187 protein-coding genes, 2 tRNA genes and 1 other RNA gene (2 of these 190 running past the window's edge) are annotated in these 230686 nt (G+C 34.4%); 66 read left to right on the forward strand and 124 right to left on the reverse strand.

The annotated features are described in order from the left end of the window. Window positions 1–80 carry the 5' portion of a LuxR C-terminal-related transcriptional regulator gene (locus tag AC1RRQ_RS13345; RefSeq protein ID WP_493023531.1) on the reverse strand. The gene continues 685 nt to the left of window position 1, outside the view, so only the first 80 of its 765 coding nucleotides appear in the window; its start codon is at window positions 78–80; its stop codon lies beyond the left edge, outside the window. Between the two features lie 147 nt (window positions 81–227). On the opposite strand from AC1RRQ_RS13345, the gene AC1RRQ_RS13350 reads away from it, so the two are divergent. The 5 genes from AC1RRQ_RS13350 (at window position 228) to AC1RRQ_RS13370 (ending at window position 13062) form a co-directional block, all read left to right on the forward strand. After that, entirely contained in the window at window positions 228–1658 is a 1431-nt protein-coding gene (locus tag AC1RRQ_RS13350) for a hypothetical protein (RefSeq protein WP_493023532.1), read from the forward strand. Between the two features lie 2 nt (window positions 1659–1660). Further along, window positions 1661–4087 (forward strand): hypothetical protein, encoded by a 2427-nt coding sequence (locus tag AC1RRQ_RS13355; protein ID WP_493023533.1) that lies wholly within the window; start codon window positions 1661–1663, stop codon window positions 4085–4087. A 141-nt stretch (window positions 4088–4228) separates the two neighbouring features. Beyond that, window positions 4229–5845 carry a tetratricopeptide repeat protein gene (locus tag AC1RRQ_RS13360; RefSeq protein WP_493023534.1) on the forward strand — a complete coding sequence of 539 codons (1617 nt, stop codon included), beginning with the start codon at window positions 4229–4231 and terminating at the stop codon, window positions 5843–5845. A gap of 447 nt (window positions 5846–6292) precedes the next feature. Then, window positions 6293–12352 carry a M4 family metallopeptidase gene (locus AC1RRQ_RS13365; protein ID WP_493023535.1) on the forward strand — a complete coding sequence of 2020 codons (6060 nt, stop codon included), beginning with the start codon at window positions 6293–6295 and terminating at the stop codon, window positions 12350–12352. A gap of 71 nt (window positions 12353–12423) precedes the next feature. After that, complete coding sequence (locus tag AC1RRQ_RS13370) at window positions 12424–13062, forward strand: porin family protein (protein ID WP_493023536.1); 639 nt, start codon at window positions 12424–12426, stop codon at window positions 13060–13062. A gap of 148 nt (window positions 13063–13210) precedes the next feature. Here AC1RRQ_RS13370 and AC1RRQ_RS13375 read toward each other — a convergent pair whose 3' ends face one another. From AC1RRQ_RS13375 to AC1RRQ_RS13400, 6 genes are all read right to left on the reverse strand, one after another. Next, window positions 13211–13372 carry a hypothetical protein gene (locus AC1RRQ_RS13375; protein ID WP_493023537.1) on the reverse strand — a complete coding sequence of 54 codons (162 nt, stop codon included), beginning with the start codon at window positions 13370–13372 and terminating at the stop codon, window positions 13211–13213. 140 nt (window positions 13373–13512) lie between these two features. Continuing rightward, window positions 13513–15219 (reverse strand): helix-turn-helix domain-containing protein, encoded by a 1707-nt coding sequence (locus AC1RRQ_RS13380; RefSeq protein ID WP_493023538.1) that lies wholly within the window; start codon window positions 15217–15219, stop codon window positions 13513–13515. Further along, window positions 15216–16082 (reverse strand): thiopeptide-type bacteriocin biosynthesis protein, encoded by an 867-nt coding sequence (locus AC1RRQ_RS13385; RefSeq protein ID WP_493023539.1) that lies wholly within the window; start codon window positions 16080–16082, stop codon window positions 15216–15218. Before AC1RRQ_RS13385 ends, AC1RRQ_RS13380 begins: the two co-directional genes overlap by 4 nt. A 4-nt stretch (window positions 16083–16086) precedes the next feature. Beyond that, window positions 16087–18309 (reverse strand): lantibiotic dehydratase family protein, encoded by a 2223-nt coding sequence (locus AC1RRQ_RS13390; RefSeq protein WP_493023540.1) that lies wholly within the window; start codon window positions 18307–18309, stop codon window positions 16087–16089. Window positions 18310–19199: 890 nt separating this feature from the next. Continuing rightward, window positions 19200–19597, reverse strand: a transfer-messenger RNA (tmRNA) gene (ssrA, locus tag AC1RRQ_RS13395). A gap of 66 nt (window positions 19598–19663) precedes the next feature. After that, entirely contained in the window at window positions 19664–20866 is a 1203-nt protein-coding gene (locus AC1RRQ_RS13400; RefSeq protein WP_493023541.1) for a serine hydrolase domain-containing protein, read from the reverse strand. A 241-nt stretch (window positions 20867–21107) separates the two neighbouring features. Between AC1RRQ_RS13400 and AC1RRQ_RS13405 the strand changes: the two genes are divergently transcribed. Beyond that, a complete protein-coding gene (locus tag AC1RRQ_RS13405) occupies window positions 21108–22310 on the forward strand; it encodes an NAD(P)-dependent oxidoreductase (protein ID WP_493023542.1) in 1203 nt (400 codons plus the stop codon). A 211-nt stretch (window positions 22311–22521) separates the two neighbouring features. On the opposite strand, the gene fumC is transcribed toward AC1RRQ_RS13405, so the two are convergent. Further along, on the reverse strand, window positions 22522–23907 hold the full coding sequence (fumC, locus tag AC1RRQ_RS13410; RefSeq protein ID WP_493023543.1) for a class II fumarate hydratase: 1386 nt from the start codon (window positions 23905–23907) through the stop codon (window positions 22522–22524). Between the two features lie 353 nt (window positions 23908–24260). Here fumC and AC1RRQ_RS13415 point away from each other — a divergent pair, with 353 nt between their 5' ends. Continuing rightward, complete coding sequence (locus tag AC1RRQ_RS13415) at window positions 24261–24434, forward strand: hypothetical protein (protein ID WP_026984685.1); 174 nt, start codon at window positions 24261–24263, stop codon at window positions 24432–24434. 231 nt (window positions 24435–24665) lie between these two features. Here the strand turns inward: AC1RRQ_RS13415 and AC1RRQ_RS13420 are convergent, their stop codons facing one another. Next, on the reverse strand, window positions 24666–27179 hold the full coding sequence (locus AC1RRQ_RS13420) for a TonB-dependent receptor (protein WP_493023545.1): 2514 nt from the start codon (window positions 27177–27179) through the stop codon (window positions 24666–24668). A 92-nt stretch (window positions 27180–27271) separates the two neighbouring features. Beyond that, entirely contained in the window at window positions 27272–27616 is a 345-nt protein-coding gene (gene arsC, locus AC1RRQ_RS13425; RefSeq protein ID WP_493023546.1) for an arsenate reductase (glutaredoxin), read from the reverse strand. Window positions 27617–27728: 112 nt separating this feature from the next. Here arsC and AC1RRQ_RS13430 point away from each other — a divergent pair, with 112 nt between their 5' ends. The 3 genes from AC1RRQ_RS13430 to AC1RRQ_RS13440 all read left to right on the forward strand — a co-directional run bounded on the left by AC1RRQ_RS13430 (window position 27729) and on the right by AC1RRQ_RS13440 (window position 30169). Beyond that, entirely contained in the window at window positions 27729–28682 is a 954-nt protein-coding gene (locus tag AC1RRQ_RS13430) for a CPBP family intramembrane glutamic endopeptidase (protein WP_493023547.1), read from the forward strand. A gap of 7 nt (window positions 28683–28689) precedes the next feature. Further along, entirely contained in the window at window positions 28690–29733 is a 1044-nt protein-coding gene (locus tag AC1RRQ_RS13435) for an AMP-binding protein (RefSeq protein ID WP_493023548.1), read from the forward strand. Between the two features lie 235 nt (window positions 29734–29968). Continuing rightward, window positions 29969–30169 (forward strand): bacteriocin, encoded by a 201-nt coding sequence (locus AC1RRQ_RS13440; RefSeq protein ID WP_493023549.1) that lies wholly within the window; start codon window positions 29969–29971, stop codon window positions 30167–30169. 66 nt (window positions 30170–30235) lie between these two features. Here the strand turns inward: AC1RRQ_RS13440 and AC1RRQ_RS13445 are convergent, their stop codons facing one another. The 3 genes from AC1RRQ_RS13445 to AC1RRQ_RS13455 form a co-directional block, all read right to left on the reverse strand. Next, entirely contained in the window at window positions 30236–31465 is a 1230-nt protein-coding gene (locus AC1RRQ_RS13445) for an RsmB/NOP family class I SAM-dependent RNA methyltransferase (RefSeq protein ID WP_493023550.1), read from the reverse strand. A 147-nt stretch (window positions 31466–31612) separates the two neighbouring features. After that, on the reverse strand, window positions 31613–33589 hold the full coding sequence (locus AC1RRQ_RS13450) for a KUP/HAK/KT family potassium transporter (protein WP_493023551.1): 1977 nt from the start codon (window positions 33587–33589) through the stop codon (window positions 31613–31615). A gap of 131 nt (window positions 33590–33720) precedes the next feature. Beyond that, window positions 33721–34998: a hypothetical protein gene (locus AC1RRQ_RS13455; protein ID WP_493023552.1), complete on the reverse strand. Its 1278-nt coding sequence runs from the start codon at window positions 34996–34998 to the stop codon at window positions 33721–33723. A gap of 238 nt (window positions 34999–35236) precedes the next feature. On the opposite strand from AC1RRQ_RS13455, the gene AC1RRQ_RS13460 reads away from it, so the two are divergent. Further along, entirely contained in the window at window positions 35237–36298 is a 1062-nt protein-coding gene (locus tag AC1RRQ_RS13460; RefSeq protein WP_493023553.1) for a WD40/YVTN/BNR-like repeat-containing protein, read from the forward strand. Window positions 36299–36372: 74 nt separating this feature from the next. On the opposite strand, the gene AC1RRQ_RS13465 is transcribed toward AC1RRQ_RS13460, so the two are convergent. The 4 genes from AC1RRQ_RS13465 to AC1RRQ_RS13480 all read right to left on the reverse strand — a co-directional run bounded on the left by AC1RRQ_RS13465 (window position 36373) and on the right by AC1RRQ_RS13480 (window position 39118). Then, window positions 36373–36831 carry a sensor of ECF-type sigma factor gene (locus tag AC1RRQ_RS13465; protein ID WP_493023554.1) on the reverse strand — a complete coding sequence of 153 codons (459 nt, stop codon included), beginning with the start codon at window positions 36829–36831 and terminating at the stop codon, window positions 36373–36375. 18 nt (window positions 36832–36849) lie between these two features. Continuing rightward, window positions 36850–37269 carry a hypothetical protein gene (locus AC1RRQ_RS13470; RefSeq protein WP_493023555.1) on the reverse strand — a complete coding sequence of 140 codons (420 nt, stop codon included), beginning with the start codon at window positions 37267–37269 and terminating at the stop codon, window positions 36850–36852. Between the two features lie 33 nt (window positions 37270–37302). Next, window positions 37303–37845, reverse strand: a complete 543-nt coding sequence (locus AC1RRQ_RS13475; protein WP_493023556.1) for an RNA polymerase sigma factor — start codon at window positions 37843–37845, stop codon at window positions 37303–37305. A gap of 76 nt (window positions 37846–37921) precedes the next feature. After that, window positions 37922–39118, reverse strand: a complete 1197-nt coding sequence (locus AC1RRQ_RS13480; protein WP_493023557.1) for an SRPBCC family protein — start codon at window positions 39116–39118, stop codon at window positions 37922–37924. 347 nt (window positions 39119–39465) lie between these two features. On the opposite strand from AC1RRQ_RS13480, the gene AC1RRQ_RS13485 reads away from it, so the two are divergent. Then, a complete protein-coding gene (locus AC1RRQ_RS13485; protein ID WP_194604155.1) occupies window positions 39466–39846 on the forward strand; it encodes a pyrophosphohydrolase domain-containing protein in 381 nt (126 codons plus the stop codon). A gap of 56 nt (window positions 39847–39902) precedes the next feature. On the opposite strand, the gene AC1RRQ_RS13490 is transcribed toward AC1RRQ_RS13485, so the two are convergent. Next, window positions 39903–40973 carry a branched-chain amino acid aminotransferase gene (locus AC1RRQ_RS13490; protein WP_493023558.1) on the reverse strand — a complete coding sequence of 357 codons (1071 nt, stop codon included), beginning with the start codon at window positions 40971–40973 and terminating at the stop codon, window positions 39903–39905. Between the two features lie 310 nt (window positions 40974–41283). Between AC1RRQ_RS13490 and mnmC2 the strand changes: the two genes are divergently transcribed. Together mnmC2 and AC1RRQ_RS13500 are read left to right on the forward strand one after the other, a co-directional pair. Next, entirely contained in the window at window positions 41284–41949 is a 666-nt protein-coding gene (gene mnmC2 / locus AC1RRQ_RS13495) for a tRNA (5-methylaminomethyl-2-thiouridine)(34)-methyltransferase MnmC2 (protein WP_493023559.1), read from the forward strand. Between the two features lie 166 nt (window positions 41950–42115). After that, window positions 42116–42313, forward strand: a complete 198-nt coding sequence (locus AC1RRQ_RS13500) for a hypothetical protein (RefSeq protein WP_017496117.1) — start codon at window positions 42116–42118, stop codon at window positions 42311–42313. A gap of 29 nt (window positions 42314–42342) precedes the next feature. Here AC1RRQ_RS13500 and AC1RRQ_RS13505 read toward each other — a convergent pair whose 3' ends face one another. Then, complete coding sequence (locus AC1RRQ_RS13505) at window positions 42343–43290, reverse strand: LysR substrate-binding domain-containing protein (protein ID WP_071638948.1); 948 nt, start codon at window positions 43288–43290, stop codon at window positions 42343–42345. Between the two features lie 109 nt (window positions 43291–43399). Here AC1RRQ_RS13505 and AC1RRQ_RS13510 point away from each other — a divergent pair, with 109 nt between their 5' ends. The 4 genes from AC1RRQ_RS13510 (at window position 43400) to can (ending at window position 46777) form a co-directional block, all read left to right on the forward strand. Next, on the forward strand, window positions 43400–43879 hold the full coding sequence (locus AC1RRQ_RS13510; protein ID WP_493023560.1) for a Dps family protein: 480 nt from the start codon (window positions 43400–43402) through the stop codon (window positions 43877–43879). A gap of 133 nt (window positions 43880–44012) precedes the next feature. Next, window positions 44013–44294 (forward strand): hypothetical protein, encoded by a 282-nt coding sequence (locus tag AC1RRQ_RS13515; protein ID WP_493023561.1) that lies wholly within the window; start codon window positions 44013–44015, stop codon window positions 44292–44294. 80 nt (window positions 44295–44374) lie between these two features. Next, window positions 44375–46024: a SulP family inorganic anion transporter gene (locus tag AC1RRQ_RS13520; protein WP_493023562.1), complete on the forward strand. Its 1650-nt coding sequence runs from the start codon at window positions 44375–44377 to the stop codon at window positions 46022–46024. Window positions 46025–46141: 117 nt separating this feature from the next. After that, on the forward strand, window positions 46142–46777 hold the full coding sequence (gene can / locus AC1RRQ_RS13525; RefSeq protein ID WP_493023563.1) for a carbonate dehydratase: 636 nt from the start codon (window positions 46142–46144) through the stop codon (window positions 46775–46777). Window positions 46778–46815: 38 nt separating this feature from the next. Here the strand turns inward: can and AC1RRQ_RS13530 are convergent, their stop codons facing one another. Both AC1RRQ_RS13530 and AC1RRQ_RS13535 read right to left on the reverse strand, forming a co-directional pair. Continuing rightward, window positions 46816–48018 (reverse strand): LETM1-related biofilm-associated protein, encoded by a 1203-nt coding sequence (locus AC1RRQ_RS13530; RefSeq protein ID WP_493023564.1) that lies wholly within the window; start codon window positions 48016–48018, stop codon window positions 46816–46818. A gap of 107 nt (window positions 48019–48125) precedes the next feature. Continuing rightward, window positions 48126–48653: a superoxide dismutase family protein gene (locus AC1RRQ_RS13535; RefSeq protein WP_493023565.1), complete on the reverse strand. Its 528-nt coding sequence runs from the start codon at window positions 48651–48653 to the stop codon at window positions 48126–48128. 214 nt (window positions 48654–48867) lie between these two features. Here AC1RRQ_RS13535 and AC1RRQ_RS13540 point away from each other — a divergent pair, with 214 nt between their 5' ends. From AC1RRQ_RS13540 to AC1RRQ_RS13550, 3 genes are all read left to right on the forward strand, one after another. Beyond that, window positions 48868–49305 carry an META domain-containing protein gene (locus tag AC1RRQ_RS13540; protein ID WP_493023566.1) on the forward strand — a complete coding sequence of 146 codons (438 nt, stop codon included), beginning with the start codon at window positions 48868–48870 and terminating at the stop codon, window positions 49303–49305. Window positions 49306–49341: 36 nt separating this feature from the next. Continuing rightward, window positions 49342–49863 carry a DUF4251 domain-containing protein gene (locus tag AC1RRQ_RS13545; RefSeq protein WP_493023567.1) on the forward strand — a complete coding sequence of 174 codons (522 nt, stop codon included), beginning with the start codon at window positions 49342–49344 and terminating at the stop codon, window positions 49861–49863. Between the two features lie 102 nt (window positions 49864–49965). Further along, window positions 49966–50451: a hypothetical protein gene (locus AC1RRQ_RS13550; RefSeq protein ID WP_493023568.1), complete on the forward strand. Its 486-nt coding sequence runs from the start codon at window positions 49966–49968 to the stop codon at window positions 50449–50451. Between the two features lie 76 nt (window positions 50452–50527). Here the strand turns inward: AC1RRQ_RS13550 and AC1RRQ_RS13555 are convergent, their stop codons facing one another. The 7 genes from AC1RRQ_RS13555 to AC1RRQ_RS13585 all read right to left on the reverse strand — a co-directional run bounded on the left by AC1RRQ_RS13555 (window position 50528) and on the right by AC1RRQ_RS13585 (window position 59801). Beyond that, the gene (locus AC1RRQ_RS13555) at window positions 50528–51622 is read right to left on the reverse strand and encodes a glycoside hydrolase family 18 protein (RefSeq protein WP_493023569.1); all 1095 of its coding nucleotides are present in this window, start codon (window positions 51620–51622) and stop codon (window positions 50528–50530) included. A gap of 415 nt (window positions 51623–52037) precedes the next feature. Further along, a complete protein-coding gene (locus AC1RRQ_RS13560) occupies window positions 52038–53843 on the reverse strand; it encodes an acyl-CoA dehydrogenase FadE (protein ID WP_493023570.1) in 1806 nt (601 codons plus the stop codon). Window positions 53844–53875: 32 nt separating this feature from the next. Beyond that, on the reverse strand, window positions 53876–54241 hold the full coding sequence (locus AC1RRQ_RS13565) for a four helix bundle protein (RefSeq protein WP_493023571.1): 366 nt from the start codon (window positions 54239–54241) through the stop codon (window positions 53876–53878). 129 nt (window positions 54242–54370) lie between these two features. After that, window positions 54371–55552 carry a thiolase family protein gene (locus AC1RRQ_RS13570; protein WP_198856475.1) on the reverse strand — a complete coding sequence of 394 codons (1182 nt, stop codon included), beginning with the start codon at window positions 55550–55552 and terminating at the stop codon, window positions 54371–54373. A gap of 98 nt (window positions 55553–55650) precedes the next feature. Further along, window positions 55651–58041 carry a 3-hydroxyacyl-CoA dehydrogenase/enoyl-CoA hydratase family protein gene (locus AC1RRQ_RS13575; RefSeq protein WP_493023572.1) on the reverse strand — a complete coding sequence of 797 codons (2391 nt, stop codon included), beginning with the start codon at window positions 58039–58041 and terminating at the stop codon, window positions 55651–55653. Window positions 58042–58092: 51 nt separating this feature from the next. Continuing rightward, complete coding sequence (locus AC1RRQ_RS13580) at window positions 58093–58542, reverse strand: MarR family winged helix-turn-helix transcriptional regulator (protein ID WP_493023573.1); 450 nt, start codon at window positions 58540–58542, stop codon at window positions 58093–58095. 221 nt (window positions 58543–58763) lie between these two features. After that, window positions 58764–59801 carry a helix-turn-helix transcriptional regulator gene (locus AC1RRQ_RS13585; RefSeq protein WP_493023574.1) on the reverse strand — a complete coding sequence of 346 codons (1038 nt, stop codon included), beginning with the start codon at window positions 59799–59801 and terminating at the stop codon, window positions 58764–58766. Between the two features lie 360 nt (window positions 59802–60161). On the opposite strand from AC1RRQ_RS13585, the gene AC1RRQ_RS13590 reads away from it, so the two are divergent. Further along, a complete protein-coding gene (locus AC1RRQ_RS13590; RefSeq protein WP_493023575.1) occupies window positions 60162–64553 on the forward strand; it encodes a PKD domain-containing protein in 4392 nt (1463 codons plus the stop codon). Between the two features lie 16 nt (window positions 64554–64569). Then, window positions 64570–65571: a PorP/SprF family type IX secretion system membrane protein gene (locus AC1RRQ_RS13595; protein ID WP_493023576.1), complete on the forward strand. Its 1002-nt coding sequence runs from the start codon at window positions 64570–64572 to the stop codon at window positions 65569–65571. Between the two features lie 297 nt (window positions 65572–65868). On the opposite strand, the gene AC1RRQ_RS13600 is transcribed toward AC1RRQ_RS13595, so the two are convergent. After that, the gene (locus AC1RRQ_RS13600) at window positions 65869–66483 is read right to left on the reverse strand and encodes an HD domain-containing protein (protein WP_493023577.1); all 615 of its coding nucleotides are present in this window, start codon (window positions 66481–66483) and stop codon (window positions 65869–65871) included. Between the two features lie 648 nt (window positions 66484–67131). Here AC1RRQ_RS13600 and AC1RRQ_RS13605 point away from each other — a divergent pair. From AC1RRQ_RS13605 to AC1RRQ_RS13630, 6 genes are all read left to right on the forward strand, one after another. Beyond that, window positions 67132–67249, forward strand: a tRNA-OTHER gene (locus AC1RRQ_RS13605). Window positions 67250–67439: 190 nt separating this feature from the next. Beyond that, window positions 67440–69680, forward strand: a complete 2241-nt coding sequence (locus tag AC1RRQ_RS13610) for a hypothetical protein (protein ID WP_493023578.1) — start codon at window positions 67440–67442, stop codon at window positions 69678–69680. 670 nt (window positions 69681–70350) lie between these two features. Then, a complete protein-coding gene (locus AC1RRQ_RS13615) occupies window positions 70351–71772 on the forward strand; it encodes an RtcB family protein (protein ID WP_493023579.1) in 1422 nt (473 codons plus the stop codon). A 407-nt stretch (window positions 71773–72179) separates the two neighbouring features. After that, window positions 72180–72977, forward strand: a complete 798-nt coding sequence (locus AC1RRQ_RS13620) for a TatD family hydrolase (RefSeq protein ID WP_493023580.1) — start codon at window positions 72180–72182, stop codon at window positions 72975–72977. Window positions 72978–73174: 197 nt separating this feature from the next. Further along, complete coding sequence (locus AC1RRQ_RS13625; RefSeq protein ID WP_493023581.1) at window positions 73175–77113, forward strand: YobI family P-loop NTPase; 3939 nt, start codon at window positions 73175–73177, stop codon at window positions 77111–77113. A gap of 198 nt (window positions 77114–77311) precedes the next feature. Continuing rightward, window positions 77312–77584 (forward strand): hypothetical protein, encoded by a 273-nt coding sequence (locus AC1RRQ_RS13630; RefSeq protein WP_493023582.1) that lies wholly within the window; start codon window positions 77312–77314, stop codon window positions 77582–77584. Between the two features lie 80 nt (window positions 77585–77664). On the opposite strand, the gene AC1RRQ_RS13635 is transcribed toward AC1RRQ_RS13630, so the two are convergent. Both AC1RRQ_RS13635 and AC1RRQ_RS13640 read right to left on the reverse strand, forming a co-directional pair. Further along, on the reverse strand, window positions 77665–78993 hold the full coding sequence (locus AC1RRQ_RS13635) for an SWIM zinc finger family protein (protein ID WP_493023583.1): 1329 nt from the start codon (window positions 78991–78993) through the stop codon (window positions 77665–77667). Window positions 78994–78998: 5 nt separating this feature from the next. Then, window positions 78999–82091, reverse strand: coding sequence for a DUF6493 family protein (locus tag AC1RRQ_RS13640; protein WP_493023584.1), 3093 nt, complete (start codon window positions 82089–82091; stop codon window positions 78999–79001). 1407 nt (window positions 82092–83498) lie between these two features. Here AC1RRQ_RS13640 and AC1RRQ_RS13645 point away from each other — a divergent pair. Further along, window positions 83499–84005 (forward strand): hypothetical protein, encoded by a 507-nt coding sequence (locus AC1RRQ_RS13645; RefSeq protein ID WP_493023586.1) that lies wholly within the window; start codon window positions 83499–83501, stop codon window positions 84003–84005. A gap of 277 nt (window positions 84006–84282) precedes the next feature. On the opposite strand, the gene AC1RRQ_RS13650 is transcribed toward AC1RRQ_RS13645, so the two are convergent. The 3 genes from AC1RRQ_RS13650 to AC1RRQ_RS13660 form a co-directional block, all read right to left on the reverse strand. Next, on the reverse strand, window positions 84283–86061 hold the full coding sequence (locus AC1RRQ_RS13650) for an AMP-dependent synthetase/ligase (RefSeq protein WP_493023587.1): 1779 nt from the start codon (window positions 86059–86061) through the stop codon (window positions 84283–84285). A gap of 179 nt (window positions 86062–86240) precedes the next feature. Beyond that, on the reverse strand, window positions 86241–86672 hold the full coding sequence (locus AC1RRQ_RS13655) for a hypothetical protein (protein ID WP_493023588.1): 432 nt from the start codon (window positions 86670–86672) through the stop codon (window positions 86241–86243). A 143-nt stretch (window positions 86673–86815) separates the two neighbouring features. After that, on the reverse strand, window positions 86816–89221 hold the full coding sequence (locus tag AC1RRQ_RS13660; protein WP_493023589.1) for a TonB-dependent receptor domain-containing protein: 2406 nt from the start codon (window positions 89219–89221) through the stop codon (window positions 86816–86818). A gap of 234 nt (window positions 89222–89455) precedes the next feature. Between AC1RRQ_RS13660 and AC1RRQ_RS13665 the strand changes: the two genes are divergently transcribed. After that, the gene (locus AC1RRQ_RS13665; protein WP_123907111.1) at window positions 89456–89740 is read left to right on the forward strand and encodes a hypothetical protein; all 285 of its coding nucleotides are present in this window, start codon (window positions 89456–89458) and stop codon (window positions 89738–89740) included. 62 nt (window positions 89741–89802) lie between these two features. On the opposite strand, the gene AC1RRQ_RS13670 is transcribed toward AC1RRQ_RS13665, so the two are convergent. From AC1RRQ_RS13670 to AC1RRQ_RS13705, 8 genes are read right to left on the reverse strand one after another with little or no spacing between them, the layout of a single operon-like run. Beyond that, window positions 89803–90519, reverse strand: coding sequence for an urease accessory protein UreH domain-containing protein (locus tag AC1RRQ_RS13670; protein ID WP_493023590.1), 717 nt, complete (start codon window positions 90517–90519; stop codon window positions 89803–89805). 8 nt (window positions 90520–90527) lie between these two features. After that, window positions 90528–91604, reverse strand: coding sequence for a hydrogenase formation protein HypD (gene hypD, locus AC1RRQ_RS13675; RefSeq protein ID WP_493023591.1), 1077 nt, complete (start codon window positions 91602–91604; stop codon window positions 90528–90530). Between the two features lies 1 nt (window position 91605). Then, complete coding sequence (bamJ, locus tag AC1RRQ_RS13680; protein WP_493023592.1) at window positions 91606–92232, reverse strand: BamJ family beta-barrel-assembly machinery protein; 627 nt, start codon at window positions 92230–92232, stop codon at window positions 91606–91608. 3 nt (window positions 92233–92235) lie between these two features. Further along, the gene (gene hypF, locus AC1RRQ_RS13685) at window positions 92236–94509 is read right to left on the reverse strand and encodes a carbamoyltransferase HypF (protein WP_493023593.1); all 2274 of its coding nucleotides are present in this window, start codon (window positions 94507–94509) and stop codon (window positions 92236–92238) included. A gap of 11 nt (window positions 94510–94520) precedes the next feature. Then, window positions 94521–95027, reverse strand: a complete 507-nt coding sequence (locus AC1RRQ_RS13690; RefSeq protein WP_493023594.1) for a HyaD/HybD family hydrogenase maturation endopeptidase — start codon at window positions 95025–95027, stop codon at window positions 94521–94523. Between the two features lie 9 nt (window positions 95028–95036). Further along, window positions 95037–95798, reverse strand: coding sequence for a Ni/Fe-hydrogenase, b-type cytochrome subunit (gene cybH / locus AC1RRQ_RS13695; protein ID WP_493023595.1), 762 nt, complete (start codon window positions 95796–95798; stop codon window positions 95037–95039). A 15-nt stretch (window positions 95799–95813) separates the two neighbouring features. Further along, window positions 95814–97550 carry a nickel-dependent hydrogenase large subunit gene (locus AC1RRQ_RS13700; protein WP_493023596.1) on the reverse strand — a complete coding sequence of 579 codons (1737 nt, stop codon included), beginning with the start codon at window positions 97548–97550 and terminating at the stop codon, window positions 95814–95816. A gap of 16 nt (window positions 97551–97566) precedes the next feature. Beyond that, entirely contained in the window at window positions 97567–98694 is a 1128-nt protein-coding gene (locus tag AC1RRQ_RS13705) for a hydrogenase small subunit (RefSeq protein ID WP_493023597.1), read from the reverse strand. 191 nt (window positions 98695–98885) lie between these two features. Here AC1RRQ_RS13705 and AC1RRQ_RS13710 point away from each other — a divergent pair, with 191 nt between their 5' ends. The 4 genes from AC1RRQ_RS13710 to hypE are packed head-to-tail and all read left to right on the forward strand — an operon-like array spanning window position 98886 to window position 101366. Beyond that, window positions 98886–99227, forward strand: a complete 342-nt coding sequence (locus AC1RRQ_RS13710; protein ID WP_493023598.1) for a hydrogenase maturation nickel metallochaperone HypA/HybF — start codon at window positions 98886–98888, stop codon at window positions 99225–99227. Between the two features lie 7 nt (window positions 99228–99234). Beyond that, entirely contained in the window at window positions 99235–100107 is an 873-nt protein-coding gene (hypB, locus tag AC1RRQ_RS13715) for a hydrogenase nickel incorporation protein HypB (protein WP_493023599.1), read from the forward strand. A gap of 2 nt (window positions 100108–100109) precedes the next feature. Further along, on the forward strand, window positions 100110–100346 hold the full coding sequence (locus AC1RRQ_RS13720) for a HypC/HybG/HupF family hydrogenase formation chaperone (RefSeq protein WP_493023600.1): 237 nt from the start codon (window positions 100110–100112) through the stop codon (window positions 100344–100346). Window positions 100347–100355: 9 nt separating this feature from the next. Beyond that, window positions 100356–101366, forward strand: coding sequence for a hydrogenase expression/formation protein HypE (gene hypE, locus AC1RRQ_RS13725; RefSeq protein ID WP_493023601.1), 1011 nt, complete (start codon window positions 100356–100358; stop codon window positions 101364–101366). 266 nt (window positions 101367–101632) lie between these two features. On the opposite strand, the gene purL is transcribed toward hypE, so the two are convergent. The 4 genes from purL to AC1RRQ_RS13745 all read right to left on the reverse strand — a co-directional run bounded on the left by purL (window position 101633) and on the right by AC1RRQ_RS13745 (window position 111147). Further along, window positions 101633–105304, reverse strand: coding sequence for a phosphoribosylformylglycinamidine synthase (gene purL, locus AC1RRQ_RS13730; protein ID WP_493023602.1), 3672 nt, complete (start codon window positions 105302–105304; stop codon window positions 101633–101635). 211 nt (window positions 105305–105515) lie between these two features. Continuing rightward, window positions 105516–107360, reverse strand: a complete 1845-nt coding sequence (locus AC1RRQ_RS13735) for an endonuclease (RefSeq protein WP_493023603.1) — start codon at window positions 107358–107360, stop codon at window positions 105516–105518. Between the two features lie 229 nt (window positions 107361–107589). Then, window positions 107590–109443, reverse strand: a complete 1854-nt coding sequence (locus tag AC1RRQ_RS13740; protein ID WP_493023604.1) for an endonuclease — start codon at window positions 109441–109443, stop codon at window positions 107590–107592. Window positions 109444–109635: 192 nt separating this feature from the next. Continuing rightward, on the reverse strand, window positions 109636–111147 hold the full coding sequence (locus AC1RRQ_RS13745) for a hypothetical protein (protein ID WP_493023605.1): 1512 nt from the start codon (window positions 111145–111147) through the stop codon (window positions 109636–109638). Window positions 111148–111422: 275 nt separating this feature from the next. On the opposite strand from AC1RRQ_RS13745, the gene AC1RRQ_RS13750 reads away from it, so the two are divergent. The 4 genes from AC1RRQ_RS13750 (at window position 111423) to AC1RRQ_RS13765 (ending at window position 113922) form a co-directional block, all read left to right on the forward strand. Then, window positions 111423–111854 (forward strand): PaaI family thioesterase, encoded by a 432-nt coding sequence (locus tag AC1RRQ_RS13750; RefSeq protein WP_493023606.1) that lies wholly within the window; start codon window positions 111423–111425, stop codon window positions 111852–111854. Window positions 111855–111859: 5 nt separating this feature from the next. Further along, complete coding sequence (locus AC1RRQ_RS13755; protein ID WP_493023607.1) at window positions 111860–112939, forward strand: chorismate-binding protein; 1080 nt, start codon at window positions 111860–111862, stop codon at window positions 112937–112939. A 115-nt stretch (window positions 112940–113054) separates the two neighbouring features. Continuing rightward, window positions 113055–113771 carry a bacillithiol biosynthesis deacetylase BshB1 gene (gene bshB1, locus AC1RRQ_RS13760; protein ID WP_493023608.1) on the forward strand — a complete coding sequence of 239 codons (717 nt, stop codon included), beginning with the start codon at window positions 113055–113057 and terminating at the stop codon, window positions 113769–113771. 77 nt (window positions 113772–113848) lie between these two features. Further along, a tRNA-His gene (locus AC1RRQ_RS13765) sits at window positions 113849–113922 on the forward strand. A gap of 291 nt (window positions 113923–114213) precedes the next feature. Here the strand turns inward: AC1RRQ_RS13765 and ypfJ are convergent. The 9 genes from ypfJ to AC1RRQ_RS13810 form a co-directional block, all read right to left on the reverse strand. Beyond that, entirely contained in the window at window positions 114214–115062 is an 849-nt protein-coding gene (gene ypfJ / locus AC1RRQ_RS13770; protein ID WP_493023609.1) for a KPN_02809 family neutral zinc metallopeptidase, read from the reverse strand. A gap of 92 nt (window positions 115063–115154) precedes the next feature. Continuing rightward, the gene (locus AC1RRQ_RS13775; RefSeq protein WP_493023610.1) at window positions 115155–119207 is read right to left on the reverse strand and encodes a PAS domain S-box protein; all 4053 of its coding nucleotides are present in this window, start codon (window positions 119205–119207) and stop codon (window positions 115155–115157) included. A gap of 96 nt (window positions 119208–119303) precedes the next feature. Then, complete coding sequence (locus tag AC1RRQ_RS13780; RefSeq protein WP_493023611.1) at window positions 119304–120098, reverse strand: hypothetical protein; 795 nt, start codon at window positions 120096–120098, stop codon at window positions 119304–119306. Window positions 120099–120220: 122 nt separating this feature from the next. Continuing rightward, the gene (locus AC1RRQ_RS13785) at window positions 120221–121549 is read right to left on the reverse strand and encodes an aldehyde dehydrogenase (RefSeq protein ID WP_493023612.1); all 1329 of its coding nucleotides are present in this window, start codon (window positions 121547–121549) and stop codon (window positions 120221–120223) included. A 76-nt stretch (window positions 121550–121625) separates the two neighbouring features. Then, window positions 121626–122315: an RluA family pseudouridine synthase gene (locus AC1RRQ_RS13790; RefSeq protein WP_493023613.1), complete on the reverse strand. Its 690-nt coding sequence runs from the start codon at window positions 122313–122315 to the stop codon at window positions 121626–121628. Window positions 122316–122377: 62 nt separating this feature from the next. Next, a complete protein-coding gene (locus AC1RRQ_RS13795) occupies window positions 122378–122728 on the reverse strand; it encodes a four helix bundle protein (protein ID WP_493023614.1) in 351 nt (116 codons plus the stop codon). A 109-nt stretch (window positions 122729–122837) separates the two neighbouring features. Next, complete coding sequence (gene panB / locus AC1RRQ_RS13800; RefSeq protein WP_493023616.1) at window positions 122838–123656, reverse strand: 3-methyl-2-oxobutanoate hydroxymethyltransferase; 819 nt, start codon at window positions 123654–123656, stop codon at window positions 122838–122840. A gap of 50 nt (window positions 123657–123706) precedes the next feature. Continuing rightward, the gene (locus AC1RRQ_RS13805) at window positions 123707–124903 is read right to left on the reverse strand and encodes an SH3 domain-containing protein (protein WP_493023617.1); all 1197 of its coding nucleotides are present in this window, start codon (window positions 124901–124903) and stop codon (window positions 123707–123709) included. A gap of 104 nt (window positions 124904–125007) precedes the next feature. Next, entirely contained in the window at window positions 125008–126435 is a 1428-nt protein-coding gene (locus AC1RRQ_RS13810; protein ID WP_493023618.1) for an L-serine ammonia-lyase, read from the reverse strand. A 318-nt stretch (window positions 126436–126753) separates the two neighbouring features. Between AC1RRQ_RS13810 and AC1RRQ_RS13815 the strand changes: the two genes are divergently transcribed. From AC1RRQ_RS13815 to AC1RRQ_RS13830, 4 genes are all read left to right on the forward strand, one after another. After that, the gene (locus tag AC1RRQ_RS13815; protein WP_493023619.1) at window positions 126754–128901 is read left to right on the forward strand and encodes a cation:proton antiporter; all 2148 of its coding nucleotides are present in this window, start codon (window positions 126754–126756) and stop codon (window positions 128899–128901) included. Between the two features lie 28 nt (window positions 128902–128929). Next, entirely contained in the window at window positions 128930–130039 is a 1110-nt protein-coding gene (locus AC1RRQ_RS13820) for a PIN-like domain-containing protein (protein ID WP_493023620.1), read from the forward strand. Window positions 130040–130108: 69 nt separating this feature from the next. Beyond that, on the forward strand, window positions 130109–130852 hold the full coding sequence (locus AC1RRQ_RS13825) for a DUF2625 domain-containing protein (RefSeq protein ID WP_493023621.1): 744 nt from the start codon (window positions 130109–130111) through the stop codon (window positions 130850–130852). A gap of 17 nt (window positions 130853–130869) precedes the next feature. After that, window positions 130870–131232 (forward strand): VOC family protein, encoded by a 363-nt coding sequence (locus AC1RRQ_RS13830; RefSeq protein WP_493023622.1) that lies wholly within the window; start codon window positions 130870–130872, stop codon window positions 131230–131232. A gap of 101 nt (window positions 131233–131333) precedes the next feature. Here the strand turns inward: AC1RRQ_RS13830 and AC1RRQ_RS13835 are convergent, their stop codons facing one another. From AC1RRQ_RS13835 to AC1RRQ_RS13860, 6 genes are all read right to left on the reverse strand, one after another. Beyond that, on the reverse strand, window positions 131334–132014 hold the full coding sequence (locus AC1RRQ_RS13835) for a mutarotase (protein ID WP_493023623.1): 681 nt from the start codon (window positions 132012–132014) through the stop codon (window positions 131334–131336). A gap of 9 nt (window positions 132015–132023) precedes the next feature. Continuing rightward, window positions 132024–132923, reverse strand: coding sequence for a TlpA family protein disulfide reductase (locus AC1RRQ_RS13840; protein WP_493023624.1), 900 nt, complete (start codon window positions 132921–132923; stop codon window positions 132024–132026). Between the two features lie 46 nt (window positions 132924–132969). Beyond that, complete coding sequence (locus AC1RRQ_RS13845) at window positions 132970–133338, reverse strand: iron chaperone (RefSeq protein WP_493023625.1); 369 nt, start codon at window positions 133336–133338, stop codon at window positions 132970–132972. A 457-nt stretch (window positions 133339–133795) separates the two neighbouring features. Beyond that, a complete protein-coding gene (locus AC1RRQ_RS13850) occupies window positions 133796–134263 on the reverse strand; it encodes an SRPBCC family protein (protein ID WP_493023626.1) in 468 nt (155 codons plus the stop codon). 327 nt (window positions 134264–134590) lie between these two features. Continuing rightward, window positions 134591–135541, reverse strand: a complete 951-nt coding sequence (locus tag AC1RRQ_RS13855) for a polysaccharide deacetylase family protein (RefSeq protein WP_493023627.1) — start codon at window positions 135539–135541, stop codon at window positions 134591–134593. 5 nt (window positions 135542–135546) lie between these two features. Continuing rightward, a complete protein-coding gene (locus AC1RRQ_RS13860) occupies window positions 135547–135939 on the reverse strand; it encodes a DoxX family protein (protein WP_493023628.1) in 393 nt (130 codons plus the stop codon). Window positions 135940–136024: 85 nt separating this feature from the next. On the opposite strand from AC1RRQ_RS13860, the gene AC1RRQ_RS13865 reads away from it, so the two are divergent. After that, entirely contained in the window at window positions 136025–136861 is an 837-nt protein-coding gene (locus tag AC1RRQ_RS13865) for an AraC family transcriptional regulator (RefSeq protein ID WP_493023629.1), read from the forward strand. Window positions 136862–136879: 18 nt separating this feature from the next. Here AC1RRQ_RS13865 and AC1RRQ_RS13870 read toward each other — a convergent pair whose 3' ends face one another. The 35 genes from AC1RRQ_RS13870 to truA form a co-directional block, all read right to left on the reverse strand. After that, window positions 136880–137461, reverse strand: a complete 582-nt coding sequence (locus tag AC1RRQ_RS13870) for an LOG family protein (RefSeq protein WP_493023630.1) — start codon at window positions 137459–137461, stop codon at window positions 136880–136882. Window positions 137462–137551: 90 nt separating this feature from the next. Then, complete coding sequence (locus tag AC1RRQ_RS13875) at window positions 137552–138070, reverse strand: GNAT family N-acetyltransferase (RefSeq protein WP_493023631.1); 519 nt, start codon at window positions 138068–138070, stop codon at window positions 137552–137554. Between the two features lie 97 nt (window positions 138071–138167). Next, entirely contained in the window at window positions 138168–139292 is a 1125-nt protein-coding gene (locus AC1RRQ_RS13880) for a lactonase family protein (RefSeq protein WP_493023632.1), read from the reverse strand. Window positions 139293–139372: 80 nt separating this feature from the next. Continuing rightward, complete coding sequence (locus tag AC1RRQ_RS13885; protein WP_493023633.1) at window positions 139373–140476, reverse strand: MBL fold metallo-hydrolase; 1104 nt, start codon at window positions 140474–140476, stop codon at window positions 139373–139375. Between the two features lies 1 nt (window position 140477). Beyond that, complete coding sequence (locus tag AC1RRQ_RS13890) at window positions 140478–140900, reverse strand: DUF1801 domain-containing protein (protein ID WP_493023634.1); 423 nt, start codon at window positions 140898–140900, stop codon at window positions 140478–140480. 1 nt (window position 140901) lies between these two features. Then, window positions 140902–141942, reverse strand: a complete 1041-nt coding sequence (locus AC1RRQ_RS13895; RefSeq protein WP_493023635.1) for a serine hydrolase domain-containing protein — start codon at window positions 141940–141942, stop codon at window positions 140902–140904. 122 nt (window positions 141943–142064) lie between these two features. Beyond that, complete coding sequence (locus tag AC1RRQ_RS13900) at window positions 142065–142433, reverse strand: nuclear transport factor 2 family protein (RefSeq protein WP_493023636.1); 369 nt, start codon at window positions 142431–142433, stop codon at window positions 142065–142067. Between the two features lie 73 nt (window positions 142434–142506). Further along, window positions 142507–142722 (reverse strand): ArsR family transcriptional regulator, encoded by a 216-nt coding sequence (locus AC1RRQ_RS13905; protein WP_493023637.1) that lies wholly within the window; start codon window positions 142720–142722, stop codon window positions 142507–142509. A gap of 11 nt (window positions 142723–142733) precedes the next feature. Continuing rightward, the gene (locus AC1RRQ_RS13910) at window positions 142734–143147 is read right to left on the reverse strand and encodes a hypothetical protein (RefSeq protein ID WP_493023638.1); all 414 of its coding nucleotides are present in this window, start codon (window positions 143145–143147) and stop codon (window positions 142734–142736) included. A 60-nt stretch (window positions 143148–143207) separates the two neighbouring features. Then, on the reverse strand, window positions 143208–144122 hold the full coding sequence (locus tag AC1RRQ_RS13915) for a helix-turn-helix domain-containing protein (RefSeq protein WP_493023639.1): 915 nt from the start codon (window positions 144120–144122) through the stop codon (window positions 143208–143210). Window positions 144123–144134: 12 nt separating this feature from the next. After that, a complete protein-coding gene (locus tag AC1RRQ_RS13920; protein ID WP_493023640.1) occupies window positions 144135–145031 on the reverse strand; it encodes an NmrA family NAD(P)-binding protein in 897 nt (298 codons plus the stop codon). Window positions 145032–145257: 226 nt separating this feature from the next. Further along, window positions 145258–145743, reverse strand: coding sequence for an SRPBCC family protein (locus AC1RRQ_RS13925; protein ID WP_493023641.1), 486 nt, complete (start codon window positions 145741–145743; stop codon window positions 145258–145260). Window positions 145744–145923: 180 nt separating this feature from the next. Continuing rightward, on the reverse strand, window positions 145924–146340 hold the full coding sequence (locus AC1RRQ_RS13930) for a 3-hydroxyacyl-ACP dehydratase FabZ family protein (RefSeq protein ID WP_493023642.1): 417 nt from the start codon (window positions 146338–146340) through the stop codon (window positions 145924–145926). 229 nt (window positions 146341–146569) lie between these two features. Next, complete coding sequence (locus AC1RRQ_RS13935; RefSeq protein ID WP_173971866.1) at window positions 146570–146776, reverse strand: helix-turn-helix domain-containing protein; 207 nt, start codon at window positions 146774–146776, stop codon at window positions 146570–146572. A 3-nt stretch (window positions 146777–146779) separates the two neighbouring features. Then, window positions 146780–147319 carry a hypothetical protein gene (locus AC1RRQ_RS13940; protein ID WP_493023643.1) on the reverse strand — a complete coding sequence of 180 codons (540 nt, stop codon included), beginning with the start codon at window positions 147317–147319 and terminating at the stop codon, window positions 146780–146782. A 286-nt stretch (window positions 147320–147605) separates the two neighbouring features. Continuing rightward, complete coding sequence (locus tag AC1RRQ_RS13945) at window positions 147606–147995, reverse strand: DUF1801 domain-containing protein (RefSeq protein WP_493023644.1); 390 nt, start codon at window positions 147993–147995, stop codon at window positions 147606–147608. 21 nt (window positions 147996–148016) lie between these two features. After that, window positions 148017–148448, reverse strand: a complete 432-nt coding sequence (locus AC1RRQ_RS13950) for a GNAT family N-acetyltransferase (protein WP_493023645.1) — start codon at window positions 148446–148448, stop codon at window positions 148017–148019. Between the two features lie 201 nt (window positions 148449–148649). Further along, window positions 148650–149024: a YdeI/OmpD-associated family protein gene (locus tag AC1RRQ_RS13955; RefSeq protein ID WP_493023646.1), complete on the reverse strand. Its 375-nt coding sequence runs from the start codon at window positions 149022–149024 to the stop codon at window positions 148650–148652. 105 nt (window positions 149025–149129) lie between these two features. Then, window positions 149130–150032 carry an arginase family protein gene (locus tag AC1RRQ_RS13960; RefSeq protein WP_493023647.1) on the reverse strand — a complete coding sequence of 301 codons (903 nt, stop codon included), beginning with the start codon at window positions 150030–150032 and terminating at the stop codon, window positions 149130–149132. A 284-nt stretch (window positions 150033–150316) separates the two neighbouring features. Then, window positions 150317–150964, reverse strand: coding sequence for a suppressor of fused domain protein (locus AC1RRQ_RS13965; protein ID WP_493023648.1), 648 nt, complete (start codon window positions 150962–150964; stop codon window positions 150317–150319). A gap of 136 nt (window positions 150965–151100) precedes the next feature. Beyond that, window positions 151101–151592, reverse strand: coding sequence for a TPM domain-containing protein (locus tag AC1RRQ_RS13970; protein WP_493023649.1), 492 nt, complete (start codon window positions 151590–151592; stop codon window positions 151101–151103). A 141-nt stretch (window positions 151593–151733) separates the two neighbouring features. Then, the gene (locus AC1RRQ_RS13975) at window positions 151734–152483 is read right to left on the reverse strand and encodes a YegJ family protein (RefSeq protein ID WP_493023650.1); all 750 of its coding nucleotides are present in this window, start codon (window positions 152481–152483) and stop codon (window positions 151734–151736) included. An 88-nt stretch (window positions 152484–152571) separates the two neighbouring features. Further along, complete coding sequence (locus AC1RRQ_RS13980) at window positions 152572–153531, reverse strand: DUF6620 family protein (protein ID WP_493023651.1); 960 nt, start codon at window positions 153529–153531, stop codon at window positions 152572–152574. Between the two features lie 27 nt (window positions 153532–153558). Further along, complete coding sequence (locus tag AC1RRQ_RS13985) at window positions 153559–154494, reverse strand: hypothetical protein (RefSeq protein ID WP_493023652.1); 936 nt, start codon at window positions 154492–154494, stop codon at window positions 153559–153561. A 12-nt stretch (window positions 154495–154506) separates the two neighbouring features. Then, entirely contained in the window at window positions 154507–154749 is a 243-nt protein-coding gene (locus AC1RRQ_RS13990) for a hypothetical protein (protein WP_493023653.1), read from the reverse strand. Continuing rightward, entirely contained in the window at window positions 154749–155702 is a 954-nt protein-coding gene (locus AC1RRQ_RS13995; protein WP_493023654.1) for an SPFH domain-containing protein, read from the reverse strand. The genes AC1RRQ_RS13990 and AC1RRQ_RS13995 overlap by 1 nt, the downstream gene beginning before the upstream one ends. Before the next feature lie 244 nt (window positions 155703–155946). Further along, window positions 155947–157335, reverse strand: a complete 1389-nt coding sequence (lpdA, locus tag AC1RRQ_RS14000) for a dihydrolipoyl dehydrogenase (RefSeq protein ID WP_219071086.1) — start codon at window positions 157333–157335, stop codon at window positions 155947–155949. 344 nt (window positions 157336–157679) lie between these two features. Continuing rightward, entirely contained in the window at window positions 157680–158264 is a 585-nt protein-coding gene (locus tag AC1RRQ_RS14005; protein ID WP_493023655.1) for an NUMOD4 domain-containing protein, read from the reverse strand. Between the two features lie 224 nt (window positions 158265–158488). Then, window positions 158489–159253, reverse strand: a complete 765-nt coding sequence (locus AC1RRQ_RS14010; RefSeq protein WP_493023656.1) for a LytR/AlgR family response regulator transcription factor — start codon at window positions 159251–159253, stop codon at window positions 158489–158491. Window positions 159254–159610: 357 nt separating this feature from the next. Next, on the reverse strand, window positions 159611–160930 hold the full coding sequence (locus AC1RRQ_RS14015) for a RagB/SusD family nutrient uptake outer membrane protein (RefSeq protein ID WP_493023657.1): 1320 nt from the start codon (window positions 160928–160930) through the stop codon (window positions 159611–159613). Window positions 160931–160941: 11 nt separating this feature from the next. Further along, window positions 160942–164280 carry a SusC/RagA family TonB-linked outer membrane protein gene (locus tag AC1RRQ_RS14020; protein WP_493023658.1) on the reverse strand — a complete coding sequence of 1113 codons (3339 nt, stop codon included), beginning with the start codon at window positions 164278–164280 and terminating at the stop codon, window positions 160942–160944. 15 nt (window positions 164281–164295) lie between these two features. After that, entirely contained in the window at window positions 164296–166890 is a 2595-nt protein-coding gene (locus AC1RRQ_RS14025) for a zinc-dependent metalloprotease (RefSeq protein WP_493023659.1), read from the reverse strand. Window positions 166891–166976: 86 nt separating this feature from the next. Continuing rightward, window positions 166977–168587 carry a sensor histidine kinase gene (locus AC1RRQ_RS14030; RefSeq protein ID WP_493023660.1) on the reverse strand — a complete coding sequence of 537 codons (1611 nt, stop codon included), beginning with the start codon at window positions 168585–168587 and terminating at the stop codon, window positions 166977–166979. A gap of 14 nt (window positions 168588–168601) precedes the next feature. Then, a complete protein-coding gene (locus AC1RRQ_RS14035) occupies window positions 168602–170356 on the reverse strand; it encodes an ABC transporter ATP-binding protein (protein ID WP_493023661.1) in 1755 nt (584 codons plus the stop codon). An 88-nt stretch (window positions 170357–170444) separates the two neighbouring features. Continuing rightward, entirely contained in the window at window positions 170445–171179 is a 735-nt protein-coding gene (gene truA, locus AC1RRQ_RS14040; RefSeq protein ID WP_493023662.1) for a tRNA pseudouridine(38-40) synthase TruA, read from the reverse strand. A gap of 241 nt (window positions 171180–171420) precedes the next feature. Here truA and AC1RRQ_RS14045 point away from each other — a divergent pair, with 241 nt between their 5' ends. Continuing rightward, on the forward strand, window positions 171421–171915 hold the full coding sequence (locus tag AC1RRQ_RS14045; protein ID WP_071638850.1) for a metallophosphoesterase family protein: 495 nt from the start codon (window positions 171421–171423) through the stop codon (window positions 171913–171915). A 3-nt stretch (window positions 171916–171918) separates the two neighbouring features. Here AC1RRQ_RS14045 and AC1RRQ_RS14050 read toward each other — a convergent pair whose 3' ends face one another. The 3 genes from AC1RRQ_RS14050 to AC1RRQ_RS14060 all read right to left on the reverse strand — a co-directional run bounded on the left by AC1RRQ_RS14050 (window position 171919) and on the right by AC1RRQ_RS14060 (window position 174116). Further along, window positions 171919–172839 (reverse strand): sensor histidine kinase, encoded by a 921-nt coding sequence (locus AC1RRQ_RS14050; protein ID WP_493023663.1) that lies wholly within the window; start codon window positions 172837–172839, stop codon window positions 171919–171921. A 35-nt stretch (window positions 172840–172874) separates the two neighbouring features. Further along, window positions 172875–173537 (reverse strand): response regulator, encoded by a 663-nt coding sequence (locus AC1RRQ_RS14055; RefSeq protein WP_493023664.1) that lies wholly within the window; start codon window positions 173535–173537, stop codon window positions 172875–172877. Between the two features lie 162 nt (window positions 173538–173699). Beyond that, window positions 173700–174116: a DUF4293 domain-containing protein gene (locus AC1RRQ_RS14060; RefSeq protein WP_493023665.1), complete on the reverse strand. Its 417-nt coding sequence runs from the start codon at window positions 174114–174116 to the stop codon at window positions 173700–173702. Between the two features lie 185 nt (window positions 174117–174301). Between AC1RRQ_RS14060 and rho the strand changes: the two genes are divergently transcribed. Further along, window positions 174302–176110: a transcription termination factor Rho gene (gene rho, locus AC1RRQ_RS14065; RefSeq protein ID WP_493023666.1), complete on the forward strand. Its 1809-nt coding sequence runs from the start codon at window positions 174302–174304 to the stop codon at window positions 176108–176110. A gap of 172 nt (window positions 176111–176282) precedes the next feature. On the opposite strand, the gene AC1RRQ_RS14070 is transcribed toward rho, so the two are convergent. From AC1RRQ_RS14070 to AC1RRQ_RS14085, 4 genes are all read right to left on the reverse strand, one after another. Continuing rightward, on the reverse strand, window positions 176283–177299 hold the full coding sequence (locus tag AC1RRQ_RS14070) for a M28 family peptidase (protein WP_493023667.1): 1017 nt from the start codon (window positions 177297–177299) through the stop codon (window positions 176283–176285). A 6-nt stretch (window positions 177300–177305) separates the two neighbouring features. Beyond that, complete coding sequence (locus AC1RRQ_RS14075) at window positions 177306–178295, reverse strand: DUF3667 domain-containing protein (protein WP_493023668.1); 990 nt, start codon at window positions 178293–178295, stop codon at window positions 177306–177308. A 249-nt stretch (window positions 178296–178544) separates the two neighbouring features. Further along, entirely contained in the window at window positions 178545–179318 is a 774-nt protein-coding gene (locus tag AC1RRQ_RS14080) for a dienelactone hydrolase family protein (RefSeq protein WP_493023669.1), read from the reverse strand. 109 nt (window positions 179319–179427) lie between these two features. Then, a complete protein-coding gene (locus AC1RRQ_RS14085; RefSeq protein WP_493023670.1) occupies window positions 179428–179880 on the reverse strand; it encodes an Lrp/AsnC family transcriptional regulator in 453 nt (150 codons plus the stop codon). Window positions 179881–180075: 195 nt separating this feature from the next. Between AC1RRQ_RS14085 and rocD the strand changes: the two genes are divergently transcribed. Together rocD and AC1RRQ_RS14095 are read left to right on the forward strand one after the other, a co-directional pair. Beyond that, window positions 180076–181329 carry an ornithine--oxo-acid transaminase gene (gene rocD, locus AC1RRQ_RS14090; protein WP_493023671.1) on the forward strand — a complete coding sequence of 418 codons (1254 nt, stop codon included), beginning with the start codon at window positions 180076–180078 and terminating at the stop codon, window positions 181327–181329. Window positions 181330–181521: 192 nt separating this feature from the next. Then, window positions 181522–181971 carry a DUF1810 domain-containing protein gene (locus tag AC1RRQ_RS14095; protein WP_493023672.1) on the forward strand — a complete coding sequence of 150 codons (450 nt, stop codon included), beginning with the start codon at window positions 181522–181524 and terminating at the stop codon, window positions 181969–181971. A 105-nt stretch (window positions 181972–182076) separates the two neighbouring features. Here the strand turns inward: AC1RRQ_RS14095 and AC1RRQ_RS14100 are convergent, their stop codons facing one another. The 12 genes from AC1RRQ_RS14100 to AC1RRQ_RS14155 form a co-directional block, all read right to left on the reverse strand. Continuing rightward, window positions 182077–184011 (reverse strand): family 2A encapsulin nanocompartment cargo protein cysteine desulfurase, encoded by a 1935-nt coding sequence (locus AC1RRQ_RS14100; protein WP_493023673.1) that lies wholly within the window; start codon window positions 184009–184011, stop codon window positions 182077–182079. Beyond that, entirely contained in the window at window positions 183992–184915 is a 924-nt protein-coding gene (locus AC1RRQ_RS14105) for a family 2A encapsulin nanocompartment shell protein (protein ID WP_071638839.1), read from the reverse strand. Before AC1RRQ_RS14105 ends, AC1RRQ_RS14100 begins: the two co-directional genes overlap by 20 nt. Before the next feature lie 102 nt (window positions 184916–185017). Next, entirely contained in the window at window positions 185018–185938 is a 921-nt protein-coding gene (gene cysK / locus AC1RRQ_RS14110; protein ID WP_493023674.1) for a cysteine synthase A, read from the reverse strand. A 13-nt stretch (window positions 185939–185951) separates the two neighbouring features. Continuing rightward, window positions 185952–186776, reverse strand: a complete 825-nt coding sequence (gene epsC / locus AC1RRQ_RS14115; protein WP_493023675.1) for a serine O-acetyltransferase EpsC — start codon at window positions 186774–186776, stop codon at window positions 185952–185954. 675 nt (window positions 186777–187451) lie between these two features. Continuing rightward, entirely contained in the window at window positions 187452–189107 is a 1656-nt protein-coding gene (locus tag AC1RRQ_RS14120; RefSeq protein ID WP_493023676.1) for an arylsulfatase, read from the reverse strand. Window positions 189108–189173: 66 nt separating this feature from the next. Continuing rightward, window positions 189174–190436, reverse strand: a complete 1263-nt coding sequence (locus AC1RRQ_RS14125) for a YeiH family protein (RefSeq protein WP_493023677.1) — start codon at window positions 190434–190436, stop codon at window positions 189174–189176. Window positions 190437–190648: 212 nt separating this feature from the next. Further along, window positions 190649–192220: a sulfatase-like hydrolase/transferase gene (locus tag AC1RRQ_RS14130; RefSeq protein ID WP_493023678.1), complete on the reverse strand. Its 1572-nt coding sequence runs from the start codon at window positions 192218–192220 to the stop codon at window positions 190649–190651. Window positions 192221–192335: 115 nt separating this feature from the next. Continuing rightward, a complete protein-coding gene (locus AC1RRQ_RS14135) occupies window positions 192336–193043 on the reverse strand; it encodes a thioredoxin domain-containing protein (RefSeq protein WP_493023679.1) in 708 nt (235 codons plus the stop codon). A gap of 87 nt (window positions 193044–193130) precedes the next feature. Next, a complete protein-coding gene (locus AC1RRQ_RS14140) occupies window positions 193131–194198 on the reverse strand; it encodes a sterol desaturase family protein (RefSeq protein WP_493023680.1) in 1068 nt (355 codons plus the stop codon). 324 nt (window positions 194199–194522) lie between these two features. Then, on the reverse strand, window positions 194523–196448 hold the full coding sequence (locus AC1RRQ_RS14145; protein ID WP_493023681.1) for an arylsulfatase: 1926 nt from the start codon (window positions 196446–196448) through the stop codon (window positions 194523–194525). Window positions 196449–196472: 24 nt separating this feature from the next. Continuing rightward, entirely contained in the window at window positions 196473–197942 is a 1470-nt protein-coding gene (locus tag AC1RRQ_RS14150) for a RagB/SusD family nutrient uptake outer membrane protein (protein ID WP_493023683.1), read from the reverse strand. Window positions 197943–197957: 15 nt separating this feature from the next. Then, a complete protein-coding gene (locus tag AC1RRQ_RS14155; RefSeq protein ID WP_493023684.1) occupies window positions 197958–201089 on the reverse strand; it encodes a SusC/RagA family TonB-linked outer membrane protein in 3132 nt (1043 codons plus the stop codon). A 1284-nt stretch (window positions 201090–202373) separates the two neighbouring features. On the opposite strand from AC1RRQ_RS14155, the gene AC1RRQ_RS14160 reads away from it, so the two are divergent. The 17 genes from AC1RRQ_RS14160 to moaA all read left to right on the forward strand — a co-directional run bounded on the left by AC1RRQ_RS14160 (window position 202374) and on the right by moaA (window position 218123). Then, window positions 202374–203843 (forward strand): MFS transporter, encoded by a 1470-nt coding sequence (locus AC1RRQ_RS14160; protein WP_493023685.1) that lies wholly within the window; start codon window positions 202374–202376, stop codon window positions 203841–203843. A 21-nt stretch (window positions 203844–203864) separates the two neighbouring features. Beyond that, on the forward strand, window positions 203865–205457 hold the full coding sequence (locus tag AC1RRQ_RS14165) for a magnesium transporter MgtE N-terminal domain-containing protein (protein ID WP_493023686.1): 1593 nt from the start codon (window positions 203865–203867) through the stop codon (window positions 205455–205457). Window positions 205458–205484: 27 nt separating this feature from the next. After that, window positions 205485–206534 (forward strand): MFS transporter, encoded by a 1050-nt coding sequence (locus AC1RRQ_RS14170; protein WP_493023687.1) that lies wholly within the window; start codon window positions 205485–205487, stop codon window positions 206532–206534. A gap of 150 nt (window positions 206535–206684) precedes the next feature. Continuing rightward, complete coding sequence (locus AC1RRQ_RS14175; RefSeq protein ID WP_493023688.1) at window positions 206685–208901, forward strand: molybdopterin oxidoreductase family protein; 2217 nt, start codon at window positions 206685–206687, stop codon at window positions 208899–208901. A gap of 19 nt (window positions 208902–208920) precedes the next feature. After that, window positions 208921–209490: a 4Fe-4S dicluster domain-containing protein gene (locus AC1RRQ_RS14180; protein ID WP_493023689.1), complete on the forward strand. Its 570-nt coding sequence runs from the start codon at window positions 208921–208923 to the stop codon at window positions 209488–209490. A gap of 9 nt (window positions 209491–209499) precedes the next feature. Further along, the gene (locus tag AC1RRQ_RS14185) at window positions 209500–210012 is read left to right on the forward strand and encodes a Rieske (2Fe-2S) protein (RefSeq protein WP_493023690.1); all 513 of its coding nucleotides are present in this window, start codon (window positions 209500–209502) and stop codon (window positions 210010–210012) included. A gap of 36 nt (window positions 210013–210048) precedes the next feature. After that, window positions 210049–210303: a DUF6755 family protein gene (locus AC1RRQ_RS14190; RefSeq protein WP_493023691.1), complete on the forward strand. Its 255-nt coding sequence runs from the start codon at window positions 210049–210051 to the stop codon at window positions 210301–210303. Between the two features lie 160 nt (window positions 210304–210463). Continuing rightward, the gene (locus tag AC1RRQ_RS14195; RefSeq protein WP_493023692.1) at window positions 210464–211636 is read left to right on the forward strand and encodes a molybdopterin molybdotransferase MoeA; all 1173 of its coding nucleotides are present in this window, start codon (window positions 210464–210466) and stop codon (window positions 211634–211636) included. Between the two features lie 123 nt (window positions 211637–211759). Continuing rightward, complete coding sequence (locus AC1RRQ_RS14200) at window positions 211760–212506, forward strand: sulfite exporter TauE/SafE family protein (RefSeq protein ID WP_493023693.1); 747 nt, start codon at window positions 211760–211762, stop codon at window positions 212504–212506. A gap of 188 nt (window positions 212507–212694) precedes the next feature. Then, a complete protein-coding gene (locus AC1RRQ_RS14205; RefSeq protein ID WP_493023694.1) occupies window positions 212695–213267 on the forward strand; it encodes a molybdenum cofactor guanylyltransferase in 573 nt (190 codons plus the stop codon). Window positions 213268–213272: 5 nt separating this feature from the next. Next, window positions 213273–214061 carry a uroporphyrinogen-III C-methyltransferase gene (gene cobA, locus AC1RRQ_RS14210; RefSeq protein ID WP_493023695.1) on the forward strand — a complete coding sequence of 263 codons (789 nt, stop codon included), beginning with the start codon at window positions 213273–213275 and terminating at the stop codon, window positions 214059–214061. 2 nt (window positions 214062–214063) lie between these two features. Then, complete coding sequence (locus AC1RRQ_RS14215; protein ID WP_493023696.1) at window positions 214064–214300, forward strand: MoaD/ThiS family protein; 237 nt, start codon at window positions 214064–214066, stop codon at window positions 214298–214300. Window positions 214301–214309: 9 nt separating this feature from the next. Continuing rightward, window positions 214310–215386: a molybdopterin-synthase adenylyltransferase MoeB gene (gene moeB, locus AC1RRQ_RS14220; RefSeq protein ID WP_493023697.1), complete on the forward strand. Its 1077-nt coding sequence runs from the start codon at window positions 214310–214312 to the stop codon at window positions 215384–215386. Window positions 215387–215396: 10 nt separating this feature from the next. Continuing rightward, window positions 215397–215690: a DUF7677 family protein gene (locus tag AC1RRQ_RS14225; RefSeq protein ID WP_493023698.1), complete on the forward strand. Its 294-nt coding sequence runs from the start codon at window positions 215397–215399 to the stop codon at window positions 215688–215690. Window positions 215691–215773: 83 nt separating this feature from the next. After that, complete coding sequence (locus tag AC1RRQ_RS14230) at window positions 215774–216205, forward strand: molybdenum cofactor biosynthesis protein MoaE (RefSeq protein WP_493023699.1); 432 nt, start codon at window positions 215774–215776, stop codon at window positions 216203–216205. 9 nt (window positions 216206–216214) lie between these two features. Further along, window positions 216215–217129, forward strand: coding sequence for a bifunctional molybdenum cofactor biosynthesis protein MoaC/MoaB (moaCB, locus tag AC1RRQ_RS14235; RefSeq protein ID WP_493023700.1), 915 nt, complete (start codon window positions 216215–216217; stop codon window positions 217127–217129). Continuing rightward, window positions 217116–218123 carry a GTP 3',8-cyclase MoaA gene (gene moaA, locus AC1RRQ_RS14240; protein WP_493023701.1) on the forward strand — a complete coding sequence of 336 codons (1008 nt, stop codon included), beginning with the start codon at window positions 217116–217118 and terminating at the stop codon, window positions 218121–218123. The genes moaCB and moaA overlap by 14 nt, the downstream gene beginning before the upstream one ends. Before the next feature lie 251 nt (window positions 218124–218374). Here the strand turns inward: moaA and AC1RRQ_RS14245 are convergent, their stop codons facing one another. The 3 genes from AC1RRQ_RS14245 to AC1RRQ_RS14255 form a co-directional block, all read right to left on the reverse strand. Continuing rightward, a complete protein-coding gene (locus AC1RRQ_RS14245) occupies window positions 218375–219061 on the reverse strand; it encodes a hypothetical protein (RefSeq protein WP_493023702.1) in 687 nt (228 codons plus the stop codon). Between the two features lie 467 nt (window positions 219062–219528). Beyond that, a complete protein-coding gene (locus tag AC1RRQ_RS14250) occupies window positions 219529–220971 on the reverse strand; it encodes a rubredoxin (RefSeq protein WP_493023703.1) in 1443 nt (480 codons plus the stop codon). A 138-nt stretch (window positions 220972–221109) separates the two neighbouring features. After that, the gene (locus AC1RRQ_RS14255; RefSeq protein ID WP_493023704.1) at window positions 221110–224628 is read right to left on the reverse strand and encodes a molybdopterin-dependent oxidoreductase; all 3519 of its coding nucleotides are present in this window, start codon (window positions 224626–224628) and stop codon (window positions 221110–221112) included. Window positions 224629–224804: 176 nt separating this feature from the next. On the opposite strand from AC1RRQ_RS14255, the gene AC1RRQ_RS14260 reads away from it, so the two are divergent. After that, window positions 224805–225515: a Crp/Fnr family transcriptional regulator gene (locus AC1RRQ_RS14260; protein WP_493023705.1), complete on the forward strand. Its 711-nt coding sequence runs from the start codon at window positions 224805–224807 to the stop codon at window positions 225513–225515. Between the two features lie 66 nt (window positions 225516–225581). On the opposite strand, the gene AC1RRQ_RS14265 is transcribed toward AC1RRQ_RS14260, so the two are convergent. From AC1RRQ_RS14265 to AC1RRQ_RS14290, 6 genes are all read right to left on the reverse strand, one after another. Continuing rightward, the gene (locus AC1RRQ_RS14265) at window positions 225582–226202 is read right to left on the reverse strand and encodes a class I SAM-dependent methyltransferase (protein ID WP_493023706.1); all 621 of its coding nucleotides are present in this window, start codon (window positions 226200–226202) and stop codon (window positions 225582–225584) included. Between the two features lie 3 nt (window positions 226203–226205). Further along, the gene (locus tag AC1RRQ_RS14270) at window positions 226206–226919 is read right to left on the reverse strand and encodes an endonuclease/exonuclease/phosphatase family protein (RefSeq protein ID WP_493023707.1); all 714 of its coding nucleotides are present in this window, start codon (window positions 226917–226919) and stop codon (window positions 226206–226208) included. Between the two features lie 17 nt (window positions 226920–226936). Continuing rightward, window positions 226937–227302, reverse strand: coding sequence for a hypothetical protein (locus tag AC1RRQ_RS14275; RefSeq protein ID WP_493023708.1), 366 nt, complete (start codon window positions 227300–227302; stop codon window positions 226937–226939). 138 nt (window positions 227303–227440) lie between these two features. Next, a complete protein-coding gene (locus AC1RRQ_RS14280; protein WP_493023709.1) occupies window positions 227441–228718 on the reverse strand; it encodes an alginate export family protein in 1278 nt (425 codons plus the stop codon). Between the two features lie 116 nt (window positions 228719–228834). Further along, window positions 228835–230295, reverse strand: coding sequence for an MFS transporter (locus AC1RRQ_RS14285; RefSeq protein ID WP_493023710.1), 1461 nt, complete (start codon window positions 230293–230295; stop codon window positions 228835–228837). Between the two features lie 96 nt (window positions 230296–230391). Continuing rightward, window positions 230392–230686: the 3' portion of a response regulator gene (locus tag AC1RRQ_RS14290; RefSeq protein ID WP_493023711.1), read on the reverse strand. The gene runs 365 nt beyond the window's last position; the window shows 295 of its 660 coding nt (coding positions 366–660); its start codon lies beyond the right edge, outside the window; its stop codon occupies window positions 230392–230394.

The following is a 230686-nucleotide window of genomic DNA, read 5'->3' on the forward strand; positions in this document are numbered from 1 at the left end:
TAGTTAGGAGCAATATAAGTATCAGATTTCGCAACACTACTCCAGATTTTTTGCAGTTCTGCTAGTGGATCCTGGTTCATGACAGATTGTTTTTGGGTGGGATAAAACTAAGAAAAAGATTCTTAAGAAAATACTCACTAGTGAGTATTTTTTAAGAAATGTTTAACGTTTAAATTTGAAATGTTAAAATTTACTAATTTTATCTGATAACTTATACAGTATAAATTATGGCTTTAAATAAAATAAAATTTAATTTTAAAGAAAGATCTAATAATTTACCCAAAAGAGATCTGATTAAAAAAGGAGAAGGAAAGCTGACTTATGTACAAATATTTGGTTTTGTCTTAATAATATTCGGTATAATTTACTTTGCTTCTTTTCTTCTGCCAAGCGGGGTCATAGATATTTTTAAATCTTTAAAACTAGAGGAACATCCTGATCACAATGAAGTTCCCATCGCTTTTTTTACCGTAATGCTGGGAGTGGCATTCTCTTTTCCTGATATGCTAAAAGGCCAGACAAAAGATATTAGTACAATGCGAATAATTGTATTCATGTTTGCTAATGTTATTTGCATGCTGCTTCTCAAAATGGGTTGGGGAAAAGATTCATTATCAGAGATAGGGCTGGATGGTTATTGGATGGGAGTAATAGCACTTCTTTTTGGAGCTAAAGCAACACAGTCTTATTTTGAAAATGCAAACAAATTAATCTCGCAAACGCAGTCCAATCCTCTTTCAACAGATAAAAAAGAATTTGGCATAAGTAAAATAGCTATTGCGCAAATTGCTAAGGTTCAAAATGAAGAAAAACTATATGCCCAATTTCCTTCTATCGATTTTGTTAGTGATACCATTCAAAATGGTGAAAGCTGCCTGACTATATATCTAAAAGACGATAACAAAACCGGAATTCCTGCATTTGTTATTGCACAGTTAAATGAAACAATGACAATTCCGGTTAAGACTGAAATTGTCTCAAGTATTGGTATCGGAAAACCGCATTTGGCACAATTAACCAACAATATTGCTGATGTGAAAAATTCAGCATTTTTAGGTTCTATTTGTTGTCTGGTAGAATCTGAAATTAATCCTGATTTAAAAGCTGTTCTTACCTCTGGGCATATTTTTACAGGTGGAAAATTTGATGATTTTGATGGTTTTGTTAGTTCTGATCAGGCAACGGATACATTAAGCAATGGAAATTCTATTGGGGAACTTCATTTTCAACAAATGATTTCAAATCAGGATATTGCTATTGTAAAACTTGATGACAGCACTTCATTAGAAAATCTACTGCTTAAATTTCCACAAGGGTTTTATGAGGTTACCGAAGCTGATTTAAATTCACCTATTAGAAATGTTACTATTTTATCAAAAGAAAACAATAAACGCGAAGCTTTTATAGTGGATAAAAATGTTAGTGTTAGACTACATTATATTGGGACAAAAAAAATTATGAGAAATATAATTTTGATTGGATCTAATTCAAACCGAGATGATTCAACTACAGTTTCTAAAGAAGGAGATTCCGGAAGTTGTGTTTATCATACTAATACTGGCAAGATGATAGGAATGTTGTTAGGAGGTAATGATAAGTTTAGTTTCGTTCTCCCATTTCAACAAACTTTAATTAATAACAATTTTAAATTGAAATAAAAATGAAAAATCTATTGATTATTCTATTCTTACTGCTGATAAGCAATTCATATTCACAAGATGCTGGAATGAAAATTAATTTTAAAATTGAAAACAATAAAATAGTAACTAGTGATAAAACTTCTCAGCTGAAATTACCCCTTGAATTAGTATTTTCAAAAGCATTTAAGGATAAGTCTATTACTATTTTGAATGACAAAAGTGAAATTCTGGCTTTAAATAATTCAAAGTTTGGTGATCAAAATTTAACCCTGCTAGATGGAGAAACGTTTAATATTGAAATTGATAAGGAAGGTGTAGTGAATCCTTCATTAGCAGCAGATAAAAAAATTGATGGAAAGAAAATTCTACTTCAAATAGAAAAGTATGCTCCAATTGTTTTAGCATTTGATAAAACTACAGATACAGAAAATCAAGACTCCAACGGCGATTATAAAGCTGGATACCTTTATTATGATGCCATTAAGTTGTCTGAAGAAAAAGATGTTGCCCAAAGAAAACAAATTCTTAGTGCTTATGGTATCAGCAGTTCAAATATTTCAGAGAACCTTTATTTAAAAGAAGTATTTGGAGCTGATTACCTTGCTGGCGGTGTTCAGGGAGGAGGTTCTCTTTTATCAGTCGCAGGAGGTACTGATGTAACTTATTTTGCAGCAGGATTAGCACGATTTCTGGCTGAGCGCGCGAAAGACGAGCTTAATGAAGCATTTTTTAATAAAATGAAAGAACAGCTTAATGCTTATCCGGAATTAAAAACGGTTTTTCCTAAAACAACGTCTATTTTAAATACTATTGAAACCTATTCTTATGCATCAGTAATTCAAATTTTAAAAGAAGCATTTGAAACAGATGTTCAAAATCTTGCAGAAAATTTATATAACATCAAGGAATTAGATTCATCTTCTTGCAGTGAGGTGATTATATGTTCATGCAAGGAGGATGCAAATTGCAAAAAAATACCGATAGAAACATGTAGTAGTTGTGAAAGATGTAAATGCGAAAGCAGACTTAAAAAGCTCAATGATTTTTTTCAAACCATAAAAGGACAATGGGTAGCTTTAGGAATGTTTACAGTAAAAGAAGCAGTTCAATCGTCAAATCCTTTTGAATTATTACAAACAGTTGCTCATTCTGGAGATTTAAAAAAGCTTAAAGAAAATGCGGCAAAAGATAATAAAACATACGACGATTATAATGTAGCGGCATCGATTGAGCTGGCAAACTTTATTTCGGTTAGTTTAAAAAGTAAAGAAGAAGATCAAATGTGGATTACTTCAAAAGAACTTAATAAGCTTTTTAAAGACAGTAAAACGTTTAAAATTTATTTAGGACTATTAGTTGCCAAAGAGCAGCATGGAGAAGATAAAATCGATTTTTATAAAGCAAATACTTTAGAAAGATTTAGTAAACTTCTTAATGATAAATATGCTCTATATTCAAAAGATTTGAATATTTATATTAGTCTAGTAAAAAATACCTATAGTGCTTTTAGTGCAGCTAATAATGCTATAACAAAAATACAGGCAGCTACAAATAAATCTATTGAAGCAGAACCACAAGCACTTTATGATTATTATCGCACTTTTTCGGCTTCTTTAAAAGCTGTTACAAGTAGTGAAGCGTTAAAAATGCTTACAGAAAGATCTAAAATTACAAGCAGAACTGAAATTATAATAAAAGGCAATCAAACTAAGTATTACAATTTGATTGAACAAATTATAGACCCGTCAGTTGATATTGCTTATCATATTGCAGTTAAAAAATACAGTGCCGCTATTTATGATGCTACAATCCTTTTAAATAATTTGAATTCAAATAACGAGGATTTCAAAAAAATGACAAAGTCATTTGTAAAATACGGAACACTTGTTTCAACAGTTGCCGGTGCTCAGTCTTCTGATGAAGTTAAAAAAGCTTTGGACGCATCTGTTTTACAAGTAGGAAGTGCATCTATTAAAAGAAAAACAGATTGGAGTTTTAGTATTAATGCTTATGTTGGAGCTTTCTGGAGTTATAAAAACACAGCAGTTTCTAAGGACTCAATACCATCTTTAGGTCTGGCAGCACCTATTGGTTTCAATGCTTCAAAAGGAACAAGAAACGGAAAATGGGGTGGATTTAGTGCTAATATTCAAGTGATAGATTTAGGAGCTTTAGTTAATTATTATTTAATCAAAGGAGACGCTGCTTCATTACCTAATGATTTTAATGTCAAATTGTCTAATATCTTTGCTCCGGGCTTTAATTTACTCTATAATATTCCTAAAACGCCTTTGTCGTTGGGTTGGGGAGGACAATACATTCCTACACTATATAAGTACGAGCAAATTAACGGAGCAAACAATCTGGTCGCTACAAATGCCTGGCGCTGGCAGGTATCGCTTTTAGTTGATATTCCGTTATTTAATTTAAAAGTCTGGGATTTCTGAGAGAAATACCATTATCCCTTACGTTTTAATTGAATTTAAAAGCAAAGGCTGTTATGTTAAAAAAAGAAATCAGCATTGAGAAAACCGAAATATGAAATAAGAACTGTTTAAATTTGAAATTCTTTTTTAGAGTTTTAAAATATGACATCACGATTTTTTTCTTTATTCTTTTTCCTGATTCTTTCTTTAAATAGTCATTCTCAGTCTTCAACAAAAGAATTGATTGACAGCGTAAATTCGATCAGCGATCATCAGAAAAAAGCAGAGTTGTGTCGTACAATTGCATTAAGGCTGCAAAATTCAGATTGGGACCGAGCCATAAAATATATAGAATTAGCAGAAGCCGAAGCAAAAAATACAGAACAGTCAGAACTTGCTTTAGCTTCTGTTTATGTTACGGCTGGAAAAATGTACGCTTCAAAAGAAGTTATAGATATTGCGCTCCAATATTATTTAAAGGCGCATACTATTTACAAAAAACATAATAATATTGAAGAAACAGCCAGATTAGAAAATAATCTTGCGATTATGTACGCGGTAGGAAATAACAAAGAAAAAGCATTGCAATATTTCTTAAATGTATACCGCTATCAAAAGTCAAAAAAAGATGCTGTAAAGCTGATAAAAATTTTAAATAATATAGGAACCCTGTATTTGAATAAAAATTTAGACTCTTCTTTGCATTACTTTCAAAAGGCGTATGCGATAAATAATACCATAAAAGACAACGGTTTAAAAATTAATGTCTGTACCAATTTAGCCCGAGCGTATGCTTTAAAAAAAGATAAAACAAATGCTGACGATTATTTTAATAAAGCTTTTTCATTACTAAATAAAAACGTTGACAGCTTTGTGGAAGCTTTTCTTTATGAATCTTTTTCGGAGTATAAACTAAAAGAAAAAAAGTATGATGAGGTAATTGTAAATGCAAAAAAGGCATTAGAATTATCTAAGGAAAACGAATATACTTTTTCGGGTTTAAACCTGAACAAAATACTTTATGAGGTATATATAAAGAAAGAAGATTATAAAAATGCAGTTTATTATTTTCAGCATTATAATACCATTAACGATAGTATACATATTGCAGAAAAAACAGTTAATATTGAAAGAATAAAACTGGAGCAGGATTATAAAGTGCGCACTCAAATAAAAACACTTACCGAAGAAAAAAAGCGATTTAAATACTATGTAGTCGGCTTAATATTAGTTGTAGGTATCTTGATATTAATTATTTTATTAATTAAATACCGAAATAAGAATATTAAAAACCAGCTCGAAAAAGAAAAGCTAAAAACCAGTATGCAGGCCTTAAATGAAAGTCTCGAAGCCAAGAAAAAGGTTTTGATAGGAAAGGCAATGGCAGAAATTCATCGTACAGACAGTATTAATGAAATTCTGACCGACCTTAAAAAAATTAAACTTAAAACGGTCAATAAAGAAATGCAGCACGCTATTGATATAGTCCTGAAGCGTCTGGAAAAGAATTTAAATACCGATATCTGGCAGGAATTTGAAATAAGTTTCGAACAGGTGCACAAATCCTTTTTCGATAAATTGACCGTAGATTATCCTTCTCTTACTCCAAAAGACCGCAGACTTTGCGCGTTGTTATATTTGGATTTAACCACAAAAGAAATTTCACAAATTACGGGGCAGTCCTTTAAGTCTATCGAAAATGCCCGAACCAGACTTCGCAAAAAGTTTGATTTAACCAATGAAAAAGTAAACCTCTCTACTTATCTCAATACTATTTAAGTTTTAGGTTTGGAATTTGGAATTTTAAAACTTGGAATTTAGAATTTAATTCTCAATTTAAAATTAAATTAAGTAATTGATTTAGTTTGTTTTATCTCGTTTTGAGTGTTTTTTGGGTGATATTTTTTTGCCTGTGAGTGTTTTTGTAATACCTCTTTTTTTTCAAAAACCTATAGGTCCATTCTACATTTACCAAATCAAGGTAAATGAATTGAAATGAACCGAAAGAAGAAAATGGAGCCTCCTAAAAGTCTAGAACAGCTTTTAGAAGAAGCAGAAATGAAAAAGAAAACCCTCTTAAAGATTCTGGAAAAAATAACAAAAGAAAATTCTGAAAATCAGCCTCCCAATTGATTTTTAGAAAATGCTTTAATGGCTCGCTATGACCATAGAAGTGTATGTGTAACTAACCAAACAAACTAGAATATTAATTTTAAATTTAAAAGAATGAACCAAATTTACTTTAAAACCAAGTATTGGCTGGTATTGTTAGGTTTCTTTGTCTGTTCCGTTGGAATGGCTCAGTCACCTCTTCCAAACCAGAAAAAAGATCAGGTTTCTAAAAAGAATGATGATCCAAATCCTCTTTTTATTCAAAATGAGGAAAAAATGAAAGGCAAAGAACTTTCTGCAGCAGAAAGCGAATCTGTGATGAAACAAGCACAGCAAAGCCAGAGTTTATTGGAACAAAAATTATCGAATACTTTTGAGAAAACAAGCCCGCAGGATTCCGTTAGTACAAAAGTCAAATCTTTTGCTAAATCTTCAAACCTGACAGCTAAAAATATATTTGAAGTTAAAAAAGGAGAATTTGATTTATCTGCATCTGATAAAATGCAGCTAAAATCAGTTTCTGATAATCACGGAAGAACGCTGGTTACGTATCAGCAAATGCATAATTCTATTCCTGTTGAAGGAGCAATTTATAAGGTTAGGGAAAATAAAACTAAAATTGATGCATTTGGAGGCACAGCTAAGAAATTGTCGGTAAGCAGTAATTATAAAATAAAGGCGTCGACAGCTTTAGAAAATGCGCTTAAAACCGTAAATGCTAAACAATATATTTGGGAGAGTAAAAAATTAGGTGCTTTAGTTAGTAGAGATATTAGCAGTAAACCGCAGGGGGAGCTGGTTTATGTGGGACCTAATTTTTCTTCTGAATTAAAAGAATATTATCTGGCATGGAAATTTGATATTTATGCGACCAATCCGCAATCCAGCCATACTATTTATGTAGATGCCAATACAGGAAAAATAGTTCTTACGCTGGATTTAAGCCGTGATGCTGTTTTTGAAGGTCAAAGTTTAGGTAAAGGTAAGTCAAGATATTCCGGAGAAGTAACATTTAATACAAAGCAATATGCTGACGGATACAGACTAGAAGGACTGCAGGGAAAATACAATGTGCCAATGGTTACCTGGAATATGAATCATGCTGATAATGCTTCAGATGAAGTAATTACGGAATTTATCGATGAAGATAATATCTGGAACGAACTGCATAATAAAGATCATGATGAAGTTGCTTTAGATATTCATTGGGGTATGCAGAAGACGATAGAATATTATGGTGAAAGATTTAATCGAAATAGTATCGACGACAAAGGAATGACCATTATCGGCCTTGCACATTTAGGTACTAACGTCGAAAATGCTTCCTGGACTGGTGGATGGGCACAATTTGGAGATGGTTATGATACACCTTATGTGGGCTTAGGAATTACAGCCCATGAATTAACGCATGGTGTAACACGTTTCACAGCCGGTTTAATTTATAAAGGAGAATCAGGTGCTTTAAATGAATCTTTCAGTGATATTTTTGGTGTATCTGTTGAATTTTATGTTGGAAAAGACAAAAAAGAAGACATCTGGATGATGGGAAGTGAATTGTACACCCATGGCAGTATGAGAAATATGTCTAATCCTAAGGCTCAGGGACAGCCCGACACTTACGGAGGATTAAATTGGGTAAATCCATTAAACGTTAATAATGATAATGGTGGTGTACACACTAACAGCGGTATTACAAATTACTGGTTTTACCTTTTAAGCGAAGGCGGTCAGGGCGTAAATGACCTTAATAACAGTTATGATGTTAAAGCTATTGGTTTGGCCAAGGCAGAGAAAATTGCTTACATAACACTTACAGAGTATTTATCGCCTTCTTCAAACTTTAGCGATGCACGCCAGGCAAGTTTAATGGTGACAGAAGATTTATACGGATTAGGTTCTGAAGAATACAAACAGGTTACTAATGCCTGGTATGCGATTGGTGTTGGAGCAGTTTATTCAGACAAACAAATAACGCTGGTTTCTGTTGAAAAACCTTCTATTACTTGTGCTTCTTTAAAAGGGGATGAACCTTTTTATGTTAAAATAAAAAATACTGGATCTAGCGTAATTAAACCCAATGAAAGTTTAAATTACAAATTGAGATTAATGATACCGGGTTATGGCGGCAGATTGAGTAGTGTTTATACTAACGATGGCACTATTACTTTGGATAAAGGTCTGGCAATAGGTGAAGAAACAACTATAAAAATTCAGGATCAATTTCCTTATGAAATAAGTCCCACTATTATAAATTATGTAGAAGTTAAATTTGATTTTAAACCTATTACAGAGTTTGGTACAAAAGATGGTGTTTCTTTTGTTTCCAGCTTTGTAAATCCTGCAGGACCAAAAGATTTTGATCTTAAAGTTACAGGGTTAAATCTTCCGGCTTATTCGGGCGCAGGCTTATCAGCAAATCATAGTTTAGCAGTTACGATCTATAATTTGGGCTGTAAAGATATACCAGCAGGATCTCAGTTAAAAGTGGGATACTTAAATACACTTCCGGGAAATGAAACAGTATGGAAAGATATTACATTAGATACTGCCTTTAAAGGGAACTCAGAAATGACAATTACTTTTGATGGTACTATCAATTTATCTGAAAACAAACTTCATACCTATGAAGCTTTTGTAACCTACAGTCAAGATCCGGTAACGACAAATAACAGTATTATAAATTCGGTTTTCTCTGGTACTATAGCTCAATTTCCATATTATCAGGATTTTGAAAGAACACAAGGGGGATGGTTTTCAGAGTCGTTAATCACCAGTCAAAAATTTATTTGGCAGCCTTCTACTACTTCATTCAGAGATACCAAATCGAAATATTTATGGGCGTGTATCAATATTGGAAGTTCTGAAAAAATAGCACCAAATGCCGATTTTACATTACAGTCACCCGTATTTGATTTCACTAATGTTTCATCGCCTTATGTTGAGTTTGATATGATTTACTTGTTTGATAGAGGATATGACGGATTAATTGCGGAGTATTCTGAAGACAATAAGAACTGGAAAAAAGTTGAAGGTATAGATTATCCTCTAACGCTGCATAATAATGACCTCTTATCAGGACCATGGTTTACCGGTATTAATAATGATGTTAGTAAAAAACCGATTGCAATGCATTTAAATCAACTTGCAGGCAAAAAAGCAGCCATTCGTTTCCGAGTAGTTATGAGTAATCATACCAGCAATTTTTTAGGAGCGTTTATAGATAACATACGTGTAAGTAATGCACCTTACGATTTAGAAGTTGTAGATGCTAAAATAGAGGCAGGTACTTGTACTATTAACAATGATAACGCAACCCTAAAAGCTAAGATCGTTAATAATTTTAAAACAACAAATGAGAAAGTAAATGTTTCAGTTAAAATTTTGGATAGCGACAAAAATGAAGTCTTTTCAAAAAATGAAAAAATATCCTTGACTTTCACTAAATATAGAGATACGCTGACTTATTCTATTCCAAATGTTAGTTTAAAATCTATAGGTGAAAATACAATTGTTGTTTCTGTTTTTCCTGAAGATATGACTCAGGATGTGAAACCGGAAAATAATGCTTTCACATTGGGTTACGACAGCTGGAAAAATGAAGACATGAAAGTAGCTGTACTTCCATACACCATGGATTTTGAAGACGAGACCAAATATAAAGGATGGAGAACTTTTGAAAACAAAGATGCTGCAGGCTGGAAACACGGAACTAATAAAGATTTAGTTTCGCCGGGATGGGTTGTAACAGAACATACTCATTTTATGGCGAGTAACGATGATAAATGTAATTGCGATTCATCAAACGATATGTTAATCTCTCCAGTGTTTGATTTAAGTAATTATAAAGAAGCACATTTATCATTTGATGCTTTTGGAGACAGCAAAAGACTTTCAGACGGATATGTAAAAGTAAGTACTGATGGAGGTGCAACCTGGGAAACGGTATTTAAAATGCCTTATATCAGCAATTGGTTTGAATATCATGTAAATTTAACTCCTTACGCAGGAAAACCTTGTGTTCTTATAGCATTCCATCACGATGATAATAAATTATTTGCCAGTGGTTTTGCTGTAGATAATATTAAGATCAAAGAAAACGCAGATTATTTGCAGTTATCTCATTTAAGTATACCCGAAGTTATCTATGAAGACGCTCCTTCGCACGAATTTTTTATAAGTGCAAAAAATGTATTTTATAATGCCGTTACTAAAGCTGCGATCGAATATCAAATTACACAAAATGGTAATGCAGTAGGTGAACCAGTTGTGTTAGAAAGAAATGATAAAATATTGCAATATCAAACCATTGTGTATACGCTGGATGGTATGCCGAAGTTGGCTGCAGGAAATTATGAAATTAAGGTAAAAATAATTACAAACGGACAGCCAAAAGATCAGGCAGAAAGTATTACAGGAACGTTTCAGGTTATAGAAAAAGCGAAACAATTAGATGTTGAAACTTTTTCAAATGTAGCTCAGGGGCCATTATTTGGAGAAAAAGGATTTATTTCAAGTCAAAGTGATAGAACTTTTCCATGGACTGTAGTTGTCAAACCGAGTAATAAAAACTTAGTTATTCCGGTTAAAGATCACACAGGAGATACTGCAGCAACAATGCTTTACCATCCGCTTGAAAATGGCTATAATTATGGAGAATTAATTCTTCCTCTTTATAAGTTATCCGAAAACGCAACTGCTCTGGAATTTTATTATGCAATAGAAAGCAATACCAGTAATGATTTTATTGTAGATATTAAAAATGCAGGAGGCGAATGGAATGAAGCGTTTAAAACAACTAAAGAGATTTATGCAGACAAGGAATGGCAGAAAGCAGTACTGAATTTAGATAAATACAAAGGGAAATCTATAATGCTGCGATTTAGACATGCTTTGGGACAAGGATATTCTTATATGGTACTAGATGATTTAAAGGTAATAACTGACCCTATTGTAGATGTAGCATTACAGTTATTGTCACCAAAAGATATCTGCGGCGGATCTGAAGTTAAAGTTAAATTGACCAATGAAGGACAAAGTGCAATTGCAGCTAATGCGATTCAGTTAAATTTAGAGTATGTCAATACAAATGAAACTATTTCAGAATCGATTGATGCAGCAATTCCGGTAGGAGAAAGCATAGAATATATATTGAAAAAACAGCCAACACTGGATGAAAGCGGCGACTCTCATATTTTTAATATTACCGCAAAATTAGAAAATGATTTTGTGCTGCAGAACAATGAAATAAAAAACTACATCTATCAGGGAGTACCGTCAGATTTTAAAATATTTGATAATTCAATGATCCATGGTTATGCAGGCAAAACTTTATATGTTAATGCTCAAACTAATATTACGGCTAAAAAATTAAAAGCTGTTTCGTACAAATGGAGTACAGGTGAAGTTTCTAATGCTATCGAAATAAATAAAGCCGGAGATTATACCGTAACAGTTGTGATGAAAAACGGATGTACACTTACAGAAAAGATAACAGTGACATTTGATGCTTTCGAATCTGACTTGGTAAGCGGGGCTGTCTGCGGACCTGAGGTGGTTTTAAATCCGGGAGATTACAAATCTTACGAATGGTTTGATGGTTCGACTGAACCGGAATATGTTGCAAAAGAAAGCGGAACTTATTTTGTAACGGTTTATAATGAAAATGGAATTGGTAAAATTTTAAGCACCACAATTTCAGTTTTGGATAATAATGTTGTACCGGAAATTAAAGTTACAGCTGATAAAAAGTTAACAGCTTCGGTTGATGCGGCTTCCTATCAATGGTATTTAAACGACAGACCTATACCAAATGCAACCCAGAAATCGATCATTACCTTTTGGGAAGGAAATTATACACTTCAGGTAACGAATGGTAACGGATGTAACAGTACTTCGGCACCATTTGATTCAAAAGGTATGCTTGTTGGAAAAATAACAAATTCGTTTAGAGTCTTCCCTAATCCGGTTGTAGACAATGTCAATATCTTCTTGGCAGATAAAGTCGAAGGAGAAGTGCAAATCAACATTTATGCAATGGATGGAAAATCAGTTTGGAATAAAACCTATTCAAACGTTCCGTCAACAATAAATATAAGCGGATTAACTTCTGGAGTTTATGTTTTAGACTGCAGTGTACAAGGTAAAAAATACACCACTAAGCTTATTAAAAACTAACTAACCAATTTTAACTAGAATAGGTAACTCTCATTTTGGGAGTTACCATTCTTAAAACAAACAATTGAGGTATGAAAAAATATATGCTGATTGTAGGCGCACTGTTTTTGAGTGTGACTGTTATGGCTCAAACTGAAAAAGTAAAACTAGGCGTAAAAGCGGGTTTAAACTTATCGAGTCTTTCTTTTGATGAAAGTGAATTAAATTCATCAAGTAAAACAGGATTTACGGCCGGGATTATGGTCGAAGTTCCTTTGGCGAAAAACTTTTCGCTGCAGCCGGAATTGTTATATAGCCAGCAAGGAACAAAAAGTTCTTTTTCTGATAACGAGGTAACAAATTCACATTATAAAAGCACTATTAAACTGAATTATTTGAATATTCCGGTAATGCTGAAGTATTATCTATCAAAAGGATTAAGCTTGCAGGCCGGGCCTCAAATTGGCATACTTTTAAAGGCCAATAATAAATATCAGGATAACTTTTTGGGGTATGAAAACCGTGAGAGTTTCAATTTAAAAGAATATGCTGCCGGAATAGACACTTCTGTAAATTTCGGATTAGGGTATCAGTTTAAAGATAAATTTTATACAGATGTACGATATAACATTTCTTATTCGAATGTTTTTAAAGAAGGAGATGTTAATCATTTCATTAATAATGATATGAAGAATAGAGTTTTTCAAATAACCCTTGGTTATTTTTTTTAATAGAATGAGTTAGTAAAAGTGTACTTAAGTTAGTGTTAGTACCAATAAAAAAAGCCTGAAAACATTAAGTTTACAGGCTTTTTTGTATGATATAAATACCATACTTTTTGATGTTTTCCAAAACATTTATACAATTCTAAAAAAAAAATTAATTACTTATCTGCCCGGAATTTGTTGGAGGTGTAATTGTTAAGTCTCCTTTATCGTGGATGCCATCGCCTCCTTTAATTACTTGCAGATTTTTGAATTCGGCAATTTTAAATTTATCCAATGATAATTTCTTAGCAGTTTTAAGTTGTTTTTTTTTCATTACTTTAAGATTAATTTTTTTTACGAATATATGATCAATTATAGATAGTTAAAAATTCTTGTAATCGACATTTATAAATATCGGCTTTAAAGATTCTTAACTTGTTAGATTCTATGTGTTTAAAAAGTTTTTTTGACGGGTTATTTTTCGCTGTTTTTAATAAAATAAGAAGGTTGATATCCTGTTTTTTTGAAGAAAGCTTTAGAAAATGATTCAGAATTACTAAAACCAACTTCTTCTGAAATCGCTTTAATAGAGTAATTTCTAAATTTTTTATCCTTGCTTAACCTCGCAATAGTATGTTCTATTCTTAAGTCGTTAATGTATTGACTAAAGTTTTTGTTTTTATATTGGTTAATTGTTTTAGATAAATAAGTACTATTGGTTTCAAGCTTTCTGGCAAAATCAATTTGGTTAATGTTAGCATCCAGATAACCTTTGTTTTTTTCGAATTCATCCAGTTTTTTTAAAATTTCAAGAGCCTTCTCTTTAGGAAGATCGACTGTTTTTGAAGTATTTTCTTTTGATTCGATGACAGTTTCAGAAGCTGGTTCTGCTATCTCAGGATTTTTATTTTGTTCCTCATATATTTTGACTAATTCATGAACTCTGTTTTCGTATAGATTTTTTTCTTTTTTTGTTTTCGATAAATAAAAAAGAGAGAGTCCAAGTCCAATAAAAATTAAAAATCCAATGCCAATATAAAGTTGTTTTTCCATGTTTATTTTTGAAATAACTTTTTCTTTCTCAAATAATAAATGAGGCTGTTCGTAATTTTTATTGATATTGTCTTCTAGAATAATTCCGTTTTTATTTAAATAAGTATCGATTTCAATTAAACGATTTAAGTAATATAACTGCTTGTCATTATCTTTTAACTCTTTGCTTATTTCAATCAGGCGAACACAATTGTTGCGTAAATCGGCTGTGTTAGAACCACTTTTAACTAACGTAGAATCTGCTTTTTCAAAATAACTCTCAGCTTTTACTATATCTTTTTCATTTTGCAGAATATTTTCTCCCCTGTAATAATAACTAATAGCCAGATTTAGTTTATCGTTTCCGGAACTCAGCATTGTAATTGCTTTATCTAAAAGAGCATTACTTCTTGCAAATTCTTTTTTAAGATGGTAACAAATACCTTCATACATGATCGAATATTTATAAAATTGATCATCTGACTTTATTTGGTTTTGCAAAATCTTAATATAATGCAGCGCAAGATCTATTTTTTTTAATCGAATATAAATATCTGATAAAATCCAGGTAGTATATAAATAATTAGTAGAGTGAATGTTTTTAGATTTAAAATAAGCATAGTTTTTAATGATAAGCGGTAAGGCTTCTTTTGGTTTTCCCAGCTCAATTTTAATTAAAGCAATTTGCTGGTTTACCAATAAATTTTGTTCAATATTCCCTTTTTTCAAAGAATATTTTTCTGCTTCTAATATATTGGTTAAAGAGGATTTTAAATCCATTTTTTTCATCAGGAAATTACTTTTTAAGATATAACCTCTTGCAGGATAATTAAAATCGTTAACATCTTTAGTCAACGTAATGATCGAGTCAGAACTATGCATTGCAATTGTGTCGCTGGCAACCGATAAAGCAAAATAATATAATCCGTTGGCACGTATTATCTTGTCACTTTGCAGTTTAGATTTTTGATAATAAACATTCGCATATAGTTTTTTATTCTTTTTGTTTAGAAAAGAATTTTCGTAGCGCTTTTGCAGTTCTTTAAAAGAGGTGCTTTTTAAAGAATCTGGAATAATAAAAGTTTCTCTTTTTTGAGAAAATAAAGCAGTCGTAAATAATAGCAGAATAATTAGGATAGTATTTTTCATCTTCTGGCAGCTATACTTTTATAATATCGAGTCATGAAATCATAACATAACATTTCATATTGTCTTTGTTTTGATCTAAAAATACGATTTATGTTCATGTGAATAATAGAGGAAATAAGATTTTCTAAAGAAATCGATGATTTTGTATTTAATATCTCCTTTATTATTGCAATTTCTTTTTTGGTTGTTTTAAAAAGTTTACTTAGTCCTTCTAAATAAACAGGTTCTTGTTTTTCTTGTAAAAATAACTTGATTTCGTCTTTATATATTCGATACAGCTGATTTAGTTTTTGGTTGTTTTCCTTCTCTATACCATGTTCCTTTTTATAAGCTTGTTCCATAGATTTTACAAAACTAATTCGGTTCTCTAAGGATATTTCAAAGTGTTCTAATACATCATTTATCATTTGTAAAGAAGCAAATATGCGAGCCGTTTCATCATCTTCCGCGGTTGTATTTCGAATCAGTTTTAAAGTTTTTTTACTCTGATGATAAAACAGATTCTCAACCAGTTCTATAGTTGTTTCTCCATATCGTTCTATTTCCCTTTTATACGTTGCTGTTGTAATGTCGTTTACGAGATCTTTTTCGATTAATTCCCTAAAATAACCCTTCGTTAATTGTATTATTTTTTGAATATTATTGACGTCATTTACATGAAAACGCAGTCGCAAGTGATTTTCCGGATCATTATAACGGATAAAAAACCACTGTGTAATAAGTTTTTTATCTAATAATTGAGTTACAATTGGAAAAATACTTTCGCTTAAAATACGATCAGCAGAATAGTTCCCGCAATAAATTTTGTAGTAAAGCCATTCTTCTCCCAAAATAAAATTTCTCTGCACTTGCTTATTTATCATTGGCTTAAATTTTATTTCTTTTTAATCCTACAATAAATTGATTGGCATAACGCTCATTATTTCCGTTAACCACAGTGTTTGACGGAAACAGAAATTCTTCTAAAATAAATTGTGTTTTGTTTTTAATTGTCTCCACAAACATTTTAATACAAGTGTCATTTGCAAGGTCAATAATTAATGCGTTATCTCCTTCCATTAATGAAACATATTGCGTTTCTCTAATATTCGTAAAATTAAGGGCAGAACGGAATAATTCAGGATTAAAATCGTTTTTTGAAACCAGTAATTGAAAGAAATCCGGATGTTTTGTTTTGCTGAAAATCCACTTAGCTTTTGAAACGATGCAGTTTTTAATTGTAATTCTTGGCAGATAATCGAAAAGTTTCTCAAATTTAGTACTCAATCCTAAAGCCGATTTATGATTTTCAAACTGCATATCGCATAAAAAATGATAAATAGGCAGCGAATTTTGGGAGTAATTATGGGCATTGGTTAACTTAGGAATTACTTCTTTATCGTGTTTTTTGCTCCATAAAACCAATCGGTTGTTTTTTATAAACAGTACCAAATCTGTAATATTTATTTGATTTGATATTGGCAGACTTGATTGTCCTAAATAAGGTATTTCATAATCTCTAAAATTGGGCCTTCTCAAGATATTTCCTGTTCTGGATTCTGGCAGATGAATTATTTCGGCAATAATTTTATCCGTAGTAATTTCAGATTCGTATTGTGTAATTTCATTTGCAAAATCATATATATCCTGATTTCCATAGCAAAATCTTGCCAGTAAATTTGCAGCGCTCGAACCTCCAATACTTTGTATTACAATCCATTCTTTTTCATTTTCTAAAACAATTTCAAAAACGCACGAAAATGTATCCGGCATGTTTTGAGTTGAAACATTTGGACTTTCGAAATCAGAACATTTTAAATTAATGCTTGTTTTGTTATTTTGTAAAGCATTTTGAAGTTTATTATAAATAACTTTTTCTGATTTACTTAAAGTTATCTCTTGATCTGAATTTATCTTTTCTTTGATTTTAATACTATCTAATAAAGGAGTGGTATCAAAAACAGTTTTTTGCAAATATCCAATTCCGGTTTCTATATCAAGCGCTTTAACTAACGGTATGGTTTGATTTTCGTATCTTTTAATAAATGATTTTTTAAAAGATTCTAAACTCGTGTTTTCTGGTTTTTTAGAAATTATGTCTAACAAATTTATCGCTTTAGATAACTCCGTAATGTGTTTTTTATCCAGCTGAAAATCATTAGATTCAAGAAATAAATCAGTCTGAAAAAGATATTTTTTATTAAAAGAAACTTTAGCTTCTACAACAATATCTGTTATCTCTTTATAAGAAGAAATTTCGTTTCCTAATATTGTATCAATATTTAAAAGCCTAGTCTCAATTTCATTATTTACGGTTTCAATTTCAGTAAAAGCTTTATTATTGATGTTTATTTTGCTTTCTAGATTTTCTGCAGCAAAACAATCTGTAAGTTTTGGTTCTAATTCAGAAACCAGAATTTGATTAGCAATCAGTTCTTGAACAAATTCTAAAGCATCATTTTTATTGATTTCATCACTTATTAAAAACGCCGCTAAGTCATTTTGATTTCTACCGTCAACAGCTTTTTGAAGTATTAAATCCAGATAATCACTTTTTCTTACTGCTTCAAGTGAATATTTTCGCTTATTATCTTCTAAAGTATATTCAATATACCTGTAAAAATCACCTAGTTGATATAATGTAGTATTGGGATAAAAAAGTATTTGGTTTTGAATTGTTTCGTCTTTGATTAATTCGCTTGTTAAATTAGCCGCAAACTGCATATCCAAACGAGTCTTTCTGTAAAAATTGTTCCCGATTTTAATTTTTGTTGAATCAGAAAGTCTTCCGGAACCGCAGGCGGCAAAAAGTCCAAACGGAGTGCATCGGGTTGACATTCGAATAAGATATTTCAGTATAGAAAATTTGATTTTTTCAGCTTTATGAATCGGATAATTGTCTTGATTTTTCCATTTTTCAATTTCAGAAAATAACTCAGGTGAGGCTAAATATAAAGCTTCTTTTATTTGAGAATCGTCTAATAGTTCCTTCACGTTATCAGAAGTAATAGAAAAACCTTCTGTAAGATTTTTATAAAAATTAATTGGATAAGCAGGAATGCGAATTATAACCGAAGAAAAAAAAGTAAAATTTATTTCAGATTTTGACATATTAGCAATTAAACGAATCTTATGGTAATTATAAGTGACCAAAAATATACTATTATTTAGATTATTTCACCATAATTTGCTAAAATGCCCTAAAAATATTTAAATAAAATCATTGTTTTAATGTATTTAAAGCCAATATTTTGCCGTCTTTTTTGTCTTAAATTTATAAATAAGGCCACGATATTTATAAATGTAGACTTATATAATTTGGAGCAATAGGAGTGTTTACATAGTTTTGAGTTCTGAAAATTAAACGTAAGAAAAGACATTGAAAAAATAATAGTAGACAGCAGGAATGTATCTATTTGCAGCATATACTCGACAAACCTATCCGGCCGGTAGTTTTGAAAGTAATTTTAAAACTGAAAAGTAATAAACATTTTGTTAGATGTTAGTTGCTAAAAAGGAAGTATATTAAATAAAGAGAAATTTGGAAAATCCTGGTTATCTCACGAAGATGCTGGTATCGCTTTATTTCTGGAATCAACAGAATAATTTTATAAGTTAGAGCCGCCCAAAGAAGAAAAACTAGATATTAAGTACATTTTTAATTATTTAAACCCCCATAAAAACAATTAATATGGCTTTTTGTAATGTTATTTTTGGGAGTGCTCTAACTTTAGTATTTCCTTTTAACCCAAAGGTTTATTATAAAAACAAAATTGGCGTATTTAGAAATAGAATTTCAGCGCACAAAACAACGTTAAAATGGTGAAATTGTAGAACAAGGAAACCACTCTGAATTGGTTTTTAATAAATCAGATTATTTCAATCTGGTTAGAAATCAATTAGAATAAGGCAGTTAAAAAACTAGAAGCGGTTGGTCTAGGTTTTGATTTTTAAATGGTTCGAAGAAAAAAAGCCTGTAAACAAAGAGTTTACAGGCTTTTTTGTGGAGTCGCCGGGAATCGAACCCGGGTCCAAACAAGCAACTAAAGAGCTTTCTACACGCTTATTTCCTGATTAGATTTTCGATGTCAAGCTAGGCCAGAAACAGCCACCGAACACTTATCTTCTTAATTTTCGAAATCCACCCGAAGCTCATGGAAATCTAGGTTTATTTTTACGGTTCCCCTGAACGGAACGCCACAAACCAAGGCTTTCCAGGAGAATCCAGCTTCTCTACCTTGTAGAGACGTGGCGCAATCTTACTATGATTCGGATTATGCAGCTAAAGCGTAATTATTTTCGCCGTGTAAAAGTGTGAGATCTTATATTTACGAGCAAGGTCTCAATGCTCGACGTGCTTACTGTTCAATTCGACTTGCTGTCAAAACCAGTCGACCCCAAAAATGAGTCTGCAAATTTATACTATTTGAAATTACTTTCTATTAAAAATTTCAGAAAAATTTTATTATTCTTCGTCTTTAAAATTAAAAGGGTAATCTCCAAAAATTGGCGCCAATTTGCGGACTGCATAAGTGTTTCGTGTCATTTTGTTCGATAAAGCAATTATCGTAACATGTTCTTTCATTAAAGTAATGTAAGATGAGGTATTACCATGCCACCAGCCGTTATGGAAATAGAAGTTTTGTCCCGTTTCCCAGTTAATCATTCTAATTCCTAAACCGTAATTCTTCGTTCCTTTACGTTCGTTGCTGTAACCTGTATAAACTTGTTTTAGTAATTCAGGTTTTAAAAAGTCAGGTGATTGTCTGGCGCGGTCAAATTTTAAAAGATCTCGAGCTGTTGAGAAAACATTTTTATCTCCGTAAACATTATCTAAATAGTCAAAACCTATTTCTACACCATTTCCTTTGTACGATGGTACAATCTTTTTTCTGTCTTTATCATCATCAAAAACATAGGTATGAGTCATTCCCAGAGGTTTAAAAATCATTTGAGACATGGCCTCTTTATAACTTAAACCCGTGATTTTTTCGATAATAAGAGCCAGCATTGCATAATTGGTATTGCAATAACTAAAACGTGTTCCGGTTTTAGATTCTAAACCAATATCTTTTGTAGCCAAAATATCTAAGATATCTTTATTGGTAAGCTGGTTGTGTCTGTCCCAAACAGATTTATCTCTGTCTGTAAAATAAGCATAATTACGCATTCCGGTACGATGGCTTAAGAGCATTCTTATTGTGCAGTCTTGGTATGGAAATGTTTTTAAAATAGTATTTACCTTTTGGTCCAAATCAATTTTACCTGCGTTAACCAATTTTAAAACTGCTGTCGCGGTCAATACCTTACTTACCGAAGCAATTTGTACAGGAGTGTCTGCTGTTATTTTTGTGCCTTCATTTTTGTTAGCAAAACCGTTGTAGCGTTCAAAAATTATCTGACCATTTCGGGCTACTAAAAAGCTTCCGTTCATGGTATTGTTTGGCCAGTTTTTATTGTAAAAGTGATTTATTCTGCCTGTAACCGAATTTTTATAAGCCTGTGAAATCTTTGGTTCCGGACCTAACGGCTTCATTTTAGGTAAAGTATCTTCGACTGTTGGGGTAGTAGCTGTTTGTGTTTTATTGTCTTTACCACACGAACTTAAAACTAGTACAGAGAAAAGTATTTGTGGTATCTTTGTTTTTTTAAGGAAAATCATTTGCATCGTTCTTTAAAAACAAATATATCGAATTCAATTTTGTTGTTTTCTCATTTTAGGAGTGCCTGTGGACTTCTTTTTAACATAGTTTTAACGCTTGTTTTTTCTAGATGTTTGTTTTTCAGGTTTTAACCGTTTTGAAACATTCTAAATAGTAATTTTGAAACAAAATTTTAACTAAATTTGTTATATTTGAAACAAATACGATGTAAAAAGTTATATTATTTAATGTTTTAAATTTATTTAGATGAAGTTTGGAATTATAAAAGAAAGAAAAAATCCACCAGACAGAAGAGTTGTTTTTTCTCCAAATGAGCTGACAAAACTAAAGCAGCTTTACCATGAAGCATCAGTTGTAGTTGAAAGTTCTGATATTAGGATTTTTTCGGATTCAGAATATAAAAATATGGGAATTACTGTTGCAGATGATGTTTCTGACAGCGATGTTTTATTTGGTGTAAAAGAAGTTCCTGTAGATGATTTAATTCCAAATAAAGCCTATTTCTTTTTTTCGCATACCATTAAAAAACAGCCTCATAACAGAAAATTACTGCAGGCGATTTTAGAAAAAAACATTGATTTATACGACCATGAAACTATTGTTGACGAATTAGACCGCCGTTTAATTGGTTTTGGAAAATATGCCGGAATGGTTGGTGTTTACAACGGAATTCGTGCTTTTGGAATAAAATTCGAATTATTTAAACTGCCAAAAGCCGAAACTCTTGCCGGAAAAGAGGCCTTGATTATGCACTTAAAACGCATTACAATGCCGGCTTTAAAGTTTGTTGTTACCGGAACCGGAAAGGTGGGAAGCGGAGCAAAAGAAATCCTGGACGCTATTAAAGTAAAAGAAATTGCGGTAGATAATTATTTAACAAAAAAGTATGCGCAGGCCGTATATGTTCAGTTAGATGTTTTAGAATACAACAAACGTATAGACGGTCAGGTTTTGGATTTTAAAGATTTCGTAAATCATCCGGAAGAATACACGTCAGATTTTGAAAGATTTACGAAAGTATCTGATATTTATTTTGCAGGTCATTTTCATGCCAGCAAAGCACCTATGATTTTAACGAGAGAAATGCTAAACGCAAGCGATTGTAAGCTGAAAGTGGTAGCCGATATTTCCTGCGATGTAGGCGGACCAATTGCATGTACGCTTCGTTCTTCGACAATTGCAGAACCTATATATGGTTATTTTCCGTTAGAAGATAAAGAAGTAGATGTATTTCACCCTGCTTCAGTTGCGGTTATGGCGGTTGATAATCTGCCATGCGAAATTCCAAAAGATGCCAGCGAAGGTTTTGGAGAACAGTTTATGGAACATGTTATTCCTGCTTTTTTCAACGGAGATAAAGACGGCATTTTAAAACGTGCCAAAATCACAGAAAACGGAAAACTGACAGAAAGATTTAGTTATTTACAGGACTATGTAGATAATGATTAATTGTAAATTGTTAATTATAAATTGAAAAGCCTGAAATTAATATTTCAGGCTTTTATTTTTTTTGTCAGACTGAGCGAAGTCGAAGGGCTTTATGCATAAAAAGATTTCGACTTCGCTCAGTCTGACAATGCATATTTTTTTATCTGAATAATGATCATTAACAATTAACAATTAACAATTAACAATTAACAATTTATAATTAACAATTAATCTAAACCATTTCCTCCGGTTTTACCCAAGCATCAAAATCTTCTGGAGTTACGTAGCCTAAACGAACCGCTTCTTCTTTAAGAGTTGTTCCGTTTTTGTGAGCCGTTTGTGCAATTTCGGCTGCTTTGTAATATCCAATTTTGGTATTTAAAGCCGTAACAAGCATAAGTGAGTTGTCTACCAATTCTTTAATACGTTTGTGGTTGGGTTCGATTCCCTGAGCGCAATGCTCGTCGAATGAAACGCAGGCGTCTCCTAACAATCGTGCCGATTGCAGGAAGTTTGCGGCCATAACAGGTTTAAAAACATTTAGTTCATAATGTCCCTGCATACCGCCAACTGCAATTGCCATATCGTTTCCTATTACCTGAGCGCAAACCATTGTTAAAGCTTCACATTGTGTTGGATTTACTTTTCCAGGCATGATAGAGGATCCGGGCTCATTTTCTGGGATATGGATTTCTCCAATTCCGGAACGTGGCCCAGATGCCAGCATTCTGACATCGTTTGCTATTTTATTTAAAGAAACAGCCAGTTGTTTTAAAGCGCCATGTGTTTCTACAATTGCGTCGTGTGCTGCCAGAGCTTCAAATTTATTCTCGGCAGTTATAAAAGGGTGTTTGGTAAACTTTGCAATATATTCGGCAACTTTTACATCGTAGCCTTTTGGAGTGTTTAATCCGGTTCCAACTGCGGTTCCTCCCAAAGCGATTTCAGATAAATGGGCTAATGTATTTTTAAGTGCTTTTAATCCAAATGCCAGCTGAGCAGCATATCCCGAAATTTCCTGTCCAAGTGTTAAAGGTGTTGCATCCATTAAATGCGTACGGCCAATTTTCACTACGTCTTTAAATTCGGCTGCTTTTTTTACTAAAGTTGCGTGAAGTTTTTCAACTCCCGGAATTGTAGTTTCAACAATCATTTTGTAAGCTGCAATGTGCATTCCAGTTGGAAAAGTATCGTTTGATGACTGCGATTTGTTTACATCATCGTTTGCTTTTATAAATTGCTCGCCTTCGCCAATTTCAAACCCTTTTAAAACCTGAGCGCGGTTTGCAATTACTTCGTTTACGTTCATGTTACTTTGTGTGCCAGAACCTGTCTGCCATATTACAAGAGGGAATTGATCGTCTAGTTTTCCTTCCAGAATTTCGTCGCATACAGCGGCGATAGCGTCTCTTTTTTCGATTGGTAAAACACCCAGATCATAATTAGCATAAGCTGCTGCTTTTTTTAGATAAGCAAATCCTTCGATGATTTCTTGAGGCATCGATCCTGAATTTCCAATTTTAAAATTATTTCGAGAACGTTCTGTTTGTGCACCCCAATATTTATCGGCTGGGACTTGAACTTCGCCCATAGTGTCTTTTTCTATTCTGTATTTCATTTTGTTGTAAATATGTTGTTTGTAAAATTTCTTTTGAAAACGGATCCTAGCCCCGATAGAAGTGAAAATCCTTTTGTGTTTTTTCTTTAAAAACATAAAAGATTACTTCACTAAACATTTATTTTAATCGGAGTTCAGTGAACTTCGTTTGCAGCGTATAGCGGGAAACAGCTCCTGAAAATACTCATATTCTTCTTCTTTAGATAGTTAAATAATTATCGAAAAAATATCCTTATTTAAAATGAGTATAAATATACGTATAAATGTTATTTGATGAAAATTGATTTAGATTTTATTGCTGAGGAAAAATATATAACCTACATTTGTCGTAACATTCAAAAATTCCGGAAAACATGTTTGAATTTTCACAGTACTTAGGCTTTTTACTTTTCTTAACCATACTAACTATAGGGTTTTGGTTAATGTTTTTCTTAGTTGGTTTCGTATCTTATTGGGTTACGGGAGCAAGCTGGGAAATGTTCAAAGAAAAGAGAGCTAAAAAAAGACAAGAAGAACAATCAATTTAATTAAATTGATTTCATAAAAGGATTCGTGAAAACGAATCCTTTTTTTATGACCAAAATCGAAATAATATTCAATAAAAAAATATCAAATTCCAAATTCCAAAAAGGATTCAAATGGAAAAATAAAATCCCAAATTCCAATGAGTTAATCATTTGGAATTTGGGATTTTTTAATATTGGAATTTATCCAGCAAAATTGGAATTTAGAATTTCAGTATTGAAATTTAACAAATGTTATCCTGGGAATTCGCCGCCGCCATCGCCGCCACCATCATTTTTAGGCTGTGCGTTTCTGTCTCTTTCACTTTTTGGTTTGTTAAAGCGATACGTAAATGATAGATTGAATTGACGTCTGCGGAACTGCATTTCGCTGTAAGCTTTTTGACTTTCATGTGTCACATCATTTTCTAGATAAGTATAAGACTTCATGATACGTGAGTTGAAAATATCGCTGATATTGAATGCAATGGTTGCTTTGTCTTTTAAAACATCTTTACTAAATGCGGTATTCATACCAAACTGACCTAAGTTTTTACCTTGAGCCGTTTTTTGTTCGCCATTGTAAACAGCACTTAACTGCCAGTCTATTTTGTATGGTAACGTTAATTTTGAGTTGATTCTGGCAAACCATGTATTGGCTTGATTATCCAGATTTTGTACTACTGTATTTCCTTTAGTATCTATATAGGTGTTTTCTCCAGTAGATTTTACGTTGTAAAAGTTGAAGTTACTATTGATTCTCCATATTTTAAATGGTGTATAATTCAGCGTAAATTCAAAACCAAATTTTTGCTCTCTACCTAAGTTAATTGGACGGCTTAAAATAACCGGAATTCCTTCAACTGTCTCACCTGGTTTAGGAGTTACCACTACGCCATCAGAATTTACAACATCGCCAGTAGGAGTTCTTACGAAACTGAAAACGTCTTTTGTATTTTCGAAGTATGCCGAAGTATTAAAGGTTAATTTATCCCATCTTTTGATGTATCCGATATCGTATTTGTCAGTTAAAGATGGATCTAAATCCGGATTTCCCTGGAAAATATTTACGTTACTAGAGTAATTTGTCGCAGGATTCATGAAACGTCCTCTAGGTCTTGATAAACGCTTACTGTAACTTGCTGTGAAGTTGCTTTGATCTGAAATTTCGTAGCTAACAAAGGCACTTGGAAACAGGTTATTGTATTTTTTAGTGTTGAAAACGCTGTTATCTAATAGATTTACCTGTATGTTAGTATCTTCCCAACGCAAACCAAATAAATAAGAGAACTTATTGACTTTGAAGCCGTATTGCGAGTAAATTGCGTTTATATTTTCCTTGTATTCTAAAGTATTAGATAATTTAGGATCTGGATTACCTTGATTGTCAGTTATTATGTATTGGTTGTTCAAGTCGCCAAAACTTCCTTTATATCCGGCTTCAAACTGGCTTCCTTCGCCTAATGGCAATACATAATCGGCTTGAAGTTGTATTTGTTTCTGAACCTGATCGTTCAAGGTACTATTGAAATTTGGTGATGCTGTAATGAAGCTATTACTATCGTCTGTATTTCTTGAAATCGATAAATCGGCAGTAAGTTTATGTCCTTTATCGTTGAAATTTTTGATTAAGTTTGACGTATATTCTACGTTTTCGCTTGCGGTTTCACCATCATTTAATCGGTATGAATTACCTGTAAAATCATGTGCTGCGCCAAAATTGCTATATGTGATAAAATCTCTTGTGTCGCCAGAACTTTTTTGATAATTAATGGCATTGGTCCAAAACGTATTTGGAGCAACAGTCCATTCTATACCCGCTCTTCCGTTAAATCCGTCAGAAGTTCTTTTAGTATCACGATCTTCATCAAGAAATCCTTTTGGAGTTCCGTCAGCATTTAGATAAGATGTATTAGTTAAACCTGCACCTTCACTTGTTCTGTGGTTGTAGCCAAGAGTAGTGAAATAGTTTAATTTTTCTGTTTTGTAATTTAAATTACCGCTTAAACCATAGGTTTCAGGAAGTCCGGTCGAAGCAATAAAAGTTCCATTTAAACCTTGATTTTTTCCTTTTTTTAGAATGATATTGATGATTCCTGATCCACCTTCGGCATCATAACGTGCAGATGGATTGGTAATAACTTCGACTTTGTCAATGGCATCTGCCGGAAGCTGACGTAAAGCTTCGGCAACGTTTATCGCGTTTGATGGTCTTCCGTCAATTAAAATTCGGATATTATCGCTTCCTCTTAAACTTACGTTTCCTTCGGTATCAACAGAAACAGAAGGAACGTTGTCTAAAACATCGCTTACTGTTCCGCCTTTTACCATCATGTCCTGACCAACATTGTAAACTTTTTTATCAAGTTTAATTTCTACTGATGATTTTTCGGCACGAACTACAACTTCGTTTAATTGAGCCGCATCTTCGGATAAATTTACATTACCTAAGTTGGTATCGCCTTGAATGCTTTTCTGTTTAATCTCGGTAGCTTTAAACGAAATGAATTCTACTTTTATATCATAAGTTCCTGGTGCAACAGCGACTTCAAATTCGCCTTTAGGGTTGGTTATGCCGCCTGCAATAACTTTTGTATCGTTAGGAGCCATGATCGAAATAGTAGCATATTCAAGGGGCTGCTTGCTTACTTTTTCGAAAACTTTTCCGGTAACCTTAACCTTATTTTTTGCAGGTGGTCCCTGTTGTGCATAGTTGTAAAAGCTTGTAAAAAACAGCACAAGCATTACAGCAAAATTGATTTGTTTCATTTTTTTCTGGTTTCTTTTCTTCTTAGACGGCAAATGTAGCTTTTGGTTTAAAGAGAAAGATCACAAAAAAATGTTAACAGTTTATTTTAGAATCAATCTAAAAAAGAAGCAACTTTGTCTAAATCACGCCCAATAATAGCTTTTCCGTCTTTTATTACAATAGGTCTTTCTATTAAAATAGGATTATCGACCATGGCCTGAATAACTTCGTCGTCGGTTAGATTTTTTCCTTTATAAGTATCGATCCAGATTTTTTCTTTGGTTCTGATTAATTCATTTGGATTTAAATCTAATTTTTTAAGAAGTTCTTTTAGATCGTTAAAGCTAGGCGTTTCGGTTAAGTACGGAATAATTTCATATTCTTCTTTAGTCTGATCAATAAAAGCCAGACAGTTTCTTGATTTTCCACAGCGTGGATTATGGTAAATTTGTATCATTTTCTTATATTTAAAGTCTGCTAAAGTAAGTTTCTTCAAAAAGAGGTGTTTTAGCAATAGCAAAAATAGGATATACTATTAAATTAAAATCTCATTTTAAAACTTTAATTATATGTTTTTAGAACAAGGAGTTAAACCCGAAAATAAATTTTGGAAATATCTTATAGGATCGGTTTTTATAATTACAGCATCATTTATAGGTCAGATTCCTTTTTCAGCAGCAGTTCTCTTAAAAAGTTTCAACGAAAAAAAAGGTTTCCCCACAGATGAGGATATGGCTCTAAAGATGTTCGAACCTAATCTAACCTTGTTTTTGGTTATGATTTCGTTTGTTTTTGCTATGGCCGGAATTTATTTTGTGGTGAAATATCTGCACCATCAAACTTTATTATCTGTAACTACTTCACGGCCAAAAGTTGACTGGAAGCGTATTACTTTTTCTTTTTTAATTTGGTCGCTTTTTTCGATCATAAGCTTTCTGGTTCTTTATTTTCAATCGCCTGAAGAATTTGTATGGAATTTTAAATTAGTTCCGTTTTTAATTTTAGTGGTTCTTGGAACGATTTTAATACCTATTCAAACCAGTACCGAGGAATATGTTTTTCGAGGATATTTAATGCAGGGTTTTGCCAATCTGGCCCGCAATAAATGGTTTCCTTTAATGATGACTTCGTTAATATTTGGTTCTATGCATATTTTAAATCCTGAGGTAGATAAAATGGGCTACATCATTATGGTGTATTATATAGGAACAGGTTTGTTTTTAGGGATCATAACGTTAATGGATGAAGGAATGGAACTGGCACTGGGTTTTCATGCAGCCAATAATCTTGTTGGGGCTTTATTGGTAACTTCAGATTGGTCTGTTTTTCAAACACATTCTATTTTTAAAGACATGTCAGAGCCTTCTGCTGGCTTTGATGTTATTTTACCGGTTGTAATTGTTTATCCAATTTTACTTTTCATTTTTAGCAAAAAATACAATTGGACGAATTGGAAAGAAAAATTAACTGGTACAATTGAGGAAAAGAATAAGGAAACAGCAGAATTTTTAAACTTAAACTAAATATATAATGCCAAACTTAACTCATAAAAACGTACATAACTATTTTAAGCTCGACGGCTACCATTTAAACGCGGCAGATTTGCTTCGTATTGGGTATAGTTTTATTAAAGAAGGCGATGCTTACGAGCGCGCCATTGGTGAATTTTTTCTGGATTGGTTCGATCATAAAGATTATATCGAAATGACGACGTCTGGAACTACTGGTCTTCCTAAATTGGTGAGATTAGAAAAACAAGCCATGATTCAATCAGCATTAGCAACGGGCGATTTCTTTGGTTTAGAACCGGGAAATAAGGCTTTATTGTGTCTTCCAACGCAGTTTATTGCCGGAAAAATGATGCTTGTTCGCAGTTTAATTTTAGGATTGGAACTTGATGTTGTACTTCCGAGTACCGAACCATTGGCTTATAATAATAAGCAATATGATTTTGCGGCTATGGTGCCCTTGCAAGTTCAGAATTCGATTGAAAAATTAGGCAATATCAAAAAGCTGATTATTGGCGGTGCAAAAATTGACAGTGCGCTTGAAGAAAAGCTTCTGCCGTTGAAAAAAACGGAGATTTACGAAACGTACGGAATGACCGAAACGATAACGCATATTGCGGCTAAAAAACTAGGGGAGAGTGCTTTTTCGATTTTGCCAAATGTAAAAATTGAAAAAGACGATCGCGGTTGTTTGGTGATTCGTGTAGCTTCTATTTCTGATGAGCCAATTGTAACCAATGATTTAGTTGATTTAGTAAATGATAACCAGTTTGTTTTTCTGGGAAGAATCGACAATGTGATTAATAGTGGAGGGGTAAAGCTGATTCCGGAGCAGATTGAAGCAAAGTTAACGGACAGAATTAGTAATCGTTTTTTTGTAACCGGAGTTCCTGATACGGTTTTAGGAGAAAAACTGATTTTAGTAATCGAAGGAGAGAAATACGATTTTTCAGCTGACTTTTTTGATGTTTTGGGAAAATTTGAAAAACCCAAAGAAATTGTTTTTGTTCCGAAATTTAAAGAAAACGAAAACGGAAAACTATTACGAAAATCAAGTTTGGTATAAAATCCAAATTCCAAAACTTTTAGTTTAGAACTTTGTCAAAGTTTTAAACTTTTACAAAGTTGGACAACAGAATAGAAAACATTTGAAAATAAAAATCCCAAATTCCAGTTTTAGCAGTTGGAATTTGGGATTTTTTTATTTGATTTAATACGAAAGTTTAGTTTTATATAGGTGTATTAAAAAGTAAGAAAATTTAACTATATTTATAGATATTAACATTAAAACCTAAATAATTATGAAATTTATCTTAGATCTACCAAATGTTCAACGCTTGAGTAATAATGAACTTAAGCAAATTAAAGGAGGCGATTATGTCTATTCTTTAAATGGTTATAAAATGTATTGCTCTAAGCCGCTTACTGCGCCGCCAACTTGTGCTAGTATACCATCATTTTGTTTGGTTTCACCAGATATGTGTCCAATAGATCAATCTTAATATTATATAAACTAAAAGCCTTTAGAAATTAATCTAAAGGCTTTTTTTTGTATTATCTGGAAACTCTTATTTTTTAATTACTTCACCTTTACGTTCCAAAAGTGCCATATAAAACCCGTCAAAACCAGATTCTGAAGCTAATAATTTACGATCTTCTACAAAAGTAAATTGCTGTCCGATTTCTGTTTTTAAGAATTTTTGTATTTGTTCCTGATTTTCAGATGGTAAAACAGAACAAGTTGCGTAAACTAATTTTCCGCCTGGTTTTACAATTTTAGAATAGCTTTCTAAAACCTCGCTTTGAACTTTACGAATGTTATCGATAAATTCCGGCTGTAATTTCCATTTAGAATCAGGGTTTCTTTTTAAAACTCCTAATCCGCTGCAAGGTGCGTCAATTAGAACGCGATCTGCTTTTTCATGCAGTTTTTTGATCACTTTTGTAGTATCAATAATGCGGTATTCAATATTAAAAGCGCCATTTCTTTTTGCTCTTAATTTTAATTGTTTTAGTTTGCTTTCGTACAAATCCATTGCAATTAACTGTCCTTTGTTTTCCATTAAAGAAGCAATGTGTAATGTTTTTCCGCCTGCTCCCGCACAAGTATCAACAACACGCATTCCTGGTTTTACATCAAGGAAACCGGCAACTAATTGCGAGTTGGCATCCTGAACTTCAAAAAGACCTTGTTTAAAAGCATCTGTTAAAAAAACGTTTGCTCTTTCTTTTAGGACTAAAGCTTCCGGCTGATCTTTTAAATATTCTGTTTCAATATTTAAATCCATCAACGTATTTCTCAGGTTTTCTTTCGTTCCTTTAAGTGTATTGGTTCTTAAAATAACTTTAGCAGGCTGGTTTTGAGCTGCGATTTCTTTAGCCCAAACTTTTTCGCCAAGTTCTTTCGCGCCCAATTCGTCCATCCAGTCTGGGATAGATTCTTTTAAAGCTCTAACTTTCGAAAGTTCATCAAAACGACCTTTGATTTTTCTTTCAGGAGTTCCTTCTAATTGTCTCCAATCCGGAATTGGATAACCTCTTAGAACTGCCCACACTGCGAACATTCTCCATAAATTGTCTCTGTCGTAAGGTTCTTTTACTTCGGCAATTTCTGCGTATAAACGTTTCCAGCGAACAATTTCATATATCGTTTCAGCAACAAACTTCCTGTCAGAACTTCCCCAACGTTTGTCTTTTTTTAATGCTCTGGCTACCACTTTATCTGCATATTCTCCTTCATTGAAAATTGCATTTAAAGAGTCGATGGTAGTATAAACTAAATTTCTGTGTAATCTCATTTCTAATATTTGAGGTGCAAAGGTACTATTAATTGATTGAAAGTTAAATTTTTAATTTGGATTGTTGTTTAGCTTTCTCTTTAAAAGTAAAAAACACTCTGATAAATTTTTAAAAGAGTGTTTTTTGAATTGATAACTGCAAGCAGCTTATTCTTTTGTAATTCTTGTTAATCCAATATTTTCCGGAGCGTGAAGCACCATTGGGAATTTTTCTATTTTTACCGAGCTGCTGTCTAATCCAAAAGCTCTTTCTTCAGATAAACTCAGTTTCTTAATAAAGAAATAAGAGTTCATGATAATATTTTCGTGCCATCTTAGATCATTGTCGTTAGATAAGAATTTCTCAGACAAGACAAATTTAAAGTCACCAATAATATTGTTTTTGTTTAATGATTCGTAACGGCTGGTAATATCTACTTCTCCACGTTTTACCATATCACGAATTACTTCTCTAAACATTAAATTGATTTTGGTAGGTTCTCTAAATCCTAAGTTAAAATCGATTCTGTAGATATCGTCTTTTGCGATTTCGGTAACTTTATATTGCGTTTTATAAGGTTCGGTAAGAATATTTACGTGTACAAACCAATATATGTCGGCTCTTTTTGGGCGTTTTTGTAAAATTGAATAAATTACTTTTTCCTCTAATTCATCTACACGATTTGCATTTGTCATATATACTAAATGCGTGGCATATTTCGGAATCGATAAATCTTCGCTCAACTCCATTAATACCTTTTTATAATCGTCAATCTTGATGATTTTAGTATAGCTTTTGTTGATTTTCTTAGCTAAATACCAAATTGTCATGATAGAGATAAGAAGAATTGCAATGATTAAAGTTACGTAACCACCTTCGGCAAACTTAGTGATGTTGGCAATAAGGAAACTAAATTCGATCAATAAATAAATAGTGATAAGCGGTACCATGAAGTACAATTTAACACGTTTCATGATTAAATAATAGTTCAGCAAAATGGTCGTCATAATCATACATAATATGATGGCAAGACCATAAGCATGCTCCATATTTCCTGATTTTTCGAAGTGTAATACAATTCCAACACAACCAAAAAACAATAACCAGTTAATCGACGGAATGTACAATTGTCCTTTAACTTCGGTAGGATATTTAATTTTTACTTTAGGCCAGAAATTCAAACGCATTGCTTCGTTGATCAAAGTAAACGATCCGCTGATAAGGGCTTGAGAAGCAATTACGGCTGCCAAAGTGGCGACTACAATTCCGAATGGTAAAAACCAATGCGGCATGATAAGGTAAAATGGATTTCCGTTTTCTCCGCCTAATTGCTGCAATGTGCTTCCTTCGTGGTGAATTAAATAGGCAGCCTGACCAAAGTAATTTAATACTAAAGTTGTTTTTACAAACATCCAGCTGATTCTGATATTTTTTCTTCCGCAGTGTCCCATGTCTGAGTACAAAGCTTCGGCTCCGGTTGTACATAAAAATACAAAACCTAATACAAAGAATCCATCAGGATGAACGGAAAGCAGGTGATAAGCATAGTAAGGATTGATTGCCTTAATAACTTGCGGAAAGTTTATAATCTGTATAAAACCTAATGTTCCTAACATGGCAAACCAGATCAGCATCATTGGAGCGAAAAACTTTCCAACCAATTTAGTTCCAAATTGCTGTATCGTAAATAGGATAAATAGGATTGTAATAACAATGTAAACTATAGTTTGAGTTTCCATGGTTGGATAAAATGCCCTAATTCCTTCAACGGCAGATGAGATTGAGATTGGCGGTGTTATAATACCATCAGCCAGTAAGGCACTTCCTCCAATAATGGCGGGCACAATGAGCCACTGAATTTTAGTTTTCTTGACTAATGCGTATAATGCAAAAATACCACCCTCACCATGATTATCTGCACTTAAGGTAATAAGAACATACTTAATTGTAGTTTGCAGTGTTAAAGTCCAAAATACACATGAAATACCTCCTAAAACAATGTCGGCATTAATGGTGTGATCGCCAAGAATGGCCTTCATTACGTATAATGGAGAAGTACCAATGTCTCCGTAAATAATCCCTAATGTTATCAATAAACCCCCTATAGACAACTTACTATGTAAGTTTTTATGCGATGCGCTCATGTATATTTTTATAAAAGACGGTTGCAAATTTACTGTTTTAAAACAAATTAGCGGCAATTATAATTAAAAAGATAAAAAAAAGCACAATCCCCAAATTGTGCTTTTAATTTTAAATGTAAATTGAACTATTCTTAACCTCTTCTTCCGCCTCCTCTAGAGCCTGAGCTGCTTTCTCTTTGCGGCTGGCTGGCTCTCGATTCCTGACTTGCTCTTGGAGATTCAGAACGTTGTGTGTTTTGAGATCTCTGTGTACTTGATCTGTTTTCAGAATTTCCTCTGTTTTCAGAATAGCTTCTTGGAGATTCTGTTCTCTGTACAGGAGCTGCTGGTCTGGAAGAATTGGTTCTTGTTTCAGAATAACTTCTCGGTGTTTCAGTTGGTTGAGAAGATGTTCTGTTTGTATTGTATCTGTTTTCTGAATTTCCTCTTGGAGCAGAAGGGTAAGAATTATTTCTTCCGTAATCTGTTCTTGGAGTACTTTCAGTTCTCGAAGGTGTATTTACAACTCCGCTGTTGTCTCTATTCGTGTTTGATACACGATTTGTATTGTTATAACTTCTGTTAGAATTAGATCTGTTATCCGTATAGTTTCTGTCTGTAGAAACTCTTCCTGAATTTGATCTGTCAGTATTGTAAGTGTTATAAGATCTGTTCGATTCTCTGCTTGCAATTCTTCTTTGATCTAAATCATATCTGTTGCTTACATTGCTGTGTCTATCGGCAAAACTATAGTTTGGTCTCATTCTTTCGTAACCATACGTACGTCTTGTTTCGTATATAGCCGGAGCTCTGTAACTTCTTCTCGTGTTTACATAATTGTAGTTGTTATGTACATTGATACATACGTTTACGTTATTTCTGTATCTGTAAACAGGATATGGAGCCCATGCTGTGTAATACGTTGGGTAGTAATCCCAATAGTATGTTGAGTAATACGGTCTGTAATTCGTAACCCAAAATGAGGTATAAATTACCGGAGCAACACTATAAACAGGCTCATAAATATAATTAGCACCGTATAAATAAGAGTTACCTACAACCTGAACACTTACTTTGTTGTAATTGTCTCTTTCTACATCAATTGTGGCAACGTCCTGATAAACATCACGGTCTAGAACAGCTTGTATAATTACTACGTGCGTTCTGTCTTCTACAGACTCGATTACACGTAAATAATCTACCTGATCATCGCCATTTAAGTCAAGGTTGGAAATTTGATACTTTGGATCGTTCAAACGTCTTTCAAAATCCTGAAGGTTTGAAGATTCTCCAAACATAGAAGCAACGGCTCGTAAATCTAAATTATCGCTTATATCTGAATTTTTTGCATAAACAGTAGTTTGATTTTGTGCGGCACAAGAACCAAAAACTAATGCTATAACGGCTATTAAAAGTAATTTCGTTTTCATGATAAAATCATATTAAATTATTTGTACTAGGAGATATCCAATTACTGTGCCATAAATTCAATTTTAGGTTTGTGTAGGTCTAACTATCATGTTTTTAGGTGATTGTTGTTTTGTTGAATTGCAACTTAATTTTGATTGAACAAAAAAGGTCTGAAAAATATTATTTTCTGAAAAAAAACTAAACATATTTGAGATGTTATAAATAATCGTATTTTAGCATTAAACAAATTTTAATTTTATGAAAAAACTGGTTTTATTTTGTGGTGTTTTTGTTTTGCTAATGTCTTTTACAACATTTAATTACGGCACTAAAAAAGTATTTTATGGCGGCTTTACCTCTATGACCGTAGATACTTTGTTTAAGGATAAAATTAGTATTAGAGCGATTGTAATAGATAAAAACAAGGTTTGGTACGGTGCCGATAATTCTCGTTTTGGATATTATGATCTGGATAAAAAAGAAAAATTTGAAGAGCATATCTATCGCGATACGCTTAAATTAGAGTTTAGAAGCATCGCTCAGACTTCTAAAGATGTTTTTTTACTGAGTGTAGCAAATCCGGCTTTACTTTATTCGGTTTCTAAAAAAGATCATAAGTTTAAATTGGTTTACAAAGAAATTAATCCGAGAGTTTTTTATGACAGTATGCAGTTTTGGAATGATAAAGAAGGAATTGCAATTGGCGACCCAACAGAAGATACTTTTTCTGTAATTGTAACTCGCGACGGCGGCGAAACATGGACAAAGTTATTATCAGACAAGCTTCCAACAAATGCTTCAGGCGAAGCGGCTTTTGCAGCAAGTAATACCAATATTGTGATTAAAGGCAATGATACCTGGCTGGTTTCGGGCGGAAAAAAAGCGCGTGTTTTTTATTCTCCGGATAAAGCAAAAACATGGAAAGTAGTAGAAACTCCTATCGTTCAGGGAAAAACGATGACGGGTATTTTTACAGCTGATTTCTACGATGCTAAACACGGATTTATTGCCGGAGGTGATTATGATCTTCCAAACAAAAAATCAGATAATAAAGCCTTTACTAAAGATGGTGGAAAAACCTGGGAATTAATAGGGCAGAATATGGGCTTTGGTTACGCATCCTGCGTGCAATACGTTCCGGGAGGAAATGGTAAAGAAATTATTTGTGTGGGATCTGAAGGAATACAATATTCTCAAAATGGAGGCGAAAACTGGACACAGCTTTCAACAGATTCAAAACTTTTTACAATTCGTTTTGTAAATAGAAATACGGCAATTGCTGCAGGACATAATAAAGTAGTCCGCCTTAACTTTAAATAAAAAAATAAGAACCCTAAATAATAAAGTAAGTATTATTATATAGGGTTCTTATCGCTGTTGTTTTGTAATGGCAATTAATTCTTGCCTGCTTTATCCCGATATTGTTTTAATAATTTTCGGTTAAAATCATCTTCTGATTTTTTAAGCTTTAATATCTTTTTTGCCGGTAACACCTTTTTTAGATTGGTCATGAATTTTTCACGCAAAAGGTATAATTCTTTATCTGTACTTTCTATTTGCGATAACAAGGTAACGGCTTCTTTTTCTGAAATCGAACTTAAATTATCATCATCCAGTTTTCGCAGATACGTTTTCATTTTATCATGACGTAATTCAAACTGTTTGTCATCGTATGCATTGTAAATTGGCCAGAATTTTTCAGCTTCTGTCGAAGTAAGTTCAAGTTCTGTTGTCAAAAATGAAACTTTAAACGCTTTAACTTTTTCTCGTTTTTCATCGTTTTTATCATTTTGAGCATAAAATGATAAAGTCGCAAAAAACAGAACTACTGTTAATATATTTTTGATTTTCATATTTTTATAATTTTGTTTTTATTCAGAAATTAAATTTTCAATATTTGGATTCGTTGCTAAAATATCCTCCAGAGTTTCATCTTCTAATGCAACATTCTTGTTTAGTTTATCAATGTCTTTGGTATCTAATTCTTTAATTAAATCGTATTGATTTAAGTTAGACTGATAAGCCAGATAAGTTTCTAAAGTTGCTTCGTCCAATTCTTTTGAAGCTTTATAATAATGATTGGCAGTTGGAATCAAAAATGCAATAAAAATTGCGGCCGCTGCAGCTATCGAAATAACTTTTTTACGTTTGTAAAGCGGTATTACTTTTACTTCTGGTTCTCCTTCATTGATCTGTTCTAAAACTTTTGCCGAAAAGTTATCAAAATAATGATCCGGAGTTTTAAATCCAGCTGTTATTTTCGGTTCGTTTTCTAATTTAAATTCTTTCATAATGTCTATAAGATAATATTAGCTATAAAAGGTTTAATTTGATGTAACATATATTTCAATTTTTTTTACCGCATGATGGTAAGATGCTTTTAATGCACCAACTGATGTTCCTAGAATTTCTGCGATTTCTTCGTATTTTAATTCTTCAAAATATTTCATCTTAAAAACCAGCTGCTGTTTTTCGGGCAGAGTAACGATTGCTTTTTGAAGTTTGATTTGAATTTCATCACCGTCAAAATAAACATCAGATTTTAAATTGTCGATGGTTTTATTTTGTAAATCTTCAGAAGTTATACCTTTTAATTTTGCTTTTTGATTTAAAAAAGTCAAAGCTTCATTGGTTGCAATTCGGTACATCCAGGAAAAAAGTTTGCTTTCCCCTTTAAAGTTTTTTAAATACTGAAATACCTTGACGAAAGTATTCTGCAAAACATCGTCTGTATCATCATGATTCAAAACAATATTTCGAATATGAGAATACAGCGGTTTTTGATAATCAGATATCAGTTTTTGAAACGCTGTATTCTGCGTTTTAGGATCTAATAATTGTTGTATAAATTCCTTCTCGTCGATCAAACTTCTTGATTTATCAAACTTTATAATCAGTTAGAATGAAATTTATATAAAAGGTTTAATCAACCTTTAAAAAAAATTAAAATTCAGACTGTTCTTCTTCTGGTTTTGCGGCCGGAGTCGCTGCTGGTGTTGCAGGTTTTGGCGTTGCAGGTTTGTGTACAGCTGGTTTTGGCGTAGTTGTAGTTTCTTCTGTATCTGTACTTGTGTCCGTATTTGGTGAGTAAACTGGCGTAGTAACCGCAGCAGGAACTAATTTTACTTTAATTGGGAAATAAATCTCAGTTACTAATTTAGACGGACTTTTTACATCGAGTTTACTTACTTCTAAAATTTCAAGATGCGACCAGCTTAATTCAGGCGTTAATTTTTCTTTATTAATATAAGCCGTTGTTTTCGCAATTGCTTCGTTACTGTGCGAGTAATCACCTTTTAAAGTTGTTTTTACGGCATCGAACGCATTTAGTTTTCCGGATAAAATATCACTTCCTGAACTAATCGAAATTTCTTTGTTTATTGGTAAACAAATAGAAATTTTAGCTAATCCTGTTGCAGTATCATAAGTATGATAAATAATGAAAGGTTTTCCGCTTGCGCTGAGTCCGTTGTTTTCGCTGAACTGAATAAGTTTAGGAATTACGATTCTCGCGTTTTTATTAATTTTCGGAATTTCACTTGTAAAAGTCTGTTTGATATAAGGAGTTTCGGTTTTCTTTACAACTCCATTTACCTGCACGGCATAAGTTTTGGTTTCGTAATCCAGATTTTTGTCAATGTTTACAAGGCTTTTTTCGTAAATAGTTCCAATAACTTTGTCCGAACCACCATTTAAAGCAGCGTATACTTTAAATAAAAAGCTCATTGTTCCTTTTGCTTTCCAGGTTACTTTCGTTTTTCCTGCCAAAGTATCTTTAAAAGTCCAGGTTACATCAGCTTCTGTACCGTTGTATTTCATTTTCTGTTGAATGCTTTCTCCGTCTTTTGTTTTTACGGTTACTGCATTTCCGGTTTCTTCCTCGTTTGACCAGGAAAAAGAACCGCCTATTCCAGTAGTTTTATTTGGGAAATTGAACTTTAATGATGGATCTTCAACTGCCCAAGATTCAAAATCTTCGTAGTTTCTAAAATCATTTACATAATTATAGACAGTTGCTTTTGGTGAATTGATTACTTTACTTCTTTCTACAGAAAAAATCCCTTTTTGGGTAGCAACAAAAACGGTAAGAGCAACTAAACTTAATAATAGTAAAAGGAATAAATATTTTAGAATCTTCATATTGGTGCAGGTTTTTCGTAAAGTTATAAATTTTATTGGGAGACTAAACTATAACTTAAAATAAAATAATAGATTGTTATCTTTTTAAAAAGATTTTGATGACAAACAGGAGTGCTATAAAAAGTAAAAATACAAGCAGTACTTTATAATTTCCTTTGTAAAAAACTTTATGAAGTGCGAGATCTTTGCGATAAGCGAAAATCATTACGATTACAAATGCAATAAAAAAACAGAGTCCGAATATTAATTGTCCTTGACTAAACATACTTAAAAATTATTTTTGACAAATTTAGAGAATTGTATACGATTTGTTGCTAATTTGCCATCTCATTTAATAGAATAAAAACATGAAGAAACAACTTGATGCGGTTACTGAATTTCATACTGCTTTTAAAATAGGCCACAGCCAGACTCCAATTGCTGATTTGGGAGAAACCAAAAAACTGCTTCGTTATAATTTAATGAAAGAGGAAAATGAAGAATATCTTGAAGCAGTGCAGAATAATGATTTAGTCGAAATTGCTGATGCTCTTGGAGATATGATGTATATTTTATGCGGTACTATTATCGAGCACGGACTGCAGGATAAGATTGAAGCTGTTTTTGATGAAATTCAACGCAGTAATATGAGTAAATTAGGTGAAGACGGCCAGCCAATTTATCGTGAAGATGGTAAAGTAATGAAAGGACCAAATTATTTTAAACCTGACTTTTCGAAATTACTATAAATAGAAAACCCGATAAACTATAATTTATCGGGTTTGTTTTTATTATCAATTATGGATTATTGAACTTTAACTGTCCATCCATAAGTATCTTCAGAAAGTTTGTTTTGAAGACTTGTTAGTTTTTCTTTTAAGAAAGAAGCATATGAATTTTCGATTGGCGTCATTTCAAAATATTCACCTTTATATGAGAATCCTTTAATTACGCTGATAACTGCTGCAGTTCCTGCTCCAAAGATTTCTTTTAAAGATCCGTTTTTTGCAGCTTCTACTAATTCAGAAACAATTACCGGACGAACTTCAACATTTAATCCTTCTTTTTCAGCCATTGCAATTAAACTTTTTCTGGTAATACCATCTAAAATTCTTTCGCTTGTTGGAGCTGTTAATAAAGTATCATTGATTCTGAAGAAAACGTTCATTGTTCCGGCTTCTTCTAATTTTGTATGCGTCGCATCATCAGTCCAGATAACTTGTTGGAAACCTTCTTTGTTTGCCAGGTTAGTTGGATAAAATTGAGCAGCGTAGTTTCCGGCCGCTTTTGCAGCACCAATTCCACCGTTTGCAGCTCTGCTGTAATGCTCAGCAATAATTACTTTTACTTCGCCTCCATAATAAGATTTTGCAGGAGAAAGTAAAATCATGAATTTATATTCGTCAGATGGATTTGCGATTACACCAGGTCCTGTAGCGATCATAAAAGGACGAATGTACATACTCGCTCCGTTTCCTCTTTGAATCCATTCCTGATCGATTTTCAATAATTCATTTAAACCTTCCATAAAAATATCTTCCGGAACTTCTGGCATTGCCATACGAACTGCAGAATTGTTGAAACGTTTGTAGTTTTCATCAGGTCTAAACAACCAAACATCATTACTTTCATCTTTGTAAGCTTTCATTCCTTCAAAAATAGCTTGACCGTAATGAAAGACTTTAGAAGATGGATCCATTAAAATAGGAGCATAAGGCTTAATGACCGGAGTCTGCCATTGTCCGTTTTTGTAATCACATTCAAATAAATGGTCTGTAAATACAGCACCAAAGCTTAAGTTTTCAAAGTCTACAGAGCTTATCTTAGACGATTCAGCTTTTCTGATTTCAATTTTGCTTGTTTGAGTTGTACTCATAATTATGTAAAGTTTTTATCTAATTTGTATTCTTTCAGATGAAAATCTAACGTAATGATCTGATGAAGAATAGGTTTTGTTGAATGCAAAATTACGGAAAAATATATAATTTACTTGGTAAAACTGCATTAATTCCTGTGTTTGACTGAGATTTATTTATCTTATAATAAACCTAAAATTTTAGCGAAGTTTTATAAAGAATTTATGAAAAAACTGTCGTTTTTTAAGGCTTTACGCATTTGTTTTGATTAAATTTGGGTGCTAAAATGGACTCAAAAACGAGAATATACCATTGTAAAATTCGAAAATTGTGAAAAGAGAAATAATTAAAACGCTAGATGGCTCAACGACAATTCATTTAGAAGAATGGAATGAAAGTTATCATTCTAAACACGGCGCAATTCAGGAAGCAAAACATGTATTTATAAAAAATGGTTTGTCATTATTTGAAAAAAATCCGGTTTCTATTCTCGAAATTGGTTTTGGAACGGGACTGAATGCTTTTATTACTTTTTTAGAATCAGAACATAAACCGCAGCAAATTAATTATGTTGGGGTAGAAGCCTATCCGGTAAATGCAGAGGAAGTTTTGGGAATGAATTATGTTGAAGAACTGGAAGCATTGGAATTTGATAACATTTTCGAAAAAATGCATAAAACAGAATGGAATGAGAAAATCGAAATTAGCAGCCGTTTCTCGTTAACCAAAAGAAAACAATTTTTTGATGAAATCGACGATTTAGAAATTTTTGATTTGATTTACTTTGACGCCTTTGGATATCGAGTACAGCCGGAGCTCTGGAGTACTGAGATTTTTCAAAAAATGTACAATAGTTTAAAGCCAAATGGAGTTCTTGTTACTTACGCAGCGCGCGGAGTTGTTAAAAGAAGTATGATTTCGGTTGGATTTACAGTCGAGAAGCTGGCAGGCCCTCCTGGAAAACGAGAAATGTTTCGAGCCTTTAAAAAGGTTTAAATGAGTTGTTTAGAATGGTTCTAGATTGATTTATATGTTTTAAGAAAACGTATTCGTTGCTAAAGTTTTTAAAAAAATAAGTTAAAATGTGTACCTATGAATGTTATTTGATTAAATTTGTTGCGAGTTTAAAAATATAGATAACCCCCGAAAATCTTATTTTATTATGTCTAAAATGATGTTTGATTACACGAAATCAATACTTGAAAGAGTAAGTTTCGATCCGATACTTTTCTGCAAAGAGTTAGAAAAAGCTATCAAAACCCTGTTACCATACGAAATGGAACAATTGCAAGAATGGTTATTGAATTTTATTATTGAAAAACCAGAACTAAAACAAAGTCTACTTCTAATTAAAGTATAAAAGAAAAGGAGCCAATTTGGCTCCTTTTTTTATGATTGCTTTTTTTGCAGCGGACTGATGATTTGAACATTTTGAAAAACAATGGCTCCTTTTACAACGCCGGCAATTGTAGATCGAATGGCATCAATGATTTGCATTTTTAATTCGCTCTTTGGGTAAATTAAACTTACCTCTCGGGCAGGTTTTGGTTCCTTAAAGTTTCGTAGTTTCAGTTTGTCGGAATCTTTTAAGTCTAAGGTGTGCAAGTACGGAAGTAACGTTGTGCCCAAACCTTCATCGGCTAATTTTATTAAAGTTTCAAAACTCCCGCTTTGAATCTGGAAATTATTCTGGTCGATGTCAGTACCGTTTTTACACAAGTTTAAAATTCCGTCTCTAAAACAATGTCCGTCTTGTAAAAGCAGGATTTCGTTGATATTTAAGTCAGCAACTTCAATTTCCTGTTTTTCAAAAACAGCATGATGTTCCGGAATATAAGCTACGAAAGGTTCAAAATACAAAACGATTTCTTTTATTTTTTCATCTTCAAGCGGAGTAGCGGCAATAGCAGCATCAAGATGACCGTTTTTCAGTTTTACAATAATTTCATCTGTATTAAGTTCCTCAATTAAAAGTTTAACCTTTGGATATTTTTTAATGAAATTATTTAAAAACATTGGTAAAAGCGTTGGCATAATGGTTGGGATAATTCCCAAACGAAATTCTCCGCCAATAAAACCCTTTTGCTGCTCCACAATATCTTTTATTCTGTCGGCTTCGTTTACAATATTTTTGGCCTGATTTACAATCTTCTGTCCAATATCTGTAAGCTGAATTGGTTTCTTGCTTCTGTCGAAAATTAAAATATTAAGTTCTTCTTCAATTTTTTGAATCTGCATACTTAATGTTGGCTGTGTCACGAAACACTTTTCGGCAGCAAGTGTAAAGTTTTTATGTTCTGCAACAGCTAACACATATTGTAATTGAGTTATCGTCATTTTGATAGTAATTTTTGATGCAAAAATAGGTAAATATAATTTTTTTTTATAATTTTTTTAAGGAAGATGCTTTAAATTTGTAGTAACTTAGTGATTAAAATACAAGATTATGAAAACAAATATTTTAGGATTACCTGTAAAAGAGTCAGAATTATTAGTAAAGGAGTTAAATGTACTGTTGTCAAATTTTCAGGTATACTATCAAAATTTAAGAGGAATTCACTGGAATATTCGTGGAAAACGTTTCTTTGACTTACATGTAAAATTTGAGGAACTATATACGGATTCACAATTAAAAATCGATATGATTGCCGAAAGAGTTTTAACAATTGGAGGAACTCCATTGCATACTTTTGAAGATTATATTAAAAACAATAAACTAACTGTTGGAAAGAATATCTCAAACGATGAAAAAGCAGTGCATCTAATTGTAAGTTCTTTATCTGATTTATTAAAAATCGAAAGAGAGATTTTAAACCAATCAGACGAAATTAATGATGAAGGGACAAATTCTATGATGAGTGACTTTATTGCAGAACAGGAAAAAACAATCTGGATGATGAATGCATGGTTAGACGAAAGCTTGTAATAAGCTGTCTATTAAAATGTTAAAAAGCAGAATGGTCTAGTTTGATCATTCTGCTTTTATGTTTTTGTTAAAATTGTATAAAATTTTTGCCTTGTCGCTTTGATTTTATTTGTTTAACGCTATTTTTGCCTCAATGAAATTAGTAGCACGCATATTATTATTCATCTTTATTACCTTCTTATCGACCCCAACAATTGTTCAGGCGTTAAAGAAAGGGAATAATACCTGCATGTCTATTAGTTTATCTGAAGAAGAAGTTCATAAAGAACTTAAAGCGGCTGTACATCCTGTTATTTTAGAACATGAAGTTTTGATGCCTGTTTATATTCAAAAGAAAACGATCGTTTCTGAAAACATCGTAAAACTAGATAATATTTCTCCGAGCATATTTGCTCCACCTCCCAATTTAGTATAATACTTCCGATTATTTGAAAGCAGCTGTATTTGAGATAAATGCAGTGGATCTTTAATGTATCAATTTTTTAGTATTGTATTATGACAAAAAAAATCAATCTTTTTGCCAACCTTAAATCTGATTTTGCTTCAGGTTTAGTGGTTTTCTTGGTGGCTCTTCCATTGTGTTTAGGTATTGCAATGGCTTCTGGAGCGCCGTTATTTTCTGGAATTATTGCAGGTGTTATTGGTGGTATTGTGGTAGGTTATTTAAGCCAGTCACACATCAGCGTTTCAGGGCCTGCCGCTGGTTTAACAGCTATTATATTAACCGCTATTACTGATTTTGGCGCTTTTGATGTGTTTTTACTGTCTGTATTTATTGCAGGAATAATTCAATTAGCATTAGGATTTTTAAAAGCCGGAAGTATATCTAATTATTTTCCAACTAACGTAATCGAAGGAATGTTAGCGGGTATTGGAATTATTATTATTCTAAAACAAATTCCGCACGCATTTGGTTACGATGCAGATTTTGAAGGAGATCAGGCTTTTGCTCAAAGCGACGGAAGCAATTCATTTTCTTTTCTTTTTGACGTTTTAAACCATATTCACCTTGGTGCAGTTGTAGTTTCATTAGTATCACTTGTTATTTTAATTTCCTGGGATAAAGTTCCGTTTTTAAAGAAATTAAAATTAGTTCCGGGTGCGCTTGTTGCCGTAATTCTGGGAGTGTTATTAAATGAATTCTTTATATCTACAGGAAGCTCATTGGCAATTGCAAAAGAGCATTTGGTTTCTTTGCCAGTTCCAAAATCTTTTGATGAATTTAAGTCTATTCTAATTACACCAAACTTTGCCGCTATTACAAATCCGCAGGTTTGGGTTGTAGCTGTTACAATTGCCATTGTTGCTTCTATTGAAACACTTTTGTGTATCGAAGCTTCGGATAGAATGGACGTTCAAAAACGTTATACAAACACCAATGTTGAGCTAAGAGCGCAAGGTATTGGTAATATGGTAAGTTCTCTTTTAGGAGGTCTGCCTATGACATCTGTAGTAGTAAGATCGTCTGCAAACAATAATGCAGGTGCAAAATCTAAAATGTCAGCTATTATTCATGGCGTACTATTATTAATAAGTGTTTTATCTATTCCTGCAATTTTAAATAAAATTCCATTGGCAACTTTGGCAACTGTTTTAATCTTGGTAGGATATAAATTAGCAAAACCAGCAACCTTTATGCATTTCTGGGAAAAGGGGAAATACCAGTTTGTCCCTTTTATTGCAACTTTGGTCTTTGTCGTTGCGACAGATTTGCTTAAAGGAGTTGCTTTAGGAATTATCATTAGTATCATTTTTGTTTTAAGAGGAAACTTAAAAAGAGCCTACAATTTCAAAAAAGAAGAATACGAAGACGGAGATATTATACATATCGACCTGGCGCAAGAAGTTTCATTTTTGAATAAAGCGGCAATTAAACAAACATTAAGTGAAATTCCAGAAAATTCAAAAGTAGTGATCAATGCTCATGATACAGAGTATATTGCACATGATGTTCTGGATTTAATTCGTGAATTTAAAGAAACCCGTGCCATTGATGAAAACATCAAAGTAAAACTGAAAGGTTTTAAAGAGGCTTACGAATTAGAGAACACTCCGGATAACAATAATCACGTAACTATCGAGCATTATTATGATGTTGCAAAACGTGCATTAGTTAAGAAAGAAGAAGTAAAAGAAAATTTTTAAACAAATTATATAAATAAAGATATTAATCGAGCTTGAGAAATATCAAAATTTAGATAACTTTACAGTAAAGACTTTTTGATATGCTTAAGCATTGATAATACAAAAAAATAAAAAAGAATGAGAAAGTTTTATGAACAAATACTAGAGAACAATAAAAAGTGGGTTGAAGATTCATTGGCAAAAGATCCTAATTACTTCGCCGATTTAGCAAAAGGACAATCGCCGCCATTATTATGGATTGGATGTTCTGACAGCCGTGTACCTGCAAACGAAATCATTGGTGCTAAACCAGGTGAGGTGTTTGTACACAGAAATATTGCGAACATGGTTGTTCACTCTGATATGAATATGTTAAGTGTATTAGATTATGCAGTAAATGTTTTAAAAGTAAAGCACGTTATTGTTTGCGGTCATTATGGCTGCGGTGGTGTAAAAGCAGCAATGGGTCAGCAGTCTGTTGGAATTATCGACAACTGGCTTCGTCATATTAAAGATGAATACCGTTTACACGATAAATACTTAAATTCAATTGCAGACGAAACAGAGCGTTTTAATGCATTTGTTGAAATCAATGCAAAAGAGCAGGTTTACAACTTAGCAAAAACTTCGATTGTACAAGGAGCTTGGAAAAGCGGTCAGGATTTAATGCTTCACGGATGGGTTTACGGTTTAAATTCTGGTTTTGTAACCGATTTAAATGTTACCATTAGTTCAAATGATGAATTAGATCAGGTTTATCAGCTTGATCTTTAATAGATAAAAAAAGAAATCGCCTCAAAAGGGCGATTTTTTTATTCGTTTTCGTCTAGGTTTTCATTAAACGCAGATGGTAACATCGTGGGGATAAACTTTATTAAAATTGGCAATAGTAAACTGCCGCCCGGAAGTAAAAATATAGTTAACGATGGAATTGTTTTACAAATATCCAAAAGCTGTTTTTTTACTTTTTTCTTTTCCTTTGCATCCAGGTCTCTGGTTGTAGAATAAGCCAATAGAACCATTAATTCTTTACTCTGAACTATTTCCTTAATTAATCGGTTTTTGTTTCTTATAATCAGTTTTACAACGCTGTGTGTCATCTGGTCGTAAAAATGCTTAACTGGATTGGAGTAATTAAAGTAAGGTATTTTCTTTTTATGAGTTGTAATAAAAGTATGCGTCGTTTCGATACTTTGAGCTACAAATTGATCAGAAATTCCCATCATCGAACCAAGAGAATACAAAAAGTACGATTCTTCATTTTCAACCACACCATCACTCCATAAAGCCATTCCGGCCATATCAATTAAATAAAAGTGTTCTAATTTATTTTGGAAATAATCCAATTGTAAAGTTTCTAAGGTATCAACCGTAACTTTAGAGAATTTAGAATAACGGATAGACGCTTCAAAAAGTTTATTTAATAAATCGTCGTGCTGCGATTTGACAGTTTTTGTTTTTAAGGCCAGACCTACAATTCCCAAAACGGTTTCTTCGATTCGTTTTAAATACTTTTCAGGAATTTCTCCGTGCTCTAAATATTGTCTAAATGCCAGAACATCAATAAACAAAAGCGCATTGGTTACCAAATGCGAAAAGTTTTTGCTGATGATGCTGTCGTTTGTTTGTACGCGCTGGTCTATTATATTTTCTAAAGAGAAAGAAGGAGTATCTTTTGGAAGCAAGATCTTAAACAAATTAAACCCTTCCGGATTCATTTGTTTGTAGAATTTCAATACTTCGGCAATAAAGTTATTTGGTTCAGAACTTCTTTTCTCTAAACAAAAAACATGATAAAGTGTATTTAATAAGGCAACTTTAGAAATCTCGGTTTTAAACCAGCCTTTTATCGGAATTGGAACTTGTGAATCAATTGCAATGATATGACCGTAGATAAAACCGGTCTCTCTTACTTTATAGTAGAAAGAATCAGCAGTTTCAAAAGGAATTGCTTCTGAAAACTTTTGCTCGCTAAAAAATTTATCTATCCAGCCGTGTGCTGATGGGTTAATCATTGAATTAAATTTATAGCTGCAAAGCTATATCTTTTTATTGTTTTAGAATGAATTAAAAATAAAATAACCACTAGATTTTTGTGAAATATAGTGGTTATTGATATTTATTATTTAATTATCCCTGCACAGGCAACACGACCGCCGGCATTTCCGGTTGGCTGGGTTGTAAAATCATCTGTTCCCTGGTGAACAATTAAACCTTTGTTTAATATATTTTTAGTCTCATCATCACAGCCTATACACCATTCGTCAGTCGTTAAAGTGATAGATCCGTTTCCTTTTGCATCAGCGGTAAAGTTTCCAATATCACCTTTATGATATTCTCCAACTCCCCATTTTCCGTGTTTTTTAAAAGTAGGATTCCAGTGTCCGCCAGCTGAGCTTCCGTCTGCAGCACTGCAATCTGCTTTTTCGTGAATGTGTATGGCGTGAACTCCCGGCTCTAAACCAGTCATTTTTGCTGTAAAAGTAACTTTGCCATTTTTCTCAGTAAAAGTAGCAGTTCCGCCTACTTTACTATTGCTTTTTGGCTCTAATGCTACAGTCAGTGTTTTAGCATCATTTGATTTTGTATTTGTCTTACAGCCAATTACTAAAGCTGCAATTATAGCGAAAGATACGACCAGTTTTTTCATATTTATGGGCATTTTAAATTAAAGATTAAGTAAATTTAACATAAAATAACGGAATAGTTTACCTCTAAAAGTTAAAAAAAAGTCAAACTATCCTTTATAATTTAAGATCGATTGAGCACAAAAACCAAAAATAATGCTTAAATTCGTAAGAGTTTTAGTAATTTTTTACTGAAGCTATACTTCTCTAATTCGTTCATATTTAATTCTTAATGTTATGATGAAAAAGATTTTTACTCTTGTTTTTCTTAGTTTTGTGATACTTTCGTGTAATACTTCTAAAAGCAAAAAAACTGATGCCGTTTCAAAACTCGATGGTACTTGGGAACTCAATTATATTACCGGACCAAGAATTGCTTTTGATGGTTTATATCCCCAAAAAAAGCCAACGATAACTTTTAATACTAAAGACAATCAGGTTTCCGGTAATAACAGTTGTAATACTTATACAGGGAAATTGGTAGTCGACGGAAATAAAATTGATTTTACACAGCCTATGGCAGTTACAAAAATGATGTGTATGGACGGCCATAATGGCGAGCAGACTTATATGAGTACGCTTCAAAAAATAACTTCTTACGACATTACTGATAACGGTAAAACGTTGAATCTTATCTCAGGAGATATTGCGATGATGCGATTTACCAAAAAGTAGTTATGCTAATTTTTTAGCAATTAAAATTGGATACAAATGAAAACTAAATTATCCGTTTTGTTTCTATTGCTTGGCTTTTTGAGTTTTTCTGTTTCTGCTCAGGAAAAAACGAAAAAAGAGCTGAAAGCCGAACGCGATGCACAAAAACAAAAAGAAATTGAGGCATTAATCAATTCTAATAATTTTGTTTTTGAGGCTCAAAGACTTACGCCTCAAGGCGGCCGACTTATCAATTTAGATTACAACACTTATTTCTTGAAGTTTAATACAGAGAAAACAACTTGTGATCTTCCTTTTTTTGGCCGAGGTTATAATATAGGTTATGGTACCGACGGCGGAATTAAATTTGAAGGAATACCTCAAAATATTAAAGTAGAGAAAAACAAGAAGAATTATACACTTAAAGCTTCTGTAAAAGGAAAGGATGATGTTTATGATTTGATGTTTTCTATATTTTTTGACGGAGGAACCACACTCTCGGTCAATAGTAATAATCGCGCGCCAATTTTTTATGATGGAGTAATTTATGCTCCAAAAGCAGCCGAAAGTAAAAAATAAGGCTAATTGTTTTCTTGTATGACTATTATTGAACCCCATTTTTTTTGAATTAATATATTTTGTAATGCATAATTATTTAGAAACAAATTTAAAATCAAAACTATGAAAAAATTAAGTCTTATTTTTATTATGGCCATTGCCGCGTTTTCATCTTATGCACAATCTTCATTTAAAGAAGATGTAGATGTTTTACAAAGTGTTTACGGAAAATCAAAAAGCGATTTAGTAAAACAATACATGAATTTATCCGATACACAATCGGCAGCTTTTACTAAAGTGTACGATGAGTATGAGATTAAACGTAAAGAGCTTGGGCAATCCAAATTTCAGTTAATTAATGATTATGCAGCCAATTATGAAACCCTTACAGATGCTAAAGCAGATGAGTTGGCAAAAGGAACTCTGAAAAACCATATCGATTACGAAAAATTATATTCTAAAACTTATGGACAGGCTAAAAAAGCTATAGGAGCTATAAATGCCGCTAAGTTTATTCAATTAGAAATTTATCTGCAAACTATAATCAGAGCCGAAATTCTGGAATCAATTCCGTTTATTGGAGAATTAGATAAATCGAAAGTGAAATAGTTTTTCTTTAGAATAAAATAAAAACGGCAGTTACTTCAAAAGAAATAACTGCCGTTTTATTTTGGTTTTTTACGGATTATTTAGCCGTTTTAACTTTATAAATTTCATCGACCATTCCGTCGCGGAAACTGTCCAGAGTAAGTTCCCAAAACATGATTCCTCCCAGTTTTTTCTCTTTTACGTATTCTGTTTTTGCTTTGATGGATTTAAGATCGTCCGATGTTGCAAAAGTTTTAGTTGATGCGTTGTACCAGTACGGAGCTTTTGCTTTGTCATCCCAGAAATATTTCCAACCGTTTTCTTCAGTATAAACCGATGCATAGTTTTTAAAATCAACACCTTGAAAGTGTTCTCCAGCCTGATATAATCCGTTATTGATATTTTCTACATTTTTCCATTGTCTGGTATAAAATGCGCCTCCAATTACTAATTTTTCAGCCGGAACACCTTGTTTTAATAAAAAGGTTACCGCTCTGTCTGTAGATTCTTCTTTAGGATTTGTGCTGTATAATGGTGTATGATGCCCCGTAACTTTAGAATATCCGTTTACTAAATCGTAACTCATAATGTTGATACGGTTTACAAATGGAGCAACTGCTTTCCAGTCGATAGATTCATCTAAACATTTTTGAAAACCTCCTGCAGCAAAACTTAATTCGTATTTTTTACCTAAGGTAGAACGTAATATTTTTATCAATTCAGTAAAATTAGGTTTATCAGCGGCTTGGTATAAATGACCCGGAAGTCCTTCGATTGAAGGGTATTCCCAATCTAAATCTAAACCGTCAATTTTAAAATAATCGCTTACTTCTTTCACAGATTTAGCAAATTTCAAACGTCCCTCAGCGGTTGAAAATGCATCTGAACAAGGTTCGCAGCCTCCCCAGCCGCCAAGTGATACAATAATTTTTAATTGTGGATTTTTAGCTTTTAAAGAAACTAAATGTTTAATGGTAATAGAATCTTTAGCCGAATCGACGCTGAGTTTTCCGTCTTTTAAATGGCAAAAACTAAAGATGATTTGATTTAATTTATTGACTTCGTACTCGTCAATTAGTTTAGAATCGCCTGTGTAATAAGCGATAATGTCGAATTTTTTGTTTTTCTGCGCAAACGTGCTTGTAGATAAAATGCAGCAAAATAAAAGTGCAATTAGGTTAATTTGTTTCATTTTGTGTTTTTTGAAGTTTTTAGAACGCTAAATATAAAGTAATACATTTGATATTTAACTATTTTACCTGCTTCAGAAAGTTAATTTTAACGAATATTTTGCAAATCGTTGCAAAAATATTGCGTTTTATTGTTGTTTGTTTTTTCTTGTAGAGACGCACAGCAGTGCGTCTACGTCACGAATAGACGCACTGCTGTGCGTCTCTACAAAAAAATGCCACAGATTACAGGATTAAAATGATTAAAAAATCTAAGAGTAGACGCACTGCGGTGCGTCTCTACGAAAAGAATGTCGAACAACATTCTTTTTAAATGAACTTATATCACTTACATGGTAAAAAACAAAAAAAATAAACCCGCACAGTTTCGGACTTGTGCGGGTTTAAACAAATTAAAAGCTAAAAACTATTTTTGTATTAGAAGCAGTATGAATTTTCTGCCACTAATTTTTCTGCGATTTTTTCTCTCAATGCCACAACGTTTGGCAGGTTAGTGTATTTTGTGAAACGTTTAAGTCCCATTAACATCATGCGTTGTTCGTCTCCTTCAGAGAAAGAAGCAATTCCTTCTTTTCCTCTTAAGTTTACGATATCTACCGCTTTATACAAGTATAATTTTGCCATAGCAATTTGCTCTTGTACTTTATCTTCGCCTTCTCTTTTAGCTAATTTCTCAGTTCTAAGAATTGTACTTTCAGCCATGTAGATTTCGATTAGGATATCGGCAGCAGCCATTAATAATTGTTGGTGAGAATCTAAATCCGGACCGTATTTTTGAACAGCGCTTCCGGCAACCATTAAGAAAACTTTTTTCAAGTTAGCTACGATTACTTTTTCTTCTGAGAATAATTCAGAGAAATCAGGCGTGTCAAAAGATGGAATTCCCATTAATTCTTCCTGAACTTTCATTGCTGGTCCAAGTAAATCAACGTGACCTTTCATTGCTTTTTTGATCAACATACCTACAGAAAGCATTCTGTTGATTTCGTTTGTTCCTTCGTAGATACGAGCGATACGAGCATCTCTCCAGGCACTTTCCATTGGAGTATCTTCAGAGAATCCCATCCCGCCAAAAACCTGAATACCTTCGTCAGAACAGTTTTGAACGTCTTCAGAAACCGCTACTTTCAAGATAGAACACTCGATAGCATATTCTTCAACACCTTTTAATTCAGCTTCTTGGTGACTTGTTCCTTCTGCTTCACGAGCAGCGATTCTGTCTTCGATATCTTTTGCAGCACGGTAAGAAGCACTTTCTCCAGCGTAAGCATTTGTTGCCATTTCAGCTAATTTAGAACGGATAGCTCCAAAAGATGAAATAGAAGTATTGAACTGAATTCTTTCGTTAGCATATTTTACAGCTCCAGAAGTAACTCTTCTTTGAGCATCTAAACAAGCTGCTGCTAGTTTAATACGGCCAACATTTAAAGCGTTCATTGCGATTTTGAAACCGTTTCCTCTTTCAGACAACATGTTTTCAACCGGAACTTTTGTTTCGTTGAAGAAAACCTGACGAGTAGAAGAAGCACGGATTCCTAATTTATGCTCTTCTTCATTCATAGAAATTCCGTTTGAAGGATCGTTTTCTACGATGAAACCTGTAATATTTTTATCATCTCCAATACGAGCAAAAACAATGAAAACGCTGCAGAAACCTGCATTCGAAATCCACATTTTTTGACCTGTAATAGAGTAGTATTTTCCATCTTCAGATAAAACCGCTTTTGTTTTTCCTGAGTTAGCATCAGATCCTGCGCCTGGTTCTGTTAAGCAATAAGCTCCAAACCATTCTCCAGAAGCCAATTTTGGAACGTATTTTTTCTTTTGTTCCTCAGTACCATAAAGTGTAATTGGCATAGTTCCAATTCCTGTATGTGCACCAAAAGCAGTAGAGAAGGAACCTGTTGCTCCAGAAATGTAGTCACAAACCAGCATTGTAGAAACAAACCCCATTCCTAATCCGCCGTATTCTTCCGGAACTGCAACTCCTAAAAGTCCTAGTTCACCAGCTTTACGCATAGATGATTCTGTATAAGCGTAATCTTTTTTCTCAAAACGATCTTTGTGCGCCCATAATTCTTTGTCTACGAACTCTTTTACAGAGTCACGCATCATTAACTGCTCTTCAGAGAAATCTTCTGGTGTGAAGATATCCTCGCATTTTGTTTCTTTAACTAAAAACTGACCTCCACGAGTCACGTTTTTTTCGATTGTATCTGCCATTTTGTTTTTGTTTAGATTAAAAGATGCAAGAGTCAAGAAGAAAGATTGTTGTCTAACTTGTTGATGAAACCTGTGATCATCTTTTGAAATTCAATTATTTTGTTTTCTATTTCTTCTGTTTTTTCTTTTGATAAATAGGCGTTCTGACATGCTATCAATAATTGTGTCTGTAATTCAAATGAAGATCCTAAACTAATATTCAAATAGTGTTGAAAATGTTTATTCCCTCTGTTTGAACCTTCTGCAATATTTGATGGCATTGAAACGGAGCATCTATTCATCTGACTTGTCAAGCTATACATCTCGAATTTTGGAAAAGTTAATGTCAGTTTATAAATATCATTTGTAATATTCATAGCTAAAATCCAAATTTTCAAATTCTTAAAATTGTGTCTCATGTTTTTTTGAGGCAAGATAAGAAAGAAAAATTAAAAGTAAGTTTTTTACTACTTTTAAAGTCTTGTTCTCAGAATGGTTTCATTCCAAAATTCAGTCTTTCTTCTTGCATCTTTCCTCTTAAGAACAGTCTACAAAACCTCGTATACTCCAGCGCTTCCTTGCCCAGTCCCCACACACATAGAAACAATTCCGTATTTGTTACCTCTGCGTTTCATTTCGTCGAATAACTGAACAGAAAGTTTAGCCCCTGTACATCCCAGAGGGTGACCTAAAGCGATCGCTCCACCGTTTACGTTTACGATTTCCGGGTTTATATTTAATTCGCGAGTTACTGCTAATGCTTGTGAGGCAAAAGCCTCGTTTAATTCAATTAGCTCGATATCGTTCAATGTTAATCCAGCTTGTTTCAACGCTTTCGGAATTGCTTTTACAGGACCAATACCCATAATTCTTGGCTCAACACCAGAAGAAGCAAAGTTTACCAAACGTGCAATTGGTTCAAGATTTAATTCTTTTACCATTTCTTCGCTCATGATTAAAACGAATGCAGCACCGTCGCTCATTTGAGAAGAGTTACCTGCGGTTACACTTCCATCAGCAGCAAAAACGGGTTTTAAACCTGCTAAAGCTTCTTTAGAAGTTCCTGCTCTTGGACCTTCGTCTTTGTTTACAACGTATGATTTTGTTTCTTTTTTACCATTTTCATTGATGAAAGTCTGCTCAACAGTAATTGGAACGATTTGTTTGTCAAATTTTCCTTCTGCTTGTGCTTTTAACGCTTTCATGTGAGAGTTGTAAGCGAACTCATCCTGATCTTCTCTTGAGATTTTGTATTGATTAGCAACCGCTTCAGCAGTTAAACCCATTCCCCAGTAGTAATCTTCGTGACCTGCAGCCGCAACTTTATAATCCGGAGTTGGTTTGTAACCTCCCATCGGAATATAACTCATACTTTCTGCGCCACCGGCAATGATACAATCTGCCATTCCTGATTGGATTTTAGCTGTTGCCATTCCGATAGTTTCTAATCCAGAAGCACAGTAACGGTTTACAGTTACACCAGGAACATCTTCTACTTTTAATCCCATTAAAGAGATCAAACGGCCAACGTTAAGACCTTGTTCTGCTTCCGGCATGGCATTTCCTACCATAACGTCGTCGATACGTTTTTTATCAAAGTTAGGCAGTTCGTCCATCATAAACTGGATCGTTTCTGCAGCTAATTCATCAGGTCTTTTAAATCTAAAAACACCTTTTGGAGCTTTTCCAACTGCTGTTCTGTATGCTTTTACTATATATGCTGTTTTCATTTGTTTTTGTTTTTTTTAAGATTTATAGAAGCAAGAGCCAAGAGAAAAGACAAAACTTTGTTTTGAAATCTTGCTTCTTGCATCTTTCTTCTACTTTTCTAGTTACGAAGCGGTTTTCCTTTAGTTAACATATATTGAATACGCTCCAGAGTTTTTCTTTCTGTACATAAACTCAAGAAAGCTTCACGTTCGATATCTAATAAATATTGTTCAGATACTAAAGTTGCTTCAGATAAATCACCACCAGCCATTACATAAGCCAGTTTGTTAGCGATTTTCTTGTCGTGCTCAGAAATGTATTTTCCAGCCTGCATTTGATCTGTTCCAACTAAGAACATACCCAAAGCTTGTTTTCCTAAAACTTTAATATCATTTCTTCTGATAGGCTGTGTATAACCTGCTTCTGCCATTAACAATGCATGTTTCTTAGCTTCAGCAATCTGACGATCTTTGTTTACTACAATAACGTCTTTTCCATGCTGCAAAAGTCCAGTGTCAAAAGCTTCATAACCAGAAGTCGAAACTTTAGCCATTGCGATTGTCAAGAAATACTCTTGAAGAACGTTCAGCTCCACATCGTTTTTGCGGAATAAATCTGAAGCTCTTAACGTCATTTCTTTAGAACCACCACCACCAGGAATTACACCAACACCAAATTCAACTAATCCCATATAAGTTTCTGCAGCAGCAACCACTTTATCAGCGTGCAAACTCATTTCGCATCCACCACCAAAAGTCATTCCGTGAGGCGCCACTACAACTGGAATAGAAGAGTAACGAACACGCATCATGGTGTCTTGGAACAATTTAATTGCCATGTTTAATTCGTCGTATTCCTGCTCAACTGCCATCATGAAAATCATTCCGATATTAGCCCCAACAGAGAAATTCGCTGCTTGGTTTCCAATAACTAAACCTTGATATTCTTTTTCAGATAAGTCAATTGCTTTATTGATAGCAGCAAGTACATCGCCGCCAATAGTATTCATTTTAGATTGGAATTCTAAGTTTAAGATTCCATCTCCTAAATCCTGAATGATTGCACCACTGTTGCTCCAAACTTTTTTGCTTTCGCGGATGTTGTTTAGGATAATGAATGAATCTTGTCCAGGAACTTTAACTTGTGATTTTGTTGGAATGTTATAGAAATAAGTTGCTCCTTCTTTTACAGAGTAGAAACTATCGCTTCCAGAAGCCAGCATTTCAGTAACCCATGCAGCAGGGGCTAAACCTTCGGCTTTCATGATTTCAATTCCTTTGGCAACACCAATAGCATCCCAGATTTCGAATGGACCATTTTCCCATCCAAAACCAGCTTTCATGGCATCGTCAATTTTGTATAATTCGTCTGAGATTTCAGGAACTCTGTTTGAAACGTAAGCAAACATTCCAGCGAAACTCTTACGGTAGAATTCTCCCGCTTTGTCTGTTCCTTTTACTAAAACTTTAAAACGATTGATAGGTTTATCGATAGTTTTTGTTAGTTCAAGAGTAGCAAAATTTGCTTTTTTTGCAGCGCGGTATTCTAATGTATCTAAGTCTAAAGAAAGAATATCTTTATCTACTTTTTTATAAAAACCTTGTCCGGTTTTGCTTCCTAGCCAATTATTTTCCATCATTTTGTTGATGAAATCAGGAAGTTTGAATAATTCGTGTTGTTCGTCGTTAGGGCAGTTTTCGTAAATACCATTGGCAACGTGTACCAAAGTATCCAATCCAACAACGTCAACGGTACGGAAAGTAGCCGATTTTGGACGACCAATTACTGGTCCTGTCAATTTATCAACTTCTTCAATCGTTAATCCCATTTCTTTTACCAAGTGGAATAAACTCTGGATTCCGTAAATACCAATTCTGTTTCCAATAAACGCCGGAGTATCTTTAGCAACAACCGAAGTTTTTCCTAAGAATTTAGAACCGTATTCGTTTAAGAAATCCAATACTTCTGTAGAAGTTTTTGGACCAGGAATAATTTCAAATAATTTTAAGTAACGCGCAGGGTTAAAAAAGTGGGTTCCGCAGAAGTGCTGTTGAAAATCTTCGCTTCTTCCTTCGCTCATAAAATGAATTGGAATACCAGAAGTGTTAGAAGTAACTAAAGTTCCCGGTTTGCGGAATTTCTCGATTTGCTCAAAAACTAATTTCTTAATATCTAAACGCTCTACTACAACCTCAATAATCCAATCAACATTGGCAATTTTTGCCATATCATCAGTTGTATTTCCAGTTGTGATTCTGTTTGCGAATTTTTGACTGTAAATAGGAGATGGTTTAGATTTTAATGAATTCGCCAAATGTTCGTTTACCACACGGTTGCGAACGGCTTTACTTTCAAGTGTTAATCCTTTTTTAGCTTCAGCTTCGGTCAGTTCACGCGGTACGATGTCAAGAAGTAAAACTTCAACACCAATATTAGCAAAATGACAAGCTATTCCTGAACCCATAATTCCGGATCCAATTACAGCAACTTTTTTAATTGTGCGTTTCATATTTGTTAAATTTGTTTTTTGGGTAGAATTTGAATTGGTCTTCAAAAAAGATTATTCATTTTCTGTTTGATTGAATATATTTTTGTCCTGAATTAATTCGTTTATAATTTCAGAAACTTCGATAAAATGTTTCAGCTTTTCGTCTGTTACATGTTTTCTAACGGTTTCATTAAATTTCAGAACTGTATTTTTAGATAAATCTCTTTTTTCTTTTCCAAAATCGGTCAGGTAGATTAAAACACCTCGGCCGTCGCTTGGGTTCTTTTTGCGAACAATTAAACCTTTTTCTTCCATAGATTTTAAAGTTCTGGTTAAGCTGGTTGCTTCCATGCCCATTCTGGGACCTAAAGCGGTCGATGGAGTTCCTTCTTCCTTGTCCATACTTAAAAGAGCAAATCCGGTTGCCATGGTAGCATCGTATTTCGCAGCCTCTTCATTATACATTCTTGAAACAGCCTGCCATGTAGCTCTCAAAATATAATCTATTGTTTTGTCTTTCATAGGTAACTATATCGATTTCAAATATAATTAAAAAATACTATGCATGCATATTATTTTTTAATAATTTTTTGGTTAATTAAAAAATCTCACTGATTTCTAGTGGTTTGGTGGTTTATTTATAGTGAAATATACTATTCTTTTTTTAGATTTTAACATTTTTAATGCTGTAAAAATCTTTTTTTAGTTTTTAAAACGCTTTTAATTCTGTATTCTGTAAAAAATTATGCATTTAATTCAGTTATGTTTTCAGAATCGTATCGCGAAATGGCGCTTTGAAGTGTCTTTTTCATGCGATTTCTTAAACTTTCTGGCCTTAAAATCTCTAAACAGCTTCCAAAACCCAACAGAAGCCGTTCCATTTCATAATTAGGTATTACATATAGGTGTACAATAATACTACCATCTTCATTTTCCTTAATTAATCGCTGAGAAGTATGCAAAGGCTTTGTGAGTACATAAGGCGCATTCGAAGCATCGACCCATAGTTCGATACGTCTTGCATTCAATCCTGAATTTACAGTAACGCCAATTACATCTTTATAATAGGTATCGGCATCAAAATCTTCTTCTAGATAAGGAAGATTAAAATCGTAGTCAATTGAGATGATTCTATCCAAAGCCAAATTGGTAATGGGCTGTGAGGCTTTTTTCTTTCCAATCAAAAACCAGCGGTTATTGAACTCTTTTAATATAAAAGGATGGAAATGGAATTTCGTTTCTTCGGCAGATTTAAAAGATTTATACGTAATAAGCAGTACCATTTTCTTGATTATCGCCTGATATATTTCATCCAGATAATGAAGCCCTTTTAGCTTTTCGTTTTTATCCAGATAAATAACAGGTTTGGTATGGGATTTTTCAGAATAGATTTTATCCTCCAGTCGCTGCAGAATATCGGAAACATCATTAAATAAAGAGAAATCTTTAAATTGTTTCAGCATCGAAACTGTTTCGGTTAAAACATTCATGTCGGTTTCTGTAAGCGGAATATCGGTTATAGAAAAATCTTCGTCTTCATATTTATAATACTTTTTATCATAAACCACGATTGGCGCATTATAGCCTAGTTTTTCACTTCGCATCAGCTGAATATCCATCTGAATGGTTCGCTTGCTGATTGGGTTTTCCCGACCTTCGTATTCGAATAAAGCTTCAGAACAGCATTCGATTAAATCCTCAAGTGTCCATTGCCGATATTTATTCTGCAGGCATTTGTCGATGGTTTTGTACCGGATTAAGGCATTTTTGTTTTGTGACATATTATGTTGTTTTTTGCAGCGAAGACGCGAAGGCGCAAAGTTTTTTTGTTTCACGCTCCCGATAGCTATCGGGAGTGGAGACGCAAAGTTTTTTTGCCACTCCCGATAACTATCGGGATAAAGGATTAAAGAGATTTTTAAATCTGCTAAATCTGCGTGAAACAAAAAAACTCTATGACTTAGGGTCTTCGCGAAATTACATTTGGTTTCGATTCATTTTTCATTAAAAATATTTCATTTAATTCTAATACGCAATAGTGTTGCGTACTAAAATTTAACAACTTAATTCTAAATCAGATTTTTAATATTTTTTTATGTTAAAAAATCATATACTTTTACGCACAATTTGATTCGACGTATATGGGGAAACTTTACTTACTGCCTTTAAGTTTTATTTTTTTTATAACCACATCAGTATTTGCATTTAATGAAAATAACGCTGAAAATCTGTCTCTTACCAATTATAATTTAACTGTTCCTCCTACAGTAGATTTTAATTTTACAAACGATGGAAGTTGTTCTGGAACACCGGTAACATTTAACGCAATCGTAACAGGTGCAGCTCCTTTTGTTTACAATTGGGATTTTGGCGATGGAACTACGTCAATAGTCCATAATCCTAATCATACTTTTACAGCGCTTGGCTGCGGTGTGCAAAATTTTACTGTAAAATTGACTGTTATGGATGCCAATGGCGATGTAAATACGGTTACTAAAATAGTTTCGGTTGCACAAAAGCCAGATTTAAAGTTTGTAGATTTAAATGCGCCATGGTCTACAAAACCTTTTGAAAGATGTGGTGATAATAACTCAGATCCAAAATACACGATTAATGTTGGAAATAGTTCGACTTCAATTTCCTGTATAACTTCTTATGATGTGGATTGGGGAGATGGAAGTAAAGAAACAAACGTTACTTTCCCTAAAACCCATGAATATAAAAAATTGGGTTCGTTTAATATGGTAATTACGGCCTTAGGAACAAATTCGTGCAGTAATTCGATTACTTATGTTGTAAAAAATTCTAATAACCCAATTGGGGCGCTTATTGCTCCGGGTAATACCACAAACTTTTGTACACCAGTTCCTGCAATGGATTTTGCAATTGGATCATGGGGACGAAATCCATCAGATACAAATTATCAGGTAAATTATGGAGATGGTACTTTTCAAAATTATAGTCAGGCAGAATTAGAGAGTTCACCTTATTATAATAGTGCAAATCCGGGTGCGTCGCAAAATTTTCCTATTCCGCATACATTTACACGCTTTAATTGTCCGTCAGGAAATACGGTAACCTTAACCATAACAACATCCTGCGGAAGGACTTATCTAACGGCTGGTCCTATTATTATTTTAGATGTTCCAACGATAAGTTTTGATGTAAATAGTATTATATGTGCCAATACGTATGCTAATTTTACTAATACGACTACAGCGGGTTATACCAACGGATGCAGCACTTATAATGTATACACTTGGGATTTTGGAGACGGAACGCCAGTTTCAAGAGATGTGAATCCGTATCATATCTATACAACTCCGGGTACTTATACTGTAAAATTGTCTGCTCAGACTCCATGTGGAGTCGGGACATCGACCACACGTACAATATGCGTTGAACCTGTCTTAGAACCTAATTTTACTTTTGGTAATGCATGTGCTTCGTCAAATGTTCAAATTACCAATACTACTGATGCCAGTTTAGGCTGTGGTACAGAAAGCTATTTTTGGGAAGTTACCTATTATTATGAAGGTTTCTGCGGAAAAGAACCTATAAAAGGATCGGGCAGAGGACAGTGGAGTTTTGCCGATGGTACCTATTTCGGATCAAAAAATCCTGTCTTTAATTTTGCAATTCCGGGTACTTATTATGTAAGGTTAACAACCCGAAATTCATGTGGAATTGACAGATACATTACAAAAGAAATTCAAGTAAAGAAACCGCCGGTTACGACCTTAGAGCCCATTTCAGATTTTTGTAATTCGGCAACCATTAAACCCGTTGGAAAAGTAGAAGAAACCTGTTCTCCAAGTTCTGAGATTACGTATCTATGGACTTTCCCCGGAGGAACTCCTGCATCTTCGACCTCACTTGATCCGGGTTCTATTAATTATACCGTCAGCGGGAATTATCAAGCTATATTTAGTGTAACCAATAGCTGCGGTACGACGACAAAAACGGCTAATTTTTCTGTTAATACCGTTCTTTCGCCTATTATAACTCCAAAAACAGTAAAAATATGCAGTGGGAACTCCTTTCAGGTTACACCGTTTACGAATGGAACAGATAATGTGCCTGCAGGAACTACCTATGTATGGGGAGCGCCTGTGGTTAATCCTCCCGGAGCAGTAAGCGGTGCTTTTGCCGAATCAACTCCAAGAACAACTATCAGCCAAACGTTAACAAATAATACAACTAATCGAGCTACGGTAACTTATACGATATCACCAATTTCAAAAGTCTGCCCTGGACCGGATTTTACCATCACAGTAACAGTTGATCCGTTAATTAAGGTAGTCGAAACAATAAAACCAGGAACCTGTTTTGGGGCTAATGATGGAGCCATAAATATTACTGTCGCAGGAGGTATTCCTTTTGCAACCGGAGCTCCGTATACTTTTACATGGACAGGTCCAAACGGATTCACAAGTTCAAACCAGAATATTGCGAATTTAAAACCGGGATATTATAACTTAACCGTTGGCGATAATGGTAATTGTCCGTTTTCAAGAACCTATTATGTCGGTGAACCCGGGAAATTTCAAATTTTAGGAAATTCTAAACAAGATGTAACCTGCTTTGCTTTAAATGACGGAAGAATAAACCTGACCATTTCCGGCGGTAATCTGCCCTATACTTTTGTATGGACCAAAGATGGAGCTCCTTTTACACCTAATTCAGCAAATCTTAGTAATCTGGGCCCCGGAAAATATGATGTAACGATTACAGAAGCTAACAGCTGTGATATACTTCATGCAACTCAAACAATTATAGAACCACCATTATTAAAACTAAGCTTTGTCAGCAAAACAGATATTTTGTGTTACGGTTATTCTACAGGAGAAATTAATGTAACAGCAGCAGGTGGAAGGGTAACCGAAACTTCTCCGGGTGTTTTTAATTACAGGTATTTTTGGAGAGGACCAAACGGATTTACAAGCACGTCTCAAAACTTGAGAAACGTTCCCGCCGGAACCTATAATTTAACGGTAACAGATAATTCTAACTGTACAGATGTTCTGCAAGTTATTTTACTTCAAAATGATGAAATAAAATTAGAATATACTAAAACAGAAATCGCTTGTTACAATTATGCTAATGCTTCTATTACCATTAACAATATTACAGGAGGAGTGCCATTTACAACTGGTGATCCCTACATTATTAAATGGAGTAATTTAGGAAGCGGGCGCGTGCAGAATAATTTAACTGCAGGAACTTATATAATTTCGATTACAGATGCAGTAGGCTGTCCAAAAGAGTTTAGAATAGTAATTGATAACGCTCCGGTTTTCACCATCAAACCCGATATCAAGAAAATATCATGTTTTGGCGAAAAAGATGCTCATATCCGCTTGAATCTGGTAGGCGGAAAAGCACCTGTTTCTTTAGTTTGGGATGATGATGCAACAGCTGGAATTGAAAGAAATAATCTGGGTCCTGGAAAATATTCGGTTACAATTAAAGATGCCAAAGGATGCGAAATACACGACACTTTTATTATCGAAGAGCCTTTACTGCTCGAACTAAATGCCGATGTAAAGAATCCGTTAGACTGTCTTAATTCGAATACAGGTTCTATCAATCTGGTTGTAACAGGCGGTACGCCTCCTTTTACATACGATTGGTCAAATGGTGCCAAAACAGAAGACTTAAATAATTTAATACCTGGAAACTATACCGTAAAAGTAACAGACGCTCACGGCTGTACTAAAACCGATACATGGAAAATTATCCGTTTTGAACAATTAGCCCCAACGATCGAAGTTTTAACCGACTTTAATTGCGATACAAAATATGTAAAACAAACTTTTGTAGGCCATGTAAAAGGAGGAATTCCGCCTTATACACTTAGCTGGTCAGACGGAGACGTTTCTGGTGCTAATAATGAAATCATGAATACTGATAATAACGGATTAGTGATTTTTACCGTAAAAGACAGTTTTGGTTGTTCTGCCAATGTTTCTTACAATGTAAATACACCCGTTTTAGGCGTTGCTAATTTTGCTGTAAGCTCTTATGCAAAAGATGTTTATGATTTGTATTCAATTTATGATCCTATCACCTTTACCAATATGGCTACAGGAACCTATAATCGAATTTCATGGGATTTTGGAGACGGAAATTTTTCAGATGAAGAAAATCCGAAACATATTTATACAAAAGTGGGAACGTATACTATAAAACAAACTGTTACCTATCCTTTTGGATGTCAGTACACTTATACCACCACAATAAAAGTAGAAAAAGGATACAGCCTTATTATGCCAAATGCCTTTACGCCTAATAATGATGGTTATAACGACACATTTGCCCCTGTATTTTTAGGATTGTCTAATATAACTCTGGATGTTTTTGACACATGGGGAGCCGTAATTTATTCAGAAACAGGCGTAAATATTAGAGGATGGAATGGTAAAGTAAGAGATATAGATGCCGAAAATGGAAATTACTACTATAAAATAACCTTAAAAACCTTTTACAATCATACCGTAGTTGAAAAAGGCGCCTTTACACTAATTAAATAAGCAACCCATATTACCAATGAGATTAAAACTATTTATTATAATAATTACATGTTGCTTATATTCTAAAGTAAGAGCGCAAGACCCAATTTTTACACAATATTTTTTAGTACCCGAAACCTTAAATCCAGGATTTACAGGTTTTATGGAAACTACTTATGCCGGTATCATTCACCGCGAACAATGGCCGGAATTAGATCTTAGAATAGATACCGATTATGCTTTTGTGAATACCTGGAGCGACCGTATGAACAGCGGTTTCGGAATCAGTTTTTTAAACCAGAGAGAAAATCTAACCAATTATAATTTTTCGCAGTTAAATGCCAATTACGCCTACAAAGTACGTTTAAATGACGATTGGTATTTTAGACCTGGAATAGAAGCCGGATTTGGATTAAAATCATTTGCATTCCAGAATTTACTGCTCGAAGATCAAATTAACATCCGAACAGGCGCCATAAATACAAGCTCAATGGACCCAATGTTATTGAACAGACGTGCCACATTTTTTGACGTTTCGGCAGGAATGGTTTTCAATACAGACAAAGCGTGGATTGGCCTATCGATGAAACACCTTAACAGACCTAATATTGCCTTTAGTTCAGAGGGAAATGTGCCTTTAAACACTTTCTTTTCGCTAAGTGCCGGCTACGAGTTTTTGGTAATAGATTATATTGATGTACTCCTGCTTCCGTATGAAACAAAGTTTTTCTTAACGTCAAATTACATGCAGCAAGGCCGATACAACAGACTTGATTTAGGAGCTTCTATATTATTCGAAAAAATATTTTTTGGAGCAACCGCAGTAACAAATCCTGCAAAAAACGGAATAAACGGCGATTTACTCACATCTGTAAACTTATTTACCGGATTGCAGTACGAGCATTTAAGATTAGGATTTTCGTATGATCTCAATACAACCAAAATTGGAAAAACCGGAGGTATCTACGAACTATCCTTAACCTATCAGTTCGATTTGCGCCGAAAATGTTTTGGCTGTCCTAATTATTCCGGAAACTAACATAAATAAGCCGTTGCATAATTTGGGCGTGTCCCCGCCGAAAAAGGCGGGTCGGGCTTTCGGCTTTATCTTTTGTTCCGTTTCACTTCACAAAAGGATATCGCCTCAATCCCTCACGCATTTACGGTAATAATAAAATTTCGTCTTATAACATTGTTTGGATAACAAACCCGACAGGTTTTCAAAACCTGTCGGGTTTAACTGCGTCTACACAACGAATATCACAATACGTTAGACGCACTGCTGTGCGTCTCTACAGAAAAACTTTGCGACTTTGCGTCTTTGCGAGACTAATATCTACATTAATAATAGAATCTCCTTTTCAATATTCGCTCTCGCTTTTTCTTCATACAAATTCCGAAACTCCTCGGTTTGAAAAATAAATTCATTCTCCAAAAAATGCGTTAAGGCTTTGGCGCGCCCGGGTTTGTATAGAAAATCAGGATAAATGCGATATTCTTTTCTAATTTGTTCAAAATAGATTTTATAGTCATCCCAATCTTTAGCAAGAATCTTCAAATCAAAATCAATTAACCAATTAATATCTTCAATTGTATTTTGCTGATGTTGCTGCGTTGCGCAGATCGCATCAAAAACCAATTGTTTGTTTAAACTTATATTTTCAGGTAAGATCGATAAAGCATATTCAGCACTTTTAAGTTCGTTATCTTTTTTGGAAGCCGAATAAACAAAATCATGATAAAAAATAGAAAATAATATTTCGTTTGGGTTTTGAAGTTGATCACGATACTTTTCAAAACTCACAATCATTTCTTTTAAATGCGTAAGATTATGATAATGCCTTGATTTTTTGGAATATGCCTTTTCTAAATCAATCCAGTTCTGTTGAATATCATTTGCTGAAAAGCCAATATTAGAAAGTAATTCAGAATAAATTTTCTGTAAATTCATGTTGTTTTTATTTAATCTATTAAAAGCTCCGGAGGAGCAAAATATTTATAGCCAATTTATAGACAACGGTTAAAAAGCTCCAGCGGAGCGACATCTCCAATTTTATATTTCATTAATAATATGTCGCCCCGCTGGAGCTATTGAAACGCGTTTAGGAAATATCTATAAATATACCGTCCCTCTGGGACTCATGTTTTTTGTAATTTGAAAATATCTATAAATATGCCGCCCCGCTGGGGCTATTGAAACGCGTTAGGAAATATCTATAAATATACCGTCCCTCTGGGACTTATTGTTTTTTATCAAATTTAAAAAAAGCTATAAATATTCCGTCCCGCTGGGACTTATGTGACTTTTGTAAATAAATGTTTTAATCAAATTTAAAATTCTTTTTTTACTGCGCAAAATAATTGCGCAGCACTTTCGAAATCTTTGCTCAAGAAATAAAACAAATAGTATTTCTAAAAAAATGAAACAAAATTTTACTACGCAAAATAACTGCGCACTAGTTTAGAAATCTTTGTTCAGGAAATAAAAACAAACGTTCATAGAAATAAAATAAAGAATAAAACAGGTCAAGTTTGAGTTACTTCGAAAACTTTCCAATGTACACACTTACGCCATTACCTTTTTATTCCATTATTACAGGAAGCAGTAGCTCAGTGGATAGAGCAGGTAGTTTTGAAATTATCAATCAAAGGTCAATCCAAACTTACTTCGTACACTTTTAATGTCCGGGTCGTGGGTTCGAATCCCATCTGCTTCACTATTAATATCGAAAGATCATTAATAAAAAAGAGGGTCAAAATTAGCTTACTTCGGGGGAACCCACCAAACTGTCACTTTGAAACAGCTAATTCATTACACTCAAATTTAAGGTCAAGTGTTTCTTACTTCAAAAATCTTTTAGGTAGAACTCAGAAACGCAATTATCTAAATTTTAAAAATTAAAAAAAATGAAAACAAAAGAATTATTAAAAATCAGTTTACGTCAAAATGCCATTTTCATTCCATCAGAAATGATTACGAATGATGTTAAAAATTTATCAGGAACAACTTCAGTTTTGTTAGCCAATGTTTCAAAACTTGGATTTACATTTTCTGAATCATTATTGCATGCTTTAAACAATGTGAGCCCGAATTATAAAGTTGAGGTTTTAGAAGTTTTGAGAGAAGTTTTAGGAACAGATAAAAACTGGACACCATTGGTTAAAGAATGGAATGTTCCAACAGGAGAATCTGTTTTGGATCATATTATCACGTATTTCGGAAATGTTTTTAAAACTAAAAACGGAACGACTTTACAATGCGGCCATATTATCCCGGATAATACTTTTCCATTAGAAAGATACAACGGCTGTCCATTCTGCGGTACTCCGTTTGAATTTGGAAAACTGGAAAATATCGGACAAGGAAGCAAATTGAAAATGCTTGAATTGTGGACAGAAAAAGATTTAAATGATTTCTATATATCGTTATTGCAATCTAAAACCGCTTTAGACGCTACGCAAGTAGATAGTTTAAAAATGGTTATGCAAAATTTGCCTTTACCAAAAACAGATGTAGCAATGAAGGAAACTTTAATGCTCGTAATTGATCTTTTGATCGAAAACGGTAAAGAAGCCGAAGCGTCTCAATTTTTAAAAACGCCAACAGATATCTTACGATACTTGTGGTATAAAAACACAGGAATGCTTCAAATTGTCGAGCCAAAAACGATTATCAAAAGAACATCAAAAAATGCTCAGCATTTATGGAATGTTTTAGATACAAGCGTTCAGGCCAGAATTGCATCAACAAATGATTTGAAATTAAAATATTCCCGAAAAGAATGTTTAATGGTCGCAAACTGGTTGAATAATATGGATATGGACGTTGAGACGATGTGCGAAACCATGCACCCAAAAAGAGGAATGTGGGTTCGTTTTATCCGAGCGTTGCGTTTGGCAGAATATAGCAAAAGAAAAGGATTTGAGAAATTGAATTTTTTAATGGATGTATTCTACAACCAAGTCTATGATGTTTGGCAAAGCAAAGTAAACACGTCAAGATTAAAATTTGATGCCGATAAAACATTTGCCTTATTAAAACAACGTCCAGGATTGTTTGCTCGTTCGTTATTCTCAAACATGTTATGGTTTGGAGCAGATGAAACAATTGCACATTTTGAAGAAATCATCGATAAAGTTCCGGCTCGATTGGTGTTTACTTTAAACATGTATGCTCAAAATTATTTCGATAAAAACATGCAGAGAAGTGTGAAACCTTTGGGTGGAACAAACAAACGAATTGCAGCAAATCAGTTATTAGGATTATACGAAGATTTTCAGTTGGAAGCGATGAAAAATCAAATTGAAGAATTGTGTCTTTTGGCCATGAAAAAACGATTTGTTGCAGTTGCTAATACTAACAAAACCATCTATATCGATCCGCAGTTGTTTAATATTCCGGTTTCTATAGGAGATCGAAGCGAAACCGTTCAGGATTTGCCAGTTGCTTTAATGGGAACACGTTTTCCGGTTGAAGGAAACGAAGTGCGATTGTTTATGCAATGGGGTAAAGATTTGCCGGCACAACATTTAGATATGGATTTGAGCTGTCATATCGCTTATGAAGATAAAGCCGATATTTGTTCTTTCAGCCGATTAACCACAACAGGTTGTCAGCATAGCGGTGATATCCGAAGCATTCCAAATAAAATTGGAACAGCCGAATATATCAACATCAACATCGACGAATTGGCGAAAGCCAACGCAAAATTTGTAACTTTTACATGTAATGCATACATAAACGGAAGTATTACGCCAAATTTAGTCGTAGGTTGGATGAACAGCAAACACCCGATGAGAATTTCGGAGAAAACCGGTGTAGCGTACGATCCGTCGTGTGTAGATCATCAGGTTCGTGTAACGCAGAGTATTGCCAAAGGCTTAGTTTTTGGAGTGTTGGATGTAGCCAAAAGAGAAATCATTTGGTTAGAGATGACCTTCGGCGGACAAGTAGTTGCAGGTTTGGATTTTAAAGGCGTTCAGGCGTTGTTAGCAAAACTAAACAGCAAATTGAATATTGGTAATTTGTTACAGCTTAAAGCGGAAGCCCAAGGTTTAACAATAATCCAAGATCAAAATGCCGATGAGGTTTACACAGCGCAATGGGCCATGAATCCAGCGGTTGTTACACAGTTATTGGTAGATTAAAAGGTTCTAAGGGACTAAGGTTCTGAGGTTCTAAGGTTTTTGTAGAGGCGCATTGCAGTGCGTCTCCGCAAAGATTGGTAAATTAGGTTCAGAGACGCAAAGGTTCAAAGGTTTTTGTAGAGGCGCACTGCTGTGCGTCTCCGCAAAGATTGGAAAATTAGGTGCAAAGGTGCAGAGAGGCAAAGGTTCAAAGGTTTTTGTAGAGGCGCACTGCTGTGCGTCTCCGCAAAGACTGGTAAATTTAATCTCGCAAAGGAGCGAAGGCGCAAAGTTTTTTTTTTGCCACAGATTAAAGGATTAAAAGATTATTAAAAATCTGCAGAATCTGCGTGAAAAAAATCTTTGGAGTTATACTAACCACACAGTTTGTCATTTCGACCGAAGGGAGAAATTACACGCGGGATGCGACAAAGATTGGCGACGTTCTGTGCGGAGTTTCTAGTGTGATTTCTCCTTACGTCGAAATGACAAAAGTTGAGAAAAAAATCATTTTAATCCTCATAATCTGTGGCTTAAAAAAATAAAATCTTAGCGACTCTGCTCCCGATAGCTATCGGGATTGCGAGAAATAAAAAAACTACGCAAAATAACTGCGCAGCAGTATAAAACCTTTGCACCTATGAACCTCTGATCCCGATAGCTATCGGGGTTGTCCCTTAAAAAGAAAAAAATGGAAACACAAATAAACGGTACAGATATATTAGAATTAGGATTTCCTGAAGGAAAAATAATTGGGATTGCCTTAAAAATAAACAGCAAAAGAAACGGATTCACAAGAGACGAAATGATCGTAAATTTCAAAAACGTCTTGGAAACTCCGGAGCATTATATAGACGATAAAATCTTCAGCAAACTGGCTGTGGCTTTAATCGAAAAATCGAATGAAAAACCAGAAGATTTTATCGCTTTAAATCAAAATCCGAATGCATATTCCGCTTACGGATTAGATCATATCGAAGACGGAGCCAGAAAACAAATGGAAGTGGCCATGAAACTGCCTGTTACGGTTGCCGGAGCTTTAATGCCAGACGCGCACCAAGGTTACGGATTGCCGATTGGCGGGGTTTTAGCCACAAAAAACGCCATTATTCCGTATGGTGTTGGAGTTGATATTGGGTGTAGAATGGCGTTGTCGGTTTATGATATTCCGGAAGCTTTTTACTTTGAAAACGAAGCCAAGTTCAAAAAAGAATTAATAGCTAATTCCATTTTTGGAGCAGGTCACGGATTTCACGGTCAGTACAAATCAGATCATGCGGTTTTGGAGAACGATACATTCAATATGAATCCGTTTGTGAAGAACTTGAAAGATAAAGCCTGGTCGCAATTAGGATCTTCGGGTGGCGGAAATCACTTTGTTGAATTCGGAATCATGGAGTTTGCGCAAGACGATGCGGTTTTGAATATTCCAAAAGGAAAATACGTCGCTTTGTTAACACATTCCGGTTCACGTGGAATGGGAGCCACCATTGCCGGACATTATACTAAAATCGCCAAAGACGTTTGTAAACTTCCGGAAGTGGCCAAAAACTTAGCCTATCTGGATATGAATTCACAAATGGGACAAGAATATTGGCTGGCGATGAATTTGGCGGGAGATTACGCTTCGGCTTGTCACGAGATTATCCATAACAAAATGGAACGTGCTCTGGGTGCGGCAATTTTAGCCAAAGTCGAAAACCACCATAATTTTGCCTGGAAAGAAATCTGGAACGGCGAAGAAGTGATCGTACATAGAAAAGGAGCAACCCCAGCCGGGAAAGGCGTTATGGGAATTATTCCGGGAAGTATGACCGCGCCGGGATTTTTGGTGAGAGGAAAAGGCGAGGAGAACGCCATTAATTCGGCTTCGCATGGAGCAGGAAGACAAATGAGTAGAACCCAAGCCATAAAAAACATCACACAATCTGAGATGAAATCGATCCTGAGAGATCATGGCGTTACGCTTATCGGAGCAGGTCTGGACGAAGCCCCAATGGCGTATAAAGATATCAATCAGGTGATGGAAGCGCAACAGGATTTAGTAGATGTTGTAGCGAAGTTTACCCCGAAATTGGTTAGAATGGCAGATGACGGAAGCCGAGAAGATTAGTTTCTTTAGAGGTTCAAAGTGACAGAGGAACAAAGGTTCAAAGGTTTTTTTTCGTACTGTTTGTCATTTCGAGGAACGAGAAATCGCACGCGGGATTCGACAAAGATTGGCGACATTCTTTGCAGAGTTTCTAGTGCGATTTCTCCCTTCGGTAGAAAAGACAAACTTTGTGGTTACTTTGAGCTCAAATAATTTTTTCACGCTCCCGATAGCTATCGGGATTGCAGATTCCAGTGGATTAAAAAAGATTTTTATAAATAATCTGCGCATATCTGCTTAAATCATTTTAAATCTGCGTGAAAAAAAACTTTGCGACTCAGCGACTTTGCGAGATTAAAATAATAATTATAGACCAAAGAATAAAAAAACTTTGTGTCTTAGTGCCTTCGCGGCAAAAAACAAAAAACATGAATTACATAGACATAGGAATCAACCTAACAAATAAACAATTCCATAACGACATAGACGATGTCGTACAAGACGCGATCGATGCCGATGTATCGCAAATGATACTCACGGGCACAAGCGTACGAAACAGCGAAGAATCTGCTAAGATTGCGAGGCAGTATCCGGGCGTGCTGTATGCAACGGCGGGAATACATCCGCATGATGCGAAAAGTTTTGATGCGCAGAGCATTTCGAAACTGCGAAATTTATTAAAGCAGAAACAAGTCGTTTCGATTGGCGAATGCGGACTCGATTTTGATCGTGACTTTTCGCCCAGAAACAAACAGGAAGAATGTTATAAAGCCCAATTAGAATTGGCAATCGAAGTACAGAAACCTTTGTTTTTGCACGAAAGAAGCGCTTTTAATTCTTTTATGAATATCACCAAAGACTATTTACCACAATTGCCAAAAGCCGTTGTGCATTGTTTTACGGGAACTTTGGAAGAAGCCAAAACCTATCTCGATAACGGATTTTATCTGGGTTTTACGGGAGCGATTTCTGATGTTAAACGTTTCAGCCATTTAAATGAAGTGATTCAGTACGTACCGCTCGACCGAATGATGATTGAAACCGATGCGCCGTTTATGCTTCCTAAAAATGTCCCGAACAGCCTTTTAAAGAAATACCACGAACGTCGCTGCGAACCTGCTTTTCTGCCCTATGTTGCCGGAACAATTGCACAGTTTAGAGGAATTACTTTAGTTAAAGCAGCGGAGGAAACGACGAGGAATTCTAAAAGGTTTTTTGGGATTTAATATTAATTGCAAAGATTATTTGTTGGCTTTTAAATCAGGTATTTTTACTTGGTTTGAAGGCTTTTTGTTTATATATTTTTGACAATCTTACAAATATTTAAAATGTTAAGGAAAACCGTAAAACAAATTTAATATAATTGATAACTTTCGCAGTTTTAATTTTATAATTGAATAATAAAAAAACTACACCTATTTACATGATACAATACTTACAATCAAATATTTTAATTCTATTAGTAATTATAATAATAATGTTGTCGTTTAAAAGAAGTAAAAAGTTTTTAATAGATAAGTTTAAAAAAATTAGAGAACTTTTGATTAAAGGATTACAATTATTATTTAAAAATATTATTGATTATTTAAGTAAGGTAGAAACTATATTATATAAAGGTAGTCCTATCTCAAATGAACTGTTACTTGAAGATCTGACTGCAAATTTACCAGTTAATAAAAAAGATAATCAAATACAAACTTACATAGAAGCTTTATCATTTGCAGTACATAATGAAAACGTTACTAATATAGCATTAACGGGAGGATTTGGAACAGGAAAAAGTACAATCATCAATGAATTCTGTAAAAGAAATAGAAGTAATGAGTATCTACATATTTCTTTAGCAAGTTTTAAAGATGATAAATCCGACGAAAAATTAATTGAAACTAGCATAGTCCAACAAATTCTTTATTATGAGAAAAAACTAAAAATAAAAGAATCTTCATATAAGAGAATACACTTCAATAAGCCTTTATATAAGATTGGTGTCATATTTTTATTAGTTATTTGGTTGTATTCTGTAATATTCCTTTTTTTTGAAAATGTAAACAAAGCAATTGTCCTTTTTAATGAGGAAAAAACTAATATTGAGAGTATTCGTTTGATCTTTATATCAGGTGTTATTTATATTTTGTATCAATCATTTGAGAAATTTAAAAATATTAAGTTTTCAAAACTTACACCAAGTAGTCTTGAACTTGTTAATGAGAAAACGGATAAAGAATTATCAGTTTTTAATAGAAATATAGATGAGATAATTTACTTCTTTGAAAAAACTAATACTAATATCGTTATTGTTGAAGATATTGATAGATTTAGTAGTGAGATAGCTATAAAATTGTATTCAAAGATTAGAGAACTTTCTATTTTGATCAAACAATCAAAAGATGTTATTCAGCCAGTTAAATTTATATATTCTGTAAAGGATGAGCTTATTTTGGAAGATAAAACTAAGTTTTTTGATATTATTATTCCTGTCATACCAATTACCGACTACAGCAACTCAAAGAATATGTTTCTTTTAAAATTAGAAAGCTTTTTCCAAAAAGAAGAAGATGGAAATTCAGTTGAAATAGAGAATAAAAGTTATTTAGATAAAAATTTTATTTCAGAAGTTTCTAATTACGTATATGATATGCGTACAGTAATAAATATTTGTAATGAGTTTAAGCTTTACAATAAAATTTTAACAGCCGACAAACCTAATATAGAATTGAATAAACTTTTTGCGATTGTATTTTATAAGAATATTATTCCTGAGGATTTTGCTAAAATTCAAAAGCAGACTTCTCAATTACATAAAATTTTTAGAAAAGACTTTGACGATGACAATCTTAAAAAAATTATTTCAAGAATTGATGATGAAATAGGAAAGAAAGTAAAAGATAAAGATAAACTCAAAGAAGAATTCGATAAACTAATAATTAAAGATATAAATGAATTAAGATATGTTTATATATTTAATTTGATTGCGATGATTACTAATAGACATAAGGTTAAAGTTAGTGCAATAGAAAGAATGGATTTGAGCTATGATTTGATTAATGAAGAAAATTTTAGCAAATTAAAAGAATCAACAAATATCAAGTTTAGCTATGATTACAATATTGATTATAGATCAGATATATCTTTTAAAGATCTGGAAAATGACGTAAATATTGATCTAAGATATGACGAACGCGAAAAAAATATAAAAGATTTTAGAAGTAATCAATTGGTCTTGTTGGATAGAGAAATTAATCAACTAATACATGAGAGACAAAATATTCAGAGACTAAGTTTTTATGAGTTATATGAAAATTATAATTATGAAATTGAAGAATATTTAAAATCTCTTTATACTGAAAAAGTAATAAAAAATGAAAATGAGCAAAATAGTATTGATGAAATAATAAACCCAAATTTAAACTTGTTTAAATATTTATTGAAAAATGATTATTTAAATGAAGATTTTATTGAATACGCATCCTACTTTCATTTAGGATCATTATCTCTTAATGATCATAAATTAATGATGAAAATAAATCAAAATGAAATTACTTCTTTTGATGAGAAAATTGATAATGTGGAGAATTTAGTAAAGAACATTAGAAGTATAAGATTTAAAAATAGATCTATATTGACTTATGAGATTTTTGAATTCTTGTTAAAAAATTCACATGATAATTTTAGTCATGAAAAACTTAATTTTTTTATTAATCAAATTCAAAATTTTAACGATGATAGCCGTTATTTTGTAGAAGGTTATTTTAATAGAATAAAAGATAATCAATACCTTTTATTAGATTTTTATGATGAAATAGTTAAGTGGAATCATTTTTGGAATCTTGTAGATATACATTTTTCTGAAGATTTAAAGAAAAAAGTCCTTTTTGATTTAGTCATTTTATATTCAAAAAATGAAATTGATAATAAAGTTTTATTGGAATTAAATAATGATAATAGAATAACCTATTGTATTAATTCTGACGAAAATTTTTTAAAAGATATAGTTGAAAAAGTAAGAATAAAATCAATTATAGAAATTCTAATTCTTTTAGAAGTAAAATTTGAGCGAATAAATTTTGAAGAAAAAACTAAGGATTTATTGTTAAAAGTTTATGAGAATAATCTTTATCAAAGTAATATTGAAAATTTGAAGCTTTTTTCTCAAATAGATTCATTGTATGATTTTAATGAGGGTCAATTTTACAATTCAAATTTTAGCTTTTTAAGATCCAATATTGAAACAAGTTTGTATAAAAGAATTAACGAGAACTTTAATCAATATCTAATCTACGTCTATCTAAAAATTGAAGAGAATATAAACGAAAGCCCTAAAGAAGTTCAATATTTATTAGAACAAAATGATGAATCTATTAGTTTAGAATATAAATTACAAATAGTAAAAAAAGGTTTTAGAGATAAATTGGAAAGTTTTGGAAAAATTCAATCAAATAAAATCTTAGAACTATTATTTGAAGAGAATAAAATTTTATCTTCTTGGAAGAATATTACAGATTATTATTTTTTGGAAGAACAATCCTCATCAATTTTAATAAGTTTTTTAAATGTAGAAGAGAACTACTCTAGACTTTCTGTAATAGAACTTTATGAGAATTTTAAATCCTTTTTCGGCAATGAAGAATCTTGTTTGTTATTTTTATATTCACTTATAAATAATCAAGATCTTTCACAAGATTCTTTTGAAACAATTTTTGCTGATTCTGGAGATTTAGTTTTTAGATCAAATGAAATAGATATTAATTCAAGACTGTCATTTTTAGAAGAAAAAGGCTTTTTTGTACTTGACAGTGAGGAATTCAAGTCATTATTTGAAAAGAATAAAGATGTTTTAATCAAATTAATCGAAAGAAATGAAGATGCTTTTATTTCCGATTTAAGTTCATACAATTTTGACATTGTATTTCTAGAAAAGTTATTCGAATCGAAATTAAGTATTGAATCTTTAAAAACAATTATTAGTGAAAGAGAAGCTGAAATAATCGAAAACGAAAGTTCAAATCTTTTACAAAGTTTAGCAGAGTTTTATTTGAAAAATAATGCAGATAGCTTAACAACTAAAATGTTAAATAAATTGATGGTTTCTGATTTAAATGAAAATTATAAAATAGAGTTGTTTAATTTAGTTGTTTCTATTAACGATACTGAGATTACTATTTCATTTTTACTGAAAAAAATGGGGGGGAAATTTGTTGATATTATAAATCATGAAAAAGTTACTTTTGAAATAAGTAAGGAGAATGAGTATTTTCTAGGTATTCTAAAAAAGAACAAAATAATTATGAATTTTATTAAGAATAGAACTAAAAAAGAATTTGATATTCATTACTATCTTAAGACAAAACAAATGCAGGAATAATACTTCTTTTTGAAATAAAAACTAATATTGTTCTGTCAAAATAAATCTAGGATTATATCCTTAAAACACTTAATATAAGTTAACATAAGCGAATCCCTTATTCACGTTGCTGGAGCTAGTGATAGCCCTAAACGCATTCCTAGAAATGTTTTGACACAACCGTAGATGAGGGATTTCGTGCGTTTAAAATTTTCCGTTATGTCAAAAGAAAATCAAAAACCAATACATCGTGATGTAGTGCCATCCGTAATTAATTTCCTTTCAGACGAGTTGTTTGAGGGAGATTACAAAGAACAGCCCATGTATTTGCAGGAAATCTTCGAGCTTTTAATGCATACAGAGTTTGGCGACGATATCAGTTTAAGGCAAAAAATACTAAGCTGTTTAAGAACCAGCCGAAATTTGGCAGAAGCCTTATCGCCATTTTCAGAGAAGCAGATTCAGAAAGCTTGTCTCGATATCAAATTATAACAACAAAAAAACTGTAGTTTTTAAATTAAAAAATCGCCCTTTCTGAGGGCGATTTTGTTTATAAATAAAAAGTAAATTCTCTAATAAATCATCATCTTAACTCCCAAAATATGTTTGCAAATTCCTCTTTTACCCTGATAAGCCGTAAACCAGTCGCAGGTACATCTTTGCGAGGTATTGTCGATAATAACTTTGTGTAAAACGCCCGAACCTTTTACTTTGGCTTCGATGTAATCTGCCCTGCGTTCAACGATTTCGATGTCTTCATTATCGATTAGTTTTTTTGCATTTTTCAACCTCGGATTCAGCGATAAAATACGTTCGGTTTTAAACGGAAGTCGGCGGTAAAAATGTGCTTTTTCGCTTAAATCATAACCCAATAATCCCATTGAGGATAAATTAGAAGTCAGGTTATCCATGGTTCCAAAATCGATGTCATTTTCGATAGAAAGCATCGTTGGGTCGAACATTTCATTCGATTTCAGTAAACTGTTTAATCCGTAAACCCATTCCATTGGCAGGTTTTCGGTCATGGTTTCGAGTACATTTCCTTCGCCCGAAAAACCACGGTACGAATCTGGAGAAAAAGCCATTAACAATTGCATTTTTCCAAACTCGGCCACCACGGCACACGTTTGTTTGTCTGACGATTCGTAAATGAAAATTTTATCTACAATGGCCAAAATGCCTTCTAATAATCGTAATCGCTGCACGCCGCCAATTCTAACACTATCTGCCGTTGCCAAAGTCGAAAACATAAATTTTCCGGCTCTTTTGGTAATAAAAAAATCGCCTTTTACATTTCCTTTTGGCAGACTTTGAAACAATTGAATGGTTTGGATTTTGTTTACTTCAAACTTTAAATCCATATCGGCCAGATACAATTGTACGCTCGTTAAACCTTTTATCCAGCGCATTGGCAGGGTTACTTTTTTCTCGGTCACTTTTGCTTTACTGGTAATGACCTGAACATCCTGCTGCCCAACGGCAAGGGTTACTTTTTCGTTTTTCTGAATCGCATTTAAGGCATTCAGCATTGGGTCGTTAAAATCGACATTGGTAGTTCCGTTTGCGATAAATTCTCCGTCTATGGCTTCGGGTTTCATGTCCAGGCGAACATAAACGCCATTGCAGGACGAAAATCCTTCAAAACGCAATCGCTCAGATCCTGCCGAAACAATAGGATCACGAAGACTTGGCGGAACGGGACCAAAACTCGAACGAACGACTTTGGCAATCGTGCTCCAGCATTTTGCGGTAACGTAAGGATCAGTCAAACTTCCCCAGAAAAAACACGGAATATTGTTGACTTCTTCAATTTCGGTTTGATGCGCCAGAACCAGATTGTTAATGCCTTTGGTTTTGCTGTAGGTCGAAATTCCTTTATAGTTATATTCTAAATCTGTCATTTTTGTTATTTTAAAATTTGCTTAATCAACGATTTAAGCGCGGTATTGTCTTTCCATTGTTCAAAGAAAACCATTGCTTTTGCAGATGGTTTCTGATTCGTTTTCGTTAAAATATCAACATAATTTTCTACAATTTTCTTGAAATTAGTTGGCAGTTTTTCTTTTAAAACCAGATTTTCAAAAAAGGAATTAAACAATTGAAACAAAGCACTGTTGTGTAAAGGCGAAATATCTTTCAGCGCAGCCAATGCATCAGAAAAGCGTAAAAAGACACCGTATTTTTCTGAAGCCAGAAATGCTGCCTTTTGAGCAAAAAGGGCAACATCAACAGTTTGTTTTTCGATTAAATGAATTAAAACCTCAGAAGCCAGCAATCGCAAATCTTTTTTCTCCTGAAAGAAACAAGCAGCGAATGTAAGCATCGTAGTTTCAGAAAATCTAAATTCGGGTCTGTTTATAATATCCAGAAAACCTTTTAATTCCGGTTTTGAACCGTCGGCAGTTGTACAATTCTGCAATAAAGTCAAAGCCAAAGCATCAGAATTTTGAGGCATTAAACTGTGCCAGTAATAGCTGTTTCCGGCATAACTTAACAAATAATCCCAGCTGTTGCCGCGATTGTAAATATCCTGACTGTACAATAAATAGTTTGGAATTTTGATATAATGAGGAAGATCAAATTTCAATTCGTACCAAGACGGCGTTCGCTCTTTTTCCTTCGTTTGATAATTAGTCCACTCGTTCCATTTTTCTTTAAATTTAATCTCGGGTACAAATGGCGAAACCACAAACGGAACTTCTTTTAAATAGGTGTTTTCAAATTGAGAGAAAGTATCGTTAGGATAAAAAGTTCTGGCCGCAACTGCCCATAAAGATAAGTTTCCGGTTTCTTTGGTTGTTTTTCCCATCGTTGCCAGAAGTTTAGAAAACAAAGAAGTCGAATCTAAATTGAGTTTTTCATCGACACCCAGACAAAAGGACAAAAGTTGTTTGAGTTCGCCTTCGACTTTATCTAATAACGGAATCGCTTCGGCGGTATTTTCTCTTGGCATACGCGCAATGGCAATCGCTAAATCGAGATAATCAATCTCTTCTTTGGTTTTTTGATATTCAATTACTCTTTCCAGCAAAACTTTTGGTGCCACCCAATACGGTTTATGGCTCGGGAAAGAAAGCAAAGGCAAAGCCGAATTGGATTCAATTTTTTGCTGTACTTTTTCTAATAATGACTTAATTAAAGTAACCGTATTTATTTTTGAATAATGTTTGAAACTGCTGTCGAATTTGCCGTTTATGTTTTGAATTTTCTGCTGTAAAAACGACTTCATGAAATTTTTATGAACGGCTTCAAAATAATGTTTCTGAAGTTGTTTTTCATAAGGCTGCAATTGTGCCGCATAATCTGCCGGAAACAAATCTCTTTGCTGAATATAAACATTCATCAAGATTTCGGTATCCAGCGTTTCATCAGAATTAATAAAATTTCCAAACTGAAACACAATATCGTTCCAGTCCGTTGGCAGCTGTACTTCCTCAGTAAGCAGTAATTCTTTTTTAGGTTCAAAATGATATTCTTCTAATGCCGAATCGTCAATCGTAAGCGCGTCTTCATCTAAAAATGAAGTCAGACCAGATTTTATATTTCCCTGCATTAAAGAGACATAAGAACTTAGTTTTTCCTTTAGCGCTTTGTCTTTTACGGATCCAATTTTTAAAATAACTTTCGAAACACGTTCCTGCAAAGCTAAATCTGATATTACATAAACATCGGCAATAATCGAGGCGATGGTATTGTTTAATTTCGGATTTGTTTTGGTCATTTTTTCCAAAATTGGCAGTATGTTTTTTATCGCCGCTTTACAGTCGTTTCGCATCATAAGCGGTTCCAGCCATTCGAGAAACGATTTGGTTTTAAATTTTGGATGTTCGTACATTTTTTTCACAAGTTCTACGCCATAACTTGTAATAGGAGGATAAGCATTATGAAAAAAGCTAAATATATTTTCCTGATAAATAATAAGTTCGTCTGCGGTAACAGTAAACTCATCTAACCTTTTTCTAAAAAAAGATTTCAGGTTATTGTTCCATTCTTTGGTTTGAATCTGGATGGCATTTTCGATAAAAAAAGCGCGATCCATTTTTTTATCGTCTAATAATGATTTGTAAATAACGCTCCAGGTCTGGAATTCGTCGTGACTTTGTTTATCATTATCTCTAAAGAAACTGTTGTGCAGAATCGTTTCATAATTAAACAATTCCGGAATATCTCTTTGATAAGTTAGTTTGTCGTTTAATGAATTATTAATGAATCTTCTGATTTTCATTTTTGCGCGCCACTCATTAGTCGCTGCCAATGTCAAAGCATATAATTCGGGATTAAATTGTAATAAATTCTGTTCCTCTAATTGGCGCAGGGTATGATAATTAAACCCAACCCAATCCTGTCTTTTTACTTTATCTAAAATAAAAGTATCGAGCCAATTGGGTTTTGCCCATAATAAAACGTCAAGAACCTGTGGTTTCTCATCTATTTCGTTTAATAGATTCAAAGCTTCATCCCAGGAATTTATTTCGGTTTTATCAAATAAAGCAATGGCACTAAGGGTAATAATATCGCTTTGTTTTTTATCACCTCGCGTTCCCCAGCCGTAATCGTGTTTGTCTTTTTTTACATACCCCGGATCTTTAGTAAGATCTGTATAGGTCATAAAATAACGTTTGCTTTTTTTGATGAGCTTTTTTAGTGCCTCAATATTTCCTTTTGATTTTTCTTTTAAAAGAGGCAGTAATAAATCTATATTTTTAGCTTTTAGGATCGCTTCATATTCTTCAAGAACTTCATCAGATTTGGCGCTTTTGGCTGTTTTTGGTTTAGAAGTAACATCAACTTCGCCGGTTTCAGAATATCCTTTTTTAATTTTTTCGGCTAGTATTTTCTCGGCCATTTTCAAACATTCTTCGTTTGTGGCAAAACTTTTTGTTTGAGAGGTTCCAGAGGTTCCGTTTTTTCCGTAGGTCACGGTATAATCTAATCCGGTAACTTCGATTTCCCAGAATTTATCGGAGTTGCCATCAATGTATTTTAGGTATTTTTTCATGCTGTTTTAGGGATAAAAAATAAAGTGTGCGTATATTCTCAAAAATATAAAATTATTAAGGTTTACGAATCTTTTTAAGAGAAAATTTAGGTTAAAATTGCATGCTGTCTGATAAATATTTTTAACATAATAGTGTATAAATGTTAAAATATATTGTACATTTGGTCTTGAAATGGAAACAAAAAATATACATATTTATCGTTCGTCAGAACAGAAATTTGATTTCGCCGGATGTCTTCCGGTTGAAAGCAATGGATGCGTGATGTATTTTGTGAAATATAAATTTTAGATTTAAAATTCAACATAAATATAAAAAGCGTCCTCATTTTCGGGACGCTTTTTTTGTTTTACAGCACTTTGATTATTATAAAAAGCACTTCGACTTCGCTCAGTGTGACAATAAAAATCGTTCAACGTGATAACAAAATGATAGAAAACCGAACCAGAACTAAAAAAAACTAAAAAAATAATTGACCAAAATGTTTAATGATTAATCAAAATAGCGAAATATAGTCTTGGAAAGTAATCTGATGAGTAACAGTCATTTGATACAAAAGTGAGATCTGCACCAGTTTGCGGAGAGGTATTTCTTTGTCTTTATTTTTGACTTAAATAATTGATAACCAGTAAAATAATGTTAAAAAATATTTGGAAATATGATTTTTTCTATCCTATCTTTGCTGAACAAAATCGAAACAAAGTGTTTCATTAAATAAGAACAACAACAATTAAAATATAAATAAAATGAGTTTTAAATTATACATACATAACCCAGGATTAGTTGCCGCGGCTTCGGACCGTGAACGCTTTTTCATGTTGGTGCATCATTATAGGCAGTAGGATAGTTATATCGTATTTGTTATGAAGCACCTTTAATTGGGTGCTTTTTTTGTTTTAGGTGCAGAGGGACAAAGGTACAGAGGAACAAAGGTACAGAGGAACAAAGGTACAGAGGGACAAAGGTTAAAAAAGCTTAGTGCCTTAGAATCTTAGTATCTCAGAAGCTTTTAAAAAACAGTACGCAGAATAATTGCGCAGTACCAACGTAATATTTGCACATAAAGAAAACGTCGTGAAGTAAAAAGTAGGAACGATTAGCAGGATGCTGAGAGTTTTAGTTTAACAATAAAAATTTAAGGATGAATCAAGAAATAGGACTTAGGTCAGACCAAAGTGGTCAAACAGATAAAGTGGAGTTTAGTGAGTCGGAATTTGCCTCGAGGAGAGGAATGGATTTGGAACTTATTAGCCTATGGAAGGAGGAGGTGAATTTTAGGAAAATCAAATATATCATATAGAGATATTTCTCTGGTAAAGCAAGGGTGCTTTTAAACTTTTGTGATATTGGATTTCCCGGAAAACCTTCGATTTCCTGAGATTTCCAAGAATTGCAAAAAAAAAAATACCATGCAAAACAATACATTAGAAAAATATAAAAAAGCAATTAGAAAAAAATACGAGATAGAAAAAGAAGGGAAATACTTTGACTATTTGTACAAACCTTCTCGTGGACAACTTCGTGATTTGTGCTGGCTCATTTTCGAAAATAACCCAACAAAGGATGACTTGAATGTTTTTAGTAATCTCTTGGGCTTAGATTTCGATCATACTAAAAAGAATAAGTTTAAGGAGAAAAAAGATAAGTTCAGACCTATCGAAACGTTCTTTAAAGGCGAAACAGATCCGTCAAACATTGATGCTATAAATATGGCTGCAATTTTGGTTGACTTTGAACCTCGTCCTTTTAAAAAGTACTACGAAAATTCTAAAACTGAAGGACCAAAACCAATCAAAACGATTGAAAAAGCGAAAGCAGTTTTTGAAAAAAAGGGTTCAGACAAAAAAGAAAAGCAAGAGAAAAAATCTAAGAAGAAAAGAAGTTTCTTTCGAGATCTAAAAAGTATGTTTTTCTAGGTCTTTTTAGTTACAAAGGGGCAAAGACGCAAAGGCGCAAAGTTTTTTAGCCACTCCCGATAGCTATCGGGATATAAGATTAGAAGGATTATTAAAAAAATCTGCAATCCCGATAGCTATCGGGAGCGAGAAATAAATCTTAGCACCATAGCGGTAAAAAAAAAAATATTAAAAATTAAAAAAATGAAAACAATAGATAAAATTATAATTTTCAGATATTAAAAAAGGCTGTCTTAAGTAAGGCAGCCTTTTCGTTTGGTTATATTATTTTGATTTATTAATTGTTCCCGTATATTTTTGCGTAAAGATCTTTGTAAATCTCTTTAATAATTTTACGTTTCAATTTAAGAGTAGGAGTAAGCTGCCCGCCATCAATAGACCAAACATCTGGTGTAAGTTCAAAACGTTTTACTTGTTCCCAGTGTCCGAATTTTTTGTTGATGCTTTCTACTTCTTCATCGATACGTTTAATAACATCTGGATTGGCACTAATTTCTGCATCGGAACTTCCTAAAGTAATTCTATGGATTTTTGCCCATTCTTTTACAAATTCAAAGTTTGGCTGGATAAAAGCTCCAGGCATTTTTTCGCCTTCACCAATAACCATAATCTGCTCAATAAAACGAGATTGTTTCATGGCATTTTCTATCATCTGCGGTGCAATATATTTACCTCCAGATGTTTTGAACATTTCTTTTTTACGATCTGTAATTTTTAAGAAACCTTCACTGTCAATTTCTCCAATATCTCCTGTGTGGAAATAACCATCAATTACAGCTTCAGCCGTTTTTTCCGGGTCTTTAAAATAACCTAACATTACGTTTGGTCCTTTTAATAGAATTTCTCCGTCTTCGGCAATTTTTACTTCTAGATTGCGAATTGGTTTTCCAACCGTTCCAATTTTAAATCCTTTGTTTCTTTGGTCGTTTACGGCAATTACCGGAGAAGTTTCAGTTAAACCGTAACCTTCCATTACCGGAATTTCTGCAGCAGCAAAAACTCTCGTTAAACGCGGCTGTAAAGCTGCACTTCCCGAAACCATTAAATCTAAGTTACCGCCCAAACCTTCTTTCCATTTACTGAAAATAAGTTTACGGGCAATTTTTAACTGAAATTCGTACCACGCGCCATTGGCTCCGTAAGGTTCATATCGTAAACCTAAATCAATAGCCCAGAAAAATAGTTTTTTCTTAATGCCTGTTAATTCAGCTCCTTTAGCATAGATTTTATCGTAAACTTTTTCTAAAAGTCTTGGTACAGCTGTAATTACAGTTGGACGAACTTCTTTTAAGTTATCACTGATTTTATCAATAGATTCTCCAAAATAAACCGATACGCCATAGAATTGATAGATGTACAAAATCATTCTTTCAAAAATATGACAAATAGGCAAGAAGCTTAATGCTGTGCTTTTTCCCGGATCAAACGGAATTCTTGGCGCGCTGTCTAAAACATTCGAAACAATGTTTTGATGAGAAAGCATAACGCCTTTTGGTCTTCCGGTTGTTCCGGAAGTATAAATAATAGTAGCTAAATCCTCTGTTTTAATGCTGTCTTTTCTGGCTTCGACTTCATTTTGGTTGCTTTCGTCTTCACCTAAAATCAGTAAATCGGTCCAGTTTTTACAACCATCGATTTCATTAAAAGAATACACTTCTTTTAATGTTGGTACATTGGCTTTAATAGCATTTACTTTCTGTAAAACTTCGTCATCAGAAACAAAACAATAAATACTGCCGCTGTGGTTTAAGATATATTCGTAATCTTCCTCTGCAATGGTTGGATAAATAGGAACATTCTGTGCACCGGTCTGTAAAATACCAATGTCCATTATATTCCATTCCGTACGGTTATTAGAGCTGATTAAAGCAATTTTATCATCTTTTTGAACGCCCATGCGTAATAATGCTCTCGAAACGGCATTTGCTTTTGCAATATATTCCTGGCTAGATGTTTTTTCCCAGACTCCATTTTTTTTGGTTGCCAGAGCAACTGGAAGGTTATATGTTTCTTGTTGATAATAGGGAAAATCAAAAAGTCTTGTGATTGAAATCATGTTTAATATATTGAATTTTACTGCAAATTAAATAAAAATAAGGTATGATTTTTTATTTTATCGAAATTTATGGGAAAATTTACAGACACTATTAAAAATCAACGAAAACGTTTTCTTTTTTGTAGTAAATTTTCCTAAAAATCGAGAAATATTTAATTTGGGTGTTCTTTTTTAGAAGATTATTGTACGTTATAATCTTCGTATGGTTTTACTCGTTCGCCCATTAAGAACATTTTTTTCTTGGCAAAATGAATAGAAAATTGAGAATAATACCATTCGTTGCTGTCGTTTGGTCTGTACCAAAAAGTATACGATTTACTATTGAAACCTTCTTTAAAAATAGGCACACCTTCTTCTGTACATTCAATTCCCCAGTTGATTTTTTGCTTGGTAAGATCATCTGCCTGAATAGATCCTGTTCCGTCTGGATTTAAAACCGTAATAGGTTCTTTTTGTCCAATTGGAGCATAAGTTCCCGGCACCGGAAAACCAATGGTTGTAGTAATATAACGATCTTTAGAATTATGGGTAATTTGATTTACTTCGACTTGGGAATATGATTTTGCAGTAACAAAAAATATAGCAATAAGTAATAAATGTACAGATTTCATTCTATGTAGGTTTAAAAGTTTTTGGCGTTTAAATGAAAATCAGCGGCAGATTTTCATGGCGAATATAGTTTAAATTTCAATAGAAAAATAAATCTGAAATACAAGAATGCTATTTTTTGAATTTTTGGTTTTTTAAGGCAATTTTATTCTGTAGAAAACTGATTTTCGAGCAGTTTTTCTTTAAAATCTGATTTAAAGGTATAAGCAAACGTAAGCATCAAGGCGCGGGTATCAGATTTGTTTGTTCTGTTGTTACTAAACAATAAGGTATTGTTTTTATAACCGCTTTCGAGCGTGTTAAACATATCGGTTACTACCAATCCTAAACGGGCATTTCCTTTTCCTAGTTTCTGCTGAAAACCCATATCTACATTATATATAGGAATTCTTTTCCCCTGCGGTGTTGCCAATGCCGAATTGTAATTACCAATAAGCTGCAGTTTACCGCCTTTCCAGGGAACAAAATTATTAATGATTTTTCCGTACCAGCTAAAAGCATTGCTTACCACATCCTGTGCTAAATTTGACGCATTGATGTTTTGCTGAAATGCCGTTACACTAATATTAGCATCATAAAAGGAAAGTGGTTTTAAGCTGAAAATAGTTTCTAAACCATACGTAACGGTGCTTCCTATATTTCTTGGCTGCAGTAAGATTACGCCGTTATCGTGAAGCTCTGCATATTGCCTGATAGCATCGGTTGCATTTCTGTAAAAAGCATTTGCTGAAAAAGAATATTTTGACCAGTTTTTAGAATAACTCATTTCTGCAATGTGAATAATCTCGGGTTTTAAATACGGATTTCCTCCATGAGGATTCAACGCATCTGTAATATCAATAAACGGATTTAAATCGTCCAGATCCGGGCGGTTAATTCTTTTACTGTAACCTAACTTTACAAATTCATCTGGTTTTAAATTCAATTGAAGAGAAGCTGATGGAAATAGTTTCAAATAATTATTATTGAAGCGGTCAGTGTTATTTTGCGTTGATCCGGTATTGGAAACATTTTCGGCACGCAAACCTAAATTGTATTTCCATTTTGGATTTTCGCTTTCGCCGATGTACGAATTCATCAAACCATAAACGGCATTTATTTGTTCGTTAAATTTAAAACTATTACTCGCTAACGGATTTACTACATATTTGCCATTCACCATATCGGCGCTTTCAAAATCAGAATTAAAAAATCGGAATGTTCCTTTATAACCCGTTTCTACAATCGTTTTTTCCGATACTGGAAAAGTATAATTTAAAATAGCATTAGATATATTTTCATGCTCATAATTATGAGTGCGCTGTAGTAAAGCATCGTTAATCTGTTGTTGATACTCGTTATAATTATATGTATCGATATCGGTGTTTTCTCTGTGTTTTCCGAAAGAAGAAGTAAGGCTGAAGTTGAGGCTTTTTCGATCATCAGAGAATTTTCGATCATAATTAAACGCCAGTTCGCCTACTTTTGAACGTTCCAGTTCCAGAGAATGTCTTCTGTTATTAGAAAAGAAACTATTTGTATTCGTATTTACTTGTGTGTATAAAGTTTCATCATTATCCTGAGTTTCAATATTTCCCAATGCTTCAAATGAGAAACTGTTTCTTTCATTTGGAGAAAAATCAATATTCAGTTTTAAATTTTGTAAACCTTCTGTGCGTTCGTCATTTCTCCTCTGATTGATAAAATGCTCGTCGTCAATAAAGTAGTTTGTTCTGTCGGCTTTAATTTTTTTGGTTCTTCCGGCAAATCGGTTATCGTATCCCAAACCAAAGTTCCATTTTTCGGTTTTATGATTCAAAAGTACCGAACTGTTTATTCTTCCTTTCGCACCAAAACCGGTTCCCAGAACTACAGCGCCATTCATGCCATTTTGGTTGTTCTTTTTAAGTTTAATATTGATGATACCGCTTTCGGCATTTGCATCATATTTAGCCGTAGGACTGCTTATAATTTCGATACTTTCAATACTGCTCGCTGCAATTTGATCCATATTGGTAATGGCAGAATTTTTTCCGTTAATTAAAATCAAAGGCGATTTACCTCTTAAAGTAATGCCTCCTTCCGCATCTACAGCAACAGTTGGAATGCTTTTCAGCATATCAGTTGCTGTTCCGCCCGATTGCGAAATATTTGAAACCGCATTAAAAATAAAACCTTCGTCTGTTTTCTGAATTTGTTTCTTTTGAGAATTAACAACAACGGTATTCAGTAAATTAGTATCGTTTTGTAAAACAACGGTTCCAACGGAAACTGGTGATCCTCCAAATTGTATTTTTTGAGTAGTGGTTTTAAAACCAATGAGTTTAAATTGCAGCTGATATTCTCCTTCCTTTATATTTTCTAAAAAGAAATTTCCTAATGCATCAGTTACGGCGTAATTGGCAACTTTGGTTGAGTCGCTGGTGTTTTTTAAAATAACATCAACAAATTCTACCGGAAGTTTTCCGTCAGTAACTATTCCTTTTACCGATGAAATTTTTTGACCAAATGAAAATTGGCTTATAACAAATAAGAGAATAATAAAGGCTGATTTTTCGAACAATTTTTTCATGAGACAAAGATATTTATCCCCATAAATCAAGCCTTCAAAAACGCCTTAAGATATCATTAAGTTCCTCTTATATCTCCATTAGAATAAGATTAATTGATGAAAAAAACAGGATTTTTCCCCTTTCAAAAACGGTAGTTTACCTTATAAATCAAGATTAGTACTTGCATAATTTTACTCCAATTAAATGCGTAAGCCGAAAAGCAAGAGAGTAGGCACAAATCAAATCATGAAATTATGGAAACTGCTTTATTTTTAGCCATGGGCTGGTGCGGAACCAAATACCCAGGCTGGTGGAAACGTTTTTGGAAAAACCCGCCGCCACCCCCAGATCCGGAACCTTGGTGGACTGTTACACTTATTGGTATTGGATTAATTGCAGGCGCTGCCGGCGGCTTATTTTTTAGTAATGCTATTGCGGAAAATCAATTTTTTGCGGGTCAAAATGCAGTTGCTTCGGGCTTGTTTGCTTTTGGTGCTTCAAATGTTATAACGGGTATTGCCACAGCTTTTAGAAATTAAAAAAAAATGCCTCGGCTTAGGGATAGCGTCGGGGCATTTTTTTTATAAGTCAGTTTTAGTTTCTAGAATAAATTGGTATACACAATCTTAAACCCAAATATGATGCAGATTACCGAAGAAATTATAATTAAAGCATATTGTAATTTTTGAGAATTCAAAATGCTTTTGGTAAACGGAATACTAAATAATCCCGAAGCGATAAACATTCCTATTATAGAACCAATTCCAAAAATCAGAATATAGAGTAATCCCTCTAATGGCGTTTTCATTTGTGAAATAACCAAAATCACCAAAGAACCGCTTCCGGCCAAACCATGAATCAGTCCAACGCCAAAAGCCGTTTTGTAATTTGTCGATCCGTCAAAATGAGCATGTTTAAAAGAAGCAATAGGATGCGAATGATAATACGTATGAGCATGCATGTGCGTATGTGTAACCCCATTACTGTGCGTGTGCTCGTGACTATGATAATAAGTATGCGAATGCCTTTTTTTGTATAATAATTTAAATAAACGAATTACACCCAGAAGAATCAGCATTAAGCCAACTACAGCTTCGAGATAACTAAATACGTTTTCGCTGATCGAAATTTTAAAGCCAATCATAATAACGCCTACTATAAAAATAGTAGCCGTATGACCAATTCCCCAAAACATTCCGTCTTTTAGAGCATCTTTAATTTTGACTCTATTGGTAACAAGATTGTTAACTGCCAATAAATGATCAGCTTCAAAAGCATGTTCCAGTCCGGCATAAACGGTAATTAATAATCCAATCATTTTAAATTTTATAAATAGTTGAAGTAAGCCGCGCAAGCACCTTCAGATGAAACCATAGGCGCCCCTAGTGGATTAGAGGGTTTGCATTTTTTTCCGAATTCCGGACATTGATTCGGTCTTTTGTTTCCGGTCAGGATTTGGCCGGCAATGCACAAATTATCGGTATTGCAATTCGTTGTTTCTATAGAAAATTTACTATTGGCATCATACATTTTATAGTTTTCTCTCATTACAAGTCCGCTGTTTTCAATAGCGCCAATGCCTCTCCATTCCTGAGTTCCAATGGTAAAAATCGTATTTACAACTTCTTTCGCTCTCAAGTTTCCTTCTTCTTTTACTAATCTGGTGTATTGGTTTTCTACTTCATATTTTCCCTGCTCTAATTGCAGTACAGCATGATAAATGGCCTGAACCATATCGGCAGGTTCAAATCCCGAAACGACAATGGGTATTTTGTATTTTTCGGCAATAGGATAATATTCTTCTAATCCCATAATGGTACAGACATGACCCGCACCTAAAAAAGCATTTATATTGCAAAACTCGTCTGATAAAATGGCTCCCATTGCAGGAGGAACCAATACGTGCGAAACCAATAAACTAAAATTCGTTAAGCCGAGTTTTTGTGCATGAAGAACTGCCAATGCATTGCTGGGAGCTGTAGTCTCAAAACCTACGGCAAAAAATACCACTTCTTTATCCGGATTTTTAGCCGCAATATTTACAGCTTCTAACGGCGAATATAAAATTCGTAAATCGCCTCCTTCGGCTTTGGCCTGCAATAAACTTTTTGAAGAGCCCGGAACCCGAATCATATCTCCAAAAGAACATAGAATTACGCCTTGTTTCATTAATTCAATAGCTTTATTGATTAACGAAATAGGAGTAACACAAACCGGACATCCCGGCCCGTGAATCATTCTAATATTCTCTGGCAATAAATCCAGTAATCCGTTTTTGACTAATGAATGGGTCTGTCCGCCGCAAATCTCCATGATATTCCATGGCTTTGTAGTTATCTTATGGATTTCATTTATATAATGTTTGACCAGTTCGGGATTGCGATATTCAGACAGGTATTTCATTTTAAAGGATATTTAAAAGTTCAATTATGAACACCAAAGTAGAGTTAGGCTGGATTACCGGCGGTGCTCCCATTTCAGCATAAGCCAGATCATGCGGAATATAAACTTTCCAGCGTGAGCCTTCGGGCATTAATTGTAATGCTTCCTGCCAGCCTTTTATAGTTTGCAGCACTTTCATTTTTTGAGGTCCGGTATCTTTTGTAGAATCGAATACCTCTTTGTTTAATAAATAACCTTCATAAATTACACTTACAGTATCGGTAATTTTAGGTGTATTTCCATTTCCTTCGGTTAATACTTCATATTGTAAACCGCTTGGAAGCGTTGTAATTCCTTCTTTAGAAGCATTTTTAGCCAGGAAAGCGTTTCCAATTTCCGCATTTTTCACCTTTAACTCTTCCTGTAAAAGTGCCACATAATTATTGAAAATTTCGATAGAACGTTTTGGTGAGATTTTTTCTCCTTTTTTCTCAAAAACAGATTTCATTCCGTCTACATAATCTTCATATTTAATTTCTTCAAATCCAATATCTTTCAAACTTAAAGCCATTACAACTCCTGCCGAGTATGAAATTTTATCCTTTTCTTCTGTTGTGCCAATATGGCCTAATAATTCAAGAATGTCCATAATTTATTTTTTTAGATGTAAGTAATGATTAAGCTGTCCAAAAGAGATGTTTTCGTCGTTTGGAGAAATTATTTCGTGAAAGTGTAATTTGTATTTAGGTTTTAGATGATCGATAATTAAATCGACAAGAACAGAGTTTTGAAAAACCCCGCCGCTAAAAGCGATTTCTTTTGATTTAGAATGAAAAGCGATTTTTTCGATGCATTTCACCAAAGTAAAATGAAAATTAAGAGCAATCATTCCTAAATCTTTATTGGTTTGCACTGCTTTTGCAACTTGTAATAATAGTTTTTTTGCAGGCAGTAAATCGGTTATTTTTTCATCTTTTAAATAATCCCTTAATTTAATTTCTGATCTGTTAAAAGCCTGCTGTGCCAGATTTTCCAGATACATTCCCGCTTCGGCTTCAAATAAAATAGGATTTGTAAATCCAAGAACAAATGCAACGGCATCAATTAATCGTCCCATTGATGAGGTTTTAATTGAGCTGTTTTTAATGAGTTTGCTGTAAACTTTTAATTCATTTTTATTAAAGTGCGATTGAAGATAAGTACTGTTTTTACTAATTGAAAGCGCGGCTATTTTAGGGTTTTTAGCCATTTGATCTCCTAAAATCCAGGAGAAATATTCCAGATGTCCAATTCGGGTTATAATGTTGTGGTCGTATTCGTAAAATTCTCCTCCAAATATTTCTGTATCGCTTCCAAATCCGGCTCCATCCCAAACAACACCTAATATCTTAGATCTTTTCCAAAGCTTCTTTTCAGTTAGAATAGCGGCAAAGTGAGCTTCATGATGCTGGATTTTTATGGTTTCAACTGTTTTATCCTTATTTAAAAATGCCGAAATTATTTTGTTGTTTTCGTAATTAGGATGCTGATCGCATAAAACTGTTTTGGGAGAGAAATCAAAAAAGTGCTGGTAGTTTTTTATTTTCTTTTCGAATCTGTTGTACGTATCAAAATTTAATAAATCGCCAATATATTCACTCATATACACCTGATTATTGGGCGTTATGGTGATGGTGTTTTTTAAGGTAGCTCCAAGGCAGATTAATTTTTCTGAAGTGTTTTGCAAAAACGAAAAATCAATATTTGGAGCAAAACCTCTGGCGTGACGAAGAAAAATCTTCTGCTTGTTTTTTCGTGAAAATTTAAGAACCGAATCGTCCTGCGAATTTTGAATTTCTAAATTATGATGCAGGTAATAATCGGCAATAGGATTTAGCGTTTTTACTGCTTCATCCTGATCGGCAAAAATTGACGATCCGTTAAAATTTCCACTTGTGGCGACTAAAGGTTTCTGGAACAAATGAGATATTAAATATAAAATTCCCGAGTTAGGTAACATGGCTCCAATTGTTTTCATGTTTGGAGCTATTTCATCGATAGCTAAATCCAGTTGTTTTTTCAGGGGTAAAATTACAATGGGTGCCTGCGCAGATTTTAGTAACGTTTTTTCTGTTTTATGGCAGAACAAATAATTTTCAATTTGTTTAGTGTCAGGAAATAATATCGCAAACGGCTTTGTTAAGCGTTTTTTTCTGTTTCGTAATTCCTGAACGGTTTGACTGTTTGTAGCATCGCAAAGCAGTAAATAACCTGAGGTATTTTTTACTGCAATTATTTTTCCTTCGTTTAATTTGTCTGAAACTGCTTCAAAAATATCTTTATTACTTCCGGAAATAATAGTGTCATTATTATCTGTAAATGAAATTTGAACACCGCAATTAGGACAGGAATTGGTTTGAGAATGAAAGCGAATATCGACAGGATTATTATATTCTTCCTGACATATTTCGCACATTTTAAACTCGTTCATACTTGTGTTTTCTCTTTCAAAAGGGAACTTTTCGGCAATCGCATAACGCGGGCCACAGGATGTACAACTAATAAAAGGATAATAATATCGGTGATTTTCCGGATCTAAGATTTCGTCTTTGCAATTTTTGCATGTAGCAAAATCCGGAGTCAGCGGTGAATTAACAGAAATGTTTTTCTCAGTAGGTTTAATAAAAAACAGATCAAATCCTTCTGTTATCGAAACTTCTGAGATTTGTATTTCGTTTATTTTCGCATTTTTTGGATGCTTCCGTTTTATCTCGGTATAAAATTCAGTAACCGTTTTTTCGTTTCCCTGCACTACTATAATTACCCCAGATTCAATATTAGAAACATATCCTGTTAATTTGAATTTGACGGCCAGATTGTATACAAACGGACGAAAACCTACACCTTGTACAGTACCTGAAATTTTTATTTGAAATGAAGGGTTCAACGGAATTATTATTAAATTTTAAAATTTTCTATTTGTTGTATAATCTGTTTGGTTACTTTTTCGATTGCAGCATCTACTTTTGGCGAAAGCTGCATGCACATTGGTTCCATTTTTAAAATGGTAATGGTGTATAGATAAATTTCGGGCATAGTATCAAGCATAGACAAAATGTCGACCATGTCTTTAAGTCCGAAGTTGTGTCCGCTTAATGAAATTGGGAAGTCTTCAGAAAAACGAGGTTTCAAAAGCGTAATAGTACCTTCTTCTTTGCCGTCCATTGTGGCATCAACAATAATTACCTTTTGATGATTTTCGATGTACGGGATTAGGGTAAAACCACCAGTACCACCGTCAATAAAGGAAATGTTTTCAGGAAATTGCGTTTTATCGATTCTGTTTATAAACTGAACGCCTACACCTTCATCTCCCATTAAATAATTCCCTATCCCGAGTACTAGGATTTCATTTCCATCAGAATGAAATTCGTCGAATTTTTTGGTACTAAATTCTGTTTCCATAATTACGAACTATAAATCGGTTGTCTTTATTGGATCTTGATTCGCTGTTTCTCTTTCCAAAAGCTCGTTTTCGTCTTTTTTAATTCTTTCAGTTCGAACGAATTTATAACCACTTACCATAGCCGATGTTTCGCCTAAACCTTCCAGCCAGTCATGAAAGAAAACCAAATAAATGTGAACGATTGCAAACAAAATAAAAGTCCAGGTAGTAAAATGATGAATGGCTCTAACATTAAAATCTCCTCCAACTAAATTGGTAACCCAGCCAAACATTTTAGGGAAAAACCAGGTCGAAGTAGGAGCGTACATGGCAAATCCGGTTCCAATCATAATGAGTCCCATAAAAAACATAACTAAATACGATGCCGCAGCTACACTATTATGACCTACAGCTCCTGTTGGAGAGCCATGTGTTTCTTCGTTTTGTAAAAAAATATCGAATTTAATGACGTGCCACATTCTTTTGAAGCCTTCTTTTTTAAAAGGAACGAATACTCGCCAATTGGCATATTTATTTCCTTTAAAGGCAAAATAAACCCTCAAGATCATGACAGCCACTAACAAGTAGGCGCACATAAAATGGATTTCACGAACGTATCCAAACCAAAACTGGTTAGTAGCTTCTTTGGTAGAAATTAATCCCGGCGGATTACCTATAATAAACCCCGTTGCTACTAATCCTGTTATAGCCCAGGCATTTACCCAATGAAAAATCCGAATGGGTAACTGCCATATATAAGCTCTCTTATAATCGTTAGTTTTTTTTGACATGCTGCACAGTTTAAATTAAGAACCGCAAATTGTTATATCGTTTACTTGTTTTATAATATCACCGTTTTCATCATACAAATGAACTGCGCACGCAATACAAGGATCAAAAGAATGTATGGTTCTAATAATCTCCAGAGGCAGATCAGGATTTGCGATTGGTGTATTTAATAAGCTGCTTTCATAAGGAGAACGCTGTCCTTTTGGATCTTTTGGCGACGCATTCCAGGTTGAAGGAACGACTTGCTGATAATTGGCAACTTTGGCATCTTTAATTACAATCCAGTGGCTTAAAGCTCCTCTTGGTGCTTCTACAAGACCAACTCCCTGAGATTCTTTTGGCCAGGTTGAGGTTTCCCATTTTTCTGTATTCGCCATTTTAGTATCGCCTTTTTTGATGTTTTCAATCAGACTGTCAAAGAATTCTAAATTCCATTTGGCAACCAATTGCGATTCTAAAGCTCTGGCCGCGGTACGTCCTAAAGTTGAAAATAAAGCTGCGGCAGGAATTTGCAGCTGCGATAAAGTACGATCTACGCTTTCTTTAAACTCTTCTCTTCCGGATGCATATCCCACCAGCATTCTTGCCAGCGGACCCACTTCCATAGCATGGCCTTTCCATCTTGGTGTTTTGATAAAACTGTATTTTTCGTCGACATTTAAATGAGTATAAGGCGGTTTTGGCCCCGTGTAGTTTATTTTCGTTTCTCCAGACCAAGGCTGTCTTCCTAGATTTCCATCTCCCTCATAATCATACCAGGAGTTGTTTACATATTCTTCAACCGTTTTTAAGTTTCTTAAATCGAGATCGTGAACTTTGGTCAAATCTTTATTTAAAATAACGCCTGATGGAAATTTAAAAGTATCGTTATTGGTATTATTATGTCCCTGCGTTGGGAAATCTCCAAAAGTCATAAAATTATGGAAACCGCCAAGAGCTCCCCAATCTTTATAATAACTGGCAATAGTAAGTACATCCGGAAGATACACCTGCTCTACAAAACGTTTTCCATCTTCTAGTAACTGTCTTACAAAAGCTAATCTTTCAGCATTTAGTCCGCTTGCATCATCCAGATTGATAGAGCAGGCCATTCCTCCAACTAAAAAGTTAGGATGCGGGTTTTTACCTCCAAAGATGGCATGTACTTTTACAATTTCTTTTTGCCATTCTAAGGCTTCAAGATAATGCGCAGTCGCCATTAGATTGGCTTCTGGCGGTAATTTCATTTGTGGATGTCCCCAATAGCCATTAGCAAAAATTCCTAATTGACCGCTGGCAACAAATTTTTTCAATCTTTTTTGAAGATCAGAAAAATAGCCCGGTGAACTTTTTGGCCAATTCGAAATAGATTGCGCCAATTGTGATGTTTTTACAGGATCTGCATTTAAACCGCTCAAGACATCAACCCAGTCAAAAGCATGCAGATGATAAAAGTGAACCACGTGATCGTGCATATACAGTGCGCCAAGCATAATGTTTCTCACAATCTCGGCATTGGGCGGCACAACAATTCCTAATGCATCTTCAACAGAACGTACAGATGCGGTTGCATGAGTTGCGGTACAAACACCGCAGGTTCTCTGTACAAATGCCCAAACATCTTTTGGGTTTCTGTCCTTAACAATATTTTCGAGTCCTCTAACCATTGTTGAGGATAAGAATGCTTCTTTGATTGTACCATCTGAGATTTCTACTTCGGCTCTTAGATGTCCTTCTATTCGTGTAATCGGGTCTACAACTATTCTCTCTGCCATTTTATTTCTTTATAGGTTATAAATCCTCTAAGTGTTTTTCGTTTTCAGTTCCCTGACTGATTCTTTGATTAAGCTCTTTTCTTTTCGATACATTCGAAAGAATCGCGTGAGCACCAATACCCACAGCAACGCCGCCAAGTGCCACTTTTCCAAGAGTATCGGCATTTGCCTCAATGTTTCCAAGATTTATTGAAGAATCTCTGGAATAGAAACTTCCAGCATCCCAGAAATCATTTGCACTGCAGCCAATACAACCATGACCTGATTGAATTGGGTAACTCACACCGCCGTTCCATTTCATGTTACCGCAGGCATTGTAAGTACTTGGTCCTTTGCAGCCTACTTTATATAAACAATAACCTTTTTTCGCATTTTCGTCATCAAAGTTTTCTGCAAATAATCCGGCATCAAAATAAGGTCTTCGGTAACAGCTGTCGTGAACTCTTTTAGAATAAAAAGCTTTTGGACGGCCAGCACTGTCTAATTCAGGTAATTTTCCAAATGCGACAACATGCACAATAATTCCGGCCATAACTTCACCAATTGGCGGGCATCCCGGAACATTTATAATAGGTTTGTCGGTAATAATTTTGTTGATAGGCACAGCTCCGGTTGGATTTGGTTTTGCAGCTTGTACACAGCCTGAGGTAGCACAGCTTCCCCAAGCAATAATCGCTTTTGCTCCAGCAGCAGATTCTTTAAGAATATCAAGAGCGCTTCGTCCTCCTATACAGCAGTAATTTCCATCGGCTCCCATAGGTATAGAACCTTCAACGCAAAGAATATATTCTCCTTTGTATTTGTCCATTGTAGCTTTTTTAGCCGCTTCGGCCTGATGTCCGGAAGCCGCCATTAAAGTCAAAGTATAATCTAAAGAAATTTTATCCAGAATGATATCAGCAACAATAGGGTGATCAGAACGAATAAAAGATTCACTACAACAGGTGCACTCCTGAAAGTGTTCCCAAATAACGGGAAGTCGGGGTGTGTTTTCTAAAGCTTTGGTAATTTGACCAATCGCAGAACTTTGAACTCCCATATAGGCTCCAATGTAAGCAACAAATTTTAAAAAATCTCTCCTGCTGTAACCTTGTCTTTCTATACTGTTATAGTAGGTTTCGTTGATTTTATTTTTATCATCCATCCTGATTATGTTTTATAAAAGCTTTTTGTTGGTTTAAAAAAGGCATAATTAAGTACTTATGTCTTGAATTTTATTTTATTGGGGTTCAAAATTATTTAAACAATAAATGGTGCAATGTGATAATTGTCAGTTTTTACCCTATTTTTTGATGGTAACTTGCGAGGCTTTTTTAAAATTTAGAAACTGATACTATGCATGAGCTTTCGGTAGTTACTTCGATTGTGAAAATTGTGGAACAAGAAGTAGATAAAATAAAGGGAAACAAAGCTTTAGAACTTTATTTAGAAATTGGGAAACTATCCGGAGTCGAGATTGATTCCTTTAATTTCGTATGGCCACAATGTATTAATGGAAGTGTTTTAAGCGATGCAAAACTATTTATTGAAGAGCCCGAAGGAAAGGCCAGATGTGCCGAATGTGAGACAGAATTCCATATTGATAAAAGCTTCGACAGCTGTCCAAACTGTAATAGTCCGTTTAAAGAAATTATTGCGGGGAAAGAATTAAAAATCAAAAAAATAATCATTAAATAGCATAATTATGTGTACCACTTGCGGATGCAGTTCTGATGAAAACGAAATAAGATTTACCAAAATAGGAGAGAAGCATTCTCATTCTCATTTTGGACATCATCATCATCATCATCATCATCACGATCATGAAGATCATCATCATGACCATCACCACGATCACGATCACGAGCATGATGACCACGATCACCACCATCATCATCATGATCATTCGCACAGTCATTCTCATGAAATAAATATTGTGCAGCTTGAAAAAGATATATTATACAAAAATCAACTGACTGCGGAGCGAAACAGAGGTTTCTTTGAAGCTTTGAATATTTTCTCAATCAATTTAGTGAGTTCACCGGGTTCTGGTAAGACTTCTTTATTAGAAAGAACAATTGCTGATTTGAAAGATAAAATGGCTTTTTCGGTAATCGAAGGAGACCAGCAGACTACCAATGATGCCGACAGAATTCATAAATTGAATGTTCCCGTAATCCAGATTAATACAGGGAAAGGCTGCCATTTAGACAGCGAAATGATTGCAAGAGCGGTGAAAGAACTGAAACCTGTTTCCGATTCTGTTTTAATGATCGAAAATGTTGGGAATCTGGTTTGTCCGGCCATGTTTGATTTAGGAGAATTAAAACGAGTGGTGATTATATCCGTTACGGAAGGCGAGGATAAACCGCTTAAATATCCTGATATGTTTTCAGGATCGCAAATCTGCCTGATCAACAAAATTGATTTATTGCCTTACTTGAAGTTTGATTTGGAAAAACTAAAAGAATACGCAAGAAAAGTAAATCCACATTTGACTTTCTTTGAAGTTTCTGCAGCATCAGGCGAAGGCTTAACTGCCTGGTACGATTTTTTAACGCAATCTATAAAAAAATAAATATGTGTTTAGCAGTTCCCGGCCGACTTGAAAAGGTCACAATAGAACTTGATGAAACTTTTAGAATTGGAGAGGTCTCTTTTGAAGGGATTATTAAAGAAGTCAATCTGGCTCTTGTTCCAGAGGCTAAAACTGGCGATTATCTTTTGGTTCATGTAGGTGCAGCTATTGGTATTATTGATGAAGCCGAAGCCAAAAGAACAATGGAGATTCTAAAAGAAATGGGCGAAGAGATTTAATATTTTAAAATGGAAAAAACATCTGAAGTGATTCACCTACACCACGGAAGCGGTGGTGAACACATGACTAAATTACTCAATGAGGTAATTTTTAAGATCTTAAAAAATGATATTTTAGAAGTCCGCCACGATGGTGCATTTTTTAATTTAAGTGGAAATCTGGCTTTTTCAACCGATAGCTATGTTATTTCTCCAGTATTTTTTAAAGGAGGAAATATTGGCGAACTTGCAGTAAATGGTACCGTAAATGATCTTTCGATGTGCGGTGCAGTTCCAAAATATCTTTCGCTGGCCTTAATTATAGAAGAAGGTTTTAGCTTAGCAGAATTTACAGAAATTATCATATCTATAAAAAGAGCAGCCGATAAAGCTAATGTCAAAATTGTGACTGGAGACACAAAGGTTGTTGAAAGAGGAAAAGGCGATAAAATTTATATCAATACTTCCGGAATTGGAATTATTCATGAAAAAGCAGCCATCAAATCTCAAAATATTAAAGAGAATGATGTTTTAATCATAAATGGAGCCATAGCTTCGCACGGAATGGCGATTATGTCTGAACGTGAAGGATTAGAATTTGACAGCGATATTTTAAGCGATACCACTAATTTAAACCATATAGTGGCAGAGCTAATAGAACAGTTTGGAGATAAAATTCATTTTTTACGAGATGCAACCCGTGGCGGATTAGCTTCGGTTTTACATGAAATATCGACAGAAATTAATTTAGGGATTTCACTTTTTGAAGAAAATATAAAAGTAGAAAATCAGGTAAAAAGTGCCTGTGAGCTGTTAGGATTAGATCCGCTCTATGTTGCAAATGAGGGGATTTTTGTTTGCATAGCAGCGTCCGAAATTAAAGATGAGGTATTGAGAATTCTACAAAAAGTAAATCCAAACGCATCAGAAATTGGTTTTGTTACTACTGAACATCCTTCCAAAATAATTATAGAAAGTTCTTTTGGAGGTAAAAGGGTTGTGAATCCTTTAGTAGGAGAGCAATTGCCGAGAATTTGTTGATTTTTTTATGAAGGTTTTTTCGCCACGAATTCCACGAATTAGCACGAATTAGCACGAATTAGCACGAATTTTTTATTTGTAATCTTAAAAAATAGCCACAGATTAAAGATTAAAATGATTTTCCTCTACAGGTAAAAATAATCTGTGATAATTTGTGAAATCTGTGGCGAAAAAAAGAAAGACCTGTGTAAATCCTTTTCATCCGTAAAATCCGTGGGCCAAAAAAAACGCCCGATAATTTCGGGCGCTTAAGTAAAAATATATTCTTAGATTTTCTCAATCCATTTTCTTGCATTAACAAAAGCTTCATGCCAAGGCGAAACTTCGTCGTTTCTGTCTTTTGGATAATGAGCCCAGTTCCATTGGAAAGTAGAACGCTCAATATGAGGCATCATAACCAAATGTCTTCCGGTTTTATCACACATCATTGCGGTGTTATAATCAGATCCGTTAGGGTTTGCAGGATAACCTTCGTAAGCATATTTAGAAACAATGTTGTATTGGTCTTCAGAATATGGCAATTTGAATTTACCTTCTCCGTGAGAAACCCAAACTCCTAAAGTGCTTCCTGCCAATGTTGACAGCATAACAGAGTTGTTTTCCTGAACTTTTACTGATGTAAAGATGCTTTCGTGTTTCTGACTTTCGTTATGAAGCATTTTTCCGTGAATTTCATGCTCTGGATTAATCACTTCAAGTTCCATAAACAACTGACATCCGTTACAGATTCCAACAGATAAAGTATCTTCTCTTTTAAAGAAATTATCTAAAGCTGTTTTTGCTTTTTCGTTGTATAAGAAAGCTCCTGCCCAGCCTTTAGCAGAACCTAAAACATCTGAGTTAGAGAATCCGCCGACAGCACCAATAAACTGAATATCTTCAAGCGTTTCACGACCCGAAATTAAATCCGTCATGTGAACGTCTTTTACATCAAAACCTGCCAAGTACATAGCATTTGCCATTTCACGTTCAGAATTACTTCCTTTTTCACGAATAATAGCTGCTTTTGGTCTTGGTTTCGAAGCATCGATTACAGGTTTTTTTCCTGTAAAATGTGCAGGGAAAGTATAGTTTAAAACCTGATTTTTATAGTTTTCAAAACGTGCCTGAGCTCTTCCATTTTTAGATTGTTTTTGATCTAATAAATAAGAAGTTTCGAACCAAATGTCTCTATACTTCGCAATATCCAAATTATAAATTCCAAATTCCAAACTTGGTGTGCTTTGAACTGTACCTAATTTGAAGAATTCGATATTATTTGCATTCAATTTAGCTTCAACAGCTGCATCAGATTTTGCCTGGAATACAATTCCGATGTTTTCTGCGAAAAGGATTTTCAATACGTCTTTTTCCGCGAAAGCGCTGAAATCAATTTTAGCTCCAAGGTTTACGTCAGCAAAACACAATTCTAATAAAGTAGTGATTAAACCACCGCTTCCGATATCGTGTCCGGCTAAAATTTGGCTTTCGCCGATTAATTCCTGGATTGTATTAAATGCATTTTTGAAGAAAGAAGCATTTTTAATCGTAGAAGTTTCGTTTCCGATTGTGTTTCTGATTTGTGCAAAAGATGAACCTCCTAATTTGAAATCATCCTGAGACAAATTGATATAATAAATAGAATCTCCGTTTTTCTGTAAAACCGGTTCCACTACTTTTCTAATATCAGTACAGTTTCCTCCAGCAGAAATAATAACCGTTCCCGGCGCGATTACTTCGTCGTTTGGATATTTTTGTTTCATCGAAAGTGAATCTTTTCCTGTCGGAATGTTGATTCCTAATTCGATTGCAAATTCTGAACAGCCTTCAACAGCAGCATATAAACGAGCGTCTTCACCTTCGTTTTTACAAGCCCACATCCAGTTAGCAGATAATGAAATACCTTTTAAACCATCTTTAATTGGCGCCCAAACAATGTTTGATAACGATTCTGCAATAGCATTTCTGCTTCCTGCAACCGGATCAATCAAAGCAGCAATAGGAGCGTGTCCAATAGAAGTTGCAATACCTTCTTTTCCTAAATAATCCAGAGCCATAACCCCAACGTTATTCAAAGGCAATTGTAAAGGTCCTGCGTTTTGTTGTTTAGCTACTTTTCCACCAACACAACGGTCAACTTTGTTTGTTAACCAGTCTTTTGAAGCAACAGCCTCTAAACGTAAAACGTTTTTTAAATAACTTTCAAAATCATTTGCTGAATAAGCGACATCAGCATATTTTCTGACGATAGTTTTATCAGTCATAACCGTTTTTGGAGAACTTCCGAAGAAATCTTCTAAAGCATAATCCATCGGTTTTAAACCTGTAGTTTTTGATTCGAATGTAAAACGGTGATCTCCCGTAACATCTCCAACCTGATACATTGGCGAACGCTCTCTGTCGGCGATTCTTTGTAAAGTATCAATATCTTTTTGACCAATAACCAATCCCATTCTTTCCTGAGATTCGTTACCAATAATTTCTTTTGCCGAAAGCGTTGGATCTCCAACTGGTAATTTGTCTAAATCGATTAAACCTCCAGTTTCTTCCACTAATTCAGAAAGACAGTTTAAGTGTCCTCCAGCTCCGTGATCGTGAATAGAAACAATTGGGTTATTGTCGCTTTCTACTAAACCACGAATGGCATTAGCAGCACGTTTTTGCATTTCAGGGTTTGAACGCTGAATGGCATTTAACTCGATTCCTGAACCAAAAGCTCCGGTATCTGCAGATGAAACCGCAGCACCACCCATTCCAATTCTATAATTTTCTCCTCCAAGAATTACGATTTTATCGCCTTCTTGTGGTTTCTTTTTAATTGATTGATCCAGTTTTCCGTATCCAATTCCACCTGCCTGCATGATTACTTTATCGTAACCAATTTTACGGTCATTTTCTGAATGTTCGAAAGTTAAAACTGAACCTGTAATAAGCGGCTGTCCAAATTTATTTCCGAAATCAGAAGCTCCATTTGAAGCTTTGATCAAAATATCCATTGGCGTTTGGTACAACCATTTTCTTTCTTCCATTGCATTTTCCCAACTCCTGTCATCCTGAGCGGAGTCGAAGGACTTTAAACGAGAATATGAAGTCATATAAACTGCAGTTCCTGCTAATGGCAATGATCCTTGCCCTCCAGCTAAACGGTCACGAATTTCTCCTCCAGAACCTGTTGCAGCTCCGTTGAAAGGCTCAACTGTTGTTGGGAAATTGTGTGTTTCGGCTTTTAATGAGATAACAGAATCAAATTCTTTAATTTCATAAAAATCAGGTTTGTCTGCTGATTTTGGTGCAAATTGCTGCACTTTTGGTCCTTTTACAAAAGCAACGTTGTCTTTGTAAGCAGACACAATATCGTTAGGATTTTCCTGTGATGTTTTTTTGATTAATTTAAAAAGAGAAGTCTCTTTTTCTTCACCATCAATAACAAAAGTTCCGTTGAAAATTTTGTGACGGCAGTGCTCTGAGTTAGCTTGAGAGAAAGCGAAAATTTCAGAATCAGTTAACTTTCTTCCTAATTTTACGGCTAGATTATCTAAATAATCAACTTCTTCCTGGCTTAAAGCTAAACCTTCTACTTTATTATAAGTTGCGATATCATCAATTTCCAAAATTGGTTCAGGCTGAATGTTGATTGTGAAGATTTCCTGATCTAATTGAGTGAATTTTTGAAAAAGCATCGGATCAAAATCAGTAAAATCTTCCGTTGCCGGATGAAATTCTTCAATTCTGATAATGCCCGGAATACCCATATTTTGAGTAATTTCTACAGCATTTGTACTCCAAGGTGTGATCATAGTGGCGCGTGGACCAACAAAAAAATCCGTCAGTGCGGATTTTTCGATCTTATTCGAGTCGGCAAAAAGCCAGTTTAATTTTGAAATGTCTTGAGCTGAAATTTCGTTTTGCGTTTGTACGGCAAAAACAGTTTTGCTTTGGTTTTCAAAGAAATGGATCATTGTGATGTGTAGTTTGTTGTATTGAGCTGCAAATTTAGTTTAAATAAATAGTAAGCGCAAATTTGATAACAAACTCTTTTAAAAAAAATGATGTTGCTTTGAAAAGGGATTGAATTTTAAGGATTTTGTATTTAATCTCGCAAAGCTGCTGAGACGCAAAGTTTTTTTTTTCACGCTCCCGATAGCTATCGGGAGTGTGAAAAAAATATTTTTAGTTGATGACTATTTTTTTAATAATCGTTTTTGAATCTTTTTCGATTTTAAGAACATAAATACCGCTCGAAAGATGATTCACTGAAATGACAGGATCTGTGGTATTTTGTTTTTCGTAAACTTTTTGTCCCGTAAAAGAAAGTATTTCTACCGAATAAGGAGAATTTGAATTGTCTAAAACCACATTAAACAGCCCGTTTGAAGGATTAGGAAAAACAACAATCTCATCTGAAAGTTCTACAATTTCTTCTTCAGTCGGCTGTACTTTTTTGCTTCCTAAATTGTTACAAGTATCTTGTGAAAACGAATCCCATTGAGCACTCAAATTGAAAGTGCTGCTTGGGGAAGTCACAGTCGATTTTCTTCTTAAAGTTACATCGGCGGCAAAATTGGCTGTTCCGCCATTAAAAGTTCCAATGATGTCAATTAGAACTCCATTCTTGAATAAACCTACAGCATCATTTCCGTTAAAAGTCAATTCGGTTGCAGTGGTCGAAATATTGGCTCCACTTGTAGAATAACAAGCTGAAGACATAGAACTGTTTACAATTACAAACTTACTTCCTGTTGTTAATGTTCCAGTTAAAGCCAATCCGGTGCTCCAGGAACCTGCGCCATTGGTTTGTTTTTTTATCGTATAAGCAGATAAAGTAACAGAACTTCCGGTATTGTTGGCGATTTCTAAAGCTTTATTGTTTCCAGAACCTTCTATGTATTCAGAGAAAAGCAAATCTGTAGCTGTTCCGGTTCCGCTGCTGTCGGTTGTAACCGAAATGGTGTTGCTTGAAGAAGAAGCATTTCCTGCAGCATCTTTCGCTTTTACATAAATAGAATAAGCAGTCGAAGCGGTTAAACCCGTAATAGTAGTTGTTGTACCCGAAACAGTGGTTTTGTAGGCGCTGTTGGCATAAATATCATAACCTGTAACGGCAACATTATCTGTAGAAGCATTCCACGCAAGTGTAATCGAAACAGCTGTTTTTGAAGTCGAAGCTAAACTCGCTGGTGCAGTTGGTGCCTGAGTATCTGTAGAAGATGTTCCTCCCCAAATTTGATTTACATATTCCGGATGATCGATAAACGGATTTCTATTATTTTGACGAGCATAAATCGCATTGTTTCTCGCAATTTCTCTTGCACTAACAGGATCTTGCGCATGCCAGGCCAAAAGAACATTTAAAAAAGCTGTGGTAAAAACTTGGTTGCTAGAACCATTAAACATAGCATAAGAATAACCGGCAACGGTGTTTTCATATCGTGTTGCAAAATAAAAATACATTCGGGCAATATCACCTTTAAAGGCATTAATAGGTTCGAAAACAGTTCCTGAATATCCTGAAACCGAGCTTGATCCTAATTTACTTCCGTTTTGAGAAGTGTAAGTTGCGGAGCTTACTGTTCCGTGTGGATAATTAGAACGTATTCCGTTTACTTTTCCATCGGTTGGAGTAATGAAATGGGCATCGGCAACCATTGGAGATTGTTCATTAAAAACCGACTGTGGAATAATGTGTTCTCTGTTATAACAATCACCTTCTACAGAATAACTCCCACATCGTTGGGCTGTTCCTGTTGTATAGGTATAAGGATCTGTTCCTGATGGATTTTCAGAATACATGTCCAGGATTGTTCCGTCGTTTTCATAAAAGTTATCAACGTCAGAAGTAAGGTAGGTCGTGTATAAACCGGCATAACCATTATTGGTGTGGTCTTTAATAATATTATACAATTGCGTTTTTAAGGTGTAACCTGTTCCGGTTGCGGCATTGTAATAACCAGAAGGAATTTGAGCAAAGCCAATGCTGAAAGACAGCAATAACAGTAAAAAGTAGTTTTTTTTCATAAATAATAGTTTAAGATTTGGGTGTTAATTACGTTTTTAAGAATCTGATTTTTAGAAATTTAAAAATGTATTGTAGCAAATCTACTACTTTTATAAATACGCTGCGTTAAGCAATGTTTAATTCTGGATATATTTTCTTACGAGTGGTTTTTTTATATAAAATCCCACAGAGACATGATTTTAACAATCATAGTCTTTGCGGGAGATTTATTAAGGTGAAACAGCTTTATTAGTTGATAATTATTTTTTTACTGCTTGCTTTTGAGCCTTGAGTAATACGTACAATATAAATTCCTTTTTGAAGATTATTTACGTTTATGGATGAATTAGTAGTGTTTTTTTGTGAGAAAATGCTTTGTCCTAAAATTGATAATATTTCAATATTTGAAGCTTCGTTGGAATCTTTAAGCTGAATAGTAAAATGACCATTTGAAGGATTTGGATAAATTGAAAACACATTAGATTCAAAATCTCCAGTTCCTAAATTCGCTAAACTGTGGCTTCCTAATCCGCTGCAAGTGTCTTTAGGGTAGACATCCCATTCTGCAGCTTTATTAAAAGTAGTGTTTGGCGAAGAAATCGTTGGTTTTCTTCTTAAAGTTTCGTCAATAGAAAAGTTAGCAGTATTGCCTAAAGTACCAATTATATCGATTAAAACATCATTTTTAAATAATCCAACAGGATCATTTCCGTTAAACTGAAGTTCCGTTGCGCCGCTTGATAGATTAGCGTTTGCCGGAGTAAAACAAGTTGCAGCACCCTGATTGTATGCTATTACATATGATGCTCCATGAGCTAATGTTCCTGTTAATGAAAGTCCGGAAGTTGATGTCCACGGCCCGGCACCGTTAACCTGCTTTTTGATGGCGTATTTAGTTAAATCGACTGTGTTTCCTGTGAAATTTGAAATTTCGAGATATTTATTGTTACCAGAACCTTCAATGTATTCTGTGAAGAAAATTTCATTAGTAATTGTACCACCTCCTCCAGAAGATGCTTCAGTTGTATCTCCATTTACAGAGGTACTTTGAGGTGATAAATTATTTGATGTGTCTTTTGCAACTACATAAAAAGAGTATGTTGTAGATGGTGTTAATCCTGATATTACAGCAGTTGTGCCTGTTGCATTTTGTTTAAAAACATTATTTACGTAAATCGCATAAGCTGCGATCCCTACATTGTCGATCGAAGCCGACCAGCTTAAACTTATTGAGTTTGAAGTACTTTGGGTAACCGTTAAGTTTAGAGGTGTAGTTGGCGGTGTAGTATCATCTGATTCAGTGGTCCAGATTTGATTTACATATTCTGGATGGTCGATAAATGGATTTCGGTTGTTTTGGCGAGTATAAATCGCATTGTTGCGTTCTATTTCTCTCGGGCTTACGGGATCTTGTGTATGCCAGGCTAAAAGAATATTTAAGAAAGCTGCTGTAAAAACCTTATTTGAAGTTCCGTTAAACATTGGATATGAATATCCGGCAATTGTGTTTTCATATCGTGTTGCAAAATAAAAATACATTCTTGCAATGTCGCCCTTAAATTCATCAATTGGTTCGAAAACAATTCCTGAATATCCTGCAGTAGAATTTGTCCCTAATTTGCTTCCATTTAAAGAAGTATAAGTTGGATTATTTACAACGCCATGAGGATAATTTGAGCGCATTCCGTTTACTTTTCCATCTGTTGGCGTAATAAAATGAGCATCTGCTACCATTGGTGATTTTTCATCAAATACAGATTGTGGAATAATGTGCTCCCTATTGTAACAATCACCTTCCTTAACATAATTACCGCATCTTTGAGTAGCAGCAATACTGTAAGTATAAGGATCTGTTCCTGATGGATTTTCAGAATACATATCTAAAACCGAACCATCATTTTCATAAAAATGATCAAGATCTGATGTAGCATATGTTACATAGAGTCCGCCATATCCGTTGTCTGTGTGGCCTTTAATAATATTATACAATTGTGTTTTTAATGTATAACCAGTCCCAGTTGCTGTATCGTAATATCCGGTTGGAATTTGTGCAAAGGCTGATGTAAAAATCAGGAAAAAAAGAAAAAAGTAGTTTTTTTTCATAAATAAGCAGGTTGAAATTGCGACTTAAAGTCTTAAAATGAATATGTTTAATTCTTAGGGCAAGATTACAGTTTTAAAGAAAAAAACGTGTTAAGTGATGATTATGTTTTGGTTTTAAACATAAGATGCAGACTCTGATAACAAAAAGTCTGCGTTGACAATTTCAAAAAAGCTTATTTAGACCTCCTAATTTTATTTAGAGGGAAAATCTTTACTTTGATAAGCACCCAAATCTGGTGGAGAAGTTCTTGTAATTCCTAAAATATCCTGCGGAATTATATAGGCCGGATTTCCTTTCGCGAAAGCGGCAGAAGTTTTATCGATGTTCAATTGATTTTTAGAAACATTATAATACTTCGGGTTTTCATTTAAAATAATCTGATTGTAATGTTCTGTATCGGTTTTAAACTGATAATTAGGATTTGTTGAACTGCCGAATTTCAGCAGACAATTGTTTAACTGATACACAAATGCTGCATTTGTATTTTTGTTTAAATTCAACTCATTGGTGCTGGAACCGTAAATAATGCAATTATTGAAAGTTGCATTCGTGAGCGGATTCGTTTCGGGAGTTTTGCCTGCTAAACTATTACTCAAGTTAACGGCAAAATTTGAACTATTTGACCAGCTGTTATTAAAAGTACAATGTGCAAAATTATAATTACCGCCATACACACAAGATAAACTGGCTATTCCGGCATAATTAATCACGATGTTTTCGCCAATAATATGCGTATTTTGAGCTAAAATTCCGTATTCGGCACAATTGTAAATCTGCGTGTTTTTGATTTCAACGGTATTAAATGGATTTTGAAAATCTAAGCCTGTAATCGCATTTTTTAGGGTTAAATGATTGATGGAATGATTGGCGCTTCCGTTAGAAAAAATAACCGATTTCCATTGTCCCGGAATATCTGAGTAAAGCGATTCTAAACGATCGCCTTCAAAAATAACCTCGTTTTCGAGTTTGTCGGTTGTAGATACTGCTCCGTTAATTTGAAGAGAAGCTTTGTCGCCAACGTATAAACCTGATCCGGCATGAAAATGAACTCTTGTTCCGGCTTGAAAAGTTACCGTTTTGTTTTCTGGAACTCCCGCATAACCGTAAATTACGTATGGTTTTTGTTTGGTAAAAATGAGTTCATTTCCGTTTTCAGGATCGCTTTCGTTAAGATAAAATCCGTCAACATCTTTACCGTCAATTTTGATTTTTTCTTTTGTTCCGTCAGCATTTTGTTTTGGGAATAAAAAAACAGCATCCTGAATCAGGGTTACCAATGCTACTTGCTGCAAATTGGCGCCGCTGTCAAACTGAATTTCATCGGTATACAGAAAATCTGTTGGGTCAGCATCAGTAATATCAGCTGTTGTTTCAATAAAAATGTACAAACTGTCTTTGGCTAAAAGCGTAACATCTTTAAAAATCTTTCCGTTATTGCCGTTCATTCCGTCAACGGTCATTCGGTATTTTGAGTTCAATCCTTTTTTAAGCTGTATAATTGGAATCGAAATGTCTTTTTTGCTTCGGTTATAAACTTTAAGCTGATAGGTGCTTGAACCAATATTTTTAAAAACGGTATCAAGATAAACAGTGTCTTTTGAAAACTTTAAATTTCCGGAACTGGCAACAGTATCAAAATCAGTTCTACAAGAACTAAACGCTAGAATTATTCCGAAAATAAAGAGTATAAAGTACTGACGCATTTAAATAGTTTTTTTAGCCACAGATTAAAAGGATTGAAAAGATTTTTTTTCGCTTAGAATTTTACAAATTGAATTAAAATTTGCGGCTATATTTTAAATTCTTTTAATCTGTGCAATCTGTGGCAAAAAATAATCCAGCCAAAGATTGATTTTGATTGTTTTTGTAAAAATAGCAAAAAACTGACAAGTTTATAAATGATTTTTAATTTTAGAATTGGATTTTCGAATTTGTATCTCATCTTTTCTTTAATTTTACGATTTTAAAGTCCATTTTAATGAATTACACAAAAGAACAGATTTTAGCGCGCTGCAATGAGTTTTCTAAAAACACATTAATGGAAACGCTGAAAATAGAATATATCGATGCTGGAGAAGATTTTTTAACTGCAAAAATGCCAGTAAATCCTAGCGTTCATCAGCCAATGGGATTATTACACGGAGGAGCTTCAGTAGCTTTGGCAGAAAGTGTAGGAAGTGCGGCTTCTTTCTTTTTTATTAACCCAAAAGAGCAGGAAGTACGCGGAATCGAAATCTCGGCAAATCATTTAAGAAGTATTCGTGAAGGTGTTGTTTTTGGCACAGCCAGAATTATTCACAAAGGCCAAAGCCTTCATCTTTGGGAAATTAAGATTACAGACGAAGCAGGAAATTTAATTTCGCTTTGCAAACTGACGAATATGGTTTTGGAGAAAAAGAAAACAGAATAAGGGACATGAATAATTTTTTCTCAAAAACAAAACAACATTACAATCAAAACTTACCTTTTGTAATTTATTCAAAGCCTAATACTTCTAGTGTTTTTGGACTTTTACAGCAAAATAATACACTGCACAAAATCTCAGATTACAGCGAAAAAGGATTTGTTTTTGCTTCTTTTGATGAAAAAGAGCTGGTGCTGATTCCTGAAAATGAATCGGAAATTATTACTGCCGAGAAAGAAAGCACGGCTTTTGAATCTTTTGAAACGGATGATTTGCATTTTGATGCCGAAGCTAAAATTCAGTACGAAGACTTAGTTTCTAAAGGAATTGAAGCCATTAAAAATGACGAATTCAAAAAAGTAGTTTTATCCCGAAGCGAAAAAGCAGCTTTGTCTGAATTTGATTTCATTGAAACTTTTCAGCATTTGGTGCAGTTATATCCAACCACTTTTTGTTACTGCTTTTTTCATCCTCAAATCGGACTTTGGATGGGCGCAACACCGGAACAACTTTTAAAAGCCAACGGAAATGTTTTTGAAACTACCGCTTTGGCCGGGACACAAAAAGCAGATTTAGAAACGGAAATTCGCTGGGAGCAAAAGGAAAAAGACGAACAGCAATATGTAACCGATTTTATTGTAAAGCGTTTACGCGAAGTGGCTAATTCGGTTGTAGTGACGGAACCCTATAGTTTAAAAGCCGGATCGATCTGGCATATTAAAACGGATATTTCGGGAGTTTTGAATGAAAATTCAACTCTTGAAGAAGTAATTGATACGCTTCATCCAACGCCGGCGGTTTGTGGTTTACCAAAGAAAAAAGCAAAAGCGTTTATTATAGAAAACGAAAATTACGATCGTACTTTTTATACGGGTTTTTTAGGCGAATTAAACAGCAGTTTTGCTAATGAATCTGTGAGTTCTGATTTATTCGTAAATTTACGAAGCATGCAGATCCAGAATAAAACAGCGATTTTATATATGGGATGCGGTATTACAAAAGAAAGTATCCCGGAAAAAGAATGGGAGGAAAGCGTCAATAAATCAATGACGATGAAAAGAGTTCTTAGAGTTATTAGTTATGAGTTATGAGTTATGAGTTATGAGTTTTCAGTCGCAGTCGCAGTTTGCAGTTATGGAGACTGGATACTGAGACTAAACTTGAAACTTTAAACCTGAAACCTGAAATAAAACAAACAAAAAAAAAATGAAATTAGATATATTAGCCTTTGGTGCACATCCGGATGATGTAGAATTGGGTTGTGCCGGAACAATTTTAAAAGAAGTTTCCCTTGGGAAAAAAGTAGGTATTGTTGATTTAACGCGCGGCGAATTAGGAACGCGCGGAACGGCTGAAACCAGAGATCAGGAAGCGAAAGATGCAGCAAAGATTTTAGGGGTTTTGGTTCGTGAGAATCTGGGCTTACGTGATGGTTTTTTTGTGAATGACGAAAAACACCAGTTAGAGGTTATAAAAATGATTCGTAAATACAAGCCGGAAATCGTATTGTGTAATGCAGTTGATGACCGTCATATCGATCACGGAAAAGGAAGCAAATTAGTCTCTGATTCTTGTTTTTTGTCAGGTTTGATGAAAATTGAAACGTTTATCGATGGAGAGAAACAAGAAGCGTGGAGACCAAAAGTAGTATACCATTATATTCAGTGGAAAAACCTGGAGCCAGACTTTGTAGTCGATATTACAGGTTTTGAAGAAAAAAAGATCGAAGCGGTTATGGCTTATAAAACGCAATTTTATGATCCAAACTCAAAAGAACCTGCTACGCCAATTACAAGTAAGAACTTTATGGAAAGCTTAAATTATCGTGCGCAGGACTTAGGAAGGTTAGTTGGGAAAGATTTTGCCGAAGGTTTTACTGTTGAAAGATGTTTGGCTGTCAATAGTTTAGAAAATTTGATGTAATTTTCATGAAAATTTTTCATTTTTTTCTTTGTAGAACTGAACCTTTGTTCTATATTTGCACTCGCTAAGCAAAAATGGTGGTTGTAGCTCAGCTGGTTAGAGTAGCGGTTTGTGGTGCCGCGGGTCGCCGGTTCGAACCCGGTCAGCCACCCAGAAATTTAAAGCCTTGAAGAAATTCAAGGCTTTTTTTGTGCGCTTATTTTTTTTGAACCATATAAGTGATTTAAGATTAAGCTGGGATCTATTGGAAATTTAAGTAAGATCAAAAAGTTTTTATGAGTAAATATTTTTATTTGATGCGAAGGCTCCAGCCGAGCATTTTCCATCATCCGGTTTTAGCTTTGCGAGATTTTGGAATTTTATATTTAAAAATATTGGAAATTAAAAAAGCACAACTGCTAAGTTGTGCTTTTTTTGGCGGTTATTATATTTGGTTTATTTATTATCTAATTTCGTCAAAAGTAGTTCCTTGTTTGATGTCTCCGGTTTTAAAGCCTTTTTTAAACCAATACATTCTTTGTTCAGATGTTCCGTGTGTAAAAGAGTCAGGAACAATTTGTCCCTGCATTTTGCTTTGAATAGCGTCGTCTCCCACAGCATTTGCAGCACTTAAAGCTTCTTCGATATCTCCGGTATCTAAGTTCTTCTCGTTATAATGTGCCCAAACTCCGGCATAAAAATCAGCCTGAAGTTCTAAAGCAACCGAAAGTTTATTGGCTTCGGCCTGGCTTTTTCCTTCTTGTTCCTGATGCATTTTTGCCGATGTTCCTAAAAGTGTCTGAACGTGGTGTCCAATCTCATGTGCTATTACGTAGGCAATGGCAAAATCGCCGCCTTTGGCACCAAATTTTGTTTTAAGTTCTTCAAAGAACCCTAAATCCATATATACCTTTTGATCTGCGGGACAATAAAAAGGCCCGGATGCAGATGAAGCTCCTCCGCATGAAGTTTGAACAGAACCTCTAAAAAGCACCAATTTCGGGTTTTTATACGTCATTCCGTGCTCAGCAAATATTTTCCCCCAGATGTCTTCATTATCGGCTAAAACAACTCTTACAAACTGGCCCATTTCTTCATCTTCCTTGCTTAATGGCGCAGCTGCTTCCGTTTGAGTTTGTCCGCCTTGCATTTGTTCTAAAACAGGAGTGATCAGCTGGGCATTTTCACCACCAAAAACATTTACCAGTAAAATAATAATTCCAATTATTCCGCCTCCAACGGCAACTTTTCCGCCAGATATTGATCTGCGATCTTCAACGTTATCACTTTGTCTTCTGCCTGCCCATTTCATATTTTATTGTTTTTAAGCTTTTTGTATTTATTCTTGTACGAATTTATGTAATTTTTGGCAAATACGTTTAATTTGACCGTATTTAGTTTTAATTATTTTAACCATTTTACCAGAGTTTCTTCTACAGTGCCTTTCATGATTGGTTTTGAAATATAGTCGTCCATTCCAGCCGAAATGCATTTATTCCGCTCTTCTTTTTCAGCACCGGCAGTTACAGCAATAATGGGTATATTTTTCCCAATAAGCGTGTTTCTTATTGCTTTGGTTGTTTCGTAACCATTCATAATTGGCATTTGAATATCCATAAAAACAATAGTTGGCTTAATACTTTCAAATTGTTTTACGGCTTCATAGCCATTTTCGCATTCATGGATATAAGCGTTGCTGTAAAGATTTCGAACTATGGTTTTTAAAAGAAGCATATTCACTTTATTATCTTCCACAATTAAAAAGCGTATGTTTTGATTATCAGGATCGTTAATTACTTCATCATTATTTAAATTAATGCTTTTCAGTTCGGCATTGTATTTTTCGTTAATGCTTTGATTGCTTGTTTTTAAATTCAAATCAAAGAAAAAATTACTTCCTTCACCAATTTTACTTTCCAATTGCAGTCGGCTTTCCATTAAAGCCAAAAGCTGATTTGAAATGGTTAATCCTAAACCGGTTCCTCCAAATTTTCTTGTTGTAGAACTATCAGCCTGCGAAAAAGCTTTAAAAATCTTTTTCTGGTTTTTTTCCATAATTCCTATTCCGGTATCAATTACAGAAAAACGCAGGGTACAAAAGTTGTTTTTTGATTTCGATAAAACCGAAACATTCAATTTTATAGAACCTTGATGGGTAAATTTTACGGCATTCGAAAGCAGGTTTATCAAAATTTGTTTTATTCTTACGATATCGGTCCAAATGTATTTAGGAACATTTTGATCTACATTGAGTTCTAATTGCAGGTTTTTTTGATTGGATTCAAAAACAATCAAATCAAAAACCTGACCCAGTACTTTTTTAATGTCGTATAAATCGATAAAAAGTTCAAGTTTTCCGGCTTCAATTTTAGAAAAATCTAAAATATCATTGATAATCTCCAACAGCGAATGTGCCGATTGGTTAATGGTTGTCATGTATTTCTCCTGAATTTCTTCTAATTCAGTTTTCATCAATAAATGTGTAAAACCTATAATTCCATTAAGCGGCGTCCTGATTTCGTGCGACATATTGGCCAGAAAATCAGATTTTGATTTATTAGCTGCTTCTGCTAATTGTTTGGCTTTAATGGCATCTTCGGTTTCTTTTTTATTGGTGATGTCAAAGTAAATACCGCCCACAAATTCAATTTCATCTCCTTTTTTAATCACGTCGCCAAATTCTTCTACCCAAATATATTCTCCCGTTTTTCGCTTAATACGGTAAATATTATGCAAAGGCATCCCGTTTTGAAGATTATCAATCTGGTTATTAATAACTTCATCACGATCGTCATGGTGAATAAGCGATAAAAAGGAGAGGTTATTTTCTATAAATTCTGCTTTTGAATATCCGGTTAAATTCTGAATTTCATCGTTTAAGAAAATCTTGGTAGAAAAAGCATCAAATTTTGATAAATAAACGGTTCCGGGAATATTGTTGGCAATTAACTTGAATTTTTCTTCGCTTTCAATAATTTTATTTTCGTTTCGGTTTCTTTCTAAAGCCGATGAAATATTATTGGCTAAAACCTGAAAAATATAAATTTCTTCTTCAGACCATTTTCTTTCGTCCGTACAATCATCAAAACCAATAAATCCGGTAAAAATATCGTTGATATAAAGCGGAAGGACTAAAATTGATTTTATTTCATTTTTAATCAAAAGCTGTTTGAAATAGGAATCCTCAAGTTTTCTGGTAAAGGTGTTTACGATTCGTTTGTTTTTTGCGGCTTCAAAAATCTCTTTTAAATTGTCTTCGGTCATGTGGCGCAATGACGTTATTTGATGCGTAACGCCTTGTCTGGACCATTTGTATTTTTGAGAAACGGTATTGGTCGAAAAATCCCTTTCATAATAAAACATATGATCGGCTTTTGATGCTTTTCCAATTAAATCATACGTTTCCTTAAACATTTGCTCAGTCGATTTACTCAGTAAAAATTTCTCTGTACAAAGCGAAAGTGCCGATAAAAGCTGACTTTTAAATTCAAGTCTTCGTTCTGTTTCTAAGCGCATCTGCATAGAAATAGCAAGCGAAATTACGTCTGAAATCGTTCTGGCATAATTAATATCCTCATTATCCCATTCTCTTTGTTCTTCGGTACTTTCAAAACAAACCACACCAGCCAGTTGTCCGCTTAAGAAAATTGGGACATCGAGCATCGATTTAATATGATTTTTGGTGAAATAAAGCTTCTGGAATTCGGATGTTTCCAGTTTATTAAAAACGTCCGGGGCGTTTATAATGGCTTTATTTTTTAAAGTTTCAAAATAAATAGGATACGATTCTTTATCTAAAATGTTCTTGTCATTTAAGTTTTGATTGTCAACGCTGTAAAGGTTTTTACAGGTTATTAAATCCTTATAATATTTCCAAAAACTAACCCGGTTCGATTTGCTTACAATAGAAGCTTCTTTGATAATATAATCGATAACGGTATTTAAATTATCATAAGTGCTAAAATCGGTAGTTGATAATTTTTTGGTTGAATTGTTATACGCTTCAATTTTTTCAAGACGTCTTTTTTTCTCGTTTTCGGCATTTTTAATTTCGGTAATATCTCTTGCAATTCCTGCGAAACCAATGGTTTGGCCTAAATCATTTTTACGGATAATAATTTTTTGTGAAATCCATAATTCCTGTCCGTTTTTCTTTAAAATAGGAAGTTCTATTATGGGAAATTTATTTCCGTTATTTTCAAAATTTTCGTAAAAATCAACGGCACTCATAGAGTAATTTTCATGAATAAAATTCGAATAATGTTTTTCGATTATTTCATTTTCTGTATACCCTAAAAGCGAATACGCAAATTCATTTATAAAAGTAAAATGACCATCGGCATCTACTTCAAAAATAATATCGGTTGCGGTTTGAATTAAGTTTTTATATTGATCCTGAACCAGAATTTGTTCTGTAACATCCTGGCCAATACTGATAATCAAATCATCAGAGAATTTTTTATCTTTCCATTGAATGTATTTGTATTCTCCGTTTTTGCCTTTTAATTTTCGGGTATATACTTTGTTCTCGTGATGGTGTATAGGATGAATATTGGCGGTGTATTTTTCTCCTTTGGTCAGTTTCCAAAAATTAAAACCCATTACATCTTCGGGCTGATATCCTAAAATGGAATATATGGTTTCGCTGCAAAACAAGACTTCGCCTCTTTGATTTGTTGCAATTGTCAGTGAGTTTCCTTTGTGTACAATTTCATTTGTAAACCTAAAATTATCGCGATTGTTTAATAAAACAGCATATTTAACCTGATTGATAATGAAGATTAAAATGCAGAAATTGATTAATAGAATGGATGATTTTAAAGGAATTAGATGATAAGTAACCGTTAAAATCAAAAATAGAAACACAACGGCTACAAATAGCCAGTAAACCTTAATTGGTTTTAGGATGTTATAAGAAAAGAAAAACGAAATTAAAAAGACAATTACAGGAACAACATCATTGGAGAGTGTAACGATATTGTAACCAACATAACTGATGTAGATAAAAAAACTGTATATAAAAATGCGCTGAATCCTGTCGCGAAGCCATTTTATTTTATCTGTTATAACGTAAATTAAAAGTACCGAAAACCCAATGGAAACGTTTATAACCAATAAGCTTTTGGGTCTTATTTTAAAAATTTCATTTATTATTTCGATTACAATTACTGCAATCCCAAAGAATAAAATATAGAGCTGATATTCTCTTTCGACCGTTTCGGCTTCTTTCTTTTTTTCGATGAAATTTCCAATTTTCGCTTTAATCCGAAAAAATTGATAAACGAGTAAAGATAAAAAGCCCAGCAGCGAAAAGCCGAGAACAATAAGTTTAGGATTGTTGAAGAAAATAATGTCGGAGTTGAAAACGTACCAGTTTGTCATAATTGATTTCAGGGTATTGCCAAAGCCGGCAATTCCTGAAACCAATAAATTGAAAAAACTATAGTTTTCTACCATAGAATTTGGGGTATGTTTGGTTTAGTAAATAGTATTTTGAAAATTCTGAAATAGAGTAGGTTAGGCTCTTTTTTTTTATTTCAGAACTTTTCGATTTTATTCTAAATCCGATCTTCCAATTGAATCAATGGAATCCTGTTGTTCTTCTTCATTAAAAATAGAAAAATAAGTGGCATACGTAACTGATGTATTGAAAACGGCTGTAAAAAGTATTCCTATACAGCAGCCAACAAGACCTACTGCCGAACCAATATATCCAATTATAAATAAACAGAATATGATTATTGGGTTTTTGCTCACAAGAACAAAACTCGATTTTATAGCATCTATAGCATTTAAGTTTCCAAAAATGATTAGTGGAATTGTAAAAAACGTAAAATAATTAATAAATAATGAAAACCCAGTTCCTATAAATTGAGTTCCTAAACTATCTAAAAAATAAGCTATTCCGGTGCTCACTACGCCTAAAATAAACGCAACCGAAAATAATTGAATAAAATACGGCGCTTTGTAATAAGTAAAAATAGTCGAAACATTAAACTCCTCATCTTTATCTGCACAATCGGCCATTTTTAAGAATCCTGCTCCTAAAGGTGCAAATAATGCCGTAACTGCCGAAAGGGAAACGGTAGAAATAACCTGCTGGATATAAGTCAGCTTTTGATTTTGAAAATCTTCAAGAAAATTCTGTGTTAAACTCTGCACGCCATAAAAGGCAACTGCTAGTCCCATGATAGCGATTACAACTACAACAGAAAATACTAAAATTATAAGTCCTGAGTAAAGCGCAATTTTTTTATAATTTTCAAAAGCGTAATTAAAAACGGTAGAAAAGTCTATTGAATAGCCATCTTTTTTGATGTCTTCAATCTGGTCAAGTGTAGATTTCATTTTAAAGGTAAAGTTGTTATATATTTTTACGTTTTACGATAATGATTGTTTGACGTAAATATAATATTTTTAATCAATTCCTTATAAAAATCTATAAAACATTACGAAATTGTTTTCGGAACTTAAATCCAGTCCAGAATTCGTTTAATCGCAGTCAATTTGTCTTTGTAAGGCGCGTATCGCATTGGTAAATCAAGCCAGTTGGCTTTCTTGACCATGGCTTTGTGATGAGAAAAAGTATCAAAACTCATTTGCCCGTGGTAAGCGCCAATACCACTGTGGCCAACACCGCCAAAAGGCAGTCTCTTGTTAGAAAAATGGATGACAGTATCGTTAACAGCACCGCCTCCAAAGGAGTAATTTGCAATTAATTTTTTAGCAAATGATTTGCTTTCGCTGAAAATATAAAAAGCTAAAGGTTTTTCGTACTTACTAATTATGTTTTGGATATCAGCCTCGGTTTCATAAGTTAGAATTGGCAAAATTGGACCAAAAATTTCCTCCTTCATTATCGGACTGTCTAAACTTGGATCTTCAATTAAAGTGGGAGAAATATAAAGGTTATCAGAATTGGTTTCTCCGCCAAAAATTACTTTTTCACGTTCAATCATTTGATCTAAACGAACCCAGTTTTTCATATTGATAATTCGGGCAAAATCTGGAGATTTATCCATTTTTTTGCCATAAGCATTGACAATTTCTTCCATTAAAAAAGAAATGAAATTGACTTTCATGTTTTTCTGAATCAAAATATAATCAGGTGCAATACAGGTTTGACCGGCATTGATAAATTTTCCCCAGACAATTCTTTTGGCTGCTAATTTTAAATTAGCCGTTTCGTCTACAACACACGGATTTTTGCCGCCTAATTCTAATGTTACAGGCGTTAAATTTTCGGCTGCCGCTTTGGCTACGATTTTTCCAACGTTTACACTTCCGGTAAAGAAAATATAATCCCAGCGCTGCGCCAATAATTTATTTGAAACTTCGACACCACCTTCATAAACTTCGACATGACTGATGTGGAATGTTTTTTCGATAAGTTTTGCAATGATAGAGGAGGTGTGAGGCGTAAGTTCTGATGGTTTAAGAACGACTCTGTTTCCGGCAGCAACAGCCGCAATAAGCGGGCATAAAGCTAACTGAAACGGATAATTCCACGGAGCAATAACCAAAACATTTCCGTAGGGTTCTTTATAAATATAATCTGAAGACGGAAAATTAAGGAGAGACGGAAAAACGCGTTTTCGTTTTGCCCAGGTATTAATGTTTTTAATGGTATCTTTTAGTTCCGAAATAACATAATTTGTTTCGGTTAAAACAGCTTCAAATTCTGGTTTTTTGAAATCATCGTATAAAGCTTTTACAATTAAATCTTCGCTTTTTTGAATGTTATATAATAACTTTTTCAGCGTTTGTTTTCTGTACCCGATGTCGTTTTTGAAGTCCATTTTATGATTGGCTTGTTTTTTTTGAATATGCAAGTTAATCGATAAAATTTAAAAAATTAACAATTTAATCATAAAATCAAATGGCATTCCAAATGGTTTCGTCAGGTGTTGGAGCAATAATCGTAATTTCTTCTTTTGTGACAGGATGAACAAAAACAAGTTTTCTGGCATGAAGATGAATACCACCATCAGGATTGCTTCGGTCAAAACCATATTTAAGATCTCCTTTTATTGGCGAACCAATTGCAGACAATTGCGCACGAATTTGATGGTGACGGCCTGTATGTAAATTGATTTCCAGTGCCGTATAATTTTGAAGTTCTTTGATGATTTTATAATCCAGACTTGCCAGTTTGCTGTCCGGAACTTCTTTTAAATGCGCTTTTGAAGTATTATTTTTTTCGTTTCGTTTTAGATAGTGCACCAGTTTGGCAGCACTTTCAAGGGGTTTGTTTTTTACAATTGCCCAATATGTTTTTTTCGTTTCACGATTGCTGAACAATTCGTTCATTCGGGTTAATGCCTTACTAGTTCTGGCAAAAACAACAATTCCCGTTGTTGGACGATCTAAACGATGAATCACACCCAAAAAAACATCGCCTGGTTTGTTGTATTTAACTTTGATATATTCTTTTACAACATCAGATAAAGGTTTGTCTCCTGTTTTATCACCTTGTACAATATCGCCAACGCGCTTATTAACCACAATAATGTGATTGTCTTCATGTAATACCTGGAGATTGTTTTTATCTGAAACGATTTTCATAATTAGACTGGCTTAGATTTTAGACTGGCTTAGATTTTTAGACTGACTTAGACTTCTTAGATTTATAATAAAGTTGCTCTAAATCTGGAAGTCATTTTGGTGATTTCTTCTAGGGTATTGATTAATTCTTTTGTGTTTTCTTCAGTCATAAATCCTAAATCAGAAGAAATTAAAAGTTGGGTTTCAACCTCATAAGCAGATCCAATAGCAATTTCTAAAAATCGAGCAAAATCTTTATTTGAGTTTCTTGACGAACCTTCAGCAATATTTGATGGAATTGATACTGCAGCTCTTCTTAATTGATTAGTTATTCCAAACTTTTCTTCATTAGGAAATGTAGATGTTATCGAATATATCTTAGAACAAAATAATCTGCTTTTTTTCCAAATTAAAAGCTCTTTAAATTGATGCATTTTATATAATTATTTAGCTTTTTTTTAGACTTCTTAGGCTTATGTCTTTAAAAAATAAAACACAAAATCTAAGAAGTCTAAGTCAGTCTAGAATCTAAGAAAGTCTAAACTAGTATTGTTCATTAGCATTAGGGAAATCGCTGGATTTCACATCGGCTGCATATTGGCCGATTGCTTTTGTCATTTCTTCGTATAAGTTTAAGTAACGACGTAAGAAACGCGGACTAAACTCATTGTTCATTCCTAACATATCGTGAATAACCAAAACTTGTCCGTCAACACCGCCTCCGGCACCAATTCCGATAACTGGAATCGAAATACTTTTGGCTACTTTTTCGGCTAAATCAGCAGGTATTTTTTCCAAAACAACGGCAAAACAGCCTACTTTTTCAAGCATTTTGGCATCTTCAATTAATTTTTCGGCTTCTTCTTCTTCTTTTGCACGAACGGTGTAAGTTCCAAATTTATAGATAGATTGAGGCGTTAAACCTAAATGTCCCATAACTGGAATTCCTGCGTTTAATATTTTTTTAATCGATTCTTTAATTTCTTTTCCACCTTCTAATTTCACAGCATGTCCGCCGCTTTCTTTCATAATTCTGATAGCAGAACGTAAGGCTTCTTTAGGATCTGACTGGTAACTTCCAAAAGGCAGATCGACTACCACTAAACCTCTTTCTACAGCGCGAACTACAGATGAAGCATGGTAAATCATTTGATCTAAAGTAATTGGCAGAGTCGTTTCGTGACCCGCCATAACGTTTGATGCCGAATCTCCCACTAAAATCACATCGACTCCTGCGGTATCAACAATTTTAGCCATTGTATAATCATACGCGGTAAGCATAGAGATTTTTTCTCCGTTGCTTTTCATTTCAATTAATGACTTTGTTGTGATTCTTTTATAATCTTTTTTTGCTACTGACATTTTAATTTTTTTTGATAATGTAAAAGTATTGAATAATTGTAAAAGGGGGATCAGCAATAAAAGAATATTTCGACAGAAAAAAGCTTTCCGTCTTTAAATTCAATTCTAAATTGACTGTCTTCCATTATAATAGAATAAATATGCGGCGATTTTAAAGAGGCTTCGATATAAGTTCCATATTTTTCAATGAAAGCTTTTTCGGACATTGAATTGTCTAAAACCGCATTTGTATTTAGGATCAATTTGTTGCTTTCGTTGATGAAAACCTTAACAATTTCGGCCTGATTTTTCTTTTCATCTACAGAAACTTCTAAATCAGGATAGTAATAAAATAAATCACTTAAATAAATACCGCACTCATCGCTAACTGTGGCTTTTTTAGCTGGTTTTCCAAATATCTTAACCAAATCAGTCTGAGAAAAGTACAGTGATTTTGTTTTGGTTCCTTTTAAGCTAAACTCGGCTTTTTTTGCAAATGCCACAATTTGTTCTGGTAATTTATGTTTTGCTAAACCTTTGGCAAGAGCCATATTCAATTCGGTTTCGGCAAGTAATTTAGGATCGTTCAGCTGTTTTACAACTTCATAATAACGTTGATAAGCTGGTTCTAATTTTGAATAATCGCTGTTCCAGGCCAGTTCTACAATTCGTTCGCTAACCGTTTTACGATCAGAAACGGCGTTGACATCCAGTTTATCAAAATCTTTTAGCAAGGTTTCAAAATTGGGTCTTAAGCCAATGAATTTTCTTAAGGTATAACGGGCGTATTCTTCATCAAAATTACCGTTTACATTTACCCAGTCTTCTTGGTTTACCGGAACGTAATCTACAGCAACGGGATCTCCGGTAAATAAAATTTCTTTTATTTTTGAGTTTTTATCCGGTAATGCTCTGGCTTTTAAACCCGCAACAAGAACAAATAAATGATTACCGCCATAATAAGGATCTCCGCCATCTAAAATTGGATTTTCGCGATCTGTAATCTTAACATCTTTTGCATTTAATCGTGTTGCAACAAAATTTTCCTGTACATATCCTTCATTAAAATTATCAGCCTGAACTTTGTACCAGCCGTTTTTACTTTCAGATAATAATCGGATTTCGGCACCGTATTTAAAATAACCTAAAAACGCAGAAGTTGTATTGGGCGAGGTATATAAACGTGTATCTGAATTAAGAAAATATCGTTCCTGAGAATGCAGTAAAACAGAGCAAAATAATGCAATTAAGAAGTAGAATTTTTTCATGAGGTATTTAGTTTTTGCCACGAATTTCACGAATTACGCTAATTTTTATTGAAGTGAATAAAAAACAATTCGTGTAATTCGTGTAATTCGTGGCAAATTTATTTTTAGCAATCGGCCATGTTTACCGCAACGGCAAGCCCGCCTTCTGAGGTTTCTTTGTATTTAGAATTCATGTCTTTTGCGGTCTGCCACATGGTATTAATTACTTTATCCAAAGGCACTTTTGCATTTTTAGAATCGGTTTCAAGAGCCAGTTCGGCTGCGTTTATGGCTTTTATGGCGCCCATAGTATTTCTTTCGATACACGGAATCTGAACCAAACCACCAATTGGATCGCAGGTTAATCCTAAATGATGTTCCATAGCAATTTCTGCCGCCATTAAAACCTGAGCAGGAGTACCGCCCATTAATTCGCAAAGCGCGGCAGCTGCCATTGATGACGAAACACCAATTTCGGCCTGACAGCCTCCCATTGCTGCAGAAATGGTAGATCCTTTTTTAAAGATACTTCCAATTTCTCCGGCAACCATTAAAAACTGTTTGATTTCTTTTTCGCCTGCATTATGGTTTTCAATTACCAGATAGTACATTAAAACGGCCGGAATAACTCCGGCGCTTCCGTTTGTAGGAGCAGTAACAACACGGCCCAAAGAAGCATTTACTTCATTTACGGCAAGAGCAAAACAGCTTACCCATTTTAAAATCTGGCGAAATTTTACTTCGGTTTTTCTAATTTCTTCGAGCCACGACTGCGGATTGTTATAATTAGATAAACCAATTAAGTTTTGATGCATATCAAAAGCTCGTCTGCGAACATGTAAACCGCCCGGAAGAATTCCTCCGGTATGACAGCCAATGTACATACATTCGAGCATGGTATTCCAAATGCGCATTAATTCTGAATGGATTTCTTCTTCAGAACGCATTGATTTTTCGTTTTCATAGACAATTTCAGAAATCGATTTGTTTTCAGAAACCGTATAGTTTAAAAGCTCCACCGCGTTTTGAATTGGAAACGGGAAAGCACATTTTATTACTTCTTTGATTTTGGCGTTTTCGCGTTCTTCTTTCACCACAAAACCACCGCCAATAGAATAAAAAGTAGATTCGTATTCAGAATCATCATTTTTATAGGCCGTAAATTTTAATCCATTGGCATGAAAAGGAAGAAACTCTTTATTGAACACAATATCCTGAAGGAAATAAAACGGAATAGGATATTTATCGGCCAGAATGATCTCATTTCTGTCTTCTATAGTTTTAATGATTCCGGCAATATTATCAACCGGAATATATTCGGGATCCTGGCCGCTTAAGCCCAGCATCACGGATAAATCGGTTGCGTGACCTTTTCCGGTTAAAGAAAGCGATCCGTATAAATCGACTTTTACACGTTTAATCTGGTCTAAAATTGATTCGTCTTTTAACTCATCTAAAAAACGTTCTGCGGCTCTCCATGGCCCTAAAGTGTGTGAACTTGAGGGGCCAACGCCAATTTTAAGCATATCAAAAACAGAGATACATTCTTCCATTGTGCAATATTTATTAAGACAAAGATAATTGAATAATGCAATGATCATTTATTTTCGTTTGTTAATGTTGCAGTTTTGTTAAAAAAAATATTAAATATTAATAATTTGGCAACGAAACAAAATTTATTGCTTAATATGCGGTTTTCGTGAAAAGTTGGTATTTTTTTTAGGTATTTTTGTAATGAAACAATCACTAAACAATCCGATTTTTTTAGTTTTAAAATAAATCGGTAAACCATAACTTCTGAGATTTTATTTTAATTAGGATACGTCTTTTTGCGAGAAATTAAAATACCACGAAGAAGATAAAATTATATTATGATAGAATTTTTCAAGCATTTTTTACAAGAATTCGAATTACCACTCAGCAACCCAGTATTGATTTTTTCGTTAATACTTTTCATTATTCTCTTGTCGCCTATTTTACTCAAAAAAATAAATATCCCGGGCATTATCGGTCTTATTATTTCGGGTGTTATTATTGGGCCGCACGGACTTAATATTCTGGCAAAAAATTCGGCCGTAGATTTATTTTCAACGATCGGACTTTTATATATTATGTTTATTGCCGGTTTGGAACTGGACATGAATGAGTTTAAGGCCAACCGAAATAAAAGTTTACTATTTGGATTCTTCACCTTTATTTTCCCCTTAACGATTGGTTTTCCGGTTTGCTATTATTTACTGCAATATGATTTTAATGCCAGTTTCTTGACTGCCAGTATGTTTGCGACCCACACTTTAGTCGCATATCCAATTGTAAGTAAATTAGGAATTGCAAAAAATCAGGCTGTTGCTATTACAGTTGGAGGAACGATATTAACCGATACTGCTGTTTTGATTATCCTGGCTGTAATTATGGGAAGCGCTCAGGGAAGCTTAAATCAGGCATTTTGGATAAAACTAACAGTTTCATTGGCCATTTTCTCTGCGATAATGTTTCTGGTTATTCCAAGAATTGCCAAATGGTTCTTTAAAAAACTGGAAAGTGAAAAACACGCCCATTATATTTTTGTACTTTCAGTAGTTTTCTTTGCGGCGTTTTTGGCCGAAGTAGCAGGAGTAGAACCTATTATTGGAGCTTTCGTTGCCGGTTTAGCTTTAAACCCTTTAATTCCGCATTCGTCAGCTTTAATGAATCGAATTGAATTTATCGGGAATTCTCTATTTATTCCTTTTTTCCTGATTTCAGTGGGAATGCTGGTGGATATCAGCGTGATTTTAAGCGGACCAACGGCTTTAATTGTAGCGGGAACTTTGAGCGTTGTTGCTATTTTTGGAAAATGGATTGCGGCATTTTTTACTCAAATTGTTTTTAAATATACCAAAACCGAAAGACAGCTTATTTTCGGGTTGAGCAGTGCGCACGCTGCTGCGACTCTGGCCGTAATTTTGGTTGGATTTAAAGCTAAAATCCTGGATGAAAATATCTTAAACGGAACCATTATTTTGATTCTGATAACTTGTATTGTGGCTTCTTTCGCGACTGAAAAAGCAGCGAAAAAAATTGCCATCTGCGAAGAAGAAGTTTCGCATGAAGATGCCGATAAAGACCAGATTTTAGACGAGCATATCTTAATTCCGCTGGCAAAAACCTCGGCTACAGCCAGTTTATTAGATTTTGCCCTTTTAATTAAAGATAAAAAATCAGCCAATCCGGTTACACTTTTAACGATTGTTCCGAATAACGATCAGGCCGAGAAAAACATTTTAAAATACCGAAAAACGGTTGATAAATTTGTAGTTCAGGGTTCAGCTTCCGAAGTAAAAATAAATACAATTGCCAGAATCGACCATAATCCGGCGAGTGGTATTGCGAGAACTTCCAAAGAAATTATGTCGGATATCGTGATTATAGGGTGGCCGAGAAAAACAGGATTTCTGGATAAGATTTTTGGAGAAAATGTAGATTCGATTATAAATAATGTCGATAAAAGTTTGTTTATCTGCAGGTTTCAAAGAAATTTTATCGAAGAAAAAAGGCTGGTTTTCATTTGTCCGCCATTTTCAGAACGAGGTGTTGGATTTCAGCTTTTATTGCAGAAAATCTGCAGGTTATCGCAGGAATTAAGTATTCCGATTGTAATTTATGCCGAATATAAAACCCATCAGAGTATTCAGCAGATTGCGAATAATCTTCGATTGAATGCTAAGTTAGGTTTTAAAAGCGTTTTAGAATGGGATGATTTTGAATCGATTTCAGATGAAATCCGCCAGACAGATTTAATTGTTTTCAATTTATCCAGAAAAGGTTCGGTTTCGTATCATTCTATTTTTGACAGATTGCCACAGAAATTTGAAAAATTCTTTAACGATAACAACATCATTTTGGTGTATCCGCAGGACGACCGAAAAGAAAGTGCCATGGATGCCTATGAAGATTTTACAGCATCACCTTTAACCAAAAGTCTGGAAGCAATTGAGCAGATTGGACGTGGTTTGGGAAGTATTTTGAAAAAAGGATAGAAGTTTTAAATTTAAAATATATATATAAATGAGTGAAAAAAATATTTTTTATTTAGATGAGGTATTTCCACAAGCTGATAAAGTATTTTCTACGGTTTATAAATCTTCAAAAGAAATTATTAAAGATGGAATTATAATTTTTGATACTAATATCTTGTTGATTCCTTATGACACAAACGAAAAAAACTTTATAGATATTAAACATATTTTTGAAAAATATAAGAAAGAGAAGAGGTTATACATTCCTGCTAGGGTTGCGCGTGAATTTGCAAATAATAGAGCAAAAAAAATAGGAGATGTTTTCTTAAAACTTAGACAACTAAAAGAAAGTTTTAATTCAGGAAGCTTTAAGCTCAATAAATATCCCATTTTGGATAATGATGAGAGTTATCTACAGTTGCAGAATGAATTTGAAATAATTCAAAAATCTATAAAAAAATCTAGAGAGCATATAGACAATCTTGAATCAAAAATCAGAAGTTGGAATTGGGATGATAATATAAGTTTGACTTACAAAGAAATTTTTACATCGGATGTAGTAATTGAAATTAAAAAAGATAAAAAGGACTTAGAAAAAGATATCAAATTTAGGATAGATTATAAAGTATCGCCTGGTTTTAAAGATAGTAATAAGCCAGATGATGGAATTGGAGATTTGGTTATATGGCAAACTATTTTAGAAATTGCCAAAGACAAGGATAGAGATGTAATTTTTGTAAGTAATGATCAGAAAAATGACTGGTTTTACAAACAGGATAAGGTTGGATTATATCCGAAGTATGAATTATTTGACGAGTTTAGAAGATTTACAGGTGGGAAAAGTATTTCGATAATAAATTTTGTTGATTTTTTAACTCTTTCTGAAGCAAATAATGAAACAATTGAAGGTGTGAAAACAACAATTCTTAAAAATCAGTATTTAATAGTAGAAGATAAATCATATCAAAGCCCCAATAAATTGTATAATGTTGGAACAATAGTTAAGCACAATAGATTTGGAAAAGGAAAGATAATTAGTATTAAAAATAATAATACTTTAGATATGTCTTTGACAATTAAATTTGAAGAAGTTGGAGTTAAAAGACTACTTGAAAGATTTGCTCTTCTTGATATTTTAGAGAGTGATACAAATGAATAGAATTTAGTGTTTTTTCGGATCAAATGGTAAAGTTTTCACATTCTAATTTTAAGATTAAAAAAATATCTAATGACACTAAAGTTTCCATTAATTGCATTGCTATTTATGACTTTTGCAGCAATTGGACAAAATAAAATGAAAAAAGTAGAAGAACTTATAGATCAAAAAGACCCGGGCTGGGCAGTTGTGGAAGACTGGATTAAAACGGCAAAAAATAAAGTTGAAATTTTACCTGTTGATGCTGCAAAAGCAAAAGAGGCTTTGTATAAAACACAGGTTACGACACGTTCGACAATGGGAGCGGTTGTTTTTATGACGGGCGGACTTTTAATTGACGACGGTTGGATTAGGATTTTGGGTTCTGGAAATTCAAAATTTGATCGTACACTGCCAGATTGGAATCACGGAAAATCGTTTAAGGATTTTGGCGAAGCGCCTCCTTATTTGTTAATTGCTGATGATGCTATTGGCGGTTTCTATTTATTGAATGGAGGCGGATTAGGATCTGATGTGGGGAAGATCTATTATTTTTCTCCTGATAACCTGGAATATGAACAACTTGATATTACCTATTCTGAATTTTTAGGTTTCTGTTTTAATAATGACCTTGATAAGTTTTATGAAGGCAACAGATGGAACGGATGGAGAGAGGAAGTTTCGAAATTAAAAGGCGATCAGGTTTTTAATTTTTACCCGTTTCTTTGGACAGCCGAAGGAAGTGATATTAATAAAAGTTCACGAAAAATAATTCCGGTTCAGGAACAATACAGTCTGAATTTAGATTTACGAAAACAACTTGGTTTTGATAAATAATTAGAAAAACAACTAATATGAACCATAACGCTAAATCAATCCGGCCTTTTATTGGGGCTAAAGATTTTGAAACTTCCAGAAGATTCTATCGCGATTTAGGGTTTGAGGAAATTGTTTTAGAATCTAATTTTTCAGTTTTCAAAATAGGAGAAATTGCTTTTTATCTTCAGGATTATTACGATAAAAGCTGGAACGAAAATACCATGATTTTTCTTGAAGTCGATAATGCCGAGCGTTATTACAACGAACTTTTGGCACTAAACCTAACCGAAAAATATGGTGTAAAATTAACGCCAACACGACATTTAGATTGGGGAAGCGAATGTTTTTTACACGATCCGTCAGGTGTTTTATGGCATTTTGGAGAATTTAAAAAATAAAGAGGTTTGCCACGAATTACACGAATTTTCACGAATTAATTTATACTTACCTTAAAAAAAATTAGTGTAAATTAGTGTAATTCGCGGCGATAAAAAAAACTTCACAACTGAAAATTTTTTAACTGAATTGTATTTCTCTCTCTTTGATACCAATCGTTAAAAACCAATTCGAGTTTGTCGGCTTTGAATTCTCCAAAATTATATTCCCGAAATTGATTTGCGATTTGGATTAATTGTTCTGGATTTTGAAGTTTCTCCCTAAAACGCATTACAGTAGAGTGTGCCGTTGCGATAGAATAACGGCTGTCGATACTTTGTTCTAAAGCCGAGTTTTTAAAGTTCTCCCGAAGCTTATTTCTTAAATTATTCAAAGATTCATCAGAAGGAAATCCCTGAATCATTATAGCCGAATTTGAAGCGGTTATACCTCGAAATTCTATTTTTATTTCATCTAAATCGGCCAGACTTTTTTGGATAATTTCGATGTAACTTTCAACGGCAATTTGATCCAAACTAAAACCTTCATAACATGAAATAATCGACATTACGGTAATATGAATATCAGAATCCGGATAATAGTATTGAGAAGGTTCAATCGCTTTTAATTTCTCTAAAAACAACTGAATACTGGTTTTTATTTTTTCGCTGGGGCGGAGGAGAAGCGTAATCCCAAATCTGGAATCCGATGGATCGTTTATCTTGGCATCTAAACGATAATTTCCGCTTAAAATGGCTTCTGAAGAAGATTTATAAAGTTGATTGTAATGTTCGGTTAAATTCATTTAAAAAGTTTATTCAGCTTCAAAAATTGTTTTTAAAAGCTGTTGTAAATCGTGTTTATTGTTTTCGCCGCTTCCTTTCCATTTTCCAATTATAACCCCGTTTTTGTCAATCAAAACCTTATGCGGAATCCCATATACAAAATACTCGGTATCGATTTTACTTTGGTTTTCTACTAGCGAAATATGTTTCCATGATTCTATTTTATTCTTTATAACAGCATTTTTCCAGGAATCTGATTCTTTATCTCTTGTAATACTTATGATTTCAAAACCTTGATGCCGGTATTTTTTGTAGAGTTCTTTAATATATGGCAATTCTTCCAGGCAAGGAGCGCACCAACTGGCCCAAAAATCGATTAGAATGTATTTTTTGTCTTTAAAATCGGCAAGCGAAATAGTTTTATCGTTAATGTCTTTTAAGATGAAATTGGGCGCAGGACTTCCTACTTTGCTTTGTTTGAAGTATTTTAGTTTTTCTGCCATTTCTTTTCCCTTTATGGAGTTCTTAATTTCTGGAGAAAAATTTTGAAACACTTCCTCGAAAGTATCATAAAAGTTCATGCCTTCAAAACGTCCTATTCTTATTCGAATCATTTCCAGACTTTTTATTGAATTGGGATGTTCTTTTGCAAACTTAAATTCTTGTTTTAATTCATTTATGCGATTTTCATCAATCTGGTTGATTAACGAATCGCCTTTGAGTAAAAGCTGTTGTAATTTAACCGAATCTTTTACAGTTTCAATTTCAAGTTGATTTTGCTTGCTTAATGCCAGAATAGATTCAAATTTAGTTTTATAAGGTTGATGAAATTCGGCAATTTCTTTTTCTATAGCTGCATCATCCTGAGCATTTACAAAATTACCAGTAAGTAATGCAATGCCAATAAAAAAGAAGTTTAGGTTTTTCATCGATGGAAATTAATGGTTTAAATTTTAGAAATGTGATTAGGGAAATTTACTTCTTTTTTGCTTTTTCAAGATTTTCTTTCACTCTAAATTTTACAATTTTAGCGATTAGATCATAGGGTATTTTTTCTTTCAGCGGAAACTGAACAGAACCTTTCCCGGATTTATATTTAGAAAGTTCCGCTGCAAAAGCTTCATGACCGCTTGGAAGGGCATACAAACCAATATGATTTTTAAAAGCAGCAAAATAAACCACGATTCCGTTTTGTTCAAAAGCCGGCATCGAATAACTGATTTTTTCTTTGGCATCCGGCGCCGCTTTCTGAATCGTCATTCTAACTTTTTCCAGAATTTCTTGTACATCATTAGGAAATGCTCCAATGTATTCCTCTATGTTATCTGGTTTTTTCGTTTCCATTTAAGTAATTTAAAGTTTGTTTTCTTTTTAATCTCGCAAAGTCGCAAAGTCGCAAAGCTTTGTGAACTTTTCATTTTAATGACTCTCAAAAAGGCTTCGCGCACTTTGCGTAAACCTTTGTGTACTTTGCAGTTAAATTAATATTTTACCGCAAAGTACGCTAAGATATTTTAATTGCGAGACTTGGCAGAATCTATATTAAGTTCGCAAAGCTTTGCGAACTTTTCATTTTAATGACTCTCAAAAAAAACTTAGCGCACTTTGCGTAAACCTTTGTGTACTTTGCGGTTAAATTAATATTTTACCGCAAAGTACGCTAAGATATTTTAATTGCGAGACTTAGCAGAATCTATATTAAGTTCGCAAAGCTTTGTGAACTTTTCATTTTAATGACTCTCAAAAAAAACTTAGCGCACTTTGCGTAAACCTTTGTGTACTTTGCGGTTAAATAACACAATTAAGCAAGACCTTTCGGGAATCGATCTAAAACCAAATTCAATTGTAAATTATGTTCCAAATACGCTTTTGCTCCGGCTAAAACTAAAGTAAAGCCTTCGGTTGAATTGCGAACTTGATCGATTATTTTATCTGAATCCCCTTTTAAACCAGAATTGGTAATGCTTACAAAAGTTTCATTTTCGTTTAAAGGAGTAAAAATCCATTCTACTAAAGTCGTTTCGTCTGGATTTCCCCATTCGATAACAATCTTTTTATTTTCCTGTAAAACGTGCGTTGTAACCGAAAGTGAAAAACCATACATTTCCCAAGTCCATTCGGTTTTTTTGCCTTCTTCTAATTTTCCGGAACCTTTTGTAAACCAAAATTTAGTGGTAATCTCCGGATCAATAAAAGCCTGAAAAACTTCTGAAACAGGTTTTCTAATCAGCATTTCGGCTTTTGCAAATTTGTTATTTTCTGTTTTCATTTTTTGTTGGTGAGATGTTGTTTGTGAAATGTAAAATGTGAAAAAAGTCTAGTTTGTAATTCCGAGGAACGAGGAATCTCCGCTAGAAACTCCGTAAAGAAAAGTCAATCTTTGTCGAGCCACTTGCGGAAATTCCTCGTTTCTCGGAATGACAAGATTGCGTTTAAAACTGATACTTTTTTCGAAGCTCTAATTTAATAAAAAAAATCCACACAAGTATTTTGACCTGTATGGATGTTGAATGTGAATTTTCAATTTTTTAAATTCCAAATTCTAAAAAAAGAGCGCAGCGATTTTTTGGAAAATCTAAAATCTAAAATCTAAAATTTACTCTCTAATTGTAGTTTTATCATGCAGTGCGATTTCGGCGATTTCATCTTTTCGTTTAAAGCTTACACCTTGATGTTGCTGCATATATTTTATAAGGTCGTTTGTGGCTTTTACCATTTGCGGAGTACCTCCAATACGATCATGAAAACTAATCGACATTTGTCGGCGTTTTGTTTCACTTTCGGCATATAACTGGTCAAATTCCAATTTTGCCTGCTGAAAGAATTGATCTGCCGAGAAGTTTTTCCCTTCAATTAAAACAATATCATTGCATCGAAGTGTATACGGAACGACTGCAAAATCTTTATTTTTTACCTGAATAATAAAAGGCTCATCTCGGCTGAGATCATCGATGTGATATTTAAAACCCAGTTCCTGTAAAATATCGAGTGTATTTTGTCCTCGGCGTAACCAATTAGCATTGTAACCAACGGGAGTAAAGCCAGTGACTTTTTTTATTGCATCGACACCATCTTTTATAAACTTTTTTTCTTCGTCATACGGCATGGTATATTGTGTACTCCAGCTCATTCCGTGTGCGGCGGCTTCATGGCCTCTCTGTACAATTTCTTTGGCCAGTTCCGGATTTTTTAAAACAGCGGTTCCTACCATGTGTGAAGTTACTTTTACGCCTAGTTTATCCCAGTTGTCGAGCATACGCGGAATACCTTCTTTGTATCCGTATTCGTACCAGGTTGCAGAAGGTAGATCGATAAAGCCTTTTTGTATATTTTGAGGAAACGGACTTTCGGCATTTTGTGGTTGTCCTCCGGCTTCAAACTGCATGGAGATTGAAACCACTAATCTTGAACCGTCTGCCCATTTAGCTTTTTGCGGAGAAAAAATAGGAGCATTTTTTGAAACTTCGGAAAAGGTTTCGATAGGATTCATCATTCCAACCATGCCTATTATTCCGGTTTGCTTAATAAAATTTCTTCTTGAACTCATGATGTTTATTTTTTAATTAAGGTATCAATTGCCCAGCTGTTGTAATCTGCAAAATGCAAAAGCAAAGCAAAAAAAGCGATGTGAATTAATTGCGACGGAATGGCTTCCCAGTTCTCAATCATCGAAGTGCCAAATAGTAAGATGAGCATAACGACTGCTCCGGCAACTAAAGATGGTTTAGTAAAGATACCTAATAATAAGAAAAGTCCGATTACAAATTCGGCTATTGGAAGAATGTAACTAAAAGGCGTTACGATTATTTTTGGCAGCATCGAATTCTCAAAACTGCCAATCATCCAATTGCTGAAAGCGGCTAATTTTGGAAGCCGTACTAATCCGTGGCCAAACATACTGATTGCGATTGCAAGACGTAATAATAAAAAAGAGGTTGTTTCCATATTGATGTGATTTTATAGTACAAAGTTGCGGATAAGGGTTTTCTAAAATTTGTACAATCATTGGAATAATTTGTATTTTTGGAAGATGGAAATTAGAAACTTACACCGACCTTTTGAACTTCAGTTTTTAGAAGTTTTGGAATACGAGCCGAAAGAACGTAAAAATACTTTCTTTGAAATGGTTTTTGTTTTGGAAGGAAAAGGAACGCAGATTATCAACGATCATCGATTACCGTATAGCAGCGATAAGTTTTTCCTGATTTTTCCGCAGGATACGCATAGTTTTGAAGTTACTGAGAAAACGAAATTTTTCTTTATACGTTTTAATGACAGTTATCTTAAAACGCAAAACAGTGACTGGATTCAGAAATTAGAGTTTATTTTCCACAACCATAATCACATGCCGGGCTGTATCCTAAAAACGATAATAGACAAACCTTTGATAAGAGCGATGGTAGAAGCGCTCATTATAGAACAAAAAAGTCAATTTCCGCAGCAGCAAGAAGTCATAAAACAAATACTAAATACGATTATTACAATAGCTGCGAGAAATATTTCGCTTATGGCTCCTCTTAGTATTAGTGAAGTTAATGCAGTACCGAGTCTGGATTTATTGAATTATGTGCATCAGAATATTTATCAGCCGGATCAATTAAAAGCGTCAAATATGGCGGCAGCATTTAATGTTTCGCCAACGTATATCAGCGAGTATTTTAAAACCAAAACAGGGCAAAGCATACAGGAATATACAATCGCGTACAAAATAAAACTAATTGAAACCCGACTGAAATATACCAATATGCAGATCAATGAAATTGTCTATGAATTTGGTTTTAGCGATGCCAGTCACTTGAATCGGTTGTTTAAAAAACATAATGGAGTGAATCCAAGTGACTATAAAAAGCAGTTTAAAAGTGTTTGAGAGAAACTAATTTGAAGTTTAAGATTTCTTTTTGTCAATCCATTTTCCAACCGTTGGCGGAACATAATTTCTCATTTTTTCTAATAAATCGTCAATGTTATCGCTTACTAAGAGCATTTCGGCATTTACATCTTTCAGTAAACCTTTTTCAACCATTCCTTTTAGAAGTTCAATTAAAGCATCATAAAATCCGTTGGTGTTTAAAATCGCGATTGGTTTTTTATGAAGTCCTAATTGCGCCCAGGTCAGCATTTCAAAAAGTTCTTCGAGAGTTCCAAAACCACCCGGAAGCGCAATTACACCATCGCATAAATCATTCATTTTGGTTTTGCGTTCGTGCATGCTTTCCACCAAAAATAATTCGGTTAAACCCTGATGTGCGATTTCTTTAGATCTTAAAAAATTAGGGAGCACACCAATTACGGTTCCGCTTTCGCTTAAAGCCCCATCCGCAACAGCGCCCATTAAGCCTACATTTGCGCCGCCATAAACTAAACCAATATTTTGTTTGGCCAGAGTTTTGCCTAATAATTCGGCTTGTTCTTTAAAAATTTCATCGGTACCAAAACTTGATCCGCAGAAAACGGTGATATTTTTCATGTTATGAGTTATGAGTTATGAGTTATGAGTCATGAGTTAGATGCTGTACAGAAACTGAAAACTGCGACTGTAGACCGAGACTGAAAACTATTATCGTTTCAATTCGTATTCAAAATAGGGCATGTCAACTCCATTCACACTAAATGTGATATCATTGATTTTTTCTGCTCCGAGTTTTAAAACAGCTTTCTGCGAACGGAAATTTTCTACTCCAACATGGAAAAGCACCGAATTAACATGCTGAAAAGCATAATCAATCATTAATTTCTTTATGGATGTATTATAGGGGCCGCCCCAATATTTTCTGGTTATAAACGTGTAGCCAATTCCAACGCTTGATTTTTCGGGAATGTAATCGTAAAAGCTGCTTGTTCCTATTGTCTCATTGGTTTGTTTATCGAGAATTAAGAACGAACCTTTTGTAATTATGATATCAAAAAAAGTTTTGAAAGCTTCGCTTTCATGTCGGTTTTTTACAGGATTTTGTTCCCAGATTAACGGGTCTGAAGCGGCTTTGTAAAGTTCCTCGAAGTGATTTTCCTGAAGCGGAATAAGTTTTACTAGTTCATTTTCCAGAACTTCTGGCTGTAAGTTAAAGTTTGATATCATGATTTTTATTTTTTTTAGTTTGTGTCCCTTCGACTTCGCTCAGGATGACAAAACTGCGTTAATCCTTTTAATCAGCAAAATTCGTGGGCAATAACAATTAAATGTTTTTAATCTGAACGCACGAAACGTTTTCCATTTTAATTTCTTTTCCTGTTTTTTTGAGTAAACCAGTTTTAGGATTTCTTCTAAAAACAATAATATTTCCGGTAATTACATTAGTAGCAACTAAAAATTTCCCACTTTCATCGATGGCAAAAACTCTTGGATGTTTTCCTAAAGTAGATTGATAGCCAATGTTTTTTAAAAGACCATTTTCGTCGATGGAGAAAATGGCAATATTATTTTCTTTCCCTCTGTTTGTAGCATATAGAAATTTTCCATCGGGAGAAATATGAATATCAGAACTTTCAAAACCTTCTTTTATTTTATCCGGATGTGTGGCAATACGCTGGATTTTATTTAAAGTTCCGTTTTCGTACTGATAAACACTTATTTGACCCGCCATTTCTTCAATACAATAACCAAATTTCTGATTAGGGTGAAAAGTAAAATGTCTTGGTCCGGCTTCTAGATCCGTTTTTGTAAACGGATTTTTAGTTTCAATTAAAGGCTGTTTTTTGTTTTCATCAAAAGCATAAGCACGTATTTTATCGGCACCTAAATCCGGCAGGAATAGATAATCGAATTGAGGTGAAAATACAGCCGAATGAACGTGAGATCTGGTTTGTCTTTCTTTATGCGTGCTTCCGTCCATATATTGAAAATTCTGTGCAATCGAATCGATTTTTCCGTTTTCTAAAATAGGAAAAACAGAAACACTTCCTTCTGTATAATTGGCATTGGCAATCCATTTGCCGCTTTTATGAACGCTTACATAAACCGGATTTTCGCCGCCACTTCTTTGACTGTTTAAAAAAGTCAGGCTTTTATTTTCGGGACTAAACTCAAAACTGCTTATACTTCCGGCATTCGGGGTTTTAGTATCGGTACAGGCGTAAACATATTTTCCGTTTGGAGAAATGCTCAAATACGACGGATTTACAACATTTTTCACCGAAGTTACTTTAATCAGTTTTCCGTTTAAAGTATCTAGCTGATAAACCTGAATCGCTTCTGCCGATTTATCACGATTGTACGATCCTAAAAAGACATAAGTGTTTTGAGAAAACACGTTAAATGTTAGGAGAAAGGTTATGGTTATATAGGTTAGTTTTAGTTTCAAGGTTTTAGTTTTATTTGTTTCAGGTTTCAGGTTTCAAGTTTATAATTAACAATTAACAATTAACAATTCATAATTAACAATTACCTAACTCCTTTCCACCACTGTTTAAATTCCTGTTTTTCGTTTTTCAGTTCGACTAATTCACCGATCATTGGAGTAATTAGCGGAATTGGATTTTCTGATTTTGCATTAGATTCGGTTACTTTAATCAGGGGTTCATCCCAAGGATGAAGTGATAGAGCAAATTTAGAAGAATGCACCGGAAAAACTCTTTTTGCCTTTAAGTCTGCCATGGCTTTTATAAGATCATCGGGAAGATTATGAATGTATTTCCATTTTTCGTTGTACTGGCCGTTATCGATTAATGCCATGTCAAACGGACCAAATTTGGCGCCAATTTCGGCATAATGTTTATCGTAACCGCTGTCTCCGCCCAAATACATTTTAAAATCTTTGGTTTCCAAAACAAACGAAGTCCAAAGCGTGTTACAGCGTTTAAAACTTCTGCCCGAAAAATGTCGGGATGGTGTAGTGTAAAGCGTTAGATTTTGATCTAATTCTATTTTTTCGTTCCAGTCTTTTTCGATAATAATTTCCTGTGGAAAACCCCAAAACTCAAAATGTGAACCAACGCCAAGCGCCGTTATTACTTTTTTGGTTTTTGGTTTTAGTTTGATGATCGTTTCATAATCTAAATGGTCGTAATGATCGTGCGTAATCAATAAATAATCAATTTCCGGAAGATCATCGACAGTATAAATATCAGATCCTTTAAACGATTTTGTAGTGCCGGGAATAGGAGAGGCGTTGCCGCTGAAAACCGGATCGATTAAAAATCGCTTTCCTTCAAGCTGAATAAAATAAGAAGAATGACCAAACCAAACCAAAACATCCTGATCGATAGGAAGTTCGTGTAAATTGGTTTTGATAGACGGAATCAAATCGGTTGGAATTTTTCTTTCTACTTTTTTAAAGAAAAACTCCAACAAAACTCCAGCCATACTTGCTCCTTCGGCCAAATCGGGCGTAAAGCTTTCGTTTTCGAATTTTCCGTTTTTATAATGAGGAGAATTTTGAATTTGAGTTAGTCTCGCTCCCGAAGGTGCTTTTCCGAATTTTGGATGCTGTAAAAAATTATAAACGACAAGAACGAGTATAAGAATTATAATTAAGAATGTGATCATTTTACTTTGATGGATATAAATTGTGGGTATAATCAATCGAAAGCAAAATTATTTTTTTTAAGATTTCGATGTCGATATCGGCTAATTTCTTGATATAAATACAGGCTTTTGATACTTTGTGTTTTCCTAGTTTCGAAAAATAAGCTTCTCTTTCTTTTTCGGGCAAATAGAAATAAACGGTCATTGCTGCTTTTCTGGGAGAAAAACCAGCCAAAGGAGCATCGCCTTCATGTCCGCTGGCATATATGTAATGATAAGTTCCAAAACCAATAATGCTCGGTCCCCACATTTTGGGCTCAAAACCGGTTAATTCCTGCATTATTTTCAGCAGTTCAAAAGCGTCATTTCTTTTGGTTTCGTCAGGAACAGCATTGATAAAATCAATGACACTGCTTTCGGTTTCTGTGGTTTTATTTTTAGCCATTTTACTTTTTATTTAATAAATCGCTTTTGAATAAGATGTTTTTGATCTTAAATCCAGAAGCATAAAACAAATTAGAATCTTCCGGCATCTGATTTTCCAATAGAATCAAACTCACATCACTTTCTGGGAAATACAAATTTACAGAAGAAAATCCATCTCCTAAACCTGTATGTCCAAGGTATTTTACAGGCTCTTTTTCGATTATGCGAATTCCATAACCGTATGGTTCTTTTTCTTTTCCGAATAAATTATGCTGCGACAAAATAGTATTTGCTGTAAAAAGCTTGTACGATTCTGGTTTGAGGATTTTTCCTTTATGAAGATTATTGTTCCAGACTGTCAGATCTGATACGGTCGAAATAATGCCATCTGCGCCTAAATTTTCTGATGTAATAAACGTTTCGCCGACAGGAACTAAAACATTTTTTTCGTTATAGTATCCCTTTGCAAGATTCTGGATTTTATCTTTTGAATAACAAAAGGTATGGCTCATTTTTAATTTCTTAAACAGAGTTTCGGCAACTTCGGTATAACTTTTTTTGGTGCTGAATTCTACAATTTTCCCTAATAAACTAAAATTCAGATTTCCGTATTTAAATTGCGTTCCAGGTTTAAACTCTAATGGTTTTTGCAAATCGACAATTCCGTGCGAATGATTTAAAAGCTGATGAACGGTAACAGAATCTGCCCAAGTTTGTGTTAGTTCTGGTAAATATTTTTTGATAGGAGCATTCAAATCGACTTTTCCTTTTTCAACTTCCAATAAAATCAAAACTGCTGCAATTTGCTTGCTGTTTGACATGATTTCGAATTGTGTGTCTAATTTCAAAGGTTTTTTAGTTTCTAAATTCGAATATCCTTTAACTTCAGAATACAATGTTTTTCCGTTTTGTGAAATCAAAACCACGCCATTAAATTTAGGATTAGAATTTTGAAGTATACTGTCGATACTTTTTTTGTAATCCTCTTTTTTTTGTGCCGATGAAGTGCAAGAAGTGAAAATTAGAATTGTTAATAAAGAAATTTTGACGATGAAGTTCATTGATTATTAATGGTTAATTATTAATTGTGAATTATTAATTGTGAAAAATTAAGATTAGGATTTAGGTGTAAATTTGAGTTTTGTTTTTGAATTATAATTAACCATTAATAATTAACCATTAACTAAAACATTCCATTTTCATTAATCATTTCGGTTGGAATTGGTTGTCCCATATCCCAGAGCTCAATAATTTTATCTGATTCGAATTTAAAGATGTGTACAACAACAAATCCCGAATCGTCTGCATTTTGTTTTAGATGCGAATGCACGGCAACAAAATCATGATCGGCAATGGTATGGTGGATTTCGAAGATTTTATTGGGATTTTTTCTGGCCGATTCTTCCATGGCCAGCATTAAAGTATCGGCATCGCCTTTAAAATGGACATTATGATGCTTGAAATTTTCTCCAACATAAAGCCTGAATGCCTCATGCGGATGTCCGCTTGCAGCAAGTTTTAAGAAGTTTTGTGCAATTTCTTTCTTAGTCATAATGTAAAGGATTAAACAGCAAACTAAGTTATGAAAATTACAGGTACACTTTTAATTAAAAAAACCGGAAATTTTATAAATTTTCCGGTTTTATTTCTGATATATCGATACCTAGTTTTGTAAATTCTTTTTGGCCTAAATCAGTAATATAAAAGTGTTTGTCGGCTGGGTTTTTCTTGGTAATCCAGCCTTTTTCGGCAAACGTTACGGCAAGCAGCTGGCCGAGTTTTCCACCAATATGTTCGTAGCACATTTTTGCCGGTTTCTGTTTTGTTTCTTTCTCGTTCATTTTTTCTGAATTTATTCTTTACTGCGAACCAATCTTAAGGCCAGATAAGCCATTGGAATATAAGCAAAAACCAAATCGACAACGGTAAACCACATTGGCGACGGAAGTGAGCAGACGCTTACAATTCCTCCCAACAGAAAGAATGCTCCAATAATTAAGGCTAATTTCTTTTTATGATTAAAAGCGATAAAAGCTGTTGTAACTGCTCCTGCAAATGTCCCGATGGCGTGTGCCAGAAAAGGAAAGATAAAATGTTTGGCCTCAAATAAATGCATTGTTTTTTGAAGACCTTCCATCGTAGTATTATCAGCACCGTTTGGCGGCGGAATAATCGATCCGCTTATTAGAATAATGCTCATATTAACAATACTTCCAACGATGATTCCGGCAATTACAGCCAGAACATTCCTTAAAATTGGATTCATAAATTTTTCAGTTTAGTTTTACGAATTTATGAAATTATAAATTGTTTTGCTAAAATGTTTTTAATTGAAGGATTGTCTGAATTCTAACGGAGAAACGGCTGTTTTAGTTTTAAATAATTTACTGAAAGACTGCTGATGCTCAAAACCTAATTCGAATGCAATTTCGCTTACCGATAAAGTGGTTGTCGAAAGTTTTTCTTTTGCTTTTTCGATTAATTTATTGTGAATGTGGTGCTGGGTGCTCTGTCCTGTGTAATGTTTCAGTAAACCGCTTAAATAATTGGGCGAAACATTTAAGTTTTCGGCAATGTACTGCACAGTCGGGAGTCCTTTTTTAGAAAGTGAATCATTGTTAAAATAATCTTCTAGTAGTTTTTCTAAACGTGCCAATATTTGATGATTGCTTATTTTACGGGTAATAAACTGCCTGTTATAAAAACGTTCTGAGTAAGTGAGTAATAACTCGATTTGGGCAATAATAACATCCTGACTGAATTTGTCAATATTAGACTGATATTCCTGCTGGATGTTTTTAATGATGTCGATGCTCATTTTTTCTTCTTTATCAGAAAGATGGAGTGCTTCATGAACCGAATATCCAAAGTATTCGTACTGCTTTATTTTCTGCGCAAGCGGCGTATTCCATAAAAAATCAGGATGGATCAATAATGACCATCCTGTATGCTGTAACTCGGCATTTCCTTCAATAGAAAAAACCTGACCCGGTGCAATAAATAACATAACACCTTCTTTAAAATCATATTCCTGCTGGCCGTAGCGCATGGTGGCGTTGGCGTGTCTTTTTAATGCGATGCAGTAAAAATCAAGAATGAGGCTTTTGGGTTCATTTTCTTTGAGATATTTTAAATCTTCAAAATTATAAACGCTTACTAAAGGGTGTTCAGGTTTTGGCAAATCTCGAAACTCATGAAATTCGCTGATGCTTTTTATTCTATAGGGTTGTTGATTTGCCATAGCCTAAGTTACTTATTTTTGGTTATAAATTGCTGCAAATTCTTTGGCATAATCTGCCAGTTTTGTTTTTCCTAAAACTGCAGGTTTATTTTTGTTGTAATCTTCGCTTAGTAAACCGCTGTAAAGTCCGGCGTACATTTCGACCAAACCTGTTGCAATTTTAGGCTGCATCCCAACAGAAACTAATCCGTTTAAGACTTCTTCGTCGCTTATTAACTGCCATTTTAAATCGGGTTTTCCAATGGCTTCGCCGAGAATGCGGGCAGTTTCTTGTCCGTTTAGTTCTTCGCTTGCTACATAACGGACTTTTTTTCCGTCAAGCGGATTTGTGATTTCCTCGGCAATAGCTTCGGCAATATCATTTGGAGAAACCCACGGAATCAATTCATCACCTCCATAATTTACGCTAATAGCACCTTGATTTTTGATCATAGGGATATAAGCCAGCAAATTGTAATAGAAAGAAGTAGGACGCATAAAAGTAATCGAAACATCTGAAAGCTGCTTTAAAACGGCTTCGATTTCGTTGTAACGCATGATAATTCCTGAGTTTTTTTCTAAATGTGCTCCAATACTGCTCAGGAAAACAACACGTTTTACGCCAGATTGTTTGATGGCCTGTGCATAAGTATTTCCAATTTTGCGGGTAAAGGCATCCAAATCAAGATTTGGGTCAAAATAATTGGCACGCGGAATCATGCAGTAAACGGCATCTGCTTCTGTAAAAGTTTGAGTTAAAAAGCCCAAATCTTCTACAGAACCAATTGCTGCTTTTGCACCTAATTTTTCAATTTCTTTTTGTCTTTCGGTACTGCTGGTGATTACCGTAACCGAATGTCCTTTTTCTACTAATGTTGCAGCCAATGGCTTGCTGATGTTCCCTAAAGAACCTGTAATTATAATTTTCATCTGTTCTAATTTTTGATATTACAAAGTTGCGCAACATCAAAATGACAGCTGTAGCCAAATCTACTATTGTTGTAGCTGAAAAAAGGTTCTAAGTTACTGAGGTGCTAAGGTGCTGAGTTTTTGCCACAGATTATAAGATTGACTTAGATTTTTTTAATCATTTAATCTGTGGCAAAAAAATAAGCAGTGAAAACCTGTTTAATCTGTAAAATCGGCGGGCAAAATTTTAGCTTTGAGATAACTTTTTTTCGTTTTCAGTTTGGGGTTTTCCGGTTGCGTTGGGTTCGCCTTTTCCGGTTGTAATCAGCTTTTTTAAACTGTTCTGAATGTAGTTGGTCCAGGCGCCCTGGCATATTTCAAAACATTCGTATTCTGAAGTTAGGCCAAAGTGTGTAAAACGAAGTTCTGTTTTTCCTTCTTTTTCGGTGATTTCAAAAGTTGGTTTTGTTCCTGTCCATTCGGTTTTGTCCTGAGTAAATTTAAAATAGTTTTCTTCGACCAGCCAGACAATTTTCTGATTCGGAATAACTTCAATCAATTTAATTTTACAGCGATGAACATCTTCATAATGATAGTTAAATTCATCGTTTAATTGAGCTGTATTTCCTTCTATTTCTTCTGACCACCAGCCGCGGACATTGGTAACGGCATCAAAAACTTCTTTTGGAGATTTATCGACTATAATTGCGGTAGTAAAATCTGTTGCACTCATTTTGTGATTTTTAAAAGTTGAATATCAAATTTATTCTTTAAAAATCAATAAGTTAGGTTTGGATAAGACAATTTAGAGGGGGATTTCGGACAAAGATTAATTTTAGACTTTAGACTTTAGATTTTAGAGTTTAGACTTTAGAATTTAGATTTTGGAATTTGGAATTTTCAAATTTAAACTTTAGTTAGATAGTTTAATACACATCCAGCTTGCTTTTAAAACTACTTTGTCGTCAATGTAAGCGGTACCTTGTTGTTTTATTATTTTTTCGCTTAAGCGAATGTTTTCGACTACAAATTTTACCTGATCGTCAAATTTGGCTTCGTGGTAGAATTCGGCATTTTCGATGCTTACTAAACCAAAAATTCCATCGGTTACGCCTAAAAGTTTTACGCCTGCGCCACCGCATTGTGCCATAGCTTCTATTAATATGGTTCCGGGAATAAAATCAAGTTCAGGAAAACTGCCTTTAAGCCAATAATCTTTTTCTGTAAATGTTTTAATGCCAATTATTTCTTCTTTGGTATAGGATAAAACTTCGTCAACAAAAAGAAATGGGGCTCTATGCGGAATAAGATTTTCTATATTTTTTGCCATCATTGTAGTTTTTGGTCTTTGCAATATAAGGAAAATCAGGGGATCATAAAAGCGACTTACTTTAATTTGACATTATTTTTAGTGCTTCATTAAACTTTTAACAAAATTGGTTTTTTATGCTTAACTAAAATAGCTTTTAATTCTTTCAATGGCTTTTTCAATTTGTAAAATAAAAATAAAGAGAACTTAAAGTTCTCTTTGATATGAAATAGAAATAAAATCAATTGAATTATTCGGGGATAAATTCTAAAATATCTCCCGGCTGGCATTCTAAAACTTTGCAAATTGCTTCGAGCGTACTAAACCGAACGGCTTTTGCTTTGCCTGTTTTTAATATCGAAAGATTCGAAAGCGTCAGGTCGACTTTTTCCGAAAGTTCATTTAATGACATTTTTCGTTTTGCCATCATAACGTCTAGATTTACTATAATTGGCATAATTTATATGGTTAATTCGCTTTCGTTTTGCAGTTCAATTCCTTTTGCAAAAAGCTGTGAGATGAAATATAAAATACCGGCAAAAAATAGAAAGGCATCTCCAAGACCAATATGTTCCATTAAATGTGGCAGCTGGATTCCCATGGCAGTAAATTTTCCCGAATACGAAACTGTTACGTTACTCAAAATACCCACAATTAGCGAAAAACCACTCATTTTTTGAATCAGTTTTCCAATGGTTTCATGAAACGGACTAACAAAATTAATTTTTAGGAAAATCTGAATTACCGCATAAAATATTAGAGCTTCAAAAATGGTAATTGCAGTGATGCAGAAAACCATAATCGAGTAATCGATTTGGTCGTAAGCTTTTAATGCTGACAAATCTAAACCTAAAGGCAGATTTTTTGCTCCAACTTCACTAATAAACATGCTAACTCCGTATGAGGCCAAAAGCGAACCTGCTTTAATGCAAAGTCCAATAAAAGCAATCCATGACACGACGTTCAGGAGCTTTAAAATGTAAGCTGATTTTGTTGACATAATATTTTTGATTTAAAATAAGTATGCCACAAAGATATATAAATTTATTGTTTATCGATAAATATTTATTTTTTATTAATTAAAATTTACCTTTATTTAATCAGGAGCAGGAAAAATAAGGTTTTATAATAGCCAGTTGTCCCGCTGTCCGCTATATTCCCGATTAACAAAAACTACGGCTAAAAAGCCTTGTTTTTCTAAATCGGGAGATACCGCTTCCATCGGGGCTATGAGAGTCCTTTTTTAATTTATAAGTACCTGAGAAATGTGAGATTTGGAATGTATTTTATTTCAGCCGAATTAAAACGCCTTTTCGTTTTACGATGTTTTTATAATCCCATTGAATGTTTCTGGCTTTGTCGAGCCAACGTTTTAAATCATCAAGATTAATTTGATCAACATTTGTGTAACGGGCTTCTGCGGCTTTAAAACTTCCTTCGTTTTGAAGTCCTGTTTCATCAAAAGATTGTCCGCTCCAGAATAACAGCCTGACAGAATCTTTTAATTTACTGTATCCGGCAACGGGATTTCCGTCTAAAAACCAAACCGGATGCCGATGCCAGATTTTACTTTCGGCTTCGTGCAGGAAATCGTTAATTTGAGAACTTAAAATATCACATATTTTTTTGTCTTCAACGCTTTGAGAATCGTTGTATGCCTGGATTTCCTGATTCATGGTTTTTAGGTTTTGTGTTGGTTAACTTATGTCTTGAGATAACTCAAATAATATAAAAGCTCCGTTACTGGATTGTCCTTTTTCTTTTTCGACAAAACCTTTGTGTTTGTAGAATTCAATGGCTACTAAATTGTTCTCGAGACATTTTAAGGTTAATGGTAATTGAGTTGCAGCAATTGCGGCTTTTATTAAGGCTGTTCCAACTTTTTTGCCTTGATGTTTTTTATCTATATAAAGATGATGAATGAAACGGGTAGGCATCCAGATTGAAATAAAACCTACGGGAATGTCGTCTATAAGAGCTGTTAAGATATATTCTCCGCGGGTACTTTTTTCGAAATCGTCTAATTGAAATTCTGAAGTGTCAAGCCATAAAAAAGTTCTTTGTCTTTCTTTTAAGAATAGTTCTTTTAAGGCATCGTAGTCTTTATTTCTGGCTTCTACTATTTTCATTGAGAACGCTAAAGGTTTAGATTGTGGTTTTGGTTAAACTAAAATACAAATTAAAGCTGAGGTACGACAAAAGTAATTCTGAAAACAGTTTGCGTTAGGGATGGAAGCGGCATCTCCCGATTTAGAAAAACAAGGCTTTTTAGCCGTAGTTTTTGTTAATCGGGAATATAGCGGACAGCCCGACCGAAGGGAACGCCCATATTAGTCTTTAACCCATTTTCCTTTTTCTTTTGCAATGTCTATTAATTTCTGGCCGTGTTCAGTCATTAAGCCTTCTTCAATCATGCGTTCGGCTCTTTCTATGTTGGGTTTGCTCCATTTGCTGGTTTTAGGATTACGATGCGAGAAGGTGAGATAATAACTCTCGGCATCGCGTTTTTTGCACAAACTGTCGATCCAGCCAAAACAAAGGGCTTCTTCTGTTGCTTCGATTAGTTTAACGCTTTCGGTTTTACTTTTTTTGTGAAATAAAATCAGCCAAACCGATTTCTCGTTTGTACTATTTTCTGTTAACCATTTGCGCCAGTCGGCTCTGGTTGGCGCATATACTGCTAATTTTCCGTCTTTCGTTTCCATAAATCTTATTTTTAAGTAAAAGTAAAATGGGAGGATGACAACGGTTTGTCAGTAGTAAAAATAATATTAAAATATTGATTATTTGATGTTTATGCTTTTTGAAATTTAATTATTGAAATTTTCATTAAAAGTCGAAGTGATATTGGCAACAAAATCTTTTGTGTATTGCGCGGTTTCGTCTAAATCCGGATCGAGAATCGTTATTTCGAGTCCGCTTAGTTTTGGGCTTTGAAACAAATAAGAGGTAAGCTCATTAAACTCATCATAGGTTAAACCATCCGGAGTTCTACTGTCTACGCAGGGCATTATCGAGTCGTTTAAAACATCAACATCAATATGAAGCCAGAAACCGTCGAGCTTTTTATTTTCGACTTCCAGAAGAAAGGCTTGTACTGTATTTTTTATGCCTTGTTTTCGTAAATCCTGAAGACTTAAATATGTTGCTGCAGATTTTTTGATTTCATTTTCGTATTCGTCGTCGTATTCGCGATTGCCTGCGCACCAAAGGTTTTCTTCTTTTATGTATGGAGATAGATTGAGAATATTGGTTAGTTTTTCTGGTCCGTTTCCGGTTACGATGGAGGCGATCATACCGCCAACACCGCCGGTTTCAGATAGAGAAATATTCATAAAATCTGTATGGCCGTCGAGGTAAAATAAACCGTAATTGCCTTTTTGCTTTAAAGCCATTGCAGTTCCTAAAAGAATACTGCAATCGCCGCCTAGTATAAAAGGAAATTTATTGGCACTTAGTAAATTGTTTATTAAATAAGCCTGTTCTCTGGCATAAGTAACTAGCGAATCTGCGTTTAGAATATTGGTTTCGGGATCTTTTATGCTGGAATATCTGGGCGGATCTAGTCGTATGATATTTTTGGCTTTTACAGTTTTATGCAAATTGTGTTTCCACAACCAATCTGGTAATCGATTTACGCCTGGTTCTTTGCCTGGCTGGGGTTCTTTTAGACCTAAATTAGAAGTAAACTCAACAATGCATATTTCTTTCATAACCTTATTATTTACGCATAAAGTTATTAAAATAAATGCCTTTGAAATATTTTTTAACAGAGCAAAATTTATATCGCTCATAAAGATGCTCCGGAGGAGCAAAATAGCTATAGCATAATTTGACCTCTCTTGTATAAAGCCCCAGCGGGGCTGTATATTTTAAAACCGACAGCTATTTCGCTCCGCTGGAGCTTTAAATCTTTTTCGTAATTCTTATCTATAAATATTTTGCTCCTCCGGAGCATTTTTAGTAGTAATTCGCGGGGTGTAATTTGTGAAAAAAATTACAACGAACGATTTAAATCCGTAATTAACAACGGATTGTTTTCTTTTAGTTTATTTACTAATTCTTCGACTGTTTCCGGTTTTTCTTTTAACTGTTCGTATTCTGTTTCTGTTATTCCAACAATCTGCAGGAATGAAACTTCGCCGTGAGGAGTTTGTTTCTTTTCTATTTCGGGATCGTTTACAAAAAGTAAAGCGACAATAGCTGTTTCGGTATCAAGTCTTATTGGGCCGTTGGCAGGCATATAGTGAAATTCTTCAAACCAATTACCGCTGTCAAATACATATTTAGCAATGTTTTGTAAAAGTGCTACAGCCCAGCTTGGGTTTCCGTTATCGGCTTCAAAAGGTTTTAGTCTAAAGGTAAGTTCAAATCCCCATTTGCTGAAATCGCCGTTTACTTTTTCTTCGTTATAATACAATTCAGAAAAGCCGTAGGTTATAAAATGAAAGTGATCTTCCTGATTTTTACTTTCGTAAATGCTTATGCCGTCAAGCGGACTTTCGCCTCCTAACATATACGATATTGCGGGCGCGTAATGTTTGGGTTCCTGATTAGGATAAAGGCGTTCAAATTCTTTATCAATTTCAAGCCATCCAACGGCATCATCTTCGGTGAATTCTTTTTTATAATCTTCTAAATTCATCACTTTTAATTTTGGGATTAATACTTGGACAAGATATTGTTTTTAGGACAGAAAATTAAAATTATTTGTTATTTGAAGTTTAAAAAAACATAAAAAAAATCCGATTTGCATAAACAAATCGGATTCTCTATTATTGTTATTCCAGCTTTTTCATGAGCTCTGTTGTTCCTACTTCCAGAGCTTTGTAATAATCGCCTTTTTTCAATTCCGGAAGCATATAGGTGGATACGATATCTTTCATTTGCTGATCGCTCATTTTAAAACGCAGCTTATCGACTCCCTGAACCTGAATTTGTCTTAATTGCTTGCTTAGAATGATTAAAATAGAAGTGTCTATTTTTAATTGAGAAACTAAATATTTATCTAAATCTGCTGAATAGTCTGTTAAATCCGTATAAGGTGCTATTGTAGGCGTTATAATGATCAGGACTTTGCTTTTTGTTTTGGCTTCTCCGGCTTTTAAAAAATCATTTAAACCCTTTAGCTGAGCTGAAGTAAGGATTTTTTCAAAATCATTTACATAATCGTATGATTTTGCAAATGTTTTTACTCCTTCCGGGTTAATTTGTGCAAAAAGGGCAGAAGGTAAAAAAAGTGAAATTGTTAAAATGAACAATAATTTTTTCATGGCAGATATGTTTTGGGTGCCGCAAAATTAGTGCTTTATTATTAAAAGTCAGTCTCTAAATTGTTACTATAAATCAAATTTTATTTTAGTAAAATAAAAAAGAATCCGATTTGCTTTTACAAATCGGATTTTAGAGGTTTTTTATTGCAATAAAGGAATTAAATGTTCCCAGTTTAATTGTTTGGCAAAATCAAGTGCGGTCTTGCCATTTGCGGTTTGAGCTTTAGTATCTACGCCTGATTCGAGTAAAACTTCAACCGAGGTTTTGTTTCCGGCAATTGTTTCGCGATGTAAAAAAGTATAGCCTAATTCATCAGTTGCAGTAAGTTCTTCGGGATTATTTTTCACAAAATCAATAAGGCTCTCTCTCATGTTTTTACTCATTGGATGTTCTACAAGATTTTCCGGTTTTTCTTTTTGATCTGAAACAACCCAAATGTCATTGTAATCTCCAAACTCTAAGCCCCAGGCATCGTCGTGGTCTTGTCTTTCGTCTTCCTCCATTTCTGAGCGCATGGCGTGTATGGTAAAAGCTCCGTAAGTTTTTCCCTGAACGGCAAATAACCAGTCGCTTATTTGATTTACGGGTATTTGTACTTCGTCGCCATTATTGACATTGGTTAAGTCATTGGGTTGATTTACGAGGATTCCGTAGATTGTATCGCCATCAAAATTGATATCGTTAATCCACATGTGTTCGACTATGGTTTCTCCGTCTATATCTTGTGTAAAAGCCAGTTTTACGCAGGCAACATCCAGTCCTGGAACTATACGGCGGTATTCCCACGATAATTCTCTCCAGAAATATTTAAATGTTTCTTGTGCTTTTTTGTATGCTTCGATCATTTTTGGACTTTCTCCGTCGGCAAAGAATGTGGGTGTGTTTTCCATTATGTATTATTTTATGTGAGTTTTAAACGAATAAAAAACCGATTTGTTTTCACAAATCGGCCTTTTTATAATTAAAGAAAAAGCAGGTTTAGAAATTTACATCGTCGGCAATATTACCGCCTTGTTCTGCTGCAAATTTTGTCGCATATTCTTTTTGTTTTTCTTGTTGATAATCATGGAATTCTGTTATATCTGCTGCATTCCAGTTTTGGTTTTGCTCTGTCATCCATTGCATTGCAACAGATTGAAAATCGGCAAGATTAATTCCGAAGTTATCCAAAATCCATTGTGCACCGTCAATTCCATATTCGTAAGCGGCTTGTCTTGCACCAGCTAATTCTTCGTAGAAATAACGATCTGTTCTGATTTTTTCAAGATTAGCTGCTCCTTCTTCTGAAATTTCAGCTTTCAGATTTTCTAATTGTGGTACTGTTACGTTTTCAGCATAATATTGTCCGAACAAAGTCGTAACCGTAAATGAAGTATCTTCGCCCATACGCTGCGGCCAGATTGTATTTAATTCTTCCCAGATTATAGGTTCGAATCCCATTGCTTTGCAAACTTCAAGATAATCGACTCCGGCACTAATTTTAAGGCACATTGCAGTGTAAGTTCTTAAATCTACACCATGAACAGGCTCAAGAAATGGATTGTTATCGTCTACTTTTACAAATCCTGAAGTTTGAATTCCGCTGTATTTTAAAGAATTGGCGTGCTCAAAACGAATCATTTGATCTGAATCGCAGTTGTTCCATTCTGTATAAACTGTTCTTCTGTAATTAAAATAGATGTTCTGAATGTCTTTTTCTTCCAGATTTTCTCCGCCTGCACGTTCGTCTGCAATCCATGCTTCGGCTCTTTCGGCAACTTCGGCATCAAAATCTTCAACTGTATAATGTGTTCCGTGTAAAGTTTCCGGATCGTACTCTACTTCCTGATACTCATTTTCGTACTCATTTTCATAATTGTTATTTGAAGTTTGAGTTTGTTCGTAGTTTTGGTTTTCTTGTTTGTCTCCAGTTAGAGCTCCAAAAAGTTTTTTAAACATGGTCCTGTTTTTAAGTGGATTAATAAATTATTTGTTTTGCAATTGATTTTGATACATTTTTTCGTTGTGTTCTTTTAAATCTGGCGTAATGGAGTTCCATTCGTCGTACATGGCACGCAGATATACGTGATACAATTTGGGAGCATTTTTTATAACAAATTGTCGTTGTTGTTCGAGTTCGTCCATTTTTGTTTGAATTTCATGCAGCACTTTTTTGTCTGATTCGTGAATTTTACTCAAACTCAATTCATGACGCTGGTGATACAATTCGCGTTCTTTGTTGTTTTCGGTTTCAAAAGCTTCGTACAAATGCGCAGTTCTTTGTTCGGCCAAACCTCTTGCAATATGCTGTAGATTTCTGGCCTGTGTGCTTGGCGCAAATGTGTTTTGTGTTTTACAATATGGACATTCAATATAGGTTTCGATTAAAAAGATTTTCTCGATTTCGATATTCCCGCCGCATTGTGTACAGTTGAATTTATTTTTAATGGCTTCGTATTCGTCTACTATTTTTTGATATTCGATTTCGAGATCGCGTTCCTGAGTTTTTTCGATTTGGTTTCTCCAATACTCGTATTTGTTCTCAAAATCGTTATAACGCTCAGAACAATTGTTTCTGAAATCAGAAACCAGATTGTGGTGTTTGCTTAAAACCGAAATCTGCGAATTGTAATCGTAATAAACGTTTATTATTTTTTCGTCGTAGGTGTTTCTGGCTTTTTCTCTGATATTGGATAATTGGCCATTTACTCCCGAATAGACTTTATGGAAAGTTCTTTTGTATAAATCGTCATCGGTTTGCAGAATTTCTTTAAGTTCCGGAATGGCTGCTGTGGCAAATTCTTCCATTTTGGCTTCTAGTTTTTCTAAAAAACTAAACCATCTTTCCTGCGATTCCTGAAGTTCCGAATACCATTCCGGAGCGGCTTCTTCGTTTTTTTGTTTATTAAATAATCCGAACACTATCTTTTATATTTAAATTGAATTATCTTCTTTTTTAATGTAAACTCCGTCTGTAAGTTTTACAGATATGAACTCAAATCCGCAATAGGCGCAATGTGTTACACCGTCTTGTTTGGCTCTTCCGGCACCGCAGTTTGGACAGTCTCTGGCATTTAGCTGCGCGTCGTTAATTTCGGTTTCGCCGCCATAGTTGGATTGTTTTTTTGCATTTGCTTTGAGTTTGTCTAAAAACGAATTGACTTTTTTCTCTTCCATTACAATTGGCTTAATAATTCGGTTTTCTTGATCTTAAATTCGTCTTCGTCAATTAAACCGGCATCAAACAGCGATTTTAGTTTTTGAAGTTTAGAAGTTAAATCGTCTGTAGTTTCTTGCTTTGGCGTTTCTTTATTTTGTTGTAATTGATTGAGAAGGATTCCCATACTCAATGCATTTTGGGTTGCATCATGAAGTGCTGTTCCTTTATCGCCAATAGCAGCTGCGGTATTGAATTTGGTAAATTTATCCATATCGGTTACCATATTCATATTGGTGATTTTATCATAATGTGCCGTAACTTCTTCCGGAAGTGTTACGCTTGTAATGACAAATTGGGTTAATTCGACTCCTAATTGAAGAAAGTAGGGTTTAAGGTAAGGTTCTATTTTCTGGCCTAATTGGGTTATGTTTCCGGCAACATCTGTAATGGTGATGTTTTCATTGGCAAGAACTTCTCCAAATTTTGGCGCCACAAAATCTCTTAACTGATTTTGTAATTCAAAAATCGTAAGCTGTTCGTAAGTTCCGGCATATTGACGGAAGAATTTGGCGACATCCACAATTTTAATATCGAAACTTCCAAAAGCGCGCACTCTGATTTGACCAAATTGCGGATCATTAAGCAGAATAGGAGCGGGAGTTCCCCATTTATTATTGATAAATTGGTGTGTATTGAAAAAGTAAACATCGACTTTAAACGGACTTTCGAAACCGTATTTCCATCCTTTTAGTCTGCTTAAAACCGGAATGTTTTCTGTAGATAAGGTATAAAGCCCGGGAGAGAAAACATCTGCAAGCTGGCCTTCGTTTAAAAGCATTACCTGCTGGCTTTCGCGAACGGTTAGTTTTGCTCCGTTTTTTATTTCTTTATCTTCATCATAAAATTTCCACATAAGTAAATTTGGATTACTTGTTGCTGCTTCGATTATTTCTATAAAAGGTAATGCCATAAATTCTTATTTATAAAGAATAAAAATAAGAATTATAGGACGACTGCAATATTTTTTAATGTGAAGTTTTTAACAAATTTTTGTTTGTTGAATTTTTAGGTTTGTATTGTGGTTTTGAATTTGTGTTTGGATGATTCCTCGTTTCTCGAAATGACAAAATATGATGCATAAAAAAAATCCGATTTGTAAAACAAATCGGATTTAATTAATTGAGAATTATATATAACCGTAAAACGGTATAGTATTACAAGTGAATTACTTCGCCGTAAGCATCAGCTACAGCTTCCATAACAGCCTCGCTCATTGTTGGGTGAGGGTGGATCGATTTAAGGATTTCATGACCTGTAGTTTCTAGTTTACGAGCTACAACTGCTTCAGCAATCATATCTGTAACACCAGCACCAATCATGTGGCATCCTAACCATTCTCCGTATTTAGCATCGAAGATTACTTTTACGAATCCGTCAGCATTTCCAGCAGCTTTTGCTTTTCCAGAAGCTGAGAATGGGAATTTACCAATTTTTAATTCGTAACCTTTTTCTTTTGCTTGTTTTTCTGTTAAACCTACAGAAGCGATTTCCGGAGTTGCGTAAGTACAACCAGGAACGTTTCCGTAATCGATTGGGTCTACGTGTAAACCTTTAATTTTCTCCACACAGTTGATTCCTTCGGCAGAAGCTACGTGAGCTAAAGCCTGACCAGGAGTAACGTCTCCAATTGCGTAGTATCCTGGAATGTTAGTTGCGTTGTAAGCGTTTACTAAGATTTTATCTCTGTCAACAGCGATTCCAACTTCTTCTAATCCGATGTTTTCAATGTTTGTTTTGATTCCAACTGCCGAAAGTACGATGTCAGCTTCTAGAACTTCTTCTCCTTTTGCCGTTTTAACAAAAGCTTTAACTCCTGCACCAGTTGTGTCGATACGCTCAACAGATGAGTTAGTCATTACTTTAATTCCTGATTTTTTCAAAGAACGCTCAAATTGTTTTGAGATGTCTTCGTCTTCTACAGGAACTACGTTTGGCATAAATTCTACAATAGTAACATCTGTTCCCATTGAGTTGTAGAAGTGAGCAAACTCAACTCCAATTGCTCCAGAACCTACAATGATCATAGATTTTGGCTGCGTTGGTAATGTCATTGCCTGACGATATCCAATTACTTTTACACCATCTTGAGGTAAGTTTGGTAACTCACGAGAACGAGCACCAGTTGCGATGATAATGTGATCAGCACTGTATTCAGTAACTTTATTGTCTTTATCTGTAACGTCAAGTTTTTTTCCTGGTTTTAATTTTCCAAAACCTTCGATAACGTCAATTTTGTTTTTTTTCATCAAGAATTGAACTCCTTTACTCATTCCTTCAGCAACACCACGGCTTCTTTGAACAACAGCAGGGAAATCTTTATCGAATTCAGAAACTTTTAATCCGTAGTCAGAAGCGTGTTTTAAATAATCAAAAACCTGAGCTGATTTTAGTAATGCTTTTGTTGGGATACATCCCCAGTTTAAACATACACCACCAAGATTTTCTTTTTCAACTACAGCTACTTTAAAGCCCAATTGTGATGCTCTAATCGCAGTTACATATCCGCCAGGACCACTTCCTAAAACAATAACGTCGTATTTCATTTTTTTGGTTTTTAGTATTTACAATCGAAAAGGAGGTTAATATTTCCGAAACTCTCCTGCCGATTTTCTCTTTTGTTATTTGTGCTTGCGAATTTAAGGATTTATTTTAAAAAACGCTCGAAATTTTATTTTTACCCGTACCGATTTTGATCTTTTCACAGAAACTTAAGGAATTGTGAATTGTAAATTGTGAATTATGAAGTGATTTTTGTGATTTAGTGAAAAGTGATTAGTAATGAGTGATAAGTCATTTTGAAGAATAATTGTAAATTATAAATGGTGAATTGTTAATTAAGCATTTTACAGCCATTAACAATTCACCATTTACAATTAATAATTAAATATTAAACTTTTACGTGTCCCCAGTTTTCTCCGCTTGCAATTCTGCGTATCTGCATTTCGCTTACGCCGAATTGTTTGGCGATCATTTTGAGACGTGTTTTTTGTTCCGGTCTTGCTAATATCTTTTTGATTAACATGACTTTTGTAGTAGTTAATTTTCGTCCATCGGCTTTTAGGTTGTGTTCAATCAGGTTCTTTTTGGCCTGAATTACACGCGGACTTTTACGGCTGTGCGCCATCATTTCTTGTTTTGTTGCCCAGCGTAAATTGCTTATATCATCATTGCTTCGATTGTAGTCAAGATGTAAAACATAGGTTTGTTCTTCGGATTCTTTTGGAATAAAATATTGGGCAACTAATTTGTAGAGAAATAAATATTTATTGATGATTTTTTCGTCTTTTTTGACTTTAAATCTGAAAGTTGGATATCCATCGCTTAATCCGCCTTTTAAGATTCGGCCGTTTTCAATATCGTCGGTAAAACTGATTAATCTTCCTCTGTTTGAAATGGCATATTTAAGTTGTAATGAGGCGTTTATTTCTATTTCTTTGAATACTTCGTTAGGATAAAATCTATTATGTGGCATTTTTCTTTTTCATTTAAATTTGTCTCTCAAAGATAAAGAATTCCGAAATGAAGAATGCTATCGTGCTGGTTCTGAACTATCAATTTTATGATTCTTATAACGCTATTTTAACTTTTTAAAATGCTTTTAATAGTTTTTAGGCAGATTTTAAATCACAAATTGTGAATAATGCAGTTTTTGATTTTGGGCAAAAGTGAAAATTTTAAGAATAAATTAGGATCAATTTATTGATCGAGCCAGTTTTTGAAATTATTTATTTCTTTTTTACTGATCATAATGGGTTCATTTTCGACTGCGGGAACGGTAAGTATTAATTCAATTTTTTGATTTGAATGTTTTACGACTTCTTTTATAATGTTTCTGGTTACGATATATTTTCTATTTACTTTAAAAAAGATAAACGGATCGAGGCTGTTTATAATGTCTGTAAGTGTGTTGTTGTATAAATAACTGTTTCCAGATTTTACATAGATAAATAAATGCTTTCCAGAAGCGGCAAAATAAGTGATTTCAGACTCGTTTACTGAAATTAGTTTATATCCGTGGTTCACCAGAAAATGACGCTGTATTTTGCTTGTTTCGGGATTTTCGAGTGCAACTAAAGATTGCAAAGTAGCATCGGCATTGAAACTGTCTTTTATTTTTTTGAATTTGGATAAGGCTTCTAACAATTCCTGTTCTTCAAATGGTTTTAAAAGATAATCGATTGTAAAATGTTTGAAAACCGATATGGCATAAGAGTCATAAGCGGTAACGAATATAACAGGGCAGGAGATCGTGGCTTTTTCGAATATCTCAAGGCTTTTTCCATCGCCAAGATGAATGTCCATAAAAGCTAAGTCGACATTGTTCTGGCTAAAGAAAACGACGGCTTCTTTTACAGATTTTAAAACTGTAATTTCTGCTATCTGCAAAATGTCCTGCTGCTCTAAAATTGATTTTAGATAACTCGATGCTAGATACTCGTCTTCAACAATGGCAATTCTCATTTTCTTTTCAGATAAAGTTAAAAAGTTTCATTTTTAAGTAAGAAGCTCTTAAATGATTTTGCAAATATAATTGTCTCTGGATTTTATACAACAAGTTTTTATAGGAGTTTGCAGTTTTGTTATAATTAAAAATGATTTGTTGAATTGTGAGGAGACAAAATTAAACACATAGAAACATAGTTTTATTATTTCTTTCAAAAAGAATTAGAAAAAAAAACTAGTTTCTAACACATAGCTATGTGTATTTAAACAAATGAAATGCCTTTTCTAGCGTAACGGAACTATGTTTCTATGTGTTGAAATAAAACAAAAAAGGCCCAGTTTTGCAACTGGACCTTTTTCAGGATTTAATAGGTATTATAGATTGGGATTGTTTAATCTCGCTTCTGCCGGGTAAATAATGGTATATCGCGGATCGTTTTGTATCAAAGTAAAGTTTTCCCCATTGAAAGTGTGAGCAATTTGTTTTTGAGTTGTTCTTCTCAAATCAAACCAACGCTGTCCTTCAACAGCAAACTCACGTTGTCTTTCTGATAAAATGAAATTTGTTAAAGCTGCAGCATCCATTGCTGTGATATCGCTTTCAAGTTGTGTATAACCTGCAGCAGTATATCTGTTTTTGATAAAGCTTAAAACAGTTGCTTTTGCATCGCTAATATTATTCAATTTTAATGAAGTTTCTGCTTTTGTTAAATACAATTCAGAAGTTCTTAAAGAAGATTTTTGCTCATCATTACCACCTTTTAATATTCTTGTACGGCTTCCGCTTGCTATAAAGTAAAGAGGGTAACGTAAATCTGTCGTTTTGTTATAGGCGCCAGTTAAATCTGCTGAAGCATAAGAAATATTCTGAAGACCAACAGTATATCCATCTTCAAGTGCTAAAATAGATTCTTTTGAATCGTATTTTGTTGCCAAAACAGGAGTCGCTTTTAGATCAATTAGTGTACTGTTAATTGCAAGTGCTTTATTAGCAGCATCTAAAGATTTTTGCCATTGCTGCTGGTACAAATATACACGGCTTTCGAAAGTATATAATGCAACTTTAGAAAAACGATAATTAATACCTTTAGTTTGAACATTTTTGTTGATTAATTGTCCCGCTTTTTCTGTATCAGAAATAACTTGATTGTAAATTACTTCAACACTTTGCGGTACATAAACCTGCTCTAAGTCAATTTCTAGAGCTAATGGAACTCCTTTATCTGAAGCAGCAGTTGCAGCGTTATAAGGTTTTCCAAAAAGGTTAATTAGATCAAAGTAAGCCATTGCTCTTAAAGCATAAGCTTCTCCAACTAATTGATTCTTTTCTGGAGAATCAGAAAGCTTCTTAGAGGCATCATTGATAATTACATTCGTGTAAAAAATCACACTGTACAAATCACGATAGTGAAAAGATACTGTAGCACGATCCGGATTTGCATCTTTCCAAGTATAAATGTCTTTATAGAGATTGATTTCGCCTCCAAATTCATCCAGAATTAATTCGTCTGTACGAACTGCAGTTAACGATTTATGCTCAGGATAAGCATCGTATCCTCTTGTTAAAACTGCACGGTATTGATCTAATGTCTGCGGAATTACACGTCCAACCGGTGTAACGTCCAGATAGTCATCGCAGCTTGTTACAGCAATTGCAGCAACAAAAAGTAATATGTATTTTGAGAATTTTTTCATCTTTAATTTTATTAGAAAGTTACATTACATCCTAAAGTGAATGATTTAGGAACTGGTTGTGCATAAATGTTTCCAAAAGTTTCCGGATCAAAGTAACCTTTATAATCTGAACTGATTACGAATAAGTTTCTTGCTTCAACATTTAATCTAATACTTTGAATGTTGATATGATCTGTAAATGCTTTAGGGAATGTATAACCTAAACGCATACTGCTTAATCTCATGTAGCTCATTTCGCTTGCCCATGTATCTAAATAGTTCATTGTAGGGATTGCGTTTCTAGTAGCAAAATATTGGTATGCCATCCAAGAATCTCCTGTACCAGATGTCTGGCTTGTAATTCCAGGTAAGTTAGATGAAGTGTTCGTTGGAGACCACGCATCTAAGATATCTCTGCTATAATTTTGTCCTCTGTCAACTTGTGTTCCGTTGTAAGGAGGAGTTCTTGTAACTGTTTGTTTGATGTTAAAAGAAGCTGCAATTGTAAGGTCAAAATTACTTACTTTAAATGTATTGGTTAAACCTCCTGTAAACTTAGGGTCTCTGTCTCCTAAATAAACAAATAAGTCTCTAAATTCAGCAGGCGTTAATTTTGTATCAGCAAATTCACCTGGTAAGAAATCTGCCCAAGCATCATATAAACCAAAGAAAGTTTGAGCGTTTACTGTTTCTCCTTTTTTGTTTACAAATAAAGGGTAACCGTTTTCGTCGATTCCGTTTGTTTTAAATCCAAATACAGAATTTACTGGTCTTCCTTCTCTGCTTGGTAAGAAATCAGTATCACGTACTTCGATACGATCTACGTTACTTTTGTTGTGAGAGAAGTTAATGCTTGTGTTCCATTTAAAGTTAGGACGGTCGATGTTTTTTGTAGACAAAGTAATCTCGTAACCTTTGTTTGTTACTTGTGCCCAGTTCATGTTTGTAAACTCAAAACCATTTTCTAACGGAAGTGATCTTAAACCAATTAAGTCTGTACTTTTTCTTCCGTATAAATCTGTAACAATGCTGATACGGTTATTAAATAATCCTAAGTCAGCACCAATGTTTGTATTGGTTGTTTTTTCCCAACGTAATTTATCGTTTGGAGGGCTGGTAACAGAAATAACAGGTTCTGTTTGTCCTGGAAGGATAATAGCGTTACCATTTGCACCTACTACATAAGGAGAGGTGTTTTTGTCGATATTACCTTGTAAACCGTAAGAAGCACGAAGTCTTAAGTTAGAGATTACTCTGCTGTCTTTTAAGAAATCTTCTTCAGATACTGCCCATGAAGCAGATGTTGACCAAAGTGGTAAGTATTTGTATTTTGGATCTACACCAAATAAATCTGAACCGTCGTATCTAACACTTCCAAATACACTATACTTTCTGTTGTATGTATAAGAAGCTGTTGCAAAGAATGAAGCAAACGCATTTTGATTTTTTGCTTTGATGTATGTAATATAATCTGATTCTTTAGCAAAACTAGTATTAGGGAATACAATTTGCTGCGTTGTTAAATTATTTGCATCAAAACCAAATCCTTTCGTTGAAATAGTTGTAGAGTAATTTTTTCTTAATTCATTACCAACCATTGCTTCAATTTCGTGTTTTTCTCCTAATGTTTTAGAGTAATTCACCATTGTTTTTAAGTTGTACTGAAAAAAGTCTGTGTTTGAATTTTGAATTACACCGCCAACTGGAAGGAAGTATTGTTGTTTTCCACCACTAAAATAACTTGTTTTTTCTCTTAAGTTTCTAGTATAATAAGTGTCTTTACCAGCGTATTTTTCACTAGCTGTGTTGTCTAACTGTAAACCTAATTGAGAGGTTACTCTTAAGTCTTTATTAAATCTGTATTCTGCATCTAATAAAGCTTTTATAGCTCTTGTTTTTAATTCGTAAGAAGTGTTTTCTCTTTCTTCTAAGAAATTAAATGGTACTTTACGCTCTGAATATCCAGTAATATCCTGATCATATTTATAGCTTCCATCTTCATTGTATGGAGTTAAATATGGGTTTACGTTTCTAGAGTATGTAGATGGACTTGTAAATGCGTAAGAATCTGTCAAGTAAGATGTAGTTTTGTTTTCAGAACCAAAAATACCAACACCTACTTTAAATTTATCTGTAATTTCGTAGTTGTTTTTTAAAGTTACGTTGTAACGTTTGAAACCAGTACCAATAGTTGTACCTTTTTCATCGTAGTATCCTAAAGAGAAATAGTAGTCAGATTTTTCTCCTCCGCCAGATAAACTTAAACCGTGCTGCGTGTTGATTGCAGTTTGGTATAATAAGTTACCCCAGTTGGTGTTGTTGTTTCTTAAAGAATTGATTGATTGTTGTGTTTCAGGACGTAAAGAAGAAAATCCTCCTGCTCTGAATGCGTTTAATTCATTAGATCCGTTTAAGATACGAGCAATGTCTCCGCCAGAATCTCTGTATGTTAAATCGGCACGACTTGCCATGTTAAGTTCTAAATCAACTTTTTCGCTTGAGTTCATCAAGTTTAATTTAGAAAACTCTGGTCTTTGAGTAATAAAGGTATTTGTGTTAAAGCTTACCACCATTTTACCAGCTCTACCTTTTTTAGTTGTAACTACGATTACACCATTTGCAGCACGCGCACCATAAATAGCAGTTGCAGCAGCATCTTTTAAAATCGTAATGTCTTTAATATCATCTGGGTTTAAACCTGCAATAGAGTAATTGTTTAATACGTCGATGTTATCTTTATCAAAAGTTTTTGGAATATCGTTTCCTTCTAATGGTAATCCATCAAGTACCCATAAAGGATCTTGTGCACCGTTAAGAGAAGCTGTACCCCTAATTCTGATTTTTGCTGGTGCTCCAGGTGCTCCAGATGGAGTACTTACGGCAACTCCCGCAATTTGTCCTACCAATAATTGGTCAATGCTCGAAACCCCAGTCTGCTGGATTGCAGCCATATCAATTTTGGTAACGGCAGCAGTAAGTTTTCTTTTCTCAATTTTTTGGTAACCTGTTACTACAACCTCCTGAAGTTTTGCCGTTTCAGATTTTAAGTTAATTGTATAGTTTTTTTGAGCAGATAAATCAAGAGTATACGATTTGTAACCCATGAAAGTAACTCTCAATGAAGTGATATTTTTTCCAATTTTCAAAGTAAATTTACCATCAAAATCTGTAGTAGTTCCAATTCCTTCACTTTGAATAATTCCTGCCAAAGCAGTTTTGTTTGAGATGGAATTATTTTCAACGAAGATAGACGCACCAGGAATTGGCGACTGGTCTGCTTCATCTAGAATGATCCCCGTAATAGTTCGGTTTTCCTGCGCGTATCCTGCGATGGCCAGGAAGAGCAGTAGGGCATGTAGAATTTTTTTCATGTTTTGGTTTGTGTATTAAAAGGTTGTATTATTCAGGGCTTTTTCGATTCGTTGTATTAAATCGAAGTAATGGTTTTGGGTCGATTGATCTCCAGTGTTTCTCTTCAATTTTAATAATTGAAGTACTTTGTTCAGTTCTCCTTTTTTATCAGAGGTTATTTCTGTAACTCTTTTTAATGCTGATTGATTGATATTTCTTATCATATTACTATCATCTAAATAACTGCATAAATGAGGCATTTGTAATGTTTCTTGTACCTCGATAGTTTTTTTAGCATCTGTTTTTTCAAACAATTTATTTGTAGAAACAATCAAAACATCAACATAATTTTTCTGCGTCATTCTTTCAAGAATAGTCAAAGATTTATTTTGAATGGTTCCTGCAAATACGTTCTGATGTAGTTTTTTGAACAAATCATTTACGGTAAAAACGACCTCTTTGGTTTTGTTTCTTTGATATAATTCATTTTCTGTCATTCTAAGCAAACGATCATCACTTAATAAATTATACATAACATCGTATTGCAATTCTCTTGAAAGTGTATACGGAGTATATTCGAAAGGTCCAACAGGCGAGTCTTTTAATGGATTTGTTTTTTCTAAAATGTCATTAAAAAATAACCATTGTGGAATCGTAATTACATTTTTAACTAAATAATCAGCCGCCTTTTTCTGCATTGCTGCAGGTACCGGAATATAACTTTGTTTGCTGTCTCCGTGAACTGTTACATTTAGATATACGCCTCCAATGTTGTTTATAACATGGTGGTTGTACATATTCCATTGTCCGATAGTTCCAATATAAAGCTTGCCAGTTTCATAATAAGACTGATCTTTATCATAAGTCCAGTCCAGGATATTGTCGACTACACGTTTTAGGTTTTTTAAACCATACTCACTTGCTTTAACAGCATCATTTCCTAAATCTTCAGATTGTGAGCGAGGATCAATTACAGTTCCTTGTTGTTCTCCGTAAAAATAAATGGGGTCATTTTGATGTTTAGTAATTAAGGCGTTCAGTTTTACAGTTTCGTTTTCATTAGGCGAATACCATCTATAACCCCATTCAATAGCATATTTATCATATTCTCCAATTTTTGGAGTAATTACAGTTACGTTGTCTTCTGGCTGTGCTACATAATTGTAACGAGCATAATCCATGATCGATGGTGCAGTGCCTCCCATTTTTGTTGTGAATTCTTTAGATCTTAAAGACTCAACATCATAAGCAAAAGAAGATCCCATGTTGTGTTTTAAACCAAAAGTATGTCCAACTTCATGCGACGATACAAAACGAATTGCTTCGCCCATGTGTTCATCACTAAAAACATTTCCTCTTGCTTTTGGATCAATTGGTCCGGTTTGAATACGCATCCAGCTTTGAAGCGAAGTCATAACATTGTGCCACCAGATAATATCGGCTTCGATAATTTCACCGCTTCTTGGGTCAACCACAGATGGCCCCATTGCATTTGATTTTTGAGATGCTGCATACGTAATTACAGAATAACGTACATCATCAATATCAAAATCTAAATCTTTTTCAGTAGGCTCTTTTGCAATAATTGCATTTTTAAATCCTGCTTTTTCAAAAGCAACCTGCCAATCGTGAACTCCGTCGATAATATACTTTCTCCATTGTTTTGGAGTCGAAGGATCGATGTAATAAACGATTGGTTTTTTAGGCTCTACTAATTCACCTTTCAAATATCGTTCTTCATCTTCTTTCTTAGGTTCTAAACGCCAGCGAGTGATCAATTCTTTTTCAAGCATTGCCTGCTGTGCATCGGCAAAATACCAATGCTTTTCAGTGAAGTACCCAATACGGTTATCAGAAAAACGAGGTTTCATTGGAGTTTTATCCAATAAAATAATATTACTTGTCACACCAAGCGTAATCGGTAATGATGCTACGCCATCGCTGAATGTAGTTGTAAGCTGTGATTTTACAACAATGTTTTTTGGGAAAGATTTTAATCCTTCTATATATGATAAGTCAGATTTTACAGAGCTGCTAAGACCAATGTTGCTTAAAACATCATTGAAGCTTTTTTGCTTTCCGTCAAAAATCTTGTTTACTTTAATTACAACAGCGCTAGAATCGTTGTTTTTAGTTTCAATATCAAAAACTTCAATTATAGATTCAGCGAAATTATCAATTACAGATGCTGTGATGGCATCTTCTTTAGGAGAAGAAACTTTAGGTACGTATGATTTTACCCAGACTTTCTTTGCAATCGTATCTTTATAAAAGGTAATGATTTTATTTTCGTAATTCATTCCTTTGTTTAATCCGGCGTCGTTAATATGAAAAGGAACTTGAGATAATTTGTTTACAACCAGAAATTCTCTTTTAAATAAACTATCCTGAATTTCGAAATACACATCGGTTTTAACCTGAATGATATTGAATAGTCCTTTTTTAAGTGTTCCTTTTTTTATAAGGTCACTATATTTTTTTCCTTTTTTAGAGTCAGTAGAATCTTTTACAACTTCAGTCTCTGTTTCTTTTTTCTTTTTCTTTTGCGAAAGAACCGTAACAGGAATGAATAATAATAAAATTAATAAGCAGAATAATTTTACATTATGCAGGAATGCCTTTTCCCTCATCTTGATGTTAAGTTTAAGTTAATTTTTCATCGAAACTATTCGAATTTAGTTCAGAAAAAAAACAAAAAGGAGTGAATGGCTTTTTTTTAGGAGTGAATGGCTATTAATGGCAGGATACATACGAAATTCCCGTCTTTTTCTGAGATTTTTAAATTGGTTCTGGAGTAGAAATTATAGATGCTCGACAGGTATTTAAGCCCAAAATTTGTACTGGGTTCACTGTGAGCCTTTTTTTGAAGGTTATTGCTTATAATTACCTGATCTTTCTGAATCAGGATTTCTGTCGTTAACGGATTTTCCTGTGTAGCCATATTATGCTTAATAGCATTTTCGACCGCAATCTGAAAAGCCAGATACGGAATAAACTTTTCTAGAGCTTCCTGATCTTCGATTTTTATCGAAAAGAATAATTCTTCCTTAAAACGGGTTTGCTGTAAAAAGATGTATTTTTCAATAAAGAGCAATTCGTCTTTTAGCGGCACAATATTTTTTTGAGGCGGATCGATCAAGTAACGATAAATACGAGATAAATTCAAGGTAAATTTTTGCGCCGTTTTTACATCGCTGCCCACTAACATATAAAGTGAGTTAAGCGAATTAAATAAAAAGTGCGGATTAATCTGCTCCTTTAATTGCTGCAACTGAATAAGCGCTTTTTCTTTTACAATTTTTTCGTTTTCTACCAGAAGTCTGTTTTTTTCTCTAATGGCTATTCCTTTCTCTCTATACGCGCGTCTGTTGGCATAAGAGAATAAATAGAAAATCAGCAAAAGCATCACCGTTGTTATCGAATAGATCCAGGTTGAATATTTTTTAGTCAATAAAACATTCTCATCCTCGATCATTTTCGGGAAACTAATGGAGATATACCAAGGCAGATTTTTAACATCTAATCTTGTCGTAAAACTGATAACATCCAGTTTTAAGAATTCAGACATTGTAATTTTTTTGGTGTAATCTAATTTTAAAAAGTCAGATGCGGCAGTCTTGGTGATATCCCTCTTATAAGTGAAAATAGTATCCGATGGCTCAATAGCCGAAAACTTGTAAATATTTTTTCCTATAAAAGTAGAGTCAGGATGATAAACGCATGTTCCGGCATTGTTAAATACAAAAGCATAATTCGAAGCGGCTCTGTCAACAGTCGAAAAATAATCGTGTAGTTTTTTTAAGTTGATGTCGTAACCACAGCGAACTGTTGTGTTATTTTTGGAGATGATTTTAAAGTAAATTCTCCAAACCCATTCGTTTCCTTGTTTAAGTACGGTGTTACTGCGCGAAGCGTTTTTGTTTTTAGAGATAAAAGCAGCAACATCTTTTTTTATTTCATCAGAAACAGAATCGTTCCCGAATTCTATTTTTTCATCATTAACTTGAAACCAGTTATCCACTATCATTAAATTGATGGACTGAACAGACGACAATACTTTTATATTAGCCGATAAATTAGATTTACTGCTGATTTTTAAAACATGTTTGATTCTGTTTTCCTGTTCCAGAAATCTCGAAAATTCCCGCGACATAATTTCATGCTTCTTAATGAAGTTCAATCGCGCTTCACTCTCATTCGCTTTTTGTGTAACATCAGTAATCAAATTACTTAACATGTAAACAGAAGAAACGGTGATAAGAATAGAAACGATAACGTAAATTACGAAAGCGCGTCGGGATGTTATTTTTTTTAATCTAAATCTCAAAAGTATTTTATAAATTAATTCGCAACCGAGAATTGAGAATCGTATAAGTTTTTATAATACCCATCCGTTTTCGTTAACAATTCCTGATGCGTTCCTTGTTCCACAATTAGTCCTTTGTCCATCACCACAATTTTATCTGCATTTACAATTGTTGCCAAGCGATGCGCAATAATAATAGAAGTTCTTCCTTTTGTAATCGTTTCAGTTGCGCGCTGAATCAATTCTTCAGAATAAGTATCGATTGACGAAGTCGCTTCATCCAAAATCAAAATACTCGGATTGCTTACATACGAACGTAAAAAAGCAATCAATTGTCTTTGTCCGGACGACAGCATTACGCCGCGTTCCTTAACATCAAAATCATAATTATCCGGAAGACTCATAATAAAGTCGTGAACTCCAATTTTTTTCGCTGCATCCAAAACTTTTTCGCGGGTGATTTCAGGATTATGAAGCGTAATATTGTTGTAAATAGTATCGGCAAACAAAAACACATCCTGTAGTACTACAGCAATTTGTTTTCGAAGCGAAGCCAAAGTGTAATTTTCTATATTTTGACCGTCAATATATATGGTGCCGCTGTTAATTTCATAAAAGCGATTTAATAAATTAATAATCGTCGATTTTCCTGCACCAGTCGACCCTACAATGGCAACAGTCTGCCCGGAAGCCACAGATAAATCGATGCCTTTTATAACTTCTTCCTCTGGAATATAACTAAAACGAACAGCTGCAAATTCGATGCTTCCGTCAAAAACCGGAGCTTCAAGCGTTCCTGTATCTTGTATATGATCCTGTGTGTCGATTACATCAAAAACACGATTAGCTGCAATCATTCCTAACTGCATCTCATTGAATTTATCTGCAATTTGTCTAAGCGGGTTAAAAAGCATTCCAATAAACATCGTATAAGAAAACAAATCTCCAAAAGTGGTAAAATGATCGCCATTCAAAATTTTGAAGCCGCCAAAAACAACCACCAATCCTAAAGTAATCGACGAAATAATATCGGCAATAGGAAAGAAGATCGAGTTGTACAGAATCGTTTTAATCCACGCTACTCTGTGTTTGTCGTTTATGACCCTAAAGTTTTCGGCCTCGATTTTTTCGCGGTTAAAAAGCTGTACGATTTTCATTCCCGTAACGCGTTCCTGAACAAAAGAATTCATATTGGCAATCTGCGTACGTACTTCCTCAAAAGCAACCTGCATTTTACGCTGAAAAATTCGGGTAATATAAACCAGAATAGGCATAGCAACCACCACAATCCAGGTTAGTTTCCAGTTCATGTAAAACATAAAAATCAAAACCACCAGCATTTTCATCAAGTCGCTTATAATCATAAACAAACCCTGACTGAAAATACGTGCAATCGATTCAATATCCGAAACAGATCTTGTAACCAGCTGTCCAACCGGAACCAAATCAAAATATTTCATTCTAAAACTTAAAATATGCTTGAAAAGTTTCGTTCGAATATCTTTTACAATATCCTGCCCAAGCCAGTTGGCCCAGTACACAAAATAAAATTGAGAAAAGACCTCCATTAAAAGTACGCCGCCCATTAAAATGATATAAAGCAGCAATCCTTCCTTGTCGTGCGTCTTGATATAGCCGTCGACCGTTTGTTTTAATAAGTAAGGTCTAAGTGCCGCAAAAACCGACAGCGAAACAGCGAAAATAATCACGCCGTAATAACGCCACTTATAAGGTTTGGTGTATTTTAAAATTCTTTTAAATAAACCGGTATCAAATGCTTTTGCTTTCATTTTTTTTGATGCTTTAAGCTTTAGGCTTTAAGTAATAGGCTTTTAATAAAGTGCTGAAAGCTTACTGCTTAAAGCTTATAGCCTACAGCTATAAATAATTGTAATAAATTTTGGTTAAATATAAACCATGTGCCGGAACCGAAAATCCTGCTTTTTCTCTGCTTTTGCTGGCAATAATGTTTTCAAAATCATCCAGCGAAATTTTATGCAAACCTATATTAATTAAAGTTCCCACAATGGCCCGAACCATGTTTCGTAAAAACCTGTTTGCCGAAATTGTAAAAACCAGTTTATTGTTTTCATTTTTCCAATATGCCTCAAAAATCGTGCAGTCAAAAGTATTTACATCTGTATTCACTTTCGAGAAGCACTGAAAATCGGTGTGTTTTAATAAAATCTTCGATGCCTCGTTCATTAAATCAACATCCAGTTTTTGGTTTACATACCAGCTCAATTCCTCTAAAAAAGGATTTTTAACCGTATTGATATGATATTCATAAGTTCTTTTCGTAGCATCAAATCGGCAGTGCGCATCATCATGAACTTTTATAAGATTATAAACAGCAATGTCTTTTGGTAAATACGAATTGAGTTTGTGTACCAAAACCGGAACATCAATTGAATTTTCAAAATCAAAATGTCCATACATTTCTTCGGCATGAACACCAGTATCAGTTCTTCCGGCGCCCATTACATTTATAGTTGAATTCAGTAAAACCGAAAGCGCCTTATTTAACGTTTCCTGAACAGAAGATGCGTTGGGCTGAAACTGCCAGCCATGATAATGAGTTCCGTTGTAAGCAAAATGAATAAAATATCTCAAGGTAAAGATTCAAAGGTTTTGAGGGGCAAAGGTACAAAAAAAAGTTGCTGTTGTTTTTAAAGTGGCTAAGGTTCTGAGTTGCTAAGATTCTAAGGTTTCTTTGCAGGGAGTTTGTAAAACGTATTACCTAATAGGGTTTCTCTACAAAAAAAACCTTTGTACCTTTGCATCTATGAGGCTTTGAACCTCAAAAAGAAAAAAAACTTAGAATCTTAGCAACTCAGCACCTTAGCGCCTTAGAATGAAAAAAATCCTCCTTCTTTCCGATACTCACTCTCATATTGATGATACCATTTTAAAATATGTGGCTCAGGCCGATGAAGTCTGGCATGCCGGTGATATTGGAGATTTGCATGTAACCGATACGATAAAAAAACTAAAACCGCTGCGTTGTGTTTATGGGAATATCGACGATGCGCAGGCAAGATTAGAATTTCCGCTTCACAATCGGTTTTTATGTGAAAATGTTTCAGTTTGGATTACACATATTGGAGGTTATCCGGGAAAGTACAATCCGGCTATTAGAGAAGAAATGGCTTCGAATCCGCCTAAATTATTCATCTGCGGACATTCGCATATCTTAAAAGTGATGTTTGACAAAAAGAATAATCTATTGCACATGAATCCCGGTGCGGCAGGAAAAAGTGGTTTCCATCAAATGCGAACGATGCTTCGTTTTGTAATCGACGATGATAAAATAAAGGATTTAGAAATTATCGAAATAGGTAAAAAATAAAGGCTACGATATTGGAACTTTTATTTTAATAGAAGTGCCGCTGTTTTCATTTGCTCTGGAAATAATAGAGAATGAACCTTTGAGTTTTTTAATTCTAACCCGGATTCGGTTTAGACCAAAACCTTCAATTTCGTTAAGCTTTTCGGCATTAAATCCCTTTCCGTTATCGTGAATAATAACGATTAACTGATTTTGTTTTTCGTGCAGCGAAATTTGAGCTTTTGTGGCGTCACTGTGTTTTATAACGTTGTTGAGCAGTTCAGAAACAATAAAATAAAGCTTAGTTTCGAATTTTTCAGCATATCTTGTATCCGTTGAAATAGAGCTGGAAAACTGAAAATCAATACTTGAGTTAGAGTTTCTTTCGCATAAATCTTCCAAAGCATAAATCAGTCCAAAACGTACCAAAAGAGTAGGGACAAGCTCATGCGATATATCGCGTAAAAGGTCGTGTGCTTCTTGCAAAATAGACTTTGCTTTTTGGATTTCTTCTGATTGTATATTATGCTTGGTTGTAAAAACATTTAAATGCAGTCCGGCCGAAGAAAGCAGTGAATTGATATTGTCGTGTAAAAACGAAGCGATCTTTTTTTGTTCTGTTTCCTGACTGTCAATGCCGGCGTTTATTACGTTGAGAAGTATTTTTTGTTTGGTGTCTTTTCGCTTGATTTTTTGTTTGAGTTTGTTGTTTTGATAAACAAAATAAAAAAGAAAAAACAATATGATAATCAGAACAATAGATAAACTGACAACTTTTTTGTTTCGTAATTGTTCCAGTTTAAGCTGTTCTGAGCCTGTTGCTTTTTTAGGGTTTTCGACAGAGGTTGTTTTTGTTTTTTCAGAAGGAATATTTTGCTGGCCGAAAGCCATATTTTCAGTAGAAATAAGAAAAAAAACGAATATAAAAATTCTAATAAAATGCATAAAATGGCTCTGTTTTTAAAGTTTTCGGGGCAGAACTAAGGGTTGATCAAGTTGTTTTTTAAGGCGTATTTTACTAGTCCAATGGTGTTTTTGATGTTCAGCTTTTTCATAATATTTTTACGATGCGTTTCTACCGTATTAATGCTGATAAAAAGCTGTTCGCTTATTTCTTTTCCGCTGTATTCCAGACAGATTAAAGTAACGATTTCAATTTCTCTGGGACTTAAAATGGGATTTTCGGCATAAATATTTTTACTTAGTTTCGGGTTGTTTTGCGAAAACATGCTGAATATTTTTTCTCTTACCGCATCGCTGTAATATTCCTGATCCTGATAAACGGCATCAATGGCTTCGATGATATTTTCTCCGGCGCATTTTTTCGTTAAATAGCCCTTAGCGCCTAATTTCATTACTTCTTTAATAATTTTAAGGTCGTCGTAGCTGGATAAAATAATGACTTTGCAGGGAAATCCTTTTTGACTGAATTCTTTTAAAACCTCAATTCCGTCTTTTTCAGGCATGCTGATATCCAAGACCAGAATATCGGCTTGATCCTGAACTACATCATCGTATATGGCGAGGCCGTTTAATGAACTGCCTACAACTTCAAAGTTTGAAACTGTTTGTAATAAATTGGTGAGTCCATCAATAAGAACCTGATGATCATCGGCAAGATGTATTCTAATTTTGTTTGTCATAAGGCTTTTTGAGCAAAACACAAATTTATGAATAAATTATCTTACAAAATCGTTTTTCGAGAATGATTTCGGGATATTGTTGGTTTAAGGTAAAAATAAGGCACAAAAAAACCCGAATATACATTCGGGTTCTCTTCGCACAAAAAAATTAAGTTTATAGGTTTATCTCAAACGATCTACAGATTTTACAAGATCTTCGTCCTTTTTGATGGCCTTATTAGCTAAAACTAATAATACGATAGCAACAATAGGAAGAAACATCCCAATACCTTTCTCTGAAACAGCGTTAACTGTCTCTCCAGATAAATTTAGAGAGCGATATACAAATAATCCTAATAAAATTAAATTTAATATTATGTTCAGTCTGCCCATAACAAACTGATTTTGTCTCTTTTTGTATGATATAATACTAACAATGGTAAGCATGGTGCTTAACCCTAGTAAAATAGTGTAAAGCTGATCTTGCATAAAGTAAAAAGCTTTCCCTGTATTTAATGTCCAAAGCGGCATAAAAAACATTAAAACCCCTGTAACTACAAAGGTAAGAATTAGATATACGGTTTGAATTCTTTGTATCATGATCTAAAATTGTTTTACAAAAATATATTTTCTTTTTTTAAAATACTATTGTATGATTAAATTTTATTCGTATTATTGCATCATAATACCGTAAGCACTTCATACTGCGGTCAATCGAAAAAAAAAATATCTACCTATTCTTTTTACAGTATTTCCTTTAAAATAATTAAACTCATAGAACATTCATGTTTGATATTTCTGCATTAAAAGAAATGAAGCTTTCTGAGCTTCAAGAAATAGCTAAGTTAGCTAAAACTATAAAGATTAATGGCGTTAAAAAAGATACTCTGATTACTCAGATATTAGCGCATCAAGAGACGGTTGCAGCACCGCCCGCAGAAACTATTGCAGAGAAGGATGCAAGTACTGATAAACCAAAAAGAGCAAGAATTGCTCCGGTTAAGAAAACAGTCAATAAAAATGCTCCTGTTCTAGAATTTGATAAAGCAGAGGAAGCTCCAAAGGAAATTGAAACTCCCGCGGCTGTGGAAGAAAAACAAATAGTGCAGGCTGAAGAGCCGGCTGAAACGAAAACAGCAGAGAAAAAAGCACCTAAAATTGTAAAATTCAATAAGACGGCTTATGAAAAAAAGGTCGCTTTACAAAAGGAAAAAGAAGCTGCAAAAGAAGTAACTCCTGCTGAGGAAACTGCAGAAAATAGTATTACAGCGCCGACTGCTGAGAAGTCTGAAACTCCTGCTCCGGTTAAAAAGATTAATCCTAATCAGAATAAAAACCAAAATCCCAACCAAAATCAAAACCCGAATGCAAATCCAAACCCAAATCAAAATGGGAACGGTAGCGGAAATGGTAATAATGGGAATCAAAACCAAAATCACAAAAACAAAAAAAGTAATTTCAGAGATTCAGATTTTGAATTCGACGGAATTATCGAAAGTGAAGGTGTACTTGAAATGATGCCTGATGGTTACGGATTTTTACGTTCTTCTGATTATAATTATTTAGCTTCTCCGGATGATATTTATTTATCGACTTCACAAATCAGATTATTTGGTTTAAAAACCGGAGATACTGTAAAAGGGGTTGTTCGTCCTCCAAAAGAAGGTGAGAAGTTTTTCCCTCTTGTTCGTGTGTTAAAAATTAACGGACACGACCCGCAGGTGGTTCGTGACAGGGTTTCTTTTGAACACCTTACGCCGGTTTTCCCTTCTGAAAAATTTAAATTAGCCGAAAAAGGCAGTTCTATATCAACCCGTATTATTGATTTGTTTTCTCCTATTGGAAAAGGACAGCGTGGAATGATCGTTGCACAGCCAAAAACGGGTAAAACAATGCTTTTAAAAGATATTGCAAACGCAATTGCAGCCAATCACCCGGAAGTTTATTTAATCGTTCTTTTGATAGATGAGCGTCCTGAGGAGGTTACAGATATGCAAAGAAGTGTTCGTGGCGAGGTTATTGCGTCTACTTTTGACAGAGAGCCGCAAGAACACGTTAAAATTGCGAATATTGTTTTGGAAAAAGCAAAACGTTTGGTAGAATGCGGACACGATGTCGTGATTCTTTTAGATTCGATTACACGTTTAGCAAGAGCTTACAATACCGTACAGCCGGCATCAGGAAAAGTATTAAGTGGAGGTGTTGATGCTAATGCATTACAAAAACCAAAACGTTTCTTTGGAGCAGCCAGAAATGTAGAAAACGGTGGTTCATTAAGTATTATCGCAACTGCATTAACTGAAACTGGTTCTAAAATGGACGAGGTGATCTTTGAAGAGTTTAAAGGAACTGGTAATATGGAGCTTCAGTTAGATCGTAAAATTGCCAACAAACGTATTTTCCCTGCCATCGATCTTACTTCGTCAAGTACACGTCGTGACGACTTATTACTAGACGAAAAAACATTACAAAGAATGTGGATCATGCGTAAATATCTATCCGATATGAACCCGGTAGAATCTATGGATTTTGTAAACGACCGCTTCAAGAAAACAAAAAACAACGAAGAGTTTTTGATTTCTATGAATGACTAAGAGAAAAAAAGGTTCTGAGGGGCTAAGTTGCCAAGGGACTAAGTTTTTTCCTTTGGAATCTATTATATAAAAAAAGGGATGAGTTTTTTAAAACTCATCCCTTTTTTGTCTCTTAAACTTACAATCTCAGTATCTAGAACCTTAGCAACTCAGAACCTTAGTCCCTCAGAACCTATTTTTTATCAACTACCGGCCTATTCTCTCTATTTGCTAAATCCCAGGCAAGGACAAAAGCAAGTTTTGTTCTTTTAGTTAAAGCGTCGTATTCGATTTTTTCCGGAGTATCATCTTTTCCGTGGTAATCTTCGTGAACTCCGTTAAAGAAGAAAATTGACGGAATACCATGCTTAGCGAAGTTATAGTGATCAGAACGCTCATAAAAATGATTTGGATCTTTAGGATCATTAAATTTAAAATCTAAGTCCATTTTGATGTATTTTTCGTTTTGAGCTACAACCGCATTGTGTAAGTCCGATGATAATCTGTCGGCACCAATTACATAAACGTAATTGTTTGTATTCGCATGTTCTACATCACGACGGCCAATCATGTCGATGTTGATGTCTGTAATTGTATTGGCAATAGGGAACAAAGGGTTTTCAGAATAAAAACGAGATCCGTGTAAACCATGTTCTTCACCTGTTACGTGCAGGAATAAAATTGAACGTTTTGGACCATGGCCTTGTTTTTTAGCTTTAGCAAAAGCTTTGGCCATTTCAATAACAGCAACAGTTCCCGAACCATCATCATCGGCTCCGTTGTAAACCTCACCGTTTTTAACTCCAACATGATCATAATGTGCAGAAATAACCAAAACTTCATCTGGTTTTTCAGAACCTTCGATGTAAGCCCAGATGTTTTCAGAATCCGGTAAGTTTTCGTTTCGTCTGGCATTTAAAAATGATGCCGGAATGTGCTGGTAGTAATCTGAAGCACCTTTAGGAAATGATATCCCGCTTTTTTTATATTGATCAATCATATAAAGACCAGCCTTTTTTTGTCCTGCAGATCCCGTTTCACGGCCTTCCATTTCATCTGAAGCGATCACATAAAGCATTTTTTTAAGGTCTTTTTCAGAAATACGATTCACGTATTTCGTTGGATCTGAATTGTCTTTAGAAACAACTGACTGCGCATTTTTACATGAAAACGCCGAGGCAATTAATAAAAGAACTACAATTTTTTTCATTTTGTATTAGTGTAAATTGATGAATGTATATAAAATATAAAACGTGAGTAAAAATAGGATAAAAAAGAAGTTTATAAAGAATAATACCACGCTTTTAACAAATGACACAATTCTGCTTTCTCCATAAAAACGATGATGTGCCGGATAAAAATAATAACTCATCCATATTACACCCACAAAAGTTATAATATCTGAGATAAAACTAAGCGGGCCAAGAAACCCAAATATTTTTTCTATGATAAATAAAATGAGGAATATGAGCAACAGGAATGAAAAATAATGTAATGTAAAAATCCCATGATCAAAATAATACCATTTCTTTTTATCATGAAAAAGCCATAAGAAAAAGGCAAAAAACGGCATTATGATAAACAGAATTTTAGGAATATTGTGGACGAAAGATTCAATGAATTTTTCTATAATCTGCTTTTTAGTGTTAGTCTCTGTTACGTGGACAACCTTTTCATAAAGCCAATATTGAAATTCTGAAAGCTTTTCATCTTCTTTTCCATATTTTTGAATGGAATCGATTTGTTTCATTGTTTTCAGCTTAAAATAGGACTTATCGATTGTTTTCGACTTAAGATAAGATTTATCTTTATAGCTGAGTTCTTCTGCTTTTGCTTTTTCGATATTAGACGTAATTGCCTTTTCGCTCTCGGTAAGCTTTTCGGTTACTTTATTCGGAAATAAAGCAATCAATAAAAAAGTGATAAAACTGATAAAAATATAAAGACGAACAGGAGCAAGGTACGACAAACGTCTTCCTGAAAGATATTCTTTGGTTAAAGTCGCCGGTTTAAAAAGAAGATTTTTTATGGTTTTCCAGAATGCATTTTCATAATGCGTTAAATCTTCGAAGAAATGGATAAATAAATGATGAAAAGTTTTTCGGCTGTCTGTGTTTTCCTGTCCGCAATTTGGACAAAATTTTTGTTCAACAACATGTCTGCAATTTAAGCAGGTTTTGTCTTTTCTAATCGGACTGTGTGACATTGGTTATTTTAGTTGGTTTAATTTTGGTTTGTTTTTTTGTCCGCTGATGATGCGGTTTTTTGCCCGCAGATTATACGGGTTAAACAGATTTACGCTGGTTTTTTTTGCCACAAATCACACTAATTTCACGAATTAATTTTATTGCAATCAGTGTAAATCCGCGTTTTTGCAAAGCAAATCCGTATCATCCGCGTGCTATTTTTTTGCCACAGATTAAAAGATTAAAAAAATAATCCGTGGGCTTAAACTTTATTTCTTCAAAACTTCGTTCAGGAAAAGCTGTAAATGTTCAAAAGATCTTTTTGCTGCAACCGGATTATAAGCTGCACCTTTAGAATTATCGCTTCCGGCTTCAGGGTTTGTAAAAGAATGTACAGAATTTGCATAATAAATCATCTCCCAGTCGGCTTTAGCATCGCGTAATTCCTGCTGAAATGAAGCAATTTCATCTTTCGGTACAAACGGATCATCAGCTCCATGACAAATTAAAACTTTGGCTGTAATTGGCTCCGTTTTTCTAGTGGCATCTTTTCCTAAACCACCGTGGAATGAAGCAACTCCTTTTACATTCAAATGACCTCGTACAGCTTCAAGAACTCCTGTTCCTCCAAAACAATATCCAATAGCGACAATATTATCTGCATTGGCTCCGGATTTAACTAATTCCTGCAATGCTGCATTAATTCGTTTTTGATAAGCTGCATAATTTGTTTTGTAAAAACCAGCCAGTTTTCCTGCTTCGCCAGTATTTTTAGGATAATTTCCTTCACCATAAATATCAGCGATAAAAACGTTGTAACCTAGTTTAGCTAAATCTTCGGCAATACCTTTTGAGGCATTGTCAATTCCTAACCAAGCCGGCAAAAGCAAAATGCCCGGATTATTGGCGCTTTTTTTAGCCGATTTTATAAATAAGCCATTCAGTGCCTGGCTTCCTTCAGTATATTTTACGGGTTTTAGTTGTGCGTTCATAGTAGTTGAAAACAATATTGCAGCGAAAATAAATAGGATCGAATTTTTCATTTTTTTACAATTTTTAACAAATATCAGAAATAAAATGTTACAAAAAAACCTCGAAAGTTATTTCTTTCGAGGTTTATATTCTTAAAAATGAAATGAAAATGTATATTACCTATAAAGATACATTTCGTTTAAAGGCGCAGCCTAATTCTACCATTGAATCGGTTTTGGCTATTCCCGGAATATTATCGATTTTTTCGTATAATATTTTGCGCATGTGTTCATGATTTTTTGCCGTAATTTTTAGGTAAAGTGTGAATGAACCCGTAACAAAATAACATTCGGTAATTTCAGGAATTTCTTTTAAAGCTTCGATAATTCTTTCAGAATCAGAATCTTTGTTCAGTGTGATTCCTGTAAAAGAAGCCCAGTCGTACCCAATTTGTTTTTCATTTAAAATAGGTTTGATACCTGTAATTACGCCCTGTTCAAATAAACGGTTTATACGCTGATGCACCATTGTATTCGAAATTTTTAAGTTAGATGCGATTGTCGAATAAGCTATTCGACCATCTTTCTCTAATTCTTTGATGATTTTAATGTCAAATTCATCTAAAATATCCATGCCGTTATTTTTAATTTCTGTAAAGATAGAAATAAGTCTTAGTTCTATTTAAACACTCAGTTTTAAAATGACTTAAATTTAGGTAAAAATAAGTTATTTTTTATTTTTAAATCCTATTTTGAAGTTAAATGTATTTGTTTTTGATTGTAAAATAAATAATTTTTATATTTTTGTTCCTGTAAAAAGAAAATTATCATGGCAAACAATCAAGAAATACTTTCATCAAAATCAGAAATTTTAATTGAAAAAGAAAATAAATACGGAGCTCATAACTATCACCCGCTTCCTGTGGTGTTAGAAAAAGGAGAAGGTGTTTATGTATGGGATGTTGACGGAAAAAAATATTATGATTTTTTATCGGCTTATTCTGCAGTAAATCAAGGGCACTGCCATCCAAAAATTGTAAAAGCAATGATAGATCAGGCTCAAACCCTAACGCTTACTTCTCGTGCTTTTTACAACAATAAATTAGGAAACTACGAAGAATACATCACAAAATATTTTGGTTTCGATAAAGTACTGCCAATGAATACGGGTGCAGAAGCAGTTGAAACAGCACTTAAAGTCTGCAGAAAATGGGCTTATGAAGTAAAAGGAATTCCTGAAAACCAAGCGCAGATTATTGTGTGCGAGAATAACTTTCACGGAAGAACGACTACGATTATTTCATTTTCTAATGACGAAACAGCACGTAAAAACTTTGGTCCGTTTACAGACGGATTTATAAAAATAGAATACGATAATCTGGAAGCTCTTGAAAAAGCTTTAGAATCATCAAAAAACATAGCAGGATTTTTGGTAGAACCTATTCAGGGAGAAGCAGGAGTTTATGTTCCGTCAGAAGGATATTTGGCAAAAGCAAAAGCATTGTGCGAGAAACATAATGTTTTATTTATAGCAGATGAAGTTCAAACTGGAATTGCGCGTACAGGAAGATTGTTAGCCGTTCACCATGAAAACGTACAGCCCGATATTTTAATTTTAGGAAAAGCGATTTCTGGAGGTGTTTACCCAGTTTCTGCCGTTTTAGCTAATAACGAAATCATGAATGTTATTAAACCAGGACAACACGGATCTACATTTGGAGGAAATCCTGTTGCAGCAGCGGTTGCCATTGCAGCTCTTGAAGTGGTTAAAGAGGAAAAACTGGCTGAAAATGCAGAACGTTTAGGAATTATTCTAAGAGAAGGTTTAAATAAAATTGCGGAAAGAAACAATCTTATAACACTGGTTCGTGGAAAAGGACTTTTGAACGCTATTGTAATTAACAGCGGTGAAGATTCTGATCTGGCTTGGGAAATCTGCCTGAAATTTAGAGACAACGGTTTGTTGGCAAAACCAACACACGGAAATAAAATTAGATTTGCTCCGCCATTAGTAATGACAGAAGATCAAATTAATGAATGTCTTGAAATCATTGAGAAATCTCTAAACGAGTTTAAAAACTAAATTTTACGTTTATTATAAAAGGTTAAAACAGCTGCGATTAATTTCGCGGCTGTTTTTATTTTGCGCCAATTGGAATTATATAATGAAGCTGCTTTAATTGTATAAATTTTAAATCAGGAAAGGGGAGTAGTTTTGACTGACTTTAAAAAACAAGACTAAAACATTGTTTAACCTTATAAAAATGATTTCAGAATGGCTTACGCAAATAATGATTTAACCCGCTTTTTAGATGCACAGAACAAACTTTATCTTACTGCTTACTCCGAACTAAAAAATGGAAAAAAAGAATCGCACTGGATGTGGTTTATTTTTCCGCAGCTAAAAGGTTTGGGAAAAAGCACGATTGCTAAATACTACGCTCTTGCTGATCTTAAAGAAGCAGAGGATTTTTTAAATCATCCTATTTTAGCCAAACATCTGATTGAAATTTGTCATGTTTTGTTAGAATATAAAGCCAAATCGATTGAATCTATTTTGGGAGAATTAAATGCGAGAAAGCTTCGTTCTTCTATGACGCTTTTTTCTCAGGCTGTAAATGCAGATCCTGTGTTTCAGGAAATAATAGAGGTGTTTTTCCTAGGGTTTTCAGATCCGCTTACTATGGCGGGTATCGAAACGTTAGAAATTGCTATGGCATCTTAAATATAAATCAAAAAGCGATTGTCCGAAAACAATCGCTTTGGTTATAATTACTTAAAATATCAAAAAAAGTAATTATTTCTTAGGGCATAAATGCTCCTTATTTTTCTAGAATCTCACTTTTTTAAGTTCCCAAACGGTTTTAATAAAAGTATCGACATCTTCGGTTGTATTGTAAAATGCCAGTGACGGGCGAACTGTTGTTTCAACTCCCATTCTGCGCAAAATTGGCTGTGCACAATGATGGCCGGTTCTTACCGCAACACCTTCTTTGTTTAAAGCCTGCCCAACCTGATCGTTTGAATATCCCTGTAAATTAAAAGACAATACACTGGCTTTATCTTTGGCCGTTCCAATCAATCGTACACCCGGAATTTCTTTTAAAAGTCTCGTAGCATATTCTAGCAGATAATGCTCGTATTGACCAATGGCTTCAATTCCTAGCTTGGTTACATAATCGATCGCGGCGCCAAGACCAATTGCATCGGCGATATTTCCAGTTCCGGCTTCAAAACGATTGGGTGCTTTGTGGTATTTTATTTCTTCAAAAGTAACATCCTGAATCATGTTGCCGCCAGATTGATAGGGCTGTGTTTCGTTCAGTAAATCTTCTTTTCCGTATAAAGCTCCAATTCCTGTTGGACCAAATAATTTATGACCTGAGAAAACCAGCCAATCCGGATTTAAATCCTGAACATCGACTTTCATGTGCGAAACAGATTGTGCACCGTCAATTAAAACTTTTGCTCCGGCAGCATGTGCCATTTCTGTAATTTTTTTCGCTGGAGTTACGGTTCCTAATGCGTTCGAAACTTGTGTAAAAGCAACCAGACGTGTTTTTGAATTAAGCAGTTTTGCATATTCATCAAGCAGAATCTGACCATCGTCATCAACAGGAATTACTCTTAGCTTAAGGCCTTTTTTATCCGCAAGACGTTTCCACGGAACAATATTCGCATGATGTTCCAGATTACTCACAATAATTTCATCTCCGGAATTTAAATTCTGATCGCCCCAGGTTGACGCTACCAGATTTATTCCTTCTGTGGCACCTCTCACAAATACAATTTCGTTTACAGAAGAAGCATTTAAAAAAGCTTTTACTTTTTCGCGTGCTGCTTCGTACGCATCAGAGGCGCGTGCAGCTAATTCATGTGCCGCACGATGAATATTAGAATTTTCGTGTTCGTAGAAATACGCAATTCTATCAATAACTGATTGTGGTTTTTGTGTGGTTGCCGCATTATCAAACCAAACTAAAGGCTTCCCGTTTACGGTTTCTCTCAGAATAGGAAAATCTTTTTTCACTAAAGCTGCATCAAAATGATGTCCTTTAAAAAGGCTTATTTCTTTATGATCAAAAGAATTGCCCACAATAATATCTGTACTTCTTTTATCAAAAGCAAAAGGATTCTGATCTAAAAAATAATACGAAGCGTTTGTTTCATTTCCGTTTAACGGAAAATCTTCTCGTTTTCTAAACTGTGTGTCAACATTGGCCAAAGCCGTTTGCAATTCAATTTCAAAGGAAGAATTTTCGGTTTGAAACGGCAGATATTGATTGTTTAACAACAACGATGAAAAAGCAGTTTCTTCGTTCAGTTGTGCAGGATTTCCGTTTTTTAAATTCACATCATAAAATCCGGTATGCGGATTATCCATATTTAAATTGTGATTTTCCTGAACGCCTGAGGAAGTATTTTTGCTTTGCGGATCAAATCCAGCTCCGGCATTTGGGTATAAAGCAGAAGCTCCTGTATTTCCGTAATTTGATACAGAAGGAGAAGCTCCAAAACCGCTGAATGCTGGCGGCGCTGGCTGTACATTCGACGGACTTACCGCAGGAATCTGACCAAACTGATCTGTATTTCCGGCATGTAATATCGTTTCTGCAATCTTTGTCGCACGAGGATGTTCCGTTTTATCCGGGCTTAATGATATTTCTTTTGGAAATTCATTAGGCAGGGCTTTGAACAACTCGTTTGCCAGATTTTGCAAATCGTCGATGTTAGGCAGACCGTTATTATAAATATTTGTACTCATGATACTTTCCTATTTCTACATCTTCCAGAACCGCAATGGCATCATCTACCAAAATAGCCAAAGAGCAATAAAGTGACACTAAATACGAAGCAATGGCTTTTTCATTAATTCCCATAAAACGAACAGATAATCCAGGTGATTGTTCGCCTTGTAATCCAGGCTGAATAAGGCCAATAACGCCCTGACGGCTTTCACCAGTTCTTAAAAGAATGATTTTTGATTTTCCTTTTACGATTGGTAATTTATCAGATGGAATAAGCGGAATTCCTCTCCAGGTTAAAAACTGAGATCCAAATAAAGAAGTGGTAGGCGGCGGAACACCACGACGCGTACATTCGCGACCGAAAGCAGCAATTGCCAGCGGATGCAGTAAAAAGAATCCAGGTTCTTTCCAGACTTTAGTTAAAAGCTCATCTAAATCGTCCGGAGTTGGAGCGCCGGTTCTTGTTTTTATAATTTGAGATGGCGCAACATTGCTTAATAATCCATAATCTTTGTTATTGATTAATTCGCTTTCCTGACGCTCTTTGATAGTTTCGATAGCCAAACGTAGCTGTTCTGAAATTTGATTGTAGGGTTTGCTGTATAAATCAGAAACACGAGTGTGAACATCAACAATGGTTTGAACTGCGGCAAGATTGTATTCTCTTGGATTATCGATGTAATCGACAAAAGTGTTAGGCAAAACCCTTTCATCACGAGCCGAACAATCGACTTCGATATGGTTTGCATTTTTTACTTTGTTTAAACGAAATACACCAGATTCTACCGGAACCCAATGCAAAAGATGCGTTAACCAGCGTGGAGTAATGGTCCCGATTTGAGGAACTGTACGAGTTGCAATTGCTAATTGTCTTGCAGCAACATCGCCTAATGCGGTCTGTTGTTTTTGTAAATCTGCCATAGTTTTTAGATTTTTTGGTTATTTTTTGATTAAAAATTTAATAGGTTTATTTATTAAAATTATGCGTTTTAATTTAATTATAAGTTTATGATTTGTAATTTGTTAAGAAAAAAATCCGAATAATTCTTCTACAGAAAGATAACGTTCTCCGGTATCATAATTAAAAGTCAGTATTACGGCATTTTCGGGAATGTTTTTTATTTTTTTTGAAACCGCTGCCAAAGCTGCTCCCGTTGAAACACCTCCAAAAATGCCTTCTTCTTTCGTAAGTTTTTTGGCAAAATTAAAAGCATCGTTTTTTTCGATCGTTATAATTTCATCTATATAATCCCTATTAAAAACTTCTGGAATAAATCCGGCACCAATTCCCTGCAATGGGTGAGGAGCGGGCAGACCTCCGCTTAAAACCGGCGAAAGGGCAGGCTCGACCGCGATAGTTTTTAAGTTAGGAAAATGTTGTTTTAGAACTTTAGAAACTCCGGTAATATGACCGCCGGTTCCAACACCTGTAATGAGATAATCGATTCCGTTAGGAAAATCGGCCAGGATTTCCTGCGCCGTTGTTCTTTCGTGAACTTCAACATTGGCCGGATTTGTAAATTGCGAAGGCAGAAATGCATTTTTAATGGTAGCAGCCAGTTCTTTTGCTTTTTCAACCGCTCCGGATGTTCCTTTTTCTCTTGGAGTCAGGACATATTCGGCACCATAGGCTTCAATGATTTTTCGGCGTTCAACGCTCATTGATTCCGGCATTACAATAATTACTTTGTAACCTTTTACGGCTGCAACCAGCGAAAGTCCAATTCCGGTATTTCCGGATGTTGGTTCAATAATGATGGAATCAGTATTTAAAAGCCCTTTTTTCTCCGCATCTTCGATCATGGCCAAAGCAATTCTGTCTTTGATACTCGATCCCGGATTTGATTTTTCTAGTTTAATCCATACCTCGTGTGTTGTAAAAAGCTTGTTCAGCCTAATGTGAGGGGTATTCCCAATTGTTTCTAAAATGTTCTGATATTTCATGTTTTTGATATTTTTAAATAGAATAAAAAATGGGTTCGGGAAAAGGATTATTATCCTTGATCTTCATCTCATTTTTATGGTAAACAACCGAATTTGAAGGTACGGAATACGTGAGCCATACATTTCCTCCAATAATCGAATCTCTGCCTACCGTTGTTTGTCCGCCAAGAATTGTGCTGTTGGCGTAAATAATTACATTATCTTCAATTGTAGGATGCCTTTTTATAAAAGCTTCCTCTTTTTTTACGCTCAAAGCACCAAGCGTAACGCCTTGGTATATTTGAACATTATTGCCAATAACGGCTGTTTCGCCAATAACAATTCCGGTGCCGTGATCTATGGCAAAATCGCTTCCAATTTTGGCGCCGGGATGAATTTCTATGCTGGTTTTAATATGCGCATATTCTGAAATTGTTCTGGCTAATAATTTTAAATCCTGCTTCCAAAGCTGATGAGAAAACCGATAAACGGCAATTGCGAAAAAACCTGGATACGAGTATAAAACTTCTTCTAATGATTTGGCAGCAGGATCTTTTGTTAATATGGTTAATGAATCATTTAATGCTTGTTTATGCAAACTCGGAATAGCGTTGAAAAAATGAGTAGTCTGATCTCTATTCTCATCACTTTTTGGTGAGAAATCAAAAACCAGATCGTCAAATTGTTTTTTCAACTGATTGAATTTGTATTTGATAGTCGCTTCGGACTCGTATGATTTTGATGTATTTGAAAATAAAATTATAAATAAATCATCAATAAATTGATGTATTAATTTCTTCTCAGGAAGAATCAATAATTCCTGATGCTGCTTTGCAATTTCCTGATAAAATGAATTCATAACTGATATTTTTTGGTTTATAACTAACATCTTTTTGAGAAATCAACGATTGAATTTCTTTTGTTTAATGATAAATGTTCTTTTAGTCCTGCCATTTTTGTTGCCGCAAAAAAGTTTTTTAAAAACACATTTCCAGATGTATTTGTATCATGTTTGGTTGTTTTTTGGGTTGGTATATAATTATGCGTAATACTCCTTTTGATGCAGAAAATGCAAAAAAATGAAGATTTAATTTTCAATAGGAAACCTTTGGGAGGTATAAAAATTCGTTTTATTAGATTCTAGATTCTATAAAATAGGTATCCATTATAAACGAAATAAATTGGCAGTAATTAACAACAGAAGCACATATAACAAAAAGTGTTATAAGTATATTTTTCAGGGAGAATGTAAAATGATATGCTCTTGGTTGTTTTCAAAATGTAGTTCTTTATATTAAACTCTACTAATTCTATAGACAAAGTTAAATTTAATATAATAAAAACCAAATATTTTTTAATTTTTATTTGAACAACTTGCAGCGTATTAGTGATTTAGTTTGTTTTTAAATGCTTAGTCTGTTGATTTTTAAGTGTTTATTATTTTGTGAAGAGAATAAAAAAAGACAGAAAAATAAGTGCAAATTTAATTGATGAACTTATTTTTCTGTCTTTAAGGGCTTTATGAAAGCTTAAACTATCTTTTTAAGGCTGCACCGCCCGGCATTGTTTCAGGCTTTAATTTGAATTTACTGTATTCTACAACTCCGGTTTTGTCTGCCCATTCAAAATATGAAGCCGAAAGTTTGTTTATAATTCCCGGATTTTGTTGTGCGACATTGGTTGTTTCGCCACGATCCGTTTCAAGATTGTAAAGTTCCCATTCGTAAGAAGGATAAATCGAAACCAATTTCCATTTTCCGTCACGAACGGCTCTGTTTCCTGCTCTTTCCCAAAATAATGGTGCGCCTCTATCGACCTGTGAAACATTATTAAATAAAACAGGCAGCAAACTTTTTCCAACCAAAGCGTTTGTTGTCACACCATTATATTCTTTTGGGTAATCTATTCCTGCCAAATCATAGAAAGTAGGAGCAAGGTCAATAATATGTCCGGTTCCTTTATCAATTCTTCCCGCCTTTATTTTTGATGGAAACCAGGCAATAAACGGCGAACTAAAACCGCCTTCGTGCATATTGTTTTTATATTGCTGTAATGGTGTATTCGATAAATAAGCCCAGTTTTGTTCCTGATAGTCAAATGATCCTGAAGTTCCTACAGGTCCTTCGTTTCGAACCAAACCTCTTCCAAGCGGATTATACGTATTGAATCCGCCCTGAGCGCCATTGTCTGAAATGAAAATAATCAGCGTGTTTTTATCTTTTTTCAAAGCTTTTAACTTGTCTAGTACTTTTCCAACATTTTGATCCATGTTGTCGACCATTGCGGCGTAAACTTCCATTTTGGCTTTCCAAAATTGTTTTTCGTCATAGGTTAATTTACTCCACTCCGGAACTTCCGGATCTCTTGGTGCTATAGTTTGATCGGCTGGTAAAATGCTGTTTGCTTTTAGTTTTTCGATTCTTTTTTCTCTTAAAACATCCCAGCCTTCGTCAAATTTGCCTCGGTATTTGGCAATATCAACAGGTTTTGCCTGTAATGGCCAGTGTGGTGCTGTAAATGCCAAATACAAAAAGAAAGGTTTATTTTCTTTGTTTTGCTCGTCTAAAAAAGTCACAGCATTATTTCCAATTTCATCTGTAAAATAATAGGAATCGTCTTTTGGATGCAATTCTTCGTTATTTCGAATTAATTTTACCGGATAAGGTGTTTTTCCAAAAGGAAGCGGTTTAGTATCAAAATAATTTGATGCACCTTTTAAAATTCCGTAAAATTTATCAAAACCTCTTTGATTTGGCCATTGTGCCTGATCTTCAGAACCTACGTGCCATTTTCCGGACAAAAGCGTGCTGTAACCGCCGGAACGGAAAACTTCGCCAAGCGTTAAAGATTCTTTATTTAAATAACCCTGATAAGCGGGTAAACCTAAATTGACATCAAAAAAACCAACGCCTGCTTTATGCTGATATTGACCGGTTAGGAGAGAAGCTCGGGTTGGTGCACAGATTGAGTTATTGTAAAACTCGCGTAAACGTAAACCTTCTGAAGCCAGCTTATCGAGATTAGGTGTTTTAATTTCGGAACCATAATTCCCTAAATCAGAATAACCCATATCATCAACCATAATCAAAATGATATTTGGTTTTGAATTTTCGATAGTGGTTTTGTTTTGTGCCGAAACTAAAACTACTGCCGAAAGCAAAAGGTTTAGCGTAATAAATGGTTTTTTCATTAGAATTGATATTTTATTTTGTCGAAAAGTGTTGGGTTTTATTCTCGTTCCTCGGATTAAAAATAATTATTTACTAAACAATAAAAAAGCTATAGCCAAGGTAACGATAACATTGAATAATTGTGCTATTAAAAAGGCATACAATGGTTTACGGCTGTTGTTGGCTAACAAATCCTTAAAATTGGTTTCTAACCCTATGCTTGTAAATGCCAATGCAAACCAAATTCCCTGCAGGTTTTTTAGACTATCTTTTACTCCGTCTCGGGTTTCCGGTGTAATTAAAAAAGAGAAAAGTAAAGAAGCACCGATAAAGCCAATTACAAATTTTGGAAAGCGTTCCCAAATAACTTTTAAGGTTGGTTTTGATGCTTCAATTTCTGATGTTGTATTATGTGAATAGGTCCAATAAACAGAAATGACAAAAGCGGCTAAACCTAATAAAACATTTTGAGAGAACTTTACAATCGTACTGATCTTTAAGGCGGTTTCACCCACTAAAGTTCCAGAAGCTACAACAGCGCCTGATGTATCGATACTGCCGCCAAGCCAGGCTCCGGTTACTTCTTCGGGGAAATTGAAATAGCGGGCAATAATGGGCATGAAAATCATCATGGGGATTGCAGTTACCAAAACAATCGAAATGACATAAGACAATTTCTTTGAATCGCCTTTTATAGCTCCTGAAGTTGCAATTGCAGCCGAAACTCCACAAATAGAAACTGCACTTGAAATCATCATGGTTAGTTCGTCGTCGACTTTTAATTTTCGGCAAAGCCAAAAAGCAAAATACCAGACCGATATTACAACAAACAAAGCCTGAAATAAACCTAATGAACCTGCCTTTAAAATATCAGAGAAAATAACGCTGGTTCCTAATATAACTAATCCAATTTTTACAAAAACTTCTGTAGAAAGTGCTGATCGAAACCATTCCGGAAGTGTAAAGAAATTGCCAATTGCCAACCCAATGATCAAACTGAAAATTACGGCTTCTAAATTTATAGATTTTATAGAAGCGTTTCCAGCCAGAATAAGAGCAATGAGGGTTAGGAGATAAACGACAGGGAAAGTAAAAAGAAAATACTTTACTGATTTTCCAATTAAAAAAGCGCCAAGCGTTCCAATAGAAATTAGATACAAAAATTGAATTAAAAGGATTTTGAGATTTCCGAAATCGAATACTTTTGTTTTTAAATCCGTAATCGTTGACCAATTGAAAACCGGAACTTCGGGAAGAAAAACAAAAAGAGAAATTCCAATTATTATAAATCCCAGAATTACGACGGTCCAGTCTTCGTGAATGTTGAATTGTTTGGGTTGAGCTGACATATTTTTAGTTGAATTAATCTAAGAATTATTTATTCTGAGATTTTATTTTGTATTGCCTCTAGCTTTAGCTGGAGGTAAAATATTATTGATGAACAAGGCTTTAGCCGAATAAAAAGTTTGGCTAAAGCCTTCTGTATTCTAAATTTTTAAATCTCCAGCTAAAGCTGGAGGCAATTCATTTCTTTATATAAGGTTTTTAAAACCTGTCGGTATTATAAATCGACAAAGTATTTTTGTTTGCCAAAATCAAATTCGTAATAAGTTAGATTAGGCCATAAAGGTTTAACGAGACCTTTTTCCCAGTTTTGTAAAGCATCGTGTAATTCTTTTACTTTTTCGGGATTTTTTGGGGCCAGATCTGTTGTTTCAGATTTGTCTTTTGCGAGATTGTAAAGCCATTCTTCATGTGTTTTGCCACTGATGACTAATTTCCAGTCACCGCTTCGAACTGCTTTTGCATCGCCGGAACGCCAGAATAAATCTTTATGTGCTGGTTTATTGTTATTGACAACATCAATTAAATTAACGCCGTCATAAACACGGTCTTTTGGCAAACCGGAATGTGTTACAGCCGCGATAGTACTAAAAATATCCAAAGAACTTACAGGAGTTTTATAAATGGTATGCGGTTTAATTGTTCCTTTCCATGAAAGTGCAAACGGAACATTGATGCCGCCTTCAAAATGAGAAAATTTCCCACCTTTAAGAGGCGCATTTGTTGTGGCAAAAGTATAGTCGGCACCACCATTGTCGCTGGCAAAAAAGATCAGGGTATTTTCTTCTAAACCTTCTTTTTTTACTTTAGCCCTAATTCTTCCAATGGCATCGTCGAGTGCGCTGATCATGGCAAAATAGACACGTTTGTTTTCGTCTTTTACATTCGGGAAACGATCGTAGTATTTTTTGCGAACCTGAAATGGCGTATGAGGCGCATTAAACGGAACATAAAGCAAAAACGGTTTGTTTTTATTTTTATCAATAAAAGCTTCTGCTTCGTCAGCAAATGTTTCGGTTAGATATTTTTTATCTTTTATGATGGTGGTATCTCGGCGGATTTGTCCAATGCCGACACGGCCGTTGCCCCAAATCATTTTATCGGTAAAATCTTTGTGATGATGGTTGATAATATCCGGGTTATCATCTTCGGGCGTGTAAAGGGAGAAAGCCTGATAAAACCCGTAATGATAATCAAAACCTCTGTCTAAAGGAAAAAATCCTTTGTTATGACCCAAATGCCATTTCCCGATAATGGCTGTGCTGTAACCTTGTTTTTTGGCTAAGTCGGCAAAAGTAATTTCAGACTGCGGTAAACCTTGCGTAGCGATTGAAGCTTCGTTGGGATAATTGATTTTTTTATTTAATCTCCAGTTGTTGGTATTGATTAAATATTTAAAAGCATAATATTCTAAGTTGTTTTTTGGATACCGATCTCCAGGCTGATATTCATGTCCAAATCGTTCCTGATACCGTCCGGTTAATAATCCGGCACGTGAAGGCGAACAAATAGAAGATGAAACATACCCTTCGGTAAAAGTAACTCCGGATGCCGCAAGAGAATCGATTTGCGGTGTTGGTGCGGCTTTTCCTCCGTATAACGAAATATCATATTTGCCTAAATCATCGGCAAGAAGAATGATAATATTAGGCTTTTTTTCGGAGGTTTTAGAAGTGTCTTTTTGAGACAAAAATGCTGCTTTTCCTTCGGCAAGTTTTTCATCTGCTTTGATCAAAGTTCCATCTGTATTGATGGGCCAGAATAAAAATGCTGCTAAAATAAGAAGCACTATTAAAATGGGTAGAATAATCTTGGTTATTTTTTATAGGCTGCCATAGGGTTAGTTTTTTTATAAGAACTTTGACAAAGTTTTGAGGTATTTTTTTTAGGATGAAGATTGTTTGTTACTTAACAGCCAAAGCCACATCAACCTCTTTTTTCAAATTTTCAAAGCCTTCTTTTTTGAAAACTATTTTTCCGTTTTGATATAAAATCAAGGTTGGAAAAACTTTGATTGTTTTTAAATCGGCAATGACTTGTGTATTGTCTTCTAAATCAATTTCTACAATTTTTAAATTCGGGCCGTATTGTGCTTTGATGGTTTCTAAAACTGGTTTTACTTTTTTGCAGGCACCGCAGTAAACAGATCCAATATCAACCAAAACATCTTTGTTTTCGGCGATTATTTTATTGTATTCTGCAAGGGTCAGTTTGCTTTTTGAATTCGAATAAAAAGGTTTTCCGCTTCCAATCCAGTTGGCGATACCGCCTTCTAAACTATAGGCTTCTTTAAAACCGTTTTTTAGTAATTCGTCGGCCAGCCAAACACTTCTTCCTGCACCAATAGAATAGGTGAATACAGGTTTTGTTTTATCTAGTTTAGCAACTTGCTGCGCGTAATCTTTTGATTCCAGGTTAAAATTTACCGCTCCTTTAATGTGGTTTAAAGCAAATTCTTCGGGACCTCTGGCATCAATTATCTGCGGCTTTTTTTCGTTTTGAATTTTGCTGTAAAAAACATCCAGCGAAACGGTATTTGAACTTTTATTCTGCGAAACCCCCACGATTGTAAAAAGCAGGATGAATGCGGTGATGCTTATTTTATTTTTCATAATCTATGTTTTGAATAAAGCCGACAGTGTATTCAGGTTTATTTGAATACACTGCCTTGCTTTTATGGTTGATTTAAAATTTTAAGATTAAACCTGTTCTAAAACCGGAGCAGGTTCTGCCGCTTCTACAACATTTTCTACTGGTTTCGCTTTTAGAGGAAATGACAATACACCATCGGCAAGAGAACTTCCTTCTTTTTTAGATTTGAATATCGGCCATAAAAACTGCGCGTACCATTCTTCTTGTTTGTATGATTTTGTTCCGTACGATTCCGGGAATTTGCGAGTGATTAATCCGGTTCCAAAAATGACATCCCAAATGAAAAACATATTTCCAAAGTTTCCTTTAAAATGTCCAACACCGTCTCCGCTTGTATCAGCATGATGCGCGTGATGTGTTGCCGGAGTAGAAATCAAACGTTCTAAAACCCATGCAATTGGATGCAGCGCTTTGTATTTGTAAAAAGGTTTGTCCCACGCAATACTTGAATGTGCGCCTAAAGTGATAAAGCTTTTAATAACTAAAACAAATAAAGCCGGTAATCCTAAACCTAGATAGGTTAAAGTGGCTGTTAAATAAATTTGAGAAAATAAAACCGTATATATAAAGTTTTGTCTTGAAGCCATCGCCATTCCCATATATGGAGCCGAGTGGTGTGTTCTATGGAAACGCCATAAAAAGGGTACTTGGTGATGCAGTCTGTGGTACCAGTATTGCGTTAAATCATCGGCGATTGCAATTAGGAAAAAACCTCCCCAAAACGGAACCCATGATAAAGTGTTGGCCAAATCTGGAATTAAATAAGGTAAAACTGTTAAACTGAAAAAGGTAATTACAGGCGGTAAAAGTAATTTTGGAGCGAGGAAACAAACGATATCTATTTTGCGTTCTTCACCTGTCCATTCGTCATCGTATAAACCTGCCGTAAACTCAATAACACCTAAAACCAGCATAAAGACAATTAATCCCCAGGTACGGATGTTTTCGAATGCAGGTTTTGCAAATTCTAAAAAGGAAGGTAAGGTAAGATGCGATTCGCTTACAACACCATTTGTTAATTTAAAATACAGAAAAATTGCCACAACTGGCAAGCTGTATATTAAAAGACTAATACTCAAATCTCTTGTTAGTTTTTCTTTTTGAACTATTGCCATGATTTCTTATTTTAATAATTGATTAATTAATGCTAAACCTCCGGCTAATATGACCAGTGGTACTAAAAATACAATTGCCCCTACGACAATTTTTTTTCCTATAATTTCATAATCTACTCGTTTCATATCTTTTTGTATTTAAAGAGTTTAGAGGTAAAATTAAATAAGTTAACTGCTAATTCTATGGATTTAGTAGAATTTTGTTGTTTGATTTTTCTCTAATTTGTTATAATCCTTTTATTTACTTCACTTTTTGAATGGTTGGAAGTGTTTCAATATAACCTGCAAAGTTTTGAAAACCTTGCAGGTTGTATAATCTATCTATTAGTTGCTGCTTCCTGCGCTTCCTGGTTTAGTAACTTGTTTCACTAAATCCTGAAGTGTCTTTCCTTTATCAGCTCCTGTATTATGAATTCTTCTATTGTAAACATCCTGCCAGTCAATCAACGGGTAAACATTGTTTTCTTTTGCCTGTTCGTCAAATAATTTTTGAAGTTCAGCCAGTTTTTCAGGATATTTTTTAGCCAGGTTGTTACGCTCGTTAAAATCTTCGTTTAAGTTGTATAATTCCCAAACATCTGTGTCGAAGTTACTTGCTGTTGGTTTTTCGTTTTTGCCTAAAGATTGTTTTACTGCAAATGAATCCGGAAGATGTGCCGCAGCAGCTTTCCATCCATCTTTATAAATCGCTCTGTTTCCAAAAATGTAATAGTATTGTACTTTGTGCAAAGACTCAGCTTTTGGATTGTCTAAAGAAGCCTGGAAAGAAGAACCCTGAATTTTATCCTGCTTGATTTCTTTGATATATTCCGGAGCTTTAATTCCTGCAATGTCTAAAGTTGTTGGAAGTAAATCTGTTACGTGGCTGTATTGATTTCTGATACCGCCTTTGTCTTTAATTCCGTTTGGATAAAATACAATTAACGGATTACGAGTTCCACCTTCAGATTGGGCATCTTGTTTCCAGTTTTTAAAAGGAACATTTGTTGCCTGTGCCCATCCTAAAGGATAGTTGGTATTTAGACCTTTTGGCGTTCCAATTTCTCCAATATTAGCCAGATTGCTTTTCAGATTTTCTTCGTCTGATTTTCCTTGAGAAAACAAGCTTTGGTTAATAGTTCCTTGCAAAGTTCCTTCTTTACTTGCTCCATTATCACCAATTGCGACAAAAATTAAAGTGTTGTCAAGCTGATTGCTTTCTTTTAAATAATTTACCACTCTTCCAATTTCAGCATCTGTATACGTTAGGAATCCAGCGTAAGTTTCCATGAATCTGGCATATACTTTCTTTTGGTCCGGTGATAATTTTTTCCATTCTGTAATAAGTGCATTGCGTTCCGGCAATACCGCATTAGCAGGAACAACACCTAGTTTCTTTTGGTTTGCCAATACTTTTTCGCGGTATACATCATAACCTTCGTCAAATTTTCCTTTGTAAGGTTCGATCCATTTTTCGGCAACCTGATGAGGTGCGTGTACAGCTCCCGGCGCATAGTATAAAAAGAATGGTTTTCCCGGCGCTGCTTTTTGCTGTTTTTGAATGTAGCTGATGGCTTTGTCTGTAATTAATTCATTTAAATGGCGTCCGTCAGGTTTAATATGAACCTGATCTTCAACTAAATCAGGATTGTATTGATCTGTCTGTGAACCTAAGAATCCGTAGAAATGATCGAAACCTTTTCCGGTTGGCCATCTGTCAAACGGACCAGCGTCTGTAGCTTCTTCATCTGGAGTAACTCCATATTTGCCCACTGCGAAAGTGTTGTATCCGTTTTCGCGTAAAATTTCTGCAATTGTTCCTTTATCGGAAGGAATTCTTCCGTCCCATCCAGGAAAACCTGCCGATAAAATAGTGTGCGAAAAGCCGCTTACGTGTACTTTTCCTGAATTTCTTCCCGTTAATAATGCCGCACGAGTAGGAGCACAAATAGCAGTTGTATGAAAGTTGGTGTAACGTAAACCGTTATTGGCCAGATTTTCAAAAGTTGGAGTTTGAATTAAACCGCCAAAAACACTGGCAGCTCCAAAACCAACATCATCTAATAAAATCCAAACAATATTTGGTGCACCTTTTGGCGCTTTAACCGGATCCGGCCAATATTCTTTAGAGTCGGCTAAAGTTTTACCAATAACGCCTTTAAATTCTTCTGGTTTCTCTTGTGCAAAACCTAATTGTGCAACTAGTAATGCCGTAATCAAAAGTCCTTTTTTAGGGCTTTTAATAATAAGGGTATTTTTAAAATTTTTCATAACTAATAGTTTTGTGGTTGATTATTAATATCCGGGATTTTGTGGTAAACCTACTGGGTCGATATTTCTTTCGCTTTGCGGAATTGGGTAAAGATTGTTTCTTTCTGAAACAGAATTTTTAGCGGTAACTTTTTTAACTTCTGTAACCAGCGTTCCCCAACGAACTAAGTCAAACCAGCGCTGTCCTTCCTGAACAAATTCTTTTTTGCGTTCTTCCTGAATGGCGGCTCTAAACGTTACTTGATTTAATCCGCTTAAATCGATTGTAGGGTCTGGCGTTGTAATTGGTTTTCCATAAGCTCTTCTTCGTACCTGATTAAGTAATTCATAAGCTTCAGGTGTTGGTGTGCCCTGTTCGTTTATGGCTTCTGCCAAAGACAATAAAATGTCGGCATAACGAATAAGCGGGAAGTTGATCGCTACGTTTCCAGGTGTTGCCAAATTGCTTAAATCCAAATATTTTTTGAAAATAGGCTTTGGAAAAGTATAAAGCGTTCCTGTAGTGGGGTTAAGCAGTTGTTTGGCATAACTCACATCTCTGCGTGTATCTCCTGGCGCATAAATATCATAAAACAAAGCTACATCCGAAATAATATCAGCAGGTTCTGTTGCTGTAAATCCAGTAAATGATGTCGATTGAAATGTGCTGCCGCTTGATCCGTTTCCGGCTTGATTCGGCTCAAACTGAACAGAGAAAATATGCTCTTTTCCGTTCTTTTTTGTTTTAGTAAAAATGTCCTGAAAGTTTTCGAATAAAGCATATCCGTAACCTCCGTTAATTACTTCTCTGGATTTTGAAATAGCGTTTGGCCAGTCTTTTCTAGTCAGATACACTTTTGCCAAAATAGCTTTTGCAGCTCCAGACGTCGCACGGCCGGCATCTGCAGCAGGATACGCTGCTGGTAAGCTTTCGGCATCTGTTAAGTCTTTAATAATTTGTGCGTATACATTATCTACAGATTCTCTTCTGGATTTTAAACTTTCTAGCTGAATAGATTTTGGTTCATGTAAAACAATCGGAACGGCTCCCCAAATACGAACGGCCTGAAAATAAAGCAATCCTCTAATAAATTTAGCTTCATTGATTAATCTTGTTTTAACGGTTTCAGATCCAGAAACTTTCGGGATATTGTCAATTGAAACATTGGCCCTGTTAATTCCTGCATAGATTTGTCTCCAGGCTACCTGTACACGGTCGTTAGTAGCATCATGAGTTAAACTGCTCATAGCTCTAACCTGTGGGTTGGTTGCCGAAACTCCGGCTGCAGCATAATCAGAACCCATATCGGTTAAGAAATAAAGGTTTCTTCCAAATAAACTCTGCTCACCCGGATCAAGGCTTAAAGATGCATAAACAGCTGTTACGCTTGCAGTGGCATCATCTTGAGTTTTAAAGTAATTATCTTCGGTTACAAATGAGGTTGGTGTTACCTCAAGGTCCGCGCACGATATAAATAAACCGACGCTTAGTAGAAATGTTATGATCTTTTTCATTTTATATTTTTTTACTTAGAAAGTTACGTTCAGGCCCGAGATGAATGTTTTCGAGTTTGGATAAGAACCAAAATCAATTCCCGGATATAAGTTGTTTTGTTCGTATGAACTTACCTCTGGATCATAACCAGTATATTTTGTCCATGTAATTAAGTTTTCTGCCGATATGTAGAATTTCACGCTTTTGGTTCCCAGTTTTTTAGAAACGCTTTTAGGTAAAGTGTAGCCAAGTGTGATTAATTTTAATCGTAAGAAAGAAGCATCTTCTACATAACGCTCTGAAACGATTCCTAAAGGAGAACTAGATGCCCTAGGAATCTCATTGCTCGGATTCGAAGGTGTCCAACGGTCTAATAAAGTCGACGCGGCATTTGTTCCAAGAGTAGAAATTTCTAACTGCTGATTTAAAGCATTGAATATTTTACCGCCGTAAGATCCCTGGAAAGAGAAATTCAAATCGAAATCTTTGTATGAAACCGTGTTGCTGAAACTTCCAACGAATTTGGGCTGAGAAGATCCTAAATTGCCTTTATCAAGAGCAGTAATTACACCGTCGCCGTTTGTGTCAACATATTTTCTGTCACCTACTTTAGTATTGGCTAAACTGTTAATTTTTGGCTGCGTATTTACTTCTTCCTGAGTTTGGAAAATTCCATTGGTTCTATATCCCCAGAAAGTTCCCAATGGCAGACCCACTTTTACGGTTACAGGCTGCTGCTGTAATAATGAACCGTTTGGCACCACAGGAAAAAATTGATCAACACCGTTTCCTATGGCAACTACTTTATTTCTGTTGGCAGAAAATACGATATTCGAATTCCAGGAGAAATTTTCTGTTTTTAGGTTTTCAGTTGTTAAACCAATTTCGATACCTTTATTTTCAACACCTCCAATGTTTTGAAGAACCGTTGCATATCCTGATGTAAGCGGTACTGGAACGTTAATTAATAAATCGTTTGTTTTTTTGTAATACACATCAAAAACAAAATTCACTTTTCGGTCTAATAATGATAAATCTAAACCAACATTATATTGATTTGTTTTTTCCCATCTCAAATCCGGATTTGCTAATCGGGTAGGAGCAAGACCTGTATATAAAGTTCCTCCAAAAGAATAGTTTACAGAACCCATTTGAGCTAAGGCAAGATAATTTCCAATTTCTTGATTTCCGGTTGTTCCGGCTGTAATTCTAAGTTTAGCTTCGGTTACGCCTTTTATGTTGTTTGCAAATTCTTCATCGGTAATATTCCAGGAGAAACCTGCTGATGGGAAATAACCCCAAAGCGATTCAGAACCAAATCTTGAAGAGCCATCGGCACGTGCAGAAAGTGTAAAGTTGTATTTTCCTTTATAAGAGTAATTTACTCTCGCAAGCCATGATTTTAAAACACTTTCAAATGCATCGCTGTATGGTTTTACTGCTACACCATCTTGCAAAGCGTTATAAGTATTGGCATCATTTATAAAAGTGTTGGCGCCGGCATTTACTACTTCACCTTGTGTGTATTGAAGTGTGTAACCTCCTAAAGCTGAAAATTTGTGATTTTCGCCAAAGGTTGTGTTGTAATTCAATGTGTTTTCATTTAATACAGAACTTACTAATCGGTCTCCAACAGAAGCTAAACCTTTTGTTCCTGCACCAGTTGTTGTGTTGGCAGGAGCGTAATAATTTTGCTTTGTATTTAATACATCACCGCTTACTGCCACTTTTGCCGTTAATTTTTTAGTGATTTTATATTCACCAAATAAACTGGTCAAAATTCGGTTTAGTTTAGTTTCGTTTGTTGTATTGACTAAATCATTAATAGGATTTGGAATATAACCGTTAACCGAAGTAGCGTAAGGATTATTAGTTACATTGTAGCTTCCATCTTCATTTTTAATGGGTACAACCGGAGCATTTAATAAAATACTTACAAGCGGGTTTGGATTTCTTCCAGCAGCCGCACCGCCATTTGTTCCTACTCCGTTTGAGATGGAGTGGCTGTAATTAGCATTTACGCCAAATTTAAAATTCTGAGAATAATTCTTTTCGTAGTTGATGCGAAGTGAAATTCTTTTAAAATCAGATCCAAGTACAATTCCTTCCTGATCAAAATATCCGGCAGAAACAGCATAACGTGATCTTTCGTCGCCTCCGGAAAAAGACAATTGGTGATTTTGAACCGGAGCGGCAGTTCTAAATGCCGCCGACTGCCAGTCGTAGTTTCCAGACGTTTTTAAAGCCTCAATTTGTGCCGCCGAAAAAGAAGGTGCCTGACCAATACTTGCCTGAACATCATTTCTTAAACTTGCCCATTCGCTGGCATTCATTAAATTGAGTTTTTTTGAGATGTTTTGAAATCCAAAATAACCCTGATACGAAATATTATCTTGTCCTTTCGTTCCTTTTTTGGTTGTAATAATAACAACACCATTTGCCCCTCGGGAACCATAAATTGCCGTTGCCGAGGCATCTTTCAACACTTCAATAGATTCAATATCAGCTGGGTTTATAGTAGATAATACGTTGACACTGGCACCGGCAAAAGATACCCCTGCCGAACTGTTATTGTTGTCATTATAAATAAGGATTCCGTCAACCACATACAAGGGTTCATTACCTGCCGTAATAGAGTTTCCGCCGCGAATACGAACACTCGATGAAGCACCCGGACGGCCAGAACTTTGTGTAACTACCACACCAGCCACAGCACCTCTTAATAAGTTATCTGCCGATGAGGTTACCTGAGATAAATTTGCCTTTGGAACCGAAGCTACAGAACCCGTGATGTCTTTTCTTTTTTGGGTTCCGTAACCCACTACAACTAATTCGTCAAGTTCTTGTCTTTCTTCTTTTAAATGAATAATAACGGGATTTTTATCAACTACGATTTCCAGTTTTTTATATCCAATGTAACTTACAATTAAGGTGTAAGGAAATTTCTGACCAGTCTGAAAATAAAATTTTCCTTCGGTATCTGTCTGTACACCGTGAGTGGTACCTTTAATGTTTACTGATGCGCCTATAATGGGCTGATTTGTAATGTCATCGACTACAGTTCCGTCGAGTTTAGATTGTATAAGCGGTGTTGTATTTTGTGCCTGAAATTGCAGGGATGTTAACAAAATTGTAACCCATAAAATGAGGTTTATATTTTTTTTCATTTCTTTGTAACGGTTTAAGTAATTAACAAGGCGCCCTGAGAGCTGAATTTTCAGCACTCTGATTGTGTCCTTGATTTAGTGATAAATGTTCTTTAAGCCTCGCCATTTCTGTTGCCGCAGAAATGGCTTTTTTTATTTACAGCAGCTGGTTTGCAATGTTTTCATTTTTAGTTTTTTTAGTTGGTTAATTATTTTCTTTTTTAAAATATAGGTATATTCAAAAATCTTTCTGCTGCACATTTAATGCATCAACTAGAAGTTTGTAATTCAATAAAGGTAATCTTGTGGTGAAATTGAGATTTGGTTTTTAGATTTAGAAATTAATCTATTAACGAATGTATTGCATTGGGAATTAGCAACAGAAGCACATATAACAACAATTGTTATAAGTATATTTTTTAGGAAGAATATAAGACGATATGCTTTCGGTTGTTTTCAAAATATAGTTTTTTTGGTTTCAAATATTATTTATAAACTCTACTAATCCTATAGACAAAGTTAATTTTAATATAATAAAAACCAAAAATTTATTCTTTTTTTTTTATTTGAAGCGAAAAAAATATTTTAAGATTATTTTAATTTTATTTTAAGTCGTTGATTATTAGTGATTTGTTTGTTGTTTTGTGTAAAGGTAAAATATTAAAAATGGTTTTTGAACGTGATAAAAAATGTAGTATTTTATACTTAATTTTCTCGTTTTTAAAAACTTAGCAAATTTTTGAGTAAGTCAAAAAACGATTCAAAACGTCGAGTTTTGATTAATTTATAAAAATTACATTGATTTTTAACCAAAAATTATTTTTTGTCAGAGCAGCTAATACGTAAGAAAATATACTGCTTAAATTGAGCATCAAACTTGAACTTTTTAAGAGTAAAAAGCCCCTTTTTTGTGAAAATATTCCACAATCATCTAATAATTAACATTTTAGTTTTGTTTTTTTTGTACATTTATTCTGTAATTTTTTTGTACAAAATTTAAGATGATGCAATTTCTATGTTTTGAAAAGGGGTTTTAGGAAGAAATAAAAAGATCTTACTTATTGCATAAACCAAAAATCTTACAAATATTTTTTTCTTCTACGCCTGTATCTAATTAAAAATCACAATTTTGTTTTTGAACTATCTAATATTTAGATGTTTATTATTTGTTTTGTATTAAGATAAAACTATCTTTTAATATGATATATATCATATTTTGTAAGAATCAAACGGTCTAATTTTGTGTTATAAATTGAGTAGACACATACTCTCTATAATTAAAATTAGATATTTTAATATTTATATATGAATAATCTATCTCAATCGCACAGAATTTTATTTTTAAACACATTTGCTTTTACAATTTGTTTTGCCTGTTGGACATTAAATGGTGTTTTAGTAACTTATTTAGTAGATAAAGGTATATTCAATTTTACAGTAGTCGAAACTGGATGGTTATTAGGAATTCCTATTCTTTCGGGTTCAGTATTCAGACTTCCAATCGGGATTTTAACAGACAAATACGGAGGTAAAATAGTTTTTTCTACTTTACTATTATTATGTTCTATTCCGCTTTTTCTTCTTCCTTTTGCAGGCTCATTCTGGAGTTTTGCTGTATTAAGCTTTTTTTTCGGTTTAGTTGGTACAAGTTTCGCCGTTGGAATTGGGTATACTTCAATATGGTATCCAAAAGAATGGCAGGGAAGAGCTTTAGGAATTTTTGGAATGGGAAACGCCGGAGCAGCAATTACCACTTTTATTGCGCCAACGCTGTTAAATTATCTATCTGAGAACGATCCGGTAAATGGCTGGAAAATGCTTCCTGTTATTTATGCTGTAACCCTAGTGTTTATTGGGTTTCTTTTTATTGTTTTTGCTAAAAATAAAACCAATCAGGGAGTTTCAAAAAACATGAAAGAATTACTGTCACCGCTTAAAAATATGCGTGTTTGGCGTTTTGGAGCGTATTACTTTTTGGTTTTTGGTTTTTTTGTCGCGTATTCGCAATGGCTTCTTCCAAATTTTATGAATGTATATCACACCACCTTAGTAATGGGCGGTATGTTTGCTACACTATTCAGTCTGCCATCAGGAGTCGTTAGAGCTTTTGGCGGCTATCTTTCAGATAAATTCGGTGCCAGAAAAGTAATGTACTGGGTTTTAGGATCATCAATCGTAATCAGCTTTTTATTGATGTTTCCAAAAATGGAAATCTTTACCGCAGGTCCCGGCGTTATGTCTATGAATAATGGAATCGTAACCGAAGTAACGACTGATAAGATAGTTGTAAATGGAAAAACGCATCAAATAAATGCTAAACAAGAATCAGATGCTAAAGAATCTATTTTTCCTGTAAAAAACTCCTGGCAGGAAATTGTTGTTAAGCAAAATCAAGAAGTTAAAAAGAAAGAATTGCTCGCAGAAGGAATTACGCAAATTAAATTCAGCGCAAACCTTTGGGTTTATTTGGTGCTTGTAATTCTTATAGGGATTTCATGGGGAATAGGAAAAGCGGCAGTTTATAAATATATACCGGAATATTTTCCAAATGAAGTGGGAGTTGTAGGAGGAATGGTTGGATTGATAGGTGGTTTAGGAGGCTTCTTAGGGCCCATTATTTTTGGCTACCTGCTTAATTACACCGGTCTCTGGACCAGTTCATGGATTTTCATTTTCGTAGTTTCTGTCCTTTGTCTGTTATGGATGCACAGAACAATTATAAATGCGATGAATAGTAAATCACCAGAATTTACACGAGAAATAGAAGATAAATAATAAATTAAAATTTGAATAAAGATGAAAACTTGGTTAGATAAATGGAATCCGGAAGATGAAGCATATTGGAATGCTGGCGGAAGTAAAATTGCATGGAGAACTTTAATTATTACAACATTGACATTAACGTTATCATTTGCCTCTTGGTTTATGATGAGTGTTATTGCCGTTAAATTACCCGGTCTTGGATTTAACTTTTCTAAAGACCAACTTTTTTGGCTGACCGCAATACCTGGATTAGCTGCTGGATTTCTAAGAATTATCCACACCTTTATTTTACCAATATTTGGTACAAGACACGTAGTATCTTTTGCAACGGCGATAAAGTTAATTCCCGTAATCGGAATTGGTTTTGCTATTATGGATGTTAATACGCCGTTTTGGGTTTTTGCTGTTTTAGCTTTTACAACAGGTTTTGGTGGCGGTGATTTCTCTTCTTACATGCCAAGTACAAGTTTATTCTTTCCTCAAAGATTAAAAGGAACAGCACTGGGAATCCAAGCAGGAATTGGGAACTTTGGTGTTTCAATCGCACAATTTGTTACCCCGCTTATTATTAGTGTCGGAATTTATGGAGCAGCTTCTGGATTTACAAGTATAGACCCAAAAGAAACGATCGCTCTTTTTAAAAATTCAAGCGTAGAAAAACAAAAAGAAGTTTTCGCTGCCCTTGATGCTGATGTTCAGACAAAAATACTTTCTAATGTAAAGAAAAATGTAATAGATTCTGTAAGTACTGCAGTGAATTCTAATGATAATGTAGTAGTATTTACTTCGCTTCCGGTTAAAGCAAAAGCAAAAGCCATTGCGAATGCAAACCCAAAATTAGCCGAGAAAATCTTAAATAATATCAGTCCTGAAAATACAGCAGTTAAAAATACACAGATATATTTACAATCTGCTGCCTTTTGGTTTGCTCCATTTTTAATAATTATGGCACTTGTCAGCTGGTTTTACCTAAAAAGTATACCAATGAAAGCCTCTGTTAAAGAACAGCTGGATATATTTTCAAACAAACATACTTGGTATTGTACCATAACTTATGTAATGACTTTTGGAACTTTTGCCGGATTATCTGCTGCGTTTCCTTTAATGATTAAATTTTTATACGGTGATTTCCCTAATGCACCAGATCCTTTAGTATATGCTTTTTACGGTCCGCTAATTGGTTCTGCCAGCCGTATCGCTTTCGGATTTGTCGCTGATAGAGTAGGTGGGGCTATTTTAACTACCATTACAGGTTTAGGAATTTTAGCCGGATCAATTATTTTGGTTACACAAGGTTTAGTAGCACCAACAAGTATGGAACAATTCCCGCTTTTTGTAACGGTAATTTTAGCAATGTTCTTTTTTACCGGAATTGGAAATGCAGGTACGTTTAGACAATATCCAATTATCTTTAAAGAAAATGCACGTCAGGCTGCCGGAGTAATTGGATGGACAGCTGCAATAGCTGCTTTTGGACCTTTTATCTTTTCTAAGTTAATCGGAAATAATATTTCTTCTAATGGTACTGTAAATCAATTCTTTATTGGTGTTGCTTTTTTTGCTATATTAGCTACAGGTATCAATTGGTGGTTCTACAATCGTAAAAATTGTGAAAAACCAAGTTAAATAAGTAATCATTAAATCTAGTTTAAGATGAAAGATAAAACGTTTAATACCAAAGCCCTGCTTGTTGCTTCGCTAGTGTCCATACTTACAATTATACTTGTGTTTTATGGATCTAGACAACTTCAAAATTTTGATGCAGCATTAGTAACCTACTTATTCGGAACCGTATTTGCTTTCTTCGGAATTGTATATCGATATACTGTTTGGCTGCAAAGACCTCCAACTTGGATGTATTTTAAAAGAAGTATTAAATTCCTTTTTACCGGAAAAGTATTTTCTCATTTATGGTTTTTAGGAAAAGAATCAGTTGGAAATATTGTAGTGCAGAAATTTATTTATCCAAGAAGTAAATGGAGATGGTTTGCTCACTTTTGTATCGCTATAGGATGTTTATCTGCTTTTGCTATTACAATTCCGCTTACGTTTGGATGGATTCACTTTACACTGGCTCCTGATTCTATATCGATTTACGAAGCACATTTCTTCGGATTTAAAATGATGGATTTCCAAATAAACTCGTTTTTAGCATTTCTTATTTTTCATGCTTTAAACTGGTCATCATGGCTTGTCATAATTGGATCTGTTTATTACTTACGAAGAAGATTAACAAATCCTGGGTTAATTGCAACGCAGACTTTTGAAGGGGATTTATTGCCGCTTATTTTATTAATCGCTATATCTGTTACAGGATTGTGTCTGACTTATTCGTACCAATTCATGAAAGGATTTGCGTATGATTTTCTAGCCGTAATTCATGCTGTAACCGTTATTATGTTTTTAATATGGATTCCGTTTGGGAAATTCTTCCATATCATTCAGCGTCCAGCACAAATTGGAGCTCATATTTACAAGCAAGAAGGAATCAAAAAAGGAATGGCAATTTGTCCGCATACAGGAGAAGAATTTGCTACACAGCTTCATATTGATGATTTAAAAATTGTAACCAAACAATTGGGCTTTGATTTTACGCATGAAGATGGAACTTCTCATCTTGATTTAAGTCCGGAAGGAAAACGATCACGTTTAGCACAGGCACATCTAAGAGCCAGACAAGAAGGCGGTAATTTATTTGGATAATTTATAAAAAAGTACTCAGTCGCAGTTTTTAGTGCATAGATTAAAACTGGAAATTATATTAAAAAAGTATTCAGTCACAGTTATTAGTTTACAGATTAAAACTGAGATCAAGACTGAAAACTGCGACTGAAAACTTAAAACTAAAAAAAAATGGCAAAACTACCAGTATCAACTGAAAAAATAATAGAGGCTTTTGGCCCGCATTTGAATTATGCACCAATAGACGGTTATGTAGGGAGAGACGAACCGGATGATGTTGTAAAAACGCATTGTTGTTTTTGCGGTATGCAGTGTGGTATTCAATTATTGGTAAAAGAAAATAAAGTAGTAGGATTTGAACCTTGGATGGAGTTTCCTTTTAACGAAGGCCGTTTATGTCCAAAAGGTGTTCAAAGATATCTTCAAAACAATCACCCAGATCGACTTTTGCATCCAATACAGCGAGTAGAAGGAAAAGGATTTGAAAAAATTTCCTGGGATGATGCAATGGATAAAACCGTTTCTGAAATAAAACGAATTCAGGAAAAATATGGTAAACATGCTTTTTCTATGTTATCCGGAGTTTCGCTTACCAATGAAAAAAGTTATTTGGTTGGGAAATTTGCCCGTGTTGCTTTAAAAACAAGAAATCTGGATTATAACGGAAGATTGTGTATGGTGAGTGCCGGTGCCGGAAATAAAAAAGCCTTCGGTTTAGACCGCGCCTCAAATAACTATTCTGATTTAGAATATGCTGAAGTAATTATTGTTACCGGAGCCAATATTAGTGAAACTTTTCCAACGCTGACACATTGGATTTGGAAGGCTCGTGATCGCGGTGCTAAATTAATTGTGGTTGATCCAAGAATGATCCCGCTTGCGAGAACGGCTGATATTCATTTAGATGTTAAACCTGGAACAGATTCTGCTTTATATGGCGCAATGCTTAAATATTTAGTAGATCACGATATGCTGGATCATGATTTTATTGATAATTATACCTCAGGATTTCAGGAAACAATCGACGCTGTAAAAGATTATACTTTAGAATGGGCAGAAGAAGTGACCGGAATTGCTAAAGAAAAAATAAAAGCAGCCGCTGAATTATGGGGTAAAGCAAAAACAAGTTTTTTACTTCATGCACGTGGTATTGAACATCACTCTAAAGGAGTTGATAATGTGGTAGGCTGTATTAATCTGGTTTTAGCTACCGGAAGAATTGGAAGACCTTATTGCGGTTACGGAACGATTACCGGACAAGGAAATGGTCAGGGAGGAAGAGAACACGGACATAAATGTGATCAATTGCCTGGAAATCGTGATATTGAGAATCCGGAACACAGAAAATATATTTCTGAAGTTTGGGGTATTAAAGAAGAAGATTTGCCCCATACGGGACTTACAGCCTATGAAATCATCGAAGCTATTCATAGAGGTGAAATTAAAGGTTTAATTTCGTTGTGTTTCAATCCGTTAGTTTCTCTTCCAAACAATAATTATGTGCGTTCGGCATTAGAAAAATTAGAATTTTACGTTTGTATCGATTTCTTTTTAAATGAAACGGCTCGCCATGCAGATATTGTTTTAGCTGGTTCTTTACAGGAAGAAGAAGAAGGAACAACAACTTCTGCAGAAGGACGCGTTATCCGAATCAGACAAGCTGTTACGCCTCCGGGAGAAGCGAGAACCGATACTTCTATTTTACTTGAACTAGCAAAAAGACTGGGCGAAGAAGATAAATTTACTTACGATAACAGCGAAGCTGTTTTTAATGAACTTCGTGTTGCCTCAAAAGGAGGAACGGCTGATTATTTCGGAATAACGTATAAAAAAGTCGAAGATAATATGGGTGTTTTCTGGCCTTGCCCAACAGAAGATCATCCCGGAACACCAAGATTATGGGAAGATAAAAAATTTAAAACTCCTGATGGAAAAGCGCATTTTAATCCTGCTCCATATAAACTGCCCGGCGAAGTTACAGATGAAGAATATCCAATAACATTAACAACTGGTCGTGTCGTTTCTCAATATCTAAGCGGAACACAAACACGCCGAATAGGAAAACTGGTAGATCAGTTTCCTGAGCCAATGTTAGAAATTCATCCGGAATTAGCTCAGAAATATGGAATTAAGCAACGTGAATTAGTTAGAGTGGCAACCAGGAGAGGAGAAGGAATTTTCCCTGCAAATATTGTGGAAACAATTAGAAAAGATACTGTATTTATTCCATATCACTGGCCGGGTCATAAATCGGCTAATCAATTAACGCCGGGAACTCTAGATCCTATTTCTAAAATTCCGGAATTTAAAGTCTGCGCATGTTTATTGGATCCGTTGGGACAAATAGCACCGCCGTCTAAAGAATCTGAAGCGTATGCAAGTGTTTAATCTATAAAAAAGTGAACTTATGAATTTGACAAATTTTAATACGAACGAAGAGTTTTTTGTAGATATGCAGCGCTGCATTGGCTGTAAAGCCTGCGAAATGGCCTGCGCTGAATGTGAAACAAACGGACAGCAGACGTTAATTAGTGTCAACTATGTTGATCGTTCTTCAACCATTCAAACCACAGTTCAGGTTTGTATGCATTGCGAAGATCCGGTTTGTGCCAATGTTTGCCCGGCAGATGCTATTTCACAAGATGAATTTGGTGTGGTGCATACTGCCAGTACAGAAAGATGTATAGGGTGTTCAAACTGCGTTATGGCTTGTCCGTTTGGAGTGCCGAAAAAAGTCGAAGAATACGATATGATGATGAAATGTACGATGTGTTACGATAGAACAAGCGTTGGTAAAAAGCCTATGTGCGCCACGGTTTGTCCAAGTGGGGCGTTGTTCTATGGTACAAGAGAACAAATCGAAGAAATGCGACCTAACAGTACGCCAATAAACAATTTCATTTTTGGACAGGAAAAAGTGAAAACAAAAGTCAACATTATGATGCCAAAAGGCAGCACAGAATTAAGAATTTATTAAATCAGGATCATGTCAAAAGAAGATAATTTAAATCAAAACTGGAAAAAAGATTTCCCAATAAAAAAACAGGAATCAACTCAGGTAAGCCGACGCGATTTTGCCAAATTCCTAACTTTTGTTTCCGGCGGATTAATGGTGGGAAGCGGATTTGTAACGGCAAAAGCTTTTTTATTGCCAAAAGAAGAAGTACAAGGAGAGCATTTTATTTGCAATAAAGAAGAGGTTCCTGTGGGCGGAACCAGAGGTTTTGTTTTAGAAGGAAGTACAATTCCGTATATTTTAATACATCTGGAAACAGGTGAGTTTAGAGCTTACGAACAAAAATGCACCCATCTTTCCTGTTCTGTATTTTATAAACCCGGAACCGGAATTATACATTGCCCTTGTCACGAAGGATCGTTTGATGCTTTAACAGGTGATGTGATTGCGGGACCGCCGCCAAGAGCTTTACCTCAATTAGAGGTTGTATTTAAAGACAATGGAGTTTACGTAAAAGCAATGATTGAGAAAAAAGACAGTTAAAAAGACAACTAATTGTATAATTTAATATAAAAAGATATGAGTACTTTTAGACGCAGCCAGAACCGTTCGAATCCTAATAAACTGAACAATATACTTTCGACATTAATTTTTATTCTAATTCTAAATGTCAGTATCCAAATTTGGCTTTTATATGCTTCTTTAAACAATGCTTTAGAAAATAATAAAGAAATTTTAATTCCGGCATTTATAGCTTCGGCAATATTATTTTTAATTGGTTTTGCATGGCTGTATTATCTTCCGCAGGGAAATTTTAGAAAGAAACAACGATAATCTTTCTGTTTTCAAAGCTATTTAAGTTTTTCTGAACGTATTTAAAAGAATTAAGCTAAATTTATATTTTTTAAAATATTTCAGTACTAATGAATTTAACTAAGTAAAAATACTTATATTTGTAATAAGTATTTTTTTGCTTATAATTAAAATAGCAATAATGATTAAAGTAGAAGAAGCCATAGCGATTATTGAAGCGAACAGTGCAAAAATGCCTGTAGAGAAAATTTCAGTACGCAAAGCATTAGGTTATATTTTGGCTGAGAGAGTGCTTTCGCCAATTAATATGCCGCCGTTTCGTCAATCGGCAATGGATGGATATGCTTTTATTCATAGTATAAAGCATCAATATGATGTAGTAAGTGTTTCTCAGGCTGGAGATCATTCGAATATAAAATTAAAGCCAAATCAAGCCGTAAGAATATTTACCGGAGCTTTTGTACCTGATGCCGCTGATACGGTAGTGATGCAGGAACATGTAATGGCAAATAAAGATTCAATTTTGATTGCCACAATGCCTCAGAAACTTTCAAATGTGCGCCCAACAGGAGAGCAGATTGGTAAAGACGATGTTGTATTTGAAGAAGGAACTTTAATAACTCCCGCCGCAATTGGTTTTTTAGCCAGTTTGGGAATTACAGAAATAGAAGTTTATAAAAAACCGAAAGCTGCTATTTTAGTTACGGGAAACGAGTTAGTACAGCCGGGTAAAAAACTTAAAAAAGGAAAGATTTTCGAAAGTAATTCAGTTATGCTTGAAGTCGCGCTTCAGACTATCGGAATAAATAAAACGAAAGTTTACAGAGTGAAAGATAATCTGAAAGATACTAAAGAGGCATTAAAAAGTATTCTGAAAAAATACGATATTGTTTTAGTTTCGGGAGGAATTTCGGTTGGGGATTATGATTTTGTAAAAGAAGCTTTGTTGCAGAATAATGTAAAGGAACTTTTCTATAAAATTAATCAGAAACCTGGAAAACCAATGTTCTTTGGGGCTAAAAAAGAAACTTTAGTTTTTGCGCTGCCTGGAAATCCAGCCTCATCGCTGACCAATTTTTATATTTACGTTTCTCCGGCAGTAAAAAACAGAATGGGATTTTTGGAAATACATAAGCCAAAGGTAGTGAGGAAATTAAATTCGGATATTACAAACAATACCGGGAAAACATTGTTTTTGAAAGCTAAATATGATGAAACAAATGTTACAGTTTTAAATGGTCAAAGTTCAGCAATGCTTAATACATTTGCGGTTGCCAATAGTTTATTAATTGTGCCGGAAGATATTGAAGAATATAAAAAAGATCAATTAGTTACATTATTGCCAATTGATTAAATTTTAGAATAAAAAAATAGAGAAAATAGATTTTTAAGTATCAAAGACGAAAAGCGGTGTATAATTTAAAACATACAGCTAAAACCTTGAGACTTTAAACCTGAAACCTGAAACAAATACTCAATGAACCTATTAAGTTCCGAAAACATATTATTATTTAGTTTCGCATTAATCGTTATTGCGTTTTTGTATTCAAGCGTGGGACATGGCGGTGCTTCGGGATATTTAGCATTAATGACCATTTTTGCTTTTCCGGTTGCGATTATGAAACCATCGGCTTTATTGTTGAATTTGTTTGTTTCGAGTATTTCATTTTATTTTTATTATAGAATGAATTATTTCAAACCCAAGCTTTTTTATCCTTTTGCTATAGCGTCGATTCCGGCAGCATTTATTGGCGGATTTGTCACTTTAGACAATACGATTTATAAAATAGTTTTAGGAATTGTACTGGTTTTTGCAGCGCTGCGATTGTTTGGGATATTTAATTTTAAAGAAAAGGAATCCGTAAAAATTAATCTTCCGTTTGCATTAGCGATTGGTTTTGCGATTGGTTTATTATCAGGAATGTTAGGAATTGGAGGTGGTATTATTTTAAGCCCGATTTTATTGTTTTTAGGATGGGCATCAGTAAAAGAATCAGCAGCGATTTCAAGTTTATTCATTTTTGTGAATTCATTTGCCGGAATGCTGGGATTCTTTCTGGGAGGAAAAACAATCCCAATGGAGAGTTTTTATTTAGTACCTATTGCAGTTATAGGAGGTGTACTTGGAGGATTTTACGGCAGCGGCTATTTTTCTAACAAAACATTAAAAATAGTTTTAGGAACAGTGATTTTAATGGCAAGCGTTAAATTGATTTTTCCTTGAAATAATAAATTAGAATTAACCGCAAAGTACGCAAGGTTTTGTAAAAGCGGTTTATAAAAATAGCAAAGTTAAGTTCGCAAAGCTTTGCGAACTTAATTTAAAACAGACCAAATGAATAAAAAAACTTAGCGCACTTTGCGGTTAAATTTTTTCTCATTTCAATCTGAAACCTGAAACAAGAAAAGACCATGGAAACACCAACAGTATTTATTCTTTGCGGCGGAAAAAGTTCTCGAATGCAGTCAGAGAAAGGATTGGTTTTGTTTCAGAAAAAACCATTTATAGAACATATTATTCAGGCGATTTTGCCTATTACAGATAAAATAAAACTGATTACGGCATCCAAAGAATACGATTATCTGCCGTATCAAAAAATACAGGATATTATTTCAGATAAAGGTCCGTTAGGTGGCATTTATACTGCTTTATCAAATTCTAAAACCGAGTTTAATTTGATTTTAAGCTGTGATATTCCGTTGATTTCGACAGAATTATTAAGAGAGTTAATTTCAAAACATACCGAAGAAGCCGGAATTACCGTTTTTGCTTCAGAAAGTAAAACGCATCCATTAATTGGAATTTATTCAAAGAAAATTGTTTCGATTATCAAAAGTGCTATAGATTCGGATGAATTAAAAATGATGGATTTGCTGGCCAAAGTGCCTCATCAAATTTTGAATATAGAAGAAAGTGAAAATTTTCATTTGACAAATATTAATTCGGCAGACGAATTAAACGACCTGAATATCAATTTAAGTTAGAGATTATGAAAAGCTTAAAAACACCAAAATTAACGATTGTTGGCGCAGGTCCGGGAGACGTTGAGTTGATAACAATGAAAGCTATAAAAGCTTTAAAAAGTGCTGATGTAGTACTGTATGACGCTTTGGTCAACGAAGAACTATTGGGATATGCCCAAAACGCTGAGATTATTTTTGTTGGAAAACGTTTGGGTTGTCATGCTTACACGCAGGACCAAATTAATGAATTGATTGTTTCTATGGCAAAAATCCACGGACATGTGGTGCGATTAAAAGGCGGTGATCCTTTTGTTTTTGGAAGAGGAAGTGAAGAAATCGAGTTTGCAGAAGATTTTGGAATTGAAACCGCTATTGTTCCTGGGATTTCATCTGCTTTGGGAGTTCCTGCTTCGGTTGGAATTAGTTTGACACAGCGAAAAGTGGCCGAAAGTTTCTGGGTGATAACCGGAACAACATCAGATCATAAATTGTCAAAAGATGTTCATTTGGCTTCGAAATCTGCTGCAACCGTAGTTATTTTGATGGGAATGCATAAATTGAATGAAATAATTGCTATTTATCAGTCAAACAGAAATGACGATTTGCCAATTGCAATTATTCAGAACGGAACGAAAAATTCCGAACAAAAAGTGATTGGAACCATTAACACAATTACTAAATTGGTAGTTGAAAAAAATATAGCATCGCCTGCAATTATTGTGATTGGCGAAGTAGTTAGAAATACTTCAAGCTGGATTTCCTATTTTCAGGAACATTTTGAAGATGAATTCATTTTTCAGAATTTAAATTTATAAAAATGATTGAGATTAAATATTTTGGAGCTGTTGCCGAAAAGACAAAGTGTGAGTTTGAAAAGGTTACTTTTTCTGAAGTTTCACTGCAAGATTTATTGCGTGATTTGGATGAAAAATACCAATTTGAATCGCTTTCTTTCAGCGTAGCCGTAAATCAAAAAATAGTTTCAAAAAATGCAGATTATGATTTGCAAACAAATGATATTATAGCATTATTACCGCCGTTTGCCGGAGGATAATTTATATTTATGGAGTCATCGAAACGATATAACAGACAAATGATTCTTCCTGAAATTGGAGAGGAAGGCCAAAGCAAGTTACTAAAATCTAAAGTTTTAGTGATTGGAGCAGGAGGTCTTGGTGCAGCAATTTTGCCCTATTTGGCAGCAGCGGGAGTAGGAGAGATAGGAATTGTAGATGATGATGATATCGAAATTTCAAACCTTCATCGTCAGGTTATTTACAAGAGTTCGGCTGTTGGAAAATCTAAGGCTGAAGAAGCTAAATTGATGATTTCAGAATTGAATCCGTTAGTTAAAGTAAATGCTTTTTCGGAAAGATTGTCCGGAAACAATGCGATTTCGTTATTTGAAAAGTATGATATTATTGTTGATGCAACCGACAATATTTCGATTAAATATTTAATAAACGATGCTTGTTTGGTAACAAATAAACCAATGGTTTACGGATCTATTTTTAGATTTCAGGGACAAGTTTCGGTTTTCAATTATCAAGATGGACCAACTTATCGATGTTTATATCCAGATGAAAATAATAACGCATTAAATTGTGAAGAAGCTGGAGTAATAGGAATTTCGGTTGGAATTATTGGAATGTTTCAGGCAAATGAAGTTTTAAAAATGATTCTCGGAATTGGAAACGTTTTAAGTGGGAAAATATTAGTTTATAATATTTTGAGCAACGAACAGCAAAAGTATGATTTCGATAAAAGTGAAGCCCATTCAATAACCAGAGCTGCATTTGAAGAAAAATATAACAAAACAGAAAAACAAGTCAAAGAAATAGGTTTTGAGTTGGTTTTGGAAGAAATAAACAACGATGAAGTTTTATTTTTGGATGTGAGAAATGAAGATGAAGTTCCAAAAATAAGTTTAAAAAATCAGATTCAGATTCCGTTGCCGAATTTAGAAAAAGAGATAGAGAAACTGAATAAAAATCAGACCATTTATATTTTCTGTCAATCGGGAGTTCGAAGTGAAATTGCTGCGAAATTGCTTCAAGAACAAGGTTTTAAGAATGTAAAAAGTATTGCTGGAGGCGCTTTGGCTATGAAAGAATTATTAAAAGAGAAAATTGGAGTTTAGAAATAAAAATATGAAGTTAAGTGATTCATTTAGTGGTGCGTTAAGAACATTCGCGTATTTTATGGCAAGTGGAACTCATTATAATTTGAAAGGGATTGATTATTTGTCTCTGTATGGTGAAGAACCAAGTGCAATTGAACAAGTGTTTGCTATTTATGCCAATGTTATTGAAATGGATGAAAATGGAACAGTACTTAACAATGAATATGCACAATTGAGAGCGACAGATTTTCTAAAACAATATTGTGATCCCAATTTTAAAGTTGATCCACCTTATGAAGAATGGGAAGTAGAGTTATATTGAAGTTTTGTAAAATAGAAAATTCGTGTAATTCGAGGCAAAACCTTTTAATCTGTGTAATCTGTGGCAAATAAAAAAAATAAAAAATGAGTAAAAATGTATTTGTAGAAGGGCCAATTGCTCCTGAATTTATAGCCGAATCGATTGCGAAACATCAATCGAAACATACGATTGGCGCGCACAATATTTTTTTAGGACAAGTTCGAGCCGATGTAATTCACGACAATACGGTTGTTGCAATTGATTATTCGGCTTATACGGATATGGCAAATGAATCTTTGCATGCGATCCGCGAGAAAGCTTTTGCCAAATTTGACTTGACCTGTATGCATATTTACCACAGTTTGGGTGTTGTGAAAGCGGGCGAAATTTGTTTGTTCGTCTTTGTTTCGGCAACACGCCGGAAGCAGGTTTATGAAGCAACAGAAGCCATTGTAAACTGGATTAAAACCGATGTGCCAATTTTTGGTAAAGAGATGTTTGAAAATGATACATTCACTTGGAAACAAAATACCTAATAAATTAAAATGGTAGATATTACGCATAAAATAAGCACATTAAGAGCAGCAACAGCAACGGCAATTGTAAAAGTCAGCAGACAGGAAACGATTGAGGCTGTAGTGAATAATTTGGTTCCGAAAGGAAATGTGTTTGAAATGGCTAAAACGGCAGGATTATTTGCAGTAAAAAACACGCATTTGTCTATTCCGGACTGCCACCCGATTCCGATTGAATTTACATCGGTAGAATATAAAATTGAAGGACTGGAGATTCATATTATCTTCAATGTAAAAACCGTTTATAAAACAGGAGTTGAGGTTGAGGCTATGCACGGTGCATCAATTGTAGCACTTACGATGTACGATATGTTGAAACCAATTGATAAGGAAATCGAAATTTCGACTATTAAATTGATTAATAAAGAAGGAGGGAAATCTTCTTTTAAAAATAAATTTCCGTACGCTATAAAAGCGGCAGTTTTCGTTTGTTCTGATTCCATTTTTGCGGGTGATAAAGAAGATCGTTCGGGAAAAATTATTGTAGAGAAATTAGATTCTTACGGAGTTGAAACAGCGCATTACGAAATTATTCCTGATGAATTAGATATTATTCAGGAAAGAACAAAGGCTTTTGCAAAAGACCATCAGCTGGTAATTTTTACTGGCGGAACCGGATTGTCTCCAAGAGATGTTACACCGGAAGCCTTGTCGCCAATTTTAGAAAGCAGAATTCCGGGAATCGAAGAAGCAATTCGCGATTACGGACAGCAGAGAATGCCTTATGCAATGTTATCCAGAACCGTAGCCGGAACTTTGGGTAAAAGCTTAGTTTTAGGATTGCCGGGCTCAACAAACGGAGTAAGAGAATCGATGGATGCTGTGTTTCCGCATGTTATGCACGTCTTTCATATATTAAAAGGAAAAAATCATGACAGCCTCTAACACTATTTTAACGGATGTTTTTGGGCGCAGACACAATTATCTGCGTATTTCGCTGCTGGAAAAATGCAATCTGCGTTGTACGTACTGCATGCCGGCTGACGGAATTGCGCTTTCTCCTAAAGCCAGTTTAATGACGGCCGATGAGATTTTTAGTATCGCTCAGACATTTGCAAAAAATGGTGTTGACAAAATTAGATTAACAGGCGGGGAACCGCTTTTACGAAAAGATTTTCCGGAGATTATTTCAAAATTATCTTCTTTGGATGTTTCGCTGTCTATAACTACAAACGGAATTTTAATCGACAGGCATATAGACGTTTTAAAGCGGTTTAAAGTCAGAAAGATCAATTTGAGTTTAGATACTTTGGTTGCATCTAAATTTCATTCTGTAACGCTTAGAAATCAATTTGAAAAGGTGATTGATAATCTTCATTTACTTTTAAATCATGATTTTCAGGTAAAAGTGAATGTGGTTTTGATGAAAGGTTTTAACGATAATGAAATTGTTGATTTTGTCAAACTAACGCAGTTTTTACCTATTTCGGTTCGTTTTATTGAGTTTATGCCTTTTGCGGGAAACCAATGGGACAGAAGTAAAATGGTTTCTCAAAATGAGATTTTATCTTTGGTAGAAAAAACTTTTTCTTCAGATGAAGTGGAGAAACTCGAAGACGAAATAAATTTTACTGCCAGAACTTATAAAATAAAAGGCTATCAAGGGAATTTCGGAATTATCAGTTCGATTACAAATCCGTTTTGTGACAGCTGTAACCGAATCCGTTTGACTGCCGATGGTAAAATTAAAAATTGTCTGTTCTCTAATTCCGAGACCGATCTTTTAACGCCATTTAGAAACGGCGAATCGATCACGAATCTAATCTCAGAATCTATTCAAAATAAAAAGAAAGTACGCGCAGGAATGGTTACAATTGATGAAATGAACGATCCTGCAAAACATTTTGATAATCGCAGTATGATTGCGATTGGAGGATAATAATTATTAATTGTGAATTGTGAATTGTGAATTGTGAATTGTGAATTGTGAATTGTGAGTAATCGTTAATATCCCTTTGACTCCGCTCGGGTGACACGGTTTGTCATTGCGAGGAACGAAGCAATCTCACTAATATTATCGTCAAAGAAAAAAAACTGCTTTTGTTCGTGTGGTTGCTTCGTTCCTCGCAATGACTCTTTGCCGCATAAAAAAAAAGGTTAAACTTATTAAAGTCAAACCTTTCTTTGATATTATTTTTTCTTTTTAGCTTTTGCCTTCTTTTTAGACTTTACTTTCTTTTTTGCAATTTTTTTCGCTTTAGCTTTTTCTTTCGCTTTTTTCGCTTTTTCTTTTTTCTTAGCAGCTGCTTTCAGTTTTGCTTTTTTAGCTTTTTCTTTCTGCTTGTCTTTTTTAGCTTTTTCTTTTTTCTTAGCTAATTTCTTTTTCGCTTTGTCTTTTTCTTTGTCTTTCACTTTTTTGGCTTTTTTATCAGATTTATTTTTAGCAGTTTCTTCTGTAGTAACTGCTTCGTTTGTGTTTTTATCTTTTGATTCAGCAACAGCTGTTTGAGTAACTGGCTTTTTTTCTTCTGTTTTAGCAGCGGGAGTCAGCACTTTTTTGGCAGGTGCTTTTCTTACTGCAGGTTTTGGAGCAGTTGTCGCAACGGCTTTTACAACAGCTTTAGCAGGTGCTTTAGTTGTAGTTGTTGTAGCTGTTTTTACAACAGATGCAGCTGGAGCTTTTGTTGCTGTTGAAGCTGCCGGTTTTGCAGTTGCAGCTGGTTTTGCAGTTGCTGCAGTTTTAACAGGTGCTTTACGTACTGGAGCTTTTGGTGCAGGTGTATTTACAGTTTTTGCGGTTTCAGCTGCTGGTTGAACGGCCTCAGGTTTTGGTGAATCAATTTTCTCTGGGGTAGTTTCTTCGGTCTTGTTTTCCATATTAAATGTGCTTTTAGATGAGGATTATTATTAACAATGTAACTAAATTGTTAAATTACGGTTAAGTAAAGATAACTATAAAACAAGTCTCCCAATGTTAAGTTTTTAGATAAAATTTAATGTTAAATATTTGAAAGTGAAATATTTGTGTTTTTTGAAGAAATTAAAAATCAAAATCTCTTAACAATTCTACATGAAAAAAAGGAGGAAATTGCTGTATAAATGAAGGAAATTGGATAAAATTGAGATATAAAATGGGAGTTGTAAAAGGTATAACGAAACTGTGAATTGTAAAATCTATTGTTCCACAAAGTTCTTTTGAAAATGACTGCCTAGCCCAGATGGGAGCGACATCTCCCGATTTAGAAAAACAAGGCTTTTTAGCCGTAGTTTTTGTTTATCGGGAATACAGCGGACAGCTGGAATAAGCTCCTAAAAATTATTCTTCGATATTAGTTTTCGGCAATTTACTTCGTCAGTTCGCTATCGCTCGTGTTCAGAATTTTGAAGTTGCTTTTAGGGGCTTCACATAAGGAACAGCAGTAATTTTCACCTAAATCGGTAAACAGAATTCCTTTTGGAATACCTTGATTCTCATCTCCATATTCTGGTTTATAAAGCGTTAAACATTCTTGGCATTGGTAAATATCTTGTTGAGGCTTTTCTTTTTTCTGTTGATTTTCGTTGCTTTCGGGAATTACATTTCCGAGTTCATCAAAGTATTTTCGGCTTAACTCAATTAAAATTGTCGGCAGTTCGAGTTTGTCAATGTCTTGCGAATGAACAATGTATTCCCGAGTATTAGGATCGAAATTCTTTGCAAACAAAACATTATAGGTATCGCGAATTTTAATGGATTCTAAGGCCGATGGAAGTTCGTTTTTTTCGACGACAATAGAAGTAAAGTAATGACCATCCCGATTGTATTCAGACAAGCCAAAAGTTAATCCGTAGGTACTGATGTCGAATTGGTCGAGTGTTCGAACCAAAAATGTTTTCAGATTCAAAGCCCATTCCATGGCAACAGGTAAATGCCAGTTTAATTCTAATAAGGAATGGCGAACGTTGATTCCTCTTTTGCCAAGGAATTTCTCCCATTCTAGTTTTCTGTCTTTTGGAATTCCTTTTATAATGAAAGATTTCCAGGGCGTGATGCAGATTTTTCCAATTTTGCAGTCAAAACATAAATCGCACATTTCTTTTAAGAAATCAAGATTATAAAGGTTATTTCGCCAATATAAACCCAGCCAGTATTGATCGATTCCCATTCTGTTCATTCCTTCGTAATACGGAAACGGATAAAACGGAATGCTTAAAGCTTTGTCTATTGTTCTGTTATTGGTATCCAATGCTTCGCTTACAAGACTAAAAATGAGATCGATTCCGATGGATTCTTCGGTGGTAATTTTTTCGATTTCATAATAGAATTTGGCAATATCCCAGCTGTAAATCAAAACGGGATACACTTCCATACGTTCCCATTTTGGCAGACGAATGTACAAATACCAATAATCTTCATGTTCTGAAGCGATGAAATTTAGATGTCCGGTAAACAACGGAACTAACTGTTGTTTCGGATCGTTTATGTTGACTTTAAGTTTTGGCTGTTCTTTAAAAAGTTCTAATATGTAAAGGAATTTATTGCCGGTAAGCCAATTGGTATTCCTGAAAATATCTGTCGAAACATAAGAGGAAACAATATTATTACCGCTTTTTTGATCCGGATAAACAAAATGATGTTTTCCTAAGGCTGATTTGTCTAAAGATTTAAATCCGTTTGGGAAAATAATATCCTGTCTGGAGCCAAACGAAATGGAATCCAATCCCTGATCCATCGCCATATTGACAACTTCTCTCAATTCTCCCGGAGAGATTACGCCTCCTTTTACTATTAATCTTGTTAGTTCCATTTTTTTAGTTTTCAGTTTTCAGTCGCAGTTTTCAGTCGCAGTTTTCAGTCTCGGTTTTCAGTCTCGGTTTTCAGTCTCAGTTTTCAGTCATAGTTTTCAGTCTCAATTTGCACTGAAAACTGAGACTGCGACTGAAAACTAAACTTTACACTTCGCCAATATCTCTTTAACCTCTGTTTTACAGCTGCCACAGCCTAGGCCGGCACCTGTATTTTTGCATAAATCGGTAAAATCGTTTACGCCGCTTTTGATTGTTTCTTCAATGTTTCCGGCTCCAACCTGACTGCAGGAACAGACTAGTTTGCCTAAAACCGGTTTTGCGTTTGAACTTCCTCTTAATAATAAATTTCGTTTGTCTGACAATTCGATTTTGCTTTCAATCATCGTTTTGAACTCGGCAAATTCGTTTTTATCTCCCATTAAAATAGCGCCAACAAGAAGATCGTCTTTTACAATACATTTTTTGTAATAACGTTTTTTCAAATCAGAGAAAACAATTTCTTCGTACGAATCATCATTTTCAGGAATCAGAATGTCGCCAATGCTGCATAGGTTAATATCTTCTAATTTCAAGATATTCATCAAGATAGACCCTTTGTAAAAACTACTGATGTCGCCTGCCAGAAAGTTGGCTAAAATATCGGCTTGTTCTTCGGCTGCAGATGTGATTCCAAATAGCTTATTATTGAATTCGGCTATTTCTCCAATCGCAAAAATATCCGGATTTGAGGTTTGTAAATACTGATTTACTTTTACGCCCCGTCCGCATGAGAGTCCACCTTCTCGGGCAATTTCTATATTTGGAATTGTTCCAATGGTATAAACGATGGCATTTGCGGTAATAATTCGGCCGCTTTTTAAGGCAATTTCTATTTCGTTTGGATTATCGGTTTCAAAAACGGTGCTGACTTCATTATCAAAATAAATTTGAATATCACGAAGCTGTACTTCTTCTGCCAATAATTTGCTGGATATTAAATCGAGCTGACGTTCCATTAAGCGCGAAGCTCTTTGAATTATAGTCGTCTTTACTTTTTTATGTTTTAAAGCTGCAGCCAATTCTAATCCTAATAAGCCGCCGCCAATAATAACAACATGCTGTTCTTCGGGCGGAAGATTAGTACTGTCTAGATGTTTTTTTAAGCGGTCTGCATCTTCTTTACGTCTTACGGTAAATCGGCCCGGAAGATGAAGCTGTGCATTTTCTGGAATAAAAGGCCGGCTTCCGGTGGCTAAAATCAGTGAGTCGAAAGAATGTGTTTCGCCTAAATTGTCTTTTATGGTTTTACTCGCCGGATCTATTTTTTCAATAGCAATACCAGCTTTCATTGTTATGTTGAGCTTATTTAAAGCTTCACCGTTTTTTACTTTTAAAAGTTGGTCCCAACTGAATTCTCCCGTCATATATTCGGGCAGTAAAACACGGTTGTAAAACGGATTTATTTCATTCGAAAAAACAATAATTTCATCGGTTGTGTTGAATTCACGGTAGTTTTGAATAAATCTAAAAGAAGCAGCTCCGGCTCCGACAATCGCAATTTTCTGAAAAGGTTTTACATATTTTGTAATCGCAACGGTGGTGAATTTAAAATCAGGTTCTTTTGAAACAGGATCCACAACCGTATTGGTTAAATTGTTGGTTCGGTTTAAATCATTTTCGAGTTGTTTTCCCCAATGCATCGGCAGGAAAACGACTTTTTCTTTAATGGAATCGGTTACTTTTATTTTTACTCTGACTTCACCATTTTTACTTGAAACAATAACTATATCGCCGTTTTTAATATTGTTTTTAAAAGCATCAATAGGATTAATTTCTAAAACCGGACTTGGTGTATGCGTCATTAATCGCGAAACTTTTCCCGTTTTGGTCATCGTATGCCATTGGTCGCGAACTCTTCCTGTTGTTAATATAAAGGGAAATTGCGGTGTTGGCTGTTCTGATGTATTTTCAATTACCGTTGGTAAATTGAAAATGGCTTTTTGCGATGGCGTGTAGAATTTTTTATCTGTAAATAGGCGGGGAGTTCCCGGATGTCCGTAATCTGGAACTGGCCACTGAAAAGTACCTTCGGTTTTTAAGCGATGATAATTTAAATACGATATATCAATGTTAGTGCCTTTTGTAAGTGCACAATGTTCTTTGTAAATTTCTTCGGCACTATTAAAATCGAAACCGTTAAAATTCATTTTTTTTGCAAAACGTATTAAGATTTCAATATCCGGAAGTGCTTCTCCGGGCGCATTAATTCCTTTTGGGAGATACGAAATGCGACGTTCCGAATTGGTCATTGTTCCTTCTTTCTCTAACCATCCAGCAGCGGGTAATAATAAATCGGCATATTTGGCCGTGTCGGCATTATGTGAAATATCCTGAACAACAACGAATTTAGCATTTTGAAGTGCTTTTTCAACTCGTCGAGAATCGGGTAAGCTTACCAATGGATTTGTGCAGATAATCCAAACCGCTTTCATTTTTCCAGATTCCAACGCATCGAACATTTCGGTAGCCGTTAAGCCGGGTTTATCTGAAAGTTCGTCAACGCCCCAAAAATCAGCCACTTCCTTACGATGCACCGGATTTGCAATGTCTTTGTGCGCGGCTAAAAGTGTTGCCATTCCGCCAACTTCACGTCCGCCCATTGCGTTAGGTTGTCCGGTTAAGGAAAAAGGCCCAGAACCGGGTTTTCCAATTTGTCCCGTTAATAAAGATAAATTTAGTAACGCTGTGTTTTTATCGACTCCAACAGCACTTTGGTTTAATCCCATTGCCCAGAATGAAAGGAAACCTTTTGCTTTTCCGATAATATCGGCTGCGAGTTTAATATCATTTACTGGAATTCCACAAAGTTTTGAAGCTTTTTCAAGTGAAGTACTTAGTACTAAATCTTTATATTGTTTGAAATTCTCGGCATTGTTTTTAACGAAATCATGATCTACGTATCCTTTTTCGATGATTCGTTTGGCAATAGCGTGATATAATATAATGTCTGATCCGGGAATAATCTGCAAATGCAAATCGGCAAAAGCAGCTGTATCTGTTCGCCTCGGATCGATTACGATTATTTTTGTCTTCGGATTTTTTTCTTTGTGTTTTTCAATTCTTCTGAATAGAATTGGATGACACCAAGCTGGATTTGCACCTGTAATTAAAATTGTATCCGAAAGTTCGATATCATCATAAGCAATAGGTACAGAATCTTCTCCAAAGGTTTTTTTATATCCCACAACGGCAGAACTCATACAAAGTCTCGAATTCGTATCTATATTATTGGTTTTCAAAAAACCTTTTACCAATTTATTTGTGAGATAATATTCTTCTGTTAAACATTGGCCTGAAATGTAAAACCCAATACTGTCCGGCCCATATTTTTTTATGATGGAAGTAAAAACAGCTGCAGCACGATCCAATGCAGTATTCCAGCTTACACGTTCTAAAGGATAGGTTTTACTTCCTCGCATTTCGGGATATAAGATTCTGTCTGAGGTATCGTTAACTACGTAATGCAGATTCATTCCTTTAGAACATAACATTCCTCTGTTTACCGGATGATCTTTGTCGCCTTCTACCATAACGCCGTTTTTGGCATCGTTGGTTACGATTATACCGCAGCCAACGCCACAATAGGAACAGGTAGTTTTGATTTTGGTATTTTGCATTACAGTTCTTTTTTTAGCGGCTGTTTTCTTGAATCTAGGGGATTTAGATAAATCACTTAAGCAAAAATAAGTATTTTTACGTATTAATACTTATTTTTCGAAATTTATTTTTTATTTTTGATGGAATTAAATGAGGAACAACAAATTAGATTTTAATCTTTTAAAAAAGAGAACTCATGAAAGAAGAGCAAACGATTTGTTATTCCTGTGCCAATGAAAACTGTTTTATCAAGAAACATTTGTATTTAGAGCAAATGACTCAGTATGTTTCGAAGAAACAGAATATTGTATGTAAAAAGGCGGATCAATTTATTACAGAAGGTCTGCCATTGCAAGGGCTTTATTTTATCTGTAAAGGAAAAGTGAAAACGGTAAAAACCGGAATTAACGGCCGTGAACAGATTGTTCGCCTGACAAAAAACGGTGATATAATTGGTTTTCGCGGATTTGGAACAGGAAAAAAGTACTTAATTGGCGCTTATGCCTTAGAAGATACTGTTTTATGTAACTTCAGTAATGAAACGATGCTGGAGATTTTAAAACATGTTCCCGAATTTACATACGCTTTAATGTTGTTTTATGCCGATGAATTGAATAAAAGTGAAAACAATATTCGGAAGATTGCACACATGAATGTCCGAGAACGCGTTATAGATTTACTGCTTTATATTCATCGTAAATTTGGACAAATCAATGGCTTAATCGATATTGAACTTTCACGAAAAGAAATCGCTGATTTTGCAGGAACTACAGAGGAACAAGCTATTCGTGTTATTTCAAGTCTTAAAAAAGAAACTTTAATTAAAACTGAAGGAAAAAGGATTGGGATTTTAGATGTTCCAGAATTAAAATCTGAAATTATGGAACATAAATATTTAGCAATTTAGATTTACGTAATAATACGTATTGCTTTTGTAGAGATACACCGAAGTGCATCTCTACGTCGGGATAAATTATTTTTTTCTGCCAATAAATCGAATTACAGAACCTTTTCCGTTATGAAATAAACCTTCATTCAATTCAATTTCTTTTTCCTCTAATTCGATAATTTGGTAATTAGGAAAATCGGCTTTGATTTCTTCGATTGAAAATAGGGATTCAATATCTTTTGGACCGCCTACTTTTTCATTGACAGCAAGATATTCTAAATGTTTTTTGCTGAAAGCTTCAAAAATAATAATACCATTTTTGCTTAACAATTTATCAAGCTGTTTGTGAATACTCGATTTAATTTCAGCCGGAAAATGAGCATAAATTAAAGCAATAGCATCAAATTGCTCTTCTTGGAAATCTAAGGTTTCTAATTCGCCAACCTGATAATCAATCGAAACATTGTTGTTTTCGGCCAGTCGGAGGGCTTTGTTTTTACCTTCTTCGCTAATATCAAAAGCCGAAACATTCCATCCTAATTTTGCAGTAAAAATGGCATTTCGTCCTTCACCTTCGGCAGGAAAAAGAATCGAACCGGGAGTGAGTTTTTCTATTTGTTCTTTTAAATAATTGTTGGGGTCTTCGCCGTACGCAAATTCTTCGCTGCTGTAACGGTCGTCCCACCTTTTGGTCCAGTTGTTCATGATTTATATATTGAATTTAATTATTAAAGGTTTATGGTCGCTGAGACTAGTCCAGTCTTGATAATTTCCTATTTCAACACTTTCCAGAGTTTCGATAAAATCATTTGATGCAAAGCAATAATCCAGATGATAAGGTTTGTTTTCGTGTCGGTAAAGATATAACGTTGGGTACTCTTCTTTGCCTTGTACTTGATTAAAATATTTATGATAAGTGCTAAAAATATTTTTGTCTCCTAATGCATTTACAACCGTTGTATGATTTCCTTCCCGTCGTGGTTTATCCCAAATGGTATTACTGTTGAAATCGCCAATTAAAATGGTTTTGGTTTCTTTAATAAGATCTTGATAATAATTAATTGCTTTCCAGACTTGAGTTATATATTGTCCGTCTTTGTCTTCGGGATTATTTGCCCAAATTGCGAATAGCGTGAAATCTATTTTTCCGCCAGTAACGGCTATTGGCAGGATATTTTTAAAGTTGGGATTATGACAATCGAGCAATTGAAACCGATAATCGCTGTACGAGAAAACACCAAGTCCTTTATGAGGATTTGTGCCATACCACAAAATTTGATTTGGTAATTGTATTCCGTCTGGAAATTTTAGTTTTTCAGGATTTTCACACTCAGAAATAACGACAATATCAGGATTATGAGCCAAAATGAATTCGGCTTTTTTCCTGAATGCCATGTTGCAATTCCAAGCTATGATTTTCATTTATAATTTATTTACCCTTAACCGACTAATTTTGTTTCACCATTAGCAATGTCAATTTCAGCAAAATTATGTTTTCCAATAACGATAAGCAGTTTGTTTGTGTTATAACCTACGTATCTAATTTCGGGTTGTCCCTTTTTTGGTTTTCCGCAAACCGAAATTACATTGGTCTGCCATTTCAATTTGCTTTTTTTATAGGCCGATATTGTTTGTAAATCATTTTCAACATAATAAATAATGTTGTTTTTTTTGATTCCTCTTTTTTGTGTTTTTGCAAAATTTATTTCTGAATTTTTTGAAATTAAGGCATCATTGTATTTTTGTGCGATGCCTGTTTGCGTAACAATAAAAGTTAACATTGATAGTTTTAGAAATGGTTTCATGAGATAGAATTTGGGGTTCGTAATCCATTCAAATATAGCTAATAAAACATACGATAATGTTCTTCAATGTTAAAAAAAAGATACCCTTTTCCAATACTGAAAAAGGGTAAACTAAAAAGTGTATATTTTAGAAAAAATCTATTTCTTCCAGCTAAAAATTTTAGGATCAACAGATATCATTAACCAAGCCCAATTATTAGTATGACTTGTATCTCCACCTTTTACAAATTCCATTGTTTTAGATCCAAACATTTGAGAGTAACCTCCAGTTACGGTTATGTTTTTCTTGAAATTATATCCAAAAGTTGCATCAATCTCAGTTCCTAAATACGAATCTAATTTTTCATTTAGAGGCGTAACAACATCAGCAGCTGTTAAAAACACATGTGGAATCAAAGCAAACTGCCATTTGTTTACATTGTAATTTAGTTTGATAAAGGCATCTTGTAAACCATAGCTATTGATGTAATTTCCAACATAAAAATAATCCATATAACCGTTAAATCCGTGGTTGGTCCCAAAAAGCGGATTAAAAGATTTGATTACCGTACTTCCGTCATTTGAAGATTTTCCAGATAAAAATTCGTAACCTAAATCTAGTTTAAAAGCTTCTGTTATGTTATATCCTAAATTGGCTGCAGCATTCCAAGCACTTACCTGTTTATCATTGCTTTTTCCAGTTTGCCCATACAACCAAAAGTTAGTGTCTAATTTACCTTTTTTATAAGTCACATAAGATCCAAAAGTTTGTTTGTAATCTACAAGAATTTTGCTCTCTGGAGTATTTGGATTACGAGTAAATTCGTAACCTGTATTCAATACTAAAAAGCTTGTGCCTAAATTTTCACTGAATTGGTTATGGTACCAAGCATATTGCATATTTTTATACATGTTTGGCACCGTATAAGCAGTTTGAACAAGATTTTCGGCATCTGAGTTGTATGCGCCTCCAAAATCTAATTTTTGAGTTTCATTGTGAAAAGAAACTATTAACGCGTCATGGCTTTGTCCTTGCTGTGCCCAATCCAGTCCTCCAAGGATACGCTGATTATCATAAGAAAGAACCTGACGTCCCATTCTGGCGCTCCATTTTTCAGTAAAATTATATTGTGCCCAAGCTTCGAAAACTGCTACTCCATTTGCATCTTTTGTTGTGGTAGTTGGTACATCTCCCCAAGTTCTTGTATTTTGGAAAGTTAATTTTACAATTAAATCCTCTTGTTTATAATTAATACCTAAACGGGAACGTTGTGAAATTTGCGATGTTCCCTCCTGGCCATAATTTAGCGGTTGTTTGAATCCGTTACGATATTCAAAACGCGGTCTTAATTGTAGATTTACATCTAGTTCTTGTGCCTGAATGTCAAAGCTTATTCCTGCTAATAATAAGAACAAAATTATTTGTAGTTTTTTCATAATTGGTCTTTTTTAAAATTCAAATTTATAAGAAAAATAGTTCTTTTTTTATGATAAAAATCATGTTTAACTAGTTTTATACGCTTAAATTTAAGTTTTAACTGCTTGTACTTCAATTATTTCGCAAATATAAGTGTTTTTTTGTTAATAATGTTAATGGTATAATGCATCCAGATTAAACAAATAAGAGAAAAAAGAAAAATAAAAATCCAAGAACTCGACCAGATTCCGGTTGCAGTTAGTAAATACCCGAAGATTATTGGGCCGAAAAAGCCTCCTAAACCGCCAATCATTCCAACCATGCCGCCAACAACTCCAACTTCTGTAGGGAAGTATTCCGGAATGTGTTTGTAAACAGCCGCTTTTCCTATTCCCCATGAAATTCCAATTAAAATTACCAAAACCAAAAAGACCCACATATTGGCATCGAACTTAATAACCGTAATTCCTTTGGCCAGAAGTTCTTTTTTCTTTACGGTTTGATTTTGTGCTACCACAACTTGCTGCCATGAAGAACTTGTTGGAAAAATAGCATTCTCCGTATTATTTTCTTTTTTTTGAGCAATGGCAAAATCAGTCTTTCCTAATTTAATATTGTCTTTTGTTACAGAAGTTATTGTTCCTTTTTTGGAGGCCAAAATTCCTGGACCAGTGGTTGTTATTTCCATTTTTGGAATCATTAATAAAGCACTCAATAGTACGGATGAGCTTAAAACCCAATACATAACTTTTCGAGCCCCGAATTTATCTGATAAATATCCTCCAAAAGCCCTGATTACACCAGATGGCAGACTAAAAAGTGTGGCAAATAAACCACCCATAACTAAACTGGTTTGGTAAACGTTCATAAAGTTTGGCAAAAGCCATTGTGAGTAGGCCACAAAACATCCAAAAACTAAAAAATAATAGGCTCCAAAACGCCAAACTCGTGTCGATTTTAGTGAACTAAGCATTTGGGAAACTGTTTTTGTATTGTTTTCTATTTTTTTGTTTTGTGCAAAAATCAAAAAAGCAATACCTATTGCAACTAAAGAAACGGCGTAAATAACTGGGAGTATTTTCCAGCCGTTTTGCGGATCATTGATAGAAAAATGATTTAATAGTGAAGGTGCGAGAAAAGTAGTGATTGCGGCTCCGGCATTTCCCATCCCGAAGATTCCGAGTGCGCGTCCCTGCCATTCTTTTGGATACCAGATGGAGGTATATCCAATTCCAACGGCAAAGCTGGTTCCAACCATCCCGAAGAAAAAGCTAAGCAAAGCAAACATAAAGAAACTGTTGGCATAAGGGAGAAGGAATAACGGAATAGAGCAGAGCAGGAGTAAAAGCGAAAAAACATATTTGCCTCCAAATTTATCGGTTAAGATTCCAATAGGAAGACGCATAATAGAACCCGTTAAAATTGGAATTCCAAGAAGCCAGCCAACCTGAACTACGTTCCAATTGAAAATTCCGTTATCGACTAAAAAGGTTACTAAAACCCCGTTTAATGTCCAGCAGGCAAAACACACTGTAAAAGCCAATGTGTTTAAGAATAAAATTTTATGCGATTGAGATAGTGAGTTTGTGTTTTTCATAGTACTTGATTTTTGAGTAAAAATAAGTACTATAACTTAGTTGAAAGATGCTAAAACGCAGGTTTTGAAAAATAATTACGTATTTATACGTATTTTTTATATCAAAGAATATTCTGTGGCTTTATTAGAAAGTTCCATTAAATTTTTCACTTTTAGCTTTTTCATCAGGTTAAAACGGTGCACTTCGGCAGTTCGTTTACTGATATCAAGGGCTTCAGCAATTTCTTTATTTCCTTTTCCAGATAATAAAAGACTTAGAATTTCTTTTTCTCTTTTGGTAATCATCATTTCCTCGGCTAAATTTTGCTTAGGCTCTAATGAATTAGAAGGATTTGTGAGTTGGCTGATTAAGATAGAGGAGATGTCACCGCTAAAATATTTTCCGCCTGCA

Source organism: Flavobacterium sp. GW821-FHT12A05 (assembly GCF_058807735.1).

What these genes read in the sequence shown, in the direction of transcription:
- AC1RRQ_RS13610 (WP_493023578.1), top strand. Translation starts at nt 67,440, where the DNA reads ATGAAAACAAAAGAATTATTAAAAATCAGTTTACGTCAAAATGCCATT.
- bshB1 (WP_493023608.1), top strand. Translation starts at nt 113,055, where the DNA reads ATGAAATTAGATATATTAGCCTTTGGTGCACATCCGGATGATGTAGAA.
- AC1RRQ_RS13790 (WP_493023613.1), bottom strand. Translation starts at nt 122,315, where the DNA reads ATGAAAATCGTTTCAGATAAAAACAATCTCCAGGTATTACATGAAGAC.
- AC1RRQ_RS14080 (WP_493023669.1), bottom strand. Translation starts at nt 179,318, where the DNA reads ATGAAAAATTCGATCCTATTTATTTTCGCTGCAATATTGTTTTCAACT.
- AC1RRQ_RS14095 (WP_493023672.1), top strand. Translation starts at nt 181,522, where the DNA reads ATGGCTTACGCAAATAATGATTTAACCCGCTTTTTAGATGCACAGAAC.
- AC1RRQ_RS13615 (WP_493023579.1), top strand. Translation starts at nt 70,351, where the DNA reads ATGGAAACACAAATAAACGGTACAGATATATTAGAATTAGGATTTCCT.
- AC1RRQ_RS14245 (WP_493023702.1), bottom strand. Translation starts at nt 219,061, where the DNA reads ATGGAAAACAAGACCGAAGAAACTACCCCAGAGAAAATTGATTCACCA.
- AC1RRQ_RS14050 (WP_493023663.1), bottom strand. Translation starts at nt 172,839, where the DNA reads ATGCATTTTATTAGAATTTTTATATTCGTTTTTTTTCTTATTTCTACT.
- ypfJ (WP_493023609.1), bottom strand. Translation starts at nt 115,062, where the DNA reads ATGAAATGGGCAGGCAGAAGACAAAGTGATAACGTTGAAGATCGCAGA.
- AC1RRQ_RS13825 (WP_493023621.1), top strand. Translation starts at nt 130,109, where the DNA reads ATGACACTAAAGTTTCCATTAATTGCATTGCTATTTATGACTTTTGCA.
- cobA (WP_493023695.1), top strand. Translation starts at nt 213,273, where the DNA reads ATGAAAAGCTTAAAAACACCAAAATTAACGATTGTTGGCGCAGGTCCG.
- AC1RRQ_RS13965 (WP_493023648.1), bottom strand. Translation starts at nt 150,964, where the DNA reads ATGAATTTAGAAGATTATAAAAAAGAATTCACCGAAGATGATGCCGTT.
- AC1RRQ_RS13460 (WP_493023553.1), top strand. Translation starts at nt 35,237, where the DNA reads ATGAAAAAACTGGTTTTATTTTGTGGTGTTTTTGTTTTGCTAATGTCT.
- AC1RRQ_RS14010 (WP_493023656.1), bottom strand. Translation starts at nt 159,253, where the DNA reads ATGAGAATTGCCATTGTTGAAGACGAGTATCTAGCATCGAGTTATCTA.
- AC1RRQ_RS13995 (WP_493023654.1), bottom strand. Translation starts at nt 155,702, where the DNA reads ATGGCATTACCTTTTATAGAAATAATCGAAGCAGCAACAAGTAATCCA.
- AC1RRQ_RS13385 (WP_493023539.1), bottom strand. Translation starts at nt 16,082, where the DNA reads ATGATAAATAAGCAAGTGCAGAGAAATTTTATTTTGGGAGAAGAATGG.
- AC1RRQ_RS13835 (WP_493023623.1), bottom strand. Translation starts at nt 132,014, where the DNA reads ATGAATTTAACCGAACATTACAATCAACTTTATAAATCTTCTTCAGAA.
- AC1RRQ_RS13750 (WP_493023606.1), top strand. Translation starts at nt 111,423, where the DNA reads ATGAATTACACAAAAGAACAGATTTTAGCGCGCTGCAATGAGTTTTCT.
- AC1RRQ_RS13720 (WP_493023600.1), top strand. Translation starts at nt 100,110, where the DNA reads ATGTGTTTAGCAGTTCCCGGCCGACTTGAAAAGGTCACAATAGAACTT.
- AC1RRQ_RS13470 (WP_493023555.1), bottom strand. Translation starts at nt 37,269, where the DNA reads ATGAAAGAATTTAAATTAGAAAACGAACCGAAAATAACAGCTGGATTT.
- panB (WP_493023616.1), bottom strand. Translation starts at nt 123,656, where the DNA reads ATGTCAGTAGCAAAAAAAGATTATAAAAGAATCACAACAAAGTCATTA.
- AC1RRQ_RS13940 (WP_493023643.1), bottom strand. Translation starts at nt 147,319, where the DNA reads ATGTCAACAAAATCAGCTTACATTTTAAAGCTCCTGAACGTCGTGTCA.
- AC1RRQ_RS13935 (WP_173971866.1), bottom strand. Translation starts at nt 146,776, where the DNA reads ATGCCAATTATAGTAAATCTAGACGTTATGATGGCAAAACGAAAAATG.
- AC1RRQ_RS14265 (WP_493023706.1), bottom strand. Translation starts at nt 226,202, where the DNA reads ATGAACAACTGGACCAAAAGGTGGGACGACCGTTACAGCAGCGAAGAA.
- AC1RRQ_RS13655 (WP_493023588.1), bottom strand. Translation starts at nt 86,672, where the DNA reads ATGAAATCTGTACATTTATTACTTATTGCTATATTTTTTGTTACTGCA.
- AC1RRQ_RS14255 (WP_493023704.1), bottom strand. Translation starts at nt 224,628, where the DNA reads ATGCAAAATACCAAAATCAAAACTACCTGTTCCTATTGTGGCGTTGGC.
- AC1RRQ_RS13775 (WP_493023610.1), bottom strand. Translation starts at nt 119,207, where the DNA reads ATGGTAGAAAACTATAGTTTTTTCAATTTATTGGTTTCAGGAATTGCC.
- AC1RRQ_RS14035 (WP_493023661.1), bottom strand. Translation starts at nt 170,356, where the DNA reads ATGAAAGCAAAAGCATTTGATACCGGTTTATTTAAAAGAATTTTAAAA.
- AC1RRQ_RS13505 (WP_071638948.1), bottom strand. Translation starts at nt 43,290, where the DNA reads ATGACGATAACTCAATTACAATATGTGTTAGCTGTTGCAGAACATAAA.
- AC1RRQ_RS13950 (WP_493023645.1), bottom strand. Translation starts at nt 148,448, where the DNA reads ATGAAAATAGTAGAAGCCAGAAATAAAGACTACGATGCCTTAAAAGAA.
- AC1RRQ_RS13700 (WP_493023596.1), bottom strand. Translation starts at nt 97,550, where the DNA reads ATGGCAGAGAGAATAGTTGTAGACCCGATTACACGAATAGAAGGACAT.
- AC1RRQ_RS13670 (WP_493023590.1), bottom strand. Translation starts at nt 90,519, where the DNA reads ATGATTGGATTATTAATTACCGTTTATGCCGGACTGGAACATGCTTTT.
- AC1RRQ_RS13515 (WP_493023561.1), top strand. Translation starts at nt 44,013, where the DNA reads ATGAAATTAGTAGCACGCATATTATTATTCATCTTTATTACCTTCTTA.
- AC1RRQ_RS13580 (WP_493023573.1), bottom strand. Translation starts at nt 58,542, where the DNA reads ATGAAAGACAAAACAATAGATTATATTTTGAGAGCTACATGGCAGGCT.
- moaA (WP_493023701.1), top strand. Translation starts at nt 217,116, where the DNA reads ATGACAGCCTCTAACACTATTTTAACGGATGTTTTTGGGCGCAGACAC.
- AC1RRQ_RS13550 (WP_493023568.1), top strand. Translation starts at nt 49,966, where the DNA reads ATGAAAAAATTAAGTCTTATTTTTATTATGGCCATTGCCGCGTTTTCA.
- AC1RRQ_RS13490 (WP_493023558.1), bottom strand. Translation starts at nt 40,973, where the DNA reads ATGAGTACAACTCAAACAAGCAAAATTGAAATCAGAAAAGCTGAATCG.
- AC1RRQ_RS13690 (WP_493023594.1), bottom strand. Translation starts at nt 95,027, where the DNA reads ATGGAAACAGAATTTAGTACCAAAAAATTCGACGAATTTCATTCTGAT.
- AC1RRQ_RS13735 (WP_493023603.1), bottom strand. Translation starts at nt 107,360, where the DNA reads ATGAAAAAAAACTACTTTTTACTGTTATTGCTGTCTTTCAGCATTGGC.
- AC1RRQ_RS13890 (WP_493023634.1), bottom strand. Translation starts at nt 140,900, where the DNA reads ATGGCTAAAAATAAAACCACAGAAACCGAAAGCAGTGTCATTGATTTT.
- arsC (WP_493023546.1), bottom strand. Translation starts at nt 27,616, where the DNA reads ATGATACAAATTTACCATAATCCACGCTGTGGAAAATCAAGAAACTGT.
- AC1RRQ_RS13990 (WP_493023653.1), bottom strand. Translation starts at nt 154,749, where the DNA reads ATGGAAGAGAAAAAAGTCAATTCGTTTTTAGACAAACTCAAAGCAAAT.
- AC1RRQ_RS13370 (WP_493023536.1), top strand. Translation starts at nt 12,424, where the DNA reads ATGAAAAAATATATGCTGATTGTAGGCGCACTGTTTTTGAGTGTGACT.
- AC1RRQ_RS13545 (WP_493023567.1), top strand. Translation starts at nt 49,342, where the DNA reads ATGAAAACTAAATTATCCGTTTTGTTTCTATTGCTTGGCTTTTTGAGT.
- AC1RRQ_RS13630 (WP_493023582.1), top strand. Translation starts at nt 77,312, where the DNA reads ATGTCAAAAGAAAATCAAAAACCAATACATCGTGATGTAGTGCCATCC.
- AC1RRQ_RS14045 (WP_071638850.1), top strand. Translation starts at nt 171,421, where the DNA reads ATGAAAAAAATCCTCCTTCTTTCCGATACTCACTCTCATATTGATGAT.
- AC1RRQ_RS13375 (WP_493023537.1), bottom strand. Translation starts at nt 13,372, where the DNA reads ATGAAAAAAAAACAACTTAAAACTGCTAAGAAATTATCATTGGATAAA.
- AC1RRQ_RS14270 (WP_493023707.1), bottom strand. Translation starts at nt 226,919, where the DNA reads ATGAAAATCATAGCTTGGAATTGCAACATGGCATTCAGGAAAAAAGCC.
- AC1RRQ_RS13650 (WP_493023587.1), bottom strand. Translation starts at nt 86,061, where the DNA reads ATGATTTCAATCACAAGACTTTTTGATTTTCCCTATTATCAACAAGAA.
- AC1RRQ_RS14125 (WP_493023677.1), bottom strand. Translation starts at nt 190,436, where the DNA reads ATGTCAGCTCAACCCAAACAATTCAACATTCACGAAGACTGGACCGTC.
- AC1RRQ_RS13975 (WP_493023650.1), bottom strand. Translation starts at nt 152,483, where the DNA reads ATGGAAAACACACCCACATTCTTTGCCGACGGAGAAAGTCCAAAAATG.
- rocD (WP_493023671.1), top strand. Translation starts at nt 180,076, where the DNA reads ATGGCAAACAATCAAGAAATACTTTCATCAAAATCAGAAATTTTAATT.
- lpdA (WP_219071086.1), bottom strand. Translation starts at nt 157,335, where the DNA reads ATGAAATACGACGTTATTGTTTTAGGAAGTGGTCCTGGCGGATATGTA.
- AC1RRQ_RS14155 (WP_493023684.1), bottom strand. Translation starts at nt 201,089, where the DNA reads ATGAAAAAAAATATAAACCTCATTTTATGGGTTACAATTTTGTTAACA.
- AC1RRQ_RS13530 (WP_493023564.1), bottom strand. Translation starts at nt 48,018, where the DNA reads ATGATTAACCCATCAGCACACGGCTGGATAGATAAATTTTTTAGCGAG.
- AC1RRQ_RS13430 (WP_493023547.1), top strand. Translation starts at nt 27,729, where the DNA reads ATGTTTTTAGAACAAGGAGTTAAACCCGAAAATAAATTTTGGAAATAT.
- AC1RRQ_RS14260 (WP_493023705.1), top strand. Translation starts at nt 224,805, where the DNA reads ATGAAAGAAGAGCAAACGATTTGTTATTCCTGTGCCAATGAAAACTGT.
- hypB (WP_493023599.1), top strand. Translation starts at nt 99,235, where the DNA reads ATGTGTACCACTTGCGGATGCAGTTCTGATGAAAACGAAATAAGATTT.
- AC1RRQ_RS14005 (WP_493023655.1), bottom strand. Translation starts at nt 158,264, where the DNA reads ATGCCACATAATAGATTTTATCCTAACGAAGTATTCAAAGAAATAGAA.
- AC1RRQ_RS14140 (WP_493023680.1), bottom strand. Translation starts at nt 194,198, where the DNA reads ATGGCAATAGTTCAAAAAGAAAAACTAACAAGAGATTTGAGTATTAGT.
- AC1RRQ_RS14180 (WP_493023689.1), top strand. Translation starts at nt 208,921, where the DNA reads ATGAATTTGACAAATTTTAATACGAACGAAGAGTTTTTTGTAGATATG.
- AC1RRQ_RS13745 (WP_493023605.1), bottom strand. Translation starts at nt 111,147, where the DNA reads ATGCGTCAGTACTTTATACTCTTTATTTTCGGAATAATTCTAGCGTTT.
- hypD (WP_493023591.1), bottom strand. Translation starts at nt 91,604, where the DNA reads ATGAAATACCTGTCTGAATATCGCAATCCCGAACTGGTCAAACATTAT.
- AC1RRQ_RS13520 (WP_493023562.1), top strand. Translation starts at nt 44,375, where the DNA reads ATGACAAAAAAAATCAATCTTTTTGCCAACCTTAAATCTGATTTTGCT.
- AC1RRQ_RS13705 (WP_493023597.1), bottom strand. Translation starts at nt 98,694, where the DNA reads ATGGATGATAAAAATAAAATCAACGAAACCTACTATAACAGTATAGAA.
- AC1RRQ_RS13830 (WP_493023622.1), top strand. Translation starts at nt 130,870, where the DNA reads ATGAACCATAACGCTAAATCAATCCGGCCTTTTATTGGGGCTAAAGAT.
- AC1RRQ_RS14150 (WP_493023683.1), bottom strand. Translation starts at nt 197,942, where the DNA reads ATGAAAAAGATCATAACATTTCTACTAAGCGTCGGTTTATTTATATCG.
- AC1RRQ_RS13510 (WP_493023560.1), top strand. Translation starts at nt 43,400, where the DNA reads ATGAAAACAAATATTTTAGGATTACCTGTAAAAGAGTCAGAATTATTA.
- AC1RRQ_RS14025 (WP_493023659.1), bottom strand. Translation starts at nt 166,890, where the DNA reads ATGAGGGAAAAGGCATTCCTGCATAATGTAAAATTATTCTGCTTATTA.
- AC1RRQ_RS14020 (WP_493023658.1), bottom strand. Translation starts at nt 164,280, where the DNA reads ATGAAAAAAATTCTACATGCCCTACTGCTCTTCCTGGCCATCGCAGGA.
- AC1RRQ_RS13905 (WP_493023637.1), bottom strand. Translation starts at nt 142,722, where the DNA reads ATGAACGAGAAAGAAACAAAACAGAAACCGGCAAAAATGTGCTACGAA.
- AC1RRQ_RS13420 (WP_493023545.1), bottom strand. Translation starts at nt 27,179, where the DNA reads ATGAAACAAATCAATTTTGCTGTAATGCTTGTGCTGTTTTTTACAAGC.
- AC1RRQ_RS14215 (WP_493023696.1), top strand. Translation starts at nt 214,064, where the DNA reads ATGATTGAGATTAAATATTTTGGAGCTGTTGCCGAAAAGACAAAGTGT.
- AC1RRQ_RS14230 (WP_493023699.1), top strand. Translation starts at nt 215,774, where the DNA reads ATGAGTAAAAATGTATTTGTAGAAGGGCCAATTGCTCCTGAATTTATA.
- rho (WP_493023666.1), top strand. Translation starts at nt 174,302, where the DNA reads ATGTTTGATATTTCTGCATTAAAAGAAATGAAGCTTTCTGAGCTTCAA.
- AC1RRQ_RS14205 (WP_493023694.1), top strand. Translation starts at nt 212,695, where the DNA reads ATGGAAACACCAACAGTATTTATTCTTTGCGGCGGAAAAAGTTCTCGA.
- moeB (WP_493023697.1), top strand. Translation starts at nt 214,310, where the DNA reads ATGGAGTCATCGAAACGATATAACAGACAAATGATTCTTCCTGAAATT.
- AC1RRQ_RS14250 (WP_493023703.1), bottom strand. Translation starts at nt 220,971, where the DNA reads ATGGAACTAACAAGATTAATAGTAAAAGGAGGCGTAATCTCTCCGGGA.
- AC1RRQ_RS13400 (WP_493023541.1), bottom strand. Translation starts at nt 20,866, where the DNA reads ATGCAAATGATTTTCCTTAAAAAAACAAAGATACCACAAATACTTTTC.
- AC1RRQ_RS13440 (WP_493023549.1), top strand. Translation starts at nt 29,969, where the DNA reads ATGAAATTTATCTTAGATCTACCAAATGTTCAACGCTTGAGTAATAAT.
- AC1RRQ_RS14280 (WP_493023709.1), bottom strand. Translation starts at nt 228,718, where the DNA reads ATGAAAAAACTACAAATAATTTTGTTCTTATTATTAGCAGGAATAAGC.
- moaCB (WP_493023700.1), top strand. Translation starts at nt 216,215, where the DNA reads ATGGTAGATATTACGCATAAAATAAGCACATTAAGAGCAGCAACAGCA.
- AC1RRQ_RS13955 (WP_493023646.1), bottom strand. Translation starts at nt 149,024, where the DNA reads ATGGAAACGAAAGACGGAAAATTAGCAGTATATGCGCCAACCAGAGCC.
- hypE (WP_493023601.1), top strand. Translation starts at nt 100,356, where the DNA reads ATGGAAAAAACATCTGAAGTGATTCACCTACACCACGGAAGCGGTGGT.
- AC1RRQ_RS13360 (WP_493023534.1), top strand. Translation starts at nt 4,229, where the DNA reads ATGACATCACGATTTTTTTCTTTATTCTTTTTCCTGATTCTTTCTTTA.
- AC1RRQ_RS13810 (WP_493023618.1), bottom strand. Translation starts at nt 126,435, where the DNA reads ATGGAAGAATGTATCTCTGTTTTTGATATGCTTAAAATTGGCGTTGGC.
- AC1RRQ_RS13900 (WP_493023636.1), bottom strand. Translation starts at nt 142,433, where the DNA reads ATGACTAAGAAAGAAATTGCACAAAACTTCTTAAAACTTGCTGCAAGC.
- AC1RRQ_RS13575 (WP_493023572.1), bottom strand. Translation starts at nt 58,041, where the DNA reads ATGAAACGCACAATTAAAAAAGTTGCTGTAATTGGATCCGGAATTATG.
- AC1RRQ_RS13665 (WP_123907111.1), top strand. Translation starts at nt 89,456, where the DNA reads ATGGAAACTGCTTTATTTTTAGCCATGGGCTGGTGCGGAACCAAATAC.
- AC1RRQ_RS13660 (WP_493023589.1), bottom strand. Translation starts at nt 89,221, where the DNA reads ATGAAAAAATTGTTCGAAAAATCAGCCTTTATTATTCTCTTATTTGTT.
- AC1RRQ_RS14060 (WP_493023665.1), bottom strand. Translation starts at nt 174,116, where the DNA reads ATGATACAAAGAATTCAAACCGTATATCTAATTCTTACCTTTGTAGTT.
- cysK (WP_493023674.1), bottom strand. Translation starts at nt 185,938, where the DNA reads ATGAAATATCAGAACATTTTAGAAACAATTGGGAATACCCCTCACATT.
- AC1RRQ_RS14195 (WP_493023692.1), top strand. Translation starts at nt 210,464, where the DNA reads ATGATTAAAGTAGAAGAAGCCATAGCGATTATTGAAGCGAACAGTGCA.
- AC1RRQ_RS13555 (WP_493023569.1), bottom strand. Translation starts at nt 51,622, where the DNA reads ATGAAACAAATTAACCTAATTGCACTTTTATTTTGCTGCATTTTATCT.
- AC1RRQ_RS13570 (WP_198856475.1), bottom strand. Translation starts at nt 55,552, where the DNA reads ATGAAAACAGCATATATAGTAAAAGCATACAGAACAGCAGTTGGAAAA.
- AC1RRQ_RS14285 (WP_493023710.1), bottom strand. Translation starts at nt 230,295, where the DNA reads ATGAAAAACACAAACTCACTATCTCAATCGCATAAAATTTTATTCTTA.
- AC1RRQ_RS13500 (WP_017496117.1), top strand. Translation starts at nt 42,116, where the DNA reads ATGTCTAAAATGATGTTTGATTACACGAAATCAATACTTGAAAGAGTA.
- AC1RRQ_RS13980 (WP_493023651.1), bottom strand. Translation starts at nt 153,531, where the DNA reads ATGTTTAAAAAACTTTTTGGAGCTCTAACTGGAGACAAACAAGAAAAC.
- AC1RRQ_RS14160 (WP_493023685.1), top strand. Translation starts at nt 202,374, where the DNA reads ATGAATAATCTATCTCAATCGCACAGAATTTTATTTTTAAACACATTT.
- AC1RRQ_RS14185 (WP_493023690.1), top strand. Translation starts at nt 209,500, where the DNA reads ATGTCAAAAGAAGATAATTTAAATCAAAACTGGAAAAAAGATTTCCCA.
- AC1RRQ_RS13845 (WP_493023625.1), bottom strand. Translation starts at nt 133,338, where the DNA reads ATGGAAACGAAAAAACCAGATAACATAGAGGAATACATTGGAGCATTT.
- AC1RRQ_RS13885 (WP_493023633.1), bottom strand. Translation starts at nt 140,476, where the DNA reads ATGATCACATTCTTAATTATAATTCTTATACTCGTTCTTGTCGTTTAT.
- AC1RRQ_RS13560 (WP_493023570.1), bottom strand. Translation starts at nt 53,843, where the DNA reads ATGGCAGATACAATCGAAAAAAACGTGACTCGTGGAGGTCAGTTTTTA.
- AC1RRQ_RS13350 (WP_493023532.1), top strand. Translation starts at nt 228, where the DNA reads ATGGCTTTAAATAAAATAAAATTTAATTTTAAAGAAAGATCTAATAAT.
- AC1RRQ_RS13740 (WP_493023604.1), bottom strand. Translation starts at nt 109,443, where the DNA reads ATGAAAAAAAACTACTTTTTTCTTTTTTTCCTGATTTTTACATCAGCC.
- AC1RRQ_RS14120 (WP_493023676.1), bottom strand. Translation starts at nt 189,107, where the DNA reads ATGAAAAAACCATTTATTACGCTAAACCTTTTGCTTTCGGCAGTAGTT.
- AC1RRQ_RS13925 (WP_493023641.1), bottom strand. Translation starts at nt 145,743, where the DNA reads ATGAGTGCAACAGATTTTACTACCGCAATTATAGTCGATAAATCTCCA.
- can (WP_493023563.1), top strand. Translation starts at nt 46,142, where the DNA reads ATGAGAAAGTTTTATGAACAAATACTAGAGAACAATAAAAAGTGGGTT.
- AC1RRQ_RS13405 (WP_493023542.1), top strand. Translation starts at nt 21,108, where the DNA reads ATGAAGTTTGGAATTATAAAAGAAAGAAAAAATCCACCAGACAGAAGA.
- AC1RRQ_RS13920 (WP_493023640.1), bottom strand. Translation starts at nt 145,031, where the DNA reads ATGAAAATTATAATTACAGGTTCTTTAGGGAACATCAGCAAGCCATTG.
- AC1RRQ_RS13945 (WP_493023644.1), bottom strand. Translation starts at nt 147,995, where the DNA reads ATGAATCAGGAAATCCAGGCATACAACGATTCTCAAAGCGTTGAAGAC.
- AC1RRQ_RS14070 (WP_493023667.1), bottom strand. Translation starts at nt 177,299, where the DNA reads ATGAAAAAAATTGTAGTTCTTTTATTAATTGCCTCGGCGTTTTCATGT.
- AC1RRQ_RS13910 (WP_493023638.1), bottom strand. Translation starts at nt 143,147, where the DNA reads ATGAATCCAATTTTAAGGAATGTTCTGGCTGTAATTGCCGGAATCATC.
- AC1RRQ_RS13710 (WP_493023598.1), top strand. Translation starts at nt 98,886, where the DNA reads ATGCATGAGCTTTCGGTAGTTACTTCGATTGTGAAAATTGTGGAACAA.
- AC1RRQ_RS14145 (WP_493023681.1), bottom strand. Translation starts at nt 196,448, where the DNA reads ATGAAAAATTTTAAAAATACCCTTATTATTAAAAGCCCTAAAAAAGGA.
- AC1RRQ_RS14075 (WP_493023668.1), bottom strand. Translation starts at nt 178,295, where the DNA reads ATGTCACACAGTCCGATTAGAAAAGACAAAACCTGCTTAAATTGCAGA.
- AC1RRQ_RS13465 (WP_493023554.1), bottom strand. Translation starts at nt 36,831, where the DNA reads ATGAAAATCAAAAATATATTAACAGTAGTTCTGTTTTTTGCGACTTTA.
- fumC (WP_493023543.1), bottom strand. Translation starts at nt 23,907, where the DNA reads ATGAAATACAGAATAGAAAAAGACACTATGGGCGAAGTTCAAGTCCCA.
- AC1RRQ_RS14190 (WP_493023691.1), top strand. Translation starts at nt 210,049, where the DNA reads ATGAGTACTTTTAGACGCAGCCAGAACCGTTCGAATCCTAATAAACTG.
- AC1RRQ_RS13455 (WP_493023552.1), bottom strand. Translation starts at nt 34,998, where the DNA reads ATGAAAACGAAATTACTTTTAATAGCCGTTATAGCATTAGTTTTTGGT.
- AC1RRQ_RS14275 (WP_493023708.1), bottom strand. Translation starts at nt 227,302, where the DNA reads ATGAAACCATTTCTAAAACTATCAATGTTAACTTTTATTGTTACGCAA.
- AC1RRQ_RS13585 (WP_493023574.1), bottom strand. Translation starts at nt 59,801, where the DNA reads ATGTCACAAAACAAAAATGCCTTAATCCGGTACAAAACCATCGACAAA.
- AC1RRQ_RS13640 (WP_493023584.1), bottom strand. Translation starts at nt 82,091, where the DNA reads ATGAAAAAATACCTAAAATACATTGATGGCAACTCCGATAAATTCTGG.
- AC1RRQ_RS13780 (WP_493023611.1), bottom strand. Translation starts at nt 120,098, where the DNA reads ATGAAATCTACACTTGACCAGATTGAAGACATCAAAAAAGATGGCTAT.
- AC1RRQ_RS13970 (WP_493023649.1), bottom strand. Translation starts at nt 151,592, where the DNA reads ATGAAAAAATTATTGTTCATTTTAACAATTTCACTTTTTTTACCTTCT.
- AC1RRQ_RS13815 (WP_493023619.1), top strand. Translation starts at nt 126,754, where the DNA reads ATGATAGAATTTTTCAAGCATTTTTTACAAGAATTCGAATTACCACTC.
- AC1RRQ_RS13865 (WP_493023629.1), top strand. Translation starts at nt 136,025, where the DNA reads ATGGAAATTAGAAACTTACACCGACCTTTTGAACTTCAGTTTTTAGAA.
- AC1RRQ_RS13390 (WP_493023540.1), bottom strand. Translation starts at nt 18,309, where the DNA reads ATGTCAAAATCTGAAATAAATTTTACTTTTTTTTCTTCGGTTATAATT.
- AC1RRQ_RS13820 (WP_493023620.1), top strand. Translation starts at nt 128,930, where the DNA reads ATGAGTGAAAAAAATATTTTTTATTTAGATGAGGTATTTCCACAAGCT.
- AC1RRQ_RS14015 (WP_493023657.1), bottom strand. Translation starts at nt 160,930, where the DNA reads ATGAAAAAATTCTCAAAATACATATTACTTTTTGTTGCTGCAATTGCT.
- AC1RRQ_RS13855 (WP_493023627.1), bottom strand. Translation starts at nt 135,541, where the DNA reads ATGAGTTCAAGAAGAAATTTTATTAAGCAAACCGGAATAATAGGCATG.
- AC1RRQ_RS13915 (WP_493023639.1), bottom strand. Translation starts at nt 144,122, where the DNA reads ATGGCAAATCAACAACCCTATAGAATAAAAAGCATCAGCGAATTTCAT.
- bamJ (WP_493023592.1), bottom strand. Translation starts at nt 92,232, where the DNA reads ATGGACATTCTTGAATTATTAGGCCATATTGGCACAACAGAAGAAAAG.
- AC1RRQ_RS13415 (WP_026984685.1), top strand. Translation starts at nt 24,261, where the DNA reads ATGTTTGAATTTTCACAGTACTTAGGCTTTTTACTTTTCTTAACCATA.
- cybH (WP_493023595.1), bottom strand. Translation starts at nt 95,798, where the DNA reads ATGTCAAAAAAAACTAACGATTATAAGAGAGCTTATATATGGCAGTTA.
- AC1RRQ_RS13930 (WP_493023642.1), bottom strand. Translation starts at nt 146,340, where the DNA reads ATGGCAAAAAATATAGAAAATCTTATTCCGCATAGAGCCCCATTTCTT.
- AC1RRQ_RS13600 (WP_493023577.1), bottom strand. Translation starts at nt 66,483, where the DNA reads ATGAATTTACAGAAAATTTATTCTGAATTACTTTCTAATATTGGCTTT.
- AC1RRQ_RS13875 (WP_493023631.1), bottom strand. Translation starts at nt 138,070, where the DNA reads ATGATATCAAACTTTAACTTACAGCCAGAAGTTCTGGAAAATGAACTA.
- AC1RRQ_RS13960 (WP_493023647.1), bottom strand. Translation starts at nt 150,032, where the DNA reads ATGAAAGAAATATGCATTGTTGAGTTTACTTCTAATTTAGGTCTAAAA.
- AC1RRQ_RS13540 (WP_493023566.1), top strand. Translation starts at nt 48,868, where the DNA reads ATGATGAAAAAGATTTTTACTCTTGTTTTTCTTAGTTTTGTGATACTT.
- AC1RRQ_RS13840 (WP_493023624.1), bottom strand. Translation starts at nt 132,923, where the DNA reads ATGAAAAACCTAAACTTCTTTTTTATTGGCATTGCATTACTTACTGGT.
- AC1RRQ_RS14055 (WP_493023664.1), bottom strand. Translation starts at nt 173,537, where the DNA reads ATGACAAACAAAATTAGAATACATCTTGCCGATGATCATCAGGTTCTT.
- AC1RRQ_RS13785 (WP_493023612.1), bottom strand. Translation starts at nt 121,549, where the DNA reads ATGGACTTCAAAAACGACATCGGGTACAGAAAACAAACGCTGAAAAAG.
- AC1RRQ_RS14175 (WP_493023688.1), top strand. Translation starts at nt 206,685, where the DNA reads ATGGCAAAACTACCAGTATCAACTGAAAAAATAATAGAGGCTTTTGGC.
- epsC (WP_493023675.1), bottom strand. Translation starts at nt 186,776, where the DNA reads ATGAATTCATTTTATCAGGAAATTGCAAAGCAGCATCAGGAATTATTG.
- AC1RRQ_RS14105 (WP_071638839.1), bottom strand. Translation starts at nt 184,915, where the DNA reads ATGGCAGATTTACAAAAACAACAGACCGCATTAGGCGATGTTGCTGCA.
- AC1RRQ_RS13445 (WP_493023550.1), bottom strand. Translation starts at nt 31,465, where the DNA reads ATGAGATTACACAGAAATTTAGTTTATACTACCATCGACTCTTTAAAT.
- AC1RRQ_RS13590 (WP_493023575.1), top strand. Translation starts at nt 60,162, where the DNA reads ATGGGGAAACTTTACTTACTGCCTTTAAGTTTTATTTTTTTTATAACC.
- AC1RRQ_RS14200 (WP_493023693.1), top strand. Translation starts at nt 211,760, where the DNA reads ATGAACCTATTAAGTTCCGAAAACATATTATTATTTAGTTTCGCATTA.
- AC1RRQ_RS14100 (WP_493023673.1), bottom strand. Translation starts at nt 184,011, where the DNA reads ATGAGTACAAATATTTATAATAACGGTCTGCCTAACATCGACGATTTG.
- AC1RRQ_RS13625 (WP_493023581.1), top strand. Translation starts at nt 73,175, where the DNA reads ATGATACAATACTTACAATCAAATATTTTAATTCTATTAGTAATTATA.
- AC1RRQ_RS14170 (WP_493023687.1), top strand. Translation starts at nt 205,485, where the DNA reads ATGAAAGATAAAACGTTTAATACCAAAGCCCTGCTTGTTGCTTCGCTA.
- AC1RRQ_RS14135 (WP_493023679.1), bottom strand. Translation starts at nt 193,043, where the DNA reads ATGAAAAATAAAATAAGCATCACCGCATTCATCCTGCTTTTTACAATC.
- AC1RRQ_RS13485 (WP_194604155.1), top strand. Translation starts at nt 39,466, where the DNA reads ATGAAGAAACAACTTGATGCGGTTACTGAATTTCATACTGCTTTTAAA.
- AC1RRQ_RS13355 (WP_493023533.1), top strand. Translation starts at nt 1,661, where the DNA reads ATGAAAAATCTATTGATTATTCTATTCTTACTGCTGATAAGCAATTCA.
- AC1RRQ_RS13795 (WP_493023614.1), bottom strand. Translation starts at nt 122,728, where the DNA reads ATGCATCAATTTAAAGAGCTTTTAATTTGGAAAAAAAGCAGATTATTT.
- AC1RRQ_RS13635 (WP_493023583.1), bottom strand. Translation starts at nt 78,993, where the DNA reads ATGACAGATTTAGAATATAACTATAAAGGAATTTCGACCTACAGCAAA.
- AC1RRQ_RS13860 (WP_493023628.1), bottom strand. Translation starts at nt 135,939, where the DNA reads ATGGAAACAACCTCTTTTTTATTATTACGTCTTGCAATCGCAATCAGT.
- AC1RRQ_RS13450 (WP_493023551.1), bottom strand. Translation starts at nt 33,589, where the DNA reads ATGAGCGCATCGCATAAAAACTTACATAGTAAGTTGTCTATAGGGGGT.
- AC1RRQ_RS13870 (WP_493023630.1), bottom strand. Translation starts at nt 137,461, where the DNA reads ATGAAAAATATCACCGTTTTCTGCGGATCAAGTTTTGGTACCGATGAA.
- AC1RRQ_RS14085 (WP_493023670.1), bottom strand. Translation starts at nt 179,880, where the DNA reads ATGGATATTTTAGATGAATTTGACATTAAAATCATCAAAGAATTAGAG.
- AC1RRQ_RS13620 (WP_493023580.1), top strand. Translation starts at nt 72,180, where the DNA reads ATGAATTACATAGACATAGGAATCAACCTAACAAATAAACAATTCCAT.
- AC1RRQ_RS13380 (WP_493023538.1), bottom strand. Translation starts at nt 15,219, where the DNA reads ATGAAAAATACTATCCTAATTATTCTGCTATTATTTACGACTGCTTTA.
- AC1RRQ_RS14165 (WP_493023686.1), top strand. Translation starts at nt 203,865, where the DNA reads ATGAAAACTTGGTTAGATAAATGGAATCCGGAAGATGAAGCATATTGG.
- AC1RRQ_RS13595 (WP_493023576.1), top strand. Translation starts at nt 64,570, where the DNA reads ATGAGATTAAAACTATTTATTATAATAATTACATGTTGCTTATATTCT.
- AC1RRQ_RS13895 (WP_493023635.1), bottom strand. Translation starts at nt 141,942, where the DNA reads ATGAACTTCATCGTCAAAATTTCTTTATTAACAATTCTAATTTTCACT.
- AC1RRQ_RS13435 (WP_493023548.1), top strand. Translation starts at nt 28,690, where the DNA reads ATGCCAAACTTAACTCATAAAAACGTACATAACTATTTTAAGCTCGAC.
- AC1RRQ_RS13645 (WP_493023586.1), top strand. Translation starts at nt 83,499, where the DNA reads ATGCAAAACAATACATTAGAAAAATATAAAAAAGCAATTAGAAAAAAA.
- AC1RRQ_RS13565 (WP_493023571.1), bottom strand. Translation starts at nt 54,241, where the DNA reads ATGAGACACAATTTTAAGAATTTGAAAATTTGGATTTTAGCTATGAAT.
- purL (WP_493023602.1), bottom strand. Translation starts at nt 105,304, where the DNA reads ATGATCCATTTCTTTGAAAACCAAAGCAAAACTGTTTTTGCCGTACAA.
- AC1RRQ_RS13480 (WP_493023557.1), bottom strand. Translation starts at nt 39,118, where the DNA reads ATGAAGATTCTAAAATATTTATTCCTTTTACTATTATTAAGTTTAGTT.
- AC1RRQ_RS13805 (WP_493023617.1), bottom strand. Translation starts at nt 124,903, where the DNA reads ATGAAAAAATTCTACTTCTTAATTGCATTATTTTGCTCTGTTTTACTG.
- AC1RRQ_RS13535 (WP_493023565.1), bottom strand. Translation starts at nt 48,653, where the DNA reads ATGAAAAAACTGGTCGTATCTTTCGCTATAATTGCAGCTTTAGTAATT.
- AC1RRQ_RS13365 (WP_493023535.1), top strand. Translation starts at nt 6,293, where the DNA reads ATGAACCAAATTTACTTTAAAACCAAGTATTGGCTGGTATTGTTAGGT.
- AC1RRQ_RS13755 (WP_493023607.1), top strand. Translation starts at nt 111,860, where the DNA reads ATGAATAATTTTTTCTCAAAAACAAAACAACATTACAATCAAAACTTA.
- AC1RRQ_RS14225 (WP_493023698.1), top strand. Translation starts at nt 215,397, where the DNA reads ATGAAGTTAAGTGATTCATTTAGTGGTGCGTTAAGAACATTCGCGTAT.
- AC1RRQ_RS13850 (WP_493023626.1), bottom strand. Translation starts at nt 134,263, where the DNA reads ATGAAAACAGAAAATAACAAATTTGCAAAAGCCGAAATGCTGATTAGA.